Source organism: Vibrio nomapromontoriensis (genome assembly GCF_050337205.1).
GTDB classification, from domain to species: Bacteria; Pseudomonadota; Gammaproteobacteria; order Enterobacterales; family Vibrionaceae; genus Vibrio; species Vibrio nomapromontoriensis.
In genome coordinates, this window is sequence record NZ_JAKJSS010000006.1 from 519,045 (window position 1) to 749,730 (window position 230,686).

At 44.6% G+C, this 230,686-nt stretch carries 216 protein-coding genes and 3 tRNA genes (2 of these 219 only partly in view); 144 read left to right on the forward strand and 75 right to left on the reverse strand.

What is annotated here, in order from left to right:
• A protein-coding gene (locus L4D05_RS02385) for a sodium-dependent transporter (RefSeq protein WP_428793118.1) crosses the window boundary here: on the forward strand, positions 1-212 show its final stretch. 1,141 nt of this gene lie to the left of the window's left edge; 212 of the gene's 1,353 nt are visible here — the last part of the coding sequence; its start codon lies beyond the left edge, outside the window; it ends in the stop codon at positions 210-212.
• A gap of 117 nt (positions 213-329) precedes the next feature.
• Here L4D05_RS02385 and L4D05_RS02390 read toward each other — a convergent pair whose 3' ends face one another.
• From L4D05_RS02390 to L4D05_RS02400, 3 genes are all read right to left on the reverse strand, one after another.
• A complete protein-coding gene (locus L4D05_RS02390; RefSeq protein WP_428792920.1) occupies positions 330-521 on the reverse strand; it encodes a DUF4250 domain-containing protein in 192 nt (63 codons plus the stop codon).
• A gap of 10 nt (positions 522-531) precedes the next feature.
• The gene (locus L4D05_RS02395; protein ID WP_428750589.1) at positions 532-735 is read right to left on the reverse strand and encodes a YaeP family protein; all 204 of its coding nucleotides are present in this window, start codon (positions 733-735) and stop codon (positions 532-534) included.
• 148 nt (positions 736-883) lie between these two features.
• A complete protein-coding gene (locus L4D05_RS02400; protein ID WP_428792921.1) occupies positions 884-2,353 on the reverse strand; it encodes an aminoacyl-histidine dipeptidase in 1,470 nt (489 codons plus the stop codon).
• Positions 2,354-3,255: 902 nt separating this feature from the next.
• Here L4D05_RS02400 and L4D05_RS02405 point away from each other — a divergent pair.
• The 6 genes from L4D05_RS02405 (at position 3,256) to L4D05_RS02430 (ending at position 9,613) form a co-directional block, all read left to right on the forward strand.
• Positions 3,256-4,551 carry an NCS2 family permease gene (locus tag L4D05_RS02405; protein ID WP_428750591.1) on the forward strand — a complete coding sequence of 432 codons (1,296 nt, stop codon included), beginning with the start codon at positions 3,256-3,258 and terminating at the stop codon, positions 4,549-4,551.
• 37 nt (positions 4,552-4,588) lie between these two features.
• Complete coding sequence (gene gpt, locus L4D05_RS02410) at positions 4,589-5,053, forward strand: xanthine phosphoribosyltransferase (RefSeq protein WP_428750592.1); 465 nt, start codon at positions 4,589-4,591, stop codon at positions 5,051-5,053.
• 226 nt (positions 5,054-5,279) lie between these two features.
• The gene (gene frsA / locus L4D05_RS02415) at positions 5,280-6,527 is read left to right on the forward strand and encodes an esterase FrsA (protein ID WP_428792922.1); all 1,248 of its coding nucleotides are present in this window, start codon (positions 5,280-5,282) and stop codon (positions 6,525-6,527) included.
• Between the two features lie 128 nt (positions 6,528-6,655).
• Entirely contained in the window at positions 6,656-7,045 is a 390-nt protein-coding gene (gene crl, locus L4D05_RS02420; protein WP_428750678.1) for a sigma factor-binding protein Crl, read from the forward strand.
• Positions 7,046-7,206: 161 nt separating this feature from the next.
• Positions 7,207-8,343 carry a glutamate 5-kinase gene (gene proB / locus L4D05_RS02425; RefSeq protein WP_428750594.1) on the forward strand — a complete coding sequence of 379 codons (1,137 nt, stop codon included), beginning with the start codon at positions 7,207-7,209 and terminating at the stop codon, positions 8,341-8,343.
• A gap of 19 nt (positions 8,344-8,362) precedes the next feature.
• Positions 8,363-9,613 carry a glutamate-5-semialdehyde dehydrogenase gene (locus L4D05_RS02430; RefSeq protein WP_428792923.1) on the forward strand — a complete coding sequence of 417 codons (1,251 nt, stop codon included), beginning with the start codon at positions 8,363-8,365 and terminating at the stop codon, positions 9,611-9,613.
• Positions 9,614-9,690: 77 nt separating this feature from the next.
• Here L4D05_RS02430 and L4D05_RS02435 read toward each other — a convergent pair whose 3' ends face one another.
• Both L4D05_RS02435 and L4D05_RS02440 read right to left on the reverse strand, forming a co-directional pair.
• On the reverse strand, positions 9,691-10,143 hold the full coding sequence (locus tag L4D05_RS02435) for a YaiI/YqxD family protein (protein WP_428750596.1): 453 nt from the start codon (positions 10,141-10,143) through the stop codon (positions 9,691-9,693).
• Positions 10,136-10,423: a hypothetical protein gene (locus L4D05_RS02440; protein WP_428750679.1), complete on the reverse strand. Its 288-nt coding sequence runs from the start codon at positions 10,421-10,423 to the stop codon at positions 10,136-10,138. The genes L4D05_RS02435 and L4D05_RS02440 overlap by 8 nt, the downstream gene beginning before the upstream one ends.
• Positions 10,424-11,210: 787 nt before the next feature.
• On the opposite strand from L4D05_RS02440, the gene L4D05_RS02445 reads away from it, so the two are divergent.
• Positions 11,211-11,690 carry a GNAT family N-acetyltransferase gene (locus L4D05_RS02445; protein ID WP_428750597.1) on the forward strand — a complete coding sequence of 160 codons (480 nt, stop codon included), beginning with the start codon at positions 11,211-11,213 and terminating at the stop codon, positions 11,688-11,690.
• 22 nt (positions 11,691-11,712) lie between these two features.
• Here the strand turns inward: L4D05_RS02445 and L4D05_RS02450 are convergent, their stop codons facing one another.
• On the reverse strand, positions 11,713-12,012 hold the full coding sequence (locus L4D05_RS02450) for a DUF3301 domain-containing protein (protein WP_428792924.1): 300 nt from the start codon (positions 12,010-12,012) through the stop codon (positions 11,713-11,715).
• 9 nt (positions 12,013-12,021) lie between these two features.
• Positions 12,022-13,071, reverse strand: a complete 1,050-nt coding sequence (locus tag L4D05_RS02455) for a DUF3549 family protein (protein ID WP_428792925.1) — start codon at positions 13,069-13,071, stop codon at positions 12,022-12,024.
• 117 nt (positions 13,072-13,188) lie between these two features.
• On the opposite strand from L4D05_RS02455, the gene L4D05_RS02460 reads away from it, so the two are divergent.
• The 11 genes from L4D05_RS02460 to yihG all read left to right on the forward strand — a co-directional run bounded on the left by L4D05_RS02460 (position 13,189) and on the right by yihG (position 21,752).
• Positions 13,189-13,488, forward strand: a complete 300-nt coding sequence (locus L4D05_RS02460) for a YqcC family protein (protein WP_428792926.1) — start codon at positions 13,189-13,191, stop codon at positions 13,486-13,488.
• Between the two features lie 59 nt (positions 13,489-13,547).
• Positions 13,548-14,327, forward strand: coding sequence for a tRNA pseudouridine(65) synthase TruC (gene truC / locus L4D05_RS02465; RefSeq protein ID WP_428793119.1), 780 nt, complete (start codon positions 13,548-13,550; stop codon positions 14,325-14,327).
• A gap of 131 nt (positions 14,328-14,458) precedes the next feature.
• On the forward strand, positions 14,459-14,908 hold the full coding sequence (nrdR, locus tag L4D05_RS02470; protein WP_250615512.1) for a transcriptional regulator NrdR: 450 nt from the start codon (positions 14,459-14,461) through the stop codon (positions 14,906-14,908).
• Positions 14,909-14,932: 24 nt separating this feature from the next.
• Positions 14,933-16,066 carry a bifunctional diaminohydroxyphosphoribosylaminopyrimidine deaminase/5-amino-6-(5-phosphoribosylamino)uracil reductase RibD gene (gene ribD, locus L4D05_RS02475; protein ID WP_428750601.1) on the forward strand — a complete coding sequence of 378 codons (1,134 nt, stop codon included), beginning with the start codon at positions 14,933-14,935 and terminating at the stop codon, positions 16,064-16,066.
• 59 nt (positions 16,067-16,125) lie between these two features.
• Positions 16,126-16,779, forward strand: coding sequence for a riboflavin synthase (locus tag L4D05_RS02480; protein ID WP_428750602.1), 654 nt, complete (start codon positions 16,126-16,128; stop codon positions 16,777-16,779).
• Between the two features lie 145 nt (positions 16,780-16,924).
• Positions 16,925-18,034: a bifunctional 3,4-dihydroxy-2-butanone-4-phosphate synthase/GTP cyclohydrolase II gene (ribBA, locus tag L4D05_RS02485; protein ID WP_428792927.1), complete on the forward strand. Its 1,110-nt coding sequence runs from the start codon at positions 16,925-16,927 to the stop codon at positions 18,032-18,034.
• Between the two features lie 175 nt (positions 18,035-18,209).
• The gene (gene ribH, locus L4D05_RS02490) at positions 18,210-18,680 is read left to right on the forward strand and encodes a 6,7-dimethyl-8-ribityllumazine synthase (protein WP_004741508.1); all 471 of its coding nucleotides are present in this window, start codon (positions 18,210-18,212) and stop codon (positions 18,678-18,680) included.
• Complete coding sequence (nusB, locus tag L4D05_RS02495; protein WP_265675785.1) at positions 18,680-19,147, forward strand: transcription antitermination factor NusB; 468 nt, start codon at positions 18,680-18,682, stop codon at positions 19,145-19,147. The genes ribH and nusB overlap by 1 nt, the downstream gene beginning before the upstream one ends.
• 91 nt (positions 19,148-19,238) lie before the next feature.
• Positions 19,239-20,210, forward strand: coding sequence for a thiamine-phosphate kinase (gene thiL, locus L4D05_RS02500; protein WP_428793120.1), 972 nt, complete (start codon positions 19,239-19,241; stop codon positions 20,208-20,210).
• Positions 20,207-20,713, forward strand: coding sequence for a phosphatidylglycerophosphatase A (gene pgpA, locus L4D05_RS02505; protein ID WP_428792928.1), 507 nt, complete (start codon positions 20,207-20,209; stop codon positions 20,711-20,713). The genes thiL and pgpA overlap by 4 nt, the downstream gene beginning before the upstream one ends.
• Before the next feature lie 145 nt (positions 20,714-20,858).
• Complete coding sequence (yihG, locus tag L4D05_RS02510; RefSeq protein WP_428750605.1) at positions 20,859-21,752, forward strand: 1-acylglycerol-3-phosphate O-acyltransferase, YihG family; 894 nt, start codon at positions 20,859-20,861, stop codon at positions 21,750-21,752.
• A gap of 80 nt (positions 21,753-21,832) precedes the next feature.
• Here yihG and L4D05_RS02515 read toward each other — a convergent pair whose 3' ends face one another.
• Positions 21,833-22,075: a hypothetical protein gene (locus tag L4D05_RS02515; protein ID WP_250615505.1), complete on the reverse strand. Its 243-nt coding sequence runs from the start codon at positions 22,073-22,075 to the stop codon at positions 21,833-21,835.
• Positions 22,076-22,255: 180 nt separating this feature from the next.
• Positions 22,256-22,525, reverse strand: a complete 270-nt coding sequence (locus L4D05_RS02520; RefSeq protein WP_428792929.1) for a hypothetical protein — start codon at positions 22,523-22,525, stop codon at positions 22,256-22,258.
• A 365-nt stretch (positions 22,526-22,890) separates the two neighbouring features.
• Here L4D05_RS02520 and L4D05_RS02525 point away from each other — a divergent pair, with 365 nt between their 5' ends.
• The 4 genes from L4D05_RS02525 (at position 22,891) to L4D05_RS02540 (ending at position 27,749) form a co-directional block, all read left to right on the forward strand.
• A complete protein-coding gene (locus L4D05_RS02525; RefSeq protein WP_428792930.1) occupies positions 22,891-23,733 on the forward strand; it encodes a crotonase/enoyl-CoA hydratase family protein in 843 nt (280 codons plus the stop codon).
• A gap of 260 nt (positions 23,734-23,993) precedes the next feature.
• Positions 23,994-25,604, forward strand: coding sequence for a methyl-accepting chemotaxis protein (locus L4D05_RS02530; RefSeq protein ID WP_428792931.1), 1,611 nt, complete (start codon positions 23,994-23,996; stop codon positions 25,602-25,604).
• 225 nt (positions 25,605-25,829) lie between these two features.
• Positions 25,830-26,312, forward strand: a complete 483-nt coding sequence (locus tag L4D05_RS02535; protein ID WP_250615501.1) for a YehS family protein — start codon at positions 25,830-25,832, stop codon at positions 26,310-26,312.
• A 180-nt stretch (positions 26,313-26,492) separates the two neighbouring features.
• Entirely contained in the window at positions 26,493-27,749 is a 1,257-nt protein-coding gene (locus L4D05_RS02540) for a DEAD/DEAH box helicase (RefSeq protein ID WP_428792932.1), read from the forward strand.
• 567 nt (positions 27,750-28,316) lie between these two features.
• Here the strand turns inward: L4D05_RS02540 and L4D05_RS02545 are convergent.
• A complete protein-coding gene (locus L4D05_RS02545) occupies positions 28,317-29,909 on the reverse strand; it encodes a BCCT family transporter (RefSeq protein WP_428792933.1) in 1,593 nt (530 codons plus the stop codon).
• 563 nt (positions 29,910-30,472) lie between these two features.
• On the opposite strand from L4D05_RS02545, the gene L4D05_RS02550 reads away from it, so the two are divergent.
• Together L4D05_RS02550 and L4D05_RS02555 are read left to right on the forward strand one after the other, a co-directional pair.
• The gene (locus L4D05_RS02550) at positions 30,473-30,973 is read left to right on the forward strand and encodes a DUF3332 family protein (RefSeq protein ID WP_428792934.1); all 501 of its coding nucleotides are present in this window, start codon (positions 30,473-30,475) and stop codon (positions 30,971-30,973) included.
• Between the two features lie 261 nt (positions 30,974-31,234).
• Entirely contained in the window at positions 31,235-31,636 is a 402-nt protein-coding gene (locus tag L4D05_RS02555) for a hypothetical protein (protein WP_428792935.1), read from the forward strand.
• A gap of 138 nt (positions 31,637-31,774) precedes the next feature.
• Here L4D05_RS02555 and L4D05_RS02560 read toward each other — a convergent pair whose 3' ends face one another.
• Positions 31,775-33,391 (reverse strand): NAD(P)/FAD-dependent oxidoreductase, encoded by a 1,617-nt coding sequence (locus tag L4D05_RS02560; RefSeq protein ID WP_428792936.1) that lies wholly within the window; start codon positions 33,389-33,391, stop codon positions 31,775-31,777.
• Between the two features lie 269 nt (positions 33,392-33,660).
• Between L4D05_RS02560 and fdxA the strand changes: the two genes are divergently transcribed.
• Positions 33,661-33,984, forward strand: a complete 324-nt coding sequence (fdxA, locus tag L4D05_RS02565) for a ferredoxin FdxA (protein WP_265675774.1) — start codon at positions 33,661-33,663, stop codon at positions 33,982-33,984.
• Between the two features lie 149 nt (positions 33,985-34,133).
• On the opposite strand, the gene L4D05_RS02570 is transcribed toward fdxA, so the two are convergent.
• Positions 34,134-34,868 carry an RNA methyltransferase gene (locus L4D05_RS02570; protein ID WP_428792937.1) on the reverse strand — a complete coding sequence of 245 codons (735 nt, stop codon included), beginning with the start codon at positions 34,866-34,868 and terminating at the stop codon, positions 34,134-34,136.
• A 239-nt stretch (positions 34,869-35,107) separates the two neighbouring features.
• On the opposite strand from L4D05_RS02570, the gene L4D05_RS02575 reads away from it, so the two are divergent.
• Entirely contained in the window at positions 35,108-37,777 is a 2,670-nt protein-coding gene (locus L4D05_RS02575; RefSeq protein ID WP_428792938.1) for a hypothetical protein, read from the forward strand.
• Complete coding sequence (locus L4D05_RS02580) at positions 37,767-38,468, forward strand: phage tail protein (protein ID WP_428792939.1); 702 nt, start codon at positions 37,767-37,769, stop codon at positions 38,466-38,468. The genes L4D05_RS02575 and L4D05_RS02580 overlap by 11 nt, the downstream gene beginning before the upstream one ends.
• Before the next feature lie 147 nt (positions 38,469-38,615).
• On the opposite strand, the gene L4D05_RS02585 is transcribed toward L4D05_RS02580, so the two are convergent.
• The gene (locus L4D05_RS02585) at positions 38,616-39,545 is read right to left on the reverse strand and encodes a cyanobactin maturation protease PatG family protein (RefSeq protein ID WP_428792940.1); all 930 of its coding nucleotides are present in this window, start codon (positions 39,543-39,545) and stop codon (positions 38,616-38,618) included.
• A gap of 12 nt (positions 39,546-39,557) precedes the next feature.
• Positions 39,558-40,613: a cyanobactin maturation protease PatG family protein gene (locus L4D05_RS02590; RefSeq protein WP_428792941.1), complete on the reverse strand. Its 1,056-nt coding sequence runs from the start codon at positions 40,611-40,613 to the stop codon at positions 39,558-39,560.
• Between the two features lie 303 nt (positions 40,614-40,916).
• Here L4D05_RS02590 and L4D05_RS02595 point away from each other — a divergent pair, with 303 nt between their 5' ends.
• From L4D05_RS02595 to L4D05_RS02620, 6 genes are all read left to right on the forward strand, one after another.
• Positions 40,917-41,621, forward strand: coding sequence for a chitinase (locus L4D05_RS02595; RefSeq protein ID WP_428792942.1), 705 nt, complete (start codon positions 40,917-40,919; stop codon positions 41,619-41,621).
• Between the two features lie 178 nt (positions 41,622-41,799).
• On the forward strand, positions 41,800-42,216 hold the full coding sequence (locus L4D05_RS02600) for an eCIS core domain-containing protein (RefSeq protein ID WP_428792943.1): 417 nt from the start codon (positions 41,800-41,802) through the stop codon (positions 42,214-42,216).
• A gap of 411 nt (positions 42,217-42,627) precedes the next feature.
• Positions 42,628-43,398 carry a hypothetical protein gene (locus L4D05_RS02605; RefSeq protein WP_428792944.1) on the forward strand — a complete coding sequence of 257 codons (771 nt, stop codon included), beginning with the start codon at positions 42,628-42,630 and terminating at the stop codon, positions 43,396-43,398.
• 153 nt (positions 43,399-43,551) lie between these two features.
• Entirely contained in the window at positions 43,552-43,998 is a 447-nt protein-coding gene (locus tag L4D05_RS02610; protein ID WP_428792945.1) for a hypothetical protein, read from the forward strand.
• 80 nt (positions 43,999-44,078) lie between these two features.
• Positions 44,079-44,804: a glycoside hydrolase family 25 protein gene (locus L4D05_RS02615; protein ID WP_428792946.1), complete on the forward strand. Its 726-nt coding sequence runs from the start codon at positions 44,079-44,081 to the stop codon at positions 44,802-44,804.
• Between the two features lie 129 nt (positions 44,805-44,933).
• Entirely contained in the window at positions 44,934-46,490 is a 1,557-nt protein-coding gene (locus tag L4D05_RS02620) for an ATP-binding protein (RefSeq protein WP_428792947.1), read from the forward strand.
• A 193-nt stretch (positions 46,491-46,683) separates the two neighbouring features.
• Here the strand turns inward: L4D05_RS02620 and L4D05_RS02625 are convergent, their stop codons facing one another.
• From L4D05_RS02625 to L4D05_RS02685, 13 genes are all read right to left on the reverse strand, one after another.
• Positions 46,684-47,025, reverse strand: a complete 342-nt coding sequence (locus L4D05_RS02625) for a hypothetical protein (protein WP_428792948.1) — start codon at positions 47,023-47,025, stop codon at positions 46,684-46,686.
• Positions 47,026-47,052: 27 nt separating this feature from the next.
• Positions 47,053-47,643: a RebB family R body protein gene (locus L4D05_RS02630; RefSeq protein ID WP_428792949.1), complete on the reverse strand. Its 591-nt coding sequence runs from the start codon at positions 47,641-47,643 to the stop codon at positions 47,053-47,055.
• A gap of 18 nt (positions 47,644-47,661) precedes the next feature.
• Positions 47,662-47,946, reverse strand: coding sequence for a hypothetical protein (locus L4D05_RS02635; RefSeq protein ID WP_428750632.1), 285 nt, complete (start codon positions 47,944-47,946; stop codon positions 47,662-47,664).
• A 190-nt stretch (positions 47,947-48,136) separates the two neighbouring features.
• On the reverse strand, positions 48,137-48,403 hold the full coding sequence (locus L4D05_RS02640) for a RebB family R body protein (RefSeq protein ID WP_428792950.1): 267 nt from the start codon (positions 48,401-48,403) through the stop codon (positions 48,137-48,139).
• 191 nt (positions 48,404-48,594) lie between these two features.
• Positions 48,595-48,864, reverse strand: a complete 270-nt coding sequence (locus L4D05_RS02645; protein WP_428750634.1) for a RebB family R body protein — start codon at positions 48,862-48,864, stop codon at positions 48,595-48,597.
• A 52-nt stretch (positions 48,865-48,916) separates the two neighbouring features.
• Positions 48,917-49,183, reverse strand: coding sequence for a RebB family R body protein (locus L4D05_RS02650; protein WP_428750636.1), 267 nt, complete (start codon positions 49,181-49,183; stop codon positions 48,917-48,919).
• 97 nt (positions 49,184-49,280) lie between these two features.
• Positions 49,281-49,547, reverse strand: a complete 267-nt coding sequence (locus tag L4D05_RS02655; protein WP_428750637.1) for a RebB family R body protein — start codon at positions 49,545-49,547, stop codon at positions 49,281-49,283.
• A gap of 33 nt (positions 49,548-49,580) precedes the next feature.
• Complete coding sequence (locus L4D05_RS02660; protein WP_428750638.1) at positions 49,581-49,847, reverse strand: RebB family R body protein; 267 nt, start codon at positions 49,845-49,847, stop codon at positions 49,581-49,583.
• Between the two features lie 122 nt (positions 49,848-49,969).
• Positions 49,970-51,457 carry a helix-turn-helix domain-containing protein gene (locus tag L4D05_RS02665; protein ID WP_428792951.1) on the reverse strand — a complete coding sequence of 496 codons (1,488 nt, stop codon included), beginning with the start codon at positions 51,455-51,457 and terminating at the stop codon, positions 49,970-49,972.
• Between the two features lie 321 nt (positions 51,458-51,778).
• Positions 51,779-53,182 (reverse strand): methyl-accepting chemotaxis protein, encoded by a 1,404-nt coding sequence (locus tag L4D05_RS02670; protein WP_428792952.1) that lies wholly within the window; start codon positions 53,180-53,182, stop codon positions 51,779-51,781.
• A gap of 295 nt (positions 53,183-53,477) precedes the next feature.
• Complete coding sequence (locus tag L4D05_RS02675) at positions 53,478-53,876, reverse strand: YgiW/YdeI family stress tolerance OB fold protein (protein WP_428792953.1); 399 nt, start codon at positions 53,874-53,876, stop codon at positions 53,478-53,480.
• A gap of 395 nt (positions 53,877-54,271) precedes the next feature.
• Complete coding sequence (locus tag L4D05_RS02680) at positions 54,272-55,552, reverse strand: dicarboxylate/amino acid:cation symporter (RefSeq protein ID WP_428792954.1); 1,281 nt, start codon at positions 55,550-55,552, stop codon at positions 54,272-54,274.
• Between the two features lie 72 nt (positions 55,553-55,624).
• Positions 55,625-56,857, reverse strand: a complete 1,233-nt coding sequence (locus L4D05_RS02685; protein WP_428792955.1) for an NAD(P)/FAD-dependent oxidoreductase — start codon at positions 56,855-56,857, stop codon at positions 55,625-55,627.
• A gap of 412 nt (positions 56,858-57,269) precedes the next feature.
• On the opposite strand from L4D05_RS02685, the gene L4D05_RS02690 reads away from it, so the two are divergent.
• Genes L4D05_RS02690 through L4D05_RS02705 form a run of 4 tightly spaced genes read left to right on the forward strand, consistent with a single transcriptional unit; the run spans position 57,270 to position 58,208 of the window.
• Positions 57,270-57,521, forward strand: coding sequence for a type II toxin-antitoxin system Phd/YefM family antitoxin (locus L4D05_RS02690; RefSeq protein ID WP_428792956.1), 252 nt, complete (start codon positions 57,270-57,272; stop codon positions 57,519-57,521).
• On the forward strand, positions 57,518-57,772 hold the full coding sequence (locus L4D05_RS02695; protein ID WP_428792957.1) for a Txe/YoeB family addiction module toxin: 255 nt from the start codon (positions 57,518-57,520) through the stop codon (positions 57,770-57,772). Before L4D05_RS02690 ends, L4D05_RS02695 begins: the two co-directional genes overlap by 4 nt.
• A gap of 44 nt (positions 57,773-57,816) precedes the next feature.
• A complete protein-coding gene (locus tag L4D05_RS02700) occupies positions 57,817-57,975 on the forward strand; it encodes a hypothetical protein (RefSeq protein ID WP_428792958.1) in 159 nt (52 codons plus the stop codon).
• Complete coding sequence (locus L4D05_RS02705) at positions 57,975-58,208, forward strand: hypothetical protein (protein ID WP_428792959.1); 234 nt, start codon at positions 57,975-57,977, stop codon at positions 58,206-58,208. The genes L4D05_RS02700 and L4D05_RS02705 overlap by 1 nt, the downstream gene beginning before the upstream one ends.
• A 160-nt stretch (positions 58,209-58,368) precedes the next feature.
• On the opposite strand, the gene mltC is transcribed toward L4D05_RS02705, so the two are convergent.
• Both mltC and L4D05_RS02715 read right to left on the reverse strand, forming a co-directional pair.
• A complete protein-coding gene (gene mltC, locus L4D05_RS02710; RefSeq protein WP_428793121.1) occupies positions 58,369-59,472 on the reverse strand; it encodes a membrane-bound lytic murein transglycosylase MltC in 1,104 nt (367 codons plus the stop codon).
• Positions 59,473-59,623: 151 nt separating this feature from the next.
• The gene (locus tag L4D05_RS02715; RefSeq protein ID WP_428792960.1) at positions 59,624-60,994 is read right to left on the reverse strand and encodes an NAD-dependent succinate-semialdehyde dehydrogenase; all 1,371 of its coding nucleotides are present in this window, start codon (positions 60,992-60,994) and stop codon (positions 59,624-59,626) included.
• A 443-nt stretch (positions 60,995-61,437) separates the two neighbouring features.
• Here L4D05_RS02715 and L4D05_RS02720 point away from each other — a divergent pair, with 443 nt between their 5' ends.
• Positions 61,438-61,815, forward strand: a complete 378-nt coding sequence (locus L4D05_RS02720) for a SirB2 family protein (RefSeq protein WP_428792961.1) — start codon at positions 61,438-61,440, stop codon at positions 61,813-61,815.
• Between the two features lie 91 nt (positions 61,816-61,906).
• Here the strand turns inward: L4D05_RS02720 and L4D05_RS02725 are convergent, their stop codons facing one another.
• Genes L4D05_RS02725 through L4D05_RS02735 form a run of 3 tightly spaced genes read right to left on the reverse strand, consistent with a single transcriptional unit; the run spans position 61,907 to position 64,507 of the window.
• Positions 61,907-62,620: an MgtC/SapB family protein gene (locus L4D05_RS02725; RefSeq protein WP_428792962.1), complete on the reverse strand. Its 714-nt coding sequence runs from the start codon at positions 62,618-62,620 to the stop codon at positions 61,907-61,909.
• Positions 62,621-62,639: 19 nt separating this feature from the next.
• Positions 62,640-64,010 (reverse strand): magnesium transporter, encoded by a 1,371-nt coding sequence (mgtE, locus tag L4D05_RS02730; RefSeq protein ID WP_428792963.1) that lies wholly within the window; start codon positions 64,008-64,010, stop codon positions 62,640-62,642.
• Positions 64,011-64,036: 26 nt separating this feature from the next.
• Positions 64,037-64,507 carry a hypothetical protein gene (locus tag L4D05_RS02735; protein WP_428792964.1) on the reverse strand — a complete coding sequence of 157 codons (471 nt, stop codon included), beginning with the start codon at positions 64,505-64,507 and terminating at the stop codon, positions 64,037-64,039.
• A 770-nt stretch (positions 64,508-65,277) separates the two neighbouring features.
• Here L4D05_RS02735 and L4D05_RS02740 point away from each other — a divergent pair.
• Positions 65,278-65,739, forward strand: a complete 462-nt coding sequence (locus tag L4D05_RS02740) for a hypothetical protein (RefSeq protein ID WP_428792965.1) — start codon at positions 65,278-65,280, stop codon at positions 65,737-65,739.
• 439 nt (positions 65,740-66,178) lie between these two features.
• On the forward strand, positions 66,179-67,858 hold the full coding sequence (locus tag L4D05_RS02745) for an RluA family pseudouridine synthase (protein WP_428792966.1): 1,680 nt from the start codon (positions 66,179-66,181) through the stop codon (positions 67,856-67,858).
• Positions 67,859-67,983: 125 nt separating this feature from the next.
• Here the strand turns inward: L4D05_RS02745 and L4D05_RS02750 are convergent, their stop codons facing one another.
• The 5 genes from L4D05_RS02750 to L4D05_RS02770 all read right to left on the reverse strand — a co-directional run bounded on the left by L4D05_RS02750 (position 67,984) and on the right by L4D05_RS02770 (position 72,203).
• Positions 67,984-68,430: a PTS sugar transporter subunit IIA gene (locus L4D05_RS02750; protein ID WP_428792967.1), complete on the reverse strand. Its 447-nt coding sequence runs from the start codon at positions 68,428-68,430 to the stop codon at positions 67,984-67,986.
• Entirely contained in the window at positions 68,427-69,683 is a 1,257-nt protein-coding gene (gene ulaA / locus L4D05_RS02755) for a PTS ascorbate transporter subunit IIC (RefSeq protein WP_428792968.1), read from the reverse strand. Before ulaA ends, L4D05_RS02750 begins: the two co-directional genes overlap by 4 nt.
• Positions 69,684-69,694: 11 nt before the next feature.
• Positions 69,695-69,964, reverse strand: coding sequence for a PTS sugar transporter subunit IIB (locus tag L4D05_RS02760; protein WP_428750652.1), 270 nt, complete (start codon positions 69,962-69,964; stop codon positions 69,695-69,697).
• Positions 69,965-70,196: 232 nt separating this feature from the next.
• On the reverse strand, positions 70,197-70,667 hold the full coding sequence (locus L4D05_RS02765; protein ID WP_428750682.1) for a hypothetical protein: 471 nt from the start codon (positions 70,665-70,667) through the stop codon (positions 70,197-70,199).
• 513 nt (positions 70,668-71,180) lie between these two features.
• Entirely contained in the window at positions 71,181-72,203 is a 1,023-nt protein-coding gene (locus L4D05_RS02770; protein ID WP_428792969.1) for a helix-turn-helix domain-containing protein, read from the reverse strand.
• A 122-nt stretch (positions 72,204-72,325) separates the two neighbouring features.
• Between L4D05_RS02770 and L4D05_RS02775 the strand changes: the two genes are divergently transcribed.
• Together L4D05_RS02775 and L4D05_RS02780 are read left to right on the forward strand one after the other, a co-directional pair.
• Complete coding sequence (locus L4D05_RS02775; RefSeq protein ID WP_428750654.1) at positions 72,326-73,498, forward strand: Ldh family oxidoreductase; 1,173 nt, start codon at positions 72,326-72,328, stop codon at positions 73,496-73,498.
• A 97-nt stretch (positions 73,499-73,595) separates the two neighbouring features.
• Positions 73,596-74,744, forward strand: coding sequence for an alkene reductase (locus tag L4D05_RS02780; protein ID WP_428792970.1), 1,149 nt, complete (start codon positions 73,596-73,598; stop codon positions 74,742-74,744).
• A gap of 192 nt (positions 74,745-74,936) precedes the next feature.
• Here L4D05_RS02780 and ygjK read toward each other — a convergent pair whose 3' ends face one another.
• Together ygjK and L4D05_RS02790 are read right to left on the reverse strand one after the other, a co-directional pair.
• Entirely contained in the window at positions 74,937-77,738 is a 2,802-nt protein-coding gene (ygjK, locus tag L4D05_RS02785) for an alpha-glucosidase (protein WP_428792971.1), read from the reverse strand.
• A gap of 652 nt (positions 77,739-78,390) precedes the next feature.
• On the reverse strand, positions 78,391-78,756 hold the full coding sequence (locus tag L4D05_RS02790) for a hypothetical protein (protein ID WP_428792972.1): 366 nt from the start codon (positions 78,754-78,756) through the stop codon (positions 78,391-78,393).
• 245 nt (positions 78,757-79,001) lie between these two features.
• Here L4D05_RS02790 and L4D05_RS02795 point away from each other — a divergent pair, with 245 nt between their 5' ends.
• Entirely contained in the window at positions 79,002-80,150 is a 1,149-nt protein-coding gene (locus L4D05_RS02795) for a hypothetical protein (RefSeq protein ID WP_428750658.1), read from the forward strand.
• 133 nt (positions 80,151-80,283) lie between these two features.
• Here L4D05_RS02795 and L4D05_RS02800 read toward each other — a convergent pair.
• Positions 80,284-80,360: transfer RNA gene (locus L4D05_RS02800), tRNA-Arg, on the reverse strand.
• 53 nt (positions 80,361-80,413) lie between these two features.
• A complete protein-coding gene (locus L4D05_RS02805; protein WP_428792973.1) occupies positions 80,414-81,550 on the reverse strand; it encodes a flagellar assembly protein FlgT in 1,137 nt (378 codons plus the stop codon).
• 173 nt (positions 81,551-81,723) lie between these two features.
• On the opposite strand from L4D05_RS02805, the gene L4D05_RS02810 reads away from it, so the two are divergent.
• Both L4D05_RS02810 and L4D05_RS02815 read left to right on the forward strand, forming a co-directional pair.
• Positions 81,724-82,359, forward strand: coding sequence for a FlgO family outer membrane protein (locus tag L4D05_RS02810; RefSeq protein ID WP_250619698.1), 636 nt, complete (start codon positions 81,724-81,726; stop codon positions 82,357-82,359).
• 9 nt (positions 82,360-82,368) lie between these two features.
• Positions 82,369-82,797, forward strand: coding sequence for an LPP20 family lipoprotein (locus L4D05_RS02815; RefSeq protein WP_428752398.1), 429 nt, complete (start codon positions 82,369-82,371; stop codon positions 82,795-82,797).
• Positions 82,798-82,928: 131 nt separating this feature from the next.
• Here L4D05_RS02815 and L4D05_RS02820 read toward each other — a convergent pair whose 3' ends face one another.
• From L4D05_RS02820 to flgA, 3 genes are all read right to left on the reverse strand, one after another.
• Entirely contained in the window at positions 82,929-83,354 is a 426-nt protein-coding gene (locus tag L4D05_RS02820; RefSeq protein ID WP_250619700.1) for a flagella synthesis protein FlgN, read from the reverse strand.
• Positions 83,355-83,414: 60 nt separating this feature from the next.
• Positions 83,415-83,732 (reverse strand): flagellar biosynthesis anti-sigma factor FlgM, encoded by a 318-nt coding sequence (gene flgM / locus L4D05_RS02825; protein WP_265676205.1) that lies wholly within the window; start codon positions 83,730-83,732, stop codon positions 83,415-83,417.
• A 128-nt stretch (positions 83,733-83,860) separates the two neighbouring features.
• Positions 83,861-84,607: a flagellar basal body P-ring formation chaperone FlgA gene (flgA, locus tag L4D05_RS02830; RefSeq protein ID WP_428792974.1), complete on the reverse strand. Its 747-nt coding sequence runs from the start codon at positions 84,605-84,607 to the stop codon at positions 83,861-83,863.
• Positions 84,608-84,683: 76 nt separating this feature from the next.
• Between flgA and L4D05_RS02835 the strand changes: the two genes are divergently transcribed.
• The 60 genes from L4D05_RS02835 (at position 84,684) to L4D05_RS03130 (ending at position 145,981) form a co-directional block, all read left to right on the forward strand.
• Positions 84,684-85,619 (forward strand): chemotaxis protein CheV, encoded by a 936-nt coding sequence (locus L4D05_RS02835; RefSeq protein WP_428792975.1) that lies wholly within the window; start codon positions 84,684-84,686, stop codon positions 85,617-85,619.
• Positions 85,620-85,684: 65 nt separating this feature from the next.
• Positions 85,685-86,515: a CheR family methyltransferase gene (locus L4D05_RS02840; RefSeq protein ID WP_265676203.1), complete on the forward strand. Its 831-nt coding sequence runs from the start codon at positions 85,685-85,687 to the stop codon at positions 86,513-86,515.
• 399 nt (positions 86,516-86,914) lie between these two features.
• Positions 86,915-87,310, forward strand: a complete 396-nt coding sequence (gene flgB, locus L4D05_RS02845; protein WP_428752395.1) for a flagellar basal body rod protein FlgB — start codon at positions 86,915-86,917, stop codon at positions 87,308-87,310.
• Between the two features lie 5 nt (positions 87,311-87,315).
• On the forward strand, positions 87,316-87,732 hold the full coding sequence (gene flgC, locus L4D05_RS02850; protein WP_250619705.1) for a flagellar basal body rod protein FlgC: 417 nt from the start codon (positions 87,316-87,318) through the stop codon (positions 87,730-87,732).
• Between the two features lie 16 nt (positions 87,733-87,748).
• A complete protein-coding gene (locus L4D05_RS02855; RefSeq protein WP_265676199.1) occupies positions 87,749-88,456 on the forward strand; it encodes a flagellar hook assembly protein FlgD in 708 nt (235 codons plus the stop codon).
• Between the two features lie 26 nt (positions 88,457-88,482).
• Positions 88,483-89,787, forward strand: a complete 1,305-nt coding sequence (flgE, locus tag L4D05_RS02860; protein WP_428752394.1) for a flagellar hook protein FlgE — start codon at positions 88,483-88,485, stop codon at positions 89,785-89,787.
• A 257-nt stretch (positions 89,788-90,044) separates the two neighbouring features.
• Entirely contained in the window at positions 90,045-90,794 is a 750-nt protein-coding gene (flgF, locus tag L4D05_RS02865; protein ID WP_265676197.1) for a flagellar basal-body rod protein FlgF, read from the forward strand.
• Positions 90,795-90,812: 18 nt separating this feature from the next.
• Positions 90,813-91,601, forward strand: coding sequence for a flagellar basal-body rod protein FlgG (gene flgG, locus L4D05_RS02870; protein ID WP_265676196.1), 789 nt, complete (start codon positions 90,813-90,815; stop codon positions 91,599-91,601).
• Between the two features lie 92 nt (positions 91,602-91,693).
• A complete protein-coding gene (gene flgH, locus L4D05_RS02875; protein ID WP_250619710.1) occupies positions 91,694-92,467 on the forward strand; it encodes a flagellar basal body L-ring protein FlgH in 774 nt (257 codons plus the stop codon).
• Between the two features lie 70 nt (positions 92,468-92,537).
• Positions 92,538-93,629 carry a flagellar basal body P-ring protein FlgI gene (locus L4D05_RS02880; RefSeq protein WP_428752392.1) on the forward strand — a complete coding sequence of 364 codons (1,092 nt, stop codon included), beginning with the start codon at positions 92,538-92,540 and terminating at the stop codon, positions 93,627-93,629.
• A gap of 14 nt (positions 93,630-93,643) precedes the next feature.
• On the forward strand, positions 93,644-94,579 hold the full coding sequence (gene flgJ, locus L4D05_RS02885; RefSeq protein WP_428792976.1) for a flagellar assembly peptidoglycan hydrolase FlgJ: 936 nt from the start codon (positions 93,644-93,646) through the stop codon (positions 94,577-94,579).
• A 265-nt stretch (positions 94,580-94,844) separates the two neighbouring features.
• Entirely contained in the window at positions 94,845-96,725 is a 1,881-nt protein-coding gene (flgK, locus tag L4D05_RS02890; protein WP_428752390.1) for a flagellar hook-associated protein FlgK, read from the forward strand.
• 12 nt (positions 96,726-96,737) lie between these two features.
• Positions 96,738-97,931, forward strand: coding sequence for a flagellar hook-associated protein FlgL (gene flgL, locus L4D05_RS02895; RefSeq protein ID WP_428792977.1), 1,194 nt, complete (start codon positions 96,738-96,740; stop codon positions 97,929-97,931).
• 460 nt (positions 97,932-98,391) lie between these two features.
• Complete coding sequence (locus L4D05_RS02900) at positions 98,392-99,528, forward strand: flagellin (protein ID WP_428752388.1); 1,137 nt, start codon at positions 98,392-98,394, stop codon at positions 99,526-99,528.
• A 608-nt stretch (positions 99,529-100,136) separates the two neighbouring features.
• Positions 100,137-101,270: a flagellin gene (locus L4D05_RS02905; RefSeq protein WP_428792978.1), complete on the forward strand. Its 1,134-nt coding sequence runs from the start codon at positions 100,137-100,139 to the stop codon at positions 101,268-101,270.
• A 298-nt stretch (positions 101,271-101,568) separates the two neighbouring features.
• Entirely contained in the window at positions 101,569-102,699 is a 1,131-nt protein-coding gene (locus L4D05_RS02910; protein ID WP_428752386.1) for a flagellin, read from the forward strand.
• Between the two features lie 134 nt (positions 102,700-102,833).
• Entirely contained in the window at positions 102,834-103,295 is a 462-nt protein-coding gene (locus L4D05_RS02915; RefSeq protein WP_428792979.1) for a flagellar protein FlaG, read from the forward strand.
• Between the two features lie 61 nt (positions 103,296-103,356).
• Positions 103,357-105,294 (forward strand): flagellar filament capping protein FliD, encoded by a 1,938-nt coding sequence (gene fliD / locus L4D05_RS02920; RefSeq protein ID WP_428792980.1) that lies wholly within the window; start codon positions 103,357-103,359, stop codon positions 105,292-105,294.
• Positions 105,295-105,406: 112 nt separating this feature from the next.
• Positions 105,407-105,709, forward strand: a complete 303-nt coding sequence (gene fliT, locus L4D05_RS02925; protein ID WP_428752384.1) for a flagellar protein FliT — start codon at positions 105,407-105,409, stop codon at positions 105,707-105,709.
• Positions 105,710-105,719: 10 nt separating this feature from the next.
• A complete protein-coding gene (fliS, locus tag L4D05_RS02930) occupies positions 105,720-106,130 on the forward strand; it encodes a flagellar export chaperone FliS (RefSeq protein ID WP_265676185.1) in 411 nt (136 codons plus the stop codon).
• Between the two features lie 228 nt (positions 106,131-106,358).
• A complete protein-coding gene (locus tag L4D05_RS02935) occupies positions 106,359-107,819 on the forward strand; it encodes a sigma-54 dependent transcriptional regulator (RefSeq protein WP_428752383.1) in 1,461 nt (486 codons plus the stop codon).
• A 179-nt stretch (positions 107,820-107,998) separates the two neighbouring features.
• On the forward strand, positions 107,999-109,078 hold the full coding sequence (locus L4D05_RS02940; protein WP_428752382.1) for a sensor histidine kinase: 1,080 nt from the start codon (positions 107,999-108,001) through the stop codon (positions 109,076-109,078).
• Complete coding sequence (locus L4D05_RS02945) at positions 109,078-110,532, forward strand: sigma-54-dependent transcriptional regulator (protein ID WP_428752381.1); 1,455 nt, start codon at positions 109,078-109,080, stop codon at positions 110,530-110,532. Before L4D05_RS02940 ends, L4D05_RS02945 begins: the two co-directional genes overlap by 1 nt.
• Before the next feature lie 156 nt (positions 110,533-110,688).
• Positions 110,689-111,000, forward strand: coding sequence for a flagellar hook-basal body complex protein FliE (fliE, locus tag L4D05_RS02950; protein WP_265676181.1), 312 nt, complete (start codon positions 110,689-110,691; stop codon positions 110,998-111,000).
• 91 nt (positions 111,001-111,091) lie between these two features.
• The gene (fliF, locus tag L4D05_RS02955; RefSeq protein WP_428793122.1) at positions 111,092-112,801 is read left to right on the forward strand and encodes a flagellar basal-body MS-ring/collar protein FliF; all 1,710 of its coding nucleotides are present in this window, start codon (positions 111,092-111,094) and stop codon (positions 112,799-112,801) included.
• Entirely contained in the window at positions 112,801-113,853 is a 1,053-nt protein-coding gene (gene fliG, locus L4D05_RS02960; protein ID WP_265676179.1) for a flagellar motor switch protein FliG, read from the forward strand. Before fliF ends, fliG begins: the two co-directional genes overlap by 1 nt.
• Positions 113,854-113,873: 20 nt before the next feature.
• On the forward strand, positions 113,874-114,674 hold the full coding sequence (gene fliH / locus L4D05_RS02965; RefSeq protein WP_428752380.1) for a flagellar assembly protein FliH: 801 nt from the start codon (positions 113,874-113,876) through the stop codon (positions 114,672-114,674).
• Positions 114,674-115,996, forward strand: a complete 1,323-nt coding sequence (gene fliI, locus L4D05_RS02970) for a flagellar protein export ATPase FliI (protein ID WP_265676177.1) — start codon at positions 114,674-114,676, stop codon at positions 115,994-115,996. Before fliH ends, fliI begins: the two co-directional genes overlap by 1 nt.
• A 9-nt stretch (positions 115,997-116,005) precedes the next feature.
• The gene (gene fliJ, locus L4D05_RS02975) at positions 116,006-116,449 is read left to right on the forward strand and encodes a flagellar export protein FliJ (protein ID WP_428792981.1); all 444 of its coding nucleotides are present in this window, start codon (positions 116,006-116,008) and stop codon (positions 116,447-116,449) included.
• Between the two features lie 240 nt (positions 116,450-116,689).
• Entirely contained in the window at positions 116,690-118,600 is a 1,911-nt protein-coding gene (locus L4D05_RS02980) for a flagellar hook-length control protein FliK (protein WP_428792982.1), read from the forward strand.
• Positions 118,601-118,723: 123 nt separating this feature from the next.
• Complete coding sequence (gene fliL, locus L4D05_RS02985; protein WP_428752377.1) at positions 118,724-119,218, forward strand: flagellar basal body-associated protein FliL; 495 nt, start codon at positions 118,724-118,726, stop codon at positions 119,216-119,218.
• 7 nt (positions 119,219-119,225) lie between these two features.
• Positions 119,226-120,272, forward strand: a complete 1,047-nt coding sequence (fliM, locus tag L4D05_RS02990) for a flagellar motor switch protein FliM (RefSeq protein ID WP_428752376.1) — start codon at positions 119,226-119,228, stop codon at positions 120,270-120,272.
• Between the two features lie 16 nt (positions 120,273-120,288).
• Entirely contained in the window at positions 120,289-120,699 is a 411-nt protein-coding gene (gene fliN / locus L4D05_RS02995) for a flagellar motor switch protein FliN (RefSeq protein WP_250616848.1), read from the forward strand.
• A 2-nt stretch (positions 120,700-120,701) separates the two neighbouring features.
• Positions 120,702-121,112 carry a flagellar biosynthetic protein FliO gene (fliO, locus tag L4D05_RS03000; protein ID WP_428792983.1) on the forward strand — a complete coding sequence of 137 codons (411 nt, stop codon included), beginning with the start codon at positions 120,702-120,704 and terminating at the stop codon, positions 121,110-121,112.
• Positions 121,113-121,114: 2 nt separating this feature from the next.
• Positions 121,115-121,975: a flagellar type III secretion system pore protein FliP gene (fliP, locus tag L4D05_RS03005; RefSeq protein WP_428792984.1), complete on the forward strand. Its 861-nt coding sequence runs from the start codon at positions 121,115-121,117 to the stop codon at positions 121,973-121,975.
• Positions 121,976-121,989: 14 nt separating this feature from the next.
• Complete coding sequence (gene fliQ / locus L4D05_RS03010) at positions 121,990-122,259, forward strand: flagellar biosynthesis protein FliQ (RefSeq protein ID WP_250616851.1); 270 nt, start codon at positions 121,990-121,992, stop codon at positions 122,257-122,259.
• Between the two features lie 8 nt (positions 122,260-122,267).
• Positions 122,268-123,050, forward strand: coding sequence for a flagellar biosynthetic protein FliR (gene fliR, locus L4D05_RS03015; protein ID WP_265676169.1), 783 nt, complete (start codon positions 122,268-122,270; stop codon positions 123,048-123,050).
• A 78-nt stretch (positions 123,051-123,128) separates the two neighbouring features.
• Positions 123,129-124,259: a flagellar biosynthesis protein FlhB gene (gene flhB, locus L4D05_RS03020; RefSeq protein ID WP_428752373.1), complete on the forward strand. Its 1,131-nt coding sequence runs from the start codon at positions 123,129-123,131 to the stop codon at positions 124,257-124,259.
• A gap of 137 nt (positions 124,260-124,396) precedes the next feature.
• Positions 124,397-126,496: a flagellar biosynthesis protein FlhA gene (gene flhA / locus L4D05_RS03025; protein WP_428752372.1), complete on the forward strand. Its 2,100-nt coding sequence runs from the start codon at positions 124,397-124,399 to the stop codon at positions 126,494-126,496.
• Between the two features lie 91 nt (positions 126,497-126,587).
• Positions 126,588-128,201: a flagellar biosynthesis GTPase FlhF gene (gene flhF / locus L4D05_RS03030; RefSeq protein WP_428792985.1), complete on the forward strand. Its 1,614-nt coding sequence runs from the start codon at positions 126,588-126,590 to the stop codon at positions 128,199-128,201.
• Between the two features lie 12 nt (positions 128,202-128,213).
• Positions 128,214-129,101 (forward strand): MinD/ParA family protein, encoded by an 888-nt coding sequence (locus L4D05_RS03035; RefSeq protein ID WP_265676165.1) that lies wholly within the window; start codon positions 128,214-128,216, stop codon positions 129,099-129,101.
• The gene (locus L4D05_RS03040) at positions 129,094-129,828 is read left to right on the forward strand and encodes an RNA polymerase sigma factor FliA (RefSeq protein WP_428752370.1); all 735 of its coding nucleotides are present in this window, start codon (positions 129,094-129,096) and stop codon (positions 129,826-129,828) included. The genes L4D05_RS03035 and L4D05_RS03040 overlap by 8 nt, the downstream gene beginning before the upstream one ends.
• Before the next feature lie 45 nt (positions 129,829-129,873).
• Complete coding sequence (gene cheY, locus L4D05_RS03045) at positions 129,874-130,242, forward strand: chemotaxis response regulator CheY (RefSeq protein WP_096995504.1); 369 nt, start codon at positions 129,874-129,876, stop codon at positions 130,240-130,242.
• A 31-nt stretch (positions 130,243-130,273) separates the two neighbouring features.
• Positions 130,274-130,990: a protein phosphatase CheZ gene (locus L4D05_RS03050; protein WP_428792986.1), complete on the forward strand. Its 717-nt coding sequence runs from the start codon at positions 130,274-130,276 to the stop codon at positions 130,988-130,990.
• 9 nt (positions 130,991-130,999) lie between these two features.
• The gene (locus L4D05_RS03055; RefSeq protein WP_428792987.1) at positions 131,000-133,261 is read left to right on the forward strand and encodes a chemotaxis protein CheA; all 2,262 of its coding nucleotides are present in this window, start codon (positions 131,000-131,002) and stop codon (positions 133,259-133,261) included.
• An 11-nt stretch (positions 133,262-133,272) separates the two neighbouring features.
• Complete coding sequence (locus tag L4D05_RS03060; protein ID WP_428792988.1) at positions 133,273-134,454, forward strand: protein-glutamate methylesterase/protein-glutamine glutaminase; 1,182 nt, start codon at positions 133,273-133,275, stop codon at positions 134,452-134,454.
• Position 134,455: 1 nt separating this feature from the next.
• Entirely contained in the window at positions 134,456-135,238 is a 783-nt protein-coding gene (locus L4D05_RS03065) for a ParA family protein (RefSeq protein ID WP_428792989.1), read from the forward strand.
• A complete protein-coding gene (locus tag L4D05_RS03070; protein WP_428792990.1) occupies positions 135,225-136,400 on the forward strand; it encodes a chemotaxis protein CheW in 1,176 nt (391 codons plus the stop codon). Before L4D05_RS03065 ends, L4D05_RS03070 begins: the two co-directional genes overlap by 14 nt.
• A gap of 55 nt (positions 136,401-136,455) precedes the next feature.
• The gene (locus tag L4D05_RS03075) at positions 136,456-136,950 is read left to right on the forward strand and encodes a chemotaxis protein CheW (protein WP_250616867.1); all 495 of its coding nucleotides are present in this window, start codon (positions 136,456-136,458) and stop codon (positions 136,948-136,950) included.
• Positions 136,950-137,453: a DUF2802 domain-containing protein gene (locus L4D05_RS03080; protein ID WP_428752364.1), complete on the forward strand. Its 504-nt coding sequence runs from the start codon at positions 136,950-136,952 to the stop codon at positions 137,451-137,453. The genes L4D05_RS03075 and L4D05_RS03080 overlap by 1 nt, the downstream gene beginning before the upstream one ends.
• Positions 137,454-137,740: 287 nt before the next feature.
• Positions 137,741-138,358 carry a cytochrome c biogenesis heme-transporting ATPase CcmA gene (gene ccmA / locus L4D05_RS03085; RefSeq protein WP_428792991.1) on the forward strand — a complete coding sequence of 206 codons (618 nt, stop codon included), beginning with the start codon at positions 137,741-137,743 and terminating at the stop codon, positions 138,356-138,358.
• A 1-nt stretch (position 138,359) separates the two neighbouring features.
• A complete protein-coding gene (gene ccmB, locus L4D05_RS03090; protein ID WP_428792992.1) occupies positions 138,360-139,028 on the forward strand; it encodes a heme exporter protein CcmB in 669 nt (222 codons plus the stop codon).
• Positions 139,029-139,115: 87 nt separating this feature from the next.
• Complete coding sequence (locus L4D05_RS03095) at positions 139,116-139,868, forward strand: heme ABC transporter permease (protein ID WP_428752362.1); 753 nt, start codon at positions 139,116-139,118, stop codon at positions 139,866-139,868.
• A gap of 4 nt (positions 139,869-139,872) precedes the next feature.
• Positions 139,873-140,079, forward strand: coding sequence for a heme exporter protein CcmD (ccmD, locus tag L4D05_RS03100; protein WP_428752361.1), 207 nt, complete (start codon positions 139,873-139,875; stop codon positions 140,077-140,079).
• Entirely contained in the window at positions 140,076-140,561 is a 486-nt protein-coding gene (ccmE, locus tag L4D05_RS03105; RefSeq protein ID WP_428792993.1) for a cytochrome c maturation protein CcmE, read from the forward strand. Before ccmD ends, ccmE begins: the two co-directional genes overlap by 4 nt.
• Positions 140,558-142,519 carry a heme lyase CcmF/NrfE family subunit gene (locus tag L4D05_RS03110; RefSeq protein WP_428752359.1) on the forward strand — a complete coding sequence of 654 codons (1,962 nt, stop codon included), beginning with the start codon at positions 140,558-140,560 and terminating at the stop codon, positions 142,517-142,519. Before ccmE ends, L4D05_RS03110 begins: the two co-directional genes overlap by 4 nt.
• Positions 142,519-143,073 (forward strand): DsbE family thiol:disulfide interchange protein, encoded by a 555-nt coding sequence (locus L4D05_RS03115; RefSeq protein ID WP_265676150.1) that lies wholly within the window; start codon positions 142,519-142,521, stop codon positions 143,071-143,073. Before L4D05_RS03110 ends, L4D05_RS03115 begins: the two co-directional genes overlap by 1 nt.
• Positions 143,070-143,552 (forward strand): cytochrome c-type biogenesis protein, encoded by a 483-nt coding sequence (locus tag L4D05_RS03120; protein ID WP_265676149.1) that lies wholly within the window; start codon positions 143,070-143,072, stop codon positions 143,550-143,552. The genes L4D05_RS03115 and L4D05_RS03120 overlap by 4 nt, the downstream gene beginning before the upstream one ends.
• Entirely contained in the window at positions 143,552-144,781 is a 1,230-nt protein-coding gene (ccmI, locus tag L4D05_RS03125; RefSeq protein WP_428792994.1) for a c-type cytochrome biogenesis protein CcmI, read from the forward strand. The genes L4D05_RS03120 and ccmI overlap by 1 nt, the downstream gene beginning before the upstream one ends.
• A gap of 246 nt (positions 144,782-145,027) precedes the next feature.
• Positions 145,028-145,981 (forward strand): MlaA family lipoprotein, encoded by a 954-nt coding sequence (locus tag L4D05_RS03130; RefSeq protein WP_428792995.1) that lies wholly within the window; start codon positions 145,028-145,030, stop codon positions 145,979-145,981.
• 88 nt (positions 145,982-146,069) lie between these two features.
• On the opposite strand, the gene L4D05_RS03135 is transcribed toward L4D05_RS03130, so the two are convergent.
• The 4 genes from L4D05_RS03135 to L4D05_RS03150 form a co-directional block, all read right to left on the reverse strand.
• Positions 146,070-147,335: an outer membrane protein transport protein gene (locus tag L4D05_RS03135; protein ID WP_428792996.1), complete on the reverse strand. Its 1,266-nt coding sequence runs from the start codon at positions 147,333-147,335 to the stop codon at positions 146,070-146,072.
• Between the two features lie 340 nt (positions 147,336-147,675).
• Positions 147,676-148,950, reverse strand: coding sequence for an outer membrane protein transport protein (locus tag L4D05_RS03140; RefSeq protein WP_428752353.1), 1,275 nt, complete (start codon positions 148,948-148,950; stop codon positions 147,676-147,678).
• A gap of 289 nt (positions 148,951-149,239) precedes the next feature.
• The gene (locus tag L4D05_RS03145) at positions 149,240-149,959 is read right to left on the reverse strand and encodes a DUF3379 domain-containing protein (RefSeq protein ID WP_428792997.1); all 720 of its coding nucleotides are present in this window, start codon (positions 149,957-149,959) and stop codon (positions 149,240-149,242) included.
• Positions 149,952-150,458, reverse strand: coding sequence for a sigma-70 family RNA polymerase sigma factor (locus L4D05_RS03150; RefSeq protein WP_265676143.1), 507 nt, complete (start codon positions 150,456-150,458; stop codon positions 149,952-149,954). Before L4D05_RS03150 ends, L4D05_RS03145 begins: the two co-directional genes overlap by 8 nt.
• A gap of 642 nt (positions 150,459-151,100) precedes the next feature.
• On the opposite strand from L4D05_RS03150, the gene fadI reads away from it, so the two are divergent.
• Together fadI and fadJ are read left to right on the forward strand one after the other, a co-directional pair.
• Positions 151,101-152,423, forward strand: a complete 1,323-nt coding sequence (gene fadI / locus L4D05_RS03155; protein WP_428792998.1) for an acetyl-CoA C-acyltransferase FadI — start codon at positions 151,101-151,103, stop codon at positions 152,421-152,423.
• Positions 152,423-154,537 carry a fatty acid oxidation complex subunit alpha FadJ gene (fadJ, locus tag L4D05_RS03160; RefSeq protein ID WP_428792999.1) on the forward strand — a complete coding sequence of 705 codons (2,115 nt, stop codon included), beginning with the start codon at positions 152,423-152,425 and terminating at the stop codon, positions 154,535-154,537. Before fadI ends, fadJ begins: the two co-directional genes overlap by 1 nt.
• Before the next feature lie 93 nt (positions 154,538-154,630).
• Here the strand turns inward: fadJ and L4D05_RS03165 are convergent, their stop codons facing one another.
• The gene (locus L4D05_RS03165; protein WP_428793000.1) at positions 154,631-157,432 is read right to left on the reverse strand and encodes an insulinase family protein; all 2,802 of its coding nucleotides are present in this window, start codon (positions 157,430-157,432) and stop codon (positions 154,631-154,633) included.
• Positions 157,433-157,812: 380 nt separating this feature from the next.
• Between L4D05_RS03165 and sixA the strand changes: the two genes are divergently transcribed.
• Entirely contained in the window at positions 157,813-158,277 is a 465-nt protein-coding gene (sixA, locus tag L4D05_RS03170) for a phosphohistidine phosphatase SixA (RefSeq protein ID WP_428752348.1), read from the forward strand.
• A gap of 9 nt (positions 158,278-158,286) precedes the next feature.
• Here the strand turns inward: sixA and smrB are convergent, their stop codons facing one another.
• A complete protein-coding gene (smrB, locus tag L4D05_RS03175) occupies positions 158,287-158,817 on the reverse strand; it encodes an endonuclease SmrB (protein ID WP_265676138.1) in 531 nt (176 codons plus the stop codon).
• A gap of 63 nt (positions 158,818-158,880) precedes the next feature.
• On the opposite strand from smrB, the gene prmB reads away from it, so the two are divergent.
• The 3 genes from prmB (at position 158,881) to fusA (ending at position 163,371) form a co-directional block, all read left to right on the forward strand.
• Positions 158,881-159,813, forward strand: coding sequence for a 50S ribosomal protein L3 N(5)-glutamine methyltransferase (gene prmB / locus L4D05_RS03180; RefSeq protein WP_428793001.1), 933 nt, complete (start codon positions 158,881-158,883; stop codon positions 159,811-159,813).
• 179 nt (positions 159,814-159,992) lie between these two features.
• Positions 159,993-161,078, forward strand: a complete 1,086-nt coding sequence (gene aroC, locus L4D05_RS03185) for a chorismate synthase (RefSeq protein WP_428793002.1) — start codon at positions 159,993-159,995, stop codon at positions 161,076-161,078.
• Positions 161,079-161,352: 274 nt separating this feature from the next.
• Entirely contained in the window at positions 161,353-163,371 is a 2,019-nt protein-coding gene (gene fusA / locus L4D05_RS03190; protein WP_428793003.1) for an elongation factor G, read from the forward strand.
• Positions 163,372-163,542: 171 nt separating this feature from the next.
• On the opposite strand, the gene L4D05_RS03195 is transcribed toward fusA, so the two are convergent.
• Positions 163,543-164,166 carry a trimeric intracellular cation channel family protein gene (locus tag L4D05_RS03195; protein ID WP_428793004.1) on the reverse strand — a complete coding sequence of 208 codons (624 nt, stop codon included), beginning with the start codon at positions 164,164-164,166 and terminating at the stop codon, positions 163,543-163,545.
• Positions 164,167-164,377: 211 nt separating this feature from the next.
• On the opposite strand from L4D05_RS03195, the gene L4D05_RS03200 reads away from it, so the two are divergent.
• From L4D05_RS03200 to L4D05_RS03210, 3 genes are all read left to right on the forward strand, one after another.
• Positions 164,378-164,908, forward strand: coding sequence for an elongation factor P hydroxylase (locus L4D05_RS03200; protein ID WP_428752419.1), 531 nt, complete (start codon positions 164,378-164,380; stop codon positions 164,906-164,908).
• 23 nt (positions 164,909-164,931) lie between these two features.
• Positions 164,932-165,195 (forward strand): YfcL family protein, encoded by a 264-nt coding sequence (locus tag L4D05_RS03205; protein WP_428752343.1) that lies wholly within the window; start codon positions 164,932-164,934, stop codon positions 165,193-165,195.
• Positions 165,196-165,340: 145 nt separating this feature from the next.
• Positions 165,341-165,865 carry an NADPH-dependent FMN reductase gene (locus L4D05_RS03210; RefSeq protein ID WP_428793005.1) on the forward strand — a complete coding sequence of 175 codons (525 nt, stop codon included), beginning with the start codon at positions 165,341-165,343 and terminating at the stop codon, positions 165,863-165,865.
• A gap of 90 nt (positions 165,866-165,955) precedes the next feature.
• On the opposite strand, the gene L4D05_RS03215 is transcribed toward L4D05_RS03210, so the two are convergent.
• The 3 genes from L4D05_RS03215 to L4D05_RS03225 form a co-directional block, all read right to left on the reverse strand.
• Positions 165,956-166,225 carry a hypothetical protein gene (locus L4D05_RS03215; protein ID WP_428752341.1) on the reverse strand — a complete coding sequence of 90 codons (270 nt, stop codon included), beginning with the start codon at positions 166,223-166,225 and terminating at the stop codon, positions 165,956-165,958.
• Positions 166,226-166,486: 261 nt separating this feature from the next.
• Positions 166,487-167,719 (reverse strand): MFS transporter, encoded by a 1,233-nt coding sequence (locus L4D05_RS03220; RefSeq protein ID WP_428752340.1) that lies wholly within the window; start codon positions 167,717-167,719, stop codon positions 166,487-166,489.
• A 242-nt stretch (positions 167,720-167,961) separates the two neighbouring features.
• Positions 167,962-169,578 carry a long-chain fatty acid--CoA ligase gene (locus L4D05_RS03225; RefSeq protein ID WP_428793006.1) on the reverse strand — a complete coding sequence of 539 codons (1,617 nt, stop codon included), beginning with the start codon at positions 169,576-169,578 and terminating at the stop codon, positions 167,962-167,964.
• Between the two features lie 466 nt (positions 169,579-170,044).
• Between L4D05_RS03225 and L4D05_RS03230 the strand changes: the two genes are divergently transcribed.
• The 7 genes from L4D05_RS03230 to L4D05_RS03260 all read left to right on the forward strand — a co-directional run bounded on the left by L4D05_RS03230 (position 170,045) and on the right by L4D05_RS03260 (position 178,461).
• On the forward strand, positions 170,045-170,881 hold the full coding sequence (locus L4D05_RS03230; protein ID WP_428752338.1) for a helix-turn-helix transcriptional regulator: 837 nt from the start codon (positions 170,045-170,047) through the stop codon (positions 170,879-170,881).
• An 811-nt stretch (positions 170,882-171,692) separates the two neighbouring features.
• Positions 171,693-173,354, forward strand: coding sequence for an ABC transporter substrate-binding protein (locus L4D05_RS03235; protein WP_428793007.1), 1,662 nt, complete (start codon positions 171,693-171,695; stop codon positions 173,352-173,354).
• A 99-nt stretch (positions 173,355-173,453) separates the two neighbouring features.
• Positions 173,454-174,374, forward strand: coding sequence for an oligopeptide ABC transporter permease OppB (gene oppB, locus L4D05_RS03240; protein WP_265675304.1), 921 nt, complete (start codon positions 173,454-173,456; stop codon positions 174,372-174,374).
• Positions 174,375-174,389: 15 nt separating this feature from the next.
• On the forward strand, positions 174,390-175,292 hold the full coding sequence (gene oppC, locus L4D05_RS03245) for an oligopeptide ABC transporter permease OppC (RefSeq protein ID WP_265675317.1): 903 nt from the start codon (positions 174,390-174,392) through the stop codon (positions 175,290-175,292).
• A 21-nt stretch (positions 175,293-175,313) separates the two neighbouring features.
• Positions 175,314-176,285 (forward strand): ABC transporter ATP-binding protein, encoded by a 972-nt coding sequence (locus L4D05_RS03250; RefSeq protein ID WP_428752336.1) that lies wholly within the window; start codon positions 175,314-175,316, stop codon positions 176,283-176,285.
• A gap of 5 nt (positions 176,286-176,290) precedes the next feature.
• A complete protein-coding gene (oppF, locus tag L4D05_RS03255) occupies positions 176,291-177,283 on the forward strand; it encodes a murein tripeptide/oligopeptide ABC transporter ATP binding protein OppF (protein WP_279348269.1) in 993 nt (330 codons plus the stop codon).
• 227 nt (positions 177,284-177,510) lie between these two features.
• On the forward strand, positions 177,511-178,461 hold the full coding sequence (locus L4D05_RS03260) for a glutathione S-transferase family protein (RefSeq protein WP_428793008.1): 951 nt from the start codon (positions 177,511-177,513) through the stop codon (positions 178,459-178,461).
• 95 nt (positions 178,462-178,556) lie between these two features.
• Here L4D05_RS03260 and pta read toward each other — a convergent pair whose 3' ends face one another.
• Positions 178,557-180,701, reverse strand: coding sequence for a phosphate acetyltransferase (gene pta, locus L4D05_RS03265; RefSeq protein ID WP_428793009.1), 2,145 nt, complete (start codon positions 180,699-180,701; stop codon positions 178,557-178,559).
• 126 nt (positions 180,702-180,827) lie between these two features.
• Positions 180,828-182,024 (reverse strand): acetate kinase, encoded by a 1,197-nt coding sequence (locus L4D05_RS03270; RefSeq protein WP_265675299.1) that lies wholly within the window; start codon positions 182,022-182,024, stop codon positions 180,828-180,830.
• Positions 182,025-182,355: 331 nt separating this feature from the next.
• Between L4D05_RS03270 and yfbV the strand changes: the two genes are divergently transcribed.
• On the forward strand, positions 182,356-182,808 hold the full coding sequence (gene yfbV, locus L4D05_RS03275; RefSeq protein ID WP_265675298.1) for a terminus macrodomain insulation protein YfbV: 453 nt from the start codon (positions 182,356-182,358) through the stop codon (positions 182,806-182,808).
• A 199-nt stretch (positions 182,809-183,007) separates the two neighbouring features.
• On the opposite strand, the gene L4D05_RS03280 is transcribed toward yfbV, so the two are convergent.
• The gene (locus L4D05_RS03280; protein WP_428793010.1) at positions 183,008-184,117 is read right to left on the reverse strand and encodes a PQQ-dependent sugar dehydrogenase; all 1,110 of its coding nucleotides are present in this window, start codon (positions 184,115-184,117) and stop codon (positions 183,008-183,010) included.
• A 413-nt stretch (positions 184,118-184,530) separates the two neighbouring features.
• Between L4D05_RS03280 and L4D05_RS03285 the strand changes: the two genes are divergently transcribed.
• The 4 genes from L4D05_RS03285 (at position 184,531) to malZ (ending at position 189,330) form a co-directional block, all read left to right on the forward strand.
• The gene (locus tag L4D05_RS03285; protein WP_428752332.1) at positions 184,531-185,496 is read left to right on the forward strand and encodes an ABC transporter substrate-binding protein; all 966 of its coding nucleotides are present in this window, start codon (positions 184,531-184,533) and stop codon (positions 185,494-185,496) included.
• A 64-nt stretch (positions 185,497-185,560) separates the two neighbouring features.
• Entirely contained in the window at positions 185,561-186,502 is a 942-nt protein-coding gene (locus L4D05_RS03290) for an ABC transporter permease (protein WP_428793011.1), read from the forward strand.
• Entirely contained in the window at positions 186,499-187,293 is a 795-nt protein-coding gene (locus tag L4D05_RS03295; protein ID WP_265675294.1) for an ABC transporter ATP-binding protein, read from the forward strand. Before L4D05_RS03290 ends, L4D05_RS03295 begins: the two co-directional genes overlap by 4 nt.
• A 183-nt stretch (positions 187,294-187,476) precedes the next feature.
• Positions 187,477-189,330: a maltodextrin glucosidase gene (gene malZ / locus L4D05_RS03300; RefSeq protein ID WP_428793012.1), complete on the forward strand. Its 1,854-nt coding sequence runs from the start codon at positions 187,477-187,479 to the stop codon at positions 189,328-189,330.
• Positions 189,331-189,377: 47 nt separating this feature from the next.
• Here malZ and dusC read toward each other — a convergent pair whose 3' ends face one another.
• Entirely contained in the window at positions 189,378-190,331 is a 954-nt protein-coding gene (dusC, locus tag L4D05_RS03305) for a tRNA dihydrouridine(16) synthase DusC (protein ID WP_428793013.1), read from the reverse strand.
• A 121-nt stretch (positions 190,332-190,452) separates the two neighbouring features.
• On the opposite strand from dusC, the gene L4D05_RS03310 reads away from it, so the two are divergent.
• Positions 190,453-191,055 carry an SEC-C metal-binding domain-containing protein gene (locus L4D05_RS03310; RefSeq protein ID WP_428752328.1) on the forward strand — a complete coding sequence of 201 codons (603 nt, stop codon included), beginning with the start codon at positions 190,453-190,455 and terminating at the stop codon, positions 191,053-191,055.
• Positions 191,056-191,137: 82 nt separating this feature from the next.
• Here L4D05_RS03310 and dsbB read toward each other — a convergent pair whose 3' ends face one another.
• Entirely contained in the window at positions 191,138-191,677 is a 540-nt protein-coding gene (dsbB, locus tag L4D05_RS03315; RefSeq protein ID WP_428793014.1) for a disulfide bond formation protein DsbB, read from the reverse strand.
• 78 nt (positions 191,678-191,755) lie between these two features.
• A complete protein-coding gene (nhaB, locus tag L4D05_RS03320; protein WP_428752326.1) occupies positions 191,756-193,348 on the reverse strand; it encodes a Na(+)/H(+) antiporter NhaB in 1,593 nt (530 codons plus the stop codon).
• A gap of 677 nt (positions 193,349-194,025) precedes the next feature.
• Between nhaB and fadR the strand changes: the two genes are divergently transcribed.
• Positions 194,026-194,865, forward strand: coding sequence for a fatty acid metabolism transcriptional regulator FadR (gene fadR / locus L4D05_RS03325; protein ID WP_428752325.1), 840 nt, complete (start codon positions 194,026-194,028; stop codon positions 194,863-194,865).
• Positions 194,866-194,991: 126 nt separating this feature from the next.
• On the opposite strand, the gene metG is transcribed toward fadR, so the two are convergent.
• Positions 194,992-197,067 carry a methionine--tRNA ligase gene (gene metG, locus L4D05_RS03330; protein WP_428793015.1) on the reverse strand — a complete coding sequence of 692 codons (2,076 nt, stop codon included), beginning with the start codon at positions 197,065-197,067 and terminating at the stop codon, positions 194,992-194,994.
• A gap of 165 nt (positions 197,068-197,232) precedes the next feature.
• On the opposite strand from metG, the gene apbC reads away from it, so the two are divergent.
• The 3 genes from apbC (at position 197,233) to L4D05_RS03345 (ending at position 201,405) form a co-directional block, all read left to right on the forward strand.
• Complete coding sequence (gene apbC / locus L4D05_RS03335) at positions 197,233-198,309, forward strand: iron-sulfur cluster carrier protein ApbC (protein WP_428793016.1); 1,077 nt, start codon at positions 197,233-197,235, stop codon at positions 198,307-198,309.
• A gap of 178 nt (positions 198,310-198,487) precedes the next feature.
• Positions 198,488-199,129, forward strand: coding sequence for a uridine kinase (gene udk, locus L4D05_RS03340; RefSeq protein WP_428752322.1), 642 nt, complete (start codon positions 198,488-198,490; stop codon positions 199,127-199,129).
• 158 nt (positions 199,130-199,287) lie between these two features.
• The gene (locus L4D05_RS03345; protein ID WP_428793017.1) at positions 199,288-201,405 is read left to right on the forward strand and encodes an AsmA family protein; all 2,118 of its coding nucleotides are present in this window, start codon (positions 199,288-199,290) and stop codon (positions 201,403-201,405) included.
• A 121-nt stretch (positions 201,406-201,526) separates the two neighbouring features.
• On the opposite strand, the gene L4D05_RS03350 is transcribed toward L4D05_RS03345, so the two are convergent.
• From L4D05_RS03350 to L4D05_RS03370, 5 genes are all read right to left on the reverse strand, one after another.
• Complete coding sequence (locus L4D05_RS03350; RefSeq protein WP_428793018.1) at positions 201,527-202,738, reverse strand: NupC/NupG family nucleoside CNT transporter; 1,212 nt, start codon at positions 202,736-202,738, stop codon at positions 201,527-201,529.
• Between the two features lie 304 nt (positions 202,739-203,042).
• A complete protein-coding gene (cobO, locus tag L4D05_RS03355; protein ID WP_265675281.1) occupies positions 203,043-203,651 on the reverse strand; it encodes a cob(I)yrinic acid a,c-diamide adenosyltransferase in 609 nt (202 codons plus the stop codon).
• 173 nt (positions 203,652-203,824) lie between these two features.
• Positions 203,825-204,304, reverse strand: a complete 480-nt coding sequence (locus tag L4D05_RS03360) for a DUF2057 family protein (RefSeq protein WP_428793019.1) — start codon at positions 204,302-204,304, stop codon at positions 203,825-203,827.
• 46 nt (positions 204,305-204,350) lie between these two features.
• Positions 204,351-205,499: a porin gene (locus L4D05_RS03365; RefSeq protein WP_428793020.1), complete on the reverse strand. Its 1,149-nt coding sequence runs from the start codon at positions 205,497-205,499 to the stop codon at positions 204,351-204,353.
• A 73-nt stretch (positions 205,500-205,572) separates the two neighbouring features.
• The gene (locus L4D05_RS03370) at positions 205,573-208,233 is read right to left on the reverse strand and encodes a beta-N-acetylhexosaminidase (RefSeq protein WP_428793021.1); all 2,661 of its coding nucleotides are present in this window, start codon (positions 208,231-208,233) and stop codon (positions 205,573-205,575) included.
• Positions 208,234-208,652: 419 nt separating this feature from the next.
• On the opposite strand from L4D05_RS03370, the gene L4D05_RS03375 reads away from it, so the two are divergent.
• On the forward strand, positions 208,653-209,111 hold the full coding sequence (locus L4D05_RS03375; protein ID WP_428793022.1) for a low molecular weight protein-tyrosine-phosphatase: 459 nt from the start codon (positions 208,653-208,655) through the stop codon (positions 209,109-209,111).
• Positions 209,112-209,251: 140 nt separating this feature from the next.
• Here L4D05_RS03375 and ansA read toward each other — a convergent pair whose 3' ends face one another.
• Together ansA and sppA are read right to left on the reverse strand one after the other, a co-directional pair.
• Complete coding sequence (ansA, locus tag L4D05_RS03380; protein ID WP_265675276.1) at positions 209,252-210,265, reverse strand: asparaginase; 1,014 nt, start codon at positions 210,263-210,265, stop codon at positions 209,252-209,254.
• A 120-nt stretch (positions 210,266-210,385) separates the two neighbouring features.
• Positions 210,386-212,236 carry a signal peptide peptidase SppA gene (gene sppA, locus L4D05_RS03385; protein WP_428793123.1) on the reverse strand — a complete coding sequence of 617 codons (1,851 nt, stop codon included), beginning with the start codon at positions 212,234-212,236 and terminating at the stop codon, positions 210,386-210,388.
• A 294-nt stretch (positions 212,237-212,530) separates the two neighbouring features.
• Here sppA and L4D05_RS03390 point away from each other — a divergent pair, with 294 nt between their 5' ends.
• The 3 genes from L4D05_RS03390 to L4D05_RS03400 all read left to right on the forward strand — a co-directional run bounded on the left by L4D05_RS03390 (position 212,531) and on the right by L4D05_RS03400 (position 217,202).
• On the forward strand, positions 212,531-214,534 hold the full coding sequence (locus tag L4D05_RS03390) for a 2,4-dienoyl-CoA reductase FMN-binding domain-containing protein (RefSeq protein ID WP_428793023.1): 2,004 nt from the start codon (positions 212,531-212,533) through the stop codon (positions 214,532-214,534).
• A 104-nt stretch (positions 214,535-214,638) separates the two neighbouring features.
• The gene (locus tag L4D05_RS03395) at positions 214,639-215,187 is read left to right on the forward strand and encodes an NAD(P)H nitroreductase (RefSeq protein ID WP_428752314.1); all 549 of its coding nucleotides are present in this window, start codon (positions 214,639-214,641) and stop codon (positions 215,185-215,187) included.
• Between the two features lie 80 nt (positions 215,188-215,267).
• Complete coding sequence (locus tag L4D05_RS03400; protein WP_428793024.1) at positions 215,268-217,202, forward strand: DNA topoisomerase III; 1,935 nt, start codon at positions 215,268-215,270, stop codon at positions 217,200-217,202.
• Between the two features lie 70 nt (positions 217,203-217,272).
• Here the strand turns inward: L4D05_RS03400 and L4D05_RS03405 are convergent, their stop codons facing one another.
• The gene (locus L4D05_RS03405) at positions 217,273-217,974 is read right to left on the reverse strand and encodes an SDR family oxidoreductase (protein WP_428793025.1); all 702 of its coding nucleotides are present in this window, start codon (positions 217,972-217,974) and stop codon (positions 217,273-217,275) included.
• A gap of 59 nt (positions 217,975-218,033) precedes the next feature.
• On the opposite strand from L4D05_RS03405, the gene L4D05_RS03410 reads away from it, so the two are divergent.
• The 3 genes from L4D05_RS03410 to L4D05_RS03420 are packed head-to-tail and all read left to right on the forward strand — an operon-like array spanning position 218,034 to position 219,726.
• Positions 218,034-218,957, forward strand: a complete 924-nt coding sequence (locus L4D05_RS03410) for a histone deacetylase family protein (RefSeq protein ID WP_428793026.1) — start codon at positions 218,034-218,036, stop codon at positions 218,955-218,957.
• Positions 218,954-219,442 carry an NUDIX domain-containing protein gene (locus tag L4D05_RS03415; protein ID WP_428793027.1) on the forward strand — a complete coding sequence of 163 codons (489 nt, stop codon included), beginning with the start codon at positions 218,954-218,956 and terminating at the stop codon, positions 219,440-219,442. The genes L4D05_RS03410 and L4D05_RS03415 overlap by 4 nt, the downstream gene beginning before the upstream one ends.
• Positions 219,443-219,498: 56 nt before the next feature.
• Positions 219,499-219,726 carry a DUF2986 domain-containing protein gene (locus tag L4D05_RS03420; protein WP_428752309.1) on the forward strand — a complete coding sequence of 76 codons (228 nt, stop codon included), beginning with the start codon at positions 219,499-219,501 and terminating at the stop codon, positions 219,724-219,726.
• 230 nt (positions 219,727-219,956) lie between these two features.
• Here L4D05_RS03420 and L4D05_RS03425 read toward each other — a convergent pair whose 3' ends face one another.
• Positions 219,957-220,865, reverse strand: a complete 909-nt coding sequence (locus tag L4D05_RS03425; RefSeq protein ID WP_428793028.1) for a glucosaminidase domain-containing protein — start codon at positions 220,863-220,865, stop codon at positions 219,957-219,959.
• 213 nt (positions 220,866-221,078) lie between these two features.
• Here L4D05_RS03425 and L4D05_RS03430 point away from each other — a divergent pair, with 213 nt between their 5' ends.
• Positions 221,079-222,758, forward strand: a complete 1,680-nt coding sequence (locus L4D05_RS03430) for a PKD domain-containing protein (RefSeq protein ID WP_428793029.1) — start codon at positions 221,079-221,081, stop codon at positions 222,756-222,758.
• Positions 222,759-222,854: 96 nt separating this feature from the next.
• Here L4D05_RS03430 and L4D05_RS03435 read toward each other — a convergent pair.
• The 4 genes from L4D05_RS03435 to L4D05_RS03450 form a co-directional block, all read right to left on the reverse strand.
• Positions 222,855-222,945 (reverse strand) — tRNA-Ser (locus L4D05_RS03435).
• 160 nt (positions 222,946-223,105) lie between these two features.
• Positions 223,106-223,182 (reverse strand) — tRNA-Pro (locus L4D05_RS03440).
• A gap of 64 nt (positions 223,183-223,246) precedes the next feature.
• Positions 223,247-225,070, reverse strand: a complete 1,824-nt coding sequence (locus L4D05_RS03445; RefSeq protein WP_428752306.1) for a DUF3413 domain-containing protein — start codon at positions 225,068-225,070, stop codon at positions 223,247-223,249.
• A 38-nt stretch (positions 225,071-225,108) separates the two neighbouring features.
• On the reverse strand, positions 225,109-225,324 hold the full coding sequence (locus tag L4D05_RS03450) for a YejL family protein (protein WP_250616947.1): 216 nt from the start codon (positions 225,322-225,324) through the stop codon (positions 225,109-225,111).
• A gap of 84 nt (positions 225,325-225,408) precedes the next feature.
• Between L4D05_RS03450 and yejK the strand changes: the two genes are divergently transcribed.
• The 4 genes from yejK to asd all read left to right on the forward strand — a co-directional run bounded on the left by yejK (position 225,409) and on the right by asd (position 230,600).
• A complete protein-coding gene (gene yejK / locus L4D05_RS03455; RefSeq protein ID WP_428752305.1) occupies positions 225,409-226,407 on the forward strand; it encodes a nucleoid-associated protein YejK in 999 nt (332 codons plus the stop codon).
• A gap of 80 nt (positions 226,408-226,487) precedes the next feature.
• Complete coding sequence (locus L4D05_RS03460) at positions 226,488-227,972, forward strand: Hpt domain-containing protein (protein WP_428793030.1); 1,485 nt, start codon at positions 226,488-226,490, stop codon at positions 227,970-227,972.
• Between the two features lie 119 nt (positions 227,973-228,091).
• Positions 228,092-229,294 (forward strand): chemotaxis protein, encoded by a 1,203-nt coding sequence (locus L4D05_RS03465; RefSeq protein WP_428793031.1) that lies wholly within the window; start codon positions 228,092-228,094, stop codon positions 229,292-229,294.
• A gap of 193 nt (positions 229,295-229,487) precedes the next feature.
• Entirely contained in the window at positions 229,488-230,600 is a 1,113-nt protein-coding gene (asd, locus tag L4D05_RS03470; RefSeq protein ID WP_428752302.1) for an aspartate-semialdehyde dehydrogenase, read from the forward strand.
• A 78-nt stretch (positions 230,601-230,678) separates the two neighbouring features.
• On the opposite strand, the gene L4D05_RS03475 is transcribed toward asd, so the two are convergent.
• Positions 230,679-230,686, reverse strand: partial view of an ion transporter gene (locus L4D05_RS03475; RefSeq protein WP_428752301.1) — the final stretch only. The gene runs 835 nt beyond the window's last position; the window shows 8 of its 843 coding nt (coding positions 836-843); its start codon lies off the right edge, out of view; the stop codon is at positions 230,679-230,681.

Consider the following 230,686-nt stretch of genomic DNA (forward strand, 5'->3'; position numbering starts at 1 on the left):
CGATGATCGCAACACAGTACCTACAGCCCATTGCTGCGCTAATGTTCTGTATTTTTGGTGGTTGGGTGTGGAGCCGGGCGAGTAAAGTGAAAGAGCTAGAACAAGGGTGCCCTGATTTTCAGCTTGGCTGGTTTGGTAAAGTATGGCCACTTTACGTGAAGTTTGTCTGTCCGGTATTGGTCGCGACGGTAATATGGGCCTCATTCGGCTAAGAAAATTTAAGTACGTGAAACGGATTGATTAAATAACGCCGACGATTATCGTCGGCGTTATTCTTATCTACGTTGTCATCTAAGATAGCTACATGGTTATCTAAAGTGTCCAAACGGTTATCTAAACTGTCCGATCTCTGCGAGATAATCAAAACCCGCTTGTGATAACTTATCTATTAATGCTTGCTTATCCAAATCATGAGTCGCGCACAGTTCGTCAAGACTGCCGTTAAAGTCATCACGCAGCTTCATATTGATAATACTCATCAACATGACAGTATCCATGGTAGCAAAGTTCGCTAGATTCATTGGGTACCTTCTAATCGTCGAAATCAGAGATCAGTAAGTTAGCAGCAGCAAAGGCGGCTTTTTCTCTTACTTCTTCCGGCAGTGAATCGTCTGCTGCAATATCATTTAACGCTCGCACCGCGCACGACACTGCTTTTGGTATATAAGCTTGATCACCACTGCCTATTTGCGCATAAAGCTCTCTTACTCTCTCACAGCAACCATATACTTGCATGTTTAATTCTCTTCTAAATGATAATTCATCTCAATATACACAGGCTACTGAGAAAAAACAAAATTCCAGATTGACCTAAAACAAAAAAGCCGACGTTTTAAAAACGTCGGCTTAAAAGCTAATCAGCTTATCTTATAATAGGTAAGGATTAAGCCTTTTCAGGAATGGCTTCTAGCAGTGCGACCATTTGTTCCCAGAATAGAGCAACCGTGTCAATTTTCACTTTCTCATCAGGAGAGTGAGGGAATTTAATAGTTGGACCAAACGAGACCATGTCCATATTCGGATATGGTTCTTTGAATAGACCACACTCAAGCCCAGCGTGAATGACCATGATGTTCGGTTTGTGTCCGTAGATACCTTCGTACATGTCACGGAATATCGCCATAATGGCTGAATCCGGATCAGGCTTCCAACCAGGGTAGGCGCCAGAGAATTCGATATTTGCACCGGCCAGTTCAGCAACAGACGTCAACATGCCCTCTACTTGAGAGCGACCAGAGTCAATTAACGAACGAATGAGGCACAGTACCGTCACCGTGTTTTGCTCTGTGGTGATAACACCAACGTTTAGTGATGTTTCTACAACACCTTCAATGTCATCACTCATGCGAATCACGCCGTTAGGGCAAGCGTTAAGCGCAGCAATAAAGCGAGCTTGTGATTGCGCTTCAAATACTTCGCTAATTTCAGTCGCTTCGTTAAACGTCACTAAACCCGTTTCAATAGCAGCAAGCTCTTGCTGTAGTTGAGTGGTGTACTGAGCAAATAGCGATTCAAGTTTCGCGACATTTTCTTCTGGTACTGCTAGGGAAACAAAGCCTTCTCGTGGGATCGCATTACGCAGGCTACCGCCGCGGAATTCGATCAAGCGAGCATCGAGTTCTTTTGCGTGACCTGCAAGAAAACGCGCAAGTAGTTTATTGGCGTTACCACGGCCAGTATGAATGTCACAACCGGAGTGACCACCTTTTAGACCTTTTAAGATAAGCTGGCGAGCAACATAACCGGTAGGCGCCGCTTCGCGAGTGATGTCAAATTGAATTGAACCGTCGATACCACCTGCGCAGCCCATGTAGACTTCACCTTCTTGCTCAGAGTCGGTATTAAGGAGAATATCACCTTCTAACCAACCGGCTTCAAGACCAAATGCGCCCGTCATACCCGCTTCTTCGTCGATGGTTAGCAAGACTTCAAGTGGACCGTGTTTAATTTCGTTTGATGCTAGCACTGCAAGGCACGCCGCCATGCCCATACCATTATCAGCACCAAGTGTCGTGCCTTTGGCTGTCACCCATTCGCCATCGATGTATGGCTGAATTGGATCTTGAGTAAAGTCGTGATCCGTATCTTCATTTTTTTGAGGAACCATATCGATGTGAGCTTGAAGCACAACACCTTTTTTGTGTTCCATGCCTGCCGTAGCGGGCTTTTTAATGAACACGTTACCGGTTTTATCGCGCTTAACATCAAGGTTTTGCTCTTGAGCCCACTGGATGATGGTTTGCGCAAGCGCTTCTTCATGCTTTGATGGGTGAGGAATAGAACAAATTTTATCGAAAAACTGCCAAACCGGGCTTGGTGACAACTTGCTGATCTCAGAGTGGAATTCAGACACAGATCTCTCCTTTGTAGCGACTTTGCTAGATAGTTATTCCTAAGAAAGCACAAATATCATTGTGATTCTCTGGTTTTCTAGCGAATTAAAGATGGGCAAAGGATACCATTAGTTGTAAACAGGGAGTAGTCATAGATAAGTAGTTTGATGTTGATGTAAAGAAAGTGTGCAGTCTCGAGGGTTAATAACCCATTTTGCTTCCTTTTGATATCTAGCGATCTAATTTATGTAATAAACTTTCAGAATAGTGCGTTTGTATACAGATCTATCAATTAAATGTGATTTAAATCACGATATGCATTGTAATTAATCATCAGTATGGTATTCTTTTGGTCAGTTGATTAAGTTCAATACACCCGTTCAAGGATTGAACCCGAGTTATCGCCTCCAAGGAACCGAGATTCAACATTTAAATTAAGTTGTATTGTTTAAGGTGATATTTATGAAAGGTTTAGCAAGCGCGATGTTTTGGACAAGTAAAAATGTATACACACAAGACTTCGCCTACAGCGTCTACTTCGGTAGATAATAAAGTTTATACCCCTATATTTTAGAAATTATTGCTGGTTACCCCAATTGATGACCAAAATTTTTCTACCGCCACTCTATGAGTGGCGTTTTTTTTGCCTGTAATCTCGCCCCTAGCTTTCTTTTGTCTTCTATAATACCAGTCGTTGTATGAAAAATGTGCAGTTGGTGCGAGTGTCATTTGGTTTGTTCACGATGATTTTATTGCTAACTGTCTCAATTTGTTACTATTGCATAGTTAATTGATTTCATATTAATGATCATTTATCTGCAATAGAGTGAAAATTCTAGGTGGAATTTGCGAATTGAACCCCTTATAATTCGCGCCAATCGTTTACGCAACCGTTTACTTTTTACTCTTTAGGGATTCGAACATGCTCGAAAGGCTATTTAAACTCAGTGAAAATGGCACGAATGTGCGCACTGAGATCATTGCTGGACTTACTACCTTCCTGACAATGGCTTACATTATCTTTGTAAACCCGGCTATCTTAGCGGATGCAGGAATGGATCGTGACGCTGTTTTTGTAGCAACCTGTTTGGCAGCGGCAATTGGCTGTTTCATCATGGGTTTTGTTGCAAACTATCCTATTGCACAAGCACCTGGTATGGGCTTGAATGCATTTTTTACTTATGCGGTTGTCCTTGGAATGGGCCATACGTGGCAAGTGGCACTTGCGGCAGTATTCTGCTCGGGCGTTTTGTTCATTCTATTGAGTGTATTTAAGATTCGTGAATGGATCATCAATTCTATTCCAATGTCGCTGCGTACTGGTATTTCAGCGGGTATTGGCTTATTCCTAGCGCTGATTGCCTTGAAAAACTCTGGCATTGTCGTCGATAACCCAGCAACACTGGTTTCAATGGGGGCGATCACGTCACTGCCTGCTGTTTTAGCGGCCTTTGGTTTCTTCCTAACGATTGCTCTTGTACATCGCGGCCTAAAAGGCGCTGTGATGATCGCTATCCTTTCGGTAACGGCGTTAGGTATCATTTTTGGTGATGTTCAATGGCATGGCATTATGTCTACGCCACCAAGCATTGCACCTACGTTCTTACAGCTTGATTTCTCACATATGTTTGAGATTGGCATGATTTCCGTGGTCTTTGCGTTCTTGTTTGTTGACCTATTTGACACGGCTGGCACATTGGTTGGCGTCGCTCAAAAAGCTGACCTTATTGGAAAAGACGGAAAAATTCCGCGTCTAAATAAAGCACTACTTGCTGACTCTACTGCTACGTCGGTTGGTGCTCTGCTTGGTACATCAAACACCACATCATTTGTAGAAAGTACTGCAGGTGTTGCTGTTGGTGGTCGAACAGGATTAACTGCCGTTGTTGTTGGCATTTTGTTTATACTTGCATTATTCTTCTCGCCTTTAGCTGGTATGATTCCCGCTTACGCGACGGCTGGCGCGCTATTCTATGTTGCAATTCTGATGATGTCAGGGTTAGTAAGCATCGATTGGCGTGACCTTACAGAAGCCGCACCGGTTGTGGTGACTTGCTTGGTGATGCCTTTTACCTTCTCTATTGCAGAAGGTATCTCTTTGGGCTTTATTTCTTACGCTGCAATTAAATTGTTCAGCGGCAAAGGCCGCGACGTTTCAGTTAGTGTTTGGGTGATGGCGGCAATTTTCATCATTAAGTATGTCCTTGAAGCTGCATAATTGGCTCATTCGATCTTATATAATTTAGGTTTTTACTATGTCTAACAAATTCATCATCACATGGGACAATATGCACGCATATTGCCGTCAACTTGCTGAGCTTCAAATGCCGGCAGAACAGTGGAAAGGCATCATCGGTGTAAGCCGTGGTGGTTTGGTTCCTGCTGCGATTCTAGCTCGTGAACTGGGTATTCGTTTTGTTGATACGGTATGTATTTCTAGCTACGATCACGATCATCAACGTGATATGACAGTACTGAAAGCACCTGAACACGATGGTGAAGGTTTCTTGATCATCGACGATCTCGTCGACAGTGGCGATACCGCTCGTAAAATTCGTGAAATGTACCCAAAAGCGAAGTTGATTACCGTTTGTGCAAAGCCTGCTGGTATTGATCTTGTTGACGAGTATATTGTTGATATTCCTCAAGACACGTGGATTGAGCAGCCTTGGGATATGGTTCTATCTTATGTAGAGCCTGTGAATCGCAAGCAAAAATAACGATTTCAATCGTATATTGAGAGAGCCCACATGAAAATGTGGGCTTTTTTTGTACCTCAAGTTTTTGTAGCCAGAGTTTTTATAGCTAAAGTTTTAAAGCTAACGTTTTTATAGCTAGAGTTTGCGGCGAGTTATGTGCAGTTTGTAGCTTGTCGATGTAAAAGAACTGAACCCAAACGGTTTTTTGATTACTATAGGACGTGAACGATATTAGTAAGGTCATCGTATGTCTGAAGAAGTCAGTAAAAATATCTCCGAAACCTTGTTTGAAAAGAATAAGCAGGCGAAAGAGACCTCTCGCCTTATGAGGTATATGCCAAGTAGTGAGAAAATTCTTGAGGAGAAGCGAGAGCTGATGCCAAGGGCTTGGTATCGAAACTTGCTACGGTTGCAGTGGGTTTGGCAAGGTATTGATCCTATTGAACAAGAGAGAATTCTTGCTCGTATTGCTTCTTCTGATCACTCTCGTACGGTGGATGAGTGGCTAGACACGGTGATGGGATACCATAGTGGAAACTGGAACTATGAGTGGACTAAATTGGGCATGCAGCACCAAAAACAGGCGAATGATCTCGATGGTGACGCGTCAGCTGAGCAGCTTTTTACCGCGTCATTGTGTTTTAGTATTGCTGGTTATCCACACTTAAAAAATGACAACTTGGCGCTTCAAGCGCAGGTGCTTGCCAACACGGCTTATAATGAAGCCGCCAAACGAACAAGTCATATTATCAAGCAACTTGAAATCCCGTATAAGAATAAGCGCATCGTCGCCAATCTTCATTTACCGAGTACTGATAAGCCTCAGCCTGTGGTAATCGTGAGTGCAGGATTAGACTCATTACAAACGGATATGTGGCGCTTGTACCGTGATTATCTCGCGCCTGCGGGTATTGCTATGTTGACGGTTGATATGCCCTCTATTGGTCACAGCGCTCGTTGGCCACTGAGTGAAGACAGCTCCTGTTTGCATCAAGCGGTACTCAATGAATTGCCAAATATTCCTTGGGTCGATCATTTTAAGGTTGGTTTGCTTGGGTTCCGATTTGGCGGTAACGCAATGGTACGGTTATCGTTTTTAGAGCCCTACAAAATTAAGGGCTGCGTTTCTCTCGGCGCCCCAATACATGACGTGTTAACCAAACCCGAAAAAATCAGGCAGATGCCAAAGATGTATTTGGATATGCTGGCATCGCGTTTAGGCAAAGATATCGTCGATATAAACAGTCTATCGGGTCAGCTCATGGCTTGGTCATTAAAAGTACAAGGTTTTTTGACGTCTCGCCGCACGCGAGTGCCTATTCTCGCGATGAGCTTAGAAGGCGATATGGTCTCGCCAATCTCTGACAATCGTCTTGTCGCGATGTTTAGTGACTATGGTAAAGCGAAGCAGATCCCAGCAAAAGGGATCGCCAAAGGGTATGAGCAATCGCTAGAAATGGCGATAAAGTGGTTAGAAGATGAACTTTTCAGGTGACATTTGTGTGTATTTAGTTAAATATGAAATGACTGTGTAACCAAGCCTCTGATAAAAGTATAAATAAATCATCAGTTGTAGAGTTATGTGGTCTAAATCGTATTTTTACATTGAAACGGAGTTTCATGATGTCAGAAGAGGCAAAAAAACCCACACATTACCGTTTGGTAGCGGCACTAAAAGCCATTGGTCCCTACTTGAGAGAGCCATTGTGTAAAGAAGGAGCCTACCATTTTGACTGCTTGTCGGTTTGTGTGGATGATAGCAAATCTCCCGAAGACCGCGAGTTTTGGGGCTGGTGGTTAGATTTATCGATAGATGATGCAAAATTAGAAGCTACGTACCAGATTGGCCGTTATAACCAAGTGGGTGAATGGGTACTTGAATCTGCCCCAAAAGCAGCAACGGCAGAGATTACTCGGACTCAAGAAGTCTTTCATGAAAAGTTGACGAAAGTACTAAGTGAAAAGTTCAAGCTTTGCGTTGAGATTCATGACGATTCGGTTGAGTTTGTGTAAGTAGAGCTAATATTGCAACTAGGTAGCCTTAGAGACCATCTGAGGCTATTTTTATCATTTATCGACACCTGTTTCCCTGCCTAACCAGTTTTTACTTGTACAATTGATGTTTGATTGCTAAAACATCACTCCTATTAAATTTTCATATCAAGCTCAAAGAAATGGCAACTGAAATCAATTCTGGAACGACCAATAAACAAACCGTTGTGGTGAAGTTGGGAACAAGTGTTCTTACGGGTGGCTCGCTCGCGTTAAATAAAGCGCATATGGTGGAGTTAGTTAGACAATGCGCTGAGTTAAAAAAGCTTGGTCATTCTGTCGTGATTGTTTCGTCTGGCGCGATCGCGGCTGGTCGTGAACATCTTGATTACCCCGCACTTCCCAATTCAATGGCGAGTAAGCAACTGCTTGCTGCGGTTGGTCAAAGCCAATTGATCCAAGTATGGGAGTCCTTATTTGCAATCTATGGCCTAAAAATAGGGCAGATGCTCCTAACTCGTGCCGATCTTGATGATCGTGAGCGTTTTCTTAACGCACGCGATACGATTAATGCCCTGGTTGATCACGACATTATCCCTATTGTGAATGAAAATGATGCGGTAGCGACGACAGAAATCAAAGTCGGCGATAACGACAATTTATCTGCTTTGGTCGGTATTCTCTGCGGTGCGGATAAATTGCTGCTGCTGACTGACCAGCGTGGCTTATTTACCGCAGACCCTCGTAAAGATCCAAACGCCGAGTTGATACGAGAAGTCACGACGATTGATGAAACGCTGCGAAAAATCGCTGGTGGTAGTGGCACAACGTTGGGTACAGGCGGCATGGCTACAAAATTACAGGCGGCTGATATTGCTCGACGTGCTGGTATAGAAGTTATCATCGCTGCAGGCAGTGCAGAGAATGTCATTTTTGACGCTTTATCAGAGCAGCCGCAAGGGACACGTTTCTTGCCACTTGCTGAAGCGCTAGAAAACCGCAAACGTTGGATTTTAGCCGGCCCAGCTGCAACGGGTGATATTATCATTGATAAAGGCGCAGTGAATGCGGTAATTGGCAAGGGAAGCAGTCTATTGGCGAAAGGTGTCGTTAGCGTTTCTGGTCATTTTAGCCGCGGTGACGTGGTTCGCGTGACCACCTTAGATGGTGCTCTTATTGCTAGAGGTATTTGCGGTTATTCTGATAGTGACTTGGCTAAGATCTCGGGTAAACACAGCAATGAAATATCTGCAGTACTTGGTTATGACTATGGTTCAGAAGTGATTCACCGTGACGACATGGTTGTCATTCAAGATTAAGAATTCAAAAGGATAAATTATGGACATGATCCAAATGGGTCGCGATGCAAAACAAGCAAGTTTTGCACTGGCTACAGCATCGACGGCACAGAAAAATCAGGCATTGCATATTATCGCTGATGAACTTGAGGCGAACTTGCCTGCTATCTTGGCTGCGAATGCCATCGATATCAATCTAGGAAGAGAAGCTGGACTGACGGAAGCGTTACTTGATCGCTTATTGCTCAATGAGCAGCGATTAAAAGGCATTGCCGATGACGTTCGTAACGTTATCACTCTCAATGACCCTGTTGGCAGTGAGATGGACAGTAAAGTCTTAGAAAATGGCATGAGCTTATCTCGTCGTCGCGTGCCTCTTGGTGTTGTGGGGGTTATCTACGAAGCGCGCCCTAATGTGACTATTGATATCGCTGCATTGTGTTTGAAAACGGGCAACGCGAGTATTTTACGTGGCGGCAAAGAAACCTTTCACTCCAATATGGAACTAGTGAAAGTGATTCAATCAGCGTTGGCAAAAGCTGGGCTGCCTGCTGCGTCCGTTCAATATATTGAAAAACCTGATCGTGAGCTAGTCTCACAGCTGCTAAAGCTCGATGATTATGTCGATATGATCATCCCTCGCGGCGGGGCGGGGTTACACAAAATGTGTAAAGAGAACAGTAATATTCCAGTGATCATTGGTGGCTTTGGTATCAGTCATATTTTTGTTGATGAATCGGCTGATCTAACGCGCTCGATGGATGTGGTAGAGAATGCGAAAGTACAGCGTCCTTCAGCGTGCAACTCACTTGATACCCTGTTGGTACATGAAAAAGTAGCGTCAGAGTTTTTAGCGGCGTTCTCACAGCGCATTCAGGGTAAAGTGGAACTCGTTGCTGAACCTAAGGCGCTTGCCATTCTGGATGGTGCTGATGATTTACGAGCGGCGCAAGAAGGTGACTTTGATACTGAGTGGCTCAGCTATACGCTTGGTGTGAAGGTGGTTGCTGATGTTGATGAAGCGATTGACCATATGCGAATTCATAATGCTAGCCATTCAGATGCCATCATGACCAATAGCTTGGCGAGCGCAGAGAAGTTTATTAACTCGGTGGGCTCGGCGGCAGTGTATGTGAATGCATCGACACGCTTTACCGATGGTGCGCAATTTGGTTTAGGGGCGGAAGTTGCTGTGTCGACACAGAAACTTCATGCTCGTGGCCCTATGGGCTTAGAAGAATTGACCAGTTATAAATGGGTCGGAAAAGCCGATTACCTTGCAAGGCCGTAACGAGTCTTCACGTAATACAAAGAAAAGGCGCAGAATACTGCGCCTTTTTTAATGCTTTGAATTGATAACAGATAAGCTTAACGCTTCGCCTTAGCCAAAAAACGGTCCAAATTATTGGCAAATTCCCGTCTTTCTGTTTGGCCTAACGGAGCGGGTCCTCCGGTTTGAATACCACTAGAGCGCATGGTATCCATGAAATCACGAATGTTAAGCCGTGCCTTAATGGTTTCTTTGGTGTAGAGCTCACCACGAGGGCTTAGCGCTAAAGCATTCTTGGTGATCACTTCATCTGCTAATGGGATGTCGGACGTAATGACCAAATCACCCGCTTCAACGCGTTTAACGATTTCATTGTCGGCAATATCAAAACCTGCGGGTACCGTGATTGAATGAATGTTGTCGCGTTTTGGCACGGGCACGGTGTGGTTGGCGACAAACGTGCAGGTAAGTCCGGTTCTTTCTGCGGCGCGGCAAAGTGTTTCACGAATCACTTTTGGACATGCATCGGCGTCTACCCAAATCTTAACCATCTGTATTTTCCAGTTTTTCTAGTCTTGTTATTAGCAATTGCACCTGAGCTTCTAAGGCCGTAATTCGTGCTTCTTGGGAAAGTGAACTGTTGTCTGCAGCAACTTCTATTTTAGGAACGTGCTGATTCGCTTTCCATGATTTAATGACAGTGATGAGAGCCGGCATTGGAACTTTTGTCGATAGTCTGCCTTTGACCAAAGCGACGGTTGGCTCCTTTCCTTCCTCGTGCAAACTTGTGAGGACCGCATGAATCTCAGTAGAAACATCTTTGGTTAACATCATTTTTATCCATTAAATAGGTCATCTTTGAATAGTACATTTGAATAGCGTGAGGGTACAGCTTAACAAGTTGTGAAGCTCACCACGGATGCTGGTCTGTGTTGAGGGATTGAGAACGGGTAAAGTGGAAATAGCGCGTGAGAGATCTCTCACGTGAGCTGTAAGATAAAGAGAAAAATACCTGGTTTTTATCTGTGTTGTTTTTGTTAACTTGTTGATTTTTATTATTTGTCTTGTTTCTCTCTTTTCTTTTTTTAAATAGTTTTGTCGCCAGTATATTGTCTCAAGGCTGAAATCGGGTAAATTAGAACTTGTCGGAAGGATGCTGACACGGAACAGGAAAGACACAGGAAGGTCATCTTCAGGAAGAAGATTTAGTGACTCAGGTAAGAGTGACTAGCACGGAAGTAAGGACAAACGCTGGATGCGTAAAAATCGTCAGGAAGATGATTTAAAAGGACAAGGACACACTCAGGAGAGTGCAAGGACCAACATCAGGATGATGTTCAAGGACACCGCTCAAGGAACAAGTGAAGCGAGCTGACTGGGATGGTTAGCGTCATTGGATGATATGGACACCGCTAGGACGGCGATGCAAGGATATAGCTGAAGGATTCAGCCACTATTACGGATGATGCATGGAGCACCTATAGTAGCCGGACTGCTGCGAGTAAGACTATAGCCCCAATACGCGAGTGTTGGGGCTTTTCTTTTTCCCATACCCACCAATGCCTTTCCTCTTCTCCTTATTTTGTTCTACGCCTGAATGAACGTAAAGGAATGCCTCATGACAATCGCAACACTTAGGACACTTTTAGTCCCTTATACTAAGCATTTGGAATCGGATTTTTTGATGCTGAATGTTTGCGCCAAAAATCGTCAGTATATGAATGGCCCTCATTCACTGCAAACCGCTCGTCAACTTTTTCAAACGTTATTAGAAGAGCCAAAAATATTCGCAATGGCGGTGTTAGATATTCGAACCCGTGATTATTTAGGCCACGTGTTTGTTGATAACGTGAAAGAGCAAGCTGAATTGGTTTTTTTGTTTGATAAACAGTATTGGAATCAAGGAATCGCCACAGAAGTATTGCAGCGTTTTCTGCCGACAGCGAGCCACGAACTGGGCGTGCAGTCATTGACGGCCAACGTTGATGTTGACCATCACTCTTCTATTCGATTATTAGAAAAACTTGGCTTTCAATCTTGTGGCCAAGCTGTCAATGAGCACGGTCCATATTTAATGTTTACCATGACTGCCAGTTAAGTCAAAGATGACGCCATTGCCTTTACATGCGGTACGGCGGAATATGAAAATTCAGAACATAAAACCCTTTCATCACCAGCTTTCCTTGATAGTAGTCGTCACCTAGTGCGGAAAACTCAAATTCATAAATGGTGTGCCAGCCAAACCGACCATTGGCATCTTTAATCTTATGTGTACCGAACGAAACACTGAGCAGTTGTAAATCGAGTTCTTTACAGCGACGACTTACCGCCGACTTCGCTATTTCTGATTGACGCCTTTGCTGCCAAAAGAAAAAGCAAAATAGGCTCAGCGCCAAAATCATTAGAAGGTTATCAATCACAGCCTATCCTTAGTGCGTACGCCCTTGCGTTGCGGCTTGTTGCAAGCCTACGAGAGCAGTAGTGAGTTCTTGTGAAGGGGTTGAATGCAACAAAGGTAATAGCACCATTCTTAAGCTTGGCATCATCACTAAATCGGCAAATAATTGGTTAAACAGCGCTTGATTACCTGTCTGTGCTAAGCGAATGAGGTATTGGTCGGCGATCGTTGTTGTCGTGAGAGGAAGCCAAGCTCTACCTGCAATAGCAATGAGGATCTCTTGGTGACTAAGGCGAGCGCTATTTAGGATGCCTGTCACTAAGGTTTCGAGCTGTTGTGGCTTGCCACCTGCTAATGCACGAACGTAAGCGGACAGCAAAAACAGATCAGCGTCGCTTGATTGGCATTCATCTTGTGCGAGTTCAAATATGACATCAGATAGTTTGTCAGGCAACGCTACATGTTCAAGGGCACCGAGTAGTGCGTATTTAGGTTCGCTAGCAATATGACGTAAGCTGGCACGAACGATTCGACCATTATCGTCATTCGTTAATCGTGCTGCGAGATCAGTAATCCCCTGTAAACCAACACCCTGCCAATTGTTCCAGCCTAGCTTTCCTTGGAAATATTCTTGAGCGTGTGTGTAGTATTGGCTAGCAGGTAAAGTAAGCTCAGCTCTTAATAGGCTATGGAAAATGGCGAGCTTGTCGTCTTTTGGTCGGAAGGTAAACGGGTTGTTTGCTAGCTTTTGCTGCTGTTCGTCAGTCATTTCCTGGCTTAAACGAGATCCCATTGCCTCTAGGACAAATTGGATAAACTGTCCAATATCACCTTGGTTTAATAACCCGCGCTCGTCTAAGTTGAACGTTAAAAACCAGATCCAAGGCTGCTTCTCTTCATTCCAGTATGCTACCGCAAATTGTGCTTTACGTTGAATGGGAAACGGATAAGGTTGGCTGCCTTTTTCAACATTGGCAAATTGCTGGTTATCAATTTTCTGAACACGTCGTGATAGATCGTAGATGTGGTATTGGCAACCACTGTTCACCAGCATGTTTGTCAAAGTATGAAGGGTATCCATGGCGTTGTTCCTAGTACGGTTTGGGTATAGAGCAATAGATGGTATTCTATCGCGAATTTTCAAGGTCATGGTTGCTTTTCATTGGATTAAATCAGCCTGACAACTCAGATATTGAACATGAAGCAACATATTGAAGAATTAAAATGGGCGATGCAGCAACATGGCCTATGGCAGAAGCAATCTCCTGCCGAAGAAAAATTTTTAAGCACGCAGCCGTTTGCGATAGATACATTAGCGCCAGAAGAGTGGTTACAATGGGTGTTTGTTTCTCGAATTGAAGCCATGCTTGCCGCCGGACAAGCGCTACCGGCTAATTTCGACATAACACCGTATTTTGAGCAGTCTTGGCAAACTTTGCCACAGTATAATGATGTTATCTGTATTCTAAAAAAAATTGATGGAGCGTCCAAGTCGTGACTACCTCGAACAGTACCAGTCACTCTTCTGATTGTGATTTAGAAAACTCGTCAGAAACCGTGAAAGAATCAACGACCACTTTAGCACCGGTTGCCCCGCTAGAGATTGTTTTCCGCGACGAGTATTTGATTGCGGTGAACAAACCTGCAGGTATGCTTGTTCACCGCTCATGGTTAGATAAAGGTGAAACACGATTTGTCATGCAGACGCTTCGCGACCAGATTGGTCAACACGTTTTCCCATTGCACCGCTTAGATAGACCCACGTCTGGCGTGTTGTTGTTTGCACTATCTAGTGATATAGCCGCAAAAGCGATGCCTATGTTTGCTGAGCACAAAATGGAAAAGACCTATCATGCGATTGTTCGAGGGTGGATAGAAGAGGGCGATCGCCTAGATTACGCACTCAAGTTGGAATTGGACAAAATTGCTGACAAGTTTGCGAGCCAAGAAAAAGAGGCGCAACCGGCGGTGACAGTTTACGAACCGTTAGCCAAAGTCGAAGTACCTTACTCGACAGGACGATTCCCAACGAGTCGTTATGGCTTAGTCGAGATGAAACCCGAAACGGGACGTAAGCATCAGCTAAGAAGGCATATGCACCATCTTAGCCATCCTATTATTGGCGATACAACACATGGCGATGGTAAACATAATCGATTGTTCCGTGACCAGTTTGCTGCTCGTCGGCTGATGCTTCATGCATCGTCATTAAAGTTCACACACCCGATCCTTGATAGTGAGGTTGTTATCAATGCTCGTTTTGATGATGTCTGGATTCGCCTGTTTAATGAATTTGCTTGGCAAGAATGTGAAGCGATTCAGGATTACATGAAGTAATCAAGCAGAGAAGCTTAAATAGTAGATTTCTTAATGGGTTGAATTTCGATAGACTGTCCTAGCAACCTACTATAGCTAACCTATAGTCCCTGCAATCTATATAAATGGCCACTTCAACCCTAGGAGGTGTTATGCATTGTCCCTTTTGCTCAGAAAATGATACAAAAGTCATCGACTCAAGATTGGTAGCTGATGGTCATCAGGTTCGCCGTAGACGACAGTGCTTGGCGTGCAGCGAACGGTTTACCACCTTTGAAACAGCTGAACTAGTGATGCCGAAAGTCATTAAATCAAATGGCAATCGTGAACCATTTAACAAAGATAAAATGGTGGGTGGTATTCAGCGAGCATTAGAAAAGCGCCCAGTGAGCGCAGATGCTATCGAGCTAGCTATTAGCCATATTGAATCCCAACTTCGCGCCACAGGTGAGCGTGAAGTACCGAGTGACATGATAGGTAACTTAGTCATGACTCAGCTTAAAGAGCTCGACAAAGTGGCCTATATCCGATTTGCATCGGTTTATCGCAGCTTTGAAGATATTCGAGAGTTCGGTGAAGAAATCGCTCGACTAGAAGATTAATCGATACAAAAAGGAACACCTTGTATGAAGCAGTCCAACGCAAATGATGCTGGATTTAGTGCTATCGATCATCAGATGATGAGTCGTGCGATAGCATTGGCGTACAAAGGACGTTTTACAACCGCTCCAAATCCTAATGTTGGGTGTGTGCTGACGCTCAATGGGCAGATTGTTGGCGAAGGCTATCACCAAAAAGCAGGCGAGCCCCATGCAGAAGTGCATGCTCTTAGAATGGCTGGTAAGCAATCTTTGGGCGCCACGGCTTATGTGACTCTTGAGCCATGCTCGCATTATGGAAGAACGCCTCCGTGCGCGGAAGGGCTTATTAAAGCTGGTGTCGCGAAAGTGATTTGCGCAATGTCGGATCCCAACCCGCAGGTAGCGGGGCGTGGATTTAGCATGTTGCGTGAAGCCGGAATTGAGGTTCAAGTTGGCTTGTTAGAGGCGGATGCACGAGCATTAAATCCGGGTTTCTTGAAGAAAATGGAAACGGGGTTGCCGTTTGTTCAGCTTAAAATGGCGGCAAGCCTTGATGGACAAACCGCACTAGAAAATGGCCAGAGCCAGTGGATTACGGGACCTTGTGCGAGGCGAGATGTTCAGGCCTATCGAGCGCAAGCTGGTGCAATGCTCTCGACCAGTAAAACCGTGATAGAGGATAACGCATCACTGAATGTACGTTGGCACGAACTGCCAAGTCAGGTGACAAATACGATAACCGCGGTGCAGCTGCGCCAACCTGTTCGAGTTATTTTAGATAGGAAACATCAGTTAACCCCTGACTTAGCGCTTTATCAAAGTGATGGGGCAGTGCTTCGTATCGCCCAATCGGATGGTGATATCAATGTATCGTCGGATGAGAAGGGGCAGCTTTGTCTTGAAGAGACATTGACCAGGTTAGCATCAGAGCAGCAAATTAATCACGTATGGGTCGAAGCGGGCGCAACCTTAGCTGGTGCGTTAATTGAACAACAATTGGTTGATGAGCTGATCGTGTATTTAGCGCCTAAACTGATGGGTGCGGATGGTCGCGGTTTGATTGGCGCTTTAGGTTTACAGTCGATGCAAGATACGATTGATTTAGTGATTAAGGACGTGCGAATGGTGGGTCAAGATATTCGTATCGTAGCCGCTCCACAGTCGCGACTTCGTCAATAATAACGCAATAGACCGCGATATTAGTCTGACCCCAATAAACAACATAGAAATAGAGACAGATGTTTACAGGTATTATCGAAGCAATAGGTACGCTACAAGCCATCACTCCTCGCGGAGAAGATATTAGTATTCATGTTGATGCGGGTAAGCTTGACATGGGTGACGTGAAACTAGGTGATAGTATTGCCACCAACGGGGTGTGCTTAACTGTGACCGCGTATACGGCCACCACATACACAGCAGATTTGTCGGTTGAAACTCTAAATAAGACAGGCTTTGCGCACTATCAAGTAGGTGAAAAGGTGAATTTAGAGAAAGCAATGCTGCCAACGACGCGCTTTGGTGGGCACATTGTTTCTGGACACGTAGATGGCGTTGGCGAAATTATTGATCGCCAGCATGTGGGACGAGCCATCGAGTTCTGGGTTCAGATGCCTCAAGAACTCAATAAATATGTCGCGGAAAAAGGATCGATTACGGTTGATGGTATTAGTTTGACCGTCAATGGGTTACGAAAAAATGCCTTTAAACTCACCATTGTGCCGCATACAACTGAAGAAACGACGATCGATCGCTTTCAAGTTGGGCGCAAAGTGAATTTAGAAGTGGATGTCATGGCTCGCTATATGGAACGCCTACTGCAAAGCCACACGCAGAGTGAACCAGAGTCACGCATCTCAATGGAATTTTTGCAACAAAATGGTTTCGCTTAGTTTAGTGATAAGACCATGTTTAGAGAGACAGCATCGCATAGCGAAACAATGACCGTTTAGAGCGGTATAACGCTTAGTGAAACAGCAAACGTTGAGCAATATGGCAAACGCTGCAACCAAACAAAATGAATAACAGGAATGTGATATGCCAATTAGTACGCCCCAAGCCATTATAGAAGATATTCGATTAGGTAAAATGGTCATCTTGATGGATGACGAAGATCGTGAAAATGAAGGTGATATCATCATGGCTGCGGAACATGTCACGCCAGAAGCGATCAACTTCATGGCAACACATGGTCGCGGTTTGATTTGTTTGACCATGACCAAAGAGCGCTGTGAACTACTTGGCTTACCGCCAATGGTGCAAGATAACAACGCCCAATACACGACGAATTTTACCGTTTCTATCGAAGCCGCAGAGGGCGTGACCACCGGTATTTCAGCAGCGGATCGTGCGCGCACGGTTCAAGCGGCCGTAGCGAAAGGGGCGAAGGCTGCCGATCTGGTTCAGCCGGGGCATATCTTCCCACTTGCCGCGCAAGATGGTGGGGTATTAACCCGTGCAGGGCACACTGAAGCGGGTTGTGATTTGGCAAAGTTAGCGGGTTTTGAACCTGCGTCAGTGATTGTTGAAATTCTTAACGACGACGGAAGTATGGCTCGTCGCCCTGATTTAGAAATCTTTGCAGAGAAGCATGATCTGAAATTGGGCACCATTGCGGATTTAATTGAGTATCGTAATAATAACGAAACGACGATTGAGCGAGTGGCAGCTTGTCATCTTCCTACTGAGTTTGGTGAGTTTGAGCTCGTGACCTACCGCGATACCATTGATAACCAAATTCACTATGCGATGTGCAGTGGTGATCTGACCGCACAACCCCCTCTAGTGCGTGTTCACTTACAAGATACCTTCACTGATATTCTTCGCTCAGATCGAAACTCTGAACGTAGCTGGACTTTGGATAAGGCCATGCAGCGTATTGGTAGCGAGGGCGGCGTTTTAGTTTTGCTAGGTAATGAAGAAACAACGGAATCTATCGTTCACAAGATCAAAGTCTTTGAGCAGCAAGACAGCGGCCAAGCACCAACCATGGCGAAAAAACAAGGCACCTCACGTCGTGTGGGAGTCGGTTCGCAAATCTTGGCTGATCTTGGTGTGCATGAAATGCGATTGCTGTCATCGGCCGATAAAAAATACCACGCACTTGGTGGCTTTGGTTTAACGGTGACTGAGTACGTAACTAAATAGGCGCTAACGTTTTTATCCAGTGAAAACGGAACAAACCGCGTTTAACACATAGATTCAAGCTTCTTCAAGCCTTAAATGATTTAGGTGTGAGGAAGTTTGAGCTAGATATTGATAATTGAGTTGTGCTAGAATCCGGCGATTCTCGCGAGATGAACATAGTTTATAAGGAAAGTATATGAAAGTTATCGAGGGTGGCTTCCCTGCACCAAACGCAAAAATTGCGATTGTTATTGCTCGTTTTAATAGCTTTATTAATGAAAGCCTATTGTCTGGTGCTATCGATACTTTGAAACGTCATGGTCAGGTTAGCGAAGACAACATTACTGTTGTTCGTTGTCCTGGTGCGGTTGAACTGCCATTGGTAGCTCAACGCGTTGCTAAAACAGGCAAGTTTGACGCTATCGTATCACTAGGTACAGTGATTCGTGGCGGAACGCCACATTTTGACTATGTTTGTAGTGAGTGTAATAAAGGTCTTGCTCAAGTGTCACTGGAATACAGCCTACCAGTCGCATTTGGTGTTTTGACTGTTGATACTATCGATCAAGCTATTGAGCGCGCCGGAACCAAGGCTGGTAATAAAGGTGCAGAGGCTGCACTAAGCGCGCTAGAGATGATCAACGTTCTTTCTGAAATCGATTCCTAATGGGGGCCAGTGTGAAACCAGCCGCACGTCGTAATGCACGTCAATTTGCTCTGCAAGCAATTTATTCTTGGCAAATTACTAAAGAAAATGTTGCCAATGTAGAAGAACAATTCTTGTCAGGTGGTAAGTATGATGAAGAAGAACATCATGCCGCAGAGCCAGCGTTAAGCGCACCAGAGACTGACGTTGTGTATTTCCGTGATTTGCTCACGGGTGTCGCGTTGAATCACACAGAATTAGACAGCAAACTGCGTCCATTCGTATCTCGCCCAATGCAAGATCTCGATATGATGGAACTGGCGTTGCTTCGTCTAGCTATGTACGAAATGACAAGCCGTGAAGACGTTCCTTACAAAGTTGTTATCAATGAAGCTATTGAGCTAGCAAAAGTATTTGCAGCAGAAGATAGCCACAAGTTCGTTAACGGTGTGCTTGATAAAGCCGCGCCAAGCGTACGTAAAAAGTAACAATTAACGTTCGTCTTATCCTAAAAAGGTCAGCATTATGCTGGCCTTTTTTATATACTCTGAACACCTAATTCTAGAGTCTATTACCCATATGTCCGGTGAATTTAGCTTAATTGACAAATACTTTGCTCATCAGCAGCAACAGCGTAAAGATGTAATCCTAGCCCAAGGTGATGATTGCGCTATTGTGGCTCCCGCACAGAATAGCCACATTGCTATTAGCACAGACATGCTAGTGTCTGGCACTCACTTTCTCGCAGATGCAAACCCTGCTCATATTGCTCATAAGGCGTTAGCGTCAAATATTAGCGACCTTGCTGCCATGGGAGCCTCTCCTGCATGGGTATCCATGGGGATCGCGCTTCCTAAGGTTGACGACGCATGGCTCGAAGTGTTTACCACAACCTTTTTCAAACTGGCTGATTATTACGGCATACAATTAATCGGTGGCGATACGACAAAAGGTCCATTGTCGATTACGCTGACCGTTCAGGGAACGCTGCCCGAAGGTAAGGGGCTCACTCGCAGTGGTGCAAATGTAGGTGACTGGATTTACGTAACGGGGACGTTAGGTGATGCTAAGGCCGGGTTAGATGTTATTTTACAGCAGCGTATGAGCGACGATGCAGCGCTTAATGAGCATCTGGTGGAGCAACACTTTATGTCTACTCCTAGAGTGCTAAGTGGTATGGCACTAAGAGACATTGCGTCTTCTGCTATTGATATTTCAGACGGGCTTGTTTCCGATCTTGGACATATTCTAGCTCGCTCTGACGTAGGAGCGCGAATAGATGTTGCTGAGCTACCTATCTCACCTGCATTGACGGCCTTTTTGCAACAAGAGGATGAGAGACAGTACTACGCCCTTACTAGCGGTGAAGAATATGAACTGTGCTTTACTGTTCCGGAAACGAACCGCGGGCAACTAGAGGTGGCGCTTTCGAACACGCCATTTCGCTGTATAGGCAGAATAACAGGCACTCGTCACTTAGAACTACATCGCAATAATATCCCTTTAGACTGGAACGTAAGTGGGTTTGACCACTTTAAGGTAACCGTATGACCAACCCATTGAGCCTAATTTCGTTAAAAAACCCTTGGCACCTGCTGGCGACAGGATTTGGCAGTGGACTGTCTCCAATCATTCCCGGCACGATGGGGACGTTAGCGGCGATTCCATTGTATCTTTTGTTGGCGCAGCTTCCGTTTAGTCTTTATGTAGTCTTGGTTGTGGCGTCTTGCTTTATCGGCGTGAAAATTTGTCAGGTGACGTCTGATGATATGGGAGTACATGATCATGGCTCTATTGTCTGGGATGAGTTCTCTGGTTTTTGGATTACCATGATGATCGTGCCTGCATTAAACATTCCTGTGGATGAATGGAAGTGGTTGATAACGGGTTTTGTGCTGTTTAGATTTTTTGACATGGTGAAACCGTGGCCTATCGGATGGCTAGATAAACGGGTTCATGGTGGTGTAGGCATTATGATTGACGACATTGTTGCTGGTGTTATGGCCGGGCTTTGTCTGTACTTAGTGGGGCACTTCTCTGGTTGGCTATCTTAAAGCGAACGTAAATATTAGAGTTTTTGCCCTATGAACTCATAGGGTTATTTTCTCGATTAATTGTTAAGTAGGGACAAAGCTTTACTATACTGAACTGAAAAAATTGTTATTATTAGCCTCCCTTTTTGAACTCGTAACAAGATGTATGCTTAGTAATCTGCGTTTATTGATCAACTCACTTCTCGTCATTTTGAACACGGCGGTTACCGCAGTCGTGGTTTCAACACTTTCTATTATCAAATTGATTTTGCCACTTCATCCAGTGCAAAAGACCATGACGAGTTTGGCAAATAAGCAAATGTGGGTATGGGCAACCGTTAACCTCTGGCTGTTAAACGTAAACAACAACATCGATTGGCAGATAGAAGGGGGCGAGGAGCTCACGCCTGAACAATGGTACATGCTACTTTCAAACCACTTGAGCTGGACCGATATTGTGATTATCAGCTCGGTAATGAAAGACAGAATGCCAATGTGCAAGTTTCTACTAAAGCAAAGCTTGTTGTACGTCCCTTTTGTTGGTTTGGCTTGCTGGGGGCTAGACATGCCGTTTATGAAGCGTCACTCGCAAGCTTACCTCGTTAAGCACCCAGAGCGTCGTAATGATGACTTTAACGCGATAAAAAAGGCGTGCGAGAAATTTCAGCATGTACCCACCACGATGATCAGTTTTGTTGAAGGTACCCGTTACAGCCCTGAAAAGGTGCAAACAGGTAAAACGCCTTATCGTCATCTACTCAAACCTAAAACAGGTGGTGTAGCCTTTACCCTAAACGCGATGAATCAACTGTTAGATGGCGTTGTTGATATTACCTTGGCCTATCCAGAAAACCGCGAAAGTCCGTTTGAAGATTTGCTTAAAGGTCGATTAACCAAAGTAGTGGTTAAGATAGAGGTTTACCCTATGGATGAAAATCTAAGTGGGGATTACTTTAAAGACAAAGCGTTTAAACGTCGCTTTCATCACTGGTTGAACGCACTTTGGAAGCGTAAAGACGAAACACTGGAATCGATTTATCAGAATAACGGTTTGAAGTAAGCGAATGCTTACCTGTCACTGTTTAGTGCGAATATGAATTATAAAAAAGGTCTACCGCGAGGTAGACCTTTTTTATTTAATTAAGCGATAGATAGTCTAGGAATGACTCGACAACGCTTTTCTTCTTCATTGATGTGCAATGAGACCGCATGTGTGTGGTAGTTGTCACCGCTCTTCCAAACGGTTTCTCCGAATATCTGACATAATTCCATATCAGAAATAGATCCCTTCATTTCTCGGTAGGCGACAGCTGAGATGATCTTTTGCTCTAAGACTTTAGGGCAAGATTCAACTAGCCAACGACTCACTTGAATATTCGGCAAAGCACGCTCCTTGTGGTCATGTTTTCGTCATCGTTGACCACACTACCACTGCCATATTCATGGATCAAGTTGAACTTGATCACATTTTTTGGCCGAATTCGGTGCTTACTTGTAACTTGTTGTTAAGTATATAATAAACAAAGTGCATAGGTGGTAAGGTCGAACGTCATCATGGCTTATCTACACGGATAGCTTTTCGAGATTGGATACTTTTTGTTGGCGACGGTGTAAATGAAAGATCCCTTTGATATGTGGTAGTAGCCACAATACAGAGATGAGTGCAGCCCATTCACTTACGATCGACAGTAAAGCCGACCCCGCTAGGCTACCTAAGCCAACGTAGCTAGGCAGGACCGAATAAAGCAGTACAAAAGTAACAACGGTGAATAGAGCCGACAACCAAAGAGGGTGTGATTGATTGATATCTTTATTGCTAGAGTCATTTGACATTGGATAGTGTTCCCTTTTATCCATTACTACTCGCCCATTCAAACAACTCCCGCGAATAACACAAGTTGATAATCATATTAATTGGAGACAGTGCAAAGAATCACAGCTTACTTGATTCATAATTAAGCAAGGCAGTCACAAAATGACACAGGAATATTAACGGTGAGCGTTCTGCTCAATGTCTCAGTTTGAGTAAATACACTAATTAATTATCGGTGAGTGTCTACACTTTCCTCATCGGCTTTTTATGAGCAAGTAAAGTCGAGTTATGTCTGATTAAGTGGTAACAGATCTATCGTCCGTGGTAGCGGCAGTCCGGTTAGAATTCATGGCTGTCAGTCAACCGCACGCAAAGAAGGTGGAATATGAAATCTGAATCTCTTCATGATTCTAGCAAGGAATATAACTATCGACATATTGAGGTTGTTAGACGGGGTGATGTCATCACTATAGCGTTGAATCGACCAGATAAACTCAATGGTGTCGATATGATCATGTTTGACGAGTTAATTGATATCAGTCGTCGCTTAAAGCGAGATCGTCAGCTTCGCGCGGTAATTCTGACGGGTAATGGTGACAACTTTAGTTCTGGTTTAGATTTTAGTGCCATGATGGCCAATAAACGGTTTGCCGCTCAACTGCTTTTTAAAGTGTGGCCAGGAAGTGCTAATCGAGCTCAGCAAGTTAGTGCTAATTGGCGAGCGCTATCGATTCCTGTTATTGCTGTCATTGAAGGTTACTGCTGGGGAGCGGGTATGCAAATTGCATTGGGCGCTGACTTTCGAATGTGTTCACCCAACGCGAATCTATCTATTATGGAATCAAAAATGGGCTTAACATCCGATATGGCAGGCTCTCTTGGACTTAGAGAGGTGATGGCAAAAGACCAAGCGATGAGAATTTCCATGTGCGCGACGCAACTGGATGCGACGCTTGCATTAGAGTTGGGATTGATCACCGAAATCCATGATACACCGATGCAGGCCGCTGATGAGTTATGCCAAGAGCTCGCTCTTAAATCACCAGATGTTACAGCTGCAATCAAGCATATCTATACTCGTTATTGGACCGCCCCTGCATGGAAGTTACTCGCTTATGAAACGTATAGCCAAATTCGAATTATGTTGGGCAAAAACTTCAAACAAGCGCAAAAAGGCTTGCGTAATAAAACAGCGGCCAATTTTAAAAAACGACAGAAATATTGGTAGGTAGTGCCTTAATATAGGCAAATAAAACCTCAATATTGGACGAGAAAACCGTAATAGTAGTCTGTGATATCTTTGTTAGTTTATCTAAAAATGGCCGCACTTATTGGCGGTAGCATATTATTTTCAATGGGATACGAATGTTCCCACTATGGGAAGAGGCGTGTTAACTGTTTCCCATAGTGAGCGACTTTACCTAGTGATTATATCAAATTAGCCTTATAATTCTCGAAGAAAAATAAGTCTATTGATAGGTAGTTAGTGTGAAGTGGTCAGTTAAGAATAAGTTGTACGGCAGTTTTTTTGCGGTGTTCGCAATTATGTGCTCTGGGTTAAGCATTATTTGGTTTGAAGTGACCGCTTCAGAGCAAGTTGCGATAGAAGCGAGTAGTGATGATGTCCCTGAGCTTGAGCAGTATCTTATTTTGATTGATGAGATTGGCGATGTCTATCGTAGTTCACTTGAAGTGATACTGGGTGATGCTCAGGCTGTCCAAGCGTATCGAGACAACCTAGCCAGTGCCCATGCAGCGTTTACGGAGCTGCGACGCTTAGAAGCGAGCAACCGGGCCGATAGCTTGATGTTGAAAGAAGGTTTGACGCTGCTGCAACGTTATACCGATAGCTTTGAAGCAGAAGTTATGACGTCTGTTTCTGAAGAACGTATCTCAGTTAATTTTGATATTACCAAACAACTATTTCAGCAGTATTTAGTCCCGCTAGAAAAGGCGCTTGATGAGGCTTCTGCTTCAGAAAAACAAGATACTTATCAATCTCTGAATGGTCTAGTCGATTCGTTCAATGTGATCTTTTTGACTATCATTATTTCAGCAATATCCGTATTGGTAGGCTCCATCGTAGTAGCTTATCTACTTTCTAACTCTATAGTTCGTCGTGTTTCGGTATTAAACGACATTGCTCGTCGTATTGCTAATGGTGATTTATCGAATGCGAAAGTGAAAGATGACGCAAGTGATGAACTGTCGACTCTAGCGCAATCTATTAATCAAATGCAGCAGTCGCTGGCTGACTTAATATGTTCGATCCACTCTGTCAGTGCTGACGTTAAAGAGGCAACCTATGAACTAAGTGCGATTAGTGAGCAGATGGTTGTTGGGGCATCATCGCAGTCTGACAAAGCGACATTGATAGCGACAGCGTCAGAGGAGCTTAGCTTAACTATTTCTGAAGTCGCCCAGCAAGGTAACCAGACCTATAGTGAGGCGCAGCGTTCAGAGTCGTGTGCGGTAGAAGGGCGTGAAGTTATTTCGGGAATGGTCGAGAGTGTTCAGCAAGTGTCTATCCAAATGCAAGAGATGTCATCTCAAATGAGCGCCCTCGGTGAGCATGGTCAACAAATTGGAAGCGTTATTAAAGTGATACAAGAGATCGCCGAGCAAACCAATTTATTGGCACTGAATGCAGCTATTGAAGCGGCAAGAGCGGGTGAATTAGGCCGTGGTTTTGCTGTCGTTGCGGATGAAGTTCGAGCCTTGGCAGAGCGTACTACACGTGCGACGCAAGAAGTGGCAACGTTAATCCAATCAATTCAATCAGGAACTGAACAGGCAGTCTCGCTTACGGTTGATAATTGTCAGCTGGTTGAGTTGGGAGTAAAGCAAAGTGAAGGGGCAATTGGCGCACTTGAAGAGATAGTTTCAGGCGCGGGCAATGTCCAAAATATGATTAACTCCATTGCGACAGCAGCAGAAGAGCAAACAGCAGTGACAAAGGAAATAGCATCGGATATTTCCTCGATTAGTGATATCTCAGATCGTACATTAGAACGAGCCCATTCCAGTGCTAAGCAGGTAGATGAGCTCAACAAGAAAGTGAACGAACTTGAGCACTTAGTTGCGCGGTTCACGTTGTAGCCCGGTCAGCGGTTAAACGGAAGCCATTCAGTGTGTAGAGAACTAAGCCATGTCTGAATAATTCGTTCTCAGACATGGCTTCATCGTCGAATCAGTGCTTAAATAGGTAGGTAGTCAAACACGGTTGTGTTAGGCTTCGCGCTCGACTTTCAAGGTCAGTGGTACATACTGCTACACCCTCTGTGTTACTGACTATGCTGATTACTTTCTTGTTTGGAATTTATTTTGACTAATAACGATATTTTACGCCGTATTCGCTATACCTTTGACTTTAAAGACGCAGAAATGATTGACGTGTTTGCAGCGGCAGAGCACAAAGTGACACGTGAACAAGTGTCGAATTGGTTAAAAAAAGACAGCGATGATAACTATAAGTCAGCAAGCGATACAGATTTAGCGATTTTCTTGAATGGCTTAATTAATATTAAACGTGGTAAGCGCGAAGGTGCGCAACCTGAGCCTGAAAAGCGCCTAACGAATAACATGATTTTCATGAAGCTTAGAATCGCGCTAAACATGAAAGCAGAAGATATCTTAGATGCCCTACAATCGGTAGATTTTAATCTAAGTAAGCACGAATTGAGTGCGTTTTTCCGTAAGCCAGACAATAAGCACTATCGTGAATGTAAAGATCAGATTTTGCGTAACTTCTTAATGGCGATACAACGCCAGTTACGTCCTGAAGACAAAAGCGAATACCAAGATTAAGCTTGTAAGTTAAGTCAGTTAAGCAGCAAAAGATGCAATGTCTTTTGCTGCAATGCTGGCTTACCTATTCCTCTTAGTTCTCACTGATATTCGCTCATTTACCCTCATAGTGGTTGCTGTAGACCACCAGACGCAACACCGAGAGTACCCCCTCACTTTTCTCCTACGATGAACTTGATTATGCCTTTTAAAACTTTCAATTTTAACTCTAAGCTGACTACCGCTATTGCGAAGATGTACCCGTCGCCGACTAAAATTCAATCGTTAACATGGCCACAGGCATTATTGGGTAAAGATGTGTTAGCGATTGCTCAGACAGGCAGCGGTAAAACCATGGCTTATGGTTTAGCATTAATAGAACAATTGTACAGAGAAAGGGCAGCGACGGGTGAAGAGAGCACTGATAGCCATCAAAACGTCAGTGGAGCAGTGATTCTTGTACCGACACGTGAGCTGGCTATGCAGGTGAATGATGCTTTGGCGCCGCTGGCGAAAAGCCTATCGCAGTCGTCAATCGTACTGTGTGGTGGTGTGGATATTGATGCCCAAAAGTACCAGTTAGAGCAACACCCGACCATGATCATTACCACTCCTGGACGCTTACTTGACTTGATCAATCAACAAGCGATCCGGCTAGGCGATATCAAGCATGTCGTGTTGGATGAAGTAGACCGTTTGCTTGATATGGGATTTTGGCCGGATGTACAGAGCATTTTGCTTGCTTTGCCAAGTCAGCGTCAAACGATGATGTTCTCGGCGACGTTGCCCGATGCATTGGAAAAAAAAGTGGCGTTGCTACTCAATGAGCCAGCTCGCGTACAAAGCCATGTGACCAACAGCGTAGTCACCGATGTTCAAGAATCCTTATACCTAGTAAATAAAGGCAGCAAAGCCAATGTCTTGATTCAACAAATTAAAGACAATCAGTGGCAGCAAGTTTTAGTGTTTATCGGTGCACGAGATAATGCCGATGCTTTATGTAAAAAGCTATCTAAGGCTGGTTTTAAGACAGCCGCGTTACATGGCAATAAAGATCAAGTAGAGAGAGAGCAGACTTTACAGGCGTTTAAAGAGCGCAAGGTGCAAGTGCTTATTGCCACCGATTTACTCGCTCGTGGCGTACATGTTGAACAGCTGCCAGTCGTCATCAACTATGAGCTACCTGCAGATGCGTCAGTGTATGTTCATCGTGTCGGTAGAACTGCGCGTGCCGGCCAATCTGGCTTGGCAATTTCTCTGGTTTGCCATGGTGAAACAGGTTACTTGGACGCCATTAGAACACTGACAGAGCGCTTACTACCATTGCAACAACTTGCCGAATTTCCAGTGACAGATAAGCCAGCTTCTACAGAAAGTAAACGTCCAAAAAGAGACAAACAAGCCAACCGCCGCACCAATAAAAAAGGCAGCGCGAAGCAGTTTAAGACTAAGCGTTAGGTAAGACCACAATCGCTATCTAAGCTAGGCATGTAACATTGTTCCCTCTACGCATAGGCTGCGTAGAGGGAACAATGTAAATACTATTTAATGATTAAAGCTCTCCTACAAACCCTGCAGCGATATAACTCCTTAATTCGCTTTATTCGTCGCTGCCACGTTGTCCGACGTACCCTGACCAAGTATTCATTGTGTTCACACATGTAAATCATCCTGAGAAATAGTAATTTTTGTCACTTTGCTCTTACTGATAAAGAGGTCGTGATCTTTGTTCCACTCTTATTTTTCCTAGAAAATTATGTCATTCATATTCACTTGTGTGAATAGTCAATATGCGTGTTATTTACTAATGCTATAGTGTTATATAGCAAGGCATTCGCAGTGCCAATATCTCGCACAGTAAGATTGATGGGGTGATTGTAGTTGTGGTTTTCGAAGCTATTTAGTCATGGATAACAGCAATACTCAGAACGAGTATAAACGAGGTAATACAATGAGAAAGAGAGATATAGCTGTTAATGAAGGATTATAGAACCTCAACACCGGGTGTTGAGGTTCTGGGAAGAATTACAGGTTTTGTGCTTTTGCCATTTGATTGGCTATTTTCGGTGCGTACCATAGACTTGGTGCAATAATCAGTGAGGCAGGAACAGCCGTGATCACGATAAATGATTGCAGTGCCGAGATGCCGCCACTTCCCATTGAGATAAGAACGATCGCGACCGCCCCCATCAGCACACCCCAAAAGGCACGAATGACCGCATTAGGTTCTTCATCACCACTGATAACCATAGTGATGGTGTATGTCATGGAATCACCCGTTGTCACGATAAATGTCGTGGTCAGCACTAGGAACAAGACTGAAATTAGCGTTGGGAATGGCAATTGTTGCGTAATCGCCAATAGTGCGCCCGGCATGTTAAAGCCTTCAAAACCTGCTTTGATGATACCAGGTGTCGCCAGTTCGAACGCTAGCCCAGAGCCACCGACAATGGTGAACCAGAAACAAGTGACTAACGGAGCCGCAATACTAATAGACAAGATCAATTGACGAATAGTACGACCGCGAGAAATACGAGCGATAAAGATCGCCATCATTGGTCCATAGCCAATAAACCAGCCCCAAAAGAATACCGTCCACCAACCAAGCCACTCTGGGTCGCCACGATAAAGTGCCATAGGAACAAATTGATCAATCATTTGTCCTAGGCCCTGAACATAACTATCAACAATAAAGCTTGTTGGTCCGGCAATCAGAATAAAGCCAATAAGCGCTGCAGCAAGGATAATGTTGTAGCGGCTGATGATTTGAATGCCGCGATTAACGCCACTTAATGCTGATAAGGTGTAGAACACCATCGCAAACACCACTACCGTTGCTTGAGTTGCAAAAGTATCTGGAATGCCAAACAGTTCTTGTAGTGCGTAGCTGATTTGCAAGCCAAGGAAACCGATAGGTCCAATGGTGCCTGCAGCCACAGCAATAATGCTAAGTGCATCGACGGTGTTGCCAAGCCAGCCAGTGATAACACGTTGACCAAATAACGGATAGAGCAACGTACGTGGCTTAAGAGGCAAGCCCTTGTCGTAATGCAGGTGCATGAGAACAACGGAAGATAAGCAGCCTAGTACCGCCCAAGCAAGAAATCCCCAGTGAACAAAAGATTGCGACAGCGCATTAATCGCGTTGGTGTACGGATCTGCCGAGCCAAATAAAGGTGGCGCAGAAACATAGTGCGCAATCGGCTCTGCTGCGGCCCAAAATACGCCGCCACCTGCAAGTAAGGTGCAGAGGATGATTGAGATCCACTTGAAGTTTTCTACATTTGGTGTTGCAAGCGCGCCGAGCCTAACGTCACCCGTTTTACCAAAGCATAGTGCTAGGCCAATGACAAAGTTAGCGAGAAGGAGTATTTGCCAGAAGGCACCAAAGTATTTCGTGGCCAGTTGAAAGCCAGAATCGACAACAGAGGAAAGTGCGACAGGGTGGGTTAGAGCAAGTAAAACAAATAACGTTAGGAAAGAGCCACTGATCCAAAATACTGGATTGTTCATTTCCAGTTTATCAGCTAGCTGTTTCAGTCGTTCGGGCGGATGAATGGCGTCATACGCTGAGCGAGAAGCTGTCGAAGAGTCTACGACAGTATTAGAATTTGGCATTAAAAGTTCACTATTCATGTGCCGCTGTGATAGCCAGCAATGTGTGTTTTCTCACTATTCGACAAGCAAAGTGTGAGCTGAATCATAAAAGCCGGACATCCTAACACATTGTTTGCATCGAAACAGGACTTTTTACCGTGTAGGGAAATTTGACGCTGTTCAAATATTCACCAGGGATTTGTTTGATAGGAAAGAAGCTTCGTATTGTAGGATTCGCCCTGCGTGCTGTGAAAAACCGCGATTAATAGACCTGATTTTTAGAGTCTCCGGGGTGAAGAAAGAAAGGACAAAAGTGGGTTTAATTAGCTGAATTAAAAGAAATTAATGTTGGGGTGTGTTTTTGTGGGACCTAAGACTGCGCTGAGTCGATGTGTAATAGGGTGGCTTGGCTAATCTCTCCAAGTTGAATTACTTGCCATTTATAAGGTTGTGAATATAATCCGGCGCCGCTCCATAGTTGGGGGTGATGAAAAAATAATGAGCACATTATTTCTTTAGTGATGATATTTAACGCAACTTACCCACCATACCTTAATGGTAGGAGGTAAGAAGGAAAACGTACCATGAAACAAATTAAGACGCTGATGGCCACCGCTGTGATGGCTTCCATGCTTTCTGGTTGTATTGGCCAAATGGCGACAACAGGCTTTGTTATGCACGAAGTGAACATAAAAGGTGTTGATAACCGTTATGCTCGTGCGGGTCTCTATACGCTGATGTCTCCTGTTTACGCAATAACATCAATGGCAGACTTATTTGTCGTCAACTCAATTGAGTTTTGGACCGGTACTAACCCATTAAGTAAAAAGAAAGCTTTGGCTGATATGCCGGCTAACTCTTATATTAAGGTGAACCATAAGATAGATAAGAAACTGACAAGCGCACCAGTTAAGATCTCTATGCTTGACGGCAATACGACTCAGATGAACTTTGTTGATGACAACGGTCAATCACGTGTTCTAGTGGGTGTGAGTGGTGAAGAAAGTGTCGATTTCTATCTTGATGGTGAGTATGTCACCACTGCTTCACACGATGAACTCAAAGCATACTCTGCTCTATCGTAGAGGCATCTCTCGAATACACAGATAAAAGCCTGCTTGCATGAGATAAGGCAGGCTTTTATCGATCCATCACTCTATCAATTGTCTTCCTCAACGTTACCCTAATTACCATGCCAACATGGCGTAAAGTGGTAAGTTCTATTTGTCTATTCCTCTAAACTCTGCTTCATCAAATGCACACACGAAAACGAACGCCTTAGCGGGCAAGTGCATTCATTATTGCAGGATAAAAACAGACAGGATGTTTTAATTGAGGAAAACACATTGAAAAACACACTGACGAAATCACTTTTACTTGCCGCTACTGGTTTTATTGCAATGACAGCAACCACCGCTCATGCTTTTGAGTTAGGTGCCGACAGCAAACGAGGCGTCACATTTCAGTTCACTAATCTTATTATTGGTGTCAAAGACAATTATGTGAATGGCGGTATGGCACTGTTGCAAAAACCCATTTCCCAAGAGCACAACATTAGCTGGTTTGTGGAAGGTGGCGTAGGTTACAACTGGCATAGTGAAGCGATTGATGTTCACGCACCTGTTGGTCTTCGCTGGGAGCCAGTGAAAAACCTAGATGTGGATCTATTTGCCACTCCAGAAGTGAAGTTCAATAACGGTGCCGACTTGGGCGTTGGCGTTGACCTTGGTGTGTCTTGGAAGTTTTAACGTAAAGTTGAATCATGGCAGTCTCGTCAAGCAACGAGTAAGAAATATAGCCGTGTAAACGAACAAAAGCGATGGTATTGAACCATCGCTTTTGGGTTTTACAAGGTCGTCGAAGTGAGTTACTGCGCGTATTTGAATTTACGCGTTATTTGCTTGTTCAACCATCGATAGTGCTAGCGCTTCAGCCGCCTTAATACCATCGATGCCAGCGGATAGAATACCGCCCGCGTAACCCGCGCCTTCACCCGCTGGGTAGAAGCCTTTTAGATTAACACTTTGGTAGTCTTTGCCGCGTTTAATGCAAACTGGAGAAGACGTACGTGTTTCCACACCGGTTAGTAGGCCATCTGCGCCAGCAAAACCTTTGATCTTTTTGTCAAAGGCTGGGATGGCTTCACGAATAGCTTCAATAGCAAAAGCAGGCAGTGCTTTAGAGATATCGGTGAGCTTAATACCAGGAGTGAACGATGGAGTCACATCACCAAGAGCACTTGGGTCGCGACCTTTCAAGAAGTCGCCAATTTTTTGTGCTGGAGCATCGTAGTTCTCGCCACCTAGCTTGAATGCGCCAGTTTCTAGTTCACGCTGGAATTGAATACCTGCCAATGGATTACCAGGGAAGTCTTCTTCTGGTGAAATACCCACTACAATCGCGCTGTTTGCGTTACGCTCTGCACGAGAGTATTGGCTCATACCGTTTGTTACCACGCGACCTTCTTCAGATGTCGCCGCAACCACGGTTCCACCCGGGCACATACAGAAGCTATAAACAGTACGACCATTTTTGCAGTGGTGAACCAGTTTGTAGTCAGCAGCCCCTAAAATTGGGTTGCCAGCGTTCTTGCCGAAACGAGCTTCATCAATGACGGACTGTTTGTGCTCAATACGGAAACCTACCGAGAACGGTTTTGCTTCCATGTAAACACCACGTTCGTGCAGCATTTCGAAGGTGTCACGAGCGCTGTGACCCACCGCTAACACAACGTGACGGGTGTGAAGAGTTTCACCGTCAGAAAGGGTTAAACCCGTGATTTGACCGTCTTCCATATGGATATCATCAACGCGGGTGCTGAAGCGAATTTCACCGCCCAGTTCAATGATTTTCGCGCGCATTTTTTCAATCATAGTGACCAGTTTAAAGGTCCCGATGTGCGGCTTGCTGACGTAACGGATTTCTTCTGGTGCGCCAGAGGCAACAAACTCTTCGATCACCTTGCGGCCATAGTGCTTAGGATCTTTCACTTGGCTATACAGTTTGCCGTCAGAGAATGTACCTGCGCCACCTTCACCAAATTGCACGTTGGATTCAGGGTTAAGTGTACGTTTACGCCAAAAACCAAAGGTGTCTTTGGTGCGCTCGCGTACTTCTTTGCCGCGCTCAACAATAATAGGGTTAAAGCCCATTTGAGCAAGTACAAGGCCCGCAAACAAGCCACAAGGACCAAAACCAATCACTACAGGGCGCTCAGTTAAGTTTGCCGGCGCTTGAGCAACAAACTTGTATTCCATGTCCGGGGTCAGTTTAACGTGCGGATCATTGGCAAATTGTTCAAGCAGTTGTGCTTCATTATCGACGACAACATCGAGCGTATAGATCAGTAGAATCTTACTTTTTTTACGAGCATCATAGCCACGCTTAAACATATTGAATGACAGGACTTGCTCGCTTGGAATGTTTAGCTTTTTCGCGATGGCGGCAAGAATTGCGTCTTCCTCATGATCAAGAGGAAGTTTAATTTCGGTTAAACGTATCATGGTGATGTCTCGTGTTAGTAGGTGTCTTAGCGTGGCACCTCATTAGGAACTACGCTCACAATGGCGCGCATTTTACGTGAAGTTGCTTTGTCTGTCATACTTAATTCGAGCTACAGGAGCTGACTTGGGATACCCAACGCGATAAATTTATGCTTGGCATGATATTGAATTTTACCCGTGAATCCGTATCATCGCCCCTCCATAATAGGCACGAGCGATTTTTCTACGTATTGCCTATTGATTGACTGACTAACCAAGAGCTGATGACCATGGCATTTGTCGTAACTGATAATTGTATTCAATGTAAATTTACCGACTGTGTGGCGGTTTGCCCGGCCGATGCATTTTATGAAGGCCCGAACTTTATGGTGATCAGCCCAATAGACTGCATCGACTGTGGTCTTTGTGTTCCAGAATGTGATGCTCAGGCGATTTTTCAAGAAGACGAGCTATCCGAAGATCAGCAAGTGTTTATTGCATTGAATGAAGAGCTAGCAGAAGTGTGGCCAAACATTACCGAAGTGAAGCCCGCGATGGACGAAGCGGATAAGTGGAATGGCGTACCAAACAAATTAGGTATGTTAGAAAAATAACCGCGCTCTTTTTACTTCGTAAAACACGTCAATAGAGAGAGTATATTGCCAGACAGAAAAAACGCAGCCACTGACTCAGTGGCTGCGTTTTTTTGTATTCAAGTGACATCTATACATTTGTATTTAACGACATTTATACAAGGTGCTATCTAGCTATGTTGGCGGCGAAGGTTATCCAAAATAATACCTGTTGCCATCGCTACATTGAGTGATTCTGCTCCGCCAAAGGCTGGAATGGTAATTTTGTCTGTTACGTGTTTTTCAGCTGCCGCGCGTACTCCGTGAGATTCACTGCCCATCAGTAAGATGCCTTGCGCAGAAAATTGGGTACTGTGGACACTTTCACCTTCAAGAAACGCCCCATAAACAGGGATACTTGCTTGTTCTAAGTAACTCGGCAAGTCGGTTAGGCTAACTTGAACACGGCCAAAGCTACCCATAGTGGCGCGGATGGTTTTCGGGTTGTATGGGTCAGCGCAATCAGTGCTGGCGACAATGTGCTGAATACCATACCAATCGGCAATGCGAATAATGGTGCCAAGGTTACCGGGATCAGAGACACCATCTAAGGCAATCATCAATCCTTTTGCTTCAGGAATATCATGGCTCGGTATTTCGACAATTGCGACAGCGGCATTGTTACTCACTAAGCTGCTTGCTTTCGTCAATTCATCCAAAGAGGCTTCAATACAATCAAAACGGCTGAGCGCTTGCTCATTAGCGTTAAGAAAGTCGCTGGTGGCAAAGACTTGCTTGACGGTAAGCGGTGCGCCAACCAACTCAAGAACGTTTTTCTCGCCCTCGACTAAAAACAAGCCATGCGCCTTGCGCTGTTTCTTTTGGCCTAATGCACGAAGTAGTTTTAATTGGTTTTTAGAAATCATAGTTATGTCCCAGATGAAAGCGCGGGCATTATAACCTCAAGTACTGCTGAGATGCGAGGTCACTTCGCGGTGTTGTTATCCCTTTCGTTGTTTACACTCTATTTTTCAACAGATTCCCCAATCATGCCGAGCATCGCTTTGGATATGCTGAACTAACCACTCTCTATGAGGGCAGACTCTTTACGAGAGTAAACTTTCTAGGAGGGCTCAGAGGTTCACGATCCCAAAGGAAACTCAGAATGTCGAACGATTACGCAAGCCAATTTCAGTACACCCAAGAAAACGACTATCGGAATTTATTTCCCTATCTGTTGTTTGATGATACACCGATTATTTCTAGCTACGATGTTGATAATCGTTTTATTTCGCCTCCTCAGAGCGTATTGCAAAGTCCTGAGTTCAGCAGTTATGTCGACGCGGCAAAAAGTGACGATAGAGCAAAAATAGAAACGTTGGCGGTGACGTATATTAAAAGCTCAGACTTCATTTCTTCGCCTAATTTATTTGATGACAAACTACAGGGCTTATTGGCGAAATTACAAAATCAAGACCCTCGAGGCGATCAATGGCAGAATTTACTCGTCGACCAGTTCGGCAGTGTGGAAGCGTTTAAAAATTACGTGACTACCTCTGGCGCCGCGTTCATAAAAAGGCTCTGGTTAAGTACGATCGCACTGATTATAGAGCTAGATTACGACACTTATTGGCTTAATAAATTAATACAAATATTGAAGGCGATTTTTGTATTGGCAAAAATTGCTGACACCATGCCAATGACGAACACAAATACGGGTTCACTAAACTCCCCTCAAATTTATGCGTCCAACGGGTCACTGGAAATACTGGATAAAACTAAGGTCTGGCAGGCCGCTAGTTTAGCGCTACCAGAGGCCTTATTTCCGTTGCCTTCTAATGTGGTAAAGCCCGCCCTATTGCCCGCTGTTCCATACGCTGTAGGCACTTTGAAGCGTATGAACTACAAGCTAACGGGATACAAAATTGGTGAAATTCAGAAAATAGAAACCATATTGTCGGGTGAAACACGAAAATCACAGTCTCGCACTCGTCGGCTTGATACCACAATGGAGGTGACGGAAAGCAAAGACCACACCGAACAAACAAACACGCACAACTTGACCACAGACGATCTTAGCTCATGGGTTGAAAAGGCACGGCAGGGAAGATTGATTGAAAATACGGTCGACCAATATCAAACAGACTATGCCCCTACATCACCAATGGCTGTGACTAATGGCAGTTGGTCGATTGTCGAGTCACCTCAAGGTGATGAGGAAACGACCAAACAAAGTTTTGCTAAATCGCTCATTGATAACGCCGTGAATCGTGCTTTTGATGAAGTAAGCAAAGCGCGTCAAGTCATCGGTACCATTGAACATGAAAATACCCAAAGCCATATTTTTTCCAACCGTGAAACCAACAACATTAATGGGGTGTATTTTTGGTTGAATAAAGTGTTTAGTGTGCAAGAGCACCATTCAGCTAAAAGAATCATGGTCTCGATAGACGTAGATCTGCCTGATTTATCGGTGCGGCAATTACTCAGCCAGATGCCTGAGCTGGATGTTCAAAAGCCGATATCTCTTACTGAATTAGGGATCACGCATTTTAGTCAAATTGAGTTAGAGAAGAAAACGGCGCCAGCCACATCGCCAAGCACCTCGCCAGCAACTCCGTCGTCTAACCATCAACCTGCTGATACCCAGCCATCACACTATTATCTCGATCTATGTGAGCAATTTGCTGTTGAGGCACCGGAAAGCCCACCGATTGATAAGAAGGTGATCACAGGAGGGTTAAAGTTAGAATCAACCCAAGGTCAAACTCAGATATCTATCCCAGTGGGATATCGAGTAGACAGCGCCGTTGTCACAGTGCAAACGGAGCCGATGACGCCGGTTGAATCGGTCATGATTGCAGGCCAAGTCATCAAAACCCCCAATGACGGCGGGCAATATCAATATGCAAATAAAACGCCTCAATCCGGCAGTTCGGATGAGTCGATAAGCCAGTTATTTACACTTCCCATTTCGCTCGCATTGCAAGAGCCGAAAGGCATCGAGCCAACCGAGCCTTCTAAAGACAGCGGTCCAGCCAGTTTAGAGATCAATACCTTCGGGGCTCAAAAACAAGTACGACAAGATCACGCCAAAGGGGCCCTAGCGGACATCATTGTGGTTACATCCTTATCCCCGGAGGCAAAATTGGCTTGGCAATACAAACTCTATACACAACTGAAGCATGCTTATTTTAAACAAGAGCAAGCGTACGAACAGCAGGTAGCAACGCGCAAGCAAATTTTGGCACAAGAAAGCAACCCAGTGATACAAGCACTGATCCATCAGAATTTATTGAAAGCGAGCAAAGCTGTGCTCTTCGCGCAAGCGAAAGCGTTAGTGGGAAGCGACACTAACTCACCTCAAGACCCATTGCCTTTTGATGGTTATGCTGATAGCTCATTAGATTGGGCGCATCTTTATTGCAAGCTGGAACAACACATAGTGCCGGATCAGAATAACGCCGCCCAGCAAATGGGCAGAAGTCAAAGCATCGCGACGACATCAATATTGGAGCAACTCGATCCTACTTTATTTTTGAGCCGGTATTTACGAGCAACTAAGGCGAAGTTGCTGGTTCCAATTACACGTGGTTGTGAGATTGCTTTTCTCTACTATTTAGAAACAGGACGAATTTGGCATGGTGAAGAGAGCCTCGCCCCCGTGAACTTTAGATCGCTAGCCATAGTGAATGACTTTAAGCAACTTCCCCCTCCGTCGTCTGATGACGATGAACAACAGAACTCATGGAGCGTGGTGATGCCCACCACAATGTCGATTTTATCGAGCAACCGAGATATTTCAGATCTTGAGGATTATTTAAATGAACGATAGTAGCAGTAGCAATGGTAATAGTTATAACGATGGCATAAACAGTAACAAACAAACAGGTGTCAGCACTCGCGTTTCTGGCACAGGGGGAGAAACGCGACCGACTCAGCCGAATTTGAATCCTGGCAATATTATGGGAAGTCAGTATCAGGGTATGCCTGTTGGTTCCATTGTTGCGTACGCTGGTCAAATTAGAACCACGAATACCACCGAAGGTCATCAGCTAAACTTAGCTATGTTTCCTTGGCTTATATGTGACGGCAGCAAAGTAGCGATAGCTTCTTATCCCGAGCTGTACCATGCGCTAGGGGATTTGTACGGTAAGGCTACCAGTGCTCACTTTTCATTGCCGGATTTCCGAGGTCAGTTTCTTCGTGGTGTGGATGAGAGAACCAGTGTGGAAGCCAGCGGAAGTAAGGAGAATCGAAAAACGGTTGATGGAGTGGAGAATGCCACGGTAGGGTCTTTTCAAGAAACCGCGCTGCGGACACATCAACATCATTATCAAAAGCACGCTCAGGGTATACTGGTTCCCGCAGATCCCCCCTTAGGTGAAGGCTTGGCAATAGTAAGTGAAACCAAAGACACCGTGGATATCCTTGATGTTGACGCAAAGAACGTGAGCCGCTTTGAAAGCCGCCCTCCGAATGTGTTTATTCATTGGTTGATTAAATGCCGAGGTGTGCAAAGTTAGTGTGTTGTTGGGGGTAACGTACCGATACAAAAAGCGCCAACCCTAAAACGGAAGGCGCTTTTTTGTTCGTGGTAACTATTTTTTGTGGTAACTATTTTGTGCACAGTGACTCGTAATGAGAGTCAGCAACAAGGGGGACAACCGCTGTTAATAACGAGGTAGATACCGTTTGAACTTAGTTAATAAAAACGGGTAGTCATCAGTTACATCAATTGCACAATACCAATGTTGACCGACGCTGCTTTGAACGTTTTGAAAATCAAATACCACTTTTGCGACTTTTCGTTCGCCACATATTTCGCTAAGTACCGTGACGTTGTTCAGTTGTGCGACTTCTCGCTCGGTATTGCTGCCAGCATGGTTATAAATAATTTCATACGAGCCCATATACAGTTCTAAATTATGGTAGAGCGCGTAATTGAGTGCGCGGTCGTGGTCGGTATCACCATGGTTTTCTGCCAGAGACAAAATATCACCAATGACTTTCTTAAGTTTAACGCTATTGAATCCAGCATGTTGAGCTTGAACTTGCTGGACCAAATTGGAAGGAGAGATGCACTCGATTTTTTTTATATCAATGCATGGTAATGGTTCTTGTCCTATTACTTGATGAGTGCCAATCACATTAATCGTTTTAGGAACATCGTTATCGTTGAGTTTCAGGGCGGCAATCAAAGAGTCTAGATGTTGCGGAGCCGGCTTTAGTCGATAGATATCATCACTGTAGCTATTGATGATAGACCACTTCATTAGCCTAGCAATGTAGCGATTCTTTGGCTGAGAAAGGTAAGTAAATAAACAGCGTTCGCGGTCTTGATACCATTTTGTATCTTTGAGCACGCTCTCGGTATCTTCAGGCATGTACAAGGTGTGCTGACCGTCACTATTGCATGATGTGATATTGCGCTCAAACTCTTTTTCTAGCCCTAGGTTGTCAAACTCAGCTTTAATAAACCCGTTAACATAGACGTAATCAATAGCGCCATCATCAGAGAATGACGAGCTGTACGGGAGTAAGGCAGCAGAGCGTTGCGCCACGTTGATGACGGAGCTAGGTGACGTAGAGATTAAATTCATTTCAGGCTCCCCTTACTGATTGGTTGGAATGTAATCGGTTAAATTACTGTGTAAAAACGGGAATTGGTCGGTAACATCGACACTGGCGAAATAACTGAGTTGACGACCGCTAACGTTTTTTTGATAGGTCAGAATAATGTCGACAATGGTTCGTCCTGGAGCAACGTTAGAGTATTGCACCTCAAGGCTTGCTAAATACTGAGCATCATTAGCGGTTGAATGATTGGGAGCGTGACTAGCGAAGTGGTTACCTTCGTGACTGGCCGCGTAGATAGTGGGATATCGGTAGGCAATAAAGTTTTTAGCACGATCGAATTCAGACACACCGATGTTTGGCTTTTTTGTTAGCGCATCGAGGACATTGCTGATGGCAATAGTCGTGGTATTTTCACCGCTCAGTTCTTTTTGCAATTGTTCCGTGGTGAAATGGAAAAGATGATGGCAGCGCACCATAGGTAAGGGTTTGTCGTCACTCATTTTATCAGGAGCGATAGGGCCTTTAACACCAATCGCCACCGAGTAAGTTTCATCCGCTAAGTTACTGGCTGAGTCGAACGTCAGCGCGTCAATAAACTCATCCAGTTCATCGCTGCTGTTAGGCAGAAGTACATAGGCATCTTGCCCTTCTACGCTCAGTATCCAACTTACCTGCTCAGCAATATAGCGGTAGGTCAAGTTGCCGTTGTTGTCCTTGTGGGTAAAGACCAGATTGTAATTTCGCGGATTTAGTCCAAGTGTCTGAGTAGCAGCCTCGTATTCTTTTTCTAGACCTCGCGTTGGAAAGTGCACACGCAACTTACCAGCGACATACACATAGCTTGGCGCCGGTATGGCATGTTCCATGGCAACTGCTGCTGGAGTGTGGATGGTTTCAACGATCTCTTCTGCACATTGGATTGGTTGAGGTAAAGCCTCTTTATTGTCGGCTAACGCTGGCATTACAGAAGAAGTGCTTTCGCGTTGCGTTAGTGCGGCGTTATTAACGCTTGGATCTGGCGAGCTACTGTGTGTAGTAATGTGTAATGTGTCATTTCGTGCTAAATCATGATTGGTTGACGGCTGGTTCATTGGGGTTCCTCCGGTATACCTATTTCTCACGTATTAACCAATACGTGAGTATATGAACAACCATGAGAGTAACGAGTTCCATCATACAGCGAGCGGCAGAAATTACGCATTGCACAGGGAAAATAACGTTTTCTATTTTGTCATCCATACTTCCGATAACTGCATTATATTCCCCCAGTAATTAAGCGAGAGTATGGGATATATTATTTGGCGACCAAGTTAGATGTATATCAACATTTAAGGCCGAATCGACAACGATGAATATATTATCGTTCAATTACTATAGATAAACAAAGGACAGTTATGACATTTCCAATTAATGAAGTTAAATTCGAGCAATTATTCCCAAATAGAAATGCGGTATTTTCGTATTCGGCACTAACAGCTGCCGCCCATAAATACCCAGACTTTCTGAATAAAGGTAGTGAGACAGACAAATTGCATGAACTGATTGCATTTTTGGCTAATGTTTCCCATGAAACGACTGGTGGATGGGCAGGGGCGCCTGGCGGAACGTATGCCTGGGGCCTGTATTTTGCGCAGGAAGTGGGATGTGAGCAGGGCCAATGCACACAATATTCACAACAAAATGAGCACTACCCACCCGTACCGAATGAGACATATCAAGGTCGAGGGGCACTGCAATTATCATGGAACTATAACTATGGCATGGCAAGTGAAGCGATATTTGGTGATGCTTCGGTACTACTGAATGCGCCTGATAGAGTCGCGACAGAGTCAACGCTGGCTTGGCAAACAGCAATTTGGTTTTGGATGACAGCACAATCACCCAAACCTTCGTGCCACGCTGTGATGGTGGGTGACGGTAGTCAGTATGATGGCGATCGTTTTGGGGAAACTGTGAACATCATCAATGGTGGTATTGAGTGTGGAAGAGGTATGAACCCTCAACTAGAAAACCGCATCGGTTTCTATAAACACTTCTGTGATCTACTAGGGGCGGACGCCCCTGAAAATCTAGGTAGCTACTGCGCTAACTGCCGTTAAAGGGTCGGTTGTTAGATTCTGTAAAGTGATGGGGCTGGCGACAATAACACCTCATCATTTTTCCCGATAATTGCCTCGATTTCTCCCAGTATTATTTCCCCTTCGCAACTAGATTATTAGTATCTAAATATTACCTCGTTGTTATCAGTAAAGAGTTAACGAGCACAAAAGGCACAACATGACAGTGAGCCACTTTGGTTTTAATACGGATAAGCACTCCACACTTTGGCCAACTTACGCTAGCAGTGACAACTGGCCACAAGCGTACCCAGGCCGCTCCTTGGGAGTACGGCTACCGACTGGGCTAAGAAGAGGAATGGAGCGCTTAACAGGCTTGGATTTGAGTAAGGTAAAAGTGCACTACAACTCACCTATGCCCGCCAGAGTGCATGCTCATGGTTATGCGCAGGGAGACGATATTTACCTAGCCCAAGGGCAAGAGCAACATTTACCCCATGAGCTCGGCCATGTGGTACAGCAGCGATTAGGCATGGTGCAGCCGACTACGGAAGTGAATGGCGTGGCGGTGAATGATGATGAAGAGTTGGAGCGGCATGCGACTGAGTTGGGGGAGAAAGCCATAAAGAATGCATGAAAGTCTTGAACATTAATAATACGTCAGTATGAATGGGAAGTGGATGGAACAACTAAAAGAATGACTAGAAGATGTGTTTGTTGGACAAGTAACTGCTTACGGTTCAACAGCACTATCGAATACAGTGATTTCTGATGCGACTGTTCATCTCTACAGTGGAAATATTTGTGTATTTGGTAGTACGAGTTTTAAAAAACGTAGTCATCCCAATGTGCTCATAGGGTAAAAATCACAAAAGATAATTAAGAACAATCATTGCAGTGTAGCATTAATTTAATTAGGAGGAGAAATGAATACAATTTTTAGAAGGTGTTAATTAAATAATTAAGTGTGTAAGTGTAAATAAGGTAAGTTAAATTCTTTAACTTAGATAATCACGAAAAATAATAGTGTACTAATGAGGTGAACTTTATGTACGAAAGAAGTTGTATTGAAAAATATAAAAGATCAGTAGGGATGTCAAAAAATGGCATCATTAGTAATGGTACAACTACAAGAGGGTTCGGTATAGAAACAAGAAAGACTGGAAATAGGAATAAGGTTATTCAATCATGGGGTTCATTTGACTATAAGATAGCAGTAAATGACGGGGTTTTTTCCTATATTGATAGAAAATTTAAAAAGTGGAGTGACTTAGGAGTAAAGGATAGAGAATTAAAAGCACAAAATGCAATAAGTGTTTTAAGAAAAAATGATAATTATGAAGCTGTGGAGTACATAGAAGAAAATTATTCTAATTATTTGGGCCAGGTTAATTTACTACTAGAATGCGAGGGCTTAAATGAAGATAAATGGCAAGTCCTTAAAGATATATGTATAGATATAAAGGAGAAGTGGGCAATCCATAAGAACTACTTAAAATATAAGGACCTCTTACAAGGAAAAGGCTTAACTCTGTTTACTAAAATCGCTGACTCTGTAAGTAAGGTACTCTCGATAATTGAGAATTTTGACGGCTCTGGAATTTCAGCTCTCATAAATAAGGTATTAGGGTTAGTAAAAATGATTGCTACTTATGCTGGCGAAGCAATGGCTCTAACAGATCCAGACCTGCGTCTTGAGTTGACCCCTTTACTGTCCAAAGACCTTGATTTCGGGTCTGCTTTTGACATGTTTAATGAGACGAGAAAGTTAGCACTCCAGGTTGAAGGAGTTGTCGAAGGAATTAAGGAACTAGACTAGCAGCACTATATAATCTATTAGTCCAAATTTCTTTGTATTGGTTGGGTGATGTTTGTTGGCATGAAGTATAGCTATATTAATTATAGTGGTAACTATTTTAAATATCATAGTTACAGGATTTAGAGTTTAACATTAATAAGGATAGTACACGCATTGAAAATGAAAAAAACGACAAGATTTAAGATCCCAATATGGGCAGCTATTATGCTTTCTTATTTACCCGGCTTCTCCCAACCCAATAGAAAAGATGTCATCGACGCCTATGACTTACTTGAGAATGGCGTTGATGACGTAGAACTGGTGAACGCCCAAGACGCCCGTGAAACCATGGAGCGAGCGCGAGCCTTTTACAATAACTACGCCAGTGTACTGGGTACATTAGGCGGTTTGGTTGTCGCGATTGCCGTTGAAGGGTTGCAAGCTCAGTTTCCTGATATTAAGCAACTCAAATTTGCGCATATAGGGGCAGGGGCGATAGCGTTATGGATCGTGAATATCATGATGGATGAATATGATCGTAGAGTTATTGAGCTTCGAGAGAAGGAACTAGTCATCGTTTTAACGATCGATGAATTAAAAGTCATAAAAAAGACAGTATAAATCGTTTGTTTAAACAAGTTTACCTTGGTTTTTATTCGTAAATTAATGCGAGTGTATCGTCATTAATTAGAGAGTTACGAATGAGAATAAATTATAAGTTAGTGCTGTCGGTTTTTCTTTTAATTATAAGTGGTGTGATTTTTAAGGTTATTCATCACGGAGTTAACATTCATTCTGGAATTATTAAGGGGATTGATGTTTCCCATTATCAAGGGAAAATCATCTGGAAATCCGTTGATACAGACGACATCAAGTTCTCGATAGCGAAAGCATCGGGTGGTGTCAGTTATATCGACCCTGACTTTAACGTTAATTGGAATGGAATGAAGGAGCAAAGCTTAATAAGAGGAGCGTATCATTTTTTTTACCCACAAGATGATCCTGTTAAACAGGCTAACAATTATTTAAAAGTAGTGGGGACGTTCCAACCCAAAGACTTGCCCCCTATTGTGGATGTGGAGGTAACTGGAGAAAAGGACACCGATGCGATAGTAACAGGGTTACTACAATGGTTAACCACCGTTGAAAAGGCGACGAAGCGTCGCCCAATGATTTACTCAGACTTGGATTTTGCTCAGCAATATTTATCCGACCCGCGCTTGAGGGACTACCCATTATGGATCGCAGAGTACAGTGACGTAGTCAAGACTTTACCCAAGCCGTGGCAATCTCAAGGTTGGACGATTTGGCAATACTCACAAACCGGTGAGGTGGCTGGTATAGACGGTGATGTGGATTTAGACCAGTTTAAGGGCAGTAAAAAAGAGCTAAAAGCCTTCATTAAAAGTACCCACCTGACCCATTAATGAGCCCATGATTTCGATAGTGATTTTGCATACGAAAGGCTAGGTGATCGTTGTCATCTGGCCTTTTTTATTGCGTGGACTATTTACGTCGATGTTGCTCTATCGTAAGGACGAAATAAAAGGACTGACATGCGAAACTATTCTTTTGATTATTCTTCTAACGACTCTCTTGACCAAACACAAGTGTTAGGACCGCCGTTATTACTTGGAAACGCGTTGGATTTAACGCAAGAAATGGCGTGTTGCGAATCGATCATTCATACCCGCCTTCATGCTTATTTTGAGGCAGTGGATAACCGCCAAGGGTCTACGTCTTTTAGTGCCGATCCTGCGTATCGCGATGGTGCGGCCAATTCAGTTTGTTTACCTGCCATGCCTGCATTTAATCAATCCCAGCAAAAGGGTGCGTACAGTGACTTTATTGCGAAAAGCCGGCTATCCACGTTGGCTCGAATGGCATTGGCGTTATCGGTCGCGAGTGATATTCGTCCTGCTTTGCTAGAGATGTTGTTGCTAAGAAATGATAATACTGGTTTGCCGTTCAGTGAATTTGGTGTGGTCATGCACCATGAACGAGCCTACCCAACAGGAGAGACACTAGCCTTTTTGCTAGGGGGTAGCGATCTCATTGGCCGTTTTCAAATACAGCTGTTTTTGGAAGGGCTGCAAAATGACAATCGCTCAACCACGCCTGATTTGCAAGCGTTACGTGGTGTCATTGAACTCAATGTCGAATCCTCACTTGGTGTGATGCAAGCTCCTTTACGTTTGTCAGATGAAGCCCTGCAACGATTTACCACTGCCACGCCATTTCGCCCAGAGTGTAGTGATTCGTTTCCTGCAAGGTATATCGATGTTGATGTCGATTGGGACCAACTCGTCCTACCGACTAAAGTATTGAAGCAGGTTGAGGAAATTCAAGACTATATTGCGTATGGAGACAGGCTTGCGTCGCAATGGGGCTTTAAAGGAAAAATCCGTCCAGGTTATCGCGCATTATTTTTTGGCCCTCCTGGTACAGGAAAAACACTGACGGCGTGTTTGCTTGGCCACGTAACGGGGCGCGATGTATATCGTGTTGATATCTCGCTGGTGGTGTCAAAATACATTGGTGAGACAGAGAAGAACTTGGAAAAAGTATTCTCCATGGCAGAAAACAAGCAGTGGATTTTGTTGTTTGATGAAGCCGATGCCTTGTTTGGAAAGCGAAACCAAGCCAATACGGCGAATGACCAATTTGCCAATCAAAATGTCGCTTATTTACTTCAACGTATCGAAGCGTTTAATGGTGTCGCTATTTTAGCGTCTAATTTAAAAGATAATTTAGATGACGCCTTTTATCGCCGTTTCGAATCTATGGTTTACTTCCCACTTCCTGACGAACCGGAACGACTGGCATTGTGGCGCAATGGATTCTCCGATTTCGCCCAATTAGAGGAGAGCATTGATTTGCCGACACTGGCAAATAAGTACACGTTGTCAGGAGCAAATATTATGAATGTGATTCGGTACGCTTCCATGCAGTCCATACGCCGTGTTCATCAATCCGATTCTGGAGTGGTTGGCGCGAAGGTGCGTTACGATATCCATCTTCAGGACTTGGAATATGGAATAACGCGCGAGCTAGAAGCGTTCGCATCGGGTCATGTAGTATCAGACGACCCACACAGTGATTTGTTTAAATAATAGCTTGTTAACCCAGTTAATAAAATATCGTGTTTGTAACTCGGCCTGAAACTTATTCGGGTCTTTGTTATCCCTGTAAGGTGTTAGCTTCGGTGCGGAGGAACGAACAAAATATGCAGAAACGAATCTTAGAGAGGAAAAAACCTGATTGCAAAGTGGGCAACCAGGGGGCTTTTAAAGGGCAAAGATATGATTAGTCTTTAAGATTGGCATTCACTTTAGACAACGTGGCGTGCACTTTATTAAGTTCAGTCATAGTAGATTGAAGCTGTTGGTTTAACGTTTGAGTGACGCTATCGAGCTCTTCTTGAATGTCGTCCGTGACTTGTGACAATTGGGTTTGCAACTGAAGCCACCCGCCATCACTTTGGGGATGGTCGCTCTGCGTTGACTGCAGACCTTGGGCGCTATGAATTCGTTGCGCGTGGCGTTCACTTTCTGATTGGGAAGGGGGAAGGGGCCCCGTTTCGTGTTGTTGGATCGATAATGGTTGGCTTGATTCTGGGTTTGATGGCTGGTTCGATGCTTGAGTCATGACAAATCCTTGATGGTTGAAGGTGTGTTAGCTGAAAAAATAAAGTACCCCAGTGGCTGTCATCAGCCCTAGGGACGTGGCAAACATAAGACCGGTGGCGAGTTTGGCTTTGTCTATTTTTGTATTTTTGCCATTCGCAGCATGATGTTTAGAGACTGGACGATCGTTTGGATTTGCGGTAATACCAGTATCGTCTGTATTCGATAATTGTGTTGCTAGTTTTTCAGAAGGTGCTGAATTGATAGGGGTGACGTTTGCTTTTATTGGTCCTGACTCTTTGCGTGGTGCGTTGCTTGCGGTAGTACCAACATTTTCAGCTGTTGTTTTTTTGATTGGTGTGGGCTTTTTTTTAGATGCTGCTTGCGCATTTAAGATTCGACCACAAGCGCTTGTGATGGAAGTCGAAGACGCCATTTGGGCATTTTGCTGGGAAGTAATGGCATTCTGCATGCCTCGCGATAGCGTATCGGCGAATATCGTGTCTACCATGGCCTCGGAATACTCTTCTGAGTTTTCCAGCTTCGATGATGTGTTTTCTTTGCTGCTTTCACCTCCGCCTGTCACCGCATGAAGGCCGCCTTCTATGGCCTTTGCTGCCAGTTTTTCTTCATTAAACATGGGTATTACTCCTATACGTTACAGTTTTTTCTCTGTTTTAGTTACGCTGCTGTACAAGTCGATAAAGTTTCCTTTCGCCGCTTTTGCTTGCTCATTTAATTGTTTGAGAGCATCGAGATAGCTTGGGTCACCCGTTTCAATGTAATTTGCCAATGCGACCCCAGAGGCAGTCGACAGTAAGGTGTTCATATCCCGCATGTTATTGGCTGCATCTTGCACTGCGAGTGCCCCTGATTGGGCTATGGATTTGTCTGCGATATCTTGTGTTTTATTCTTCGATTTTTTTGCAATGAGTGAATTCATGTTGTCGCTCCTTAACTAATTCGCCGTAAATTTCCAGTCTTGTGAACCTACTTCTCGTGACCCATGTGCGCAGAACATACCGTTGTGGTGACAATGTGTGGGTTGAGAGGTTACAGCACAGAGCTCAACGTTCTGTGCTGTAATGCTTAGCTAGTGGTTAGCTAAGGTTATTTTTGTTCATAGCCGGTGCTTATCGGCGCGCAATAATGTTCTCTGATACCACACCCGTCACGGCTTCACCCGTATTGAGGAGTGCATTTACCCCTTGAACCGTGGCGGCTTGCCACATCACATTTGCTTGTTGTTGGCCTGTGACTAGATTTTGTCCACTGACTGCCAACGCTTGGCTTGTGGCCATCATCAGGTTGCCCATTGCCGTTGCTGGAGTGTCGCCTAGTACTTTTGTGTTGACTTGTGTTACAGAGTCCGTAATTGCAGGATCGACGGTTGCTACCATAGTGGTGTCCTCTTTGTGTTTTATGTTTTCAATGACACGCTGAAGTGGGCTGAACATTGGTCGGTATAATCACGTGGTTTCGCGTTTATAATGAACCTCGGCTTCACCGCACTTGCGCGCCGTTGATGGGTTGTTTCAATTGGTTAGTGTGCGATAAGCGTGCTGAAAACAGCCATGCCATCGCTCTTGTTCTATCTTGTTGCGATGATGTTCTCTGACACTTTGCCTGTCACAGCTTCACCTGTGTTTAACAGGGCGTTCACCCCTTGAACGGTAGCCGCTTGCCACATCACATTCGCTTGTTGTTGGCCTGTTGTAAGGTTTTGGCCACTGACTGCGAGGGCTTGGCTTGTGGACATCATCAAGTTGCCCATAGCGGTTGCTGGCGTGTCGCCTAACACTTTAGTGTTGACCTGTGTAACAGAATCCGTGATTGCACCATTTACGGTATCAATTGACATATGAGTTCCCTCTTACTTATGGTTGTTGAGTTAATAATGTTGCGTACTGAAACTAGCCGCGGCTAATGATCTGACCAGTGACCGTACCCGTAACCGCTTCACCTGTATTTAGTAATGCGTTGACACCTTGTACCGTGGCGGCTTGCCACATAACGTTTGCTTGTTGTTGACCTGTGGTTAGGTTTTGAGCGCTAACTGCAAGCGCTTGGCTTGTTGACAGCATTAAATTGCCCATTGCCGTTGCAGGAGTATCCCCTAGTACTTTTGTGTTCACTTGAGTGACTGAATCCGTGATGGCACCGTTAACTTGATCTGGCATAGCTATTTCCTTTTTAAGTGGGTCGATTTTTGTTGACGAATATGTGTCGTTTACGACCATTTTGGTTATTTAGATGAATATCGATTGTATTTAACGTTTACCCGCGGCTAATAATTTGGCCTGTTACTGCACCAGTTACTGCTTCGCCAGTATTGAGTAAAGCATTGACCCCTTGCACTGTCGCGGCTTGCCACATGACATTGGCTTGTTGTTGACCTGTCGTTAAGTTTTGGCCACTAACTGCTAGGGCTTGACTAGTTGCCAACATTAGATTTCCCATTGCAGTTGCTGGCGCATCGCCTATGACTTTAGTGTTGACTTGTGTCACCGAGTCAGTGATTTGTGAGTTAACATATTGAGGCATGATGTTTCCTTTTTAGGTGTGATTGATGAGGGGTTAACCTCGGTTGATAATTTGTCCACTAACGGTGCCAGTGACGGCCTCGCCAGTATTGAGTAATGCGTTAACGCCTTGAACGGTGGCGGATTGCCACATGACGTTCGCTTGTTGTTGCCCGGTCACTAAGTTTTGACCTGACGTTGCAATCGCTTGGCTTGTTGCCATCATCAGGTTTCCCGTTGCAGTGGCTGGAGCTTCCCCAACAACAAGCGTATTAACTTGTGTGACTGAGTCAGTGATCGCAGAGTTGACAGTATTTGGCATTGTTTTCCCTTTCGTTGTTGTAAGTTTTCTTGTGTTACTAAATAAATAGGTTTGTTTATTCATGCTGATATTGTTGTCTCTCCGTTTATTTTATTCTTGGAGCAATGTATTCGTTTTTCGGACTAAATAACCATTCGTAGTTTGTAATTGGTTTTTTCTCTACATTCTTTTCTGTATTGCCTGGGTGTTAATAATGTGTATTTTTTGAATGTTTTCTCGAAGTTACTTAAGTCATTAAATCCGGAGTCTAGGCATACTTGCGTTACATTGAGTTGTGGATTATCACTAAATAACTTTTTGGCTGATTCTATTCTTAATTCGATTAGAATTTGTTTGAAAGTCCTATTTAGGCTGTCTCGTAACAAATACGAAAGGTGAGATGCGCTAACATATGAATGGCTGGCTAGCTCATGGAGAGTGATATCGCTATTGAAATTATCGGATAAATATAGAATTGCATTCTGTACACTTGGGTGTAGGTGTTTAAAACGGTCAAACTCTTTATTGAAGATGTAATGTATTATCGAGCATTTATTTATGATGGTTTGATTGGAAAAATGGTAGGTCTCAGTTCGTTTCAAGACAGCTTTGATGTCTTCAATATCGATGGTATTACTTTTCCTGAATGTCACAATTTTAATAATGGATTTGTGAAGTTGGTCATTATCACCCTCCCAATCAAAGCTACGAAGATAGCTCATACCGCAAGGTGTGATTGTGACGTTTTTCCCGTCGGTTAAGCTGCCGTTAAGGAGGATAGATTGAATGATCGTTGGGATATCTTCACGCCTTTCATTCAGGCGGGGCAAGTCTATCGTGAGAAAATCGAGCCTCTTTGCCAAAAACGGGTTGAAATCAGAGGTTTGAATAAGGTCGATTAAAGCTGTGGAAGAGGAAGATATAATTCTAATGTTATGACTTAATCTCGTGTCCTTCCAAATGCCATTGGTTTGTTGTAACAAAAGAGAAAGGAGTTTATTCTGTTGAGAAGATGTTAAGTAGTCTATTTCACTAAGGTATATCGTTCCATCTTTAACCGTACGAGCGAGATAGGAAATTTCATCATCAAATTTATCTTTTATCGTTAAGCAGTTGACCTCGATAAAAGGAAGGTGTTGCCGCTTACTGGAAAAGTGGATATTGCTGGCGACAGATAGCTTTTCCGTACCAGTAGCGCCATGAATAAATACCGGTGCCTCTGATGTTGATGATTTTATAATTAATTCGTGTATGTTTTGCGATATGTGACTAACACCGATCAAAGAAGGAGGGTGCTTGAAGTTATCGTTATATTTTGATTGTACAAAATATTGCTCTGCCAACGATTTTATTTTTTTATTTACTTTGTTTTTTTCTTCGCTTGATAGTGGTGTTGAGCTGTATATGGTGTAATTACCAACATTGGGTTGGTGGCTATTTGGGTTTTTTGAGTCATTATATTCTATGTGGTTATTGTGTTTTGATTTTTTAGGTAGATTAGGTATGTTACGATTATCAAAATCAAATTGAATATGTTTGATGTGTCGACCTAACTCAGAGCTATTTATTATGTCAGCGAGAACAGAATTATTATAATTGTTACGCTTAGAAATCCTTTCATACATGTTCATCCGTTTGCCTCATAAATGACGTTTTATGATTTATATATGCATTTAATTTAACATTGCTTTTGCTGATGAATATTGGCGGATTTTACGATTATTAGGTTAGATCTCACGATATTGCAGAAGATAGGCTGATCCGTTTAGGCGGGAATGGGATGGGCTGTGATCTGACTCGAAATTGGAGTGGGGTGTGTTCAGGAAAGAATGAAGAGGTTGTAAATCATGTCACATGAAGTACTGATAGCAAGAGCATGGAAGTTATAATCAAGATAGCGGTTAATAGTAAAACGGCATACCCTCGTTTGGGGTGGGTATGCCGTTGACTCGCTAGACTTTAAGCCCCACCATAAGCGCTTCAAGCGCATCGGCTTGCTGATTTAAGCGTTGTATCTCATTGTTTGAGTGCGTCACCATATCAGCGACTCGTTGTGATTGGGCGCGAACTTGCTCGACATCTGAGGCAATATTGTCAGCGACAACACCTTGCTCTTCGGCAGCGGCGGCAATTTCAATGCTTCGATCGGAGATGTATTGGTTTTGCTCTGCGATGTGGTTGATATCATTGTTAACCGAGTTCATGAGTTGCTCGCTGGACTCTGCGTTGTTCACCGTTTGGTGCATGACGGTCATTAAACCTTGGCTGTTGGTTTGCAGCGCCTCAATCATCTTCTTAATTTCGACGGTCGCGGTTTGCGTTCTGCCAGCTAGGGTGCGGACTTCATCGGCAACTACCGCAAAACCTCGGCCTTGCTCGCCTGCGCGTGCCGCTTCAATAGCCGCGTTTAATGCCAGTAAATTGGTTTGTTCAGAAATAGCATTGATGGTGGTGACAACATCATCAATTTGCGTGGTGTTACTGTCTAACTCGGCTACGGCTTCAGCTGCGCTGTTAATTTCTGAGCCTAATTGGTTAATTGCATGTAATGTTTGGCTGACGTTATCCAGCCCCTGAGCGGTCGCTTTGGTTGCTTGGTTCGTTTGGCTGGAGGTGCCTTGTGCATGACTAGCCACTTCACGAATGGAGCCGGCCATCTGTTCGGTAGCACTGGCCAATGAGTCAATTCTTTCTTGTTGGTCGTGAGTGAGTTGTTGGTTCGCTTGGCTACGCTGGCGTAGGTCGGAGCTAATCTGTTGAACTAGAGCAATGGCTTCTTGCGTCGCTTTGACTAGCTGCTGCTCACGAGTAGAGACGCGATCCACGGTTCTTGCGATTAAGTTGAAATCATTACGTGCAGGCGCATGACCAATTCGATAGGACAAATCGCCATCAGCAAGGCGCAAAACAGCGTCGTAAATATTGTAGAGCGCGCCACCCATAAAGGTCATGATGTAGTAGAGGCACAGCGCAATAAAGAGGCACGAAACTAAAATGACGCTGATATGTGTGATGGTGAGTGATGAAAGCAAGCTTGGTTGTTCAGCACTTGTCAGGCTGTATGTAGCGCCGGGTACTGAGATACTCTCAGTACTGTAGTGACCAATTTGTATGTGACTGCCTGAAAGTATACGACGGACGTCATTTTCCGACAGTTCAGATTCTACGATGAGGCTCGCGACGGTGTTCATGTTTTGCTGCTGTAAGCGTTGCAGCTGACTGTCTGATGCACTGATTAGCGTTGAACTGATGATAAGAATGGTAAGGACTGGTGCAAAAAAAAGAATGAGAAAGTTCTCTCTGATCGTTACGTTGATCAAATACTTATCAATCCAGCGGAATGCGATTTCTTTCATGACGTTACTCTTTAGGTCTTGTATGAATAGCAGGAGGTGCTTGGGGCACATTATCCATGTAAAGCGTATTGGTTTTAGAGTCTTTGTGTGATCGTTGTCACGTTGTGTGTGATGGGATGATTGATGTTCACAAAGTCTGTTTGTTTTGTCGGCGGTTACGCTGGTAGAGAGTAGAGAATCGCATTACTAAGCAGTGGTGAGCAGTGAGCAGTGAGCAGTGAGCATGAAATGATGCCATGCTTTGGTGATAGTACATTAAGCATGGCATGTAGAGCTTATTAGGATGATGGGTTGGTTATTTTAGGATGTGCACTGAATCTGCTTCAACTGCCACATCGCTGTCATTTTTCTCGATTTCACCGTAGATTTTAACCTTGTCTTTTGGGGTAACGGTTTGGCCGCCCCATTCATCCGCTTCGATTTCAATCGGCATCTGACCGGTACTGTCTTGGAAGGTATAAACGTCATTTCCCATCGATTTAACGATATGGCCGACTAGGGTCACTTTGTTGCCATCAGTTAACCATCCGGCATTCATGACTTCTTCGACACTACTTAATGTGTCATTTTCAGATGGGCCTTGAAATCCGCCTGTGGTTGTTTGCATGGCTTCTTTGTTGATAGCCCCTTCAGAAGCAAGGACAGAAGTAGAAAGAAGTATTGATGAAAGTAGAATGAGAGATGTTTTTTTCATTTTTTTTCCCCATGAACTAAAAGTGAGTCAATCACGACTTCATAATTAAATGTGAGCTATCACAGATTCTAATATAGATCAGTGTACTGAAAATGCCATGCACTGATAGTTGAAACATATCGGCTCATTTTGCAAATATCTCCTTTCATACACAACGTCTATATTTGCAAAATAAGCTGCTAAAAAGGCAGATTGAAACTAGCATGCAAAAACAGAAGTTTTTGGGCTTATTCGTCAACCTCCAATCTATCTTTATGCTGTTGTGATGCTAGTAGGGACAAGGCTTCCCTTAGTATTGGTATCCATCTTGTCTGTTATCAAAGCACGGGTGTAGGCCGAAGCCTACAACCCGATATTAGCAATATACTTATAAGAAATAGCACGTATTAACGTGACTAATTTAGGCACTGTTTACCTGCGACTTTGATAGAGGCTGGTTGCTCTTGCTGCCATTTGTCGATGACAAGTGATGCAATCAAATCGCCCTCAACGTTTACTGCGGTTCTAAAGGTGTCAAGCGGACGTTCAATGATAAGCAGTATCGCAATGGCCTCCAACGGGATGCCTGCCGCAAGCAATACCATCTGCATACCAGACATGGACCCTGATGGCATACCAGGTGCACCAATGGAGGAAACCATCGCCATAATGAAAATCATCACTAGGCCCGTCGTGGTTAAATCAACGCCAAACAGTTGCGCTAAGAAAATAGCCGCCACCCCTTCAAATAGAGCGGTTCCATCCATATTCATTACCGCACCGAGAGGCAATACCATGCTGCTAGTACTTTGAGAAACACTCAGCTCCTGTTCTGCCGTTTGCATCGATAAGGGTAGCGTCGCTGAGCTTGATGACGTGGCAAACGCCATAGCCATAGGCGCGGATATCGCACGGAACAAACGACGGTAGCTAATACCAGTGATGAATTTGGCAATGCTTGGCAGTACGATTGCGCCATGAACGACAGTTAAGGTAAAAACGAGTAAAGCAAACAGAGCTAGCTGATGAAATAGAGCATTATTGCCATTAACCGTGAATTCAAACACGATTGAAAATACGGCAACGGGCGCCAAACGAATAATCGCACTTACAATGGTATTAATGCCTTTGTTCAATCCAGCAAGCGTTTCAATTAGTGAGTGCTTTTCAGGTAAAGAGGCCAGCAGCGCCACGCCCAACATAAACGAGAAAACGACAATAGCCAGCAAGTTCCCTTGAGCAAGCGCCGCGACAGGGTTCACTAATGCCATGCTTAATAGTTTTGCTGCTATGGCGCCGCCAGTCGTGGCTTCTGAGCTGATCAGTTGCACACTGTCATTAAGTGGAACTGGTGTTGCTAATGGCTGCCAAGCAGGCAGCATGAGTGATGCACCAAGACCTAAGCTAACGGCAATGAACGACGTGAAACTATAGAACAGTAGCGTGGAACGGCCAATTTTCTTTAGTCGCATGGTTGAGCCAATGCTGGTAATACCTTGCAATAAGGACAGCATAACAACGATACCAACGACCATTTTTAATAGTCCAAGGTAGGTGGTTTTACCGAGCATAATCAGTTGATACCAACTTTGCTGAGCAATTTCATTAGGCAAGGGCAGTAAGCTAGCGAGAGCCCAAGCGGCCGCAGCAGAGAGTAGTAGCTGCAGAGGTAAAGATTGGCGAAGCGTCATCCACATAATGGTCGTTCCAACATAGCAAGGAAAGAAGAGAAGCGTGTGTCTTCTCTTCGTTAGTTCATGAGTAACAAATTAAGAAATGTTATTTTTGTAAAAAGGGTTGAGTGTGCCTTTCAATCGCTTTAGCACAACCAGAGCGGTGACTCGTCCCCAACCAAAGAGAATGCGTTGATGAAGTCGGAAGATGGTGTCGTATAGGTTGCGAACTAAGCGACCGCGCAAAATGAGTTTGTTGTTCATCAAGCTACCCACGGCATAGTTGTGACCAACCGCAATCACCATGCCACCGTCATTAAATACAAACGGTTTCATCTCTTTTCCTTTTAGCATGCGTTTTATCTGTGTCGCTAAGTGCCCAGCGGCTTGATTTGCTGCTTGTGCTCTTGGTGGTACAAAGCTGCCGTCGGGTTGTGGGCATTCTGCACTGTCGCCAATGACAAAAATGCTGTCGTCTACTGTTGTCGTTAAGGCCGCATTCACTTTTAACTGATTGAGGCGATTGGTTTCTAGTCCATCAAGCTGAGCCAGCCACGATGCGCACTTAATGCCTGCTGCCCATAACTGCAAGTTTGCATTAATGACTTCTCCGTTCGCTGTGATCAACTTGCCACTCTCCGCTCGTTTTACTCGGGTGTTGGTTTTGATTTCTACACCGTTTTTTACCAGAGCGTTATGAACGTTCTCAGACATGCAAGCAGGGCCTGCTGGGAGAATTCGCTCAGAGGCTTCAATAAGTGTTACCTTTAAGTTGGCGTCGTGGCGGTAGCGATTAAGCTTTTCATTGACCTTAGCAAGCTCTGCTGCAAGTTCCACACCTGTCGCGCCAGCACCCACAATAGAGATGTGGTGTTCACCCTGTGCACGCAGCAGAGGATTAATTTGTTCCCATGCTTGTTGTGCTTGCTGCGCAGAGTCGAGAAATAAGCAGTGCTCACTCACGCCTTCGGTTTTAAAGTCATTACTGACGGCACCGACCGCAATCACTAAATAGTCGTAATTGACCATTGAGGTTTGCCCTTGAGCGTCACGAACTTCAATTTCTTTGCGTTGGCGATCAAGACGGCTCATTGATGCCTGGATGGTTTGATATTGATTACAATAGCCATGTTGTAAATAGCTAACCGCATCGAGCTCGGAATCAAAAGTGCCAGCGGCAATCTCGTGTAGACGAGGCTTCCAATAGTGATGGCTTGCAGGTTCGATCAGAACGACGTCATGCTGCCCATGACGGCCAAAACTTCTTCCAAGGCGGGTCACTAATTCAAGGCCGGCTGCACCGCCACCGACGACTACGATTTTTGACATGATGTGCTCCAATAGCCCAAGCAATCGTGATATACGTTGCTAAAAATAGGGTTTGCGGTGAAGGTTAAATCTTCAGTGCAAACGGAATGGCGCTATTGTATTGGAACGGTTTACATTGATAATCCCGCTAATTTAAAAATGACTATTACACAGCTGTAATAATGGTTGAAAGAGAAAGGAAAAGATCATAGCCCAGCCTGAAAAATGGAGGATATCGAGTATCTTGTTGGTTCGGAAGTTTTGAATTCTTCAACAAATTCATCAAATACATCAAATTCTGGGTTTCTTCTTTGGGGTTTAGTTCGCCAATATTAAGGTACGAAATTGCTAAGCCATCTTCGGTTGGCTTTTCTTGTACTTGTATAAGTACATGTGTATTATATCTGTACTTACTTAAGTACGGGAGGGTGGCATGATTGTTAACTTCACAGATTTTAGAACGAATCTGAAGTCTATTTTTGAAAGAACGGCCAAGGACAGCAAGCCGACAGTTGTAAGCCGCAAAGGTGCTGAGAACATGGTTCTTATGTCTGAATCCGACTTCAATGGATGGCAAGAGACGATTCATTTAATGTCTAGTACCAACAATGCTAGTCGCTTAATGGAATCGATTGCTCAAGCAGAACGTGGTGAGGCTAAAGAACGAGAGGTAGACCTAGGTTGATTGTTAAGTTTACCGAACTGGCTTGGGAAGACTTCGAATACTGGCTCGACAATGATAAGAAGATAACCAAGAAGATCCGCAAGCTAATTAAGGCAACTAGACGTACACCAACCGAAGGTGAGGGCAGTCCAGAAGCGTTAAAGCATAACCTTACTGGATACTGGTCTAGACGTATAAACCTAGAGCATAGAATGGTTTACAAGTTTACTGACGATACACTTACCATTGTCCAGCTGCGTTATCATTATTAAAGGTAAAGAAAACCACCTGAAGGTGGTTTTCTTTTGGGTAGATTATGTGTGATTTGAAACTAGATGCTGAAGACGTAATGTTGAAGCTGAATGAAATGGTTAAGGACATTCCACCAATTGAGATACAGAACGAGGTTGTTCGCTTGATTGAAGAGGAAGGCTATTCTCCTCAAGAGGCCATGAGATTAATGAGGAAGCAGTAATGGATAGTGAAGTTAAGAAGGTAATTGTACTTTCTGTAGCTACCGTCTTTGGTGGCCTGCTGATTGTTTGGGGTGCAACTAGTTTTAGAGATGGCCGTATTCTAAGTAGGTTCGAACGCTTTGATACAGCACACCAACATTGTGAACTTAGAACTATGGTTCATTACCGTGATGGCCTACCAAAACGAGCGGTCTATGATTGCGATGGTGTTGAGACTATATGGGAGAAGTGATGAGTAATGTCGATAGTGAAGAAATGTACGCTAGAGTGCCGTTATGTATCTTTGTTGCGTGCTTAATCACTAATCAGGTAACTTGGCCGTAATGCTTTTCACCTCAGTTCTAAGAATATTACACGAATCTTTTCCTGTTTTGAGTCATTAGGAGGCGGTTTTATAGGATGGTTTCGTTGAATTCTTTTTGAAAATACAGCACTTTTTGCAGGTATCGCCTCGCTTCATCTTTTGGATGTTGCGTGGTTAAAGCGGTATAGACTTGTTTTGGCGCTAAGGAATTTAGTTTGTTCATCGCTTGTTTCCTATCGCGATGAAAAGTTGCGAGCACACCACCAGTACCGCTGTTGTAGGCCGAAATCATACTAAAGTGCAGAGTTGTTGGGTGCTTGACCTCACGTAGGTAACGGTTTTTCAATATGTAAAAATACGCTGCGCCAGTATCGATGTTGTTGGCAGGATCAAAGAGGTACTCTTTGGTCGGAATACCTGGCTTCTTTTTCACCAAATTAAATACATCAGCGCCAGCGGTTTTAGGGATGACCTGCATCAACCCATACGCGCCAGCATGGCTGACCGCATAAGGGTTAAAACTACTCTCTGTTTTGATGATGGAGTAAATCAGATCTTCAGTTAACCCATAACGTTTTGCCGCAGCTTGAATGAGCGAAGCATATTGGTATTCCCTCTGCTCTAGGTGATTCTTAACCATGGTAATTTCAACATAATAGGCAGTGCCACGTTTTATGCTTTTACGCTTAAGCTGATGCGTCATTAAATGATCGGCGTAGCGGTTTGCTCGCCATTGCCACTCAATCGCTTTGCCATCTTGATCGAGAACTTGATTAAGTAAAAACGGTTTACCTTTTAAAGCGGCGGTTTTGTCGCTAAATAGCTCGGCATCTTTTGGGTCTGCAGGCATAAGTAAGGTTTGTACGATGGCTTTCTTGAGGTTGTTGTGCGAATCACTCTGAGCGATGGTTGAGACGTATATCTTTCCTTTATCAAAATCAATATGAGCCCGAGTTTGGTAACCATCTAGATACTTTACGTAGCGGTGCTTTCCCGCTTGCACAAAGTCATCTTCACCCCATTTTGCTTTTCCTTGCTTGGCAACATAGCGAAGCAACTGAGCAATAACCTGCTTCTCTGTGGGAGACATAACCGGATTGGTCGTAGGCTGCGACGGATTAGTTTGTGATGAGCCAGAAGGTGTGCAGCCAGTAATTAGCAGCAGTAAAGATAGGCAAAGTGCTTTCTTCAAGGGTTGGTACTCGATGAGATAAACGATACATAAGCAAGTATCCAATGGTTTCCTTGATGAGGGAATTATTTTTCGCAATGAGTGAGTATTTAAGAAAAATCGCCCCTTCACCGTTACATACCGTAATCGAAAAGGGGCGATGTTGAATTTCTTATAATGTTCGAACGAGCTTTTTATTGACGAATTCGTCTATCCCAAGTCGCCCTAGCTCTCGACCGAAGCCTGAATTCTTAATCCCGCCAAATGGCAAGCAAGCCTCTGACATAGAGAAGGTATTAATGAATGATGCGCCGCAATGTAACTGATTGGCGACCTGGTGTGCACGTTTAACGTCTTGTGAAATAACGGCAGAGCTGAGCCCGTAAGAGCTATTATTTGCCAGTTCAATGGCCTCTTGATCGGACTTAACTCGGTATACAACAGCAATAGGGCCAAAGAGCTCTTGGTCAAAGAGATCCATTTCAGGTGTGATACCTGCCAAGATGGTTGGCTTTAGCCATGCACCTTCTAAAGCTTCTGCTTTGCCGCCCAAGATGAGCTGGGCACCTTGCGATACGGCAGTTTGTATTTGTAAAAGCAGTTGGTCTCGTTCAGAAACATTCACCAATGGCGCATACCCTGTTTCATCAGACATAGGATCGCCCGCTTTTAAGCTTGCCAGTGCGGAAGCGAATTTGTCGATGAAAATATCATAGACGCTATCGTCTACGATAAAGCGTTTCGCGCTAATGCACACTTGTCCTGAATTGAACATTTTGGCAATGGCAGCCAGTTCTACGGCTTTATCTATATCGGCATCCGCAAGGACAATAAATGGGTCATTGCCGCCCAGTTCCATCACTACTTTTTTGAGGTATTTCCCTGCAAGCGCCGCGACGTTAGCGCCCGCTTTTTCGCTACCAGTTAATGAAACGCCTTGAATGCGCTTATCTGCAATGATTACTTCAGATTGGCTCGAAGAAATAAACAGGTGGTTGACTAAGTGTTTAGGAAAGCCTGCTTGTTCAAACAATTCCGTGATTGCTAGCGCACACTGAGGAACGTTGGAGGCGTGTTTAAACACCACACTGTTGCCCGCCATTATGTTAGGGGCGATAAAACGAATGACCTGATAAAAAGGGAAGTTCCAAGGCATCACACCATAGATCACCCCTAAAGGTCGGCTTTCGATAAACGCAGAGCCAGCGCTCACATCTTCGATAGGCTCAGGTGCAAGAAATCGTTCAGCATTCGTCGCGTAGTAGCGACAGATTTGTGCGCAGAGAGGAAGCTCAAGCGCAACGCCTTCACGATGAAGCTTGCCCATTTCTGTCGTCATTAGCTTGGCATACTCGTCACTTTTCGCTTCCAGAATATCAGCGACTTTCATGAGCAGCGCCGCTCGCTGGGCATACGATGTGTCTTGCCACTGTAGGTGAGCACGGTGGGCATGTCCAAGTGCTTGTTCTACTTCTATATTGTCGATAATCGGGAAAGATTTTTCGATTTGGTTGGTGTAGGGATTCAATGTTCTAATTGTCATTTCGTTTCTCCGGGGGGCAAAACTAATGCTTATGATAAGGGTATGCTTACTCTTTTCGGCAATGTGCCTACGCTATTTTCTTGCCCGATTTTTGAATAGTTTATATTGGTGGAAATGTGACATAGCCTCCAGCAATCATCTTTTTCTACGGGTGTATGCTAGTAGCTTAGGGTGGTGGATTGTTTTCGTATTTAATATTCGAATGGTTTGTATTGTGCGGAATAACGTATCAACGTGATGCTATTTGTTTGCTTTATGGTTATAGAAAGCTCGAAGTATTTTCTGCCAGGTACTGCCAGAGGGAATGGATGAAACATAAAAATATCAATTCGGAGCGATAAGAGAAACAAAAGAGAAACATTTGATTTACATCAAAGAACTCTTCATCCCTATTGCATACCTTAAACGCACGTTTGAATGTAAAAATAGTGTTAAGGGTGGTTATGTATTCTCTGATCTTAAAGGCACATGTTGCGCTTGTTTTGCTTAGCTTCATTAGTTTTTTACTAAGGGCGATGTGGGGCTTTAATGCGTCGGCACTCATTGAAAATAAGTTTGCACTTGCGATGCATAAGCTATTAACGCTTATGATGCTCACTAGTGCCGTATTATTGTGTGTGACTATTAGGCAATACCCATTTGTTGATCCTTGGTTGACAGAAAAGTTCATGCTTCTTTTAGCTTACGTTGGTAGCGCAATGTTGGTCTTCAGACCTAACCAAAGTCGAAAGTCTCGCGCTATCTTAACGTCACTAACCTGCGTCATTTTTATTTCGATATTTGTTATCGGTAAGTTACATGCTCCCATTGCACTCGGCTAATTGCTAACTTGACATAAAGCTGAGAGTGAACGAGTTGCGCCGCTCACTCTCATATTTTGGCGTGGCTACCTTAGTGTATGATATGGATAAATTAAGCTTCCGATACCTTCCAACAAGCTGATGAAACTGAAGGTTCTAAGCTTAAGCGACCGACAATCTTTTCTATGTTGTGATCCGTTCTTTTACTAACAAGGATGGATGACTGCACACGTACCTGAGAGACGTCTTCACCTTGCATGTCTTCGCTGTCGAGTTTTTGAAGTTGTAGAATGCCATCTGACGCTCCTTGTAATAATAATGCTCTAACATAAGGCTCTTCTTGGTGATTACACATGACTTCGACGTGATACCGCCACCAGTTCTCATCTTGTTGTGTATGGAGGTTAGGGCGCTGGTTTATTGCAGAGACAAGTGGGCGTAGCAGTGTATTGGTGGCAAGTACCATGAGTGCAACAGCGAGTGCGCCCGTATTTTGCCCCACACCTGCCATCACCCCAATGGCTGCCGAGCACCATAACGTTGCTGCGGTATTGAGCCCGCGGATGTTTGCTCCCTCTTTCATGATGACCCCTGCGCCAAGAAAGCCAATTCCTGATACGACTTGAGCCGCGATACGTGTTGGGCTGGCGTCATTGACTTCAAACGTCGACATTAATGTAAAACTGGCTGCACCCAGTGACACCAGAGCATTGGTTCTCAAACCAGCCATTCGTTGGTGCCACTGTCGTTCAATACCAACCGCAGCCCCAAGCACAGAGGCAACAATAAGGGGCCAGAGAAAGGTGGTTAATTCAGATATGATCATAATGTTCTCTTCATTATTGCTAAATACTAACGGGCATATCGAGAATTAACGATGCGATAGAAAAGTAAATGAGTACACCTAGCGCGTCAGCAATTGATGTCACTAAAGGCGCGCTGGCGGAGGCCGGGTCGAGTTTCATTTTGTTGAGTAAAAACGGTAATGACATCCCGACAACAGAGCCCACTATTACTACAATTTGCATTGTTATTGCTACGACAACCGCGATGTCATAGCCGCCGCGCCAAAACCCTAAAAATGAAACGGCTGAGGCCATCGTGATCCCCAATAAGGCGGCGATCATCAGTTCTCTGCCCAGCATTTTTGCCCAGTCTTTAGCGATAATGTCACCGGTGGCGAGTGCGCGCACCATTAATGTTGCAGACTGAGAGCCTGCGTTACCGCCGCTATCGATGAGTAACGGTAAAAAGAAAACCAAGGCAATATAGCTTTCGATCATGTCCTCAAAGTGAGCAATGCCAGCCCCTGAAAAAATATTACCGAAAACTAATAGCACCAACCAAAATACTCTTTTTCGGTACATTAGACTGATGGAAGCGTCCTTTATTTTTCCTGAGTAATTAATGGCTGCGGTTTTGTGGATATGTCGATGGATGTCCTCTTCGACAACATCCATCGCGTCGTCATAGGTGACAATACCAACTAATCGGTTGCTCATGTCTAGTACTGGAAGGGCCAATAGATCGTATTTTCGTATCGCTTGAGCTGCGATAGGTTGAGCTTCTTCTACGCGCACAAAAATACATACACGGGTCATGATCTCAGAAATAGTTTGCAATGGTTTAGCAAGAATGAGATCTCGTAGTGAAACAGTGCCTTGCAGGCATTCTTGATCATCAAGCACGTAAGCTTGATAAATGGTTTCGCTGTCTTGTGCAATATGCTTGAGCTGCTTAATCGCATCTTCAACGGTACTACTAATCGCTAATGTGGCAAAGTCTGACGTCATGACTGCGCCAACACTGTTTTGTGGATAAGAGGTCAGTTGCTCGATATCTACACGATGTTCGAGGGCGATGGAATCGAGAACTTGTTGCTGTAATGGCATAGGTAAGCTCGCGATAAGGTCTGCTCGCTCGTCGTGAGCCATTTCTTGTGTTATCTGAACGAGCTCAGCAATATCTAGGTATTCCACAAGGTTGGTTTGCAGAGTAAGTGGTAGGTATTCCAGTAATGTAATTTGGGATTCAGTGGTCATTAAGCGAAATAGATCTCGAACCTCAAGTACATTAAGTTGCTGGTTATCGATGAGCGTTACGAAAGCGTCTGCGCAATCTGCTATTGGACGCGAAGCAAGGAAACGCTGCACCGCTGATTGATTTTGACTAATGTGAAGCGACATTAGCTCTTGGGTGATGTTGTAAAGAGTCATAGAGTTTTCCTTTAAACTATAATGGCTTAAGCACAAGTAGAGAATTGCTGTAGATGCTTGATGGAAGCGTTTTGAGTTTTACTACCATCATTTAGCGCACGAGCTTTACTATGTTCAAATGCACCAATGACTCGGTGTTCACTATTAAGGACAGGCAGTATATTCCATTGGCTATGGGTCAATTGCTGTGATGCTTGGTAAGCATTCGCAGACGAAAATATGTAATGATTGCGTGCAAGAATAAACTCAGAAACCAAGCGTTTTGGGTCGGCAGTGAGTAAATGAATAAGCGGCAACAGCCCAAGATAAGCGCCACTTTTAGAGATGGCAGCGACGGCATGAAAGTCTGAGGCTGAGCGAGCGAATACCCGCACATCTTGGAGTGAGAGATCTTCACCAACACATAAAATACTGGTATTGATATAGCGCTCCACAGCAACAAATTTCGCTGTTTCAACTGGTTTAATGCCTGCTATCAAAAGCAATGTTTTTATCATCTTTGTATCTCCTAAAATAGGATCAGAACAAAGAAACCAAACAGGTAAGTCTATACCAAAATGGTATAAACATCAGTCAACTAAAATGAGTATAAGCCAAACGTCGATATCAAAAGTAATTGATAATTGTGACCATAACAAACTAGCAATATTTAAGTTTATGATGAAAGATACATTTAATTAGATGCACTACAGGTGAGTCTTTAGTCCAATAGTGATGATCTCATTAATAATATGATCGGTGTCTTAATCATAATGATAAATATAGTTATTTGATAATAGCTGCAACCACTAGCCACTACGTTGGCTATTTAAATAAAATATGTATGTGATTGATATGACGTAAAAATGTTTGGGGTTAACAGGGAAGGGGAGTGAAGAATCACGGTTGCCAAGGGATTTCCCTCGGCATAGTCATTAGACCATTTGCAGACAAGAAACCACAGGCATATTCGTTCCACCGAAAACACCAAACTTTATTATTCGACTACTCGAAGAGTCCATAGGTTTCTATTATTCCTGTGTTTGAAAAATTGGAGTGAAATTACTGTTCTGTAAAATCGAGTGCATCGTAGGGAAGATTTAATTTGTTGTCAAACTAACTTAGCGCAGGGAAATATTTACTTACAAATGATCAGGTGAGTGTTTTTCTGATAAATATCTCAATTAAATTCCATCGAGGTGTAATAGCGTGTAATGGTTTCTATCGCTCGTTGAATTATGATTTACATGCTTACTTAGGAAGTCGTAGAAAATAAAAGGAACATAACATGTCAGAAACAAGCGAAGTTAATGAACTAGGTCAATCATCAACAAGCCATAAAGTTGAGCATCGTGAGTACCGTATTGCTACGCCGGGGATTTTGGGTGGCGTTGAGTTTAATCTTACTCTATCCATTCATCCTAAGACTGGAGCGGTAAGTGGTTTTGGTGAGGTAAGTCATCCATCTATTCACCTCGATAAGCCGCACTTTACCAAGCTAAGCGGTGATGCAACACCGTTGTGTGTGATGGGTGAATCTGAGTGTAATAATCTCATTGTAGCAACAGGGTACCCGGTTATTCCTGGTGCTTGGAATCCTCGCTTTGGCCCAGGCCCCGTATTATTACCAAATGTTGAACTTCGATTACTCGTGAATAGCAAGTACGATGGTATTGTCGCGACCTATACCTATTACACCGAAGACCACACACCGGTTCAAATGGAAAACATTCCAGTACAGACTATTTAATTATCACCATCCAGAATGGGGTATAGGTTGGTTTAGATGTGTCGACACCGGGTACACTAAATCAACCTATTGATACACGTATCGCCATGTAAAATTTCAAAAATCTATTGGCGTTTTATTACCCAGAATAAGTGGTGATAATAGGGATAGATAAGGCATGAGAATTATGCCTACTTCGTTAAATGGTTGGTCTAGGTCATTTTGGGTCATCACACTGCTTGAAGGAGTACGTGATTACTTTTCTATCTGTAATCTCGGGTCGTTAAACGTGTTGCAATGTAGCGGGTCACTTACGCTTTGTGGAAATGACAAATCAGCGACTTATTAACTTCGTCTTTTTGAGTAGTGATCTTACGGCCGTTAACAGTTAGAATTGCCAGCCTTTCATGCCTATGAAGCGTTGTGCTCTTAGGGTTCAACGTTTTATATAGATTGACATATGCACACACCAGAACATTGTTTTACTCCATTTAATAGCTCTATTGATGAGTACACATTGCCTGAGCGGTTTACTTATCCGTTCTATTATACCCCTCATCCACTTTGTCTATTGGCGGCGGAAGAACTTCAACAGCATCTGAATACGCAAACCGAGTGGCAACATAATTTTGGTTTGCAGGATGAGCTAGAAAATGCGATCGGCAAAATGTTTGGGGTGTTATTGGTTGAAAACAGTGTAGGCGAAGTCGGTTATTTGTCTGCGTTTTCCGGAAAAATCGCCGACCAAAATTTGATACCACACTTTGTGCCACCTGTTTTTGATATGTTAGCTCAAGACAGCTTCTTTTTGTCAGGGCAAGCTGAAATTAACCAGATGTCTAATCAGATTGGTGAGCTGGAATCAACGCCAAGATTGACGCGTCTGCAAGTTTTGCTAGCACAAGAAAAACAATATGCGGATGAGGCACTGAAAGTGCATCGAAGCAACATGGTTGAAGCTCGTAAGATCAGAAAGGCTAAACGTGCAGCTTCTAGTGAATTACCTGAAGATGAACGTCACCTACTTAAGCAGCAACTAAGCCAAGCCAGTGTCATTGAAAAGCTGCAACTTCGCGATTTAAAGCTACATTGGGATGCCCGTATTGCGGAAGTTCAATGCGAACTAGACTCTATGATGGCTGAAATCATACCGTTAAGAAACAAACGTAAGCAGCGTTCGTCACAGCTACAAAAAAAGTTGTTTGAGCAATACACATTTTTGAATGCACTTGGCCAAGAGAAAAACCTTGGTGAACTTTTTGCTAAGACTACTCAAGGTGTACCGCCAGCGGCGGCCGGAGAGTGCGCAGCCCCTAAGCTGTTGCAGTATGCGTATAAATGGGGAATGAAGCCGTTAGCTTTAGCTGAATTCTGGTGGGGCGTACCACCGAAGTCGTCGATTAGACAACATAAGAATTATTATCCAGCGTGCCAGGGAAAGTGCCACCCAATTTTAACTCATATGCTTGAAGGGCTTGAGGTGGACGAAAATCCACTACTAAGAAATCCAGCCGAAGGTAAGGAAGTGGATATCCTCTATCAAGACGATGATATGGCTGTCGTGCATAAACCCGCTGATTTTTTGTCCGTTCCAGGAAAAACTATCGAAGATTCAGTTTATCTTCGAATGAAAAAGGCTTTTCCTGAGGCAACTGGGCCATTGATCGTGCATCGTTTAGATATGTCGACATCGGGGTTGATGGTTATTGCTATTAGTAAACGGGCGAACAAGAGTCTACAAAAACAATTTATTCAGCGTACCGTGGAAAAGCGTTATGTCGCTTTGATTGAGGGTTTACTTGAACGAAACGAAGGTTGTATTTCATTACCAATGCGTGGTGACCTTGATGATAGGCCACGACAGCTGATTTGCTTTGAGCACGGCAAGCCTGCCGAAACAACGTGGCAGGTGATAGAGCGTAAAGGTAATCGAACTAAGCTTTACCTTTCGCCCAAAACTGGGCGTACACATCAACTGAGGGTACATTGTGCCCACGCATTGGGGCTACAAATGCCCATCGTGGGCGATGATCTTTATGGCACGACGGCAAACCGTTTGCATTTACATGCTGAACTATTGGTTCTTGATCATCCCATTACGCACGAGCGCATGACATTTCAGGTTGACGCTGAATTCTAAATCACCTTTCTTGCCTATTGAATGAGTGCGTCACTGGTCGCGAAGTCTTGAACATGATGGGGAAAAAATAAACGCCCTTTATGAACAAAGGGCGTTGGATCGGTTTGGGGTAAAGAAGCGAATGATCAGTATCTTTCTAAAATTCTAATTATCTCTTCTTTCGTCTGCGAAGCGATGATGGCATCGACATCGTCGTCATTTTGGAACAGCTCTGATAGTGCCATTATCGTTTGGATGTGGCTGTCTGAATCCATGGCCGCTAATGTCACAGAGAAGTACACATCACCGTTGTCTTCTGACTCAAGGTCAACGCCGTTTTTAAACACCGTGATTTGAAGGGCTGCTTCATTGACCCCATCTTCTGGGCGAGCATGTGGCATGGCAATTTTTGGTGCCAGCACATAGTACGCGCCAATCTCTTGATGTTTTTGCTTAATCGCTTCCAAGTATGTTGCTTTCACTTTTCCATGTTCAAGAAGTTTTGAACAAGTGCTCTCTAGAGCCGCATCAACAGTTAAGTTCTCTTCAGTCGAGATAACAATGTTATCGCCAATCAACGTCATAATGCTCATGACACAATCCACCCTAGAATAAGACCAACAACACCAAAGTCAAAGTCTGCAAATGTTGTCGCTTCAAGGCCAATATTACCTAGTACAGGAAGTAGAAGCATTGGTAAGAACGAGATACATAGGCCTTGAGTGAATGAGCCTAAAATCGCACCACGTAGACCACCCGTCGCATTACCGTACACACCAGATGCACCACCAACGAAGAAGTGGGGAACCACACCAGCAACAATAATCGTCCAATCAAACATGCCTTGAATACCCATCGCAACAAGACCAGCTGTGAATGAAGACAAGAAGCCAATAAGGACTGCGTTTGGTGCAACAGGGAATACCATTGGACAATCTAGCGCCGGTTTTGCACCTGGAACCAGTTTATCGGAAATACCTTTAAATGCAGGGACGATTTCCGCGATGAGCATTTTTACACCTTGAAGAACGATGTAAACACCACCAGCAAAGATTAGTGATTGAAGGAGAGTGAAGACAACCCAGTTTTGGCCGTCAGAGACAGTTTCAACAAACTCACCACCAGCAAAAATGGAGGCAAATAGGAAGAAGATTGCCATGGTTACTGCTACGGCTACTGGCGTATCACGTAAGAACATTAAGCTCTTTGGTACGTTCATATCTTCAGTAGTGGTAGATGTGTCACCAAACTTGCTGCCGATATAACCAGAAACCAAGTAAGACAGGGTTGAGAAGTGACCCATCGCCAGTTGATCAGTACCCATTACTTTCTCTGTGTACTTCTGTGCCAGCGCTGGCATGATGACCATGAGCGAGCCGACGATCACTGCACCAATAGCGACTAATAGTGTGCCAGTGATGCCTGCTGTAGAAAGAATCACAGCAACCAACATCGACATAAACATCGTGTGGTGACCCGTTAAGAATATATACTTAAGCGGTGTGAAGCGAGCCAATAGAATATTAACCACGAAGGCAAAGAACATGATTAAAGCCATTTCATAGCCAAATGCTTCTTGTGCTAAGGCAACAATCGCTTCGTTATTTGGAATGACACCACTTACGCCAAATGCTTCAGTAAATACGACTGAGAAATTATTTAATGCACCTACAAGTGCACCAGCACCAAACCCTAATATTAGGAAACCCATGACGGTTTTAATGGTGCCTTTTAAAATGGTTGATACATCTGCTTTCTGAGCAACTAAGCCTATGAAAGCAATTAATCCAACCATTATTGCTGGCTCTTTTAACAAGCCTAGCATGAATTCAAAGAAATTAGCCATGATATATTACCCTAGATGATAGCTTTTAATTGTTCTTCAATCGACACTTTGTCAAATATATTAGCTAAGCTGATTACGTTTGTTTTTCCTGCATCTTTTAGCTGATTGGCAACATCCGTTGCTGCGACCCAAATATCGGCTTTACTTGATGTTGCTGATGATAGATCTTCATGATCGACTTCAGCTTCAAACCCAATTTTCTTTACCACTTCTTTAACCGCCATTTCCATCATTAATGAAGTGCCGAGGCCATTTCCGCATACAACCATAATCTTTTTCATAATATATCTCTGTAGGGTTTGTTGATCTAAGAATAAGTGTTTCACGTCGTTGATGGAGAGGATATTACCGAAAACAAGGTTAATTGATATCGACTTGGCTCACAAAGTCAAAATGACCTTGTGATGCCGATCACAGTAAGTGGAGGTTTGCATGGATTTAGATAATGATTGCCGGGTGAGGTATAGGGTGGGGAAAGGGTTGTGTGTGGTTGCTTATGTCCTAGGTTTAGTATTATTTACCATAGTCGGTAATCATCTTTTTCAATAGTGAGTTAACATCTTTGGTTTTCTTATTTCTTTTTGTTAAAGCACTAAGCGATGTCGGAAATTCTAATTCCTCATCATGCTCATCACTCTCTTCTATATGTTCTTTCATCTTTTGTACTGCAGGAAGTAACATCCTTACTTCTTCGCCGTTGCTGTTCTCTAAAACTACGATGTTTTCGGATTCAACTTGTTTAATGGTTAATAAACCGTGCTTGAGCGATTCATATTTTCGGCCAACCATTGAGGATTGTGGTGGAACGGAACGGTCCGTTATTTGACCACTACGAAGCTTTGCTGCGGTGGTAGAACGAATATTTCCTGTGTTTTTAAAGGCAACAATAACGGTATGAGTGTTGTAATACTCAACAATCATCACGGAACCATGCCTTTTTGTTTCAAATGACGCACCAATCTGCATATCTTTTGGTGCATCCATTTTTTTTATTAACATTCTATGTTACCTAGTACAACGTAATTTTATATCGCTATATAATTATATACATGACTGAGGTTACATTGCATTATAAATTGTCAATGAACATTACGTGATGATTAAGCCTTTAAACAATAGCTTAGCACTAACAACCTAATCGCATTCGTGTTCAAGCACTTCATCATTGATAAAATAAGCCATGATACAGATAGGATAATGACGGGTTGAGTGATGCTTTATCATGGTGAGCTCGCGACAATAGCGCGTTATGCCAACTCACACATTGGCGAGTACTATGTTTATCTACGAAACGAGTACAGATGAAAACGCTTGAAGATCACGCTAGATTAGCCGTTACTCTCCTCTAAAAATTAACTTGCACTGCCTTATAATCCTGCCCCAAAACGTAGCAACAAATAGATAATATCAATGACTTTGATGCATGGGCCGCGGAGTTTTAGAGATCGTATATTTGGCGTCTAGTCAGCTTCTTGAAATTGCTTAACTGACCAGGGCTCAATTCATTGTCCTAAATTGCGAAGGTGTTTTCCCAAACCATGTTTTGAATGCCCGGGTGAAATTAGCGGGATTTTCGTAGTGCAGAAGGTATGCGGCTTCATGAACCGACATTTTAGACATAAGTAAATACTCATAAGCCAGAGTCATTCGCACCTCTAACACTATCTGTCTATAAGTCTTTTGCTGTTGAGCTAGTCTTCTCTTTAGTGAAGCAGTGCTCATGCCTAGATATAGAGCAACTTCTACTTGCGTGGGCAGGCCGCGTCCAATGTTTATCAATAGATATTGATATAGTTTAATGAGTAGATTGTCGGGGGCAGGGTCGGCAGAGGCTAGAATAAGTTGGGATAGCAACTTATTGATATAGTTGTCGGAACTACTTATCTGGCGACCCAAATCCTCTTTTGTTAGATAGATAGCATTTTCATTGCTAGCGAACTCAATGGGGCATATGAGCCTTTCTTGGTAAAACCAAAGATGACGAGGCTCGGGTATCATTAACGTTATCTTGGTGGGAAAAATAGGTTCTTTCGCAATAGTATTAATAAGCCCTAAGCTTCCAAATACCCATTCTTCTACAAGCCAAGGAAAACGACTTCCATTTAAACTGGGCAAAAACCGCAGTACACCTTCTTCGCTTGTCAGTGTTAGATCGTATTTTAGGCCGAAGTCTAACTTAGGGCTAAACTTACAGACTAAGTCCAAACTTTGAGAGAGGCTACGACTACTATAAAGAGCAACGAGGAATAATCCGTAACAGCTAGCGTCTAACTTCTCCCCCAGTAAGCATCCAATCTCACCACATCCTTGCTCTCTTAATTCATCTGCCGCCACCAGATATTTTTCAAAGGTCTGTACGGGAGATTGCGCAGAGTTAATGACGTATTTGTCACGGATTTCGCTGTATATACCTTGTTCATCGGCAACCTGATACAGGCGCTCAAACGCGTGCTTATGATATGGAGAGGAGATTGCTAAATCATGGTATGTGCGAGGCGGGATAAAATTCATAGCTATCATAAACAATCAATTGAGCTTAAATGATAGCACTTTGAGCTTAAATGACAATGCGGTTTGAAGGGAGTTTAATAATATAAACGATAGAAACGGGTAAACAAATAATCTTAGAAGGGGTCGTAGCAATGACTAAAAGTATCAGTCCAACAACATATTTCGATAACGATTATTTTGCATTTGTGGTTTCTGAGGGATGGAAACACATAGGGGCCTCTCAGGCTCATGCAGACGCAGTTGCTAGAAATCTCCTTAAGGCGGGGATGCAAGGTAAGATTTACCAAGGGCTTGGTGTGATTGAAGCGATAACGATCCCTTTGGAAGCTGGCGTACTTGATCCGAAATCAGAACCTGAAGTTGAGTCCGAAGGGCACAATTGGGCGCTGTACGATGGCAAAAAGTCATCCGGTCACTATGTATTAACTATGATGGCCAATACCGCGATCGAGAAAGCGAAAGAGCAGGGTATGGCTATCGTCTTTGGTTACAACCATTGTGATGCTGGTTCATTTTCTTGTTACTCTCAAATGGCTATGGAAAGAGGGATGTTCGCCATGACATCCAATAATTCAGTTCCATTGTCAGCACCTTATGGAGGAATGGATTTTGGTATATCGGTACCGCCATTTGATGCTGCTTGTGTCGGTGGTGAAGAATTACCTATCGTCACCTCAGTTAAGCTATGTGAGGGTTATGATGCAGACATTTCGGATGCGATCTTCAACGATAGAGACCTCCAAGGGCCACTTTTGGTCGACCCTGACACCGGAGAACTTACAGCCGATGCAAGGAAGTGGGGAGAGCTTATCCCAGGCTACGGCAGAATCGCAGATTGTCATGCACCATGGACTTTTTCAAACCCTAGGCTATATGCGCTTAATCTTTGGAATGAAGTGATGACAGCGGTGATTAATCCGAAAGGTGTTATTTGCAGTGACTTACCATCACTTCCTTCGGATTGCTTGAAACCCGGCGCGCCCTGCCCAGTTGGTGGGTCATACATTCTAGTGATCGATCCTAGTCACTTCGGGTCGATTGATGAAGTGAAGCGTAAGAGTGACCGCTTAGTACGAAACATAAAAAACAGCCGCCCAAGAGCTGGATTTGAGGAGGTATTCATTCCTGATGAGTGGGGCCTTAAAGCGATGAAGGAAGGCCGAACTAATCATGAGGTTATGGATACTCATTGGGGCGGATTTAAAGATTTTTTGACTCGCCATGGAACTAGTATTGAAGAAATTAACGCACGTTGGGTAGAACAAGTAGGGACTGAGCGCGCGCAAGAGACTATTCAACTATAACGATTCTTGTTTAAACAGTAGTGGCGTGACAATGCCACTACTGTTCGTATTTTTGTCTTAATCAGCAAACTAACCAAAACTGAAGTAGGTATGCATTATGTATGACTCATTATTCGAGCCTGTTAGATTAGGTGATATTATCCTTTCTAACCGTGTGGTTTTGCCGCCAATGACTCGCTCTCGAGCAAGCCAGCCTGGAAATTTACCCAATGAAATGATGGCGAAATATTATGCTCAGCGGGCTAGTGCAGGACTTGTTATAACGGAAGCTGCTCAAGTTGAGCAGCGAGGGCAAGGCTATGCATGGACACCGGGTATTCATAACCAAGATCAACTTGAAGCATGGAAATTGATTACAAAAGCAACGCACGACCAAGGGGGAAAGATCTTTCTTCAACTTTGGCATGTTGGTCGAGTCTCTCATGTAAGCTTTCAACCTAATGGTGAGCCACCCGTTGCCCCTTCGGCAGTAAAAGCCGATTCAGTAAAGGTCTTTATTGAAACCGCCGAAGGTGGAGCTCAGGTTGAACCAAGTCAACCTAGAGCTCTAGAAATAAACGAAATCAAAGAAATTGTGGCCTTTTATCGACAGGCGGCACGCAATGCAATGGATGCTGGTTTTGATGGTGTTGAGATTCACGGCGCAAATGGCTATCTCGTTAATCAATTTATCTCGGAGGTGACCAACCTACGTGAAGACGAATATGGTGGCTGTTTAGAAAATCGATTGAGGTTTCTAAAAGAGATCACAACGGAAGTTGCTGAGGAAATTGGGGCAGAGAAAGTGGGCGTCAGATTTTCTCCTTTATTTGAATCGACGGAAGAGGAGCGTTTGTATCTTGGTTTATTGGAAAGTGACCCTTTTACAACGTACATTAGTGCTGCCAAAATGCTGAATGATATTGGTATTGCATATCTATCAATCGCAGAAGCTGATTGGAATAGTGCACCTGAAATGCCAGAGCCTTTTTGCCAAGCATTACGCGAAACATTTAAGGGTGTCATCATGTATGCGGGAAAATACACAGGTGATAAAGCATTGAGAATGTTAGAAAAGGGTTATGGTGATATCTTTGGCTTTGGTAAGCCGTTTATTGCGACTCCTGATCTGCCAAGTCGACTGAGAAATAATCAACCAATGAATGAGTTAAATGCCGCACGGATATTTGGTGGCGGGGAAGATGGCTACACGGACTATCCTGAGTTTGAACAAGCCAAGCATATACTAAACACTTGTACTCAATAGCCTTAATTTAACATGGCTTAGTCGACGTCATTGTTAAAAATCTTGTTTGAGTGGTTACTATTTTAGCTACATTCATCATCAATAAAACGCCTGATGTAATCATCAGGCGTTTTATTATCGATAGAGCAAGTTATGTCGTTATAGATAGCTGCTGCACTCTATGTGCCATATTGCTCTTTACTTGGTACAGGACTATTTACCATAGAAGTTTCGATACATCATGTAGGTGTGTGCGGCTGACCAACTAAAGTTAGCTGCGCCTTGTACTTCTCCGGTTTCTGGGTTGTAGTTCTCGCGAATAGCGCCATCGCTGCCAAAGCCTTCGCCATTTTTAAATAAGTCTTCGGCAATACGCACTGCATCATCGTGGCGTCCGTATTTCTCTAGTGCTTGTAAGCCAAAATAGAATTGGTCCAGCCAGACACGACCACGCCAGTATATGTCTTTGCCATAGGCTGGGTTATCACGGCTCGCCGTACCAAATGACACCCCTTGACCTTGGAAGGCCGTTGAGTTGTCAAATTTGTCAGCGTCGAGCATAACGTCCATGACTTTATTGGCATTCTCTTGACTTGCGGCACCATTAAATAATGGTGACCAGCCGTCTGGCGCTTGTCCGCGCTCTTTAAGAACTACACCAGCACAGTAAACGTTCTTACCTTGATAAGGTGTGTCTACGCGCTCAAGACTTACCCCATCAATCGGATTGCCAGTACTGTCTAGATAGCGGTTGCCGTCTTTATCGACCAATCTAATGTCATAGTAGAACGATGTACTTGCATCGAACATACACGTGTTGATGTAGTCTTTAATAAAGTTCGCGTGCTCCACAAACTCCTGACCTCGAGCTTTACCTTCTACCCCTTCTGTCACTAGATTAGCCATTTCAGATAAGTACTTATTATCGCTGTACATATAAGAAGCTTGGTCAACGGATTCTTGCAGCATTGAGAAGCCAACTAGAGCGGAATTGCTATTGTGGTTCTCACCAAAACGCACCTGCCAATCTCTACGTGCATCACGTAATTTTGCCATATTGCTTTCGGAAGGGTCGCTATAGATCCAGTTTTTCGCCGTGCCTTGAATGGCATTATTAAACTCATACTTATCCGCTGCATAGCGACCTAGTTGATCATACACAGTGGCTTCGTCTACGGTTGTCACTTCGCTGCGAGAGTTGGTTCTTGCCAAGTCATAGATAAAGCCAAAACGTGCGGCATCATCCATACCCGATTCCCAAGACGTTGCCGTTTGAGAACCGTTGCTATAGCCGGTGATAGCCAATTCTTCATAGTTATCGAGTACTTTATTGTAGGAATCGACGCCAATGACTTTATAGCGAATGGATGCGCCATCCGAGTCTATTTGCTCTAGATTTTCTGCGCCGACTAGAGCCGTTAACTCATCTGTTAACTCAGTCCATACGCGAATATACATATGACCATCGTCAGTATTGTGCGATGGATCGACAGCCGCACCATACTCCGGGACACCATTGGCATTATGGTCACGATTTGATAGCCACCAGTCATGATAGGCCACTAACTTAGGATACATTTCATCAATCCATGCTTGAGCATCATCGGCGCGATCAAATTCATTAACAAGGGAATGATAAACTTCCATGACCGCCCAAGCGGCAAGCGATGGTTTAGTATTACGTTCGTTCCAGTTCATCGACGCATCATTTTGCGCGGCTGACGGAATATCATAAATAGCATCGTAATAGCCCGAATCTATACGGTCTTGAGGTAACGAGTAGTTAATAACATCAAGCAAGTAGCCTTTATCCTGTGGTCTTACAGGATCATCACCTTGAACTTGGAATTGAAATACCGTTCGAATGTTATCCATCGCGACATCAGGGTTGAAATGCGCCATGGCGTAAGCGTGTTTCCATGTGTCCCATGGCCAGGTGTTGTTGCCTGAAAACCAAACCGCTGTGACGGATGGAGTCACGGTGCTATGTTGCACGACACCGGCGGGTGAACGCCAGTTGCCGTTTAATGTCATCATCGCCTTAACCGCAACGTTACTTTCTACCTTGCTTGCCGAGCGATTGGCCAGCCCGTGTTTAAGGTATTCGTTCCAACGTGCTTTGGCATCGCTCATCGCCGTTGCACCTTGATTGAGTAAGTTCGTTACGATTGGCGTTTCATTAGCTGCTTCTGTTGGATTGTGGACATAAGAATAGGCGTTGTAGAACGAAGCGGTTGCATTAGCATTGATGGTAATTTGCCCTTCCGAGCGATAAGTGAAGTCGGTAATGGTTGTGACGGCATTATCAACAGAACGAGCAATGCTGAACTGTGCGTCTTCTTCACTCTTTAGCCCAGACCAAGATGCTGCTTTGTTAAAGGTTAGTGCGACGCCACCGTTTTGGCTCGAGAGGTTTTTGTAGACGGTCGTTGCAGCTAAATCATCACCGAGCGTATCAAAATCACGTAAAAACTCACCAGTCCAAACAAGCTTTAGGTTTTGTGGTTGATTGGTCTTGTTGGTAATAGTGGTCTCGATCAGTGACGTGCGATCGCTACCGAATCGTGTCGTCATCGTAATTTTGTAATCACTATTTTCGATAACTTGATGTAACGCATCTGGCGTAGAATATGAGTTTACTTCAGCGGAGGTTAAATTAATTTCTTGAGCCGTATTAATATCTATTAGAGTCAGCTTATCAAAGTTCTCATTGGTAATATAACTAGAGTACTCCTGATCCACGATCATAATACCACCAGCTGAACCTACTGCATTATCAGTGCTTGGTAATAAATGACCATGCCATGCCCCAAAATCAGTAAAAGCGTTATATTGTAAATTACTTTGGGCATCACGGTCTTTCATGAGCTCCGGGTTACCGACACGATTTAATACATCAACAAAATGACTCACGTCTGCAGAAGGGGGCGTTTCAGTCGACTCAGAGTTAGAACTATTGCAACCGGAAAGGGCGATAGTTGTTCCCACAAGAATAGCTAAGATAGTTTTTTTCATCTTTTATTTCACTTTTGTAGTAATTATAACTATTTAATATAGGGGTTTGCAGAGCAAACTCCTGTGTAGGGGGTGTTTGTTGATAATACTGTTTGGAGGTATTCACTCAATGAATGTCATTGATTTTTTTGTGGTTATGGGTAAAGATTACTTTTGTTGCATTAGAGTGCTTGACAATTAATCGAACAATCGTTTGCTTTTTAATAAAAACTAGATGGGAAGTGACAATATTTCCGAAATATTATGATGGTAATTTCGATAAACAAATAAAACTAATCGTAATGACAAATTTAAATAATGATTGAATTTAAGACCTGGAATGCTAATTAAGTAACAGAATGTTAATTTAGAATAATGATGATGTCGGGCTGGTTAGAAAGTGACGAAATTGTAATATTAAACCGGTCGATATAAAGGCGAAGTAAGAACTAATATCTTGCTAAAATAAATGGATCAGATGCTCTGACATCACCAACACTAAACATACCACCGACGTAAAACTGACGGCCAGCGATTTAGTATTTAGGCTTATACAAAGTCACTACGTTTCGGGAGGAGAACGAAAGAGAGCTGGCTTGTGATGGTACGGTGACGTATTGCTTGATACCCGATTTGTTCAAAGCCAAAGCGATCTGTGTCCCTTTAGTATTCTTTAGTACGGGCTTTCAATAAAATATTGGTAGTCTAAATAGGCTCGACGAACGTTTTTTGGAATTGGCGTTTCATAGACTCGCGCATCATCAATTTTTGCCATAGACCAGCCTTGAAAAATCGGCAGCTCATAGCAAATCAAATCGTGTTCTTTTTGACGAGACAATAATTGGTGCCGGAGATTCTGCACATGATACCAAGGAGAGCTTTTGCCGCGGAAATGATTGAGGATAGGGTATTGAATGAGGAAAATCTCACAGCACACTAGCTGAGCAAGCATACAATCAACGCTCGCTCGCTGATCTTCGGGGTAGAAGTGCAGCACTTTTTTGAGCTCGCGATTGCAATCTTGAATAATGCTCGGCAAACACACCTCCTCAACCCAAGTGACAGCCAACGGCAGAAACAACGATTCGTTTTTGTTGCTAAGTTATATTGACTGATTTCAGCGTAGCAGTGATTGACGGAAATATGAAACTTACTCTTTTGAAGTACGGTTTTGGTGTGTGTGCCTTTATTACACATTTTTTTAATAGGTTCACATACGCTTTCCCTAACCTTTAAGCCTGTAGTAGCATATATTCATCTTTGATTAGCTAATGGATTTATTAGATGAAGGAACTTTTAAGTGCGCTAACACAGGCTACAGTGAATAGACTCAAGTCTCCAATACTTGGATCGTTCATACTTGCTTGGCTAGTAGTGAATCATAAAGCGATTCTGACCTTCATCTTTTCAGATTCTGCGGGGAAAATTTCTCAACTATCGGATTCTGCACCTTTTTGGACTACTGATCCCGTCTGGTACCTCTCCCCTGTCATAATGCAGCTTGCTTACCCATCCCTTTTAGCTATTGCCTATACATTTTGTCTTCCATGGGTGCAGCATCACCTCGACTGTAGAAAGCATAAGTTTATCGATGAGAAAAGAGCTCAAGCGCATTATGGTCGCCTGCAGACTCTGTATACATGCCAAGGTGACGTTGCAAAAGCTCAAGCAAGTTCAAGTTTAGAGTATTGGCGAGAAAAGCTTAATAGAGACTTGGGGGATTGGGAAACTCAAAGGTCTGAATATGAGGCTCGTCTAGCGAACATGACCTCTGAATTGGAAAAGGCAACTGCTTCTTTGGGGGAACTTAGAGAGGAGAAAGACTCTGTGCTGAGTGATTTCCAAGATTCTAAAAATAAGAATAATCAATTAGAGGCTCACAGAGATTTACTATTGCAAGAAAAAGAACAGTTCAAATCCACCCTGACTAACCAACAGGAACAGCTCCTAAGCTATCGAACGATAGCAGAAGAATTAACAGAAAAAGACGGAGAGATAGAGCAAATGCGGTTAAATCATACTGCTTTGGAAGATTCCCTAATTACTGCATATAATGGCTATACTGAATTAAGAAATAAAGCTGCTAAAGCATTGAAACAAATACTTGTGGGGTACTCTGTAATCGATGAAGGGGCGATAGCTAATGCTATGAAAAGTTTTAATGCTACTTTAAATGAGAATAATGCGGATTGGAGACTACATAAAATAGTGGTCGCCAACATCAAAAACAGAAGAGAAGATAAAGAATCTCATCCTAATGTGAAAATAACCAAATCCCACGGTGATCTTGGTGAAAGTTTTTTAAACATGGATGATAAATCTCTGATAGAAACATTTAAGACTCACAGCGTTCCACAGCAAAAATTGAGAGACAATGGGGTCTATGTGCAAGAAACCCTTATGCCAGACGATGAACAGAAGTCATTGTTCTGAGTTTATCCACTTGCTATCAATTTGGGTGTCTTTCAAGACTATAACGTATCCGCCCCGTGGGTGCATGGGGCGGATACTGAATATTAAGCGGTAAATGTCCTAGCTCAATTTTAAGCTAAGGCGTTGATTTATATGGCGCTCCCGACAGGATTCGAACCTGTGACCTGCCCCTTAGGAGGGGGCCGCGCTATCCAGCTGTGCCACGGGAGCTTATGGCTTATAATACTCAATTATTTGAATAAGTTAAGCCTATATTGTTAGATTTATGGCTGTTTGTGCATGACATCGCCAATTTGAATACTATTGGCTAAGCTAGGTTGGTCTACGGTAGCCTCTGCTTCTCGCTCGTACACTCGAGATACCGTTAAAGTAATGTCACTTTGTGAGACTTTATTACGTGGCAATCCATTTTGGTCGATGAATGACCCAGTATGCCAAAGCGTGAGTTTATCTCCGGCTTGGACGCCGTGTACTCGCCCTAAATCTAGCGTAATTTTATTGCCGTAACTGGCAACGACTTCTGGCAAGGTCATTTTGCAAGACACTTCCGCTTCAAAATCTAACATAATGTTACGGCTAACACGTTGCATCATCTCACCGTAGGTGGATGTCCAAAAACGGGCGCTTTTTGTATCTACTTTACTGGTTTTCGCAAACGGCCATTTGGCGATTTCACGGTATGAATGCTGGTATATCTCATGGCCTGTTTTGCCATCAAAAATAGCTAAGTTCATGGCAAATTGTCGATTGGTGACATCATCACTCAGTAAGCCACCGGCTGTTATGGTGGCTGTCAGATCATTAATCTCACCGGTAATTAGGTATTGTGCGCCAAGATCTTGTGCGATCATTTTTATCCGCTCTGGCTGTCGCTTATCAATTTCATAGCGTGTTGTACCGACAGAAACAAAGCTGTACGAGCGAGTGGCAAGCTGTTTTTCAATCACCGAGCTGTAATCTTCGCCAAGCTTATAGATTTGTCCCATCACGGCTTGCTGAGGATCGACAATGTCAAACATTGCCACCCCAAAGGTCTTTTTGTATTGCTCTTGATGGCAAGCCTTTGCCGATGGGTAGATATCTACGCGGACTTTAACGAACATTTGGTTGCCGCTGGTGTATTTATCATCAATGACAATATGGCGAACTTCAGAATCAATGAACTGGTATTGTTCTTTGTCATCTTCAAGCAGTGGCGCCAGCCCTGAAAGGCTGCCAATATCGGCTCCGGCAAAATCTACCGCTTTGTAGACCGCGTCCTCTAAGGCATAGATCCTTGCCGCCTTTTCTGACGATACGATGGTTGAGACACCAGTGACCTCATACCAAGCGGCGTGTGCCGAGCTGGCACCAATAGCGAGTAAGGTACTTGAAACTAAAGAACAAATAATTTTTTTCATGCGACCAATCCAAATGCGGAACAATATTTGCTAGATGATTATTGCTAAACGTTTACCAGCGAATATTGGAGCGGACTTTCTTATTAACGACAACAATGAGAAAGCAAAGATTGTTCCAACCTTCACAGGCTCAGGAATTAATCTACCCAATTCACAACTTTGGAGAGTGAAACATGAAAAAGTGGCTATTGATGGCATCGGTGTTAACACTGACCTCTTGTGCCTACTCACCAATCTATAACGGTAAAGAAACCTACAGCGGCAGTAAGTTTATGCTGATGGAAAGTCCCCGTCATACGATGGACTATTTTGTAGAAGGTTTGACCGAAGACCTTGTTGAGTCAAACACCAGTGTATCGGTGAGAACCCCTATTGCAGTGGCATCCTTTGTGGATTTGCAGAGTATGGAATCCACCAATTGGTTAGGCAACTCGGTATCTGAAGGATTCATTCATCAGTTACAACGCCGTGGGTTTAAAGTTGTCGATTTTAAAACAACAGGCTCGATACAGGTGACGAGCCAAGGTGACTTTGCGTTAAGCCGAGATTGGAAAGACTTAGCTCAAGAGCAACAAATTCAGTTTGTCTTGACGGGCACGATGCTACGTCAAGAAGGTGGTGTGTTAATTAATGCTCGTGTGGTTGGTATGCAATCGCGAGTCGTGGTTGCGTCTGCACAAGGTTTCTTACCTGCAGATCGCATTGGTCGAGATCTTGATACGTTAAATCAAATGCGTACAGAAGATGGGGTATTGATTCGTTCTGACCCAATGATGACCTCGCCGCATACTATAATTCTACGACCATAGGAAATGACAATGAGAATCTGGTTAATGGCATTTGCTATGATGCTGATGGTTGGTTGTACGCCCATAAGTGCACTTAACCAAAATAATTTAACGGCAGTGGGTTATGCGAGCATTAGCGAGCAATCGGGCCGCACTGAAGAAGAGAAGCAAGTGCGTGCCATGCGTGCCTCAAAAATTGATGCATACCGCGAGCTGGCAGAGCAAGTATACGGTCTTCGAGTGTCGGCAAGGGCAGATTTGCAAGATCAAAAGCTTGGCGTAGAGTCGACAACCGGGGCCGTTGATGGTGTGATTCGTGGCGCTGAAGTGGTGAGAAGCTATAAAGTCGGTGACAGTTATGTCACAGAGCTGCTGCTCGATATTGAAAAAATGGATAGGCTTCGTGACTACGGTGAAATCCGCCGTGTTCCAGAGAAGAAGCGTCAAACCTTGTTTTAATGGCTAACAGTTTTAACGGCTAACGCTAAATGCAGGGTATATAAAGAAGCGGCAATGATTGTCGCTTTTTTTGATCGTGTATAAGAATTAGGCGTGCTTAAACTTTGAACGTTTGTAACATTCAGAAAGCGCTAGGCTTTAAGGTTAGTGCCCAGTGTTGAAAGCGTATGGGTCTGTCCGCCGGCGTTATAGGTCATGCCTATCTTACCGTGGCTTTGTTGCATCAAATTATTGAGTTTATTAAAGCTGAGTTGGGCCCGTTGTAGGCTTTGTCCGTTAATGTCGTTAATTTTTTGGCAATCAAGAATGATGGATTTGACGGTGCGGACTTGTTCAGCCAGTAAGGCTTCATCGGTGAGCCTTGCGACGTCTTGGTGTTGGCTTAGTCTTTGGTCCGTTTGTTGAAGCTGACCAATGAGCGCCATTTTTTCTTTGGCTAATCGCTCAATATCACCAGACTCACGAGCCGCGATGGCTTTGGTCTCTTCCGACAATAGAAGAGACAGGGCTTTTGCATTTTTAAGTTGATAGTCAACCAAATCAACAAGGGCTGCCATTCATTTTACCTTATATTTATCGAGTGAGTCGCGCAGTGCGTTCTCCCTAGATAGCGCGAATTACTTTAAACCACCTAGCTCTTCTTCAAACTTAATCATGTTATCAGCAAGTTTTTCTGGGTCAACGGTATAAGAACCGTTAGCAATAGCTTCTTTAATGGCGGCAACTTTTGCCGTATCAAAGCTAGGTTGTGATGCCATCTGTTGATGCATCTGCCCAATTGCTTTACCGCCTTGACTTAATGTCACGGCATCTTGCTTTGCTGATGACTGACTAACAGGGGCTGAGCTGCTGCTTGTGCTTGTTTCCGAACGGGCAGGGGCACGACTTGTCGTCGTTAGCGTCTGACCAGAACGAATGTTATCAATGCCTGCCATAGTTAAGCCTTCTTTGCATATGTTCGTAAATAATAGTATTCGTAAACAATAGAGTTGTCTTGTATACCGTCAGTATCGACCTATAGCGCAGATACTTTAGGAAAAAATTAAAAGTCACGGGTAATAAATTAAAAATTCACGGTAATTTCAGCCACTCCAGTGACAATACCTTCAATTATACGCTGAGACTTGTCATTTTTCACTCTTACTTGGTCACCATTCGAGCCATCACTCAGGGCAGTGCCTTTGGTTGAAATGGTCATACCGCTTTTGACGGCGCGTATTACGACTTTTTCATTTCGGCATACCACGCAAACATCATTGCGTTCGATGACGTCTCCGAGCTTTACATTTCGTTTCAATTTTGAGCCAACGACTTGCTCAAAATCGGTAAATCCTTGGCGGCGAAAGCGGTTTTTATCGATCATTGTCATCATGACATCGCCTTGAGTGACAATACTTCCTCGTGCGAGCGGTCGTGTTGCGGCAACGAGAGGTAATGAAATGGTGAGTCTAACAGGCACATAGAGTCGCCAATTATCACTTGGGCATTCAACTAAAACCGTGACGTTACTGCTGGTGTTTCTGGCATTGGAAGAGGAGGTTTGCAAAGGCTCGATGCAATCGGTCGCATGGACACGAGAGTCGATTCGTCCTGCGGTTGCTGTGAGCTCAGCGCCAATTGGGGCATCTAAGGTATCCAAAACATGAGCTTGGGCTGCCTTTTGGATGTTTTCTATTTGTTCTGGCGTCGCTGCGTGCGTTAATGCACTAAAGAAAAACGTGTGCCAGACGATAAAGAGTAAAAGCCCACTAAGCACTCGCTTAAAATTGGGGCTGGAAGTATTCAAAAAAGATGTCTTATAATACAGCATTCTGTTTCTCAGGTTCCTCGTTGCCTGCAGTAGACTATCACTTTTTTGGCGTAAAGTTTGAGATGGAGATGAACTTATGACCGGTATCTTAGATTCGGTGAACCAGAGAACGCAGCTAGTAGGTCAAAACCGGCTCGAATTATTAACCTTTCGCTTAATGGGACGTCAGAGATACGGTATTAACGTATTTAAAGTCAAAGAAGTGTTGCAATGCCCACGACTTACCGCGATGCCGAATCTACATCGCTTGGTAAAAGGGGTGGCACATATTCGTGGTCAAACTATCTCGGTTATTGATCTTAGCTTGGCTGTAGGTGGAAGGCCAACAACAGATATTGCCAACAGCTTTGTGGTGATTTCTGAATTTAACCGCAGTGTGCAAGGTTTTTTGGTCAGCTCCGTCGAGCGCATTATTAATATGCATTGGGAGTCGATTTTACCGCCTCCTGAAGGGGCTGGGCGTGCGAATTACCTGACGGCAGTAACGAATATTGATAACGAATTAGTTGAAATCATTGACGTTGAGAAAATACTTGCTGAAATATCACCGGTTGAAGAAGCGATGGATGGTAATCTTGCCAAAGAAATTGCAGAAGCGGAAGTAAAGCAACAGAAGCAAATCGTGAAGCGTATTATGATCGCCGATGATTCAGCGGTGGCAAGAAAACAGGTCCAACGAGCAATAGAGTCTATTGGCTTCGAAGCCATTTTAGTGAAAGATGGTAAAGACGCGTATAACAAGCTAGTCGAAATGGCTTCAGAAGGAGACATTCGCGAGCAAATATCCTTGTTGATCTCGGATATTGAAATGCCAGAAATGGATGGTTACACCTTAACGGCAGAGGTTCGCCGTCATCCAGATCTTAAAGATCTGCACATTATTTTACATACTTCGCTCAGCGGTGTGTTTAATCAGGCGATGGTAGAACGAGTCGGTGCCAACGAGTTTATCGCTAAGTTCAACCCAGAAGAACTGGGGAGCGCAGTAAAAGCGGCTGTCGTAGCAGGTTAGCGAAACAATAAAATCACAATAGAACTTGTATTAAGCAAGCTTTCAAAAGCAGTATAGAGTAGTTAATGACAGCGATAACCATAAGCGATCAAGAGTATCGTGATTTTAGCCGATTTTTAGAGTCACAGTGCGGCATTGTACTTGGAGACAGTAAGCAGTATCTAGTGAGAAGCCGCTTAAGTCCGTTAGTGAGTAAAAATGGGCTGACATCATTGTCTCACTTATTGAGAGATGTCGTATCGGGTCGAAATCGCGAATTGCGCATTGCCGCTGTGGATGCGATGACGACCAACGAAACATTGTGGTTTCGAGATAATTACCCGTTCACGGTACTATCTGACAAGCTGTTACCAGAAATGGCGGCAAATAAACGTCCGATAAAAATATGGTCAGCGGCGAGTTCTTCAGGCCAAGAACCGTATTCAATGGCGATGACGATACTAGAAACTCAAGCGAAGAAGCCGGGCATGTTGCCGAATGTGTCGATCACGGCGACGGATATTTCCAACACAATGTTGGATGTGTGTCGTTTGGGCGAGTACGACAACCTGGCGCTCGGACGTGGCTTGTCACCAGAGCGCCGCCGAGCGTTTTTTGAAGACGCGAAAAACGGCAAGATGAAGATAAAAGATAGCGCGAAACGCTTAGTGAACTTTCGTCCACAAAACTTAATGGACTCGTATGCATTGCTAGGCAAGTTCGACATTATTTTTTGCCGAAATGTACTCATCTACTTTTCGCCAGAGATGAAATCACAAGTCTTGAATCAAATGGCGCGAAGTTTAAACCCTGGTGGGTATTTATTGTTAGGTGCATCGGAGTCGTTAACTGGGTTAACTGACAAATTTGAAATGGTGCGATGCAACCCCGGCATTATCTACAAGCTGAAACCTTAAACTTGAATACTAGCCTCGGATTATCCGGGGCTTTTTCTTACCCCTTTCCATGGCATTTCTTGCTAAGCTGTAATCATGTGGTTGGGTCGCGAGCAATCACTAACGACATTCCTAATCAATACCATCGCGAACGTGGCGCAGATATTGCTGTGCTAATCCCGAATGCGTTTACTGAATCAATTTTCACACTCATAGACATCAAGTGTCTGGCACTTTATCTAGCACCTGAAGCTTAAACCGGGGCAATGGCTTTACCTAGTACCCGTAGGTTAAATAAAATTACCTATGGTTTAGATAAAAATCCCCATGGTCTAAATAAAAGTAACAGAGGCTTAAAACTTTGGCGCGGAAATTGCTTTATATTTCACAAGGCACCTATTTTTGAACAATGAGGTTTAAATGGCCATCTCTTTTAACAATGCACTTGGCATTCATCAGCACACCGTTGGTGTACGCGAGAAGAACGCTGAAGTCATCTCTACCAACATCGCTCAAGCCAATACACCTGGTTTTAAAGCGAAGGGGATGGATTTTAATCGTGCGTTAAAAGCGGCAACCTCAGGGGCAAGCATTGGACTGGATCGCACTGATGGACGGCATATATCTGCCTCTACCAATGTGACAGGGGAAATGCTCTACCGTATACCCGATCAACCCGATACAGGGGATGGGAATACCGTAGATGTGGACCTTGAACGAAATCTGTTCATGCAAAACCAACTAAGACATCAGGCATCACTCGATTTTTTAGGCAGTAAGTTCAAAAATATGACCAAGGCAATTAAAGGGGAGTAATTAAGATGAGTTTATTTAATGTTTTTAACGTAACCGGATCAGCAATGAGTGCTGAATCAGTTCGTCTTAATACCACCTCAAGTAACCTTGCCAACGCCGACAGTGTTAGTAGCTCAGCGAAAGAAACCTACAAGGCGCGTCATGCCGTGTTTGGAGCTGAACTGAGTAAAGCGCGTTATAACCGCGATCATACCGTGCCAGTCAAAGTGATGGGTATTGTAGAGAGCGATAAGCCCCTAAGTGCAGTGTACAACCCAGATCATCCACTCGCGAATGACGAAGGCTATATCTACAAGCCAAACGTTAATGTGATGGAGGAAATGGCAAACATGATTTCTGCGTCTCGTTCATACCAGACTAACGTCCAGGTAGCAGAAGCGAGTAAGCAGATGTTGCTTCGTACCCTGCAAATGGGTCAATAGAGATAGGAGATAGCAAATGGCCGGAATCAACAATGTTGGTCAAAGCGGTTTGTCCTACGTTGACCAACTGAAAAAGCTACAGGACCAAAACAAACCTGCAGAGACCACGGGTAAGCAAGATCTTAAGCAAGAAGATTTCTTGTCTTTGCTCACCAAGCAACTGGCTCAGCAGGATCCGTTTAAACCGGTGAGCAATGATCAAATGATTGCTCAAATGGCATCGTTTGCCACGGTAGATGGTATTGGCAAAATGAATTCTCAGTTCGAGAATCTCAATTCGTCAATGACGTCAAATCAAGCGCTTCAAGCTTCCTCTTTGGTAGGGCGAGACGTGTTGGTGCCGGGCGCAGCAGGTGTTAAGGAAGCGGATAAAGGTATGGCGGCAATGGTGAAATTGCCTCAGTCTTTAGAAAATGTTTTTGTCCGTGTAGAAAATGAAATGGGTCAACTGGTTCGTACCTTCAATGCTGGCGCAAAACCCGGTGGTGATGCTCGCGTAGAATGGGACGGCAAAGACGATCAAGGTAATTCATTGCCGCCTGGCAAGTACAAGGTGAAAGCCTCGGGTTTGTTGGACGGAGAAAGTAAAGAGCTTGAAGTGTCTAGTTATGCAAACGTCAACAGCGTGCTTCTTGGCAAAGGAGACGGAAACGTACTACTCAATCTAGCTGGTTTTGAAAATCCAGTTCGACTTGCAGAAGTATTGGAAGTCGGCAAAGCGTGAAAATAAGCTAGGTTAGGAGATTAGGAATGTCATATGTATCTTTGAGCGGATTATCATCGGCTCAGTTGGACTTAAATACGACCAGTAATAACATTGCCAACGCCAACACATTCGGCTTTAAAGAGTCACGTGCGGAATTTGGTGATGTGTATTCGAATTCATTATTCACGAATTCGAAAACCACGCCAGGTGGCGGTGTTCAGCCAAGTAAAATTGCTCAGCAATTCCATGAAGGGTCGAGTGTATCTACGAACAACCCGATGGATTTACGCATCAGTGGTACCGGCTTTTTTGCCGTGTCTAAAGAGCGTTTAGTGCCTCAGCAAAATGAAATCACTCGAAACGGTGCGTTTCACCTGAACAAAGACAGCTACATGGTGACATCGAACGATGAGTTCTTACTGGGTTATGAAGTCAACAAAGATACTAATGAAGTTGTTTCTTATGAGCCTAAGCCAATTAATGTTCCACCTGAATTTGGTAAGCCAAAACAAACGGCTAACATTGAAATCGGTGCTAACTTGCCCGCTAATGGCGACCTAAAAGATCCGGCATTATTCGACTTTACAGATCCTGAAACCTATAACCGCTCAACGTCTTCAACGATGTATGATTCAATGGGTCAGTCTTATAAAATGACGACCTATTATGTGAAGGATCAGAATCAGCCGAACACATGGCAAAGCTACTACACGGTGAGTGATGGTGCGGGTGAAAAGCCAGTGAATATCAGTGGCGGTGACGCCTCTTCTCCAGCGGGGCACGTTGGGCATACAATACGTTTTAATAACGATGGTACATTGGCGAGCCTTAATAATGGCCAACCAATTGTGACAGAAGCAATTGGCGAAGGCCCTAATGCGGTTGAAATGAATGGTGCCGATCCCGCTCAACAATTATCTTTTAAGCTAGATAGCACAACACAATTTGCCGCACCGTTTGAATTAACGAAGTTTAGCGAAGATGGGGCAACAACCGGTTTCTTAACCAAGGTTGATTACGATGAGAAGGGTAACGTGCTCGGAACCTATTCTAATGGCGAAAACGTAACGCTTGGTCGTGTTGCATTGGTTCGTGTTGCTAATGAGCAAGGTCTTGAAAAGAAAGGTGGAACTCAATGGGATTCAACCACCGCATCGGGCGCGAAAATTTGGGGTGAATCGAACAAAGGCTCCTTCGGTACTATCAACAATGGTACGCTTGAGCAGTCAAACATCGATATGACTCAAGAGCTGGTGGACCTCATTTCAGCGCAGCGTAATTTCCAAGCGAACTCGCGTGCACTTGATGTACATAACCAGTTGCAGCAAAACATCTTACAAATTAGATAATATGTTGTGAAAAGTGCCAGTTTTTGACTGGCGCTTTTCGTTAACCCTGTCATTTTTGCCAATCTTGCCACTTGACGTGAATTTGCCACGTTACCTTGCCGCGTTAATTTGCCACACGGGGCCATTCATTTGCCGTTCTAGGCTCTATCGGTCAATTTTCTTTTTGAATTGCATTTAACCCATTGTATTAGTTGTGTTTTATATATTGGCATACAATTTGCTTTATATGTTCTGTACTTTGAATATTGGAGCTATCAATGGATCGTGCCCTATATCTATCTATGAGCGGCGCAAAGCAAAATATGCAAGCTTTGCAACTCAGAGCCAACAACCTCGCCAATGCCAGCACACCAGGCTTTAGAGCTGATCTTGCCCAAGCTCGATCTATGCAAGCCTATGGTGAAGGCATGCCGACGCGTGTATTTAGCATGACGGAACGTCCTGGTCATAACTTCGAGCAAGGCAGTGTCGTGACGACAGGCCGCGATCTTGATGTCACCATAGAAGGACAAGGTTGGATTTCAGTGATGGATAAAACCGGCAAGGAAGGGTTAACTCGTAACGGTAGCTTACAGGTTGATCAAAACGGCCTACTTAGTAACAGCAATGGCCACTTGATTTTAGGTGAACGTGGTACGCCAATTACGGTGCCAATTCCACTTAAAAAAATTGAGATTGGTCGCGATGGTACGGTATCGGTGATTCCACAAGATGCGCCTGCAGATGAAATGGAAATTGTTGACCGTATTAAACTGACCAATCCAGATAATCGTTCACTATTCAAAGATACTAACGGTTTGTTCCGCAATAAAAACCCAGAGTTAGGCTATGGTCTTGATGGCAATGTCCAACTGATGACGGGCGCGGTAGAAGGCAGTAACGTCAACCCTGTAGGTGAGATGACCAGCTTAATTGACCTGCAACGTCAGTTTGAGATGCAAGTTAAGCTCATGAAGTCAGCGGAAGACATGGACAAGGCGTCTGATGCCTTGCTTCGCATGGGTTAATTGGATTAGGGGAATAAGATGCATCCGGCACTATGGGTAAGTAAGACTGGCTTAGACGCGCAGCAAACCAACATATCAACGATCTCAAATAACTTGGCGAATGCCTCCACCGTTGGCTATAAGAAAAGCCGTGCGGTATTTGAAGATCTGTTTTATCAAAATATTAACCAACCAGGTGGTCAATCTTCGCAAAATACAGAGCTGCCGTCTGGTTTAATGTTAGGGGCGGGCTCAAAAGTCGTCGCAACTCAAAAGATCCACACACCAGGTAATGCGCAAACTACCTCAAACAGCATGGATATGATGATTGAAGGTGATGGTTTTTTCCAAGTATTGATGCCAGACGGCAATATTGGTTATAGCCGCAATGGTCAATTCACTCTCAATGATGAAGGCATTATTGTGACATCAGGCTCGGGTTACTCTCTGGAGCCAGAAATTGCGATCCCTGAAGACGCTATTTCCGTTACCGTCGGTACTGATGGTGAAGTGTCAGTGCGTGTTCGTGGCCAGCAAGATAATCAGGTGGTCGGTAACATTACCACCGTTGACTTTATTAACCCCGGCGGCTTAGAGCCGATAGGGCAAAACCTTTACTTGCCAACAGGTGCGAGTGGCGATCCTAATGAAGGCGTACCGGGCTTGGATGGCTTTGGACAAATTCGTCAATCTATGCTGGAAAGCTCAAACGTGAATGTAACCGAAGAGTTGGTCAACATGATCGAAGCGCAGCGCGTATACGAGATGAATTCAAAAGTGATTTCATCCGTTGATAAGATGATGAGCTTCGCAACCCAGCAGCTATAGATTCCAGTGCCTAGATATTAATGCGCCTAAATATTAAAGCGCTAGATAGTGATTGGTAAACGTAGACTTAGTAACGGACAGGATTCAGGACCATGAAAAAACTCTTTTGCATTACCGTGTTAGCCGTATTGTCGGGCTGTGCTCAATTTGGGCCACAAGAATCGGTGGACGAAGTGGCCGATAGCACCACAGCGGTGGATGCGGTAGAAGGCGACCGTACTCAGTCTACTGGAATTGTCGATACGCTAAGAGGAAGAACGGATCCAGTTGCCGACGATCCGGCATGGGCACCTATTCATCCTAAAAACAAGCCAGAACACTACGCTGCTGCGACCGGCTCTCTGTTTAATACCGATTACTCCCGCGATTGGTATGATGATTCTAAACCGCGCGGCTTAGGCGACATTATTACCGTCACGCTTGATGAAGCGACCAAAGCGGCAAAAAGCTCCGATGCTGATTTGTCGAAAGCGAACGACTCCACGATGGATCCACTAGAAGTCGGTGGAAGACCAGTCACGATTAACGACTATGATTTTTCTTATGCGCTTAAGAACGACAATAGCTTTAAAGGCAACGCGTCCGCCAACCAAAGTAATAGCTTATCTGGGTCAATTACGGTGGAAGTGATTGAAGTACTAGCCAATGGCAATCTGATTATTCGTGGCGAAAAGTGGCTGACCTTGAATACTGGTGATGAGTACATCCGATTGAGTGGTACGATCCGCCCAGACGACATTGAATTTGACAACACCATTGCTTCTAATCGTATTTCTAACGCTCGAATTCAATATTCAGGCACGGGAACACAACAAGATATGCAAGAACCTGGATTCTTGGCACGATTTTTTAATGTCTCTCTATAGGACAGGTTTTAACGAATCGAAAGCGGCAAACCCTCTCCTATGAGGGTTTGTTTGTATTTGGGGTAAGGTAATGAAAAAGTTCACATTTTTACTATTAGGTTTGTGTTTTGCCGCGGCAAGCGTACAAGCGGCACGCATTAAAGATGTGTCAGAAGTTGCCGGGGTGCGTAGTAACCAACTGGTGGGCTATGGTCTTGTTACTGGTTTGCCAGGTACGGGTGAAAAAACACCGTTTACCGAACAGAGCTTCCGCTCAATGCTAGAGCGATTTGGTATTCAAATGCCAATTGGCTTTAAGCCTAAATTTAAAAACGTCGCGGCTGTGATTGTGACTGCTGAGTTACCTGCGTTTTCAAAGCCGGGTCAAAAAATTGATGTCACCGTGTCGTCTATTGGTGCGGCAAAAAGCTTGCGTGGTGGCACATTGATGCAAACCTTCATGCAAGGTTTGGATGGAGAAGTGTACGCCGTTGCTCAGGGCAACTTGGTCGTGAGCGGTTTCAGCGCCGAAGGTCTTGATGGGTCAAAAATTGTCGGAAATAACCCCGTAGTTGGCATGATCTCAAGTGGTGCAACGGTCGAGCGAGAAATTCCGAGCCCATTTTCTCGTGGTGACTACATTACATTTAACTTACTTGAGTCTGATTTCACTACCGCTCAGAACATGGCGAACGCCATCAACAACTTCTTAGGTCCACAGATGGCAAGCCCGTTAGATGCAACATCGGTACGTGTTAGAGCCCCTAGAGATTTGAGCCAGCGTGTTGCCTTCTTATCTGCGGTCGAAAATGTTGAATTTGATACGGCTGATAGTGGTGCAAAAATCATTGTTAATTCGCGCACTGGTACGATTGTCGTCGGTAAGCATGTTCGTCTCAAAGCGGCTGCGATTACTCATGGTGGGATGACCGTGGCGATTAAAGAGAATCTCAAAGTGAGTCAACCGGGCGCGTTCTCGGGTGGTGAAACGGTGGTGGTACCGAATTCCGACATTCAAGTAACGGAAGGTGACGGTAAAATGTTTAAATTTGAACCGGGCTTAACGTTAGATGACCTAGTCAGAGCCGTCAACGAAGTTGGCGCAGCACCATCAGATTTAATGGCTATTCTACAAGCGTTAAAACAAGCAGGCGCCATTGAAGGCCAGCTTATTGTGATTTAATAGGGAAGAACATCATGATTAATAACCCAAATGATGTCGGCTTTATTCACGATATCAGCAGCTTAGACAAGCTTCGTCAACAAGCGACAAGTGGCGATAAAGCCGATGATAAAGCGGCACTTCGCGCTGCAGCGACGCAATTTGAATCGATTTTTACCTCCATGATGCTGAAATCGATGCGAGATGCCAATACGCATTTTGAATCGGATATGATGAATAGCCAAAATGGTCAGTTCTATCAACAGATGCTTGATGACCAAATGGCCAGTGAATTGAGCTCATCTGGCTCAATGGGATTGGCTGACATGATTGTTGCTCAGTTGAGTGCAGGGCAAGGCTTGGAAGATGAAGAGCCGAGTAGTGAAATTCGTATGCGTAATGAGGCGTTCCATAGTTCGTTACAAATGCCTTACGACGAAGCCAAAGCACGTGAAATGGCAGCGACGCTAGGACTCAATGATCGTAAACAAACCCAAGCCGTTGATTTTAACACGCCGCAAAGCTTTGTTGAGTCGCTGAAACCGTATGCCGACAGTGCAGCGAAATCACTCGGTGTGGACCCTTCCTTGCTGCTTGCACAAGCGGCGTTAGAAACAGGCTGGGGGCAAAAAGTAGTGAGCAATAGCCAAGGTAGCAGTAATAACTTGTTCAATATTAAAGCCGACCGCAGTTGGGATGGTGGCAAAGTCGCCACGCAAACTCTTGAGTATCATCAGGATGTGCCAGTTCAAGAGCGTGCCGCGTTCCGTTCTTATCGTACCTACGAAGAGAGCTTTAATGACTACGTGCAATTCTTAAATGAAAACCCGAGATATCAATCCGCGCTCAAGCGTGACAGTGGTTCAGAGTCGTTTATTCGTGATATTCATCAGGCAGGTTATGCGACAGACCCAAGCTATGCCGATAAGGTCTTACGAGTGAAAGCGCAGATTGACGAAATGAATCTGTAGCCTTTTTCAAAGGTTACCTGATGTTGCATTGGGTAACCTTTATTTATTGTCTTCACCGCTCACCCCTATTATTACCCTACTTACCTCTGTTGGTTTCTGAGCCTGCTTTAGCCACCTTGAGATTCATTCCTTTCCTCAAATGACCCGATAAATAAATACTGGCATATATATTGCAAAGTTGTATGGCGAGCTGGATTCTAGTTCGTTGATTCTTTAAGCGTAATGTGTGATTGAATTGCGCGAATGGTTATTTTTTGGGGGCGATATGGCGTCAGATCTTCTGAACTTAGGTACGCAAAGTGTACTCACGGCTCAGAGACAGTTAAACACCACTGGTCATAACATTTCAAATGCAAATACGGAAGGTTATAGCCGACAGTCTGTAGTTCAAGGCACCAATAGCCCAAGGCAATTTGGCGGTCAGACCTACGGCATGGGTGTGCATGTGGAAAATGTTCGCCGCTCTTGGGATCAGTTTGCCGTTAAAGAGCTTAATGTGGCAACGACACAAGTTAACTATCGTAACGAGAATTTGGCTAACCTTGATCTCATGTCAGGGATGCTATCTTCCGTGGCTTCCAAAAAAATACCTGAAAATTTAAATGATTGGTTCAGCTCTGTAAAAACCCTTGCTGACACACCAAACGATGTTGGTGCGCGTAAAGTGGTATTAGAAAAAGCCAATCAGGTACGTCAAACGTTTAACAATGTGCATGAAACCATTCGCCAGCAGGCTGATACAGCGAATAAAAAGCTAGAAATGGGCGTTGAGCGAGTGAACCAACTCGCGGTGGAGATCCGAGATATTCATCGACTAATGATGAAAACTCCCGGACCTCATAATGACCTGATGGATAAGCATGAAAACTTGGTGAAAGAACTGTCCGAATACACCAAGGTGACCATCACACCGCGTAAAAATGCCGAGGGATTTAATGTCCATATTGGCAGCGGGCATACTTTAGTTTCCGGCACAGAATCTAGTCAGTTGAAGATGATCGACGGTGATCCCGACGTTCACCAACGACGTTTAGCCATGGTAGAAGGTAAAGGCATAAAGGCAATTACTGCGACAGATATTGGCGGTAAATTAGCGGGAATGTTTGAGTTACGTGATAAAGAAATTCCGTACATTATGGATGAACTTGGGCGAGTGGCGACGGCCTTTAGCTTCGAGGTTAATAAGTTACAAAATCAGGGGCTTGATCTGAATGGTCAGGTTGGCGCTGATATTTTTGTTGATACGAATAGTGAAGCCATTGCGAAATCTCGCGTGGTAGCGACGCCGCAGTCGAATGCGGATGTAGCGGTGTACATTGGTGAAACCAGTGCTCTTAAAGGCGGAGAATATGCGCTTAAATATAATGGCACGAATTACACCGTGACGAAGCCCGATGGTGAAACCATCACGGCGGAACTTAATATTGATGGTCGCGCGTTTTACGTTGACGGCATGATCATTGATGTTCGTAACGCGCCAGCGGCGGGTGAAAAACTCTTGATTCGTCCTACTCGAAATGGCGCGGCACAAATTCAAATGGACACTAATGATCCTAAAGCCATTGCTGCACAAAGTTTTGAAGCATCGACGACGTCAGCTCAAGGAACGGCAAAGTTTACTATGCTTGCCGCAGGGCAGCTGCGAGAATTTGAAGTACTGGTTTCCCCGACAGGGAAGGAGTTCGCAGTAACGGACACCAAAGGGAATATATTGTTAGCCCCACAACCTTATCCACCGTCTGGTCCCGTTTCTGTATTAGGTACGGAGTTTCAGTTGACGGCAGGCGCGTTACCGAATGATAAATTTACCGCCAATCTCACTCACTCAGAGGGTGACAACGGTAACTTACGCAAGATGTTTGATATTCAGCGTGACAAAAAAATGAATGGTAATGAATCGACCATTATTGATGTCTACCATAATTTGAATACTGACGTAGGGTTAAAGGCTTCAACCGCGACACGTTTGCAAGAAGTGGCGGAATTAGAGCACCAAGCGGCACAAAGTCGAGTAGCATCCATTTCTGGCGTCAATTTGGATGAAGAGGCGGCAAACATGATGAAGTTTCAGCAAGCTTATATGGCGTCTTCTCGCGTTATGCAAGCCGCCAATGAAACCTTCGATACTATCTTGCAGCTAAGGTAGGAGCGCTAATTTATGATGAACCGAATTTCAAGTTTTCATAGTTATCAGACTGTGCAAAACGACATGCGTAAACAAGAAAATAAAATCCATCATAATCAGGCGCAATTGGCGTCGGGAAAACAGTTGCAAAAGCCAGCTGATGATCCGCTAGCAATACACTACTTACAAAAGGTTGGGCAGCAAACGGAACAGTTAGATCAGTTTACTGATGCGATAGTGTTGTCGCGTAACCGCCTTGAGCACCAAGAAGTGATGCTGCGTGAGACCGAGCAATTTTCTGATAAGGCAAAGCGTCTGACGATGGAGTCGATTAACGGCGCATTGTCACCCCAAGATCGTGAAGCGAAAGCGCGAGAGCTGCAAGAATTAGCAAAGAATTTTCTCGCATTAGCCAATAATCAAGATGAATCCGGCAATTACACATTTGCAGGAACAAAGCCCAAAACGCAGCCATTTTTTGCCGATAACCAAGGGCATATAGCCTATGCCGGGGATGATTATCAGCGAAAAATGCGTATTTCCAACAGCATGGAAATGCCGACCAGTGACCCTGGCAGCAAGTTATTTATGGAAGTGGATAATCCGTTTGGTAGTTACAAGCCAAATTTCCAATTACAAAATGCTTCTGAGTTGTTACTTGATAAAGCGTATAACCAAAACTCGAATGATAACAGTACTTACAAAATCACTTTTGTTGATATGGGACGTGAGCAATTTGGTTATCAATTAGAGCGAAATGGGTCAGTGGTTAAAGCGGGTGATTACGATAATAAAAATGGAATTTCACATGAAGGCTTCAGTCTCCGTGTGAAGGGACAGATTACCGCGGGTGACGCGATTACGCTTAGTCCAAGAGACAGCTTTAGTGTGTTTGATACGTTTAAGGATGCGATTAAGGCCCTAGATTCTGATGCGTCTGATGCCTCCGCGAATGCAGAGCTGCATCGAGTGACCGAAGAGTTTCATACGGCGTTCTTACATCTGACTAAGGCAAGAACCGATGTTGGTGTTCGCCTAAGTACCTTAGATACGCAAGAGCAACAAAACGAAGATTTTAAAATTTCACTGGCCCGCTCAAAAAGTAATTTTGAAGATTTGGATTACTCCAAGGCGGTGATTGAATTTGAAGAAAACTCACGAGCGTTACAAGCTTCACAACTGGCGTTTGGTAAAACCAAAGACTTAACGCTGTTTAATTATTTGTAATAGTTCACTCATTCCAGCTTATTTGCAATGGGCATAACGCTTAAACGCAAAGCTTTTGGAATGTAGAGACAATGGTCACGGCCTCGGTTGCCATATGCGCAATGCCATATGAGCGTAGGTCGATAAAGCGGCAATTATTCCCGCCTTGTCATTGCCTCTGAGAACCTAACGGCAGCGATAGTATTGTTATTAGTAATAACACATGCTGCTAACATACAGATAAATAAAGGTTTTATTAATTGTGCGAGTAATAGCAAATTTTTGGCATAGTACTTGTATATTAACTTTGGAAAGCATCAATAAGACTAACGGAGTTCGTTGGTTTATTTTAATGAATAGATACTCCATCTGATACGGGGTATCAGATGGATGTTGTCGGTCAGTGCATTTCCTTATGAGAGCAATGCTGACCACTTCGCAACCCATCTTGAATGTTTGCGAACTCATTTAGGAGAGCAAAATGGCAGTGACAGTAAGTACTAACGTGTCGGCAATGACCGCGCAACGTTACCTTAATAAAGCTTCTGGGGATTTAAACACCTCAATGGAGCGCCTTTCGTCTGGTCATAAGATCAACAGTGCGAAAGACGATGCAGCGGGTCTGCAAATTTCTAATCGTTTGACCGCACAGTCTCGAGGATTAGATGTAGCAATGCGTAATGCCAATGATGGTATTTCGATTGCGCAAACCGCAGAAGGCGCAATGAATGAGTCAACAAACATCTTGCAAAGAATGCGAGATCTTGCGATTCAATCATCTAACGGCACAAACTCGCCGTCAGAGCGTCAAGCCATCAATGAAGAATCCAACGCGCTTCAAGCTGAACTGAATCGTATTGCTGAAACAACCTCGTTTGGTGGACGCCGTCTACTGAATGGTTCGTTTGGCGACGCTTCTTTCCAAATTGGTGCGAACTCCGGTGAAGCGATGATTATGGGTCTGACAAGCATTCGTGCCGATGACTTCCGTATGGGCGGCTCGACTTTCTTAGCTGAAAACGGCAAAGACAAAGATTGGTCAGTGGCACCTGATGCCAGTGACCTGAAGTTTGAATTTGTCACGAAAAGTGGTGAAGAAGTGTCAATTGATATCATTGCTAAGCAAGGTGATGATATTGAACAGCTTGCTACTTATATCAATGGTCAGTCGGATAAAGTGAATGCGTCTGTTGGTGACAACGGTGAGTTGCAGATTTTCATCGCTGAGCCTGATTTAGAAGGCGATCTTTCCATTTCTGGTGGCTTAGCCTCGGATCTTGGCTTGAGCAATGAAGCGAAGCAAATGACGGTTCAAGATATCGATATGACTACGGTCGCGGGCTCTCAGAATGGTATCTCGATTATCGACTCGGCATTAAAGTATGTGGATTCACAACGTGCTGACTTAGGTGCTAAGCAAAACCGCCTAAGCCACAGTATTAATAACTTAGCCAATGTTCAAGAAAACGTTGATGCGTCAAACAGTCGCATCAAGGATACGGACTTTGCTAAAGAAACAACCGCAATGACTAAGAATCAAATTCTGCAACAAGCAGGCACATCGATTCTTGCTCAAGCGAAACAGTTGCCTAACTCTGCGATGACCTTACTCCAGTAGTAAACAGCGTAGGTTAAGTAAGAGTGATAGCCGCCAGACGTGGCAATCTATCATCACTTACAGGCATGCATATCTTGCGAAGGTGTTGGGGCTCTCTCTCACAACCTGCCCTAATACGGTAACAAGGTATGTTCGGTTTGCCGGTTTGCGTTCATTTCTCTTGATCTCCACGCAGCCTCTGGCGACCACCCAGCCCCAGTTCTCTCAAAGGAAAAGGGGCTTTTTCTTTTTTTAATGCCAACCTTTTACATTAAACCATTTCACAAGCCGCTCTCTGCGCGAATAATTCGTTTTCTTCACTATCTTTTTTCTCACTATCGTTTTGCTATCAAGCTGTTCTGCTAGCGATGAATATCACGTCTTTTCCAGCCCTAATTAAATGGCAAACCAGATGTTGTCGGCCTCGTTTACGTAAACTTTACTCTTTTTCTGCACTTTTTTTTCTGTTTGTCTAAATCCTAATCAAACGGTTATTTTCTTGGTTTTTTTGCACTTTTTTTCTAAAGGTTTTCTTCCCCGCGTCGTTAAAGGATTAACTTTGAGAGAACTACTTGGTTTTCCGAGACGTCGGAAACCGCTACACCGGAAAATCAATTGGAGAAACAACAATGGCAGTGAACGTAAATACCAACGTATCGGCAATGACCGCTCAGCGTTACCTAAACAATGCAAGTCAAGCGCAAGGGACGTCAATGGAGCGTTTGGCTTCTGGTTCTAAAATCAACAGTGCAAAAGACGATGCAGCGGGCCTACAAATTTCTAACCGTTTGAACGTACAAAGCCGTGGTCTTGACGTCGCAGTACGTAACGCAAACGATGGTATCTCGATTGCTCAAACCGCTGAAGGTGCGATGAACGAGACGACAAACATTTTGCAACGTATGCGTGATTTGTCTCTGCAATCTTCAAATGGTTCTAACTCAAAATCTGAGCGTGTCGCGATTCAAGAAGAAGTGACCGCGCTAAATAACGAGCTTAACCGTATTGCGGAAACCACGTCTTTTGGTGGTAACAAGCTACTAAACGGTACTCACGGAACTAAGTCGTTCCAAATCGGTGCCGACAATGGTGAAGCAGTAATGCTTACGCTTAATGACATGCGCTCAGATAACGCAAAAATGGGTGGTACGAGCTACCAAGCTGAAAACGCAAAAGATAAAGACTGGAGCGTAGCAGCAGGTTCTAACGAGCTAAACATCACGCTTACAGATACCTTTGGTACTGAGCAAAACATTGCTATTACAGCGAAAGCGGGCGATGACATTGAACAGCTAGCGACTTACATCAATGGTCAAACAGACCTAGTGAAAGCATCTGTAGACGAAGACGGTAAATTACAGATGTTTGCTGGCACTAACAAGGTTGACGGTGAAGTTTCATTTGGTGGTTCACTAGCGGGTGAGCTAGGTATGCAAGACGGTCAAGCGGTAACCGTGAATACGATTGACGTGACAAGCGTTGGTGGTGCTCAAGAGTCCGTTGCGATTCTTGATTCTGCGCTGAAATACGTTGATAGTCACCGTGCAGAGCTGGGTGCATTCCAAAACCGCTTTGACCACGCTATCAATAACCTTGATAACATTAACGAAAACGTTAATGCATCGAAGAGCCGTATTAAAGATACAGACTTCGCTAAAGAGACAACGGAGATGACGAAGAACCAAATTCTTTCTCAAGCTTCAAGCTCAATTTTGGCGCAAGCAAAACAAGCACCTCAAGCAGCGATGAGCCTACTAGGTTAAGCGCCTGAGTTAACGATACGCTTTACTTCTACTAAGCGTTTAAATATAAAAACCAGAGCCTTGTGCTCTGGTTTTTTGTTTTTATGCAAATAGTCAACGCAATGCCATGCTTGTTTGTATTTCAGATCAGGATCACATTTGCCCAATCAATTGAATTAATTAGTCAAAAATCGTTGTTTTTTGCTAAAGGTTCTAAAACCGTCGCCGTTAAAGGGAATGAGAGAAATGATATAGATGTGCCAACGTGAGGTGAGAGACTCGGCGGCCATCTACCTAAAATGCCTAAGGAGATCTATATATGGCGATTAATGTAAACACTAACGTGTCTGCAATGACTGCTCAGCGCTATCTAAATACCGCTGCAGAGAACACAACTAAGTCAATGGAGCGTCTGTCTTCTGGCTACAAAATCAACAGCGCAAAAGATGACGCTGCGGGTCTACAAATCTCAAACCGTTTGAATGCGCAAAGCCGTGGTTTAGATATGGCAGTGAAAAATGCCAACGACGGTATCTCAATTGCACAAACTGCGGAAGGTGCAATGGATGAATCTACTAACATCCTGCAGCGTATGCGTGACCTTTCCCTACAATCCGCAAATGGTTCGAACTCCAAGTCAGAGCGTGTGGCAATTCAAGAAGAAGTCACGGCGCTAAACGATGAATTAAACCGTATTGCAGAAACCACATCATTTGGTGGTAACCGTCTACTTAACGGCACGTATGGCACTCAATCATTCCAGATCGGTGCAGATTCAGGTGAAGCTGTGATGCTTTCTATGAGTAGCATGCGTTCTGATACTGCAGCGATGGGTGGCAAGAGCTACGCGTCGGAAGAAGGTAAAGATGCAAGCTGGCGCGTAGATGCTGGTGCAGATCTGACAATGAAGTACACCAACAAGCAAGGTGAAGAAGTTGAATTGTCGATCAGCGCTAAGCAAGGCGATGATATCGAACAACTCGCGACGTACATTAACGGTCAGAGCTCTGATGTAAAAGCATCTGTCAGTGAAGATGGCAAAATGCAACTGTTCGCTGCGACTCAAAAAGTAGTGGGCGAGGTTGAATTTGGTGGCAGTCTAGCGTCTGATTTAACGATTGGCGATGCAAAAGACGTGACGGTAAAAGACATTGATGTGACATCTGTTGGCGGCGCTCAAGAAGCGGTAGCGATTATTGATGGCGCACTAAAAAATGTTGACTCAGAGCGTGCTTCTTTAGGTGCTTTCCAAAACCGTTTTGACCATGCGATTAACAACCTCAGCAACATCAATGAGAATGTGAACGCATCAAATAGCCGTATCAAAGACACGGACTACGCGAAAGAAACAACAGCAATGACGAAGAACCAAATCTTGCAACAAGCAAGTACTTCAATCCTTGCACAAGCGAAACAATCGCCTTCAGCTGCATTGAGCTTACTAGGTTAATTCTAGGCAAGACAACCTTAGGCAAATCGTATTAGCGGCTGTCCGTGACAGCCGTTGATTTCCAATGTCATTTTCATTATTCATTTGGATATGAGGTAGCATTGGGCAATTAAGGTTAGAAACGGGAGACTGTTATGGATATTTCATCCTACGCATCGAACATTCAGCCTTTTGCCTCTTCTAGTGGCACAGAAATTGCTTCAAAGAATACAACAAGTGCGTCAACGCAAGGGAAGCCCAATGAGGTATTGGCGAGCAAACTCGCGCCAAGTCAAACGGTCAACCCAAGCAAAAAAGTCGAGAGTGAAGCGTTATCTGCGGATAACACCTCCGAAGTTATTCAGCAGATTGCCAAAGAGCGCCGAGATCTCAACGATGTCGAGCGTGAAAAGATGGTGGAACGTTTGGATGAATTTTTAACCACGTTGAATACGAGTTTATCGATTCGAATGGATGAAGATTCTGGACGTCATATTGTCACTATTATCGCAAACGATACGGGTGAGATTATCCGCCAGGTACCTGATGAAGACTTACTCGTCGTACTCGAACGCCTTGAAAAACACGCCTCTGTCAGTATTGATATGCGAGTTTAATTGAATACGTCACGCGTTAACTTATCGCGTTGCGATCGTGTATTACTTTCGAAGTGGTTTGGTGAATATGGGCCCGATAGGGATGTCTTCTGGCATGGATATCAATTCCATGGTGAGCAAAATAGTCAATGCAGAGCGTGTGCCTAAACAGCAACGTATTGACTATGAACGCACTAAAATTGATTCCAGTATCAGTGCCTATGGGCGGCTCAGAGAGTCACTAGATACGATGAAAAACCTAATGGCAAATTTTCGTCAGGAAAAAGCGTTTGCAGTACGCAGCGTGGATACTTCTGAAGAGAATATTGTCACAGCGACCGCTTCGACCGAAGCGATTGCTGGCAAATATGCAGTCGATGTATTGCAACTTGCCCAGAGCCACAAAGTGGCGTCTGACGTGGTGCCAGAAGATACTCGTTTTGGACCCGGCAAGTTGCAAATTTCCCTTGGCGAAGACAGCTTCGACCTCTCCCTAGGTAAAAATTCCAAACTTGTTGATGTTGTACGAGCGATCAATGGATCTCGGGATAATCCTGGTATTCGTGCTTCTATCATTAAAGATATGAATGGCCCTCGCTTGATTGTGGCCGCTAACCAATCTGGCGCAGATAAAAGTATTCTTATCAATGTTGAGGCTGAGCTCGGCGATGACTTGTATCGTTTTGAATATAAAACGATAGAACAGCGTGTCAAACAACTTGAGAAAGCACAGTCTGAAGCGCTTGCCCTATTAGATTTACCTCCGCAAGATGGCTTGGAACCGGCGCAGAATGTGGCTGATGGTGATGAGTTAACCGCACAAGATACACAAGCCGAAGGGGCGAATGCTGCGCAGACTGAGCAAGAAGAGGGTGCTGCGGATCAAACGGCGAAAGAGGCAAATTCTGGCCGCCCAGAGGATACGATACCGGGCTGGACGGAAACTGCATCAGGCACTCTGATGGATTCCTATCAAGCACCAGAACCTGAGTTGGATGAAAAGGCGTTAGAAAAATCGAAAGAAGTACCTGGCTGGAGTAATACCGCCTCCGGTACATTAACCGATTCCTATGTCACACCAAAAGAAGCACAAGCTAAATTAGAGCAAGAACTTGAAGCTGAAAAAGCGGCAATCGCTAAAGCGGTTGCTGAAGGTGATATGACCGAAGCCGAAGCGAAAAAGATTGAACGAGAAAAGCTTACACCAGAAGAGCGTGAGCGAATCGAGAAAGTGGAGACAGCTCAAGCTGAACTAGCAGAAGCTCAGCGCTCACTGCAAATCTACAAAGGCATGGCAGAGGTCCAAAGCGCGCAAGATTCTATTGTGGTGCTTGACGGTGTCGCTGAGCTTGCAAGCAATAACAACGTCATTGAAGATGCGATTGAAGGTGTTGACCTCACGTTGAAGGGCACAACTCAACCTGGAGAGCGTCCTGCGGAAATTGGTGTTGAATACGACAGACAAAGCGTTCGAGCTGATATCGAGCAGTTTGTTGCCGCCTATAACCAGTTCTATCAAGTATCCGCGGATCTTGCGAAAGTCGACCCAGCAACCGGCCAAGTAGGACCATTGTCTGGTGATAGTGTGGTTCGTAGTGCTGACTCCCGCCTAAAAAGTGTATTTTCAAGTGCGGTTGAAGGGGCGCCTGATGATCTGAAAACCTTGACTGAATTTGGTATTACGACCACGAGGCAGGGTAACCTTGAGATCAACTATCAGATGCTTGATAAGCAGCTTAATAATAATTTTAATAAGCTGGAAGATTTCTTTGGTGGCAATAATGGTTTTGCTAAAAAAGTTGAAGACGCTATCCACAGCATGACGGGCGTTACAGGTTCAATTCGAACACGTGAGAAAAGCCTGACCGAGCGAAACTACAGCCTTAATGATGACCAAGCGACGCTAAATCGACGCATGGAAGGGTTAGAAAAACGCACCCATGATAAATTTGCGGCGATGCAAGATGCGACCGGAAAGATGCAATCGCAGCTTGCGGGTATGATGAACGCGCTGTCTTGAGTTTTGCCGGCTTAGTTACAAAAGATGGTCATAAAGGCAACGGTTAGCGTTAGAAAAATTGAGTGACGTAGTACGTATAACGTACTGTTAATGAAAGAAAAAGGCAGAATGAGTGACGATATTCGATCGACTGCGTGATACAGATCACCAATTACTATCGCATTTAGATAATCTTGAGTTAAATACTGAAGAAATTCATGCTTTGGTCGATATAAGAGAACAAATTATAAAAACGTTGATTGCGGCTTGTGAGCGCAATCCTCGTCTAAAGCAGAGTGAAGAGTGGCGCTTAGCGGTGGAAGAGACACAAAAGGTTACCGCTAAGATGCATTCTAAAACCGAACAATTGGGGCTGTCACTGCGACAATACCGACACGGTAAAAAATCGCTACAGCAGTACCAAAAATTTATTTGAGAGGATAGTGATGCGTGGTTCATTGCAAGCATATAAGAAAGTATCAGTAGACAGCCAATTAAGCGCTGCCTCACCGCACAAAGTTATCCAGATGTTGATGGGTGGTGCTATTGAAAGGCTGATCCAAGCAAAAGCGGCTATGCAGCAAGGCAATATTCCAGTTAAAGGTGAGCGTATTGGTAAAGCTTTGGACATCATCATCGCGCTTCGTAGTTGCTTATCAATGGATGATGGTGGAGATATTGCCAAGAATCTAGATCAATTATATGAGTTCATGATCACACAGATCACAGAAGCAAACCACGAGAATAACCCGCAACCAATCGACGATGTTATCGACATTATCAGGGAAATTAAGTCTGCTTGGGATCAAATCCCTGCAGGTTTCCATAATTTGACCGCGGAAGAAGTTGGGATTTAAGCGGAATTAACCTCTTAATCTCGAAGTGATGAAGTTGCCTTATAAGGTTATTGTCAATAGAATAGACGCCATCCAATGCCAGATGGCGTTTTTTTGTCTCTAATTACTTATTTTATAAAATTAAACTTATAAATGCGGTGTGGAAAATATGTGGCCCTCTAGGCGCAACATGACAGATATTTGACGTTACTTTGGCCGTACTTTCTATCGAGGCATTAATCTCAAAAGATGCATGGCTTAGCTAAACTACTCGTCATCGCTGACGATGAGCAAATTCGTACTAATCTAAATACTATTTTAGAGTTTGTCGGCGAACATTGCGTCACCATACCTTCGAGTGACATACAGCAAGTTGATTGGTCGCAAGCCTGGTCAGGGTGTATTGTAGGGGCATTAGCACACCCTACGTTTTCTGACGCCTTACTTACCCAACTGTCTCGTTCCAACCATATCCCTTTATTGGTCACTAGTGAATTCACTGGCGCTGTGGAACCGCTTACTAATTATGTGGGCGAGCTAGAGCTACCTCTGAATTATCCGCAGCTAAGTGATGCCTTGCGACACTGCCAAGAGTTTCTTGGTCGCAAAGGGGTACAGGTTCCTTCAAACACTCGCAAAAACACATTGTTTAGAAGCCTTGTGGGTCAAAGCAAGGGTATTCAGGATGTTAGACACCTTATAGAACAGGTTGCCGGCTCAGAGGCTAACGTTCTTATTCTAGGCGAATCTGGTACCGGTAAAGAGGTAGTAGCTCGTAATATCCACTATCACTCTAGTCGCCGAGGTGGACCATTTGTGCCGATTAATTGCGGCGCTATTCCTCCCGATCTATTAGAAAGTGAACTGTTTGGTCATGAGAAAGGCGCGTTTACTGGCGCGATTACCTCTCGTAAAGGGCGCTTTGAGTTAGCTGAAGGTGGCACCTTGTTCTTAGACGAAATTGGCGATATGCCGATGTCGATGCAAGTGAAGTTACTGCGCGTGTTACAAGAGCGCGTTTTTGAACGTGTTGGTGGCACAGCTGTGTTAAAAGCCAATGTGCGGATTGTGGCCGCGACTCATCGTAACCTTGAGAGCATGATTCAATGTGGTGACTTCAGAGAAGATCTTTTCTATCGATTGAATGTATTCCCTATTGAAATGCCATCACTAAAAGATCGAAAAGAAGATATTCCGCTATTGCTGCAAGAGCTGCTGACGCGTTTGGAAGCGGAAGGCGGACAACCGATTTGTTTTGCCCCACGTTCTGTTAATTCCTTAATGGAGCATGATTGGCCCGGCAACGTTCGAGAATTAGCGAATTTGGTAGAGCGTATGGTTATTCTCTATCCTAATAGCTTAGTTGACGTAAATCATCTCCCAGTGAAGTATCGTTACAGTGATATCCCTGAGTTCCAACCAGAGATGAATCTTTTTAAATCGGTGGAAGAGCAAGAGCGAGATGCGTTAGATAGTATCTTCGCTGACAACTTTACTCTTGGTGAGCCAGAGATCGATGATTATAACGCGCCGCAAGGGCTGCCTCCGGAAGGTGTTAATCTCAAGGAGATGTTAGCAGAACTTGAGGTGAATATGATCAACCAGGCGTTAGATGCGCAAGATGGTATTGTTGCTCGAGCCGCCGATATGTTGGGAATGAGACGAACCACATTAGTTGAGAAAATGCGAAAATACTGCCTCAATCGATAATGTGATGCCTGTCACGTCAATATGATGGCGACATTAATTTGACGCTATAAAATTGTTTAAAAACAAAAACTTAAGCTTGGTATGCTTTTTGCATTATCAGGCTTAAGTTTTTTATGGGACTGTATATTCTAAGGGCGTTAGCCCTCTGTCGTTGGGATAACAAAAGGAATGCCTCACTCATGAACTCGTCGCCTAGTGACGCCGTAGAGCCGATTACTCCACCGTCCTCCTCGCATTTAGATTCATTAGAGTCTCAGGTGGAACGCTATCAGCAAGTGATAGAGGCGATGCCTGCAGGGGTAATATTGCTCGATACTCAAGGGGTGGTTAGGGAAGCAAACCCAGAGGCACATCGAATTCTAGAACTGCCGCTCGTCGGGCAAAAGTGGTTTCACCTTATTCAGGTTGTGTTTGATCCCAAAGAAGACGACGGTCATGAAGTGTCGCTGCGCAATGGACGCAAGGTTCGTCTGGCTATTTCTGCGTCTTCAACAGGGCAATTAATTTTAATCACGGACCTTACCGAAACGCGCCTGCTGCAATCAAGGGTCAGTGATTTACAACGTTTATCCTCTCTTGGCCGAATGGTCGCATCGTTAGCTCATCAGGTTCGCACACCATTATCTAGCGCCATGCTTTACGCCTCAAATTTGGGGGCACCTAACCTCAATGACGCCACTCGTTCACGTTTTCAGATGAAGTTGGTCGATCGGCTACATGATTTAGAAAAACAGGTTAATGATATGTTGTTGTTCGCCAAAGGCGGTGACAACAAAGTCGTACAACGATTCTCGTTGAAGGACTTGGTGGCGGAATACCAACCCATGGTTGAGACAACACTGAAAAGTAATCATATCGACTACTTTATTGAAGTTGAACATGACGAGGTTGAACTGTTGGGCAACGCTAATGCGATTGCGTCAGCATTAAGTAATTTGGTGTTGAATGCGGTGCAAATTAGCGGCAAAGAATCGCAAGTGGACGTGTTTTTTCGCCCGGTGAATGACGAACTGAAAATTTCGATACAGGACAACGGACCTGGCATCCCTAAAGAACTTCAGCACCGAATAATGGAGCCGTTTTTTACCACACGTTCGCAAGGTACTGGACTAGGTCTTGCCGTGGTACAGATGGTTTGTCGTGCCCATGAAGGCCGACTCGAATTGATATCGGAAGAAGGAGACGGCGCGTGTTTTACCATGTGCTTACCCCTTGCTGGGACATCATCTTCTGACGCAAAAAATGAAGGACAAGAATAATGGCACAAAGCAGAGTATTGATAGTAGAAGACGACGAAGGATTGCGTGAAGCTTTGGTCGATACCTTGGCGCTCGCGGGCTATGAGTGGGTGGAAGCCGATTGTGCTGAAGACGCCTTAGTGAAGCTAAAAAGTCAGCCTGTGGATATTGTCGTATCCGATGTGCAAATGGCCGGAATGGGTGGCTTGGCGTTGCTGCGAAATATTAAGCAGCACTGGCCAAATCTACCTGTCTTGCTGATGACGGCATACGCCAATATTGAAGATGCGGTTGCGGCAATGAAAGAAGGTGCGATTGATTATATGGCGAAGCCGTTTGCGCCAGAAGTACTTCTGAATATGGTCAGCCGTTACGCGCCAGTCAAGTCAGACAGTAATGGCGATGCGATTGTTGCCGATCCAAAAAGCATCCAACTATTAGCTTTGGCCGATAAAGTTGCCAAAACGGATGCCAGTGTCATGGTTTTGGGGCCAAGCGGTTCTGGAAAAGAAGTCATGTCGCGTTATATCCACAATCACTCGCTGCGCTCAGAAGGGCCATTTGTTGCGATTAACTGTGCCGCCATTCCAGACAATATGCTCGAAGCTACGCTGTTTGGTTACGAGAAAGGCGCGTTTACTGGTGCGATTCAAGCGTGCCCAGGGAAATTTGAACAAGCGCAAGGCGGAACCATTTTATTGGATGAAGTCAGCGAAATGGATCTTAACTTACAAGCGAAGCTACTGCGAGTGTTGCAAGAGCGAGAAGTAGAGCGTTTAGGTAGCCGTAAAAGCATCGCATTGGATGTTCGCGTTCTTGCGACGAGTAACCGAGATCTTAAGCAGTATGTTCAAGAGGGCAATTTCCGTGAAGATCTCTATTACCGCTTGAATGTGTTCCCAATTTCATGGCCAGCACTGCGGGAAAGAACGGGTGATATTCCGCCATTAGCGACGCATTTAACAGAAAGGCATTGTAAGAAATTAGGAATGCCTGTCCCTAAATTTAGTGAGATGGCATTGGCAAAGTTGATGCAATACCCATGGCCAGGTAATGTTCGTGAGTTAGACAACGTTGTGCAACGAGCGCTGATTTTATGTGACCAAACTCTGATTGAATCTGAGCACATTTTACTAGAGGGAGTAGACTGGCAAGATGCTGCGGGTCTACAACAAGTTGTTGCAAACCCTATCGCTTATTCCAGCACTGAGTTACCTATTGCCGAACCTACTGTTGCGCCTGTTGCAGACTCTGCTTACTGCGCGGATAGAACGGCGGTATTGGAAAAGCCGATATCTGTTGGTGAAGGACTAGGAGGAGAGCTTAGGGATCAAGAGTTTGCCATTATCCTAGAAACACTAAAAGAGTGTGAAGGACGACGTAAAGAAATGTCAGAAAAATTAGGTATTAGCCCAAGAACCTTGCGTTATAAATTGGCTAAAATGCGTGATGCAGGTATAGAGATTCCCAATTAGTGATCTCACTCCAAATCACCAGTATGACCATATCGAGTTTTCGCGCTATCGACGCTAGTCACGAAGATGCCTTTCATGGCATAATTTTTGCTGATATCTGATTTAGCGCTGACAAATAAAGGACACTGTCAATAAAATGACAGTAAGTGAGAAAGCATGAGAGTTGATGGATTAAATACCGAGATGCAAGCGATGATGCTTGAAGCATCTAGTGCCCGTGCCACACCAACGGCACAGCAAGTGGGTGCTGATTTTGGTGACATGCTTTCACAAGCAGTAAATAACGTGAATGGACTGCAAAAGTCTTCAGGTAATTTACAAATGCGATTTGATCGCGGTGACGCTGATGTATCGCTATCCGATGTGATGATCGCCAGAAACAAATCCAGTGTTGCATTTGAAGCAACCATCCAAGTACGTAATAAGCTTGTTGAGGCCTACAAAGAACTCATGAACATGCCCGTATAGTCTAGGTAGTAGACAGTTATTTTAGGTCGTAGACAGTCAATTTAGGTAGTGGACAGTGGCTCAAGAAAATCATTCAACAGATGTGACCGTAATGGATGGCGCGGATACTAATTTGGTTGCTAGCTCAGATTTAGTCTCCGAAGGTCAAAACCCCGATATAAATGAGAAAAGCAGCTCTAAATTCGATTTAGCCGTTGGTGACCTCGATCTGCTGCGACAAATTGTTCTCGTACTTTCCATCTCTATCTGTGTCGCACTTATTGTGATGCTGTTCTTTTGGGTCAAAGAACCCGAAATGCGCCCATTAGGCGTATATGAAACAGAAGAGTTGATTCCGGTACTCGACTATCTTGATCAAAAGAAGGTCGAATACAAGCTTGAAGGCAATGCGTTGAGCGTGCCAGTCAATCAGTACAGCAACCTAAAGCTAGATATGGTGCGTGCGGGTCTAAACCGTGCGTCAAATACTGGTGATGATATCTTAATGCAAGATATGGGGTTTGGTGTGTCTCAGCGTTTGGAGCAAGAGCGACTCAAGCTCAGTCGTGAACGGCAACTTGGAAAAGCGATTGAGCAAATGAAGCAGATCCGTACCGCACGAGTGCTGCTTGCCCTTCCTAAACAAAGTGTCTTTGTCCGTCATAATCAAGAGGCGTCTGCCTCAGTCTTTCTAACTCTGGCAACGGGTTCAGTCCTAAAACGTCAGGAAGTTGACTCTGTCGTTGATATGGTGGCAAGTGCTGTTCCAGGCATGAAAACCACGCGAATTACCGTTACCGATCAACATGGTCGACTGCTCAGTTCAGGCTCACAAGACGCCACATCGGCGGCACGAAGAAAAGAGCAAGAGCTTGAACAAAACCAAGAACAGGCACTGCGTGAAAAAATAGATTCAGTGTTAATTCCTATTTTAGGGCTTGGCAACTATACGGCTCAGGTGGACATCGAGTTGGATTTTAGTGCAGTGGAGCAAACTCGTAAGCAGTTTGATCCGAATACTCCCGCGACGCGAAGTGAGTATACGCTAGAAGATTATAATAATGGCAATGCTGTGGCGGGGGTTCCTGGTGCCCTGAGTAATCAACCGCCAGCGGATGCCTCGATTCCAACTGACGTTGCACAAATGAAAGACGGATCGGTATTAGGTCAAGGTTCGGTACACAAAGAAGCCACGCGTAACTTTGAACTCGATACCACCATCAGTCACGAGCGTAAACAAAGTGGTGTGGTGAATCGTCAAACGGTCGCAGTGGCGATTAAGAATCGCGCCAAAGTGAACCCGGATACGGGCGATGTGACGTATGAGCCTCGTTCTGAAACGGAATTAGCCGCGATTCGTCAAATATTGATTGGTTCGGTCGGCTTCAATGAAAACCGTGGTGATTTGCTCAACGTATTAAGTATGACGTTTGAAACACCTGTAACGGAACAATTAGCCGATGTTCCACTCTGGGAGCACCCGAACTTTAACGATTGGGTTCGATGGTTTGCTAGTGCGCTAGTGATCATTGTTGTCGTGTTGGTGTTGATTCGTCCGGCAATGAAGAAATTGCTTAATCCAGCTGCGCAAGATACCGATGAGCAATTGTATGGCCCAGATGGGTTACCGCTCGGTGCGGATGGCGAAACCAGCCTGATCGGTAGTGATATCGACGGTAGCGAGCTGTTTGAATTTAGCACAGGCATTGATCTGCCTAACTTACATAAAGATGAAGATGTCTTGAAGGCGGTTCGAGCACTCGTGGCTAATGAGCCAGAGCTTGCCGCGCAAGTCGTGAAGAATTGGATGGTTGAGAACTAATGGCAAATGAAATTGTAGCCAGCAATGGTGGGCAGGTTGTTGAATCAACCGTAGATATCTCAAACATAAGTGGTGAAGAAAAAGCCGCCATTCTTTTACTTAGTTTAAATGAACAAGACGCGGCTAGTATCATTCGTCATTTAGAGCCAAAACAAGTGCAACGTGTTGGTGGGGCAATGGCTCGCGCAAGCGACTTAAGCCAAGATAAAGTGGGTGCGGTACACCGCGCGTTTCTTGAAGACATTCAGAAGTACACCAATATTGGTATGGGCAGTGAAGACTTCATGCGCAATACCTTGGTGGCAGCACTTGGTGAAGATAAAGCCAATAACTTGGTTGACCAGATTTTACTGGGGACTGGCTCTAAGGGTCTTGATTCATTGAAATGGATGGATCCTCGTCAAGTGGCGAGCATCATAATTAATGAGCACCCGCAAATTCAAACCATCGTATTGTCCTATCTTGAAGCCGATCAGTCGGCGGAAATTCTTTCTCAGTTCCCAGAGCGAGTGCGTCTTGATCTTATGATGCGTATCGCCAACCTAGAGGAAGTGCAACCTTCGGCGTTGGCAGAGCTAAACGAGATCATGGAGAAACAGTTTGCCGGTCAAGCTGGCGCGCAAGCTGCGAAAATTGGCGGCCTGAAGGCGGCGGCCGAGATCATGAACTACCTCGACAATAACGTTGAAGGCCTGCTTATGGATCAAATTCGCGACCAAGACGAAGACATGGCGACTCATATCCAAGATCTTATGTTTGTATTTGAAAACCTCATTGAGGTTGATGATCAAGGCATTCAAAAGCTGCTTAGGGACGTTCCTCAAGATGTACTGCAACGTGCACTTAAAGGCGCTGATGATGGCCTGAAAGAGAAGATTTTCAACAACATGTCGAAACGTGCGGCTGATATGATGCGCGAAGACATTGAAGCGATGCCTCCTGTACGAGTCGCGGATGTAGAATCGGCACAGAAAGAGATTTTGACCATAGCAAGAAAGATGGCAGACAGTGGAGAGTTGATGCTCTCTGGTGGTGCTGACGAGTTCTTGTAATCAACGGGTAAGGTAAAATTATGGCTGGAGATAGAAAACGCGGCTTCTTGCGCCCTTCTGAAGACATCACCATGGAATCTGCGCATTCATGGGGGCTGCCCGATTACACCTCTCAGACCAATCAGCATGCTCGCGAAACCGCATTAAACTACGACCCAAGTTGGACGCCACTTGATGAGCCGACGCCAGAAGATGCACCGTTTGAATTAACAGAAGAGCAGATCGAACTTATTAAGCAAGGCGCTTATCAAGAAGGATTATTCCAAGGCCAAGAGGCTGGGTTTAAGCAAGGTTTTGATAAGGGTAAGCAAGAAGGGATGGAAGCTGGACACCAAGAAGGGCTAGAGCTTGGTAAGGCCGAAGGCGTTGCCGCAGGTGAGGAATACATCAAACAGCAAGTTGAAATATTCATGGGTATGGCAAACCAGTTTGCTCAACCTCTTGAACTCATGAATAGCCAAGTTGAGAAGCAGTTGGTCGACATGGTGCTGACGCTAGTCAAAGAAGTCGTGCATGTTGAAGTCCAAACCAACCCGCAATTTATTCTCGATACGATTAAGCAATCAGTAGAAGTACTCCCTATTGTGGGACACGCTATTACGCTCAAACTACATCCTGCTGACGTGGACATTGTTCGAGCAGCCTACGGTGATCAAGAGCTGGATATTCGTAATTGGCAACTCGTGGTAGAGCCTGCGCTCAATCGTGGTGATGTTCAAATTGAAGCGGGTGAGTCCAGTGTGAGCTACAAGGTGGAAGAGCGAATTCACAGCGTGCTACAAAGCTTTTGTGGCACTAATCGTCATCAGGGTTCGGATTAATGCAAGCGCTCTCTGACCGTCTCGCTCAGTATAAAGTATCAGGGCACAAGTCACGTGCCGTCGCGTCAGGTAAGTTGGTGCGAGTTGTTGGATTAACACTAGAAGCAACGGGCTGCAAAGCGCCCATCGGTAGCTTGTGTAAAGTCGAAACCATGACGGGTGAGATGGAAGCGGAAGTGGTTGGTTTTTCCGGTGAACATCTATTTTTAATGCCGAGTGAGCAAATCAGCGGCATTTTACCTGGCGCTAGAGTCACGCCAATGACAGCAGAAACTGGGTTACCCGTAGGAATGGAGCTGTTAGGCCGTGTCATTGATGGTGTGGGTAATCCACTAGATGGCCTGGGCGAAATATACACGGAGAAACGCGCCTCGTTTAATGCCCAGCCTATTAATCCCCTTGCAAGAAAGCCTATTTCAGAGCCGCTAGATGTTGGCCTTAAGGCCATTAATGGCTTGTTAACGGTTGGCAAAGGCCAACGTATCGGCTTATTTGCCGGTTCTGGTGTGGGTAAATCGGTCACTTTGGGCATGATGACTCGTGGCACAACCGCGCAAGTGGTGGTTGTGGGGTTAATCGGTGAGCGTGGACGAGAAGTTAAAGAGTTTATTGAAGAGATTTTAGGTACAACGGGACGTCAACGCTCTGTGGTGGTGGCTGCACCAGCGGATTCATCGCCTTTGATGCGTTTGAAAGGTTGCCAAACGGCGTTGACTATCGCTGAGTACTTTAGAGACCAAGGGCTCGATGTATTGCTATTGATGGACTCATTAACTCGTTTTGCACAAGCGCAGCGTGAGATTGCCTTATCGGTGGGTGAGCCCCCTGCAACGAAAGGTTATCCGCCATCGGTGTTTGCCAAGCTGCCAGCGCTTGTTGAGCGAGCGGGAAATGGTGATGACAATCAAGGCTCGATTACTGCGTTTTTCACAGTATTGACCGAAGGTGATGATCTACAAGATCCAATCGCCGATGCCTCACGTGCGATTCTAGATGGCCACATTGTATTATCACGCGAAATGGCAGACGCTGGGCACTATCCCGCGATTGATGTGGAAAAATCAGTGAGTCGTGTCATGCCGCAAATAACCGATGATCAGCATGTATTGATGTCCAAAGCGGTGAGACAGGTGCTATCTGTGTGCCGCAAGAATCAAGATTTGGTGTCGATTGGGGCATATAAACCGGGGACTGACCCTGCGATTGATAGCGCCTTTACCCTGAAGCCGAAGTTGGATCAATATTTACAGCAAAGCATGAAAGAGACCGTGCCTTACGACATGTGCGTTAACATGCTCAAGCAACTGCTGCAGGTTAATTGACGGTAAGTTATGGACAATGCACTCGACTTCCTTCTTGAACAAGCTAAAGACAATGAGCAGCAAGCCGTATTGGCACTCAATAAAGCGCGCTCTGAGCTAGAAGATTATTACAATCAAGTGAGGCAAATTGAGCAATATCGACTCGACTATTGCAATCAATTAGTCCGTCGCGGAAAGGAAGGTCTGACGGCGAGTGAATATGGTCACTTAAATCGATTTCTGACTCAATTGGACGAAACGCTGACTAAGCAAAAAACGGCAGAGTCGCACTTTAAGCAACAAGTTGATGATTGCCAAGAGTTTTGGCACAACACACGTAAGCAGCGACGATCCTATGAATGGATGATGGACAAAAAGGCCAAAGAGAAAGCGCGTATTGCCGATAAAAAAGAGCAACAACAAATGGATGAGTTTTCTAATTTACTATTTGCACGAAGAAAAACTCAGCGTTGAAGTGATCATGAATTGAAGCCACTAATACGCTTCAACCGAGTGACAACCTACGCTTATTATTCGATTATGCACCTTATTAGCTTCTAGCCACGCCAAGCACATCCAATCCTGCTGGTTGCTATCACTTAGGTATAATTATTGCATCATATCTGCATATTATGACCAGCGGCAGTCACTTGCCTCTAATGTTGTCATCATCACGATTAATTTTGTAATTATCATTATGTAGGCCCGAATGGAATGAGTCTGTCTGTTTCTAGCAATAATGCTTCACCATCATCGAATCTGAAATTGAGTAACGATCCTGCTTCAGCGAAAGATACCGTTGCGACGTCAGAGGAGTCGGGTTTCTTTGATAAGTTGAAAAGTGCTATGTATGGTGAAAATACAGAGAAAAAACAAAGTGTTGACGGTTCTGTTGCAGAGAAAGGGTCATTAGAAAAATCAGTGGCTGATTCTAGCTCGCCTTCGTCCGACGCCTCGGAGGCTGCAACGGATGATGTGGGCGAGATTGCACTAGAATCAGCTGAGAATAAAGGGTTGGAATCAAACGGCAAGGATGAGTCCGCTGATAGCGTAAATCAAAGCGTAAAGACCCCAACAGAAAGTGACGAAGCCTCATCTTCAGACGTCAAGAAAATGGCGTTGGCGACCACTGCTATCGCCTCGGAAGAGGCAGTCTCAGTAACGGATCCTGAAAATTTGGCCGCGACTTCGCAAGCTAAATCGTCAGTACATGCTAGCGCATCAGTACATTCTAGTGCATCGGCACAAGCTAACGCATCAGCACAAGCGACCATGGATGAAAGCTCTCAGTTACTGAATCGCTTAAACGAGTCAAATCAAGCGCTGCAAACTCCTTCATTAGAATCGGCTGCGGGGGCTGCGGCTACGACCGCTATGGTCAATGATACGACCGACAAGACCCTACCATCAGATGAGGCAACAGTGTTAGCGACCTTTGCTGCGGCATCTGGGCAGTCAATGCCGGTGGAATCCCCAATTGGACAGACTTTACCAGCTGAGGCGTTATCCTCAACCGCGATAGCTTCTGCAGCTGTGACTTCTCCAGCTGCGGTTTCTACAACAGCAGCCTCACCGCAAACATTGACATCATCAGTCGGAGTAGGGCAAGCGAATAGTACCTTGGCTCAGTCAGCAGGTGTGGCAGGGTTAGCTGTGGCTGACGGCAGCGTAAAAAGTGACGGAGCGAATTCTCAAATTGCTTGGTCGCAAACTGATGGAAGCAGTGATGCTAAGTTGGAAGGAAAAGCCGCGATACTTGCTGCAGGCGCCGCGCTGGATAAATCAACGTTAGATAAGCAAGCGTCGAATGGGCTCAATGCAGTACCAACGCCATTATCGCAACCAAATTCACAGCAAGCGCAGCCTTTCCATTCAGCTCATCAGGGAACGGCAGCCGCGAGTAATGACGGTGCTAGTGCGCCGGCCGCAGGAACGCCAGCCGCAGGAACATTAGCTGCAGCGTCAATGCTAGCAGGAAAAGAAACGCCGTCAGCGAGTCCAGTGACGAGTGGAGTCGCACCCCCTAATGCGATGGGGGTTGGTCAGACAAACTTGAAAGGCTTGAAACCCAGTCCCGCGTCGAGTAATGAGCCGCTAAACGGTCTGAATCCGGCAGCGACAGCAGGCACAGCATTGGGCACTCAAGCACTACGCGGTGAGCAACCACAAGCGACGACGAACGTACAATCACCGATGGTGCTCACTAAAGAGAATGCCAGCGATCAAGTTTCAGAACGTATTCAGATGATGATGGCGAAGAACCTAAAGCAGGTGGATATTCGCCTTGATCCGCCAGAGTTAGGGCGAATGCAAATTCGCATGACACTCAATAGTGACACCGCGACCGTGCATTTCACCGTTCAGAACCAACAAACACGAGAGATGGTTGATCAATCAATGCCAAGGCTGCGAGAAATGTTATCGCAGCAAGGTATTCAACTTGCTGATACCTCAGTACAGCAACAAGGTTCTGGTCAACAGCAGCGTCATGCATCGGCAGATGCTCATAATCAAGGCTCAGGTGGTGCCGGTCAGTCTCATGGCGATGCGGAAGCCATAGAGGAAGGGGTGAGCATGAACCTAAATATCGCCAAAAAAGAAGATGGTATCAGTTATTATGCGTAGCGCATTGTTTTGCTCTGAGTGTTTTAGTTAACGAATAAACTCAACGCGAAACCACGTCACGTGGGATTGTCTGTATAATCGGCTCAATAACCTCAAGCCGCTTAACTAAAAGTAAATATCGATATGGCAGAAAATATTCAAGAACAACCAAACAGTAAGAAAAAACTGTTGATTATCATCGTAGCAGTACTCGTGGTTTTGCTCATTGCTGGAGGCGTTGCTTACTGGCTTTTTGGCACAGATAGTACGCCTCAACATCGCCCAACGTCTGCGCAAAATGCTCCAGCTGTCGTGGTTGATCCAATCTCATACGTCAACATCGCGCAACCTTTCGTGTTTAATGTTACGGGGAAGTCTCGTGATCGTATGGTTCAGATTAAAGCTCAACTGATGGTGCGTGGGCTAGATAATGAAGAGTTAGCTCGTTATCATTCACCATTGATTGAGAGTACGTTGCTGTCAACGTTTGCTTCCACGTCGGTTGAGCAGTTAAGAAGTACCAATGGGCGAGTTGAATTACGTGATCAAGCAACCGCCGACATACAGAGTAGTTTGTCACAAGTGGTCGGAAAGCCCGTGATAGAACGCGTACTCTTTACAGATTTTGTTATCCAGTAGGTAATGTGTGACTGACTTATTAAGCCAAGACGAAATTGATGCGCTACTGCATGGTGTAGATGATGTTGATGAGGTAGAAGAAGAACTGGATCAGGATCCTAGTGATGCGGTGCATTTTGATTTTTCTTCCCAAGACCGCATTGTTCGTGGTCGAATGCCAACGTTGGAGCTTATCAACGAACGCTTCGCACGGCATATGCGAATTAGCTTATTCAATATGTTAAGAAAGACCGCAGAAGTGTCTATCAATGGTGTCCAAATGATGAAATTTGGCGAATACCAAAACACACTTTATGTACCAACTAGCTTGAATATGGTGCGGTTTAGACCGTTAAAAGGTACCGCGCTAATTACCATGGAAGCACGTTTGGTCTTTATTCTCGTCGAAAACTTTTTTGGTGGAGACGGCCGTTTCCACGCCAAGATTGAAGGCCGAGAGTTTACGCCAACCGAACGCCGTATTATTCAATTGCTGATGAAAACCGTGTTTGAAGACTATAAAGAAGCATGGTCGCCAGTTATGGGGGTAGAGTTCGAATATTTGGACTCTGAAGTGAACCCGAGTATGGCGAACATTGTTAGTCCGACGGAAGTGATTGTTGTCAGCTCTTTCCACATCGAAGTTGATGGTGGTGGTGGCGACTTCCACGTTGTGATGCCGTATTCGATGGTTGAGCCTATTCGAGAGCTTCTCGATGCGGGGGTGCAGTCGGATAAAATGGAAACGGACGTTCGTTGGAGCAGCGCGTTACGTGAAGAAATCATGGATGTTCCGGTTAATTTTCGCGTAAATCTGTTGGAAAAAGACGTGTCTCTACGCGATTTAATGGAGTTGCAAGTCGGTGACATTATTCCGATTGAAATGCCGGAAAATGCCACGATGTTTGTCGAAGAATTACCGACATATCGAGTGAAAATGGGAAGGACAGGCGAGAAAATTGCCGTTCAAATTTCCGAGAAGATTAGACGCCCAGATGTGGTAAAAACGGATTTAGCTTTCCTTGGTAAGGATATTATGGCTGAGCTCGAGCATGTGGACGATGAGAACGAATAAGAGAGTATAAAAAGTTATGGGCATTACAGACGACCAAAAGTTAGCAGATGAATGGGCAGCCGCACTTGGGGAAGACCCAATGGCACCAGAGATTGACGTAGATGAAGTACTTGCCGCACCGTTGGACGAGTTGCAAGACTCCTCGACGCCTATTTCGGAAGATGAGCGCCGCAAGCTCGATACCATCATGGATATTCCCGTGACCATCTCAATGGAAGTAGGACGTTCGCAAATTAGCATTCGTAACTTACTGCAATTGAACCAAGGGTCGGTGGTTGAATTAGATCGTATCGCGGGTGAGTCATTGGACGTGATGGTGAATGGCACCCTAATCGCCCATGGGGAAGTGGTTGTCGTCAATGATAAATTTGGTATTCGTCTTACCGACGTCATAAGCCAAACTGAGCGCATCAAAAAGTTACGTTAAGCATGAAAATACTAAATTTGATCGTAGTTTCCGCCTTGTTATTGTCTACGTCAGTGCTCGCTTCGCAAGCGCCTACTCAGCTCGCTGGTGGAGAATCTCCGTTTGATCTTGCCGCTACACTAGGTGCACTTGTACTGGTTGTGATGGTGATTTTGGGGCTGGCTTGGTTGCTAAAACGGATGAAAGTGCCGTCAATGATCAATCAGCAAGGACTTAAAATTGTGCGACAAATCCCTGTTGGGACAAAAGAGCGCATCGCGATAGTGGAAGCGGGAGATGAGCAATTTCTTGTTGGGATCACCGCGCAATCTATTCAATTGATTTCTAAATTAGAGACGCCACTGACGCAGGAAGAAGCCACACAGCCTGCTTTCGCGGCTCAGTTATCCAAATTGATGAAAAAACAAGGTTAGCAATGATTACTATACTGCGCGCAGCATGCCTTTGCTTACTTCTTAGTTTTGCGCCAATCAGCTTTGCTGAAGAGGCATTGGCAACACCAGTAACGAGCGGCGCAGCACTAGACAGTGGTGTAACGGTTTCGGCGATGCAGAGCGACCAAGGGGCGGCAAGCTCAACAGGGAGTAGCTTTGCGTCTGGTCCGGGTATTCCTGCCTTCACCATGAAAACCAATGCGGATGGTAGCGAAGATTACTCAGTAAACTTACAAATCCTAGCCTTGATGACCATGCTTGGCTTCTTGCCTGCTATGGTCATCTTGATGACCTCGTTTACTCGTATTGTCGTGGTCATGTCGATTCTTAGGCAGGCGATGGGTCTACAGCAAACACCTTCCAATCAAGTGATTATTGGTATTGCCATGTTTTTAACCTTATTCATTATGTCGCCAGTGTTGAGTAAGGTGAATGATGAGGCGATTCAGCCTTATTTGAATGAAGAGATTTCAGCCAAACAAGCCTTTGACCAAGCACAAGGTCCAATGAAGGATTTCATGCTCAAGCAAACACGCGTTAAAGACTTAGAAACCTTCGTACACATGTCTGGTTCCACCGCGCAAAATCCAGAAGATGTATCCCTTGCCGTATTGATTCCTGCATTCATCACTTCTGAGCTGAAAACTGCGTTCCAAATCGGATTCATGCTGTTTCTTCCTTTCTTAATCATTGACTTGGTGGTGGCGTCAGTTCTGATGGCAATGGGTATGATGATGTTGTCGCCAATGATTGTTTCTCTACCGTTTAAACTTATGTTGTTTGTCTTGGTTGATGGCTGGAATTTAATTCTATCAACCTTGGCCGGCAGTTTTGCGTTGTAGCTGGAGTAATCAAGATGACGCCTGAGCTGTTTGTTGAATTATTTCGTGATGCTTTGTGGATGGTGCTGCTACTGGTTTGTGCCATCGTAGTGCCAAGCTTGTTGGTGGGGTTGGTTGTGGCGATATTTCAAGCTGCCACGTCGATCAACGAACAAACGTTGAGCTTCCTTCCTAGGCTTGTGGTGACATTATTGGTTTTGATGGGGTTTGCTCATTGGGGGACGCAAATGATGATGGAGTTCTTCTATGAAATCATCGAACGAATCCCTCAGGTTCTTTGGTAAAGCCAAGCATGGAATACCCAACGAGCACGGTGATTGAATGGCTTGCTAACTATTTTTGGCCTTATGTGCGGATATCGTCCATGTTGATGGTCATGTCGGTAACGGGGGCTAATTTTGTTTCGCCTAGAATTCGTCTGTTTCTTGGTTTGGCTCTCACCCTTGCCGTCATGCCGACCTTGCCTGCGGTTCCGCAGAATATTGAGCTGTTCTCATTCCAAGGCTTCTTGATTGTTGCGGAACAAATGATCATTGGCATCTCGATGGGGATGGTCACCATTTTCATGGTGCAGACTTTTGTTATGCTCGGGCAGATACTCGGCATGCAATCGAGCTTAGGTTTCGCCTCTATGGTGGATCCTGCCAATGGACAAAGTACACCGCTTTTAGGTCAGCTGTTTATGTTTTTGGCAACCATGTTCTTTTTGGCGACCGACGGTCACCTTAAAATGATTCAATTGGTTGTGATGAGTTTTAAAACCTTGCCCATCGGTAGTGGTCAGCTTACTACGGTCGACTTTAGAGAGATGGCAGGGTGGTTAAGCTTAATGTTCAAAACGGCATTGAGTATGGCCATTGCCGGGATTATTGCCCTACTGACGGTCAACTTATCATTTGGTGTGATGACCAGAGCGGCGCCACAATTGAACATTTTTGCGTTAGGTTTTACCTTTGCGCTGGTGGTTGGCTTGATGATTTGTTGGTATATGCTAGCGGGGCTGTATAGTCACTACCAACTGTATTGGCTAGAAGTTGAGGGGCAAGTATGTCGCTTGATTCGTTTAGCATGTTGACCATAATGGCTGTTTTACGCACTATCATTTTGTGCTTTGCTATGGATATGAACGTGCTTATGACTTTAGGGGGCAGACTTGGCTGAGTCAGATGGACAAGAACGCACAGAAGACGCCACGCCCCAGCGGTTAAAGCAGGCGCGTGAAAAAGGTCAGGTTGCGAGGTCGAAAGAGCTGGCGTCAGTATCAGTGCTGATGGTGGGCGCTCTGTCACTGATGATGTTTGGTGAAGGGCTAGCTAAAGCACTTTTTAATACCATGAGTCGATTTTTCACCCTATCGCGGGAAGAAATTTACGATCACACGGTGCTATTCGACATCATCATGGGCGTGTTATCCGGGCTCGTTCTGCCGTTAATTCTGATTTTGTTTGTCTTGTTTCTTGCTGCATTAGTGGGGGCGGCTGGTGTCGGTGGTATTAGCTTTTCGGCAGAAGCGGCGATGCCAAAACTGTCTAAAATGAATCCACTCAGCGGTCTAAAGCGCATGGTCGGCATGCAAAGTTGGGTTGAACTGATTAAATCCATTCTTAAAGTGTCACTTGTCGCAGGGATGGCCTTTTATTTAGTTAACGCATCACGTGCTGACTTATTTCAACTGAGTGTAGAGGTCTTTCCACAAAACATTTTCCACGCGTTGGATATTCTACTCAACTTTATATTGCTGATCAGTACCACGTTATTGATTGTGGTGGCGATAGACGTTCCCTTTCAAATTTGGCAGCATGCCGAGCAACTCAAAATGACTAAGCAAGAAGTCAAAGATGAGTTCAAAGATACCGAAGGTAAACCGGAAGTTAAAGGCCGAATTCGTATGCTTCAGCGCGAAGCGGCACAACGAAGAATGATGGCGGAAGTCCCAGAGGCAGACGTTATTATTACCAACCCAGAACACTTCTCGGTCGCACTACGATATAAACAGGGTCAGGATAAAGCCCCAATTGTGGTCGCAAAGGGGATTGATCATATGGCCTTGAAAATCCGTGAAGTTGCCCGTGAGCATAATATTTATATTGTGCCATCACCCCCCCTTGCTCGTGCCCTTTATCATACGTCGGAATTAGAACAAGAGATCCCAGATAGCCTATTTGCCGCCGTGGCGCAGATTCTTGCTTATGTGTATCAATTAAAGCAATATCGTAAAAAAGGCGGGCAGCGCCCGACATTGCAAAATGATCAGATCACGATTCCAAAAGATATGCGTTATTAATAGATGTTTTCCTGCTCAGTAGTATAGCCTTGATGGACTGTCAAAAACTTGACTGCCTATAGGTATGCTTCTTGCATAATACAGGTTTAGTATTTAATTATGGCGCGCTATGTGCCACCCGCAGTGATGTAGTTGTAATGAAATTGACCTTACCATTTGCCAACAAACTCCCGACGATTCCTAATCGGGCTTTACCTGCTGTTGGCGCGCCTATTATGGTTCTCGCTGCACTGGCAATGATAATATTGCCCATCCCTGCGCTGCTTCTCGATCTCTTTTTTACCTTCAATATTGCCTTGGCGATGGTTGTGTTGTTGGTGTCTGTCTATACCCGTCGTCCATTGGATTTTGCCGCGTTTCCGACTGTACTACTGATTGCGACATTGTTGCGTTTGGCGCTGAACGTGGCGTCAACGCGAGTGGTGTTGCTTTATGGTCACGAAGGTAGTGGCGCGGCAGGTAATGTTATTGAAGCCTTTGGTAACGTGGTGATTGGTGGTAACTACGCGGTGGGTCTTGTGGTGTTTATGATCTTAATGATCATAAACTTCATGGTAGTAACCAAAGGTGCGGGTCGTATCTCCGAAGTGAGTGCGCGTTTTACCTTGGATGCGTTACCCGGTAAACAAATGGCGATTGATGCGGATTTAAACGCCGGACTCATTGATCAAGACCAAGCTCGCACTCGTCGCTTTGAAGTGACCAAAGAAGCGGATTTTTACGGTTCGATGGATGGTGCCTCGAAGTTTGTAAAAGGGGATGCCATCGCCGGTATTCTTATTCTGTTTCTCAATATCGTTGGTGGTCTTAGCATTGGTATGATGCAGCACTCACTAGGGTTCGGTGAAGCACTAGAAATTTATACGCTGTTGACCATCGGTGATGGTTTGGTTGCCCAAATCCCTTCGCTGCTGTTATCCATTGCCGCGGCAATTATGGTGACGCGTCAAAATACTGACGAAGACATGGGGCAACAGGTTGTTTTTCAACTGTTTGATAACCCCAAAGCACTTATGATTACCTCAGGCATTATGCTGGTAATGGGTATTGTGCCGGGTATGCCGCACTTCGCATTCTTGTTGCTGGCAGCCATGGCGGGGGGCGGAGCATATTGGATGACGCGTAAGCAGAAAAAAGCGGAAGAGCAGAAAAACTTGCCAGCAGAATTGCAGCCCAAAGACCCATCAGCGCCACCAAAAGAATTGTCTTGGGATGACGTACATCCGGTTGACGTCATCGGCCTCGAAGTGGGTTACCGCTTGATTCCTCTCGTCGATAGAGACCAAGGGGGTGAGTTACTTGAGCGCGTTAAAGGGGTGCGTAAAAAGCTCTCCCAAGATTTTGGCTTCCTGATCCCTGCGGTACATATTAGAGACAACCTAGAGCTGACCCCAAACTCTTACCGCATTACGCTAATGGGTGTGGCGGTAGGTGAAGCGGAAATTCGTCCAGACCAAGAGTTGGCGATTAACCCAGGTCAAGTCTATGGGCTGATTGATGGCGAACCAACCATTGACCCTGCGTTTGGTCTAGAAGCGGTTTGGATACAAGAAGCACAGAAAGAGCACGCTCAAGCGCTTGGCTACACCGTGGTAGACTCATCCACAGTGCTCGCCACACATTTGAGTCAACTACTGACGAATAACGCGGCGCAGTTGCTAGGGCATGAAGAGGTTCAGAACTTACTTGAACTACTAGGGCGTAGTGCTCCGAAGTTGGTTGAAGACTTTGTGCCGGAGCAACTGCCGTTGGGAACCATGGTTAAGGTGTTGCAAAATCTACTGCATGAAGCGATTCCAATTCGAGATATTCGTACGATCGTCCAGACGTTGGCTGAATATTCATCAAAGAGTCAAGAACCTGACGTATTGACCGCCGCTGTTCGTATTGCCCTTAAACGACTAATTGTCCAAGAGATCAATGGTATAGAACCAGAATTGCCGGTTATTACCTTGATCCCAGAGTTGGAACAAATATTGCATCAAACCATGCAAGCGGCGGGTGGTGAGTCAGCGGGTATAGAGCCTGGCTTAGCCGAACGATTACAAGCGTCGTTAACACAAGCTACCCAAGAACAAGAATTAAAAGGTGAGGCAGCCGTATTACTAACATCGGGCGTACTTCGTTCGACGTTAGCTAAATTTGTAAAGAATACGATTCCAAATTTACGAGTGTTGTCTTACCAAGAAATACCTGATGAAAAACAAATACGAATCGTACAGGCGGTTGGGAATTAATGAGTCGTTAGTATAATTAGCGATAGTATTTAATCGCTTTGAATAGTGATTTACTATTCACTGACGTCGGTATTGAAAATGGATGTGACCGTTGAAAATTAAACGATTTTTTGCCAGAGATATGCGACAAGCCTTGCTACAAGTCAAAGAAGAACTTGGTGCAGAGGCGGTCATCATGTCAAATAAAAAAGTGGCAGGTGGCGTTGAGATCGTTGCCGCGATTGATGGTGATGGTAATCAAACCGCACCACGTCAAATGAGCAACAAGGCATTATCACCACCGACGCCGTCGACTCAACCTGGGTATCCAGGTGAGCGTGAATTAAAAGATGATCACGTTAGCTTGAATCAACGCGGTAATACAAGCACGCCTTCGGTTAGCGATCGCTTTGCTAATATGTTGAAAAACTACCGTGGTGGTTCTGATGTGAGCACTCAAACTCAAGCCGCGAAATCTACCGATTCGTTGTCAGCCCTACTAGAACGCCAGTCTGAGCGAAGCAATTCGATGAGCTCGGCTTACCAAAGTAGTGACCGTTACCAATATACTCAAGACAATCGCCGTGAATCGCACGGTGTGCGTGATAGAGCAGGTGAGGAGCGAGGCGCACCGTACTCGGCGTCAGCGCGCGCTTATGGTGAGCGAGAATCCGACTCGCGTGCTGCGATGCAACGTCACACGCCTAATCACTTCTCATCGGGACAATCCTCGTCAGAGCGCTCATCATCGAATCAGACTTCTTCAAGTCACTATTCGTCAGGCAGTAAGCGTGACGGAAAAATTGGTGAAGAACTGGAGTCGATGAAAGAAGACATGTCTTCTATTCGCCGTTTATTAGAGCACCAAGTCTCTGGACTGATGTGGCAAGAAGTCGAACGTAGAGAACCTCTGCGAGCCATGTTAATCAAGCGTTTAGAGCGAATGGGGATTTCACCGGAACTGGCTGACCAGCTTGCTTGTTATATTCCTGAAGATACTCCGCCACAGAAAGCTTGGAAGGCATTGCTTGCGCTAGTCTCTGATCAGGTGGTGATTAGTAAGCAAGATATTTTACGCCAAGGTGGCATTGTCGCTTTGTTAGGTCCGACGGGTGTTGGAAAAACCACGACGGTAGCCAAGTTAGCGGCTCGCGCGGCAATGGAATACGGTTCGGACAATGTTGCACTTGTCACAACGGATACTTACCGGATCGGTGCTCATGAACAATTGTCCATTTATGGCAGAATTATGGGTTGTCCGGTAAGAGTTGCTAAAGATTCTGAAGAACTGGCCGATGTATTATATCAGTTGAGAAACAGACGGTTAGTCTTAATTGATACCGCAGGTATGGGACAGCGAGATGTCCGCCTTTCAGAGCAGTTAGATACTCTGATGCAAGAGAGCGGTGAAATCATTAATAGTTACTTGGTGTTGCCTGCTACGGCACAACGTCAAGTGTTACAAGAAACGCTGGACCACTTTAGACGCATCCCACTTTCGGGTTGCATCATGACCAAGCTCGATGAATCGTTGAGCCTTGGAGAGTTTATCAGTGTTGTAGTGCAAAATGCGCTGCCAGTAACGTATATCGCCAATGGGCAACGAGTCCCTGAAGATATTGTTATCGCTCAGCCAAAATACATGGTCGCTAAAGCGAACGAATTACTTGAGAAGTCGACAGAGAATGAACCCCACTTCTGGAACAGCGATATGGAGGGGGTTTAGGTGCAAGCGAATATGACAAATAACATGATACATGACCAAGCAAGTGGACTGAGACGTTTGACTCAGCCAACGTACACAAAGGTAATCTCGGTTACTGGTGGTAAAGGTGGTGTGGGCAAGTCTAACGTAACACTTGGGCTTGCGATTTGTATGGCTCGCCAGGGCAAAAAAGTCATGGTTTTGGATGCAGACTTAGGTCTGGCCAATGTCGACGTAATGCTTGGAATTCGCGCTAAGAGAAACTTAGGGCATGTTCTAGCGGGTGAATGCGATTTACAAGATGCGATTGTGGAAGGTCCACACGGCATTCGTATTATTCCTGCCACCTCAGGCACGCAAAGCATGACAGAATTAAGCCACGCGCAACATATCGGCTTGATTCGTGCCTTTGGTACGTTAGAAGATGAGATGGATGTCCTGCTAGTAGATACTGCTGCTGGTATTTCTGACATGGTAGTGAGCTTTTCTCGTGCAGCGCAAGATGTGGTGGTAGTGGTGTGTGATGAACCAACGTCCATTACCGATGCCTATGCGCTGATCAAATTATTGAGCCGAGAGCATCAGGTTCAACGCTTTAAGGTTGTGGCGAATATGGTTCGTAGCTACCGAGAAGGCCGAGAATTATTCGCAAAATTGACACTAGTCACAGAGAGATTCCTCAATGTGAGCCTTGAGTTAGTCGCTTGTATCCCGTTAGATGATAAAGTGCGACAAGCAGTGAAAAGGCAAAAGATTGTCGTGGATGCGTTTCCACGCTCGCCTGCTGCGTTAGCATTGAACTCTTTAGCGAATAAAGCGCTGACATGGCCGATTCCTAAAGTCCCAAGCGGTCATTTGGAATTTTTCGTAGAGCGCTTGCTAAATCGACCTGCAGCACTAGAGGAACCATTTAGTGAATAAAGCTTTGACCTATGACCAGCATGCCAATTTAAGCGGTCAGCAAGCTTTCTTAGAGAAATACTCAGTATTAGTGAAGCGAATTGCGCACCACTTAATTGGGCGACTGCCGCCGAATGTATTGGTGGAAGATTTAATTCAGGCCGGCATGATCGGCTTGATTGAAGCACAAAAAAACTACGATGGTAGTAAAGGTGCGAGTTTTGAAACGTATGCGGGAATCCGTATACGTGGTGCCATGTTGGATGATATTCGTCGCGGTGATTGGGTGCCTAGGTCGGTACACAAGAACAGTCGCGATATTTCGCAAGCGATCTCATTGTTAGAAGTTGAGCTTAATCGAGAGCCAACGGATGCAGAGGTTGCCCAGCATTTAGGCATGAGTTTGACACAATATCATCGTGCATTAACAGATATAAGCTGTTCTCGTTTGGTAGGTATTGAAGATTTAGGCGTTTCAGAGGACTCTGTTTCTGTAGCAACAGACGATGAAGACAATTCGCCATTTCAGGGCGTCGCGGATGATGCATTCCGCGAAGCGTTAATTGAATCGATAAAAACGCTCCCTGAGCGTGAAGCCTTAACGTTATCCCTGTATTATGACGAAGAGTTGAATTTGAAGGAGATAGGAGAAGTATTAGGCGTCAGCGAATCGCGCGTTAGCCAAATACTTAGTCAAACGATGCAGCGTCTTCGAACCAAGCTCAGCGCTTGGACTGATAATAATTAATAATCACTGATCTTGCTTTCAGTGGAGGCAATTTTGAATAAAAACATGAAAATCCTTATTGTTGACGACTTTTCAACAATGCGACGTATTGTCAAAAACCTTCTACGCGACTTGGGCTTTAGCAATACGCTTGAAGCTGATGATGGTTTAACAGCGTTACCTATGCTTAAAAAAGGCGATTTCGACTTTGTAGTGACTGACTGGAATATGCCAGGCATGCAAGGTATCGATCTTCTCCGCCACATTCGAGCAGATGACGAGTTAAAACATTTACCTGTCCTAATGATTACTGCAGAAGCAAAACGCGAGCAGATCATTGAAGCGGCACAAGCAGGCGTAAATGGCTACATTGTTAAACCATTTACTGCTGCAACATTAAAAGAAAAATTAGACAAAATTTTTGAGCGTTTATAACGCGCTCCTATAGCAAAGTGGCTATTTCAGAATGATTTCATTGGAACAAGCTAAGCAACTTGTTGTGCTCCTTGAGGAGCAAAAGCAGCAAGAAGCGGATGAGCTGGTCATGAAGATCCAAGGCGGTAGTGAAAGTCGGGTGCTCCAAGAAGTTGGAGCATTGACGCGAGAACTACACGACGCATTAAGCGAATTTAGCATTGATACTCGATTGAACGAGATAGCTAATGATGAAATTCCTGAAGCGCGCGATCGTCTTGAGTACGTGATTAATAAAACCGAAGTTTCAGCGAATACGACCATGGATGCGGTTGAGCATTGCTTGCCAATGGCCGATAACCTTCATGGGTGCCTGCTACAAGTTCGTCCTCAATGGAATGAACTCATGCATGGACGTGTTGAGCTACAAACATTTAAAGATTTGTGTCACCGGATTGATGACTTACTGACTCAGGTTGAGGGCGATAGCACTGAACTTCGAACGCAGCTAACTAATATCCTCATGGCACAGGACTTTCAAGACCTTACTGGACAAATCATACGCCGAGTTATCACATTAGTGAGTGAAGTGGAAACAAGGCTTGTGGAGATTTTGAAAGTGTTCAGTGACGAACAACAATCAATAACTACAAAACCAAAGCAGGCACCAGTTGGCGTTGAGGGACCCATTATTAACCCTCATGAGCGAACGGATGCCGTTTCCTCGCAAGACGAAGTCGATGATTTGCTTTCGAGTCTTGGGTTTTAGAGGTGGACTATGAGCTACGAATTAGATGAAGAAATCCTTCAGGACTTTCTAGTGGAAGCGGGTGAAATTCTTGAACTGTTGTCTGAGCAACTGGTTGAGCTAGAGAATAACCCTGAAGATAAAGATCTGCTCAATGCAATATTTAGAGGCTTTCATACCGTTAAAGGTGGCGCAGGGTTTTTAGCGTTGACCGAACTCGTGGATACGTGCCACGGTGCGGAGAATGTGTTTGATATTTTGCGAAATGGCCAAAGAGGTGTTGACGCAAACCTAATGGATACCATGCTTAAAGCACTGGATACCATTAATCATCAGTTTCAGTCGGTACAAAATTCTGAATCTATCACGCCTGCCGACCCTGGTCTTTTAGAAGAGCTACATCGTCTTAGTTCACCGGCGACCAGCAACGAACCTATCGAAGTGCCTCAACCCGCTGCGCCAGTGGCACCGATTGTTGAGTCTATTAGTGAGCCTGCTGCTGTTGAATCAACGTCGGTTGATGCTCAAGGTGGCTCAATCGATGATATTACTCAAGATGAATTCGAACGTCTTTTAGATGAGCTACACGGTAAAGGTGCAGCGCCGAATCAGAAAAAAAGCGTGCCTTCTCAGCCTGTTTCGGCAACGGTTACTTCGGTAGATAAAACGCCGCAAGCCGCTAACGCCAGTTCCTCTGATATTACCGATGATGAATTTGAAAAACTGTTGGATGAACTTCATGGTGTCGGCAAAGGCCCATCATTAGGTGACGCCGCGGCACAGCCTACAGGCTTGCCTACCGCAGCGCCAACACCGCCACTTGCTCCGTCGCCTTCCGGTGGTGACTTGATGACGGACGAAGAGTTTGAAAAGCTATTGGATGAACTTCATGGTGTCGGCAACGGACCTTCACCCGAAGAACTAGAGGCCGCAACGAAACCGGTTTCTGTGTTGCAAGAGCCAAATGCTTCTATCTCTGAATCAGCTCCTGCCAGCACTGAAAACGCAATCGCTCCTGCATCTCATCCAGCTCCGGTTTCTGCACCAGCGATGCAAGAGAAGAAGCTGCCTGCAAATAGCGAAACGAAAGCAACGCCGGTGAAAAAGCCGCAGGCAGAAGCCAGTGTGCGCGTGGACACGTCCACACTCGATACCATCATGAATATGGTCGGCGAGTTGGTGTTGGTTCGAAACCGACTGGTGAGTCTTGGCCTCAACAGCAATGATGAAGAGATGTCAAAAGCAGTCTCTAACCTTGATGTTGTGACAGCGGACTTGCAAGGTGCGGTAATGAAAACGCGCATGCAGCCGATTAAAAAGGTCTTTGGACGTTTTCCTCGCGTTATTCGAGATCTTGCACGTAGCCTAAATAAAGACATTGTTTTGGTCATGCAGGGTGAAGAGACGGACTTGGATAAGAATTTAGTGGAAGCGTTAGCGGATCCGCTGATTCACTTAGTTCGGAATTCGGTTGACCACGGGATTGAAATGCCAGACGTGCGCGAGCAGTCGGGCAAATCACGCACAGGTACCGTTACCTTGTCTGCGTCGCAAGAAGGTGACCATATCGAACTGGCTATCGTCGATGACGGCGGTGGTATGGATCCGGATAAGCTGCGAGCAATTGCGGTTAAACGTGGCATGATGGATGAAGATGCGGCTTCGCGTCTGACCAATAAAGAATGCTTTAATCTGATTTTCATGCCGGGCTTCTCGAGTAAAGAAAAAATCTCAGATATTTCTGGCCGTGGTGTAGGGATGGATGTGGTAAAAACCGCGATTAACACCCTAAATGGCTCTATTGATATTGATTCAGAACTCGGCACTGGGACTAAAATTACCATCAAAGTGCCGCTGACTTTAGCGATTCTACCCACCTTGATGGTAGGCGTTGGCGGTAACCCATTTGCGCTGCCGCTTGCTAGCGTTAATGAGATCTTCCATCTGGATTTAAGCCGCACTAACGTTGTTGATGGGCAATTGACGATAATTGTTCGTGATAAATCGATTCCATTATTCTATTTACAGAACTGGTTAGCATCCCATGCGGGTCGCGCGGAACAGCGCAAAGGCCATGGCCATGTGGTGATTGTTCAAATCGGTAGTCAACGTGTCGGCTTTGTCGTCGATACACTCATTGGTCAAGAAGAAGTGGTGATTAAACCGCTTGATAAGCTATTGCAGGGTACGCCTGGTATGGCGGGCGCAACGATTACCAGTGATGGCCATATTGCTTTAATTTTGGACGTGCCTGATTTACTTAAACAGTACGCCGCTGCATCGCGTATCTGATAAGGAAATCTATGTCGATCAAAGTGTTAGTAGTAGACGATTCAAGTTTTTTCCGTCGTCGAGTCAGTGATATCATCAATGCCGCCCCCCGATTAGAAGTGATCGATGTGGCGGTCAATGGCAAAGAAGCGCTTGAAAAGGCGCTTTCTCTCAAGCCAGACGTTATTACTATGGACATTGAAATGCCAGTTATGGATGGCATTTCAGCAGTGCGTGAAATCATGGCGAAACAGCCGACGCCCATATTAATGTTTTCATCGCTGACGCATGATGGTGCGAAAGCGACGTTAGATGCATTAGAGGCGGGAGCGTTAGATTTTCTACCGAAGAAATTCGAAGACATCGCGCGAAATAAAGATGAAGCGGTCGCGTTGTTGCAACAACGTGTGCTGCAGATCGCTAGTCGCCGTACTATGATGCGTCGCACACCACTGGTTTCGCGTACGCCAAGAGTGCTACCAGGCTCTACATCTGCGGCTCCTAGCCCGTTAGGTGCGTCATCGCTGAATACTTCCGCTCGTATGGCATCAAATAAGCCTGCTGACTCGGCAATAGCTAGAACAAGCAGCACTTCTGCTCAAGCACCTCTGCAGTCGCGCTTTCGTGCGTCGGGTAAGGCGTATCAACTGACGGCTATTGGCACCTCAACAGGCGGGCCAGTCGCGTTACAACGGATTTTAACGCAGTTTCCTAGAAATTATCCGCATCCTATTTTGTTGGTTCAACACATGCCGGCAACTTTTACTGCAGCATTCGCAGCAAGGCTCAATTCGTTGTGCCAAATCACGGTAAAAGAAGCAGCAGACGGCGATATACTCCAACCCGGTGTTGCATACCTTGCGCCTGGCGGCATGCAAATGATGCTAGAAGGGCGCCCATCAAGTGCCAAATTACGCATTATTGATGGTGGTGAACGGATGAATTATAAGCCGTGTGTAGACGTGACATTTGGCTCTGCCGCTAAGATTTATCACGATAAGGTGTTGTCGGTTATTTTAACTGGCATGGGCGCTGATGGTCGTGAGGGTGCGCGTATGTTAAAAAATGCTGGTTCTACGGTGTGGGCACAAGATGAAGAAAGTTGTGTGGTTTATGGTATGCCTCAAGCTGTAGCTAAAGCGGGGATTTCAACAGAAAACCTGCCATTAGAGCGAGTGGCTGAACGTATTCTTGTTGAGCTAAAGAGGCAGTAACATGATTGTATGGAGTGTTGCTAACCAAAAAGGTGGCGTTGGCAAAACAACCAGTACGGTGACGTTAGCGGGCTTACTTGCTCAAAAAGGTCATCGAGTGTTGTTGATTGATACCGACCCACATGCTTCGCTTACCACGTACTTAGGGATGGACTCAGATACACTACCTCGTAGTCTGTTCGACTTGTTCCAGTTAAAGGAATTTACCGAGACGCGCGTAAAAGCACTGGTTCACGAAACGAATATCGACAATATCGATGTCATTCCTGCACACATGTCGCTCGCAACCCTTGATAGAGTGATGGGTAATCGCAGTGGCATGGGATTAATTCTTAAGCGAGCCCTGCTGACGTTACGCGATCACTATGACTATGTATTAATAGATTGCCCTCCGATCCTTGGTGTCATGATGGTGAATGCGTTGGCTGCGAGCGATCGAATTTTGATTCCGGTTCAAACTGAATTTTTAGCGATGAAAGGGCTAGAAAGAATGGTCAGAACCTTGGCGATCATGCAAAAGTCTCGTCAGCGCCCGTTTAAAGTGACCATTGTACCAACCATGTATGATAAGCGAACACGCGCCTCACTGCAGACGTTGACACAATTAAAGCAAGACTACCAGGACCAAGTCTGGAGTTCAGCCGTCCCCATTGATACCAAGTTTCGAGACGCCAGTCTTAAGCATTTGCCAGCATCGCATTTTGCTTCTGGCAGCCGTGGTGTGTTTGCTTACAAACAACTACTCATCTATTTAGAGAGGCTAGCGATTGATGGCAATGGATGAAGCGCCTCTATCCAGTGAACAAGCGCTTGATGATTACTTTAACTCGTTACTTGGAATAGGTGACTTTTCTGAAGACGAGAGTGAATGCAATACTCCAAGTGACATGAGTTCAAGCGAGAACGCTTCTGGTGAAATAGCGTGTACTGACAACACGGCCGATTCAGAACCGAGCGTGGATTCAACCGAGTGCCATGCTGGTACAGATTCAACTGAGCGTCAGGCAAATGCGCTTGATACTTTGCATTTCGATAGCGCCAAAGAAGAAACCTGCGTTGAAGTGGCAGCAATAGACAGAATGGAGTGGCAGGCTCAATCGAGCATGCATATTGAACCTTCCGTTCATTATGGACGTGATGTTGATTATGATGAACCGCCTAACTTGCAGCAACTCGAAAAGCTGTTTGATGGTATGCGTTCGCAGGCAGAAGTCGATACACCTGAAGTGCTTCAGCCTTTATTGCAGCCAGAGCTAGAGCAAGCAGCGCTTATACAGCCTGAATTAATACAGCCAGAGCCAGAAATTCAACACTGGGCACTGCCAGAAACAGACCATGTGGCTGATTCGACAAGTGATGTCGATGCTGTCACTAGTGAAAGTGATAGGGATCTGGCGGTTTCTGAGCCAGAACAAAATGTCTCGGTAGACCATGCGGTTGAAACTCATCAAGCCAATTTTGGTGGGGGAGACGCAACGGCTTGGCAAAGCACTGAACGTAGTGAAAATTTCCAAGTGTTGTATTTTGCTGTTAACGGTATGACGTTTGCGGTGCCACTCGATGAGCTAGGTGGTATTCATAAAATGGCTGAGTTAAGTCACTTAATTGGTCGCCCTACTTGGTATCTCGGCTTACAGTCGAGTCGAGAGAGTCAGGTCGATGTCGTGGATACTGCAAAGTGGGTAATGCCCGATGTTCTAACTGACGATGAGTACAAATCAAACTACGAGTACATTGTTATGTTAGGTGAAAGTAATTGGGGCTTGGCATCGACAGAGCTTAAAGGCACCGAACAACTGCGACCAGAAGCGGTAAGGTGGCGAGAACAATCAGGTAAGCGTCCTTGGTTAGCCGGCATGGTGAAAGAGCAAATGTGTGCGCTAGTTCATGTGTCGGAACTAATTGGAATGCTAAATGCTGGATTAGATGTTAATTCAGTACAATAACAAGAATTGATGCAATTGCGGTGAACGCCGCAGTTTACATATTGAGAGGAAAATTATGTCTCAGACGATGGATGTAGAACTAAGAAAAGATCAAGCTAACGATGAAGTGTTGCAGTGGGTAACCTTTCAGTTAGAAGAAGAAACGTATGGCATCAATGTAATGCAGGTACGTGAAGTACTTCGTTATACAGAGATTGCGCCTGTTCCTGGCGCGCCAGATTACGTATTGGGTATTATTAATTTACGTGGCAACGTTGTTACTGTGATTGATACCCGTGCCAGATTTGGTCTAATGCAAGGTGAAATCACCGACAATACTCGTATTATTGTTATCGAATCTGAGCGTCAGGTTATTGGTATTCTTGTCGATAGCGTCGCGGAAGTGGTGTACTTGCGTTCTTCAGAAATTGATACCACACCAAGTGTTGGCACCGATGAAAGTGCTAAGTTCATCCAAGGTGTAAGCAATCGTGAAGGTAAGCTGCTCATCCTCGTTGACTTGAACAAGCTGCTCTCTGAAGATGAGTGGGATGATATGGCTTATCTATAATGCTTGAGTCTTTCCCATTTCAATCACCTCTACTTTGGGTAGGGGTGGTGGCTTTTGTCGTTACCCTTGTCTGGTTAGTGAAGTTGCATCGTCAGTTGAGCTTGCATAAAAACACCAGCCGTCAGCAGATCCGCCATGCTGATAAAGAGCTGGATAAATGCAATAAACAACTGTTAGAAGTGCGTTCTGTACTGGTTGGGTTGGGACAAAAGATTTCCGAGCAAGAAGATATTATTCGTCATTTGACCGAACGTGTTGTCGAGTTAGAAAATATTGATAGCGACGGGCGCTTGTATACTCGTGCGAATAAAATGGTCAAACTTGGCGCTGATATTAATGAGCTGATTGAAGAGTGCGAACTTCCTAAAGCGGAAGCCGAACTAATGATGTCACTGCAAAATAAGATTGCAGGAAAGGAAAAAGTCCCGCCACTTAACAAGCCTAGAGCCCAACCGACTCGATCTCAAATGATGGGTTACCAACCTCCTAAACGCTCACGCTAATTGTTAACAAGTGTATTAATTTTAAAGAGATACACTTGTTCATTTCTTTTTATATTCTTAATAAATTCTTACGTTTTCACATTCGTAGTTAAGATATGGTCTGCTATTCTATTTGTCAGTTTGATGGAAGAGATAAATGACTATACCTCTTTGGTGGTAGTTAAGGGTAGAAATAACAGAGCTTTAGTGTTTGAGCTTAAGTTTCGTGAAGCGAGTTTGATCATTATCCTATTGTCACAATACAGCTATGGTAAGATGAAGGCCTTGTCGTCCCAGCCTAAAAACGAATGTTAGAAGTCATAAATTTAACCGCGATTCGAGATGAGCGCGTATTGTTCGAAAATTTATCATTTTCGTTACAAACCGGAGACCTAGTACAGATTGAAGGTCGAAACGGTACCGGAAAAACGACCTTAATGCGTATTGTGGCAGGATTAGGTGATCGAGAAGACGGTGAAATTCGATGGAACAGTGAAACTATCGAATCAAACCGAGAAGAATATCACCAAGCTTTATTGTTTCTTGGGCATCAAACCGGTGTCAAAAGAGAGTTGACCGCTTTTGAAAATCTGAAATTTTATCAGTCAATACACGCTCCCAATACGACTTCGGATCAAATATTTCATGCGTTAACGCAAGTGGGGTTAGCGGGCAGGGAAGATGTCCCTGTGGCGCAACTTTCTGCCGGGCAACAACGCCGGGTTGCGTTAGCCCGTTTATGGTTGAGTGAACAGCCGCTGTGGATTTTGGACGAACCATTAACAGCGATCGATAAGCAAGGCGTCAAGGTCCTTGAAGACCTGTTCTTAGCACATGCGAATAAAGGTGGGATTGTTATGCTAACCACTCACCAAGATATGTTTAACCAAAACCCTAAACTTAAGAAAATTAAGCTTGGAGAGTAGTATGCTAGCTTCTACGATGAAAATTGTCCGTCGAGAACTGCTGATTGCTTTTCGACGTCAGGCCGATATCTTCAACCCGTTGTGGTTTTTTATTATCGTCATTACCCTGTTTCCGCTAAGTATCGGGCCAGAGCCGAACCTCTTAGCTCGCATCGCGGCAGGGATCGTTTGGGTTGCGGCACTACTGGCAGCGTTACTGTCATTGGAGCGACTTTTTAAAGACGATTTTCAAGATGGGGCATTAGAACAGATGATGTTGATGCCGATCCCGTTGCCTTTGGTGGTGATGGCAAAAATCGTCGCGCACTGGTTACTGACAGGCTTACCCCTAATTTTGATTAGTCCACTTTTATCTATTTTGTTGTCATTGGACTTTAATACTTGGTTAGCGGTGGTATTGACCTTGCTGGTGGGTACGCCCACATTGAGCTTTATTGGCGCCATTGGTGTTGCACTCACCGTTGGGTTGCAAAAGGGTGGGGTATTGTTGAGCTTGCTAGTGTTGCCGCTTTATATTCCTATTCTAATATTTGCTACGTCGGCGATTGATGCGGCATCACTAGGGGTTGCGTATAATGGGCAACTGGCGCTACTTGCCGCCATGCTTGCGGGTGCGATGACGTTAACGCCATTCGCGATTAGCGCAGCCTTGAGAGTAAGTGTTAACTAGAGCAACGCGAAAACATAATAATTATCACACACGTATCACAACGTAGAAGTGATGCTGGCAATGTCGTTTTAAAGAGTGAGAAACAATATGTGGAAATGGCTTCATCCTTATGCCAAATCTGAAACCACCTATCAATTATGTGGTCGTTTATTACCGTGGTTTGCCACACTCGCGTTAGTGTGCTTATCGGTTGGTACTGTTTGGGGGCTTGCTTTTGCACCATCGGACTACCAACAAGGCGACAGTTTTAGGATCATTTATATTCATGTGCCTTCGGCCATTTGGTCTATGGGTGTCTACATGTCGATGGCAATCGCGGCGTTTATTGGCTTAGTGTGGCAAGTGAAATTATCCAGCATGGCAGCACTCGCGATGGCACCGATTGGTGCGGTGTTTACCTTTATTGCACTGTTGACCGGAGCGGTTTGGGGTAAACCAATGTGGGGTGCATGGTGGGTGTGGGATGCTCGTCTTACGTCAGAGCTCATTCTACTTTTCCTTTACCTTGGTGTTATCGCGCTTTACCACGCTTTTGATGATCAAAAAACAGCCGCGAAAGCCGCAGGTATCTTAGCCATTGTTGGTGTAGTGAATTTGCCAATTATTCACTTCTCTGTTGAATGGTGGAACACGCTGCACCAAGGGGCATCCATTACCAAATTTGCTAAGCCGTCGATTTCTAGTGACATGCTATGGCCACTATTATTGAACATTTTTGGGTTTGCGTTCTTTTTTGGTACGTTGACTTTAATTCGACTTCGAAATGAAATTATCAGCAAAGAAGGTCACCGCCCATGGGTGATCGCACTTGCCAACCATCAGCTTAAATCAAGAGGTTAACACCATGCATTTTGATTCAATCAGCGATTTTTTCGCGATGGGCGGATATGCAGGCTACGTTTGGAGCGCATTCGGCATTACTTTTCTATCACTTATTATCTTGCTTTTAACCAGTTTGTCTCGTGGTAAGACGCTTCTCAAAGAGGTGCAAGCCAAAGTGGATCGACAATCGCGTATCGACGCGGCGAAGAATATGGAGAATACATTATGACCCCTAGGCGCAAGAAAAGGCTTGGCATCATCTTGGCTATTTTTATTGGTATTAGTGCTACCGTGGGACTCATTCTTTATGCGTTAAACCAGAATATGGATCTGTTCTATACCCCAACAGAACTCGTTAATGGCAAACCAGATGGCTCCAAGCCAGAAGTGGGTCAGCGATTACGCATTGGTGGCATGGTAGTTGAAGGCTCGGTTAGACGTGATAACGAATCACTCCGTGTAAGCTTTGATCTTGCTGATGTCGGTCCAAAAGTCACGGTCGTTTATGATGGCATTTTGCCTGATTTGTTCCGAGAAGGTCAGGGCATTGTCGCGCAAGGCGTACTTGTAGATGCGACCACGATCGAAGCGTTTGAGGTGCTTGCAAAGCATGATGAAGAATACATGCCACCTGAAGTCGCCGAAGCGATGAAAAAGACACACGCTCCACTTGAATACTCTCCTGAACAAAAACAAGGAAGCGGTCAATGATTGCTGAAATTGGGCATTTTGCCCTGATACTGTCGCTGAGCCTTTCGGTTCTGCTCAGTATCTTGCCGCTAATCGGCGCCTCACGAAACAGCACCATGCTGATGAACACCGCAAGACCGCTGTCTTGGGGGATGTTCCTAATGCTGCTCATGTCTTTCGCCATTTTATTATGGGCGTTTTACAGTAACGATTTTACCCTCACTTACGTGGCCAGTAACTCGAATACCATGTTGCCTTGGTACTACCGGTTAACCGCGGTTTGGGGGGCACATGAAGGCTCACTACTACTTTGGGTATTGATCCAAGCAGGATGGACGGTTGCGGTTGCGACGTTTAGTCGTGGTATGCCACAAGAGTCCGTCGCTCGCGTATTAGCCGTGATGGGTATGATTACTGTCGGTTTCTTGCTGTTTATTATTGTAACGTCGAACCCGTTCTTACGTACTTTACCGTTCTTCCCTGTAGATGGCCGTGACTTAAACCCATTGCTACAAGATCCAGGCTTGATTATCCACCCGCCAATGCTCTATATGGGTTATGTGGGTTTCTCGGTAGCTTTTTCTTTTGCTATTGCGTCATTAATGACGGGTCGTTTAGATACAGCATGGGCGCGTTGGTCTCGTCCTTGGACAACCGCTGCGTGGGTTTTCCTAACGCTTGGTATCGCACTAGGTTCATGGTGGGCTTACTATGAGCTTGGCTGGGGTGGCTGGTGGTTCTGGGATCCAGTAGAGAATGCGTCATTTATGCCTTGGTTGGCAGGTACGGCGTTAATGCACTCATTAGCGGTGACTGAAAAACGTGGCACATTTAAAGCTTGGACTGTATTACTGGCAATCTCTGCATTCTCATTGAGTCTGCTGGGTACCTTCTTAGTTCGTTCTGGTATTTTGGTTTCGGTGCATGCCTTTGCTTCCGACCCATCACGAGGCATGTTTATTCTTGGCTTCCTCGTCTTTGTTATTGGCGGCTCATTACTGCTGTTTGCGTTAAAAGGCGCATCTGTTCGTGTGCGTGGTAACTTTGACTTGGTATCTCGTGAAAATGCGTTACTTGGCAATAACATTCTATTGATTGCCGCGTTAGTGGTGGTACTAATTGGTACGCTACTACCATTGGTTCATAAACAAATTGGTTTGGGGTCCGTGTCGATTGGCGCGCCATTCTTCAACATGTTGTTTACTTGGTTGATGGTGCCATTTGCGTTCCTATTGGGTATTGGTCCTTTGGTTCGTTGGAAGCGTGACAACTTGTCCAAGCTGGTTAAACCAATGATCATCTCGGGCGTGATTTCTTTAGCATTCTCGGCATTGATGGTGGTATTACTGGCTGAATTCTTCACCGGTCTTGCGTTCCTTGGTTGGGTGATGGCGATGTGGATCATTACCATGCACGGCTTTGAGCTGTACCAGCGTGCGACTCACCGTCATAGCTTCGTCGAAGGGGTGAAGAAACTGCCTCGCAGCCACTGGGCGATGATCATGGGTCACTTAGGTCTTGCGGTGACGGTGATAGGTATTGCTATGGTGCAAAACTACAGTGTTGAACGTGATGTACGTCTAGCGCCGGGTGAGCATTACCAGATCAATGATTATGACTTCTACTTTAAAGGCTTACGTGACCACGACGGCCCTAACTACGATGGCTATATTGCTGATTTCGAAATTACCAAAGATGGTAACTACGTTAATACGCTGCATGCTGAAAAGCGTTTCTACCGCACGGCAAAATCGATGATGACGGAAGCGGCCATTGATCGCGGCGTTACTCGTGATCTCTACATTGCCATGGGTGAACAGTTAGATGACGGTCGCTCTTGGGCTATCCGTATTTACCACAAACCGTTTGTTCGTTGGATTTGGTTAGGCGCGATATTTATGTCTATTGGTGGAATATTAGCCATTAGTGATAAGCGATACCGCTTCCGTAAGCCGGGTACGCAAGAGGAGGCTGCGTAATGAATAAGAAGATTCTGTTTATTCCTTTGGTGTTCTTCTTGATCTTAGTGACTGTTTTCGCGGTTCAATTGGGCCGCAACTCGGCAGGTGATGATCCAACGAAGCTTGAGTCGGTATTACTAGGTAAACAAGTACCAGAGTTTCGTTTGGAAGACCTAGTTGAGCCAGGCAAACTCTACGATCAGTCCATCTTTAAAGGCGAGCCACTGCTTCTTAACGTGTGGGCGACATGGTGTCCAACTTGTTATGCAGAGCATCAATATCTCAATGAACTTGCGGCTGATGGCGTTAAGATTATTGGTCTGAACTATAAAGATCAGCGCAATAAAGCGGTGCAATGGCTAGACGAGCTGGGTAACCCATACTTAATTAGCTTGTTTGATGGAGACGGAATGCTCGGTTTAGACCTAGGGGTTTACGGCGCTCCGGAAACCTTCCTTATTGATGCTGATGGCGTGATTCGTTATCGTCATGTCGGTGATGTGAACGCGCGTAACTGGAGTGAAAAACTTCAACCGATGTATCAAGAGATGCTTGAGGAGGCGAAACAATGAAAAAGTGGTTAATCGCTGGCATGTCTGCGTTGATCTTAGCTTTTTCGGTTCACGCAACGATTGAAATTCATGAATTTGATTCAATGGAGCAAGAGCTACAGTTCAAAGAGCTGAGCAATACGCTGCGTTGTCCAAAGTGTCAGAACAACACGATTGGCGACTCCAACGCCGAATTGGCGCAGGACTTGCGCCAAAAAGTGTATGAGATGACAAAAGAAGGCAAGTCAAAGTCAGAGATAGTGGATTACATGATTGCTCGTTACGGTAATTTCGTTACTTACAACCCGCCATTTACACTAGGTACGGCTATTTTATGGGCAGGACCTTTGTCTGTGGTGTTAATTGGTTTTGGTATGATTTTTCTAAGAAGTAGAAAAACCAAAGCGAAGGTTGAGCAACCTGCAGCGCAGTGGAGCGAAGAAAAGGAAGCGGAACTCAACGCTTTGCTGGACGAAAAAAAGACTGAGGATAAGCAATAATGACATTATTTTGGATATCGACTGTCGCATTGGTCGTTGTTGCTTGCTTAATGTTGGCAATTCCCCTGCGAAGCAAGAAGGCCAATATTGACGCGCAGTTGCGTGACGACTTGAACAAAGCCTTATATAAAGACCGTTTGTCCGAATTGGCCATCGAGGATGATGAAGGCTTGGTTGAGAACCAACAAGATTTGGTTTCTGACCTAAAGCAGTCGTTGCTTGATGACATTCCAAAGCAGGACAAACAAGCGCAAAGTCATGTGTCTCCAATGGCTGTGTTCATTCCGTCAGCAATTTTGATTGTGGGTTTGAGCTATGGTATGTACGTTACTTTTGGTGCGACGGACAAAGTGAAAAATTGGCAGGAAGTCTCTGCTAATTTGCCTGAACTATCGAAAAAACTCATGGCGGGTTCGGCTGAACCAATGACAGAAGACGAAATGCAGGATCTGACTCTTGCCCTTCGTACTCGTCTTCATTATCAGCCGGACGATTCGACAGGTTGGTTGTTACTCGGTCGTATCGCATTGGCCAATCGTGATGTCACGACGGCGACTGATGCGATGGAAAATGCCTATCGATTAGAGCCAAGCAACACCGACGTACAACTTGGTTTTGCGCAAGCATTGATGATGTCTCCAGACGAGATGGATCAAAACCGAGCTCGCGGTTTACTTACCGGCCTGATTAAAGAAGATTATGTTGATTTGCGCGTGTTTTCTTTGTTAGCGTTTGATGCGTTTGAACGTGAAGACTTTGCTGGCGCAGCGAGATACTGGGGCATTATGCAGCGCCTAATTGGCCCAGATGACAGTCGCTACGAAATGTTAACGCGAAGCATCGAGAGTGCAGAAGCTCGCCTCGGTGAAACGAGCAAAAAAATGGGTCAGATTAGTGATAATGCTGTTGCCGTGAGTATTACGGTTTCACCAGAAATGGCGGCAAATCCGACCTCATTTTTGATTGTTTCTGCTCATACGGCTGACGGCGCACCAATGCCAGTGGCTGCGGCGAGATACCCTGTTGGCACCTTCCCTCGAACCGTTGTATTAGATGATAAAGACAGCATGATGGAAGGGCGTAAGTTATCTGACCTTGATGGCTTGATGATACGCGCTCGTATTGATAGTGACGGTAATGTGTCGACCCGTGAAGGCGATTGGTATGGTGAAAGCCAACCCGGTAAGCTGGGTGACACGATTGAAGTGAATATTAACCAGCAGTACTGATAAGTTGCAGCAGCAATAAACAATGGCGGTCTTGTTTCATTACTACGGAATAAGCGTCGAAATTTGTGCCGTGATTGTTATGAAATTGCATCTTGGTTGTCACTAAACCTAGAATGCTCGTATACTAGGATGTATACTCATTCAAAGTGGTAACAGTGGCAATCTAGAGCAGTTCTTCTATAAATCATATGGTTATAGAATAAAAAAACAAAATAGCTCAGGTTGCAACGTCTTATGGAAGAGGTTATGCAATCAGCATTAACCGGCAAAAAGGTGACACTTTTTGCCGTTTTTGTTTCTAGCGTATTTCTAGCGGGATGCAGTTCAGCACCCAGTGAAGCGGAGCAATCCGTCAACGCTGAAGAAACGTCAATACAGAACACCCCACCATCAGAGAGCAGTGTTACTGCTCAGTCTGAATCTATCGACTCGCCTGAAACTATTGATTCGCCTGAAACTATTGACTCGCCTGAAGTAATAGCGGTAGCCGACCAAGATTCGGACTCCGGTGAAGTAGTTAGTGAACCCGAGGCGGATTCCGACGTCTATGACCCTATAGAAGGGTTTAACCGTGTTATGTGGGATATCAACTACGATTATCTCGACCCTTACTTTGTACGCCCCGTATCGCTAGCCTATGTGAACTACACCCCCGATCCCGTTCGTCTTGGCGTACGAAATTTTCTCGCCAATTTAGATGAACCTTTCAGCGCCGTTAACAATGCGGTAATGGGGAATGGGGGCAAAGCGCTTGATCACTTTAATCGTTTTTGGATTAACAGTACCTTAGGTTTACTGGGCTTTATTGATATCGCGTCCGCGGCTGGAATTGAAAAGCGCAACAAAAAAGAGTTTGGCGATGCCATTGGTCACTATGGTGTGGGCCATGGTCCTTACATTATGGTGCCAGGTTATGGACCAACGACAGTACGCTCGTTTGCAGATACGGTTGATGGTTTTTATCCGCCTATCTCGTATCTAAATTTCTGGGCGAGCTTTGGTAAGTGGGCATTGGAAGGAATGGAGAAGCGTGCGCTGTTGGTATCACAAGAAGCCACGCTGGAGCAATCGCCAGATCCTTATGCTTTGACGCGTGATATTTATATTCAGCGTCAGGACTATAATGCTGAAGTGGCCGACGAAGAGGTTGATGAAGAGCAAGAAGCGTATATCGATGACTACTTAGATGATTTCGAGTAGCGCAGCGCACGATCCTCAACATCGATCTATCGGTTGATGCATTAAAAAACGCCACTCGTAGAGTGGCGTTTTATGATTGAGATGGATACTAGAAGCGGTAGTTTGCTTGGATACCAGCAATCCACACATCACCAGAGATTTCGCCAGTGAACCCACCATATAGCATATCGGCTAGGCCATCAGAGGGAACTCGCGGCTCATCGATAGTCGCTGTTCGCGCCATGATATACGTTAAACCACCATCGATAGTAAACTGCTTACTGAATGCGTAGCTTGCACCCGCACTAAGCCAGGTACGGTCGGTTTCTGGAATGGTGGTAGTGCGGTATTTGTCATCAACTGCTGACATGTCATAAGCGACACCACCACGAAGCGTGATTTTTTTGTTCAGATTATATGTAGTACCAACCGCGAAACGATAACTGTCTTTCCAGTTCTCATCTTTAATTTCAGAGCTTGAGCCGTCGGCAAATTCGGCAGTTAGCTTGTCAAAGCTACTCCATTGTGTCCAGTTAATACTAGAGTGAATCGCCCATTGAGGCGTTAATTGGTGGAATGAAGACAATTCTGCTGTTGCAGGCAAAGCAATGCTGAGTTTTCCATCTTGTTTGCCACTAAAGCTAAAGCCAGCGCCTTCGCCATAGCCATCAAAATCCATCGTGACTTCAGATTTGTAGGCAAAGCCAATGCGGTTAGATTCATTAATCTGCCAAGCTGCACCCAATTGGTAACCCCAAGAAGAATCAGTACCTTCAACATATTTAAGATAGTCACCCTTGTCGATACCCGGAATACTGCTGTTCGGTGCGGTTGCGCCAATTTTACCTTCACCAGTGACAAAGCGGATACCGCCACCAATGCTTACCGCATCAGTCACTTTATAACCCAGACTAGTCACCGCTTCTACGGTCATGACCTTAGCTTCGTTACCATATTGAGTTGCGCCAAAATTACTATCGAGCTCTGTTTCCATACCGTAGTTTGAGCTCAATGCCAAACCGATAAAGTAACGATCATTGAGTTGGTGAGAGAGATACAAGTTAGGCACTGGTGCACTATGAGCAATATCTTTTGCTTCAGTATATCCAGTAGCCGCCGTTCCTTTCACATCAATATTCGGCTCAACATACAACACGCCACCAGAAATCTGAGTGCCTTCTAGGTACGTCAACATGGCTGGGTTACGCCATTGTGCACTGGCATTATCCGCCATGGCTGCTTCACCAGCGTATGCGCGTCCAAGACCTGTTGCTGAGTATTCCGCTAGTTGGAAACCCGCAGCAGTAGCTTGAGTTGAAGAAAGTAAACCTAGAACCACTGCGATGGAAAGGGGAGTACGTGTTGAAATTGTCATTACTGTTCGCTCAATGTTTTCTATTTTGAGCGGCGATTGTATTTTTAGAGTAAATGCTTTAAAACACATTTATCGTCAAAATACACTTTTTGAAGTTATATATTGAAAATCCAACATATTCATGATGAATATTCTGGTTGTTAAGGGCTTGTTTCAAAATTTCAGCGTACAGTTGTAAGATATTATGAAGAAAAGGTATGACCAGTTGGCGTGAGAATAGTAGCCGAAAGAGTTGCTATTAAAGGATGTGGTGAGATGTTCAGTTATGAAAAAGGGTCGGAAGTACCGACCCTTTCTGTTGCTAGCTTGTTAACCTTGAATGGTTAACTTAGGTAGCGGATTAGAAGCTGTAGCTGTATTGGATACCTGCTAGGATAGCGTTAGCTTGGGTAGTTGCTGTTAGCTGTGTAGTCCCTTCAACTAGAGTTTCTTCGACGGAAACATCTTTACCCATTAGGTAAGTGATACCAAAGTCAACTACGTGATGTTTTTTAAAGTGGTAACCGAAACCTGCTGATAACCATTGGCGATCTGAATCAGGCACAGAAATTGAAGTAAGCTTATCTTGAGCTGCCGTGTCATACATATAACCAGCACGTAGTGTCCATGCATCATTTAAGTAATATGTACCGCCGAGGGCAGCATGGTAACCATCTTTCCACTCGTAATCTTTTACAGTTACGTTATTGTTCGTTACGATTTTGTCGAATGCACTCCAGCCAATCCATTGAAGACTATAGTGAACAGCAAATTTTGTATCCTGAATTCGGTGGTAACCAGAAAACTCAGCCATGCTTGGTAGTGGCAATTTTATGCTGTCTGCGGTTAGGTCCTTTGCGTAAAATACATCACCTTTCGCTTCAATTTCAGGGCTGTAATGGTACGAAAAGCCAAATCGATTATTTTCATTCAGTTCATATACAGTGCCTAAATTAAACCCAACACCAACGCCGCTAGCATCAATATCTAGTGCAGTATCAGCAGGGGCACTTAGTCCCGTTTTTCTTATTAATTTACCGCTGCCTTGGATGATATCTATACCGCCACCAACACTCCATTGGTCATTTACGCGATAAGAGGCACTTATGGCGTAGTTAATGCTAGCAATTTCAGTTGTACCGCCGAACACCGTAGCGTCAGGTGCAGTGCCTGGAATCGGTGAAGAACCCGCCCCAAAACTATCATCAAAGTTGTTGTTAGTTCCAAAGTTAGAATAAATGCCAGCACCGAGCGCCCATTGTTCATTTAGTCTATGAATGTAATAGATGTTTGGTACAGGTGTTCCACTACTGTTGTTAGCGTTTGCAACTGCGGTTGGTGGAAGTGCCCCGCCAGTTGGTTCATAGCTAATATCTTTAATATCAATACTAGTCTTAATATAGTTCACACCACCAGAAAATTGGTGCGAGTCAAACAGCGCCATAGCCGCTGAGTTACGAGCCATTACCGAAGCATTATCAGCAATAACCGCATCACCAGCAAAAGCACGGCCTAGACCGGTTGCAGATTGAGCATTAAGTTGGAAGCCAGCAGCTGCTACTTGGTGTGAAGCAAGCGTGAGCGATGACACGGCCACTGCTAAGAGCGTTTTTTTATACAGACGCGAAGTTGTCATTTATATACATCCTTTATGTAATCGCCTCTATGGGCGTTATTGAATTGAGTTAATACTCAATTTTGGGGCTGATCCTAATCGCTAGTATAGGTAATAGAAATCAGACCAGTAAGGAAAAATGGCTAAAAAGTATATAAATGATGTGTATCTGGCATGAAATGCATCGAAAATGCTTATATTTAGAGTTTGTACTCTAGAAAGTTGCATGGTTTAGTGGGAATTAACTCGCAAAAAAAAAGCCTTATTATGAAATAAGGCTTTTTTATGGTGCCTGAGGCTAATTCGTGAATTATGCCGCAGGGTCAAGTATATCTTTCAGGTTTTCGCCGATTTTAGAGAAGTCTTCGCCTTTTTCGCCGACTAAAATGAAGCTGGCATCACCGAGTGGCTCAACAAGCCCAGACATGCCATCTTTTTGGAAAAGCTTCGCTTGTTCACTTGGAATTTTGGTAACGAAAAGCGTCACTTTGCCTTTTTCGCCCTGAAACACCATGTGCATCGCGTTGGCATCACCAAAACCACAGTGGTTTAAGTAATAGACATGGTAAGGAAACTGTTGACCAATTTGATAGGCAAACGGTAACAGTTTGGCATTGATCTGTGCTTCTGATACTTTTTCATCTAATGGGTCGATAAAGCCCATTTCATCATGTACGTGCTGGACTGCGGTGTCAGAGAGTGACGCATGCGCAGTGGACACCGCGACGCTTCCCCAATTAACTTGACCCACCAATAACCCAAAGGCAAAAGCAATGGATGCCGCCAGAGATAGCGCTCGCTTACCAAAGTTCACCTTCACAACGTTGCTGCTGGACTGACTGAACAATATCTTGTCTGCTAGGTCATCGGGGACGTCGACTTTCATCGCCTGCTCAATACGCGCATCCATCGAAAAAATGTCGTCCATAAACTTCGCGTTGGCGTCATTGTCCTGCATCGCTTTTAATAACTCTGGATCTTTTGCCTTCGGTTCGGACATAATGCGACGACGGAATTCTAATTCATCCATTTTGTTGCCCCCTTGGTGATGCGCTAGACTCCATCATATCTTTGAGCTGATTGCGGGCTCTAAACAGTCGGGTCATGACGGTATTTTTGTTTAAGTCGAGTATATCGCCAATCTCTTCGCCGCTAAAGCCGCCAACGACTTGCAGAAAGAGTGGTTCTCGGTATTCAACATCGAGTTTCATAATCTGGGCTTGAAGCCATTCTTGCTGATGGTGAGGATCATCGCTGACTTTTGCTTCATTACCAAAATCATCAATATCAACCAAGTCAAACTGCTTACGCTCAAAGCGTCTGGCGTTTTCTCGTCTCAATATGGTGATAAGCCACGATTTAGCGGCTTTTTCGTCCTGAAGACTATCTAGTGATTTCCAAGCTCGAAGACAGGTTTCTTGCACTAAGTCTTCAGCAATGCTTTTGTCTTTACAAAGCCAATAAGCATAGCGGAACAGATCACGATGATAGGCACGTACAAGTGCTTCGTATTTTCTTTGTTTGTCCATATCTAAGTTGACCGGACTATTCGAAAATTTATTTCGAATTTTTTTTATCACTGACACAGGAGCCCCCGTTTTTGCTCTGTGATTGGAGTTTTTGTTACATAAAGCGCGTAAAGTCACTCAAAATTGATCTATTTCAATTTTTCACTTGGGGAAGCGGTTATATTACCTCTTGTCATCTCGTTGGTTTTTCGAAACCGACATGTTGAGCAAGATGACACTTCCTTTTGAAGGCTGACTTTACTTTCTCCTAATCAGGAAACTGATTATTTTCAATTGGCGTAAGTTAATTGCTTTATACATTCCGACCACACAACTATTGTGTGGTTTTTTTTTGCCTGTTATTTAAGCGCGTGCTGACGCGCGAATTTAAGCTTGAGCTTGCCTTCTGCTTTATCCGATGCTTTCGCTAGCACATCTCATTTTGTTCCGATTTCTTCTTGTTGTTATCACTTCGTATCGTTAAAACGTCTTAGCTAATACGTGCCGCTATTCTCGCTCAAGTGTTTGAATTCTCATATTCAATTTTGGTCGACCATATCACGGAATACAATAAAGACTCGAAGTTTTATCAAACGAATGTTTTAAATCTTTAACATCTTCGTTACAATGGTGTGGTCAGACCTCTTATTGAAAGGATAAACTATGAGCAATCAGGATGTGAGGAAGCTCGACCTTACGACTCGCAATGGCGAAAGAATCGCGATTGTTGCAGGGCTTCGTACTCCCTTCGCAAAACAAAGCACAGAATTTGGTCAGGTGCCTGCTGTCGATCTCGGCAAGATGGTGGTGGCTGAAATGATGGCTAGAACGGATATCGATCCAAAATTGGTGCAGCAAGTGGTGTTTGGTCAAGTAGTGCAGATGCCAGAAGCGCCGAATATCGCTCGTGAGATCGTGTTAGGTACTGGAATGGATATCCACACAGACGCTTATAGTGTAACTCGGGCCTGTGCGACCAGCTTTCAGGCCGCCGCCAATGTTTGTGAAAGCATTATGTCCGGCACCATTGACGTGGGTATTGCAGGAGGGGCGGATTCGTCTTCCGTTTTGCCTATTGGGGTGTCGAAAACCCTTGCGGCCAACTTACTTGCCCTTAGCAAAACCAAGACGGTGGGGCAAAAGCTCAGCATTCTCAAGAAATTGTCGTTTAAGGACTTAATGCCAGTCCCGCCTGCGGTCGCGGAGTATTCAACCGGGATCTCGATGGGGCAAACGGCTGAACAAATGGCTAAATCTCATGGTATTTCCCGTCTAGAGCAAGATGAACTGGCTCATCGCTCGCACTCTCTCGCGTCTCAAGCATGGAAAGATGGCAAAGTACGTGACGAAGTGATGACGGCTTTTCCAGAACCGTATAAAAAATATTTAGATGAAGACAATAACATTCGCCATGATTCGACGCTTGAGGGCTATGCCAAATTACGTCCGGCTTTTGACCGACAATATGGCACGGTGACAGCGGCAAATAGTACCCCGTTAACCGATGGTGCTGCGGCGATCATGATGATGCGAGAAGGGCGTGCCAAAGAGCTTGGACTTGAAATAAAAGGCTACATTCGCTCTTACGCGTTTTCTGCAATAGGGGTGCAACAAGACATGTTGATGGGGCCGTCTTATGCAACGCCGATGGCGCTAGATAGAGCTGGAATCAAGTTGTCTGACTTAACACTTATAGATATGCATGAGGCGTTTGCTGCGCAAGCTTTATCAAACGTGAAGATGTTTGCCAGTGAGAAGTTTGCCAAGGAAAAACTCGGTCGTGGACAAGCGATTGGCGAAATTGATATGGATAAGTTTAACGTTTTGGGCGGTTCGATAGCCTATGGTCACCCGTTCGCAGCAACGGGTGCGAGAATGATTACTCAGACCTTAAATGAGCTACAACGAAGAGGCGGCGGGTTGGCGTTGAATACGGCATGTGCGGCAGGTGGTCTCGGTGCTGCGATGATTTTGGAGGTGGAATAATGAGTGATCAAAAAGCATTTCAACTAACGATAGACGAACAAAACGTCGCCTGGCTGAGCATTGATGTTCCCAACGAAAAAATGAACACACTACAAGCGGCATTTGCGGATGAAATGGCCGACGTGTTTGTGCAGTTAGAAGATAAGAAATCCACGCTGAAAGGACTCATTCTGCATTCATTAAAGCCGGACAATTTTGTCGCCGGAGCGGATGTTCGTATGCTGGCCGCTTGCACTTCAGCGGAAGAAGCGCAGAGTTTGGCCGCGAAAGGGCAAGAGATGTTTGGTCAATTAGCGGAGATGCCATTTCCTGTGGTTGCCGCGATTCATGGTCCTTGTCTTGGTGGGGGATTGGAACTGGCATTAGCGTGTGATTATCGCGTGTGTACGGATGCCCCAATTACCAAGCTTGGCTTACCTGAAGTGCAGTTAGGGCTATTGCCTGGTTCTGGTGGTACGCAGCGCCTACCACGGTTAATAGGATTACTTCCTTCGCTAGACCTTATTCTTACTGGAAAGCAGCTACGAGCTAAAAAAGCCAAAAAGCTGGGCGTGGTCGATGCCATGGTACCTGAAACTATTCTATTGGATGTGGCGAAACAGTTATTAGAGAAAGGCAAAAAGCGTAAAGCTAAAAAATTGTCGAACAAAGAAGTGGTGATGGCCGGAACTGGACTTGGTCGCAAGGTTATTTTTGATCAAGCTGCGAAGAAGACGCACGCCAAAACACGCGGTAATTATCCCGCAGCAGATGCCATTTTAGATGTGATTAAATTTGGCCTAGAAAAAGGCATGGAAAAAGGACTAGAGTACGAAGCGAAACGCTTTGGTGAGCTCGTCATGACGTCAGAATCCAACGCGTTGCGATCCATTTTCTTTGCCACCACAGAAATGAAGAAAGAGCTGGGTCGTGATGCGATACCGAAAACGGTGAAGCGTGCCGTGGTACTTGGCGGTGGCTTGATGGGCGCGGGCATTACCCATGTTTCGGTTAGCAAAGCAAAAGCTTCTGTACGTATCAAGGACGTAGCAAACGAAGGGATACTGAATGCCCTCAATTACAACTACAAGTTATTGGAGAAAAAACGTAAGCGCCGCATCATCTCCAAAGCAGAATTGCAGTCGCAAATGCTACAAATGGCAGGTGGAACAGACTTCACTGGTTTTGATAACGCCGACATTGTGGTTGAAGCGGTATTTGAAGATTTAGCGCTGAAACAGCAGATGGTCAAAGATGTCGAAACGTATGCGCGACCAGATACTATTTTCGCTACCAATACCTCTTCGTTACCTATCCGACAAATCGCAGAGCAAGCGGCTAGGCCAGAAAATGTGGTGGGTTTACATTATTTTAGTCCCGCAGACAAAATGCCACTGGTTGAAGTGATCCCTCATGAAACCACGTCTGACGAGGCGGTTGCCACTGCTGTGAGTTTCGCTAAGAAACAAGGTAAAACACCAATCGTGGTAAAAGATCAAGCTGGGTTCTATGTGAACCGTATCTTGGCGCCTTATATGAATGAGTCAGCTAATGTCTTGCTTGCGAACGAACCGATTGAAGCTTTAGATAAAGCCTTGCTTAACTTTGGTTTCCCCGTTGGTCCTATTACGTTACTGGATGAGGTGGGTGTTGATATTGGCGCTAAGATCATGCCTATCTTAGTGGCTGAACTGGGTCAGAGATTCCAAGGTCCGGATGTGTTTGACAAACTCTTAAACGATGGTCGTAAAGGCAGAAAATCAGGTAAAGGCTTTTATAGTTACAAGGGCAAGAAAAAGTCAGTAGACACGTCGGTCTATCGCGTCCTAGGATTGAAACCAGAGACGAAATTGTCAGAGAACGAAATTGCCATGCGTTGCGTGCTACCCATGCTTAATGAAGCGGTACGTTGCTTGGATGAAGGCATTATTGAAAGCCCGAGAGATGGTGATATTGGTGCGATTTTCGGTATCGGTTTCCCACCTTTCCTCGGTGGCCCGTTCCGTTATTTGGACGCGTTGGGTATCACCAAAGTGGTTGAGATGATGAACGAACATGCCCAGAAACATGGCGATCGTTTTGCGCCTTGCGATGGGTTGTTAACTCGTGCGGGTTTAAACGAAACGTTCTATTAAGAGCATCTTTTGTTGCCACTAAGCAAACAAAGCCATCAATAATGATGGCTTTGTTATTTTTAACGTGTAGCTCGTTATCTTAGTGCTTGGCAGTTATCCTAAATCGGTATCTTTTGGTCTCAGTTGGAATTCGTCAATAGAACCAATTTCTAAGCCAATATTAAGGCGTGGTGCGTCGCTATGGGCTTTGCCCAAGCTATGCATGATCAATCGGTTTGCTGTTCTAGGTTTTAGTTCATTCACCACAAAGCGAATCATGTCTGCACGGGTAAGCGTCTTTAACTCCTCCAGCACCTTTTCTCGTTGATTAAATTCGGTATCTTTATTGCCTATGGCGACCCAAAGGCGTTGAGCTCGCCCGCGAAGCGTTGTATCTGGTGTGGAAATTTGGTTCCAAAGCCCTTTCTTACTGCTATGCCATTGATAGTCATCGAGTTCGAATAACACCATGTAAAAGGCATTTAGAAACTCATCAATAGAGCGAATAAGCTCGCTTGGCGCGGCTTTCGGTGATTGCACATACAACACAATACCCGGATGACGATTGAGTGGCATGTTACCAGTGCCCACCATATAACCGAGCTGCTGCTTGGTTCTGATCTCGTGGAAAAACGTCGCAGACATCAAGTGATTCGCGAGCGTGTACAAGGCGATACTGCGAGGGGAAATATCATCACATTGGTGATAGACCACAATCGCAGAGTCTTCTTGGTCACAGAACATTTCACGTTGGAAGCTACCATTTTTACCAAGCATGACTAACGGACGCAGACTTTCTTCGTATTTTTGGTTGGCAAGACGAAGCGCATCTTTGAGTGTCGTGGCGATATCAATCGCGCCTTGTCGTTGCCAATCGCCGTAAACAAACATATCGATGTGAAGCTCTGACAAAATAGACTGCACGAACGCTGGAAGCTCATCGACATCTATGGTTTCTAGTGCTTCTATTAACACTGGGTAGGGTGGGTTATTAGGTTGCAGAATGCCACTCATTTGATTGAATAGTTGTGATATTGGACGATCTTTTGAGGCGTTATTCCAACTACGCAACAACTGAGCTTTAATGCTTTCATAGCGGCTTTGGTTAAACTCTCGGCTGGCAAAGCGTTGCAAAATCATATTCAGTAATTGTGGTTGTTTCTTACTAAAACCAGAAATGGATAATGTGACGCCCCCTTGGTGTGCGTACATATCGTAATTCAAACCAGCGACTTCCGCTTCATAGGTTTCTTCAGACAACGAATCTAAGAACATCTCCACACATAAGCGAGTCTTAACAATGTTTCTAGGCGTACTGACAGAATGCGGACTGTCTATGGCAATAAATACTACGCCCTTTGGTACGTTGAACTCATGGTCTTGTAGGTGCCATAACCTAAAGCCATCTAAATCTTCCAGTAACACCGGAAATTCGTGATTAGATTCCGCCGGGTAACTGGTCAGATCATAAATAATAAAAGGGTTTTTCTTTGGTAAAGAAAACGGCAGGTTGGATAAGTCTTTGGCTTGTGGCATGCGCTCTGCATCGACAAACATGACTTGCTGCTGGTCGCTAAAACGTGCCACGGAGTAAGGTGTAAAATACCACTTTGCCGATTTATCAAAGGTTTGCCCTTTTGCGACGATGGTGACTTTGAGGTTACTGGCGGTGAGATAGTCGCCGCACTCACGAATAAGGGACTCATCATAATCTGCCATCTTGTAGTCACCATACATGATGTCATCGACCTGATAATTTTGCATGTTCATGACAAGGTGGCTGACAAGATCTAATGGTCTCGCGGGCTCTTGAAACTGAAACGCAGATTCCATCACTGCGCGCTTTTCAAGGTGACGCCACTCCTGCATACCTTGTGTTTTAATCAGCGCAATAAACCGGAAGACGGACGTGATGATGTCATCGGAATGCTCAAGGCCTTGCGGCGTTAAGGTCATGCTGACAGAAAACTCTCTAAAGTTACTACCAGAGGCGCCCCCGCCAGCAGATAGTGACGTGATCCAGCCTTTGTTTTTTAGATATAACATTAAGCTGCCTTCTCCTTCATGGCCAAGCAAGTTGGCAAAATAGGAGAGGGGTTTGTTGTGATAATATTGGTTGGTCGCTGGCATTGGGAATGCCAATATTAGTCGGCGGATTTCTTTTATCGGTTCAACACGAACGATCTTTTGAGTTTCTTCAGCCGTCATAAACGGGACATCTACTCGCTTATCCTGACGGTGTTGGTTTTTGACCGTATTGAATTTACTTTCGACCCATTGCTGCAATTCATCCAGTGGGTGAGGGCCAATCAGCGCAAGTGTCATAAGGTCGGCGGAGTATTGCTGCTGGTGGAAGTGCAAGATTTCGTCGCGGATTGACTGTCCGTTTTGGTCATTCAGAGTGTCGAGATTACCAACGGAAAACTTAGCAAATGGATGCGCAGGATTAATGGTTTCCTTTTGGACCTGATATAGGCGGCGTCCATCATCGTGCAATTTCATTTTATATTCAGAATCAACGGCTTGCCGTTCTTTATCTAGCGCTTCCTCATTGAAAAGTGGCGCAGAAAAAAATTGACTAAAGCGGTCAAGCCCGCGCTCAAAGGCGTTGGGGTAGATATCGAAGAAAAAACAGGAGTGTTCAGTGCCCGTCCATGCATTGTTAGTGCCGCCATGCTGATTAACAAAGGACTGAAACTCGCCAACTTTAGGGTATCTTTCCGTTCCTAGAAATAGCATATGCTCTAAGTAATGGGCGAGACCCTCGCGATCACTAGGGTCATCGAAATGACCGACATTAACGGCAAGCGCTACCGCCGACTTTTGAGCCTGCTGATCTTCAATAAGCAGAACTTGCATCGCATTATCCAAGGTGAGGATGCGATAGGATCGGTTATCGTTTGGACTTAGGTGCACTTATCTTCTCCAGATATAAGCGTTCGCTTGGACGACCTTACCAAGCGCTAGCAACGAAAGCGTTGTCTCATTGGTCATAATAGCCTGAATTTCGTGGTTTTTTACGTTTTAGTAACGAAGTTATGACCCGTCTCATTATTGCTACTTACTAGGTTAATTGCTGAGCTGGTAATATAATGAGTAAGTAAAATAATTATGACGTCTAATTTGAGACACGCAAAAATAAAGTTACAAATATTTTTTATTTTACTTATTAAATTGTTAAGAAAGTCGACGCCTTTAGCAAGTCAATTGATATAATTAATTTTTTTATTGTAGAGTAACCGTCTTGTAGAGTCCTGAATAGCAACAGGGGCTTACTGATTTGAACAGGTAAACGTATGAAAGTTTTTATAATGCGTCACGGAGAAGCGGTTCATTATGCTGCTACCGATGAAGAGAGAGCCTTAACGTCTCATGGCGAACTGTGTTCTCTTTCTGTTGCACGAGCATGTAAGCAGCAAGGTTTTTCATCTTTTGACCATGTGCTGGTGAGTCCTTACCTAAGGGCTCAGCAGACTTGGAATATGATCAGTGAAGTCTTTACTGGAAAAAAAGTGACGGTGTGTGATGACATAACGCCTTATGGTCAAGCTGAAGATGTGGCGGAGTATATTGGTGCGATGAGCAATGTTGAATCCCTGGAGTCGATTTTGCTGGTGTCACACTTGCCTTTAGTGGGGTACTTAACGGCTGAGTTAGTGGGTGACATGAATGCACCTATGTTTCCCACATCAGGTTTAGTGTGTGTCGAGTATGATGTAGAAAGAAGACAGGGCGAATTGCTGTGGCACCTTCACCCTTAATCGAAGCGCTTACTTTTCCGGAATAGATAGCAGCACGAGTAAAGCACCATCGCCACCAAATTCAAGTGGCGCTTGGTGAAATGCCATAACATCAGGGTGCTGTGCAAGCCAAAGTGGCGCTTTTTTCTTGAGTATATGCTTGCCAATACCATGCATGACACAGGCACAATGTATGCTTTCTTTTACGCAATGCGCAATCATGGCACCGAGTTCACGCTTGGCTTCTTGCTGTGTCATACCATGCATATCTAGAAATACATCGGGTACGTAAACTCCGCGGCGCAGTCGCTTCACTTCATATGTTGAAACATCATCTCGAGCGTAACGTGTTGGTCCCTCTTCACTTAGGTGGGGAACAAACTCGTCAGAGAAGTAAAATTCAGCATCAGAAGCTTCTCTAATAGTTCTTTTCGCTTCTTTCTGTTTCTTATTTCGGTTTGGTTGCTGGACTATGGTATCCTGTTGCAACTTTTTTACGCCCTGTACTTCACCCCTAAAAAGGGCGAAATCGTCATCCGCGTCGGTGTCTTTTTGGCTCATTTTTTAGAAACACTCATTGAACTTCGTTGTTGGGTAGTATTGTAGCGCTTTTTGGAGGCAATTTTGGATAAGATTTTTGTGGAAGAAGCCGTTTCTGAGCTTCACTCACTTCAAGACTTGATACGCTGGACCGTTAGCCGTTTTAATGCCGCGGGTCTTTTTTACGGACACGGTACAGACAATGCTTGGGATGAAGCCGTTCAGCTTATCTTACCTACGCTTTATTTGCCGATTGATGTACCACCGCACGTTTTGAATTCACGCCTTACGAGCAGTGAACGCTTACGAGTTGTTGAACGAGTGATCCGCCGTATTAACGACAGAACACCTACCGCCTACTTAACCAATAAAGCGTGGTTCTGTGGACTGGAGTTTTTTGTTGATGAGCGCGTCCTTGTACCTCGCTCTCCTATTGGTGAACTCATTGAATCTCAGTTCCAACCTTGGTTAACTGAAGAACCAACGCGTATTATGGATATGTGTACGGGCAGTGGCTGTATTGCTATCGCTTGTGCGCATGCGTTCCCAAATGCTGAAGTGGACGCGATTGATATTTCATCCGACGCGCTTGAAGTGGCAGAGCAGAACGTTCAAGACCACGGTCTTGAGCAGCAAGTCTTCCCTATTCGTTCGGATTTATTCCGTGATTTGCCTAAAGATAAGTACAACCTCATCGTCACCAATCCACCTTATGTGGACGAAGAAGACATGAACTCTTTACCAGAGGAGTTCACTCATGAGCCAGAATTAGGGCTTGCAGCAGGCAGTGATGGTCTAAAACTTGTGCGACGCATCTTATGCAATGCGCCAGACTATCTAACGGATGACGGCATTCTAGTTTGTGAAGTAGGTAACTCAATGGTTCACATGATGGAGCAGTATCCTGAGATTCCATTTACGTGGATTGAGTTTGCCAACGGTGGTCATGGCGTGTTCATGATAACTCGTGAGCAATTAGTTGCTTGTGCTGATGAGTTTGCTATTTACAAAGACTAAACGAGTCTGAATAGTAACCAAGCCTTATTAGAAAACGCCGCGATGAATATTGCGGCGTTTTTTTGTTTGGGGGTTTACAACGTCTGGCTTTGTCGTCACTATGAAATCACGAAGAACAGACAGGCAGAAGAACAAGCTATTGTATTGAGGCGGGCTTGTTCTAGAAAACAGAGGAAGTAATGGCAGGAAATAGTATCGGACAACACTTTCGAGTGACAACATTCGGAGAGAGCCATGGTATCGCGCTAGGTTGTATCGTTGATGGATGCCCTCCAGGGTTGGAAATTTCAGAAGCTGACCTTCAGGTTGACTTAGATCGCCGTCGTCCAGGCACATCACGTTATACAACTCAACGACGTGAAGCGGATGAAGTTAAGATTCTGTCTGGTGTGTTTGAAGGCCAAACTACAGGGACTTCAATTGGACTACTGATTGAAAATACCGACCAACGCTCTAAAGATTACTCAGAAATTAAAGATAAATTTCGTCCAGGTCACGCCGATTATACTTACCATCAGAAATACGGCGTACGTGATTATCGTGGTGGCGGTCGTTCTTCTGCACGTGAAACCGCGATGCGTGTTGCCGCAGGCGCGATTGCCAAGCAATATCTAAAGAAAGAATTTGGTGTTGAAGTGCGTGCGTATTTGTCACAAATGGGCGACATCAGCATTGATAAAGTGGACTGGGACGAAATTGAAAACAATGCGTTCTTTTGTCCAGACGCCGATAAGGTGGATGATTTTGACCAACTGATCCGTGCGCTGTTAAAGCAAGGTGACTCAATTGGTGCCAAACTGCAGGTGGTGGCAACTAACATTCCTGTTGGCTTAGGCGAACCTATCTTTGACCGATTAGATGCCGATATTGCTCACGCTCTAATGAGTATTAATGCCGTGAAAGGTGTTGAGATTGGCGATGGTTTTGATGTGGTCGGTCAAAAGGGCAGTGAACACCGCGACCCTCTGACCCCTCAAGGCTTTAGCAGTAATCATGCGGGTGGTATTTTAGGTGGTATTTCAACCGGTCAAGATATAGTTGCTAGCATTGCTTTGAAACCGACATCGAGCATTACCGTACCGGGTAACACGATCACTCGTAGTGGCGAAGCGACGCAGTTGATTACCAAAGGTCGTCATGACCCATGCGTGGGTATCCGAGCGGTACCAATTGCCGAAGCAATGTTGGCGATTGTATTGATGGATCATCTATTGCGCCATCGTGGACAAAACCACGGAGTGACAACGGAAACGCCTGTGATTTAGTCAGCTTAGTTTTAGTTTACTACTGAACGCCCTTAGAGAATATCTAAGGGCGTTTTTTTGTGCCCAATCACGAAACGGTGAATAAATTTGCTTAATGTCTGCTGACATGAAATTAGTCACATAAAAAGTAAGGCTATAGGTTCACACTGTTTACTCCGGTGACAAGGAGGTACTTTTTGAGAAGAGGAATCCAAAAAATGACTTGGAAGACGAGCAGGCGGGAAACCGCCGACTCGAAGCTTGACCGCGCTTTCAATCATTTAAGGAGTCACCTATGTCGAAATACGAAGTCAGAAATATAGCCGTTGTTGGACAAACAGGAACGGGTAAAACCAGTTTAATCGAACGGCTACTTTTTGAGTCACATTCTAGCAATCACCTAGGGCATGTTGAAGACGGTGATACCATCACCGATTTTGACGATCAGTCAATTCAATATCAGCATAGTGTTGAGGCAACACCTATTTCATTAAACTGGAATGGTCACCACATCAACCTTATCGATACTCCGGGGCAAGTGGAGCTATTGGGACGCACACTGAGTGTTTTTCCTGCAGTAGAAGCGACCGCATTGGTGTTGGATGTCAGTACCTCTATTAATCAGGTATCAGAGCAGTTGTTTGCTTTTGCCAAGGCGCAAAAGAAATGCCAAATGATAGTTATCAATAAGATCGACGCTCATCCAGAGCGTTTGTTGCCATTTCTCGAAGAAATAGAGCAACGCTTTGGCGCTCAATGCTTGCCGATAAACCTTCCTTCACAAAAGCCTGCCGAAGTCATTGATTGCTACTTTGCCGCCAATATTGAGCAGAAAACCTTGTTTAGTAGTGTCGATGAATCCCATGAACTTTTAGTGGATCAGGTGGTTGAAGTCGATGAGTCATTGATGGAGCTTTATCTTGAGCAAGGATCTGAATTAAGCGCTGAACAATTACATGATGCATTTGAAGAAGCACTGCGAACCGGGCACGTGATTCCGGTTTGTTTTGTGTCATCCGACACGGGGGCTGGCTGTGATTTATTGCTAAGGACTCTAGCGGAAATTATGCCAATGCCTGATGAAGGTAATCCGCCATTACTTGAAAAACAAGGTAAGCAGGTCGCGATAAATTGCGATCAACGTGATCATACCGTTGCGCATGTCTATAAGGTAAGTGTTGACCCTTACTTGGGGAAAATCGCCTACGTTCGGGTATTCCAAGGTGAAATAACCACGGGCAGTCAGTTGTATGTCGGGGAGAGTAGCAAAGCGTTTAAAGTTGGACACCTTTATAATTTACAAGGTAAAAAACGTCATGAGATCGCTTCCTGTAAGGCCGGAGATCTTTGTGTGTTGGTGAAAGTGGACGAGCTGGCTTTTGATTCACTCATCCATGACTCTCATGACGAAGATGGCATTACATTTAAAACGCTACAATTTCCAGAATCAATGTATAACTTGGCGTTGACCCCGAAAAAACGTGGTGATGAACAAAAGTTGTCGGACGTACTCACCAAAATTTTGGCAGAAGACCCATCTTTGAAGTTAGAACACCGAGCTGCGACCAATGAAACAGTACTCAGTGGTCAAGGTGAGTTTCATTTGACGATTGCCCTTGAGAAAATGGCGACAGTTTACAAACTAAAAGTCGATACGCATCAACCAAGTGTCGAGTATTTTGAAACCATTACCCGTGAGGCGCAGGCGCAATATCGGCATAAGAAGCAAAGTGGCGGAGCGGGGCAGTTTGGTGAAGTGCACTTATCGGTGAGACCACTCGAACGTGGTACAGGGTTCTCATTTGTTAATAAAGTGGTGGGTGGCTCAATACCGACATCGTTAATCCCTGCTGTTGAAAAAGGCGTTCGCCAAGCATTAGAGGAAGGCGCAATTTCTGGTAATCCGATTAAAGATATTGAAGTGACCGTACTTGAAGGTAAGCACCATTCGGTGGATTCAAAAGAAATAGCCTTTATCATTGCCGGGAAAAAAGCATTCTTGGAAGCGGTGAGAGCCGCTGGGCCGATTGTCTTAGAGCCGATTGTTGACTTAGAACTTGAAATCCCGATGTCTTCGGTAGGAGATGTAACAGGAGATCTTTCTGGGAATCGAGGGTTGATCGTCGGCAGTGAACAAGGAGGACACACTACGACAAGGCTACAAGCTAAGTCTCCCATTAATGAACTTCAGGACTACTCGCGTCGCTTGAAAGCACTGACTGGTGGCGAAGGGCGATTTAGCATGACATTGAGCCACTATGAACCAGCCCCAAGTGCTGTGCAAAAGAAAGTGTGCTCACAGGCTGATTCGTGATTAGCGATAGTGGCGAAATAATTATGGCTGAGAAATAGTTAAAGCTAAGAAACACTTAAAGCTAAGAAAACTTATTGCGGAAAAAGCGTATAAACATCGTGTGCTTATCACCTGTAATAAGTAAAGCTTGTAATGAAAAAGCCCTAGTCAACGAATGCTAGGGCTTGTCAATTAATGGATCGCTTCTTCACTATCGAGTTTAAAGTTCGGTAAGCGCCATTTGAATCTTACCGCCGCCATGCGAAGGGTGTAACCCACAACGATGGTCGCGATGGTCGTTGGAAGCGTATCAATACCATACTCTAATAAACCCAAATACAAACAAGCAGCAATCACGGAGATAGACGCATACAGCTCTTCATGCAGTACCAGCGGCGTTTGTCTGCAGATGAGATCTCTTAGTAAACCACCAAATACCCCGGTGACTAGACCTGAAACAATACAGATAAACGGGTGCAGCCCCATACCGATACCAACATTGGTACCAATAATCGTGAAGACCACTAAGCCAAGCGCATCGAGTCGAATAAACACGCCTTTAAATTTGATGATCCATTTCGCTAGCCCGGTGGTTAACACACCCGCGACACAAGTAATGACCAAAAACTCTGGGTGCTTAACCCAACCTAGCGGGTAATGCCCAAGTAAAATATCTCGAACGGTACCACCACCAATTGCTGTAGCACTTGCCACTAGCATAACTCCGAACCAATCCATGTTACGACGACCAGCAGAGAGTGCGCCTGTCATCGCTTCGGCCGTAATTCCTATAATGTATAAAACACTTAGCAACATGACACGAATCTCAAAAAAAAATCATGCGTTAGTGTAATTGTGATCTGCTCTGTTGACGAATGAAATTTAATGATGTTTTGTGGTTTTTCTGATTAAAAAAACTAATGGGTAAAGTAATGTCGGGGATAGAGAACAAAAGCAGCAGAGATGCTTTACCTCATCGGCAATTCCAGAGACAATACCCCCTTAATATTTGCAGTATAAAATGACCATGCACCATCAGTATCAAGATCTTATTCAAATTTTTAATCAGACTTTTTTTGACACTTATAATACGCGTTTAGAGTTAGGTGGGGATGAACCTATTTATCTTCCCGCGAGTGACGACATTGACCACCATCGCATCATTTTTGCTCGTGGTTTCTATGCTTCTGCATTACATGAAATTGCTCACTGGTGCGTGGCTGGTGCGAAACGACGTTTACTTGAAGACTTCGGGTATTGGTATGAACCGGATGGTCGTACTGAACAAATACAGGCCGAGTTTGAAAAAGTTGAGATTCGTCCTCAAGCCTATGAGTGGATACTCGCGACAAGTGCTGGCTTTCCGTTTACGGTGAGCTGCGACAATTTAAATGGTAACTTTGAACCTGATCGCTTGGTTTTTATGCAAAAAGTAAAAGATGAGGTTGAGCAAATCTTACGAGATGGTTTACCCGTCAGAGTGGCACAGTTATCTAATGCGCTGAGAGACCACTATCAAATTTCAGAATTAAGCAGTGAACAGTTTATCGTTCGCTGAGCCCCTATCAGGACAACAGTTTTATGATTATTGAATACGAAGACATGCTTATCGCTATTATTGATGAGCGAATTCAGAACGCGTCGGACGACGAATTGTTTGCGGGTGGTTACCTACGTGGGCATATTTCTCTTTCTACCGCAGCTTGCGAAGAAGAGGGAATTAACGACGTTGCTCTACTAAAATTGCGAATTCAAGCCAGTTTGGATGAGGCGAAGGCGGAGCTAAGCCCTGCAGATCGAATCATAGTGAACGATCTTTGGAGTGAGCTACAAGCACTGGTTTAGTCTTGCGCTGATATCGTACTGCGCTGATGTAGTCTTGTTCGAAAATTTCGAATGACATAGTGTGATTTTCTTGCTTGTTGATTGTTGGTAATGGATTAATCTATATCCATACCGAACGAATAAGCGAAAAGCAGAAGGAATCCCTATGAAAATTATCGCATTTGGTGCAAGTACAAGCGGAACGTCGATTAACAAATTGTTAGCGACGTACGCAGCTAATCAAATTGAAGGTGCGGATGTTGAGGTTTTAGACATCAGTCAATATGACGTTCCTTTGTTTAGTGAAGATAAAGAGAAAGAGATTGGTCAGGCACAAGGTGCTAAGCAATTTTTGGATGATATCGCGCAAGCAGATGCTTTGGTGATCTCTTATGCAGAGCATAATGGTCATTATCCCGCCGCTTATAAAAATTTGTTTGATTGGGCAACGCGTATTGAGCGTGAAGTTTTTGCGGGTAAACCAGCCGTGTATTTGGCAACATCGCCGGGACCCGGTGGTGCTGCAACGGTATTAGCCGCTGCCACAAATTCAGCACCATATTTCGGTGGTAATGTAAAAGCGAGCGTATCAGTACCAAGTTTCTACGATAATTTTGATCTCGAAAAAGGTTCAATTAGAAATGAATCTATAGTTGCCGAGATTAAAGCTGCAGTAAATCAGCTAAAATAACCCGGTGATTAATGAAGGAGGCGCTGACATGCGCCTCTTTTCGTTTTTCTGAACGTATTCTTAATATCAAGCATAGGGCTAGTAAAGCGACTAATAGCTTTCATGACGAAGCTTATGCTCTAATAGCCATAGCTCCCGATTTAATTTCATTTCTCGCTCTCTTTCTTTTTGCGATTCGACCCGAGCTTTATCACACTCCATCCCTTTCGGATCCACACCTCTATTGATGAGTTCTTGTTCTATTGCTTCGTTGTCGTATTGCGATAACGAAGTACACAGTTGATATGTTCCTTGGTGTTCAGGCGCGATTGAGTTGCAGCCAGTGAGGAACAAGAGGGCGATAGCTAGATTATTTTTCATTGTAGCTCGTTTCGGTTGAGAGAAAGTGACGGTTTAGATTCAGACAAGGAACCCAATAAGGATTATCTCTAGAAATGAAATTCACCGTGAATAAGGATCCTATGGTTTTATCATAGGGTGTGAGGTGAGGTGGTGAGAGGCTCGAGGGCGCAAAGGGAAGTGAAATAAACAGCTGTGGCGTTGATAAAGATAAGAGAGCCGATTATTGGCTCTCTTTTTTATTGCCGCTGCTTTAGTGCGTGGAAGCTGATGAGGTTGTCGTTATGCTTTTTGGTGATTACTGCTACGACGCTCTACGGAATCGAGCCCTTTGTTGACCGCCTTGGATTTGTTGAAACCAATGACAACCATTACCGTAGCGACAACGATGCAAACTGCTCCAACACCGACCTGACCTTGGAAGTCGCCTGTCACTGTTAGGGCCTGGGCTAAGATTGGTCCCAACGCTAAGCCTACGGTACCGATTTCTGGACCGTATGAGCTAAAGTAACCTGACTTATCTGTCGTTGCGAGTGCTGTATAGTAACGTGCATACATCATGTTCCATAGCATGATGTAAAGAGTTGAGAAGCCAAGGAATGAAATTGTGTCTTGTGTGCTAGCCATACCAAAACAAACAGCACCATTAATAATACTCAAGGTAACAATAATGGTTGTGTGGCTGAATTTTTTATCAATTACAGCGGTCAAAATACCACCACCAACGGCTAAAACGGATCCGATGGCAAGAACTAAGCCTACATCTTCGGTTGATGCTTGCATGTCCGCGCCAATGAGCTCGATGTATGGATAGATAATGCCAAGGCTTAAGCTGTACACAAGAAATGCGCCGCCAACCCAAATCATGGGAACAACAAAATGCTTCTTATCAATGCTCGCAGAGCTATTGTCGGTAATCTCTTTGTCTTTATCAATTCGCCCGTTGTTCGGGAAGAACCAAAATGCTACTAGGCATAAGGCGGAAGCGAACATAAAGAACTGATAGAGCGCATTAAGGCCATAAGTTGCCATTAACTCAGGTATTAAGACGAACCACGTGATTAGCCAAACGTTTAACGCCGCAATCATAAAGCCAAAGTTTCGTCCTGGGTTTTTGGTGACACTCATACCTACTAAACCTAGAGAGTAGCCAATACCTTGACCGGTACCTGCAATCAGTCGGCTGGTAATGAAGCTGTCAAAATCTGGAGCGGTCATACTTAAGTAGTTACCAATAATCAGGGCAAAGGCCGCAAGGTAACCAACATAGCGCCAGTTTGTTCTACGAATTAAAAGCAACGAAAATAGTAAAGAAGAAAGGGCGGTTGCAAGTAATTCATACATGGCGATGCTCTCGATTTGAGCATCGTTCAGCGACATTGCTTCAGCGACACCACCGAGCATGAAGGGTAAAAAGTTAAACGCATTGGGCGCAAACATGACCAGCATTGTGGCGGCAATGATGAGCGCTTTAGAATCAATGGTTCGAGTGGGCCTCAAAAGGTGACTTAACATAGTGTTCTCCTATCCATCCTAGATCAGGATTGTTATCATTATGTTAATAATGGGCTGCTAATAGGATTAACAGTAGTACCCAATTGGGTTACAAAATTGTTAACGCTATGTTTATTTGGTGTTTTTTGGTACGGAGTGGATACTAAGAGAGACCTAACGGTCTCTCTTAGTATTTACAACATGATTACGTATCGCCCAGCACGGTTTCGTATTTGCTGTGCGATATGTAACAGAGCGAAAAATTAGTTAAGTGCGTAATGGGCAAATTGTGCTCTTAAGTCTTTTTTACTGAGTTTACCCGTTGCGGTATGAGGCAGAGACTTAATGAATACGACAGCATCGGGTATGCAAAACTTGGCTACTTTGCCGTCAAAGTAGTCCAATAGCTCTTGCTGAGTAACCTCAACTTGATGGGTCACGACAATAAGCAGTGGCCTCTCGCCCCATTTAGGATCTGATACACCAATGACAGCGGCTTCTTTCACATCAGGATGACCAACGGCAATGTTTTCTAGTTCAATTGAACTTATCCATTCCCCGCCCGATTTAATCACGTCTTTGGAACGATCGGTGATCATCATATAGCCATTTTTATCTATGCTGGCGACATCTCCGGTATCGAAGTAGCCATTACTGTCTAGCTGCTCACCTTGCTTGTAGTATCCCGAGGCGACCCAAGGGCCTCGTACCTTTACCGAACCGAATTGATTGCCTGTCCAATCAAGTTCATTGCCCTCCCAATCTTCAATACGGATATCCACACCAAATACAACTCGACCTTGTTTTAGCTTAGTGGCCATTTGCTGTGCTTTTCCTTGTGCTTTGATACTTGGGGTAAGTTGATTAAATGTGCCAAGAGGGCTCATTTCTGTCATTCCCCATGCATGATGAACAGAGACATTAAACAGTTCATCAAACTCCGCAATGAGAAGCTCGGGACAAGCGGAGCCTCCGACAACAATTCGATTTAAGCTAGGCACTTGAGTATCGGTATTTTTTAGGTGTTCTAGTAGTGTTAGCCAAATCACGGGTACGCCAGCGGTCATGGTCACGCCTTCCTCATTAATGAGGCGAGTGAGCGTTTCACCGTCTGCCATTTTAGGTCCAGGGAGAACAAGTTTAGTTCCTGTCATAGGCGCGCTATAGGCAAGGCCCCATCCATTAACATGAAACATGGGCACGATGGGCATAACTGTTTCGTCTAATGAGAGGGCAAAAGCGTCGGGAAGTGCACTGCCCATTGAATGTAAAACGGTCGAGCGGTGACTATATAATACGCCTTTTGGATTGCCTGTAGTTCCTGAGGTATAACACAGGGAGCTTGCTTGATCTTCTTTGATGTCAGGCCATGTAAACTGCGAGCTTTTATCTTGGATTAACGTCTCATAGTCAATCAGGGCTTCGACATTGCTGGTTGGCAGGTGTTGCGAGTCGGTAAGTGCGATGAACCGAGTCACGGTAGGTAGTTTTTCTTTAAGTTGTTCAATGAGTGGCAGAAAGATGGGGTCAAAGAAAACGACGGAATCTTCTGCGTGGTTAACGATGTACTCGATTTGTTCTGGGAACAGGCGAGGGTTGACGGTATGCAACACTGCCCCTGAACATGATACGGCGTAATAGAGCTCGAGATGTCGATAATCATTCCATGCTAGCGTCGCAATTCTATCGCCCTGCTTAATGCCCATATCTTGTAAAGCGTTGGCGAGTTGCCTCACTCGCTTAAACGCATCTTTTAGTGTGTAGCGATGGTTGGGGTTATCATGGGTTATGGATACGACTTCGGTTTCGCTGTTTACTCTTTCAGCATGCCGCATTATTTCCGTGATAGTCAGTTGGCTGTTGATCATCTGTCCCTGCATATTATGTCCATCTTGTTATCCATTTGTTAAACATTATGTGCATTGTTGCACCTCTTGGTCTGTACCCCAAATTGGGTACAATATTTGACGGTAAAGTGTGTCGGTATAAGCAATCGGGGCTACGGCGTGGTTGGGGCGCAGTTTATAAGACAGAATATGATGCAAAAGTGTGATGAATACAGTCAAAAAAGGGCATTGCTACTTTTGGGTGTTAATTATATTTGCCACTATGGTTGAAATATCTACTTGTATTCATGTTTAACTCAATAACGGCAAAGTCAAATTAGTGAGTCATTGTCGAAAAGTGAGATGTTAGCGCTTACTTTACGATTTAACTTCAGACAAATTAATAGTTCACAAGCGGCGTTGTGGGTTTTGCGAATAGATTGAAAGTACGTTAATTGAGGTGAATGGTTATTCGTGATAGATCCTTAATGTAAACGCGGCAATGACGAAAGGAGTGTCTATGTCCTTACCTATGGAAGGTTGGCAAGTGTTCTGTGATAGGTATCCTGGTGTAATAAAAGCCATTGGAGAGACACGGTTTCTGTCCCAGTTATCACAGCTCGTTACGAATATTATTGATTACGAAAGCCTGGTGGTTATGGGGTTTAGTCAGGGTAAACCTCCCGTGATGATTTATAACGACTCAGACTATTTCATTGATGAAGTGAAGAATAAAGAGCTGCTTAATACGCTTGTGCTTGACCCATTTTACCAGCTCATTCGCGCAGGAACCGCTGATGGTGTGTATCGACTGGAAGATATTGCCCCTGATGAGTTTTATACCAGTGACTATTATCAGCAAGTCTATAAGCAAACAGGGCTTAAAAAAGAGGTGGGGCTGTTAATTAAATGCTCTGAGGAATTTAATGTTGTCTTGTCGTTAGGCCTTCGCAATCGAGACTCAGTTGAGTGTGATGAGCGATGCTGCTTGATGAATTACTTTGAGCTCATTCAAGCAGCGGTCAGTAAACATTTTCAAGTTGGTAAGGTAGAAGAGCGTACGATCGGGCACCAACTCAATGACATATTTAGCAACTTCGGTAAAGACTTTTTAAGTGAAAGAGAATGTCAGGTGACCCAGCTTGTATTGCAGGGCTACTCGACCAAAGCGATTGCTCCATTATTAGAAGTTAGCACCGAGACAGTGAAAGTGTATCGCAAACGAATACACAACAAGCTAAAGATATCCTCACAATCGGAGTTATTCTCTTTGTTTCTGGAAGCGGCCTCGACGGTGCCTTCTGACAGCAACATTGACCCTTTAACCGTCTACTTTGGTGGGCAGCACGTTCATTGAGTATTCGGCGTGTAACCTGAAAGGGGACTACCTTTAATGTTAAATATATTTAACATTAAAGGTGTTGAAAAAGAGCGCGCTATGCCTTCTTTGGATAACAATCTCTTTATCTGAATTTGCACTTGAGCCGTGCATATGAATCCAGTTATCCCAGTCTTTTTGGTAGTCAAAGGCTGGGTTTTTTTTTGTCAATTACTACGACACTACGATCTTCTCTTTGGTGGATATAATCGCCAATGTCATTTGCTTCTCTTATTTTATCTTCAAGGTTCTAACTGCGAGAGACGAGTTTGGTCTTAGTCCTATGTCACGTGTTATAGGGCGATAGCAACTTCCTGTTCATGCAGAACTGTGAATTACTGCTACGGAACGTAAAGTAAGTCCCATTACCTTGTGATAATCGTCACATTTAGCTTTTTTTTGACATTTGATAATGCTGCATAAAAGGTAGAATGAAAACGAAATGTTAAATTTTGTCGTGGTTGATTGGCGTATTTCGCTATTAACTTCGTTAATTTTAGAATTATAAATAGGTTCATACGGCCAAAAAGCGCATTGTAGTAAATTATTTGTGTAATTACGCCTTATGCTGAAACGATCTGCTGATTATTCGAGCAAACAGGAGTGTTATGCCATTTTCGTTACAAATTAATGGCAAAATACTTCGAAGGTTGGTAATGTGAACCGCAATCTTTGTATGGGTTTAGGTTTTTGTGCTCAAACTTTGAGCTAAATTAATCTAAAATGCTGTCCGTTCTAGCCCCGTATAAAGACGTCATGGATGCAATAAAAATTACTTGGAGTTAGATGCATGTATAAGAATAAAATTACTCGTACGTTGTTTGTCGGTGCTGGCCTCTCGATAGCACTGGTCGGATGCGGTGATAAACCTGAAGAAAAACAAGTAGTCGCACCTAAAGTTGAACCACAAGTCACAGAAACGAAGTTAGCTGAAGTTCAAGAACTTGTACGTGGTAATGGTACTGAAGTTGCTACACTCGATCCGCATAAATCCCAAGGTGTTCCAGAGTCTCACGTGATTCGAGACCTTTTGGAAGGCCTAGTAAATCAAGATGCAAACGGTAAATCTATTCCAGGTGTTGCTAAGTCTTGGGAAACCGCTGACAATAAAACGTTTGTATTCCATCTTCGTGATGACGCGAAATGGTCAAACGGCGATCCTGTAACAGCGAATGACTTTGTCTTCAGTTTCCAACGCGCTGTTGATCCTAAAACGGCTTCACCATACGCTTGGTACATGGAATACACCAAGATGGCGAACGCAAAAGACATCGTTGCTGGTAAAAAAGATAAGAGTGAGCTAGGCGTTAAAGCATTAGACGCGCATACATTGGAAGTAACGCTTGATACTGCTGTTCCATATTTTGTAATGATGATGGGCCACACCACAGTGAAGCCAGTACATCAAGCAACTGTCGAAAAATTTGGTGACCAATGGACGAAACCAGAAAACTTCGTGGGTAACGGCGCATTTGTACCGAATAAATGGGTAGTGAATGAGCGTCTAGAGCTGGTACGCAATACCAAATACTGGGACGATGGCAACACAGCACTAAACAAAGTGACTTTCTTACCTATTGAAAACCAAGTAGCGGAAATGAACCGTTTCTTGTCTGGTGAACTAGATTTCACCTACGAAGTACCAAATGAACACTTCCAGCGCCTACAAAAAGAGCACCCTGAAGATGTCAACATCAAAGGTAATCTATGTACATACTACTACCAGTTCAATGCACAAAAAGCACCGTTTAATGACGTTCGTGTTCGTAAAGCAATGTCTTATGCGATGGACCGTGACATCATTTCTAAGGCTATTTTAGGTCAAGGTCAAAAACCGGCTTACTTCTTAACGCCTGAAATCACAGCCGGATTTGATCCGGTCACTCCAGCTTACGGTCAGTTGACGCAAAAAGAACGTGTTGCAGAAGCAAAACGCCTTCTAGAAGAAGCCGGTTATTCTAAGAGCAACCCTTTAGAATTCGACCTGCTGTACAACACCTCTGAAAACCATAAGAAGATTGCTGTAGCGATTGCTTCAATGTGGAAGAAAGAGCTAGGTATTAACGCTAAACTTGAAAACCAAGAGTGGAAATCTTACCTAGACAGCAAAGACACAGGTAACTTTGATGTTGCGCGTGCTGGCTGGTGTGGTGACTACAACGAAGCGTCTTCATTCTTAACGCTAATGGTAAGTGCAAATACAACAGCGGGTCAGCACTATAAGAGCAAAGACTACGACGCTGTGATTGAGAAAGCACTTAACTCAACTTCAGAAGATGAGCGCACGAAGCTTTATATCGAAGCTGAAAAGCTACTAGCGAAAGACATGCCTATTGCACCAATCTATCAGTACGTGACAACTCGTCTCGTTTCACCTGAGCTTGGTGGTTACCCTGAAGGTAACGCAGAAGATAAGATCTACTCTAAAGATCTCTACATCAAAGCAAAATAACACCCTATAAAAAATATAACGATATAAGACACTGTGTGTGCGAAAGCACACGCAGGGTCTCTTCTATTTTAAATTGTCACAGACTGGATGGATGAGTTTATGCTTAAATTCATTATGAAACGGATATTTGAAGCAATACCAACCTTGTTGGTATTAATTACCGTCTCTTTTTTCCTGATGCGCTTTGCGCCAGGTAACCCTTTTTCAAGTGAGCGTCCACTTCCGCCGGAAGTAATGGCGAACATTGAAGCGAAGTATGGCCTTGATAAGCCAGTGTTCGAACAGTACACCACGTACTTAACGAATATTCTGCAAGGCGACTTCGGCCCTTCTTTTAAATATCAAGACTATACCGTAAATGAACTGATTGCAGTGGCACTGCCAGTATCAGCGAAAGTGGGGCTTATTGCCTTTGTCTTTACCGTGATTATGGGGGTAAGTGTCGGTACTATCGCCGCCTTGAAGCATAACACTTGGCTCGATTACACCATAATGTCGACCGCCATGCTCGGGGTGGTGATGCCATCCTTTGTGTTGGCACCAGCCTTAATTTACCTATTCTCACTTCACTGGAATTTGTTCCCAGCGGGTGGTTGGCATGATGGAGGAATGCAGTACATCGTATTACCTGTTATCGCCATGTCGTTACTTTATGTCGCTACTTTTGCTCGTATTACTCGTGGCAGCATGATTGAAACGCTGAACAGTAACTTTATTCGTACCGCCCGTGCCAAAGGTTTGAGTTACCGTTACATTGTTCTTAAGCATGCCTTAAAACCTGCGCTGTTACCGGTTGTATCGTATATGGGGCCTGCGTTCGTAGGTATCATTACAGGCTCTGTCGTAGTCGAAACCATCTTCGGCTTACCGGGTATTGGCAAACTCTTTGTTAATGCAGCATTTAACCGCGATTACTCGTTAGTGATGGGCGTGACCATTTTGATTGGTTTCCTCTTCATTCTTTTCAACGCTGTCGTTGATATTTTGCTAGCGATGATTGACCCGAAAATTCGTTACTAAGGGAGTGCGGGAATGATGTTAACGAAAAAAGAAAACTTGGAAGCGATTGAAAATTTTTCCGAGAATTTAGAAATTGAAGGCCGCAGTTTGTGGCAAGACGCCCGTATTCGTTTTATGCGCAACAAAGCGGCAATGGTGAGCCTGTTTATCCTTACACTGATGACGTTGGCCGTGATTTTTTTGCCGATGTTTGCTCAATACGCCTTTGATGATACCGATTGGTATGCAATGCATGCCGCACCAAGTGCCGAGCACTGGTTTGGTACCGACAGCTTAGGCCGTGATCTTTATGTACGTACCTTAATTGGTGGGCGTATTTCATTGATGGTAGGGGTGTTAGGTGCATTTGTAGCCGTGCTTATCGGTACCCTATATGGTGCGACATCTGGCTTTATTGGCGGACGTGTTGACCGCGTTATGATGCGTATTCTAGAGATCTTATACGCGGTACCTTTTATGTTCCTAGTGATTGTACTAGTGACCTTCTTTGGCCGTAATATTGTTTTAATCTTTGTCGCGATTGGTGCGATAGCCTGGCTGGACATGGCGCGAATTGTTCGTGGTCAAACGTTGAGCTTACGCAGCAAAGAGTTTATTGAAGCAGCACACGTTTCCGGTGTAAGTAACTGGAAAATTATTACAAAACACATCGTTCCGAATGTACTTGGTATTGTTGCGGTTTACTCAACACTACTTATACCAAGCATGATTTTGACGGAATCTTTCCTTTCTTTCCTTGGCTTAGGTGTACAAGAACCCATGACAAGTTGGGGCGCACTTCTTCAAGAAGGCTCTCAAACTATGGAAGTGGCAATCTGGCAATTGATTTACCCTGCCATCTTTATGGTTGTCACTCTGTTCTGTTTTAACTATGTAGGCGATGGTCTTCGTGACGCGCTTGATCCAAAAGACCGATAAGAATTAGAGAAAGGAAACATTATGAGCTTATTAGATGTCAAAGATCTGCGAGTCGAATTTACCACCCAAGATGGGATTGTGACTGCAGTAAACGATTTGAATTTCTCTCTTAACCAGGGTGAAACCTTAGGTATTGTAGGAGAGTCCGGGTCTGGTAAATCGCAAACGGTATTTGCGATTATGGGACTACTAGCAAAAAACGGTATTATTTCTGGTAGCGCGAAGTTTGAAGGTAATGAAATCCTTAACTTGCCAGAAAAAGCACTGAACAAGGTTCGTGCGGAACAGATTGCGATGATTTTCCAAGACCCAATGACGTCGTTAAACCCTTATATGAAGGTGAGCGACCAACTCATGGAAGTATTGATGCTTCACAAAGGCATGGGTAAGTCAGAAGCGTTTGAAGAATCTGTTCGCATGCTTGAAGCGGTTAAAATTCCAGAAGCCCGTAAGCGTATTACTATGTACCCCCATGAGTTCTCTGGCGGTATGCGTCAGCGTGTGATGATAGCAATGGCACTACTATGCCGTCCAAAGCTGTTAATTGCCGATGAACCGACTACTGCGCTAGACGTGACGGTACAAGCACAGATTATGGATCTATTGAACGAGCTAAAAAGTGAATTCAACACAGCCATTATTATGATCACCCACGATCTTGGTGTCGTGGCAGGATCGTGCGATAAAGTGTTGGTTATGTACGCTGGACGTACTATGGAGTACGGTACGGTTGATGAGATTTTCTATCAGCCGACTCACCCATACGCGGAAGGTCTGCTCAAGGCCATTCCTCGTTTAGATACCGAAGGTGACGTACTACCAACAATTCCAGGCAACCCACCAAACTTGCTACGCTTGCCAACCGGGTGTCCTTACCAAGAACGATGCCACCGAGTCACCGATCGTTGCCGTAAAGAAGCACCGATACTAACGAGCTTTGGCCAAGACCGCCAACGCGCGTGTTTTTCTGATTGGGAGACGTGGGCACGATGAACGCTATGACAGATAATAAACAGTTAATTCTTGATGTTAAAAACCTTAAAGTGCACTTTAGCATCGCTTCAAAGTCGGCGTGGCCTTGGTCAAAGCCGGCAAATCTTAAAGCCGTCGATGGCGTAGATGTTCATCTGTTTGAAGGTGAAACATTAGGTGTTGTAGGCGAGTCTGGTTGTGGCAAGTCGACGTTTGCACGTGCCATCATTGGATTGGTCGAAGCCACCGATGGTGAAGTCATGTGGTTAGGGCAAGACCTCACGAAAATGCAAGCGGTCCAGCGTCGTGAGACTCGTAAAGAAATTCAGATGATATTCCAAGACCCGTTGGCATCGCTGAACCCTAGAATGACCGTCGGTGATATCATCGCAGAGCCATTGCAGACCTTTTACCCTGAGCTATCTAAGCAAGAAGTGAAAGATCAGGTGAAGGAGATGATGACGAAAGTAGGGCTATTGCCTAACGTCATCAACCGTTATCCACATGAATTTTCGGGTGGTCAGTGTCAACGTATTGGTATTGCGCGAGCACTTATTCTGAAACCGAAAATGATCATCTGTGACGAGCCAGTGTCAGCGTTAGATGTGTCTATTCAAGCACAAGTGGTGAACTTGCTTAAAGAGCTACAAACCGAGCTAGGCTTAAGTTTGGTGTTCATTGCGCATGATTTATCAGTGGTGAAACATATCTCTGATCGTGTTCTTGTGATGTATCTGGGTAATGCTGTTGAACTAGGAGAGGCAGATGCTTTGTTTGCTGACCCTAAACACCCATATACCAAAGCACTGATGTCAGCAGTACCGATTCCAGATCCTAAGCTTGAACGTAACAAGACGATCCAGATGCTTGAAGGGGACTTGCCGTCGCCAATCAATCCGCCTTCTGGTTGCGTGTTTAGAACTCGTTGCCCACAAGCGACAGAGCAATGTGCACAACAAAAACCGGGGCTTCAAGGAACGGATGTGCATGCGGTATCGTGTTTGAACGTTTCTGTTTAGCGTGGTTATACTGTTCTCGGTATAGAGAAATACCGCACAAAAGTGCAAATGATGATACAAGCTAAGTAGCTTTTCAGCCTGTGACAGGCCTAAGCGCGACATCAAATTGAGTCGCGCTTTTTTTGTTTCTTCAACTTATCTGAACATCTTCTTTCATTTATCCCACTGAACCTTGCTGTTGTTGTTTTCTATACTGTCTTCAACGTAACGTAAGGAGAAAGCATATTATGGGCAAACTCGTTGATGGTGTATGGCATGATGTTTGGTATGACACGAAAACAAGCGGTGGTAAATTCGTTCGTGAAGATGCAGGCTTCCGCCATTGGGTCAAAAACAGTCCCGAGGCAGACTTTCAACCAGAATCAGGTCGCTACCATCTTTATGTGTCTCTAGCGTGCCCTTGGGCGCACCGCACGTTAATCTTTCGAGCTCTTAAAGGGTTAGAGTCCCACATTGACGTCACAATTGTTTGCCCTGATATGTTAGATAAAGGTTGGTCTTTTGGGCTTCCAGAGCCCCTCTTTGGACACAATTTTCTTCACCAAATGTACACTCAAGCGAAATCAAATTATACCGGTAGGGTGACAGTACCAGTGCTTTGGGATAAAAAGACGCAAACCATTGTTAGCAATGAGTCATCTGAAATTATTCGTATGTTCAACACTGAGTTCAATGAACTCACGGGTGATGACAAGGATTATTATCCGTTGAATTTACAAAAGCAGATTGATGAGTGGAATGAGTTTGTGTATCCCGCGATTAATAATGGCGTTTATCGTTGTGGCTTTGCGACAACACAAGAAGCATACGAAGAGGCTTACCATGCGCTGTTTACGGCATTGGACAAAGTGGACCAACACCTCGCGACGCAGCGTTATTTAGCAGGAGAACAAATAACAGAAGCAGATTGGCGTTTGTTCACCACCTTAGTGCGCTTTGATGCGGTATATGTTGGCCATTTTAAGTGTAATAAAAAGCGTATTGCAGACTACAAAAATATTCACGGTTACTTAAAAGAGCTGTATCAGGTCAAGGGTATCAAAGAGACGACGGACTTTTATCATATTAAACGTCACTATTACTTTAGTCATGTGGGGATTAATCCGACGCAAGTAGTGCCGTTGGGACCAGACTTAGATCTTGATACGCCACACGATCGTGATTCACTAAACTGTTAGGTTAGGGCGCGCGGGTCGATGGGGTTTAACCACAAAATCTAGAAACAAAAAAGCCTCCATATGGAGGCTTTCGTCATTCAGGCGTTAAACAAAGATTAACCTTGCTCTTGGCTTGATTGAATTGCTGTTAGTGCGATGGTGTAAACAATATCGTCTACTAGCGCGCCACGTGACAAGTCATTAACTGGTTTACGCATGCCTTGAAGCATTGGACCAATTGAAACAAGATCAGCTGAACGTTGTACCGCTTTGTAAGTCGTGTTACCTGTATTTAGGTCAGGGAATACGAATACTGTCGCTTTACCTGCAACTGGAGAGTTAGGCGCTTTAGAAGCGGCAACATTTTCCATGATAGCAGCGTCGTACTGTAGCGGGCCGTCAATGATAAGGTCAGGACGTTTTGCTTGAGCAAGTTTCGTCGCTTCACGTACTTTATCAACATCTGCGCCTTTACCAGATTCACCAGTAGAGTATGAGATCATTGCAACGCGCGGTTCGATACCAAATGCAGTTGCAGAGTCTGCAGATTGGATTGCAATCTCTGCAAGCTGCTCCGCTGTTGGATCTGGGTTGATTGCACAGTCACCGTAAACCAATACTTGATCAGGCAAAAGCATGAAGAAGATAGAGGATACGATAGACGCATCAGGCGCGGTTTTGATGATTTGGAACGGAGGCACGATAGTGTTTGCTGTCGTGTGTACCGCACCAGAAACAAGGCCGTCAACTTCGTCGTTTTCTAGCATCATTGTGCCTAGGAAAACAGAATCTTGAAGTTTTTCGCGAGCCACAACTTCTGTCATGCCTTTCGCACCACGAAGCTCAACAAGACGAGCAACGTAGTTGTCACGTACCGCATCAGCATCGATGATCTGTACGCCAGCACCTAATTCTACACCTTGTTGCGCAGCAACGCGGCGAATCTCTTCAGGGTTACCAAGAAGCACACATTCAGCAATGCCGCGCTCAGCACAGATAGCAGCAGCTTTAACGGTACGTGGCTCATCACCTTCAGGAAGTACGATGCGCTTACCCGCTTTACGAGCAAACTCTGTAAGTTGGTAACGGAATGCTGGTGGGCTCAAACGACGAGACTTTTGAGTACCTTCAGTCATTGATTCAATCCAGTTACCGTCTACATGGCCGGCAACGTGATCGTTAATGAATTCGATACGCTCTTTATCATCTGCTGGTACTTCAATGCTAAAGCTTTGAAGGTTTAGAGAAGTCTGCCACGTGTTACCTTGTGCTTTAAAGATCGGTAGGCCTGTGTCAAGCGCAGGCTTGATTAGGTCGCTGATCTCAGCCGGAACATCATAGCCGCCAGTCAGTAGAATAGCGCCGATTTCAACACCGTTCATTGCAGCTAGGGCAGCGGCAACGATAACGTCTGGACGGTCTGCTGAAGTCACAAGTAGTGAACCTGGTTTGAAGTGCTCAATCATGTTTGGTAGTGAGCGTGCACAGAACGTAATGCTCTTAACGCGACGCGTTGCAATGTCACCTGCATTGATGATCTCAGCATTTAAGTGCTGAGCCATGTCGATAGCACGAGTCGCGATAAGGTCAATGCTCCAAGGCACGCAACCTAGTACACGAATTGGACTAGTGTTGAAGATTTCCATCACTTTCAATTCGTTTTGCTTCGCGGTATCTGCATCATCAAAGATTTCAGATAGGTCAGGGCGAGTACGACCTGCTTCATCTACTGGTGCGTTAAGCTTGTTGATGATAACGCCTGAGATGTTTTTGTTTTTAGTGCCACCAAAGTTAGAACAGGCAACTTCAATACGCTCTTTAAGCTGTACTGGGTTGTCAGTGCTTGGTGTTGCAACCATCACGATTTCAGCGCCAAGTGTTGCCGCGATTTCTGCGTTCACTTGGTTAGCAAATGGGTGCTTACGAGTTGGTACTAGACCTTCAATTAGCGTTACGTCCGCATCTTTGTTGATTTGGTTATAACGTTCAACAACCGTTTCTAGTAACTCGTCCATGTTGTCGTTACCGATTAGGCTCTCGGCGACAGACATTTGCAGCGGCGTACCAATTTGCATGTCGCTATTGGCTGCTACGATAGTCGTTGTTAGGTCTGGTTGATCGCCACCGCTACGAGGTTGAGCGATAGGTTTGTAAAAAGAAACTTTAACACCTTTACGCTCCATCGCGCGAAGGAGACCCATGCTAACGCTTGTTAGGCCGACGCCTGCGCTAGTAGGGATAAGCATAATAGTACGGGACATTCTTTGAGCACCTCAAACTATATGAAGGGGGGATGAAGCTCAGCGTATTAATGCACGTTGAATGGGCAGCGAAATGACTGAGTTCAATAGAAAACTGGCTAACCTATTGGTTAGCCAGTTTGAAAATTAAAGACCTGCTAGGCGCGCAGTATCTTCAGCAATAACTAGCTCTTCATTAGTAGAGATAACCATAGCTGGGATGCGGCTGCTTGCAGTAGTGATAGTACCTTCACCACCGAAACGCGCTTTCAGGTTAGCGTCGCCATCTACTTCGATACCAAATACGCCTAGACGGTTAAGAACCATTTCACGGATTGGTGCAGAGTTTTCACCGATGCCACCAGTAAATACGATAGCGTCTAGGCGACCTTCTAGTGTCGCTGTGTAGCCTGCAACGTATTTTGCAAGACGGTGACAGAACACGTCCATTGCACGTGTTGCTTCTGCTTTCTCACCGTAGTTGTCTTCAACAAAACGACAGTCAGAAGTCACTTCTGTTAGACCTTGTAGACCAGACTCTTTAGTTAGCATGTTGTTGATTTGCTCAACAGAGTAGCCTAGTGCGTCGTGTAGGTGGAAGATGATTGCAGGATCGATGTCACCACAACGAGTACCCATCACAAGACCTTCAAGTGGAGTAAGACCCATTGAAGTATCTACAGACTCACCATTTTTGATAGCACATACAGATGCGCCGTTACCAAGGTGGCAGTTGATGATGTTTAGTTCGTTGGTTGGCTTGCCAAGTAGCTCTGCTGCTTCACGAGCGATAAACAGGTGAGAAGTACCGTGCATGCCGTAACGACGGATACCGTGCTCTTTGTATAGGTTGTACGGAAGTGCGTATAGGTAAGCTTCTTCAGGCATTGTTTGGTGGAATGCTGTGTCAAATACCGCTACGTTTTTCAGTTCAGGGAAGCTGTGCTTCGCAGCTTCAATACCGATGATGTGAGCAGGGTTATGAAGAGGTGCAAATGTTGCAGAGTCTTCGATACCTTTAAGAACGTCATCAGTGATCAGTGCAGATTTAGTGAACTGTTCGCCGCCGTGAACGATACGGTGACCGATCGCGCCAAGGTTCGCTTTAAGCTCAGGCTTAGAAGCAAGAATAGTATCTACCATGAACGCTAGTGCTTCTTCGTGAGCTGCACCGTTGCCTAGTTGTGCTTCGTGCTTGCCATCAAGTTTCCACTTGATACGTGCTTCAGGAAGGTGAAGACACTCAGCAAGACCTGTTAGGTGCTCGTCACCAGTGGTTGCGTCAACGATAGCGAACTTAAGAGAAGAACTGCCGCAGTTTAGAACTAAAACTAGCTTAGACATTAAAGGTTACCTGTAATTTGTCTGATCCAAGATCAAGGGTATAAATTCTCAAGGCTGAGAAGGTACAAATTGTTACGATTCAGCCTTGATCAAAAATTCTACAATTGCCGTATAATCATAAGCGATTTTCTCAGAAAATCACTTTTGCGTCCTTGCGACGTTCATCTCGTAGTTGCCTTATTCCAAAATAAAGTCAACAATGAGATTGAGGTAGCGCAAAGAATAACGATATTGCGTAATGATAACAAAATAAATTTGAAAGAATATTAACTTTCGTCAATATTTTGCGTTTTTATTTGAATGGTTAAACTTTTTTTTAGTGAGGTTGCCGATGAGTGAGAGACTAAGCTTAACTCAGAGTTTAAAAAATGGTCAGAAGTACATGGATACTTGGCCAATGAGAAAAGAGTTAACCCCTCTGTTTCCAGAGCAGCGCATTATTAAGGCGACAAAGTTTGCTGTAAAAGTGATGCCTGCGGTTGCGGCAATCAGCGTGCTGACTCAAATGGTCTTTAATAACGCTCAAGCGATGCCTCAAACTATAGTTATCGCCTTGTTCGCGATTAGCTTGCCTTTACAAGGTATGTGGTGGTTAGGAAATCGTTCACACACCAAGCTTCCCCCTGCTCTTGCCTCGTGGTATAGAGAGTTACATCAAAAAGTAACTGAGACCGGGTACGCACTCGAGCCAGTCAAAGCGAAGCCTCGTTATAAAGAGTTGGCGATTATATTGAATAAAGCGTTTAGGCAACTCGATCGCAGTTCGTTTGATCGCTGGTTTTAGGCTCAGAGCCTACGGACGCTAAGAACTAATCCAACGCTACGAGTTAACCCAACGCGTAAATACTCAAACGCTAAATGAATTTAATTGCCCTTCACCATTCCAACAGCTTGCTAATGTAGCAAGCTGTTTTTGTTTGCTGCGCCAATCAAGATGTTGCTTGAATAATGACTAGCACGGTCCCCTCAGTCTACGTAGGCCGCTACTTCACATTATTAGAACGAGTGATCGTATAGATGCCCCCAGAGTCGGTGGTGAACCATAAAGCGCCTTGGGTATCTGAAGTGATGTCTCGGATCCTTTCATTTAAAGTTTCATAGTAGCGACGCTCTTCTAGCACTTGACCAGCTTGGTTGACATCTAACAGGTTAATGTGAGTAAGCTTTAATGCACCAATCAATAACTTGCCTTCAAGACGAGGGAAAGTTTGGCTTGGATAAATGTACAAAGAGCCTGGTGCTATAGAAGGGATATACACTTTTTTAGGGCTTGATATCCCTTCTTTTTCCGTTGCTTCCCCAACGCTGATCGGCCCCCAGTACTCTTTGCCGTGCGAGGTGATTGGCCAGCCGTAGTTTTGTCCTTTTTCTATTAGGTTGAGCTCGTCGCCACCGCGAGGACCGTGCTCAATAGCCCAAAGTTGCTGAGTTCTAGGGTGATAGGCAATGCCCTGTGGATTACGATGTCCATAGCTGTATATCTCGGGTTGAAATTGGTCATTAGCCGTAAAGGGATTGCTATTTGGGATGCTACCGTCTAGGTTGAGGCGAATAATCGAACCTGCGTGAGTTGTCGTATCTTGTCCGTTTTTTCGTACGCCAGCATCACCGATAGTCATGAATATAAAGTTATCTTGAATGGCTAACCGACTACCGAAATGCCTACCAGTGGTTACCACGACATTACTGGTGAATATATCTTGCCAATTGGTGAGTGAATGTTGAACGAGGGTAGCTTTGGCAAGAGTAGGGGACCCGCCATCGCCTTGCGCATTAGGTTTAGCGTAAGTAAAAAAGAACTCATTGTTTTTTTGTGGATTCTTAGCAACATCCATTAAGCCGCCTTGGCCGCCGCTATATACCGTTGGCAGTCCACTCACGGGTTTAACTTTGCCAGTATCTGTATTCAGCGTCACTATACGACCATCACGCAGTGTGATTAATAGTTGATCGGCAGAAATGCTTTCGATGCCCCAAGGTACCCCAGAGAGCTGGACGACTTTTTTGTATTGACTACTTTCAAATTCTTTACTGGAGGCGGTACTTACTGCTGTGGCGAATAAGCCAATAATGATCAGTATGTTGGCTTTCATGTCTTCTCCTTAGTTAAGTTCATACTCTTACCTTTTCTAAATCCATTGTTTCAAATATAGCCATGATTGCTGATTAGTCACTCGTATGGTCTATCAAGTCGCGCAGGGTAACTAATGACCTGGGCGTGTAAAAATGTCATCGGTCGCGTTATACGGATAAAGAAGCAGTGTTTGCTGTACGCATTACTGTACATGCTGAGATGATTATTTCTTCACAATTTGTTTTTACAGCACATTTGCGAGGCTGATTGTTAATAAGTTCTTTCAATTTGGTAAGTGAGCTGGTAGTAATACTAGTTAAATGCGATGATTAAATTGCATTAAAAATAGAATGTAAAATAATTATTACACCCTTTTGATTAAGGGGTTGTCACAGCAAACACAGAAAAACGTTGCTGAATCAAGGAGTCAAGATGAAAGCAAGCAAATTAATTACTACAGCGCTCTTAACGAGTGTTGCGCTGTTGTCCTCAGCAAGCATTATGGCTAAAACAGCGAAAGTCGCAGTTTCTCAGATTGTTGAGCATCCAGCGCTAGATGCAACCAGACAAGGACTGGTCGATGGCTTAAAAGCAAACGGCTACGAAGAAGGTAAAAACTTAGAGTTTGATTATAAAACGGCACAAGGTAACCCTGCGATAGCAGTACAAATTGCCCGTCAGTTTGTGGGTGAGCGTCCAGATGTACTTGTAGGGATCGCGACGCCAACAGCGCAAGCGTTAGTATCTGCAACTCGTGATATTCCAGTCGTCTTTACTGCAGTAACGGATCCGGTTGGCGCAAAGTTGGTAAAGCAGCTTGAGCAGCCCGGTAAGAATGTAACGGGGCTTTCTGATTTATCGCCCGTTGATCAACACGTAGAGCTCATTAAAGAGATTATGCCCGACGTCAAAACCATTGGTGTGGTGTACAACCCAGGCGAAGCGAATGCGGTTAGCTTGATGACATTATTAAAAGAAAGCACCAAAAAACATGGCATTGAGTTAGTTGAGGCGACGGCGCTGAAGAGTGCAGACGTACAAACGGCAACTCAAGCGATCGTATCAAAGTCTGACATTATCTATGCCCTTATTGACAACACGGTTGCGAGTGCTATTGAAGGGATGATTGTATCGGCAAACCAAGCGAAGACCCCTGTATTTGGTGCGGCAACCTCTTATGTTGAGCGTGGTGCCGTTGCCAGCCTAGGCTTTGATTATTACCAAATTGGTGTTCAAACTGCTGATTACGTAGCGCAAATTCTGGATGGTAAAGCGCCGGGTGAGTTAGACGTTAAGGTCGCAAAAGGTTCTGATTTGGTGATCAATGCGACAGCTGCGAAAAAACTAGGTCTTACTATTCCTAAAACCGTAATGGATCGCGCAACAAGCGTTAAATAGTTTTATTCCTACCTGGGCCAAGCATTTATGCTTGGCCCTTTTAATAAGCAGAAAAGGAGTTGTTATGTCTGCTTTCGCATTCTTTGGTGCTCTAGAAATTGGTCTGATTTATGGTCTCGTCGCTTTAGGCGTCTACCTCACATTCCGAGTACTTGATTTCCCTGATTTAAGTGTTGATGGCAGTTTCCCTATGGGGGCGGCCGTTGCAGCAACCGCTATTGTATCGGGTGTTAACCCTTGGATCGCTACAGGCATGGCGGTACTTGCAGGTGCAGCAACAGGTTGGGTGACGGCATTCCTGGCTGTTCGCTGTGGTATTTTGCACTTACTGGCGTCTATCTTAACGATGATAGCGGCTTTCTCTATCAATATCCGCATTATGGGCCGTCCGAATATCGCGCTGTTGGGTGAAGAAACCATTTTGACCCCATTCGAGATGATGGGTAACTCGATGTACATTCGACCGCTCGTGGTTGGTGTGTTGGTACTTATTTCAGCGTGGTTTGTTGTTCGCTTACTCAATAGTGATTTTGGCTTAGGGCTGCGAGCGACTGGCGTCAACGCTAGAATGGTGAAAGCGCAGGGGGCAAGCACGGCATTTTATACGTATTTTTGTCTTGCTCTATCAAATGGCTTTGTGGGTTTTGCCGGGGCGTTATTTGCCCAAACCAATAGCTTTGCTGATGTGACATCGGGTGTCGGTACTATTGTTGTTGGATTGGCAGCCGTGATTCTAGGTCAAACTCTTATTCCGGGTCGTAAAATTTGGGTAGCGGTTGTTGCTGTAATCGTCGGTTCAGTGCTGTATCGACTCGCAGTGGCGTTCGCCTTAAGCAGTGGCATGTTCGGGTTGCAAGCATCGGATCTTAACTTGGTCACCGCGGTATTAGTTGCGGCTGCGCTGATAGCGCCGAAGATCAAAGGAAACCTGAAAGCAAAAAAGGTCAGTAAGCCTGTTGGGAATAAAGTGGTTTCAAATTCAGGCAACACGGGGAAAGTAGCATGATTCGATTAGAAGATATTCAAGTCACTTTTAACCCAGGGACCATCTTGGAAAACCGAGCGTTAAGAAGTGTAAATTTAGAAGTACCTGAACATCAGTTTTTGACTGTGATCGGTTCCAACGGGGCGGGTAAATCGACGTTACTCGGCGCTGTGACAGGCGAAACACCCATGGTAGGTGGCCGAGTATTGATTGATGAAATGGACGTAACTCGACAAACGGTGGATCAACGGGCGAATCAATGTGCACGGGTGTTTCAAGATCCTTTAGCGGGGACTTGTGCTGATTTGACTATTGAAGAGAATATGGCATTGGCGTATATGCGCGGTAAAAAGCGCGGCTGGAGTATGTCCCTATCTTCGAAACGTCGTAAGTTGTTTCAAGAGCGCATCAGTATTTTAGGGTTAGGTTTAGAAGATCGTCTTGGTGATAATATCGGCTTGTTGTCAGGAGGCCAGCGTCAAGCGGTTAGCCTTGTGATGGCGACGTTATCGGACAGTAAGCTGCTACTTCTTGATGAGCATACTGCCGCGCTGGATCCTCGTATGGCGGCCTTTATTATCGATCTTACTAAGAAGGTCATCAGTGAGTTTAATTTGACGGTCATGATGGTGACGCACTCAATGAAAGATGCGTTGGCGTGTGGTGATAGAACGGTGATGCTGCATCAAGGGGAAATCGTCCTTGATGTGTCGGGTGAGCAACGCGCTAACATGGGCGTTCCAGACTTGTTGGAAATGTTCTCTAAAGTACGTGGCGAAGAACTGGCTGATGATAGTCTGCTATTGAGCTAGCCTACTATGTATCTACCTACTACTTACCTACTATTGACCTAGTCAATCGTGAGTGCGATTGAGCTCTACGCCTAGTCTTCTCCGCCTACTAACTGTGATCCCTCTTCAATTTGAAGGGGGATTTTTTTGTCTACGGAGTTGATTAGAATAGCGTCATCCTAAATCACTGGTAACAAGAGACTTATGAGCACTCCTTATCTCTATCATTCGCAGACTACTGACAGTGTTACTGCACATGCTGATTGTTTGCATATTGAATTACTCACCGAAGACTTACCCTTTGAGCGGGTGCTGCTAAGGCATGAACCCGACAATGAAGAGTACATCATTGAAATGACGTCGGGGGAGAAAAAGGGTCGCTTGCGAGTATGGCAGGCAATACTGCCTCTGAGTCAGGATAAGCCAGTCACTTATTACACTTTTAAAGCGATCTTAGGGCAGGCTCAGTATTGGTTAGATGGTCGTGGCGTGCAAGTGAGGATGCCCGGTAGGGAATATCACTTTAAATACAACCGAGTCGCCTGCCCACCAGAATGGGTGTCTGAGCAGGTCTTTTATCAGATATTCCCAGAACGTTTCTGTAATGGTGATCCCTCCATTGGGGTTGAAGATGGTGAATATCAGTATTTAGGCAAAAATCGACAATCTGTGAAGCGATCGTGGGGAGAACCGGTTGGTCAACATGGCAATACTGGTGCCGTGGAGTTCTACGGTGGCGATTTAGCGGGTGTACAACAAAAGTTAGATTATTTACAAGCGTTAGGTATTACAACACTGTACCTCAACCCGATATTCACTTCTTACTCCAACCATAAGTATGACACGGTAGACTACTATTCTATTGATCCGAAATTTGGGACTAACCAGCAGTTTGCAACACTATCCGAGGACATCCATCAAAGAGGGATGAAGATCGTACTTGATGCCGTGCTTAATCATACTTCCACTGAGCATGCCTGGTTTGATAAATCACAAACAAGGAACGGTGCCTATGGTTCGGTAAATAGTCCATATCGTGACTATTACTTCTTTAAAGATCAGAGCTCTGAGTGTAGTGATAGCGCTAGTAGCTATGTTGGGTGGAAGGGTATTGATACCTTACCCGTGCTGAACTTCAATAATAAACAGGTTCGGGACGCGATTTATCAGAGCGAAGATTCGGTGATCAAACATTGGTTGAAGCCGCCTTACTTGATTGATGGTTGGCGCTTTGATGTGATTCATATGCTAGGAGAAGGTGAGGGGGCGGCGAATAATGCGCACTATGTTTCCGCTTTTCGTGAGGCGATGAAGTCAGTATCACCGGACTCTTACATGCTTGGGGAACACTTTTTTGAGGCAACGAGCTGGCTGCAAGGCGATCAAGAAGATGGCTCGATGAACTATTATGGTTTTGCGCATCCAGTTAGAGCGCTATTGGCGAGCAAAGATATTCAGTTTGATCCGATTGAGCTTGATTGTCGCGACTTTTTGGAGTGGTTACGTGAAGCGAGTGCAAAGCTACCATGGGCGAATCAGCTTTCGCAACTTAACCAATTAGACAGCCACGATACTGAGCGCTTACTGACCACATTACAAGGCGATGTGGATAGGTTTAAAATCGCAGCACAGCTACTTATGACTTATGTGGGGGCACCTTGTCTATATTACGGTACAGAAGTTGGGTTAGAAGGGAGCCATGATCCCGATAATAGACGCTGCTTCCCTTGGGATAGAATTGAACACAGTGACTGGCTTAAATACTTTACCGAATTGATTGCCGCAAGACGACAGCTATCTGCGTTACAAAAGGGCAGTTTTGTCCCGCTATGGGTAGAAGCGGGCGGCTTGATTTATGCGCGAGAATTTAAGGGTAACGTTGTGATCAGTGGTTTTAACCTATCGGATGCGCCGATAACCGTTTCGTTACCACTTTGGAAAGTTGCGTCCAATTGTAAAGGCTTACGATGCTGGTGGACGAAAACGTCATATGACATTGCAGGGGATACCCTTAAACTCGAAATTAAGGGTAAAGAGTCCATACTTTTGTTTAACTGACAATATGATTCAGACTGGCTATTGCGACGAATACTTTAATTACGTCGCTAATTGACTAAAAGAGCGTCGCGATAGCGTTTGATGTCAGCAACTATTGGTTCGGCGGTTTTGTGAACCCGAATCTCACGGAACAGTTCCATTGCCTCTGGGTATTGGTTGCGTAAATAAGCAAACCACTGTTTCACTCGGTTAGGGTAGTACATCCCCTTGTCGCCTTTCATCTCATACGTTGAGTATTGGATCAGTAAATCGACCACCTCACACCACGGCATAGGCTCTTGGTTATGTTTGACGACATTACCTAGGTTCGGTACGTTAAACGCGCCGCGACACACCATTAATGAGTCAACACTAGTGGTGGCGATACAGCGCTGGCCGTCCTCGTAGTTCCAAATTTCGCCGTTGGCAATCAATGGAACCGAAACACGTTTTCGTATTTCATTAATGTAATCCCACTTAATTTCACTGGCTTTATATCCGCCCGCTTTAGTACGAGCATGAACGGTAAGCTCAGCTGCGCCAGCTTGTTCGACGGCATCAACGATTTCATAGCAATCATCGGGGTTTTCCCAGCCTAAGCGGATCTTTGCTGTAACGGGCACAGATGGATCAACCGCATCACGACAGGATTTAATGACTTGGTAAATTTGTTCAGGGTGCTGAAGCATCGCGGCGCCGCCGTTGCTCTTATTTACCAGCTTTGCAGGACAGCCAAAATTTAGGTCAACGCCTTTCGCGCCCAGTTCCGCAGCAATGACGGCGTTTTCTGCCATCCATTGTGCATGTTGGCCAAGCAATTGGATGTGAATCGGAGTCCCTGATTTAGTTTGCGAACCTTGCGTAAGCTCGGGGCAAATGCGGTGGAAAACATGGTCTGGTAAGCGCTGATCAACCACACGTACAAATTCGGTGACGCAGAGATCGTAGTCGTTAATCTCAGTCAAAATTTCTCGCATTAAATGGTCTAACACACCTTCCATTGGACCTAAAACAACACGCATAGGGCTACTCTCATTATTCTGGAGCGGGGATTCTATCTGGAAAGCGATCAAGAATCGACCATTGATGTATTGCTAGGTGCGAAATATACTTGCGGCAAACCTAAATACAGAAACCCATATTATGAATCTCATTCAATTACCTAACGGATGGCAAGGCGAGTCGGCAGACTACTTGGAAGGAGCTATTCTTGCCGCAAACTTCACCGTTTCACCATTAGCACCTTCAGAGTGGTTAGCGACGGTTATTGCTGACTATGATAAGCAACAAGAAGAGTGGGTTGTTGCGCATCTGAACGCCCAGTACGCGTATCTAAAAGCAAATCAATACAATGTGCTACCGGAGTTGGATGATAATCGTGAGCGTTTAGCTGACTTTGCTGAAGGCTTCATGGCAGCGTGGCAACATGTTGAGCCGTTGTGGTTTGAAAAATCGCCAAGTGATGGCACGATCCGAATGCTACAAGCGTTTCTAACCACGCTAATGTTGGCGATTGACGAAACTCAAACGCATGCTGAAATGACGCAAGCGGGTTACGAGACGTTACCGCAGCTTAATGACTTAGCTCCGCAGCTCGATCACATGATTAATGAAATTGCGTTGGCGGCTGATGAAATGATGATTGGTCATCAATCTCAATCGGTTAATCCATTTAAAGACACAGGCCGTAATGACCCTTGCCCTTGTGGCAGTGGCAAAAAATATAAAAAGTGTTGTGGTAACTAACGCCTATTTGAGGAATCGAAAAGCCCCCTGTTGTGATGCCGCGACAGGGGGCTTTTATTTGGGAGTACATGCTTAGGGGTTACTAAAAACCACGAGCGCGCGAGTGGGACTGTTTTGCACCTTGAGCCAAGATAATAATGGCTAATGCGACAAGGTTTCCTGCAAAAATTATCACCAGCCACTGAGGCATTGAAAGCGTGAAAAATTGCCAAACAACTTTTGAGCAATCGCCATAGGCTTCAAACATCCATGGGACCCATTGGTTAAGTGGTGCCCAATCTGGGAACGTGACAAATAGATCACAAGTTTTAAATGGTGAAGGATTAAATTGATAATCCACGTGCTCTAGTGACAATGTTAACCCTTTAACGGCAGCGGCTCCCCATGCAACGAGGCCAGTCCAGCGCAATACCACATTGTTAGGGTTAATCAGACCGATAGTCGCCGCACCTAAGATGCCGAACATGGCAACACGCTCATAAATGCACATTACACACGGGCCTAGCATTAACACATGCTGGAAGAATAACGCGCATAGTTCAAAAATTAATGTGCACGCAAACAATAGGGCCCACGAAAGGCGTGTCTTGGAAAATGCTTTGATGTTGGAAAGAATCGTCACGGAGTCGTCCTTGAAATAAAAAAAGCTCTGAATACTCAGAGCTTTTTAACGTGGATTAGTTTCACAAGCAACTAAAAATTAATGCCCAGATGAGACAGCGGCCTCAATAACCTTACTTGAATTCTCTACAATCCAGCCTGCGTCGTAAAACCAAGCCGTCATAGGTTCTAGTAAATACACGATGCCAAACAAACCAACTAATGCCAAAACGACAGTGTAAGGCAGTGCCATGATGACCATTTTGCCATACGACAAGCGGATAAGCGGAGCAAGTGCTGAAGTTAATAGGAACAAGAACGCAGCCTGACCATTTGGCGTTGCAACAGAAGGCAGGTTAGTACCAGTGTTAATAGCAACGGCAAGTAAGTCGAACTGATCACGAGTAATCAGTCCGTCGTTTAGAGCGGCTTTTACTTCGTTGATGTAAACGGTTCCTACAAATACGTTGTCGGAAACCATCGATAGTATACCGTTAGCGACGTAGAACAGCGCTAATTGTGTGCCTTTGTCTTCAACGTGGAGTACCGCATCGATGATTGGCTTGAAAAGACCTTGGTCGATAATAACAGCAACAATTGAGAAGAATACGGCAAGCAATGCAGTAAAAGGTAGAGCTTCTTCAAAGGCTTTACCCATTGAGTGCTCTTCAATAACACCGGTAAACGCAGTCGCAAGGATAATAACAGATAGACCGATAAGACCTACAGCAGCAAGGTGCATCGCCAGTGCGACAATCAACCAAACAGCGATAGCACCTTGGATCCATAGTTTTGCGACATCTTGCTTTGTTCTTGTCTTACGTTCTTCACGATCAAAATCAACTAAGATTTGACGAACGTTATCAGGAAGCTGCGCGCCATAGCCAAATACTTTGAATTTTTCAACAAGCGCACAAGTTACCAGACCAAGTACAAAGACCGGAGCGGTTACAGGTAGCATGCGAATAATGAATTCACCAAATAACCAGCCAGCTTGATCGGCAATAATCAGGTTTTGTGGCTCGCCAACCATTGTCATTACGCCGCCTAGCGCTGTACCTACACCTGCGTGCATCAGCAGAGAGCGTAAGAAAGCACGATAATCTTCAAGGTCTTCGCGGGTGAGTTCTGAAAGCTCATCATCATGCGTATGGTCATGAGAAGAGCCTGACCCTTTTCCAGATGCCACTTTGTGATAAATTGAGTAAAACCCGATTGCGACACTGATAACAACGGCAATTACTGTCAGAGCATCAAGGAAGGCTGACAGGAAAGCGGCGGTAAAACAAAACGCCAAAGAAAGAATAGTTTTAGACTGGATGCCCAGTAAGATCTTGGTAAACATGAACAACAAAAGTTGTTTCATGAAGTAGATACCTGCCACCATAAATACAAGGAGTAGCAGTACTTCGATGTTATTTACGATTTCGTGTTTCACCATGGCGGGACTGGTCATCCCCATTGCAACGGCTTCAATTGCGAGTAATCCACCAGGTTGTAATGGGTAGCATTTTAGCGCCATTGCAAGGGTGAAGATGAACTCAACAACAAGTAGCCAACCGGCTACAAACGGATCAATCAGGAAAAAAACGATAGGGTTGATAATTAGGAAAGCAATGATCGCTAATTTATACCAATCCGGAGCTTTACCAAGGAAGTTCTTGATGAAAGCCTTTCCTATAGACATCGGCATAGTAATACTCTTATGTAGTTATTAATCGAAATTTACAAGAAGGCGTTAGAGTATTTGAGAGGAGGTTCCAAACAAAATTAAACTATAAAAACTTAGAAAACAAACGTCATTTCACGTGGGCGAAGGCCTTTGTTCACTTGCCAAGTCTCTCAGTTTTTAAGCGCTCCTTGCTTCGACCGCAACTCTACTCTTTGATTGGATATAGTCAACAAAAATTACAATTTCAGGGGTTGATTATTCTAGTTTTTTCCAAAAACGCGATCCATGCAAGATAAGTAAAACATGGTTCTATGGTGCCCATGTAGGCGTTACAAGATACAAGCGATTGTAAAAAACAGGGCTCAACGATAGTAGTTGAAACGAATTGGTTAAAAAAGAAAGTTATTCTTGGGTAAAGGCGTCTTTGCTTCGGATATAACGTAATAATAAACAGGCCGTATAGCAAGGCGCCTTGCCATGCCTCTTGGGTCATGAGTATGTGATGGAATCATTAACACTGGTTGTTCAATGATATTTGCTAGCAATGAATGCGAACCGCTGAAGAAATGTCAATATAGAGTCAAAACTCTATATTTTTAATGTTACAGATATAAGTAGTGTAGGTTTACCAATTTCTTTAAGTAGTGGTATGATGAGTTCTATAGTCAAATGAATTAAATAATTGGATAAACCCCATAATGGTGATTAAGGCGAAGAGCCCAGCAGGGTTCGCTGAAAAATATATTATCGAAAGTATCTGGAATGGTCGCTTTCCCCCTGGTTCAATTCTACCGGCAGAGCGTGAGTTATCAGAACTAATTGGGGTGACAAGGACAACGTTGCGCGAAGTGCTGCAACGTCTTGCTCGTGATGGTTGGTTAACGATTCAACATGGTAAACCAACCAAAGTTAACCAGTTTATGGAGACGTCGGGTCTGCATATTCTTGATACGTTAATGACATTAGATGCCGATAACGCGACCTCTATCGTAGAGGACTTATTGGCGGCGCGCACAAATATTAGCCCAATATTTATGCGTTATGCATTTAAAGCTAATAAAGAGAACTCGGAAAGAACCATCGAAGGTATTATTGAGTCTTGTGAAAGCTTGTTAAATGCCGAGTCTTGGGACGCATTCGTCGAGACGTCACCGTATGAAGATAAAATTCGTCAACATGTTAAAGACGAAACCGAGAAAGACGAAGAAAAGCGTCAGATCGCATTGATTGCTCGTACTTTTAACTTTTACGACTACATGTTGTTCCAACGTTTAGCTTTCCATTCTGGTAACCAAATTTACGGGCTTATCTTTAATGGTTTGAAAAAGCTTTACGATCGTGTAGGTACGTACTATTTCTCAAATCCAGAAGCGAGAATGTTGGCGCTTAACTTTTACAAAGACCTACTGGTCATTTGTGAGTCGGGTGATCGTGATAGGCTTCCGGTAGTGATTCGTCAATATGGTTTGGCAAGTGGCCAAGTATGGAATCAGATGAAAACCACACTTCCGACGAGCTTTACTGAAGACGACAGTTAATTTTGTGTCAAATATCGCTATAGCGATACGTAGGCAAAAAAACCACAGCATTGTGGTTTTTTTGGAATGAAAAGTTTCAGAATAAAAAAAGCCAGCCGAAAAGGCTGGCTTTTTCATTGCGTAGGTTTACATGACACGCATACCTGGCTGTGCGCCTTCGTGCGGTTCTAGAATCCATAAGTCTTTGCCACCAGGACCTGCGGCTAGGATCATGCCTTCTGACATACCAAACTTCATTTTACGCGGTTTTAGGTTAGCAACCATGACGGTTAGCTTCCCTTCCAGCTCTTCTGGTTTATACGCCGATTTAATACCAGAGAATACCTGACGAGTTTCGCCGCCAATATCCAATTGGAATTTAAGTAGCTTGTTTGCTTTTGGCACTTCTTCACAAGAGATGATACGTGCAATTCGCATGTCGACTTTTGCAAAGTCATCGAATTCAATCTCTTCAGAGATTGGCTCTTTATCAAGTTCAGTTTGGCTGGCTTGTTCTTTTTCAGCTTCCGCTTTTTCCTTTGCTGCCATTTCAATCGCCGCATCTTCTTTCGATGCTTCTACCATAGCTTCAACCTTTTTAGGGTCGATACGGTTGAATAGAGCTTTGAACTTAGTAATGTCATGAGCGGTCAACGGAGATTCAATGTTCTCCCACGTTAACTCTTCATTTAAGAACGCTTCAGTTCTAGAAGCAAGTTCTGGCATTACTGGCTTTAAGTAGGCCATCAGCACTCGGAAAAGGTTGATACCAACAGAGCAGATATCTTGCAGCTCTTGGTCCTTACCTTCTTCTTTAGCCACCACCCATGGAGCCTTCTCATCGACATATTGGTTAGCTTTGTCAGCAAGAGCGGTGATTTCACGAATAGCGCGACCAAATTCACGAGACTCATAGAATGCGCCGATACGCTCAGCGGCAGCGACAAATTCGTTATAAAGCTCAGGTTCGGCAAAATTGTCAGATAGCTTGCCATCAAAACGCTTAGTGATGAAACCAGCATTACGTGATGCTAGGTTAACGATCTTGTTAACAACGTCGGCGTTAACACGCTGAGTGAAGTCTTCAAGGTTAAGATCTAAGTCATCAATACGACTGTTTAGTTTCGCTGCGTAGTAGTAACGTAAGCACTCAGGGTCTAAATGGTTAAGGTAAGTACTAGCCTTAACAAAGGTGCCTTTTGACTTAGACATCTTCGCGCCATTCACTGTGACATAACCGTGAACAAAGACATTGTTTGGTTTGCGGAATCCTGAGCCTTCAAGCATCGCAGGCCAGAATAGGCTGTGGAAATAAACAATATCTTTACCGATGAAGTGATAAAGCTCAGTCGTGCTGTCTTTTTTCCAGTATTCATCGAAGTCTAGATCGTCACGCTTGTCACAAAGGTTTTTAAATGAACCCATGTAGCCGATAGGGGCATCAAGCCACACGTAGAAGAATTTATCTTTTTCGCCTGGGATTTCAAAACCAAAGTAAGGCGCATCACGAGAGATGTCCCATTGTTGTAAGCCAGACTCAAACCACTCCTGCATTTTGTTAGCAGTTTCGTTTTGTAGAGAGCCAGAACGTGTCCATTCTTTCAACATGCTTTCGAATTGAGGCAGGTCAAAGAAGAAGTGCTCAGAGTCTTTCATTACAGGTGTCGCACCAGATACTGCTGATTTCGGGTTAATCAACTCTGTTGGGCTGTAGGTTTCACCACAGTTGTCACAGTTATCACCGTATTGGTCTTCAGACTTACACTTAGGGCATGTACCTTTAACGAAACGGTCCGGCAGGAACATTTCTTTTTCAGGATCGAACAACTGAGAAATTGTACGGCTAGAAATAAAGCCGTTTTTCTTAAGCTCTAGATAGATATGAGAAGCAAGCTCGCGGTTCTCATCACTGTGCGTGCTGTGATAGTTATCAAAGCTAATATCAAAGCCCGCGAAATCTTTTTGGTGCTCTTCGCTAACCGCTGCGATCATTTCTTCTGGCGAGATCCCCATCTGCTGAGCTTTCAGCATGATTGGTGTGCCGTGAGCGTCATCAGCACAAATGAAGTTAACTACGTTGCCACGTAGACGCTGATAGCGTACCCAGATGTCAGCTTGAATATGTTCAAGCATGTGACCTAGGTGGATTGAGCCATTAGCGTACGGTAGCGCGCAGGTTACCAACAGTTTCCTTGCGGAAAGATTTCTCGGATCGGTTGCCATACTTAATTATCGCTTTCTTATTCAGTGTAAAATATTGGCTAATACTACATGATGCTCGTCGGGACTCCAAGGTATCCCGAGTCAATCCCCTTAACTTTTTTGGGGTTCTGGTTCTGGCAACTCAGTGCTAGTCTTACAGTAATAGCAAATACAAGGAACCCCCTAATGCGCACGTTTGAGTCGAAACAAGAATTTTGTCAATGGCTAGGTGAATTTACTGCGGATAATCTAAAAGTTGGCTGGAGTGAAGTTCCTGATGTAGTGAAGGTTCTGGCAACGGGTGAATTTATTATTACGCTGCCCTTTGCTAACCAAACACTATTAAGTGAATTAGAGGTATGGATCAACAACAAGCAAGAGAGCCAGCAAGTCGCGGCGTTTAATTTCTCTGTTTCTAGCTCAACTAAGCCCCTCGTTACGACAGTGGCGGCAGAAGTAAAGGGCGTGAAGAATATTATTGCGGTGACGTCGGCAAAAGGTGGAGTGGGCAAATCAACGACGGCGGTTAATCTCGCGCTTGCTATTCGCAAGTTAGGGGCGAAAGTGGGCATTTTGGATGCCGATGTATATGGGCCGTCGGTACCACTGATGCTCGGTAAAATGGATGCCCACCCTGAGGTTCGCGATGGTAAGTGGATGCAGCCTGTTGAAGCGCACGGTATTTACACTCAATCGATTGGTTATTTAATTAGTTCTGATGATGCGGCGATTTGGCGCGGCCCTATGGCATCGAAGGCCTTAGCGCAATTATTGAATGAGACAGAATGGCCCGAGTTGGATTACTTGATCCTTGATATGCCACCGGGTACAGGTGATATCCAGTTGACGTTATCACAGCAAATCCCTGTAACGGCAGCACTGATTGTCACCACTCCGCAAGACTTAGCATTAGCCGATGCGATTAAAGGGGTGGCGATGTTTGATAAAGTGTCTGTGCCGGTGCTGGGCGTGATTGAAAATATGAGTTATCACATCTGTAGTCAGTGCGGTTCGAAAGAGCATATTTTTGGCTCTGGTGGCGCAGAATGGATGGCGTCCAAATTTGGTATTAATCTATTAGCTCAGGTGCCGCTGCATATTGATATTCGTGAGTCAGTGGATAATGGTGCGCCAACGGTAGTGGCCAGTCCTCAAGGTGAGCATGCTGCTATCTATCGAATGTTGGCAGAAAGGGTGTGCGCCGACCTTTATTGGAGTGGTAAAGCCAAGCCTGAATCCATTCAATTTACCATGGTAGAGTAAGGCAAAATCGATAGTTCGTGGTGGCGGTGAAAAAAGTAATCGATTGCAAAGTAAAAATTGGTGGCAAAAGGCAATATTGAGCACCAAATAACTGCGTGACCGTCTAGTATCTAAGGGGTGAAATCCCTATAATTACCCGGTTTTGTCCTCACCACCATATATGTACTAGGTGCAAAGAATGTCTGATAATAATCAATGTGTCATCGTCGGTATCGCTGGCGCTTCTGCTTCTGGAAAAAGTCTCATTGCGAGCACTATCTATAACGAACTGCGCGAAAAAGTGGGCGATCACCAAATTGGTGTGATCACGGAAGATTGTTACTACAACGACCAAAGCCATCTGAGTATGGATGAGCGTGTTAAAACCAACTACGATCACCCAAATGCGCTTGATCACGACTTATTGTGTGACCACCTAGAAGCGTTGATTCGCGGTGAAGCGGTTGAAGTACCGGAATATAGTTATTCTGATCATACTCGTACGAGCACAACGACGGCGTTAACGCCGAAAAAAGTGATCATTCTTGAAGGTATCTTGCTGCTAACGGACCCAAGACTCCGCAAGCTCATGCATGCGACAGTCTTTATGGATACGCCGTTAGATATTTGCTTGTTGCGCCGTGTGACCCGTGATGTTGAAGAGCGTGGACGTACTATGGAATCTGTACTGCAGCAATATCAGAAGACAGTTCGTCCAATGTTCATGCAGTTTATTGAACCGTCAAAGCAGTATGCCGATATTATTGTTCCTCGTGGTGGTAAAAACCGTATTGCGATCGACGTACTTAAAGCACATATTGCGAAGTTGCTTAGAGCGTAATTCTTACAGTCAGGCATTTGAATTCTTACGTTACGCTGTTGCAATTTGTTCTATACTGAATGGGTGCACTCGTAACGTTTAAATTGCTTTATTTTTTAATAAATTAGTGGCACTTTATGTGCCACTTTTTGTTTTTTAGCCTTGCAAGGAAGTTGCCAATGAAAAAACTACTCCTTATTCTCGCCATTCCAATTTTAGTGGTCATCGTCGCTATCACTGCACTGGTTGTGTTTGTTAATCCTAATCAGTTTAAGCCAATGATCACTGAACAAGTTCAAACACAAACCGGGCTTGAATTGGAAATTAACGGTGACATCAGTTGGCAGTTCTTCCCGTCTCTTGGCTTTGAATTGGGCGAGACGAAACTAAAAAACCCGCAAGGTTTTAACAATCCAAACTTATTCAGCGTAACCCAAGTGGGCGTGAGTATTGCCGTGATGCCAATACTCGATAAGACATTAGACATTGGTTCGATAACATTAGACGGTGCGCAAGTGTATCTAGAGACGCTTGCTGACGGTCGCTCCAATTTAGATGCGATTACCACGCCAAAAGAGGCGACGCCAGAAACCTCAACTCAAGACGTGACAACACCGCCACAAGACGCGACTTCTACATCGGCTGATGGCTGGAAGATTTCTCTTTCAGGTGTGATGGTTTCCAATGCGTTACTCGAAATCTCAGACGCTAAAACGGGAACCTTAACCAAGCTTTATGATGTCGGTCTAACCGTATCTGAGTTCGCCGCAGACCAATGGACGACAGCGCAATTTTCAGTCAAAGGGGCAATGGAAGCAAAAGGGCAAGCCGCAGCTCAGCAGTTTGCTGCGAACGGCACAGCAGACTTTACGCTAAGCCAAGACTTTAGTCGCTATGCGCTAAGAAATATTGAATTTGATGCCACTTTCAATGATGGTGTGAACAAGATAGATAGTGCTCAGTTAAAACTTGATACTTTTGAATTTGATAAAGTGAATAACATTAGTTTTGCGCTTCAAGGTATCGTGGCGGACATGGCGTTGAACGCGTCAGGTAGTACCGCATTTGAAATCGATAAAGCGATGACAATGTTAACCTTGAATGCGTTAACACTGGATGCGGCGGTAGAAGGTGAAGCTTTGCCACAGTCACCAATGAAAATTGGTATGGCATCGAATTTAACGTTTGATTTGAAGAAGCAATTTCTCGACTTTGTCTTGCAAAAGTTGACGGTGAATAACATTGTGTTAGATGGGAAAGCCACGGTTCAGCTTGCTGATATTCCTAAAGTGCGTTTTTCACTGCATAGCCCAAATATTGATCTAGACGAATTTTTAGGTCTGGCTCAGTCACAGGAAGCCGCTAAACAGGAAGACAAAACCGTAGCGGGCAGTGGTAGCGAAAAGCCTGCTAACGCGGTAGAAGTTGAACCGGATCTTAGTGCCTTAAAAGGTTTGGATGTTAAAGGCTCAATTACCATTGATAAATTTAAAGCAGCCAATGCACACATGCAGGCAGTTAAGACGCAATTTTATGTCAACCGTGGTGTGGCAGAATTAACATCATTTAGTTCAAACCTATACCAGGGTTCGATTACGGCCAAAGCGAAGCTTGATGCGAGAAAGTCGCCGGCAAGCTATAGCGCAGTGAAGAAAATAAAAGGCGTTAAAGTTCAGCCTTTACTTAAAGACGTAGCGGGTAATGATAAGCTGGAAGGAACCGGTAATATTGATGTCAATATTACTGGTAAAAGCTTAACTCAGACGGGCATTAAGAAAAACCTGAAGGGAACCATCAAGATCAACTTTGAAGATGGCGCGGTAAATGGCATCAACGTTGCTCAAATGATTCGTGATAATTACGCTCGATTTAAGGGGCAATCACCAGACGGTAAGAAGGGTCCGCAGAAAACCGACTTCAGTGCAATGACAGCTACATTGACGTTGAATAAGGGCGTGGTATCGACCAACAACATGAAGGCAGAGTCACCACTGTTACGCATTCATGGCGAAGGTTCGGCGAATTACATTAATGAGACGGTCGACTTTTTAGTGCGTACTTCTGTAGTAGGAACGTTGGAAGGGCAGGGCGGACAAAGTATTACTGAACTGCGTGACGTGACTATTCCGATTAAAGTCACTGGCGCATGGACACAACCGCAGTTTGCGCTGGTTTTTGATGATGTGCTTAAGCAAAAAGCACAAAAAGAAGTGGAACGCGCGACAGAGCGTCTTGGCATCAAAGATGAAAAGACAAAGAAAGCTGTTGATGGTCTTTTGAAGGGGCTATTTAACTAGCAGTGATAAGGCTAACCATACGCAGTATAGCGTTGAATGGTTATTAAAAAGCGGTGTCCTTGGACACCGCTTTTTGTTTTTGACAAGTGCTAGATTAACCTGTTGCTAACTAGCTAAGCATCTATAGCGAGAAGAATATCCCAGCTAAACAGGCACTCATTAAGTTTGCAAGGGTACCGGCTAATACTGCTTTAAAACCTAAACTTGCCACATCAGAGCGACGCTCTGGCGACATGACACCAATAGAACCTAACTGAATGGCAATCGAGCCAATATTTGCGAAGCCGCAGAGCGCAAAAGTAATAATAATTTGGCTGTGTTCAGATAGTGTTGCTTGGTACTTAATAAAGTCGATGAACGCGACAAACTCATTCATGACAACTTTTTGACCAATGAATGAGCCAGCTAGCATCATCTCACTTTGGTCGACACCAATCAGCCATGCAATTGGGGCAAATACGTATCCAAACAGTAGCTGCAACGTAATACCATCAGCACCAAATAGCTCTGCGATAGATTCAATGGCAGCATTCGCCATTGCGACCACGCTGACTAATGCCACTAGCATTGTACCCACGGCGACGGCGACCTTAACGCCATTCATTGCACCAGATGCAAGCGCATCAATGACGTTGCTTTGATCGCCGGTGTCTAAGTCTATTGATTGGTGGTCCGCTGGGGTGTGTTGTTCAGGAACAATGAGCTTCGCCATCATAAGAGAACCAGGTGCAGCCATAAAGCTGGCGGCAATCAGATATCGCAGTTCCACGCCTAGTCCGGCATAACCGCCTAATACACTGCCAGCAACCGACGCCATGCCACCCGCCATCACCGCGAATAGTTCTGAGCGAGTCATCGTCGCAAGAAATGGACGGATAAGTAACGGTGACTCACCTTGAGAGAGGAAGATGTTACCTGTTGCGACCAGAGATTCGGCTTTGCTGGTACCCAAGAAGCGTTGGATAAGGCCCCCTAAAACACGAATCACGATTTGCATAATACCAAGGTAATACAGAGCGGAGATAAGGGCGCTGATCACAATGATAATTGGCAGAACGCGAACGGCAAAGATAAACCCTTCAGTGGCGAGATCACCAAATAAAAATTGGATACCCACGTCAGAGAAACTCAGGACTTTTGCTACGCCATTGCTCATCGCACCAAGGATGTGTTGACCAAAAGGGATGTACAAGACAAAAGCGGCAAACAGAACTTGCAGTAATAGTGCGCGTAGCACGGTATTCCAGTTAATTGCTTTTCGGTTCTCTGAGAAGATAAAACCAATAGCGATAAGGGAAGCGATGCCAAATAACCCGAAAAGGATAGCGGTCATAGTGGGTATACCTCACGAGCAGTGAGTGTAAACAGCATTGGAGAAGAAGACCAAGACGTTAGCGTCGAGGGTTGCGGAAACCAATCTTGACGATAGGAAAAGAAATATTTGACCATTTTTATACCTTTACAAGCTTTTAAAATTGCAGCTGGTCCAATTCCTTGGGGTCGTTCACAGTTCCTTGGTGACGGCTTGTATTGGTGTATAACTGACGCGAGTGCGTAGCAAACGGTGGGGCAGTATATAGAAAAAAATGAGACTTGCATCTCATTTTTGTGATGGGGAAGGCTGTTTGGTTAATTAATCACCAATCGACGCCTTTTAGTGCTTTAACGCCAGATTCAAAAGCGTGTTTGACATTCTTAACTTCAGAAACCGTATCAGCAAGTTCGATGAGAGTGCGGTGAGCGCCACGGCCCGTGATGATGACCGATTGCATCTTAGGGCGTTCGGTTAGCGCTTCAACCACTTCATCTAAGTCAATATAACCATAGCTGACCATGTAGGTGAGTTCGTCAAATAACACCACATCAATAGTGTCGTCTTTGAGCATACGTTTGCACTCTTGCCACACCAACTGTGCAGCAATCGTATCTGCTTCTTTATTTTGTGTTTCCCAGGTAAAGCCTGTCGCCATGACTTGAAACTCAACACCGAGTTTTTCTAGAAGGTTTCTCTCGCCGTTTGCCCATGTGCCTTTGATGAACTGCGCCACCGCAGCTTTTTTATCGTGACCTACTGCTCGAGCTACAGTGCCAAAGCCTGAGGTTGATTTGCCTTTACCATTGCCAGTAATGATAAGTAGTAGCCCTTTTTCTTCTTGGGCATTGGCAATTTTCTCATCAACATTTTCTTTAACTTTTTGTTGACGAGCTTTGTGTTTTAACTGTTTCTGTTCATCTGACAGTGACATGATTGATTCCCTTTATTAAGCGGCAGCTAACGTTTATTCCATGATAAAGGAATATGACAAGAAAAAAACAAGAGAATAAATAGGGATATCGGCGCACGGTTAGGCTGGAATCACTTAAAAACTAATACCCACTGCAAAGTGGGTATTAGTTAAATTGAGCTCGTTGGCGTTTTTCATTGTTCTTGTTGCTTGCGGTTATATTCTTTAAGAATCCCGACGAAGTCTTCAAACCCGACAAAGCCCGTCGTCGCAATGGTGTCCGCGACAAAACGAATAGATGATTTTTCTGTGTCTATGAACTCAAAATTGAGTTCTTGCTCAAAGGCTCGAGCATCGGCTTTATCTCTAAATAAAGGATAAGATAGCGTTGCGTTGGAAGAGGTTAATTCAAACGTTAACACGATCAAATTTGAACGATACTTTTCTTTCATCGTGTTGTAAGGGATCGGCTGCTCCAGTGTTAAAAGCAGTTGGTTTTCTGCTTGGTTTAAAATCAACTGATTATTGTCATTGAAAACCCCGTTTTCGACTGCTTCACCGTTGACGACGTGGACCACAATACCGCGCCCAAGTTCAAGAAGGTGTGTGGTTTCTTGTGCGTGTAAATTAAAGCACGTAAACAACAGAAGTAGGCTGCTAATTATTTTTTTCATTGTTACCTCATTAATAGGGAGGAAGACCTCCCTAAATATTCAGTGGTTAAAATACGTATTCGACACCAACCGATACTTCGTCGTACGAGTCTGACTTCCAACGACGATAAGATAAGTCCTGTGAGCCAGATACTGGCAGTTTGTTGTCACCCATTCTTACGTCTTTTGCTCGAAAATATAGGACGGCAGTTGGGTCAACGTAATACATAGTCTGGAAAGAAATTACATCGTCATCCGTTCCTGATAATGTCTGACCGTTGACGCTGAGTTCCTCATTTTTCGCGTAGCCAAGTTTGAACTGCCAATCTGAAATATCATACATAAATGCGGTTGAGAAGGCATTTTGCTTTTCTTTTCGCCCCGTATCGAGACCAGATGTAACCAACGCATCTTGCCAACGGTATTGGGTAAAGAATGAAATACCGTTGTCGAACCAGCCTTGTAAACTTGCAAGGTAGGTATTGTTGTCCCAAATACGACTATCAGAGGTCTTCGCGGGCGTGCTTCCCGGTTTTTCATAATTGACGGTTTCTTTGGTGTTGCGGTTAATTTCGTACGCACCAGAAATTAAGAAAGGCCCCGCTTTGTAGTGCGCTGCACTACCTTGCCACCACCCTTGGTCCGCGCCAGTCGCCGCTGCTTTTGTTCGGCCATAGCCCACGTCAACAGATGCGCCACGCCATTCAGGCGAGTCCCATCGGATGCTATTGGATGAGCGATCTTGAAATTTGGCACCGCCAATCATACCACCCCAGTCCCAAACATCGCCCATTCCCGGGTTAGCACCTGGCCAGTCGACAATTTCGTACATGGGTGTGAGCACTCGGCCCAAACGAATCTGCCCAAATGAGTCCCAGTCCTCAAAACCTACAAACGTGTCTCGCTCACCCAATCCGCCGCTAGCTTCATGATTTTTATAAGAAGGGTCGACGTAACCCGACTCGATTTGCCAGATAAATAGTGGCTTAAATTTAGCGAATTGTTTACTGCCACGAAAGCCGATACGACTTTCATTGTTGGTTTGAAACCCAGTTAAATTGGGGGAGTTCGCGTACTCCCGAAAGTGAGCTTGTAGGGCAATCTTACCGTACACCTCATATTTCATGCCTGCTTTAATAGCGTCAATATCGATGTTATCGGATGCGGCTGCGCCTACTGAAACACAGGTCAGCATTGTTACTGCTAGCTTTTTCATTGTTGATTATCTTTTTTATAAGTTGTTGCCCAAAGTCATCTTTGGGCAACATTGATGGATAGGTGTTGAAATATTAGAGTTTTAGAATGGTGATTCTGCTGCTTCGCTGACCTTGGCGATCGATACTTCGTAGCCACACATCAGTATGAATAGTTGGTGCTGTATCACTTTCGTAATTCAGCCAATCTTGTCCTTGGTTTAGCGAGTATTGAAGTTGGATTCCAGGGAAAGCGCTGTTCATCTCTAATTTGCCGTTGTTTAGGATTGCTCCTGGAACCGGAAGGCGGTATTGAATACCGACTTTTGCGAGCTTAGCTAACTCTCGTTGACCTAAGATGTTTGCAAAACGATTGAAGTCAGCAGCAAGCGCCTCTTTATTAACCCACTGTGTGTCTTGGGAGTATGTTCTACCGACGGTATACGGGGTTTCCCAGCTGCCTTTGTGCCATGCACGCTCAGCTGCTGCCAAAACGCGAGGGAAAACCATATATTCGTATTGGTCATCCGTTCTTACGGTCTCAGACCATAACTGAGCTGACATGCCATAAAACGCGGGCGCTTCGATTGTGCCTTTGCCTTCAAACCCATTGCCATCTCTATCAAGTGATGTCTCTGCATTTTGAGGTAGGTTTTCCGGCGCAAAAGAGAACATCTTACGAGTGTTGGTTGAGCGCGTTGCCCAGTAGTAGCCACGTTCTTTTGGATCGAATTCGTAAGGGAAATCCATATATAGGTAGTCAGGGTTAGAGATAATAACTTGGTAGCCTTTCTTAGCCCATTCGTACGCAGAGGCGGTTCCGCCCCAATACAAGGTATCCCAGAAATTAACTCGTGTTGTTTCTGTTGCAAAATCACCTGAATCTGTTGCTGTTTTCAAGCCATCTTGCCACGCTTGAAATTGCCCTACACCTTTATTTTTGGCAATTTTCGCTACGTTTTTAGCAAAATAACTAGGTAGCTCTTTAACTGATGTCAGAGCGGTATCGGCTAACAATTGTTGGCATTTTGGTGATTTTTCAAATGGGTGATGTTCATTACTAAGGTCGATCTCACCTTGACCTGCCACCTTTTGAGCGGCCTGACGGTCTTGGTGTCCACCGAGTAATTTGATGTTTTTCGCTTCATCACCACCGAAATGCCAAGTAGTTAATGGTACGCCAGCTTCACTGTGCATGGCTTGCACTTCAGATACCACTTTTGTGACGAAATGATGCGACGATTCTAAGCAGGGGTTAATAAAGCTTTTTCGATCATAGAACTGTACCGTTGTGACGTTTGAGTCATCTTTTGGATCGATGAGGCGGTATTCTTCCGCAAGCTCTAACTTTCCTTGTGCTTTGAAGTCATTGTAACGAGCCTCCATGGCGACAACCGCAGCTCGAGCGTGAGCTGGCATATCGATTTCGGGTATGATTTCAATATGACGAGCGGCAGCGTAGCGAAGGATTTCAATATAATCCGCGCGGCTAAAGTGACCCGATCCCATATTGTTGCTGTCCGGTCCTGAGCCGAGCTGTGGCAATAGGCATTCGGTTTCGGTTTTATCGAAGCAGCGTTTAGCACCAATATCGGTTAACTCCGGCAACCCAGGGATCTCTAAACGCCATCCTTCATCGTCAGTAAGATGTAAATGAAGTTTATTGAGTTTATAGGCGCTCATTTGGTCGAGCGTTTTGATAATAGCCTGCTTAGAGTGGAAATTACGGGCAACATCGACCATCACACCACGGTATTGATAACGGGGTGCATCGCTTATTTCTAAGTAAGGGATTTGGCTTGGGTCATCAAGATCGATCAGGGAAAATAGAGACTGCATAGCATAATACAAACCGGCGTCGTCATAGCCAAATACGTGAATACCATTTTCATTAATAGTCAGTTTATAGCCACCGCTTACTTGAATTTCTTTAGCAAGCGCCGTTTTATCCACTTCACCATATACACCAATGCTACCCGATTTTGATAGACCGAGTGCTTGAGCTCTTGACTCAATCGCGCTCAATGTTGCTTGGTCTATTGGTAGTGACGTGAAATCAATACCAGCTCGTATATCAAGGCTTCCATTGCCTTCAATAAGTTGGTGAGGGGTCGGGATAATTTGTTGATTAACTGGCGTTAAAGATAAGTCAGCATTGTTTTGGTAACGAACTTCTGGCGTGACAAGTGTATTGTTGTCCGTCGATACACGTTTTAGTTTTTTCGCTTCAATCGGGGCAACAAATTGGCTCAAATCTTCCGTGTCCATTTGAGTGAGAACTTTAGGCGTTGCATTGTCAGCGCTAACAAACGCACGAGGCATGAAATCAGATTCAAATAGCTGCCAGTATTCACCGATAACAGGAATATCTAAACTCTCACCAGATTCGATGCCTTTGAATGAAGAGGTAGGTTTGATTTCGTAGAGATCGCCTGTAATACGTTGTATTGAGAACTGATCTGTATCCAGCTTTAAGATAATACGCACACTATGAATATAGAGTGACCAGTTTTTGGATTTAATGGCAGTACCGCCGTTGGTTAGGGTCATCGTACTTTGATTACAAAGCGCCCAATCCGCGCCAAGTTTCTGGCAAGGTAATCCATTACTGTCGGTCAAGTTGCTATCGACTTGATATTGAATCGATAGGTTTTCCGATAGGGTATCGACAAGAGGCTGAGCGGCAAGGTGGCTCTGTGCTGAACTAGCAAAGCTAATGCTCATTAGAGCGATGGTAATCATACTGCGACGAGGCATGCTATCTCCAAGTTGGGGAATTAAGACGGCGCAAAAGTAACGGCTCATGGAACAGATTTAAATTGACTATTAATTTTGTGTGACATCAATCGTTGTTACAAAGTAAAAAAAATCACAAAACCTTTAATAACAATGATTTATTTGTTTGTGTCGTAAAAGTCACGCTAGATTTTCGTAAGTTTGGCGTAGTTCTCTGGGGTGGTTTTAGGTTTGCTTAGGTTAGGGTGGGGCGCATTGAGAGGGTTTGGTAAGTTCTGATTTCTATGAGTAAAATAAATGTGATGTAGGTCGTAAAGCTGCGCGACGTTAAATTTTAAATTAGTGCTATTTTAACGATATTAACGAAAGAATTTTGTTCATAGAGTAAGCAGGATTTCCGGAGTAACCTATGGGTGCACTTTAAAATAAAGAGGAATGCTATGAAACCATCAATTTTAGTTGTATGTATGGGCAACATTTGTCGCTCTCCAACGGGGGAGGCGGTACTGAAAGCTTGTGCTAAAAGGCGAGGTATAGCGGTGGAAGTGGACTCTGCTGGTACGATTGGATTTCATGAAGGTGCAGCGCCTGATGCGAGAGCAAAAGTAGCGGCTGAGGCTCGCGGTTATAGTTTCGCTGATATGTCAGCGAGACAGGTCACCGATGAGGATTTTTATCACTTTGATATGATTTTAGCTGCTGATAAAGATAACCTCAGTGACTTAAAGCTAAGGTGTCCTAATCACCTTCAAAGCAAGGTTTCGCTTTTCTTGAGCCATGGCTGCACTGGTGAGACAGAGATACCTGATCCCTATTATGGTGGAGAGCAGGGCTTTGAACGGGTGTTAGATTTAATCGAAGAGGCGGCGGAGCGGGTATTGGATAAACTTGAAAAATAGAAACAGGGTGAATGAAGGTGCTGCTCACTCTAACTTGCGTATAGCTAACTTGCGTATAGCCAACTCGCGCATAGCGTGGTGAACAGCAACTCGATGTGTACTTGTTTGTGGTAGCGTGTTTGCTTGTAATTGTGCGTTGACTACTTACTCATTTCACCACGCAGAACTTCCGACATTTGCGTTTTGATCTGCTCATAAGACAAGTTTTGGCTTAATAAGTAATGCAGTTTGGCAAGTGCGGCCTCTGGCGTCATATCGTATCCGCTGATCACTCCAGAATCTGCTAGTGCACACCCTGTCGCGTAGCCGCCCATATTCACCTTACCTGCCAAGCATTGCGTTAAGTTGACGACGATGACGCCGCGTTCTGATGCTTCTTTTAAGTGCGCTAAAAGCGTCGGGTTTTGCGGCGCGTTACCCACACCAAACGTCAACAAGATCATGGCGTTTACTGGCTGGAGCAGTGTGTTTCGAATCACTTCATGTGAAATGCCAGGGTACATAGTGATCACACCGATAGGTTGGGGTGTGATGTCATGAACGCGGAACTCGCCGTCTGCAGGCTTATTGATTTCTACGCCATTACTTAGCTGAATATTGATCCCTGCTTCAAGTAAAGAAGGCAAGTTAGGCGAAGTAAACGCATTAAAACCGTCAGCGTGTGATTTCGTGCTACGGTTACCACGCATTAGCTGGTTGTTGAAGAATAGCGTCACTTCATTAATTGGGTAGTTGGCAGCAATATGCAGTGCATTCAGTAAGTTGGCTTGACCATCTGAACGAAGCTCTGCTAGAGGGATCTGTGAGCCGGTAACGATGACTGGCTTACCCAGGTTTTCTAGCATAAATGATAGCGCTGACGCGGTATACGCCATGGTATCGGTGCCGTGCAGAATAACAAAGCCATCGTACTTGTCGTAATTGTCACGAATATCGTCAGCAATCTGCTGCCAATCCGCTGGTGTCATGTCTGAAGAGTCAATCAAAGGATCGTATTCATGGATGGTAAATTCAGGCATTTCTGAACGGTGAAATTCAGGCATGCTGGCTAATTGCTTTTCCATGAAGCCTGCGACTGGGATGTAACCATGGCTGGATTTTTTCATTCCGATGGTTCCGCCAGTATAGGCAATGTAGATGTGCTTTCTTGTCATGACAGACATTACTTTTATGATTTGGACAGGTAGCGGGATTATAGCGGAAACAAACAAAAGAGCCACCGAAATGGCGGCTCTTTACAGCTTAATTGAGTGGTTAAATCTACTTATTTAGTTCTATTCAACATTACAAGTTAAGCATAATACATAATGACCTTTCGGATCATTGAAGCTTTCCACTAGCGAGGCTTGTTGCTGAATTTGCGCAGCGGCTGGCTGTAAGCTAGCCGGGATCCAACTTGAGACATCGTAGCCTAGTGATACTTTCACTTGCTGCATCATTTCTTGCATAAATTGTTGAGCAGGACTAAGTGGCTCTTCAACCCAATACACATCATAAGTGTCGAGATTACCCAACTCGGCTGCAACCGCAACCGCATCGTCAAAATCACCGATTTGGTCGATAAGACCACGGTCTAATGCGTCTTGCCCTGTCCAAACTCGACCTTGAGCAATGTTATCCACGCCGTCGACGGTCATGTCACGGTTATCGGCAACTAAGGTGATGAAGCGTTTATAACCATTCTCTATGCCCATTTGGAACGCCGCTGAAGCGCCTTCGGTGAGCCCCGTGGTCACACCAACACCAGAAAATGGTGATGTCCCCACGCCATCGGTATTGATCCCGATGTTATTGAGTCCTTTTTCAAAGGTAGTAATGACACTAAAGATACCAATAGAGCCTGTGATTGTTGTGGGTTGTGCAATGATTTTGTCGGCACTCATTGAAATCCAGTAGCCGCCAGAAGCGGCTAGGCTAGACATAGAGACAACAACGGGTTTGCCAGCCTGCTGTAGGGCCTCGACTTCGTTACGAATGACTTCTGAAGCAAAGGCGCTGCCACCAGGGCTATCTACTCGTAATACCACTGACTTCACCGTGTCGTCTTCTCTTGCTTGTTTAAGCAAGCCAGCAACAGTATCTCCGCCAACGGTTCCTCTAGGCTGTTCGCCATCCATAATGGTTCCGCTCGCAACGACAACTGCGACGCTGTCTTGTGGCGCTTGAACATCAAACGGAATCGTCATTTGGTAGTCATAGTAGCCAATGGCATTAAAGCTGCCATCACCATCACTACCAAAGGCATCGATCATGGCTTGGTTCACTTGTTGCTTAGTGGCAAGTTCATCTACAAGACCAAGTTTTTTGGAAAGTGCCGCCAAATCACCATCGACCGATTTTAACTCGGCTAGGAAGGTATCCATAGTCGGAGTGAGTACATCCGTTGCTAACTCTCTGTTGGTCGCAACATCGTCGACATACGCGTCCCAAAGCTGAGAAACCCAACGAGTGGCTGACTCTTTTGCAGCGGGAGACATGTCGTCACGTAAAAAAGGTTCTACGGCTGATTTGTAGGTTCCTACACGGAAAACATGTGTGGTGACATCAAGTTTTTCGAGTAAGGTTTTATAGTACATGGAGTAAGCGCTATAACCTTTGATAAGAACCGCACCATCGGGGGCGAGGTAAACTTTATCGGCATAGCTGGCTAGGTAATACTGGCTCTGATTGTAAAACGATCCGTAGGCGAGTACGGGCTTGCCTGTCGCTTTAAACTCGTTAATGGCTTTAGCGATGTAGCGCAATTTAGTTAGGCTAGTTTCAGGCATGTCGCGCAAAGAGAGAACCAGTCCAGTGACATGATCATCGGTTGAGGCATGTCGAATAGTATCGACAATATCAAATAACACGTTCTCTTTCGGCATGTCTTTGCCAAACAAGGATCCCGTCACTGAGTCCATTGGATTGACATAACTGCTTTGCTCGACGATAGGTCCTGCAATGTTAAGCACTAATGCTGACTCTTTTTTTACGGCTGGCGTACTGGAGTCAACTTGCGTAAAGCCAAAGTACAGCATTGCAATGACGGCAAAGAAGATCAGGTTCACAATCGCTAATCTGGTAAAGTTAATGACTTTCCAGATCCCCTTGAAGACTAAACCAATAAAGCGCACTATTTTTTTCATCATCTCTCCACATCACACGAGGTGAGTGCCTGTATCCCTAAATAACAGCCTATAGTCTAATGTTACGACCGTGAATAAGCTGTATGAATATTGTAATTGTACGTGAAAGTGACGACTTTGACTCAATCAAAAGGCATCACCATAAAAATTAGAGACTTATCATCATCGATGAAGTTCAAATAATCAAAAATTATTTTGCGCGATGTTGTAAAAATGTAAACGGTAGTTTGATTTATTAACGTCAGTGTAATAATCTGGTCAGACCACAACTATACAAGCAAAGTGAAGTCTGCCATGTACCCAAATCTATTAAAACCGCTCGACTTAGGATTCACTCAACTGCGAAATCGCGTCTTGATGGGCTCTATGCACACTGGTCTCGAAGAGCATAAAGAAGGTTTGCAAAAACTCGCCGCGTTCTATGAAGAACGAGCCAAAGGTGGGGTTGGATTGATAGTCACGGGCGGATTTTCTCCGAATTTACGAGGTCGTCTCGCGCCATTTGCCGCGGAATTTAGTAAGCCTAAGCATGCAAAAGCTCACAAAGTCGTGACAGAAGCGGTACATAAACATGGCGGTAAGATTGCGTTGCAAATTCTGCATGCAGGTCGCTATGGGTACCATCCTTTTACACAAAGTGCCTCGAAGATAAAATCACCAATTTCTCCTTTTACACCAAGTGAAATCAGTAGTCGTCAAATTTGGAAAACCATCAATGCTTACGCAAATAGCGCTGCTTTAGCGCAAAGCGCCGGCTACGATGGTGTGGAGATTATGGGCTCTGAAGGCTATTTCATTAACCAGTTTATCTGTAAGCGCACTAATGTGCGCTACGACGAATGGGGTGGCAGTTATGAAAATCGCATCCGATTAGCGATAGAAGTGGTTAAGGCTGTGCGAGCGGCTGTGGGTGAAGAGTTTATTATTATTTTCCGCTTGTCGATGCTGGATTTAGTTGAACAAGGTAGTACGTTTGATGAAGTTATCCAACTTGGAAAAGCACTCGAAGAGGCTGGTGTGACGATTATTAATAGTGGTATTGGTTGGCATGAAGCAAAAGTGCCTACCATTGCCACTCAGGTACCAAGAGCCGCGTTTACATGGGTGACAGAGAAAGTACGTCCTCACTTAAAAGTGCCTGTCATCACGACAAACCGCATTAATACCCCAGAAGAAGCAGAGCGGGTGTTAGCCGCAGGGCATGCTGATATGGTATCGATGGCCAGACCGTTTTTAGCGGATCCTAATTTTGTGAAAAAGGCTGAGCAAAACCAATCGCAGCTCATCAATACCTGTATTGGTTGTAACCAAGCCTGTTTGGATAACGCCTTTAAAGGGAAGCGCGCGACATGCTTGGTTAACCCACAAGCGTGTTACGAAACAGAATTGGTGATTGGCCATGCGGCTACATCGAAAAATATTGCGGTTGTGGGCGCGGGGCCTGCTGGTCTTGCTTGCGCCACGATGTTAGCTGAGAAAGGTCATTCAGTGGACTTATTTGAAAAGAGTGATCGTATTGGCGGACAGTTCCGCTTAGCTATGCAGATTCCGGGCAAAGAAGAGTTCCGTGAAACCATTCGTTATTTTGCCAACCGAATAGATGAAACCGGTGTGAAGTTGCACTTAGAAACGGAAGCCAACGCAGATTTACTCAAAGAGTACGATGAAGTTGTCATGGCGTCCGGGGTGAAACCGAGAATGCCGAAACTGGAAGGTATTGATCATCCAGAAAAAGTCATTGATTATCAAACCCTGATTCGTGACAAAGTGTATGCGGGTGAAAATGTGGCCATTATGGGCGCTGGTGGTATTGGTGTTGATGTCGCCTCGATGCTGACTGAGCCTGTTGGCCATACATTGGATGACTGGTTGCATGAATGGGGCGTCGATACACAAGTGGAACATCCCGGCGGTTTATATCCTTTCCCTGATACAGTGTCTGATACCAATGTATGGGTTATGCAACGTAAAGCGGGTCGTGTTGGTAAAGGACCTGGAAAAACCACGGGTTGGATTCATAAGAAAACGCTAGAGAAGCGTGGTGTTAATCTCCTAGCCGGTGTTTCTTATGAAAAAATTGATGATGATGGTTTACACATCACCGTCAAAGGCGAAAACAAGTTGATCCCAGCAGATAAAGTGATCGTATGTGCGGGTCAAGAATCGGTTAAGCCCTTTGAAGAGCAGTGGCCGGATTTTGGCGATAAGCTTCATGTGATTGGTGGTGCCGATTATGCTGGCGAGTTAGATGCGGTACGAGCCATTCGTCAAGGGGTGGAATTAGCGGCGAAACTGTAACATCTAAGTATTTGATAATCGTTATCAATGGTGATGTTAACTCGTTGACTATTTGTTATTATTAATTAATACGAGATGAATAACGTTAACATCAAGGATGGTTTATGGACGCTTTAGAATTGCTGCTAAACCGACGCTCGATTGCTCGGCTCAATGATCCGGCTCCAGAAGGGGCTGCATTAGAGAACATCATCAAAGCGGGGCTTCGAGCACCAGATCATGGTGGATTAACGCCTTGGCGCTTTGTTCTCGCACAAGGAGAAAGCCGGGCTAAACTGGCAAAAATTTTAGAGGAAGCGGCGGTCAACGCAGGTCGTGAAGACGTAGTGATTGAGAAGGCAAAAAAAGCGCCTTTTCGTGCTCCGCTCGTCATTACTGTGATCGCCAACGTAACCGAACATGAGAAAGTCCCCGCGTTTGAACAGCATCTCTCCGCCGGCTGTGCGGTGCAAGCCATGCAGATGGCGGCTGTGGCGCAGGGGTTCCAGGCATTTTGGCGTTCAGGAAAATGGATGTTTGATGATCATGTTCGTCAGGCGTTCAATGTCAAAGGGCAGGACCAGATTGTTGGGTTTCTTTATGTCGGCACACCCGGTTGCACCCCAATGAAAGTTCCAGAACGTGATCTTTCTAAGTTCGTTGAATTTCTTTAACTGTCTATTTATACAGTTTTTCTTGATTAATAAAGGTAAGCTTGGTTAAGCTTACCTTTTCTTTTATCAGTATATTTCTTATGACACGTCTATTTATTGCAGAGAAACCCAGTTTAGGTCGCGCCATTGCCGCGGCTTTGCCTAATCCTCAGAAAAAAGGTGAGGGCTTTATTCAATGTGGTAATAGTGATGTGGTGACTTGGTGTATTGGGCATCTACTCGAGCAAGTTGAGCCTGATGTTTACGATGACCGATATAAGAAATGGAATATGCTCGACCTTCCTATTATTCCAGAGCAGTGGCAATTGCGGCCAAGAAAGTCAGCAGCCAAACAGCTCGCCGTCGTTAAAAAACTGGTCAAGCAAGCTGACTCATTAGTTAATGCAGGCGACCCAGATAGAGAAGGGCAATTGCTTGTTGATGAAGTCATAGATTATTGCAAAGTCAGCAAAGCGAAAAAAGACGGTGCGCAGAGACTATTGATCAGTGATTTAAACTTACCTGCGGTTAAGAAAGCTATTGGTGCCATGCGCATGAATAAGGAGTTTGTGCCGTTGTCAGTGTCGGCGTTGGCGCGTTCAAGAGCAGACTGGCTGTATGGGATGAATATGTCCCGAGCGTATACTTTGCTTGGGCAAAAAGCAGGCTATCAGGGGGTTTTGTCTGTTGGGCGAGTACAAACACCAGTATTGGGTCTGGTGGTTCGTCGTGATGACGAAATTGCCAATTTTATCCCTAAGGACTACTTTACTCTGCATGCATTAATCCCATTTCAAGATAGCCAAGACTCGTTTGATATTCGTGCTCGCTGGAAACCAAGTGAAGCGTGTAAGCCATGGCAAGATGAAGAAGGGCGCGTATTGAACCGTAAATTGGTTGAAAATGTCGCTAATCGTATCCAAGGTCAGCCCGCAAAAGTGGTGAAGTCTGAACATAAATCGACTAAGCAAAATGCACCTTTACCGTATTCTTTATCGGCATTACAAATTGACGCTGCAAAACGCTATAACATGAGCGCTCAGCAGGTGCTGGATGTCTGTCAGGCATTGTATGAAAAACATAAGTTGATTACCTATCCACGCTCTGACTGTCGTTACTTGCCTAATGATCATTTCTATCAAGCTAACGATGTGTTAGCCGCGATTAAAAATAACAGCAAAGCTTATGCTGCCTGTGTTGATAGCGCGGACAGTAGTCGAAAGTCCAAAGCTTGGAATAACAGCAAAGTGGATGCGCACCATGCCATTATCCCGACCCCTAAAAAAACCAGTAGCGTACTTTCGAGCTATGAAGAGAATGTTTATGGCTTGATTGCGCGCCAATATGTGATGCAGTTTTATCCGCCAGCCGTATACGCAGAAGCGATGCTTGAATTTGATATCCAAGGTGGTCATTTTGTTTCTAAAGGAAAGCGACTTCAAGAGCCGGGATGGCGAGTGTTACTTGGCAAGCAATCGGATGACAAAGAGGAGGGTGTCGATGCGGTGCCACCTTTACCCGTGGGTACAGAATTGATTTGTCGAGAAGGCCAAATCTTAGAGAAAAAAACTGAGCCACCGAGACACTTTACGGAAGCGACGTTACTGCAAGCTATGACGGGGATAGGACGTTTTGTTGTTGATCCCTCTTTAAAGAAGATCCTTAAAGAGACCGATGGTATTGGTACAGAAGCGACGCGAGCGGGTATTTTAGATACGTTATTCAAAAGGCAGTTACTCAAACGCGAGGGTAAGTCGGTACTTGGATCGCCTGCGGGTCGAGGGTTGGTGTACGCGCTACCGGACGAGTCGACTTACCCTGATATGACCGCACATTGGGAACATCAGCTACAAGGCATGGCAGAAAAAACGCATTCCTATTCCCCGTTTATGTCGGGTTTAACTGAAAAAATGGATCAGTTAATGCAGAGAGTGAAAGAAGGGCCTGTGCCGGAGTCACTAAGAAACTTACCTAAGGTTGAAAGACCCGCTTATAAGAAGCGTCGTAAACCTACCGCGAGAAAAAAAGCGAAGTAATGGCGTGCTTCGCTTAGTCCCGTTGTTAATTGGAACGTTACATGACGTTGTTTGAAGGGCTAGATGAAGACTACCAAGGCAGTGCTTTGCCATCAAAATTGAGAAATCGCCCAGAGTCTTCGGTTTGAGCGGATTGAATAACAGAAAACAACCCTTGAGCTGACGTTTGCGTCGAAATCAGCGCATTAGGCCCACCCATTGCGGTTTGTACCCAGCCGGGGTGCAATGCCAATACCGTAAAGCCCTGGCTGGCTAAGTCGTTACTAAGGCTCTTTACTACTGAATTGAGTGCTGCTTTTGATGAGCGATAGATATAGCCACCGCCTGACGTATTTTCCGTCATGCTGCCTACTTTGGATGATAAACAAATGATTTTTTTAACCGATGAAGCTTGCAGCTTGGGGTAGAGCATCTCGACGAGCTTAAGAGGCGCGATAGTGTTGACTTCAAGAACGCGACGCCATTCCTCGGGATCAGTATGCCCGAGTCCAACGTGGTTTGACTGATCCTTTTTGGGACCATAATAGCCTGCGTTGTTGATGACGATATCTATCGTCGGGAGCCCCTTTGCAAATGTTGCAACGTCGTCGTATTGAGTGACATCTAACCGATACAGTTGCAAGCTTTGATGATCTTGCTCAAGGGTTATTAGCTCTTGTGATGTTGATACGGAACGGTAGGTGGCGTGTACTTGGTAGCCTTGTGCGAGAAATTGTTTGGCAAGGGCCAAGCCTATTCCTCTATTTGCACCTGTAATGAGTACGGTTTTCATCTGCTTCTCCTAGCGTTAAGATATGACTATCACTTTGTAGTTAACTAACGATGCCGGACATGCCAGTTCCCTTAATTTATCATCATATCTATTCTGACTTACCACTGCCAGAAGGGCATCGATATCCCATTAATAAATATCGTTTGTTATATCAGGCGATTGAATCTCGATATTTACAGACAGAACTACCGCCCTTTGAGCTATTCGAGCCCACTGCCCTTAATGCGACTCAGCTAATCCAGGTACATTGTCCTGATTACGTTGACACGTTACTACAAGGTACGCTTCCTGCGGCAAAAATGCGTCGTATTGGCTTTCCTTGGAGCCAGGCTCTGATTGAACGTACCTTAACGTCTGCTGGTGGAACATGCCTAGCGGTTGAAAAAGCGTTGGATCACGGTGTCGCGATTCACCTTAGTGGCGGATATCATCATGCACACTATGATTATGGCAGCGGATTTTGCTTGGTTAATGACTTAGCATTGGCGGCGCAGCATGCTTTAACGTCGGGAGTAGAAAAAGTACTGATTATTGATAGTGATGTTCATCAAGGAGACGGCACCGCGACGCTGATGGCTGATAACCCTCAGGTGGTGACCTTGTCTTTTCATTGTGAGAAAAATTTCCCAGCACGTAAACCCGCCTCAGATTTAGATGTTCCCTTGGTAAAGGGTCTTGGTGATCAGGCATTTTTAGCGACTTTCAAAGAGGTGGTCGACCTTGCATTGCGACTCCACAATCCAGATTTGGTCATTTACGATGCAGGAGTCGATATTCATATTGACGATGAACTCGGGTATTTGAATATCACGACAGAGGGTATTGCGAAACGCGACGAGTGGATATTGGCTCGCTGCCTCGAAGCGCACATACCTATAGCCTGTGTGATTGGTGGTGGCTATCGGAGCCAACATAGCGATCTCATTCCAGTACATATGAACTTGATCAATGCCGCTAATAAACTTTGGGGACATAAGGTATGAAACACCGTATTCGCGCGGCAGGCATTGCCATCAATGGCGATGATATTTTGCTACTACGAGTAAAAGATCCCTATTCAGGGGAGTATTGGATACCGCCTGGAGGCGGTTTGGAAAGCTCGGACCAAAGCAGTAAGCATGCCCTCATTAGAGAGTATAAAGAAGAAACCGGGTTGGATGTCGACGTAGGTGAGTTGCTTTTCATTCGTGAATTTCTTGAAACTTCACGTGATACGTATCATGTCGAGTTGTTTTATCAGATTAGCCGTTGGGAGGGTGAGCTGAGTTTGTCAAACTTAGATGGTCTCAATGACCAATCCTATATTCATGCGGTTGAATGGGTACCATTATCTCAATTAGCGTCGATGAAAACTTTTCCGAGTGACATACATGAGAAAATTTTGCCTTTGATTGAACAACAGCTGCACTCTTATCATCTTGGTAGTTTTGTCCAAGGCTGTGATGATGAAGTGAATCGACTGGATTAAGTGAGAAGAGGGCGCTATTATGCTCCGCTTCATAATATAGACGAGTAACCGCTGCGATGAACCGTAAGAAAAAGATCAATCAAATACATAAAGCTAGAATGAAAAAAGCCAACGCAAAGAAGCATACGAGCAATAAGCCTCGTTATATTTCTAAAGCTGACCGCGCAAAAATGGAAGCGGAGCAAGCGGCACTAGATTCGGCGCAAGCAGAAAACACTCAAGAGCAAGGTGCGGCTGAACAAGACGCAACCTCTGTCCCTCAGGACAACACTATCGAGTCGTAACGCACAATAGATACCTTGCTGGTAAGACTTACATCCATGTGTAATAGCAAGCTTGTTATCTACTACACGTAATTTGTTAGCAGTAACTCTCTTTAGTCGTCAATCTCGTCAATACTATCGCATTATTGCTCAGCTCTTAGCTGAGCAATAATGACCGAGGTCTATTTTCACCGTTTGGTTATAGCCGTTCAGTTATATCAATGCACTTTTATCAACGCACTTATATCAATCTAGTTAGATAAGCGAATGCGTGTCGGCTTATCGGACTCTAATTGTAAATGGTCGAATGAATCAAGATTATGATGCTTGATCAGGGCCGCTAGATTATCGACATAAGCTTGTCCTCGGGTTGAGTAGTGTGATAATGCCTGTATCAATTGACGACCCGTTAAGTTGTTTTCGTTTCTCAATTGTTTTCTAAGAAGCCACATGTCTTTATAAGCGTCTGTCGTATTGAGGTTATGCATATAGCTAGCCGTACCGGCGAACAAGTTATCAAAAGCTGCAACTTTGACGTGCCCTCCAGGTGTGGTGAGATACTTGCCCCCGCGTGAAGATAGATGTTCACCGTAGAGGTTACTGCCTTCAATTGCGAAATGACTGGTTCCCCAACCGCTTTCATCAATGCCTTGCGCTAGCGCCATCCCTACCGGAATGATGTCCACCTGAAGTAGTAAGTCTTCAATTTTCCCTGACTTGACGTCGTAGTCTTTAAGAAGGCTATCTACCCATTGTCGTTCCGCTTTGCTCCAATTCGTTTGAGGACGTTTCTCAATTGTAAGTAACGTTTGCCTAACGTCGAGAATGTGCTGATTTACCTCGCTAATTGTTGGCAGCAATAGGCGGATGAAACCAGACGTTTTTTGTTTCACTGGAAGCGAGTTTAAGTCATGAGGAAGCGTCTCAACATAGATGGCTGGTAGCGTGTGAGTCTGAGTAAGGCCTGCCAATGTATAGTCATATTGCTCGAATTCTTTGAGCAGCGTTTGGGCTGATTTTAATGTCGTCACCGCAACATCGGGGTAGGGGTGCTGAATTTTATTGGGTGGTGATGGGAAATTGTCAGATGCGATAGCGCTGGTTGCCATTACTGATACCAAGAGAAAGATACTTGCGAAGATTTTTTGAATGAAAGACATAAAGCTTGTTCCTTTTTGATAATAGTCCAACCTCAGACTAATCAGGTCACCGTAGTATAGACCCTAAAGACAACAAACATATCAATTACATATTGTATTTATCTCTCTCGAAAATTTTAACCTCGATAGCAAACCGTTGCGCCCGTGATCTTCCTCGAGGCTACTTTGAATGAGTAACACAGTGTTGTGTTTTATCTATTTAAAGGAAGAACTATGGTTAAACAATTATCGGCCATGATGCGAAAAGCCTTGAGCGTATCTAGCACGCTGGTCGTCACATATGGTCTGAGCTTTTCTGCATTGGCGCTTGTTAATGATCAGGTAGAGTTGCCCAAAATATCGAATACCATCCCTCTTAATACTCAGTTGATTGAAGATGGTCTAGTAGAGCAGAATCAATTGGGTACCAAGACTAATACGCTATATTTTTCAGAGCCTGGAGCGAGTTTTATAAAGGTTCACTTTAGCCAAGTATCACTGCCTGATGGTGCCGTACTCGAGATTGCGGATCCAGAAAGAGACGAGGTCTACCATTATAGTCGCGCTCACAATACTCCTAGAACATGGGATAGCAACCGAGGAGACGATGGTATTCATCAATTCTATGCGATGTCGATAGAAGGGGATGCCGTTGAAATTCGCTTAGTGGCAAGTGATGTCAAAGAGCAAGCTAGCGTTACGGTTGACTATCTACAAGTGGGTTTGCCCGTTGAGCAAGTAGAGCAGGTCATCAATTTGGGTCCGGCTGGTGAGGAGTCTATTTGTGGCTCGGACAACAAACAACCAGCAGCGTGTTATGCCAATAGCTTTAGTAATGAATATCAACACTCAAAGCCAGTCGCACGCTTGTTGATTGGTGGGCGAAGTTTGTGCACCGCATGGCGAGTTGGACCTGATAACACCATGATGACAAATAATCACTGTATTGAGTCTGCGGCAGAGGCTGCGAATACAGAGGTATGGTTTAACTATCAGTTGGCAAGTTGCAACGGTGCGAAAGCGTCAACAGTGAAGGTTCAAGCGAGCCAACTGTTGGAAACCGGTACAACTTTAGATTACACCTTATTTAAGGTAAACAACTTTGCGGCGATTCAGTCATTCGGATATTTAGGTTTAGATCCTCGTATTCCTTCGCAATCAGAAACAATCTACATACCACAGCATCCCGGAGGACGTTTGAAAGAGCTGGGCGTGGTAATGGATACGTCTGGAACACGATGCCAAGTTGACCAACCTGTCATTGATGGACGAGGCGCTGGCACGGATGCTGGGTATTTATGTGATACCGAAGGAGGTTCATCTGGCTCTCCAGTTGTCGCATTACGCAGCAACAAAGTGATTGCGCTGCATCATTTAGGTGGATGCTATAACAAAGGGGCGCACATTAGTAAAATATGGCCAAAAATTGCCAGCCATTTCCCAGCAGGGATCCCAGATAGCCAAGTGAATAGCGGTGGTACTCAGCAAGCGCCTTTCGCTAAGGCTGATATCCAGTGTGAGCAGCGTCAGTGTCGTTTTGATGCCTCTCAGTCATTGGATAGCGATGGGAGTATCGTAACTTACAGCTGGAAGTTTGGCGATGGTTCCACTGCATCATCACCTACAACGTCACACAGCTACGCGATTGATGGACAGTACGCGGTAACGCTCACGGTGATCGATAATAGTGGTCTATCGGATGCCGTGACGCAGACCATAGCGGTACAGACGAATACTGGTGGGGGCAGTTGCTCTAACCTGCAAGTTTGGAGCAGTAGTGAGGTGTACCTTGGTGGTGATCGGGTACAGTATGCTGGGCATCAGTATGAAGCGAAGTGGTGGACAAAAGGGGATGATCCTGCGAAGAATTCATCTCAATGGAGTGTATGGAAGAAAATCGACGGTTGTATCTAGGAGGTATTGTTTTTGTGACTTTGTGGTTGGTTAGCTAAAAGCTAAAACATTCCAGAAAGCAAAAAGCCCGCTGAAATTCAGCGGGCTTTTCTAATGTGGCGGAGGGATAGGGATTTGAACCCTAGAAGGGCTATTAACCCTTGCCGGTTTTCAAGACCGGTGCTTTCGACCACTCAGCCATCCCTCCGTTGTTGCAGCGTATATTAATGCGCATCTTACTCTTTGTAAACCCTTTTTAATTCAAAAAATACGATTAATCGCTGTTGGGTTAAAAAGTGAGCTTAGATGTCTATTACTTATACAAAACTATCTAAAAACCCCAAGTATTGCTACTTGGGGCTAAATAATGGTCGGATATACTGGATTCGAACCAGTGACCCCCACTCCCCCAGAGTGGTGCGCTACCAAGCTGCGCTAATATCCGATGGGAGTAATTTAAACGATCAATTATGCGTTGGTCAATACTGTTATATACATAAAGCTTTGTTTTACTGACTTTTAGAGTAGAAACGCTGTAGCTCAGTAAATCCTTGCATCAGTATTGGCAAACGAGGGTTTTTATCATCCAATTTTTGGTAATTTCGATCATAAAGGCTGTAGTTGCCAAACTTGTCGACGACCGTAGTTTCATTAGCGGTGATCAGCGCTAACTCTTTGGTATCCCCGGCAATGATCCACTTGCGTTTTCTTTCATCAAATAGGTTGCGTCCACTGCTGTAGTTCTTAGCATTGGTTGAAACACCACTTAAATCTTGCATGATGGTCACAGGGACATCAAGGTGGCTCGTCATGTGAGTGTAATCAGCGGCTAACTTTCCGGGCCAATGTATCACTAAAGGCACCTTTAATTGATATTGGCTGTAATTGCTATTTGAACCCCAACTGCGGCTTTTCGTTTCATTAAACTCAGTACCATGGTTGGAGGTAAGAATCACAATGGTGTTATCCAGCAATTTTTGATCGACAAGTGTTTGTAGTATTTTGCCAAACTCAAAATCGGCAGCAGTAGCTGCGGCAGAGTAGGCGGCAATGAACTGCTGCTCAGGAGAAAGATCAGCTTTGACGGGTTGATAATTGTCAAAATTATCAACAGTGGTCAGTTCTATATAACTAAACCAAGGTTCACTGCCATCATTTATAAGGGATTGCTGCCACTGTTCAATTGCAGCGTTATCACTAATCAGTGTTTCAGAAGCGCTACCATCGGCATTTTTAGAAATATCAGCCCACGGATAGTTTCTAAAAATGGTATCGCGGTAAAGGTCGTCTTCGAAGTTGTCACCACTAAAGAGTTTGAATGCATACCCTTGTTTTCTTAGTGTCGACAAGAATAACGGTGGTGTACCTTGCGATTTAATGCTGCTCGCATAGCTGGTTGGAATGCCATACATCAGGCCAAACACACCAAAGTCATCGTTACTTGAGCTGTAATGATTCAAGAAGTTTTGGTTATTGAGCGAAAAACCATAGCTAACAGGCATCACTTCCGGTGATAGCATGTCGCTTCGTAAATTATTGATACTGACGATCAGTACGTTAAGATTCTCAGAGCGGCGGTTGAACTCAATTTCAGACAGCGGGTAAGAGACGAGATCGACCGAGCCTTCATTGTCTTTGAGTTTCTGTAAGTACTCTTCGCGATCAAGCAGACCGTGCTTCTCCATAAATGACTTTGCTGTCATAGGGTAAGAAAGCGGAAAGTTGGCCTTTTGTACAGTAATCGGATTGTAAAAATAGGCGTCTGCCCAGATAAAAATCAAATGACTGGAAATAAAGCATAGGAAAAATAACGCCGAAATAGGGCGGCCTATGTGAGTATGCGATAATTTTCGTTGTTTACGCCATACCCATTCCGATAGTGCAAGTTGCGCAAGGAAAATAGGCGGTAAAACAATAAAGAGATGCTGTAAGTCACTACTGACAGGGCTACTTTCATCACCAAACAACAGCTCCCAAACTACGGGGGATAAGTGTAAGTTGATGGTTTGGTAAGCTTGAGTATCAATGAGCAGTACAGTTAAACCGAATGTGGCAAAACAAACGGCGATCAGTCGAAACAGTTTTCGAGACGGAATAATAAACGTTAGCGGGAATAGTATGAGCAGATAGAGCGCAAATACCAGAAATCCAAAGTGACCAATCCATGAGGTCAGAAGATAAATCTGACCAAATAGAGTGTCCGGCCACGGAGACGCGGAAATATAGCGAGTGCCTACTAGCATCGCTGCAATGATATTGAAGAACGCGAACCAGTGTCCCCAACCTACGAGTCGGGAGACGCGCTCACCGTATGAATTTCCGCTATCTACCATTTGCCGTTATTGATTCCGTGCCAAAATTAGTATTGTTCTCACGCTTCTACAGAAGAAATCAGAGCTTTAGAGAATTTTTCCGCAATTGCAGCTCGTTGTGAAGGTGCAACATCGTTATTTAAGACATTGGTTGCGATATTTCCTGCAATCATTAGTGAAAGTTCGGCGCCAGCACCATGTTTGTCAAGCACTGCTGCGATTTCGGTTAAAATTTGTTCTACTTGTTGGTCGGTGTATTTAGATGTAATTGGCATAAGGACTCTGCTAATGATAATGAAAGCGGCTTATGATACCCTACTCTGCATCACAAACGAAACAGCAACGATAATAATTTCACTATGAGTTTGAACCTATCTAACGTTATTTTACACCAGTTAGCGATAAATGAGCAGGAAGAGCTAACGGTTCACTATCGCGATGAGCTACTTCCTAATGACGGCTCAACAGAAAATCTTGTGGCTGAGCTGCATCGTGTCTTTAATGCGAAGGCAGGGAAAGGCTTTGGTTCATTTAAGAATGACAGTGATTTTCAGGTATGGCTCAACGAGCTAAAAAATGGCGAAAAAGATTTTTATTCGTTCTCTCAAGATAGCGCCCAACGTCTTAAAACCGAGCTTGCTAAGTACCCCTTTGCGGATGCAGGCACATTAGTAATGGCACAATATCAGTCGCTTGCCACTGAGTACTTGTTCATTGGTTTATTGCCGTCGTATAGCAGCTTGCAAATAACCGAAGGCTTGAACATTGGCGCTATTGATTATCTAGATATCGGCAAAATGGATATCGTTGCTCGTATCGATTTGACCAGTTACGACGTTGATAAAAACTCGAATCGTTATTTGACGTACATTAAGGGGCGTGTTGGTCGTAAGGTCGCTGACTTCTTCTTGGATTTCTTGCAGGCTGAAGTAGGGTTAGACACTAAACAGCAAAACACTATTTTGATGCAAGCGGTGGAAGACTTTTGTGCTGATGCGCAACTTGATAAAGAAGAGACCGTTAGCTATAAGAAACAAGTATATGAATACTGTAACGAACAGCTTAAAGCGGGTGATGAGGTACAAGTTCGAGAATTGTCGGGAGAGCTACCAGCCAATGAAGGTTCTTCATTTCTTGATTACACGCAAGAGCAGGGCTATGAGTTGGAGGAGAGTTTTCCTGCCGACCGCTCAACGGTGCGTAAGCTAACCAAATTCGTTGGCGCAGGCGGTGGCTTGAACCTGAGCTTTGATAGCCTTTTATTAGGTGAGCGTGTTTTTTATGATCCAGAAACAGATACATTAACAATCAAAGGCACACCACCTAATTTGCGAGATCAGTTGAGTCGCAATCGTTAACATCCTAGCAGAGTCTTTATAAAGCGTTACGTTTAGGTAACGCTTTTAGTCTTCGTCATACCAAGGAAGGGCTGTCGTTGTTGAAATACCGTAAGTCTTTATTTCGCGCCACTATTTTTACGTTACTCGCATGGGCGATCGTCGTCGCTGTGGTGCTGCGAGTGTCTTTTAAGGAAGAGCAAGCAACGAGGTTAGTGGATGAAATTTCCATTAGTATCGATAAACTTCGTCAAGTCATATTCATTTCCCAACCCTATCGTTCCAAAGTGACTCAGCAGATAGAACTAGATCTGCAGTTAATTCATGCTCAGACTATGCAGTTAAAGGCGTTAACGCAATCCGGTATGTCGTCAGATTTGACTCACATGGTTTATCTTCTAGAGCGCTTTGTCGAACAATCGGAGCAGCTTTCTCATGATGAGGCACGCCTTCAGGAATTTGTCTCCAATATGAGTGTAGGACTACCCGCTCTCACACCTGAAGGGCAACGTCTTAGTCATAAATTGTCTTCTATTGTATTAGAAACTTTATTTAACGATGCAATAGAAGCGCGTCAGGTGTATCTGAAGTTGGAAAGCATTCAGCAAAGTGCTTACAAGCTTCCCCTTCAGGATCAACAAGCTTTGTTGCTATTAAACTCGAAGGCTTCGGTATTATTGGCGCAGTCTGCGAATACTACCTTTTTGCTTGACCGTGTTGTGAATCACCCTGTAGTGAATGAGTTGGCTCAGCGAAAACTGCAATCAGAGACGTATTTAGGCCACCAGCTAGTCATTATATCGGTCTCGAGTTTGTTGGCGTTGCTGATCTTAGTGTTTATTAGCGCCAGGATGGTGAGGATTGGAAAGTTAGACCTATTAAGCTTACGATCTAGTAAGCGAGGTGTAAGTGAATCGCCAGCTGAAGAGCTTACGGCTAAGGAGCCTTTAAATGGGCATGTTGAAGGAAGTAGTAAGGCCCTCATACCTGAAACTCTTACACCTAAAGCGGCGACTCATGATACCGAACTATTGAGCGAGGCTTCTACTGGGTATGATGTTACTCGTGCTGCGGACATTAGCACGGCAGCTGAGTGTACACTCGAGACAGAAAGTCGTTCTAAGTCATTTACTGAAAGCAATAACGAAATGGTAGCGGGTGAAGCGCTAAGCGTTGAACAAGCCGCCACTGAAGCATCAACAGAACAAGTATTAAATAAAGCGACGTCGGAAGACGTTGTAAATACTACTGTTATCAATTTTGCCATGATGCTGAATACATTAGATGGTGATAAAGAGTCAGTCTTGATGCTTCTAGAGGTATTTATTAGTGAGCATCGTGATGATGTGGAGCGGCTACAAGCTTTATTAGAGAAGGATATCGAGTCGGCGACACGTATTGCCCATACGTTAAAAGGGGTGTCAGGCAGTATCTATGCGGATGCTTTGCATCAAGCTTCTTCAGACGTAGAGAAAAAACTTAAACAACAGGAAGTGGTTCCGAGTGCATTAATTGAAACGTTAAGAGAAGGACTTATGAGTGCCGTGGAGTCAGCAGAAGCTTACATTAAGCAAGAGCAATCATAATAATGTCGTCGCAAGACTCAAATAATCGACTATAAGTATCAATAGCTAACGTGAATTTGACGCTTGTGGGTTATAATTCATTCTCTATTTGTATGTGTTTTTATTGTTGAGGTTGATTGATGAACATTGTGCAGTTTATTCGCAATGTAGGGCTTTATGTCACACTTGTTTTACTCGCAGGTTGCTCATTGTTGGAAGTGAAGTTAGACAGCCAAACGACACCGTTAACGAAGCAAGAGCTTAATATGAGGTTGATGACTCGTGAGTACAGTCGTGAGTTTTTTACCCAAGTTGAGACAACGGCCGATACCTTAACCACCTTGTACCCCGAATCTGACGTGATTAACCAGTCTTATATTTTACTGTGGAAAATACACGCTGAAGAGGGCCTGCAACAGTCAGCATTTCAAGTGTCTCCTACCGCAGGATTAATCGACTCTTGGGTATTTACCACACAGATGGCGAATTTTTTTACTGATGGTGAAGGTCAGTCTCTTTTTGCCAGTCAGGACGCCAAGACCGCATCACAAGCGCTTAGTAAAAATATTGATCAGCTAGCTCAATCATTGTTTAAGGGCGACAGTTATCAAACCAGTAAAACGTTTGTTGAGAAATTTGCTCGCTTGCATCCCTTTGAAAATCTGACTTTTGCAAGAACCCCAGCGTATCGAGATTGGCTTAAAGCACAGGGTATTGACGAAAGTGAAGTTGTCTCAACATTAGGTACTATGCCGGAGGCACTCGCGGATGTGTCTGACAGGTTGGCGCTGATGTCTGAGCAAACCCCTAAGCTAATGACGTGGAAAGCGCAACTCATTGCCCTAAACAGTAATGTGAGTGGAAATGATATTCGTGGTGCACTACAAAGTTTCCAGATGAGTGCGGATGCGTTTCAGGATTTTGTGAACAATAACCCAGAGTACATGCAAGATCTCGCACAGAAGATGGCGATAGAACTCCAGCCTTTATTGAATGATTTTGATGCTAAGACGCAAGACAAATTGACGCAGCTGAGTGCAGAGCGCCAAGCGCTAGACATGATGGTCGCTCGAGAAAGGGATGAACTGATAAAAATGGTCGAGCGCGAACGTAAAGAGTTAGCAGTGCTTGTGAATACTGAACGTCGTCTATTTGCCGAAGATTTGGATAAGATTTCTCAAGATGTCGTTGCGCTTGCCGTGGATAAACTCATTCAACTCATTAAGAGCACGATTATTTACTTCATCTTGTTCATATTAGTTATTTTCTTTGCGCCATTGGGCTTAGGTTATTTCCTAGGTAAAAGAGCACAATATAAGAAAAACAACAGTTTAGAATCCTAAATACGGAACCGCTTGGTGGCTCATGCGCTGAGCCGCTGCTTTGTGGATATTGCCGTGTTTTGTATAGAATCGGCAGTAAACTGGTTGGGTTTGTTAAAAAATTACTCGGATATTTGAAATTGCGCTTGTTTTCTTGTCTCGAAAATTTTATAGATGGGGGAAGCATTTTAAATATCACATGGAGAGTAATTGGATGAGAGTTGGTTTAGTTGGTTGGCGTGGCATGGTTGGATCGGTATTGATGCAGCGCATGGTCGAAGAAAAAGACTTTGATGTAATCGAACCAGTATTTTACAGCACTTCTCAAATTGGTATCCCTGCGCCTAATTTCGGTAAGGATGCAGGACTACTTCAAGATGCCTACAATATTGATAGCCTCAAACAGCTTGACGCTATCATTACCTGCCAAGGCGGCAGCTACACTGAAAAAGTATACCCTGCGCTTAAGCAAGCAGGTTGGAAAGGCTACTGGATTGATGCCGCTTCAACACTTCGTATGGAAAGTGACTCTATCATCACGTTAGATCCAGTTAACTTGACGCAAATTCAAGAAGGGATCCACAAAGGTTTGAATACCTTTGTCGGTGGTAACTGTACTGTGAGTCTGATGTTACTCGGACTAGGTGGTCTCTTTGAAAAAGGGCTGGTGGAATGGACTAGCGCTATGACCTATCAAGCCGCTTCTGGTGCTGGCGCAAAGAACATGCGCGAGTTGATCGGTCAAATGGGAGTTGTGAATGACGCAGTCACTTCTGAGCTAGCAAACCCAGCGAGTTCAATTCTAGATATTGACCGTAAGGTTGCTGACACTATTCGTTCTTCTTCTTTTCCTACCGACCAGTTTGGTGTACCACTTGCAGGCTCATTAATTCCATGGATTGATGTGAAACGTGAAAATGGCCAAAGCAAAGAGGAATGGAAAGCAGGCGTTGAAGCGAACAAAATCTTAGGCTCGCAAGATAACCCAGTCGCTATTGATGGCACGTGTGTGCGAATTGGTGCGATGCGCTGTCACGCGCAGGCACTGACGATCAAACTCAAACAAGATGTCCCAATGGATGAGGTTGAAGAGATTATCGCCACTCACAACGATTGGGTTAAAGTTATTCCTAATGAGCGTGATATTACGGCTCAAGAATTAACGCCAGCAAAAGTAACAGGAACGATGTCTATCCCTGTAGGTCGTCTTCGTAAGATGGCTATGGGCAATGACTTCTTAAACGCGTTCACAGTGGGTGATCAACTGCTATGGGGAGCCGCTGAGCCCCTAAGACGTACACTGCGTATCATTTTGTCTCAACGATAATTGTCCTGATACAAACTACTCAGAGAAAAAAGCGCCGTAAGGCGCTTTTTTATGCTCATTAAAAAGTAACGCAGTTAATTACTCTT

Coding starts and splice junctions, on each gene's coding strand:
- fusA (WP_428793003.1), top strand. CDS start 161,353: ATGTCGAAATACGAAGTCAGAAATATAGCCGTTGTTGGACAAACAGGA.
- nusB (WP_265675785.1), top strand. CDS start 18,680: ATGGGGGCCAGTGTGAAACCAGCCGCACGTCGTAATGCACGTCAATTT.
- L4D05_RS02685 (WP_428792955.1), bottom strand. CDS start 56,857: ATGTCAAAAATCGTAGTCGTCGGTGGCGGTGCAGCCGGCCTTGAATTA.
- cheY (WP_096995504.1), top strand. CDS start 129,874: ATGAAAATCCTTATTGTTGACGACTTTTCAACAATGCGACGTATTGTC.
- fdxA (WP_265675774.1), top strand. CDS start 33,661: ATGGCATTTGTCGTAACTGATAATTGTATTCAATGTAAATTTACCGAC.
- L4D05_RS02720 (WP_428792961.1), top strand. CDS start 61,438: ATGTATTCTCTGATCTTAAAGGCACATGTTGCGCTTGTTTTGCTTAGC.
- L4D05_RS02650 (WP_428750636.1), bottom strand. CDS start 49,183: ATGCCAGATCAAGTTAACGGTGCCATCACGGATTCAGTCACTCAAGTG.
- fliE (WP_265676181.1), top strand. CDS start 110,689: ATGAGAGTTGATGGATTAAATACCGAGATGCAAGCGATGATGCTTGAA.
- L4D05_RS03345 (WP_428793017.1), top strand. CDS start 199,288: ATGAAAAAACTACTCCTTATTCTCGCCATTCCAATTTTAGTGGTCATC.
- L4D05_RS03425 (WP_428793028.1), bottom strand. CDS start 220,865: ATGTCTTTCATTCAAAAAATCTTCGCAAGTATCTTTCTCTTGGTATCA.
- gpt (WP_428750592.1), top strand. CDS start 4,589: ATGTCTAACAAATTCATCATCACATGGGACAATATGCACGCATATTGC.
- oppF (WP_279348269.1), top strand. CDS start 176,291: ATGACAGATAATAAACAGTTAATTCTTGATGTTAAAAACCTTAAAGTG.
- L4D05_RS03250 (WP_428752336.1), top strand. CDS start 175,314: ATGAGCTTATTAGATGTCAAAGATCTGCGAGTCGAATTTACCACCCAA.
- flgF (WP_265676197.1), top strand. CDS start 90,045: ATGGATCGTGCCCTATATCTATCTATGAGCGGCGCAAAGCAAAATATG.
- ccmB (WP_428792992.1), top strand. CDS start 138,360: ATGCTAGCTTCTACGATGAAAATTGTCCGTCGAGAACTGCTGATTGCT.
- L4D05_RS02735 (WP_428792964.1), bottom strand. CDS start 64,507: ATGATAAAAACATTGCTTTTGATAGCAGGCATTAAACCAGTTGAAACA.
- L4D05_RS02745 (WP_428792966.1), top strand. CDS start 66,179: ATGCACACACCAGAACATTGTTTTACTCCATTTAATAGCTCTATTGAT.
- L4D05_RS02835 (WP_428792975.1), top strand. CDS start 84,684: ATGACCGGTATCTTAGATTCGGTGAACCAGAGAACGCAGCTAGTAGGT.
- asd (WP_428752302.1), top strand. CDS start 229,488: ATGAGAGTTGGTTTAGTTGGTTGGCGTGGCATGGTTGGATCGGTATTG.
- L4D05_RS03360 (WP_428793019.1), bottom strand. CDS start 204,304: ATGAAAAAAATAATTAGCAGCCTACTTCTGTTGTTTACGTGCTTTAAT.
- flgB (WP_428752395.1), top strand. CDS start 86,915: ATGGCCATCTCTTTTAACAATGCACTTGGCATTCATCAGCACACCGTT.
- L4D05_RS02455 (WP_428792925.1), bottom strand. CDS start 13,071: ATGGATACCCTTCATACTTTGACAAACATGCTGGTGAACAGTGGTTGC.
- flgG (WP_265676196.1), top strand. CDS start 90,813: ATGCATCCGGCACTATGGGTAAGTAAGACTGGCTTAGACGCGCAGCAA.
- flgH (WP_250619710.1), top strand. CDS start 91,694: ATGAAAAAACTCTTTTGCATTACCGTGTTAGCCGTATTGTCGGGCTGT.
- L4D05_RS03235 (WP_428793007.1), top strand. CDS start 171,693: ATGTATAAGAATAAAATTACTCGTACGTTGTTTGTCGGTGCTGGCCTC.
- L4D05_RS02595 (WP_428792942.1), top strand. CDS start 40,917: ATGACATTTCCAATTAATGAAGTTAAATTCGAGCAATTATTCCCAAAT.
- L4D05_RS03210 (WP_428793005.1), top strand. CDS start 165,341: ATGAAAATTATCGCATTTGGTGCAAGTACAAGCGGAACGTCGATTAAC.
- L4D05_RS02670 (WP_428792952.1), bottom strand. CDS start 53,182: ATGAAAGAAATCGCATTCCGCTGGATTGATAAGTATTTGATCAACGTA.
- L4D05_RS03110 (WP_428752359.1), top strand. CDS start 140,558: ATGATTGCTGAAATTGGGCATTTTGCCCTGATACTGTCGCTGAGCCTT.
- L4D05_RS02525 (WP_428792930.1), top strand. CDS start 22,891: ATGAAATCTGAATCTCTTCATGATTCTAGCAAGGAATATAACTATCGA.
- L4D05_RS03295 (WP_265675294.1), top strand. CDS start 186,499: ATGATTCGATTAGAAGATATTCAAGTCACTTTTAACCCAGGGACCATC.
- L4D05_RS02705 (WP_428792959.1), top strand. CDS start 57,975: ATGGATAGTGAAGTTAAGAAGGTAATTGTACTTTCTGTAGCTACCGTC.
- L4D05_RS02780 (WP_428792970.1), top strand. CDS start 73,596: ATGTATGACTCATTATTCGAGCCTGTTAGATTAGGTGATATTATCCTT.
- L4D05_RS02545 (WP_428792933.1), bottom strand. CDS start 29,909: ATGCCAAATTCTAATACTGTCGTAGACTCTTCGACAGCTTCTCGCTCA.
- L4D05_RS02430 (WP_428792923.1), top strand. CDS start 8,363: ATGGACATGATCCAAATGGGTCGCGATGCAAAACAAGCAAGTTTTGCA.
- L4D05_RS03070 (WP_428792990.1), top strand. CDS start 135,225: ATGGCAATGGATGAAGCGCCTCTATCCAGTGAACAAGCGCTTGATGAT.
- L4D05_RS02585 (WP_428792940.1), bottom strand. CDS start 39,545: ATGAATTTAATCTCTACGTCACCTAGCTCCGTCATCAACGTGGCGCAA.
- L4D05_RS02665 (WP_428792951.1), bottom strand. CDS start 51,457: ATGAACATGTATGAAAGGATTTCTAAGCGTAACAATTATAATAATTCT.
- L4D05_RS02855 (WP_265676199.1), top strand. CDS start 87,749: ATGGCCGGAATCAACAATGTTGGTCAAAGCGGTTTGTCCTACGTTGAC.
- ribD (WP_428750601.1), top strand. CDS start 14,933: ATGAAGCAGTCCAACGCAAATGATGCTGGATTTAGTGCTATCGATCAT.
- L4D05_RS02880 (WP_428752392.1), top strand. CDS start 92,538: ATGAAAAAGTTCACATTTTTACTATTAGGTTTGTGTTTTGCCGCGGCA.
- L4D05_RS03130 (WP_428792995.1), top strand. CDS start 145,028: ATGCAATCAGCATTAACCGGCAAAAAGGTGACACTTTTTGCCGTTTTT.
- L4D05_RS02725 (WP_428792962.1), bottom strand. CDS start 62,620: ATGATCATATCTGAATTAACCACCTTTCTCTGGCCCCTTATTGTTGCC.
- L4D05_RS02460 (WP_428792926.1), top strand. CDS start 13,189: ATGAAGCAACATATTGAAGAATTAAAATGGGCGATGCAGCAACATGGC.
- fliQ (WP_250616851.1), top strand. CDS start 121,990: ATGACGCCTGAGCTGTTTGTTGAATTATTTCGTGATGCTTTGTGGATG.
- L4D05_RS02480 (WP_428750602.1), top strand. CDS start 16,126: ATGTTTACAGGTATTATCGAAGCAATAGGTACGCTACAAGCCATCACT.
- L4D05_RS02680 (WP_428792954.1), bottom strand. CDS start 55,552: ATGTGGATGACGCTTCGCCAATCTTTACCTCTGCAGCTACTACTCTCT.
- yfbV (WP_265675298.1), top strand. CDS start 182,356: ATGAGTGAGAGACTAAGCTTAACTCAGAGTTTAAAAAATGGTCAGAAG.
- dusC (WP_428793013.1), bottom strand. CDS start 190,331: ATGCGTGTTGTTTTAGGTCCAATGGAAGGTGTGTTAGACCATTTAATG.
- L4D05_RS03150 (WP_265676143.1), bottom strand. CDS start 150,458: ATGGACAAACAAAGAAAATACGAAGCACTTGTACGTGCCTATCATCGT.
- L4D05_RS02590 (WP_428792941.1), bottom strand. CDS start 40,613: ATGAACCAGCCGTCAACCAATCATGATTTAGCACGAAATGACACATTA.
- L4D05_RS02900 (WP_428752388.1), top strand. CDS start 98,392: ATGGCAGTGACAGTAAGTACTAACGTGTCGGCAATGACCGCGCAACGT.
- L4D05_RS02580 (WP_428792939.1), top strand. CDS start 37,767: ATGAACGATAGTAGCAGTAGCAATGGTAATAGTTATAACGATGGCATA.
- L4D05_RS03280 (WP_428793010.1), bottom strand. CDS start 184,117: ATGAAAGCCAACATACTGATCATTATTGGCTTATTCGCCACAGCAGTA.
- L4D05_RS02915 (WP_428792979.1), top strand. CDS start 102,834: ATGGATATTTCATCCTACGCATCGAACATTCAGCCTTTTGCCTCTTCT.
- L4D05_RS02620 (WP_428792947.1), top strand. CDS start 44,934: ATGCGAAACTATTCTTTTGATTATTCTTCTAACGACTCTCTTGACCAA.
- L4D05_RS03055 (WP_428792987.1), top strand. CDS start 131,000: ATGAGCTACGAATTAGATGAAGAAATCCTTCAGGACTTTCTAGTGGAA.
- flgJ (WP_428792976.1), top strand. CDS start 93,644: ATGATTAATAACCCAAATGATGTCGGCTTTATTCACGATATCAGCAGC.
- L4D05_RS02750 (WP_428792967.1), bottom strand. CDS start 68,430: ATGAGCATTATGACGTTGATTGGCGATAACATTGTTATCTCGACTGAA.
- fliN (WP_250616848.1), top strand. CDS start 120,289: ATGGGCATTACAGACGACCAAAAGTTAGCAGATGAATGGGCAGCCGCA.
- L4D05_RS02945 (WP_428752381.1), top strand. CDS start 109,078: ATGGCACAAAGCAGAGTATTGATAGTAGAAGACGACGAAGGATTGCGT.
- flgL (WP_428792977.1), top strand. CDS start 96,738: ATGATGAACCGAATTTCAAGTTTTCATAGTTATCAGACTGTGCAAAAC.
- L4D05_RS03260 (WP_428793008.1), top strand. CDS start 177,511: ATGGGCAAACTCGTTGATGGTGTATGGCATGATGTTTGGTATGACACG.
- L4D05_RS03395 (WP_428752314.1), top strand. CDS start 214,639: ATGGACGCTTTAGAATTGCTGCTAAACCGACGCTCGATTGCTCGGCTC.
- L4D05_RS02575 (WP_428792938.1), top strand. CDS start 35,108: ATGTCGAACGATTACGCAAGCCAATTTCAGTACACCCAAGAAAACGAC.
- L4D05_RS03145 (WP_428792997.1), bottom strand. CDS start 149,959: ATGGATGAATTAGAATTCCGTCGTCGCATTATGTCCGAACCGAAGGCA.
- L4D05_RS03370 (WP_428793021.1), bottom strand. CDS start 208,233: ATGCCTCGTCGCAGTATGATTACCATCGCTCTAATGAGCATTAGCTTT.
- L4D05_RS03200 (WP_428752419.1), top strand. CDS start 164,378: ATGCACCATCAGTATCAAGATCTTATTCAAATTTTTAATCAGACTTTT.
- oppC (WP_265675317.1), top strand. CDS start 174,390: ATGTTAACGAAAAAAGAAAACTTGGAAGCGATTGAAAATTTTTCCGAG.
- fliO (WP_428792983.1), top strand. CDS start 120,702: ATGAAAATACTAAATTTGATCGTAGTTTCCGCCTTGTTATTGTCTACG.
- L4D05_RS02395 (WP_428750589.1), bottom strand. CDS start 735: ATGCAAGTATATGGTTGCTGTGAGAGAGTAAGAGAGCTTTATGCGCAA.
- frsA (WP_428792922.1), top strand. CDS start 5,280: ATGTCTGAAGAAGTCAGTAAAAATATCTCCGAAACCTTGTTTGAAAAG.
- thiL (WP_428793120.1), top strand. CDS start 19,239: ATGTCCGGTGAATTTAGCTTAATTGACAAATACTTTGCTCATCAGCAG.
- ccmI (WP_428792994.1), top strand. CDS start 143,552: ATGACATTATTTTGGATATCGACTGTCGCATTGGTCGTTGTTGCTTGC.
- ccmA (WP_428792991.1), top strand. CDS start 137,741: ATGTTAGAAGTCATAAATTTAACCGCGATTCGAGATGAGCGCGTATTG.
- L4D05_RS03225 (WP_428793006.1), bottom strand. CDS start 169,578: ATGCAGGGACAGATGATCAACAGCCAACTGACTATCACGGAAATAATG.
- ygjK (WP_428792971.1), bottom strand. CDS start 77,738: ATGAAAAAAACTATCTTAGCTATTCTTGTGGGAACAACTATCGCCCTT.
- L4D05_RS03390 (WP_428793023.1), top strand. CDS start 212,531: ATGTACCCAAATCTATTAAAACCGCTCGACTTAGGATTCACTCAACTG.
- flgA (WP_428792974.1), bottom strand. CDS start 84,607: ATGCTGTATTATAAGACATCTTTTTTGAATACTTCCAGCCCCAATTTT.
- L4D05_RS02675 (WP_428792953.1), bottom strand. CDS start 53,876: ATGAAAAAAACATCTCTCATTCTACTTTCATCAATACTTCTTTCTACT.
- L4D05_RS03220 (WP_428752340.1), bottom strand. CDS start 167,719: ATGTTAAGTCACCTTTTGAGGCCCACTCGAACCATTGATTCTAAAGCG.
- L4D05_RS03430 (WP_428793029.1), top strand. CDS start 221,079: ATGGTTAAACAATTATCGGCCATGATGCGAAAAGCCTTGAGCGTATCT.
- L4D05_RS02645 (WP_428750634.1), bottom strand. CDS start 48,864: ATGTCAATTGATACCGTAAATGGTGCAATCACGGATTCTGTTACACAG.
- fliF (WP_428793122.1), top strand. CDS start 111,092: ATGGATGGCGCGGATACTAATTTGGTTGCTAGCTCAGATTTAGTCTCC.
- L4D05_RS02740 (WP_428792965.1), top strand. CDS start 65,278: ATGTCAGAAACAAGCGAAGTTAATGAACTAGGTCAATCATCAACAAGC.
- L4D05_RS03375 (WP_428793022.1), top strand. CDS start 208,653: ATGAAACCATCAATTTTAGTTGTATGTATGGGCAACATTTGTCGCTCT.
- L4D05_RS03405 (WP_428793025.1), bottom strand. CDS start 217,974: ATGAAAACCGTACTCATTACAGGTGCAAATAGAGGAATAGGCTTGGCC.
- L4D05_RS02570 (WP_428792937.1), bottom strand. CDS start 34,868: ATGATTTCTAAAAACCAATTAAAACTACTTCGTGCATTAGGCCAAAAG.
- L4D05_RS02700 (WP_428792958.1), top strand. CDS start 57,817: ATGTGTGATTTGAAACTAGATGCTGAAGACGTAATGTTGAAGCTGAAT.
- L4D05_RS02810 (WP_250619698.1), top strand. CDS start 81,724: ATGAAAAAGTGGCTATTGATGGCATCGGTGTTAACACTGACCTCTTGT.
- flgE (WP_428752394.1), top strand. CDS start 88,483: ATGTCATATGTATCTTTGAGCGGATTATCATCGGCTCAGTTGGACTTA.
- nrdR (WP_250615512.1), top strand. CDS start 14,459: ATGCATTGTCCCTTTTGCTCAGAAAATGATACAAAAGTCATCGACTCA.
- ulaA (WP_428792968.1), bottom strand. CDS start 69,683: ATGGCTAATTTCTTTGAATTCATGCTAGGCTTGTTAAAAGAGCCAGCA.
- L4D05_RS03115 (WP_265676150.1), top strand. CDS start 142,519: ATGAATAAGAAGATTCTGTTTATTCCTTTGGTGTTCTTCTTGATCTTA.
- L4D05_RS03065 (WP_428792989.1), top strand. CDS start 134,456: ATGATTGTATGGAGTGTTGCTAACCAAAAAGGTGGCGTTGGCAAAACA.
- L4D05_RS02805 (WP_428792973.1), bottom strand. CDS start 81,550: ATGAAAAAAATTATTTGTTCTTTAGTTTCAAGTACCTTACTCGCTATT.
- L4D05_RS03035 (WP_265676165.1), top strand. CDS start 128,214: ATGACAAATAACATGATACATGACCAAGCAAGTGGACTGAGACGTTTG.
- L4D05_RS03135 (WP_428792996.1), bottom strand. CDS start 147,335: ATGACAATTTCAACACGTACTCCCCTTTCCATCGCAGTGGTTCTAGGT.
- pta (WP_428793009.1), bottom strand. CDS start 180,701: ATGTCCCGTACTATTATGCTTATCCCTACTAGCGCAGGCGTCGGCCTA.
- L4D05_RS03350 (WP_428793018.1), bottom strand. CDS start 202,738: ATGACCGCTATCCTTTTCGGGTTATTTGGCATCGCTTCCCTTATCGCT.
- fliJ (WP_428792981.1), top strand. CDS start 116,006: ATGGACAATGCACTCGACTTCCTTCTTGAACAAGCTAAAGACAATGAG.
- oppB (WP_265675304.1), top strand. CDS start 173,454: ATGCTTAAATTCATTATGAAACGGATATTTGAAGCAATACCAACCTTG.
- L4D05_RS03270 (WP_265675299.1), bottom strand. CDS start 182,024: ATGTCTAAGCTAGTTTTAGTTCTAAACTGCGGCAGTTCTTCTCTTAAG.
- L4D05_RS02765 (WP_428750682.1), bottom strand. CDS start 70,667: ATGGATGCACCAAAAGATATGCAGATTGGTGCGTCATTTGAAACAAAA.
- ccmE (WP_428792993.1), top strand. CDS start 140,076: ATGACCCCTAGGCGCAAGAAAAGGCTTGGCATCATCTTGGCTATTTTT.
- L4D05_RS02625 (WP_428792948.1), bottom strand. CDS start 47,025: ATGACTCAAGCATCGAACCAGCCATCAAACCCAGAATCAAGCCAACCA.
- nhaB (WP_428752326.1), bottom strand. CDS start 193,348: ATGCCGATGTCTATAGGAAAGGCTTTCATCAAGAACTTCCTTGGTAAA.
- L4D05_RS02640 (WP_428792950.1), bottom strand. CDS start 48,403: ATGGTAGCAACCGTCGATCCTGCAATTACGGACTCTGTAACACAAGTC.
- L4D05_RS03230 (WP_428752338.1), top strand. CDS start 170,045: ATGTCCTTACCTATGGAAGGTTGGCAAGTGTTCTGTGATAGGTATCCT.
- yihG (WP_428750605.1), top strand. CDS start 20,859: ATGCTTAGTAATCTGCGTTTATTGATCAACTCACTTCTCGTCATTTTG.
- proB (WP_428750594.1), top strand. CDS start 7,207: ATGGCAACTGAAATCAATTCTGGAACGACCAATAAACAAACCGTTGTG.
- L4D05_RS02655 (WP_428750637.1), bottom strand. CDS start 49,547: ATGCCTCAATATGTTAACTCACAAATCACTGACTCGGTGACACAAGTC.
- pgpA (WP_428792928.1), top strand. CDS start 20,207: ATGACCAACCCATTGAGCCTAATTTCGTTAAAAAACCCTTGGCACCTG.
- L4D05_RS02795 (WP_428750658.1), top strand. CDS start 79,002: ATGAAGGAACTTTTAAGTGCGCTAACACAGGCTACAGTGAATAGACTC.
- L4D05_RS03215 (WP_428752341.1), bottom strand. CDS start 166,225: ATGAAAAATAATCTAGCTATCGCCCTCTTGTTCCTCACTGGCTGCAAC.
- ribBA (WP_428792927.1), top strand. CDS start 16,925: ATGCCAATTAGTACGCCCCAAGCCATTATAGAAGATATTCGATTAGGT.
- L4D05_RS03365 (WP_428793020.1), bottom strand. CDS start 205,499: ATGAAAAAGCTAGCAGTAACAATGCTGACCTGTGTTTCAGTAGGCGCA.
- L4D05_RS03465 (WP_428793031.1), top strand. CDS start 228,092: ATGAACATTGTGCAGTTTATTCGCAATGTAGGGCTTTATGTCACACTT.
- L4D05_RS03410 (WP_428793026.1), top strand. CDS start 218,034: ATGCCAGTTCCCTTAATTTATCATCATATCTATTCTGACTTACCACTG.
- L4D05_RS02690 (WP_428792956.1), top strand. CDS start 57,270: ATGATTGTTAACTTCACAGATTTTAGAACGAATCTGAAGTCTATTTTT.
- L4D05_RS03120 (WP_265676149.1), top strand. CDS start 143,070: ATGAAAAAGTGGTTAATCGCTGGCATGTCTGCGTTGATCTTAGCTTTT.
- L4D05_RS02560 (WP_428792936.1), bottom strand. CDS start 33,391: ATGATACGTTTAACCGAAATTAAACTTCCTCTTGATCATGAGGAAGAC.
- L4D05_RS03080 (WP_428752364.1), top strand. CDS start 136,950: ATGCTTGAGTCTTTCCCATTTCAATCACCTCTACTTTGGGTAGGGGTG.
- L4D05_RS03285 (WP_428752332.1), top strand. CDS start 184,531: ATGAAAGCAAGCAAATTAATTACTACAGCGCTCTTAACGAGTGTTGCG.
- L4D05_RS03450 (WP_250616947.1), bottom strand. CDS start 225,324: ATGCCAATTACATCTAAATACACCGACCAACAAGTAGAACAAATTTTA.
- ribH (WP_004741508.1), top strand. CDS start 18,210: ATGAAAGTTATCGAGGGTGGCTTCCCTGCACCAAACGCAAAAATTGCG.
- L4D05_RS03310 (WP_428752328.1), top strand. CDS start 190,453: ATGAATCTCATTCAATTACCTAACGGATGGCAAGGCGAGTCGGCAGAC.
- L4D05_RS02905 (WP_428792978.1), top strand. CDS start 100,137: ATGGCAGTGAACGTAAATACCAACGTATCGGCAATGACCGCTCAGCGT.
- fliS (WP_265676185.1), top strand. CDS start 105,720: ATGCGTGGTTCATTGCAAGCATATAAGAAAGTATCAGTAGACAGCCAA.
- flgM (WP_265676205.1), bottom strand. CDS start 83,732: ATGGCAGGCATTGATAACATTCGTTCTGGTCAGACGCTAACGACGACA.
- yejK (WP_428752305.1), top strand. CDS start 225,409: ATGAGTTTGAACCTATCTAACGTTATTTTACACCAGTTAGCGATAAAT.
- sixA (WP_428752348.1), top strand. CDS start 157,813: ATGAAAGTTTTTATAATGCGTCACGGAGAAGCGGTTCATTATGCTGCT.
- L4D05_RS02635 (WP_428750632.1), bottom strand. CDS start 47,946: ATGAATTCACTCATTGCAAAAAAATCGAAGAATAAAACACAAGATATC.
- fadJ (WP_428792999.1), top strand. CDS start 152,423: ATGAGTGATCAAAAAGCATTTCAACTAACGATAGACGAACAAAACGTC.
- flgC (WP_250619705.1), top strand. CDS start 87,316: ATGAGTTTATTTAATGTTTTTAACGTAACCGGATCAGCAATGAGTGCT.
- L4D05_RS03420 (WP_428752309.1), top strand. CDS start 219,499: ATGAACCGTAAGAAAAAGATCAATCAAATACATAAAGCTAGAATGAAA.
- L4D05_RS02840 (WP_265676203.1), top strand. CDS start 85,685: ATGACAGCGATAACCATAAGCGATCAAGAGTATCGTGATTTTAGCCGA.
- L4D05_RS02770 (WP_428792969.1), bottom strand. CDS start 72,203: ATGATAGCTATGAATTTTATCCCGCCTCGCACATACCATGATTTAGCA.
- mgtE (WP_428792963.1), bottom strand. CDS start 64,010: ATGACTCTTTACAACATCACCCAAGAGCTAATGTCGCTTCACATTAGT.
- L4D05_RS02615 (WP_428792946.1), top strand. CDS start 44,079: ATGAGAATAAATTATAAGTTAGTGCTGTCGGTTTTTCTTTTAATTATA.
- cobO (WP_265675281.1), bottom strand. CDS start 203,651: ATGTCACTGTCAGATGAACAGAAACAGTTAAAACACAAAGCTCGTCAA.
- L4D05_RS02660 (WP_428750638.1), bottom strand. CDS start 49,847: ATGCCAAATACTGTCAACTCTGCGATCACTGACTCAGTCACACAAGTT.
- L4D05_RS02540 (WP_428792932.1), top strand. CDS start 26,493: ATGCCTTTTAAAACTTTCAATTTTAACTCTAAGCTGACTACCGCTATT.
- L4D05_RS02980 (WP_428792982.1), top strand. CDS start 116,690: ATGAGTCTGTCTGTTTCTAGCAATAATGCTTCACCATCATCGAATCTG.
- L4D05_RS02390 (WP_428792920.1), bottom strand. CDS start 521: ATGAATCTAGCGAACTTTGCTACCATGGATACTGTCATGTTGATGAGT.
- L4D05_RS02775 (WP_428750654.1), top strand. CDS start 72,326: ATGACTAAAAGTATCAGTCCAACAACATATTTCGATAACGATTATTTT.
- L4D05_RS02820 (WP_250619700.1), bottom strand. CDS start 83,354: ATGGCAGCCCTTGTTGATTTGGTTGACTATCAACTTAAAAATGCAAAA.
- L4D05_RS03060 (WP_428792988.1), top strand. CDS start 133,273: ATGTCGATCAAAGTGTTAGTAGTAGACGATTCAAGTTTTTTCCGTCGT.
- L4D05_RS03050 (WP_428792986.1), top strand. CDS start 130,274: ATGATTTCATTGGAACAAGCTAAGCAACTTGTTGTGCTCCTTGAGGAG.
- aroC (WP_428793002.1), top strand. CDS start 159,993: ATGGCAGGAAATAGTATCGGACAACACTTTCGAGTGACAACATTCGGA.
- L4D05_RS02435 (WP_428750596.1), bottom strand. CDS start 10,143: ATGGTTAAGATTTGGGTAGACGCCGATGCATGTCCAAAAGTGATTCGT.
- L4D05_RS02405 (WP_428750591.1), top strand. CDS start 3,256: ATGCTCGAAAGGCTATTTAAACTCAGTGAAAATGGCACGAATGTGCGC.
- crl (WP_428750678.1), top strand. CDS start 6,656: ATGTCAGAAGAGGCAAAAAAACCCACACATTACCGTTTGGTAGCGGCA.
- L4D05_RS03445 (WP_428752306.1), bottom strand. CDS start 225,070: ATGGTAGATAGCGGAAATTCATACGGTGAGCGCGTCTCCCGACTCGTA.
- L4D05_RS02715 (WP_428792960.1), bottom strand. CDS start 60,994: ATGACAATTAGAACATTGAATCCCTACACCAACCAAATCGAAAAATCT.
- fadR (WP_428752325.1), top strand. CDS start 194,026: ATGGTGATTAAGGCGAAGAGCCCAGCAGGGTTCGCTGAAAAATATATT.
- L4D05_RS02550 (WP_428792934.1), top strand. CDS start 30,473: ATGAAACAAATTAAGACGCTGATGGCCACCGCTGTGATGGCTTCCATG.
- L4D05_RS02940 (WP_428752382.1), top strand. CDS start 107,999: ATGAACTCGTCGCCTAGTGACGCCGTAGAGCCGATTACTCCACCGTCC.
- fadI (WP_428792998.1), top strand. CDS start 151,101: ATGAGCAATCAGGATGTGAGGAAGCTCGACCTTACGACTCGCAATGGC.
- L4D05_RS03075 (WP_250616867.1), top strand. CDS start 136,456: ATGTCTCAGACGATGGATGTAGAACTAAGAAAAGATCAAGCTAACGAT.
- malZ (WP_428793012.1), top strand. CDS start 187,477: ATGAGCACTCCTTATCTCTATCATTCGCAGACTACTGACAGTGTTACT.
- L4D05_RS03095 (WP_428752362.1), top strand. CDS start 139,116: ATGTGGAAATGGCTTCATCCTTATGCCAAATCTGAAACCACCTATCAA.
- L4D05_RS03290 (WP_428793011.1), top strand. CDS start 185,561: ATGTCTGCTTTCGCATTCTTTGGTGCTCTAGAAATTGGTCTGATTTAT.
- fliI (WP_265676177.1), top strand. CDS start 114,674: ATGCAAGCGCTCTCTGACCGTCTCGCTCAGTATAAAGTATCAGGGCAC.
- L4D05_RS02600 (WP_428792943.1), top strand. CDS start 41,800: ATGACAGTGAGCCACTTTGGTTTTAATACGGATAAGCACTCCACACTT.
- L4D05_RS03415 (WP_428793027.1), top strand. CDS start 218,954: ATGAAACACCGTATTCGCGCGGCAGGCATTGCCATCAATGGCGATGAT.
- fliL (WP_428752377.1), top strand. CDS start 118,724: ATGGCAGAAAATATTCAAGAACAACCAAACAGTAAGAAAAAACTGTTG.
- fliR (WP_265676169.1), top strand. CDS start 122,268: ATGGAATACCCAACGAGCACGGTGATTGAATGGCTTGCTAACTATTTT.
- fliP (WP_428792984.1), top strand. CDS start 121,115: ATGATTACTATACTGCGCGCAGCATGCCTTTGCTTACTTCTTAGTTTT.
- L4D05_RS02760 (WP_428750652.1), bottom strand. CDS start 69,964: ATGAAAAAGATTATGGTTGTATGCGGAAATGGCCTCGGCACTTCATTA.
- smrB (WP_265676138.1), bottom strand. CDS start 158,817: ATGAGCCAAAAAGACACCGACGCGGATGACGATTTCGCCCTTTTTAGG.
- sppA (WP_428793123.1), bottom strand. CDS start 212,236: ATGAAAAAAATAGTGCGCTTTATTGGTTTAGTCTTCAAGGGGATCTGG.
- L4D05_RS02630 (WP_428792949.1), bottom strand. CDS start 47,643: ATGTTTAATGAAGAAAAACTGGCAGCAAAGGCCATAGAAGGCGGCCTT.
- L4D05_RS02910 (WP_428752386.1), top strand. CDS start 101,569: ATGGCGATTAATGTAAACACTAACGTGTCTGCAATGACTGCTCAGCGC.
- fliH (WP_428752380.1), top strand. CDS start 113,874: ATGGCTGGAGATAGAAAACGCGGCTTCTTGCGCCCTTCTGAAGACATC.
- L4D05_RS03400 (WP_428793024.1), top strand. CDS start 215,268: ATGACACGTCTATTTATTGCAGAGAAACCCAGTTTAGGTCGCGCCATT.
- L4D05_RS02815 (WP_428752398.1), top strand. CDS start 82,369: ATGAGAATCTGGTTAATGGCATTTGCTATGATGCTGATGGTTGGTTGT.
- L4D05_RS02520 (WP_428792929.1), bottom strand. CDS start 22,525: ATGTCAAATGACTCTAGCAATAAAGATATCAATCAATCACACCCTCTT.
- L4D05_RS03140 (WP_428752353.1), bottom strand. CDS start 148,950: ATGACAACTTCGCGTCTGTATAAAAAAACGCTCTTAGCAGTGGCCGTG.
- metG (WP_428793015.1), bottom strand. CDS start 197,067: ATGGCAACCGATCCGAGAAATCTTTCCGCAAGGAAACTGTTGGTAACC.
- ansA (WP_265675276.1), bottom strand. CDS start 210,265: ATGACAAGAAAGCACATCTACATTGCCTATACTGGCGGAACCATCGGA.
- L4D05_RS02440 (WP_428750679.1), bottom strand. CDS start 10,423: ATGTTAACCAAAGATGTTTCTACTGAGATTCATGCGGTCCTCACAAGT.
- fliG (WP_265676179.1), top strand. CDS start 112,801: ATGGCAAATGAAATTGTAGCCAGCAATGGTGGGCAGGTTGTTGAATCA.
- flgK (WP_428752390.1), top strand. CDS start 94,845: ATGGCGTCAGATCTTCTGAACTTAGGTACGCAAAGTGTACTCACGGCT.
- L4D05_RS02445 (WP_428750597.1), top strand. CDS start 11,211: ATGACAATCGCAACACTTAGGACACTTTTAGTCCCTTATACTAAGCAT.
- L4D05_RS02605 (WP_428792944.1), top strand. CDS start 42,628: ATGTACGAAAGAAGTTGTATTGAAAAATATAAAAGATCAGTAGGGATG.
- flhA (WP_428752372.1), top strand. CDS start 124,397: ATGAAATTGACCTTACCATTTGCCAACAAACTCCCGACGATTCCTAAT.
- L4D05_RS03195 (WP_428793004.1), bottom strand. CDS start 164,166: ATGTTGCTAAGTGTTTTATACATTATAGGAATTACGGCCGAAGCGATG.
- udk (WP_428752322.1), top strand. CDS start 198,488: ATGTCTGATAATAATCAATGTGTCATCGTCGGTATCGCTGGCGCTTCT.
- L4D05_RS02935 (WP_428752383.1), top strand. CDS start 106,359: ATGCATGGCTTAGCTAAACTACTCGTCATCGCTGACGATGAGCAAATT.
- ccmD (WP_428752361.1), top strand. CDS start 139,873: ATGCATTTTGATTCAATCAGCGATTTTTTCGCGATGGGCGGATATGCA.
- L4D05_RS03205 (WP_428752343.1), top strand. CDS start 164,932: ATGATTATTGAATACGAAGACATGCTTATCGCTATTATTGATGAGCGA.
- apbC (WP_428793016.1), top strand. CDS start 197,233: ATGCGCACGTTTGAGTCGAAACAAGAATTTTGTCAATGGCTAGGTGAA.